The 230686-nt window shown below is 67.6% G+C and carries 201 protein-coding genes, 3 tRNA genes, 3 rRNA genes and 1 pseudogene (2 of these 208 running past the window's edge); 101 read left to right on the top strand and 107 right to left on the bottom strand.

The window, feature by feature from the left end:
• Nucleotides 1-398, top strand: the final stretch of a protein-coding gene (locus ACQHI0_RS34510; protein ID WP_427905849.1) for a sigma-70 family RNA polymerase sigma factor. Its footprint begins 514 nt before the window's first position; only the last 398 of its 912 coding nucleotides appear in the window; the start codon falls outside the window, past its left edge; the stop codon is at nt 396-398.
• A 37-nt stretch (nt 399-435) separates the two neighbouring features.
• Nucleotides 436-1311, top strand: coding sequence for an oxidoreductase (locus ACQHI0_RS34505; protein ID WP_427905848.1), 876 nt, complete (start codon nt 436-438; stop codon nt 1309-1311).
• A gap of 6 nt (nt 1312-1317) precedes the next feature.
• Here the strand turns inward: ACQHI0_RS34505 and ACQHI0_RS34500 are convergent, their stop codons facing one another.
• Entirely contained in the window at nt 1318-1689 is a 372-nt protein-coding gene (locus tag ACQHI0_RS34500) for a zinc-binding dehydrogenase (protein WP_427905847.1), read from the bottom strand.
• 298 nt (nt 1690-1987) lie between these two features.
• Between ACQHI0_RS34500 and ACQHI0_RS34495 the strand changes: the two genes are divergently transcribed.
• Entirely contained in the window at nt 1988-2416 is a 429-nt protein-coding gene (locus tag ACQHI0_RS34495) for a transcriptional regulator (RefSeq protein ID WP_427905846.1), read from the top strand.
• Nucleotides 2413-2790, top strand: coding sequence for a DUF3817 domain-containing protein (locus ACQHI0_RS34490; protein WP_427905845.1), 378 nt, complete (start codon nt 2413-2415; stop codon nt 2788-2790). Before ACQHI0_RS34495 ends, ACQHI0_RS34490 begins: the two co-directional genes overlap by 4 nt.
• Nucleotides 2791-2941: 151 nt before the next feature.
• On the opposite strand, the gene rdgB is transcribed toward ACQHI0_RS34490, so the two are convergent.
• The 10 genes from rdgB to clpS all read right to left on the bottom strand — a co-directional run bounded on the left by rdgB (nt 2942) and on the right by clpS (nt 10032).
• Nucleotides 2942-3547, bottom strand: a complete 606-nt coding sequence (gene rdgB, locus ACQHI0_RS34485; protein WP_427905844.1) for an RdgB/HAM1 family non-canonical purine NTP pyrophosphatase — start codon at nt 3545-3547, stop codon at nt 2942-2944.
• A gap of 2 nt (nt 3548-3549) precedes the next feature.
• Nucleotides 3550-4314 (bottom strand): ribonuclease PH, encoded by a 765-nt coding sequence (rph, locus tag ACQHI0_RS34480; protein WP_427905843.1) that lies wholly within the window; start codon nt 4312-4314, stop codon nt 3550-3552.
• A gap of 160 nt (nt 4315-4474) precedes the next feature.
• On the bottom strand, nt 4475-5239 hold the full coding sequence (locus tag ACQHI0_RS34475; RefSeq protein ID WP_427905842.1) for a cyclic nucleotide-degrading phosphodiesterase: 765 nt from the start codon (nt 5237-5239) through the stop codon (nt 4475-4477).
• Between the two features lie 69 nt (nt 5240-5308).
• Nucleotides 5309-6022, bottom strand: a complete 714-nt coding sequence (locus tag ACQHI0_RS34470; RefSeq protein ID WP_427905841.1) for a rhomboid family intramembrane serine protease — start codon at nt 6020-6022, stop codon at nt 5309-5311.
• 71 nt (nt 6023-6093) lie between these two features.
• On the bottom strand, nt 6094-7056 hold the full coding sequence (locus ACQHI0_RS34465) for a PLP-dependent cysteine synthase family protein (RefSeq protein ID WP_427905840.1): 963 nt from the start codon (nt 7054-7056) through the stop codon (nt 6094-6096).
• A 5-nt stretch (nt 7057-7061) separates the two neighbouring features.
• On the bottom strand, nt 7062-7337 hold the full coding sequence (locus ACQHI0_RS34460; protein ID WP_101464168.1) for a MoaD/ThiS family protein: 276 nt from the start codon (nt 7335-7337) through the stop codon (nt 7062-7064).
• Nucleotides 7338-7390: 53 nt separating this feature from the next.
• Nucleotides 7391-7804, bottom strand: coding sequence for a Mov34/MPN/PAD-1 family protein (locus tag ACQHI0_RS34455; RefSeq protein WP_427909387.1), 414 nt, complete (start codon nt 7802-7804; stop codon nt 7391-7393).
• Between the two features lie 160 nt (nt 7805-7964).
• A complete protein-coding gene (locus tag ACQHI0_RS34450) occupies nt 7965-9023 on the bottom strand; it encodes a P1 family peptidase (RefSeq protein ID WP_427905839.1) in 1059 nt (352 codons plus the stop codon).
• Nucleotides 9024-9092: 69 nt separating this feature from the next.
• Nucleotides 9093-9662 (bottom strand): DUF2017 domain-containing protein, encoded by a 570-nt coding sequence (locus tag ACQHI0_RS34445; RefSeq protein WP_427905838.1) that lies wholly within the window; start codon nt 9660-9662, stop codon nt 9093-9095.
• Between the two features lie 22 nt (nt 9663-9684).
• Nucleotides 9685-10032, bottom strand: a complete 348-nt coding sequence (gene clpS / locus ACQHI0_RS34440) for an ATP-dependent Clp protease adapter ClpS (RefSeq protein WP_266296122.1) — start codon at nt 10030-10032, stop codon at nt 9685-9687.
• A gap of 61 nt (nt 10033-10093) precedes the next feature.
• Here clpS and ACQHI0_RS34435 point away from each other — a divergent pair, with 61 nt between their 5' ends.
• From ACQHI0_RS34435 to ACQHI0_RS34410, 6 genes are all read left to right on the top strand, one after another.
• A complete protein-coding gene (locus tag ACQHI0_RS34435; protein WP_427905837.1) occupies nt 10094-11407 on the top strand; it encodes a nicotinate phosphoribosyltransferase in 1314 nt (437 codons plus the stop codon).
• A gap of 116 nt (nt 11408-11523) precedes the next feature.
• The gene (locus tag ACQHI0_RS34430; protein WP_427905836.1) at nt 11524-12078 is read left to right on the top strand and encodes an isochorismatase family protein; all 555 of its coding nucleotides are present in this window, start codon (nt 11524-11526) and stop codon (nt 12076-12078) included.
• Between the two features lie 11 nt (nt 12079-12089).
• Complete coding sequence (locus ACQHI0_RS34425; protein ID WP_427905835.1) at nt 12090-12626, top strand: DMP19 family protein; 537 nt, start codon at nt 12090-12092, stop codon at nt 12624-12626.
• 478 nt (nt 12627-13104) lie between these two features.
• Nucleotides 13105-15150: an ATP-dependent DNA helicase gene (locus tag ACQHI0_RS34420; protein ID WP_427905834.1), complete on the top strand. Its 2046-nt coding sequence runs from the start codon at nt 13105-13107 to the stop codon at nt 15148-15150.
• An 85-nt stretch (nt 15151-15235) separates the two neighbouring features.
• Complete coding sequence (locus ACQHI0_RS34415; RefSeq protein WP_427905833.1) at nt 15236-15940, top strand: hypothetical protein; 705 nt, start codon at nt 15236-15238, stop codon at nt 15938-15940.
• Nucleotides 15941-16172: 232 nt separating this feature from the next.
• Entirely contained in the window at nt 16173-17474 is a 1302-nt protein-coding gene (locus ACQHI0_RS34410; protein WP_427905832.1) for a glycosyltransferase 87 family protein, read from the top strand.
• Between the two features lies 1 nt (nt 17475).
• Here ACQHI0_RS34410 and ACQHI0_RS34405 read toward each other — a convergent pair whose 3' ends face one another.
• The 6 genes from ACQHI0_RS34405 to ACQHI0_RS34380 form a co-directional block, all read right to left on the bottom strand.
• A complete protein-coding gene (locus ACQHI0_RS34405) occupies nt 17476-18285 on the bottom strand; it encodes a hypothetical protein (protein ID WP_427905831.1) in 810 nt (269 codons plus the stop codon).
• Nucleotides 18286-18497: 212 nt separating this feature from the next.
• Nucleotides 18498-19052, bottom strand: a complete 555-nt coding sequence (locus ACQHI0_RS34400) for a DoxX family protein (protein ID WP_427905830.1) — start codon at nt 19050-19052, stop codon at nt 18498-18500.
• 182 nt (nt 19053-19234) lie between these two features.
• Nucleotides 19235-19648 (bottom strand): hypothetical protein, encoded by a 414-nt coding sequence (locus tag ACQHI0_RS34395; protein WP_427905829.1) that lies wholly within the window; start codon nt 19646-19648, stop codon nt 19235-19237.
• 68 nt (nt 19649-19716) lie between these two features.
• Nucleotides 19717-21078, bottom strand: a complete 1362-nt coding sequence (locus ACQHI0_RS34390) for an NCS2 family permease (protein ID WP_427905828.1) — start codon at nt 21076-21078, stop codon at nt 19717-19719.
• Nucleotides 21079-21176: 98 nt separating this feature from the next.
• A complete protein-coding gene (glgP, locus tag ACQHI0_RS34385) occupies nt 21177-23747 on the bottom strand; it encodes an alpha-glucan family phosphorylase (protein ID WP_427905827.1) in 2571 nt (856 codons plus the stop codon).
• Between the two features lie 36 nt (nt 23748-23783).
• Complete coding sequence (locus ACQHI0_RS34380) at nt 23784-24203, bottom strand: VOC family protein (protein WP_427905826.1); 420 nt, start codon at nt 24201-24203, stop codon at nt 23784-23786.
• Between the two features lie 79 nt (nt 24204-24282).
• Here ACQHI0_RS34380 and ACQHI0_RS34375 point away from each other — a divergent pair, with 79 nt between their 5' ends.
• From ACQHI0_RS34375 to glgB, 4 genes are all read left to right on the top strand, one after another.
• The gene (locus tag ACQHI0_RS34375) at nt 24283-24873 is read left to right on the top strand and encodes a TetR/AcrR family transcriptional regulator (RefSeq protein WP_427905825.1); all 591 of its coding nucleotides are present in this window, start codon (nt 24283-24285) and stop codon (nt 24871-24873) included.
• Nucleotides 24874-24922: 49 nt separating this feature from the next.
• Entirely contained in the window at nt 24923-25567 is a 645-nt protein-coding gene (locus ACQHI0_RS34370; RefSeq protein ID WP_427905824.1) for a LysE family translocator, read from the top strand.
• 63 nt (nt 25568-25630) lie between these two features.
• Nucleotides 25631-27634: a maltotransferase domain-containing protein gene (locus ACQHI0_RS34365; protein WP_427905823.1), complete on the top strand. Its 2004-nt coding sequence runs from the start codon at nt 25631-25633 to the stop codon at nt 27632-27634.
• Nucleotides 27631-29787, top strand: coding sequence for a 1,4-alpha-glucan branching protein GlgB (glgB, locus tag ACQHI0_RS34360; RefSeq protein ID WP_427905822.1), 2157 nt, complete (start codon nt 27631-27633; stop codon nt 29785-29787). Before ACQHI0_RS34365 ends, glgB begins: the two co-directional genes overlap by 4 nt.
• On the opposite strand, the gene ACQHI0_RS34355 is transcribed toward glgB, so the two are convergent.
• The 3 genes from ACQHI0_RS34355 to ACQHI0_RS34345 form a co-directional block, all read right to left on the bottom strand.
• Nucleotides 29784-30869: a class I SAM-dependent methyltransferase gene (locus ACQHI0_RS34355; RefSeq protein ID WP_427905821.1), complete on the bottom strand. Its 1086-nt coding sequence runs from the start codon at nt 30867-30869 to the stop codon at nt 29784-29786. The two genes, glgB and ACQHI0_RS34355, sit on opposite strands and share 4 nt — an antisense overlap.
• Nucleotides 30870-30969: 100 nt before the next feature.
• Nucleotides 30970-31836, bottom strand: coding sequence for a tetratricopeptide repeat protein (locus ACQHI0_RS34350; RefSeq protein ID WP_427909386.1), 867 nt, complete (start codon nt 31834-31836; stop codon nt 30970-30972).
• A 61-nt stretch (nt 31837-31897) separates the two neighbouring features.
• A complete protein-coding gene (locus ACQHI0_RS34345; RefSeq protein WP_427905820.1) occupies nt 31898-32266 on the bottom strand; it encodes a DUF3817 domain-containing protein in 369 nt (122 codons plus the stop codon).
• A 197-nt stretch (nt 32267-32463) separates the two neighbouring features.
• Between ACQHI0_RS34345 and ACQHI0_RS34340 the strand changes: the two genes are divergently transcribed.
• Nucleotides 32464-33456, top strand: coding sequence for an IS481 family transposase (locus ACQHI0_RS34340; RefSeq protein WP_427905704.1), 993 nt, complete (start codon nt 32464-32466; stop codon nt 33454-33456).
• A 188-nt stretch (nt 33457-33644) separates the two neighbouring features.
• Here ACQHI0_RS34340 and ACQHI0_RS34335 read toward each other — a convergent pair whose 3' ends face one another.
• Nucleotides 33645-34826: an acetyl-CoA C-acetyltransferase gene (locus ACQHI0_RS34335; protein WP_427905819.1), complete on the bottom strand. Its 1182-nt coding sequence runs from the start codon at nt 34824-34826 to the stop codon at nt 33645-33647.
• A 125-nt stretch (nt 34827-34951) separates the two neighbouring features.
• Here ACQHI0_RS34335 and mce point away from each other — a divergent pair, with 125 nt between their 5' ends.
• Nucleotides 34952-35413, top strand: coding sequence for a methylmalonyl-CoA epimerase (gene mce, locus ACQHI0_RS34330; RefSeq protein ID WP_427905818.1), 462 nt, complete (start codon nt 34952-34954; stop codon nt 35411-35413).
• Nucleotides 35414-35499: 86 nt separating this feature from the next.
• Nucleotides 35500-36495 (top strand): hypothetical protein, encoded by a 996-nt coding sequence (locus ACQHI0_RS34325; protein WP_084473310.1) that lies wholly within the window; start codon nt 35500-35502, stop codon nt 36493-36495.
• A gap of 89 nt (nt 36496-36584) precedes the next feature.
• Here ACQHI0_RS34325 and ACQHI0_RS34320 read toward each other — a convergent pair whose 3' ends face one another.
• The 28 genes from ACQHI0_RS34320 to argS form a co-directional block, all read right to left on the bottom strand.
• Nucleotides 36585-36875, bottom strand: coding sequence for an ATP/GTP-binding protein (locus ACQHI0_RS34320; RefSeq protein ID WP_427905817.1), 291 nt, complete (start codon nt 36873-36875; stop codon nt 36585-36587).
• A gap of 11 nt (nt 36876-36886) precedes the next feature.
• Nucleotides 36887-37630 (bottom strand): endonuclease NucS, encoded by a 744-nt coding sequence (gene nucS, locus ACQHI0_RS34315; RefSeq protein ID WP_427905816.1) that lies wholly within the window; start codon nt 37628-37630, stop codon nt 36887-36889.
• A 75-nt stretch (nt 37631-37705) separates the two neighbouring features.
• Nucleotides 37706-37822, bottom strand: a 5S ribosomal RNA gene (gene rrf / locus ACQHI0_RS34310).
• Nucleotides 37823-37933: 111 nt separating this feature from the next.
• Nucleotides 37934-41068, bottom strand: a 23S ribosomal RNA gene (locus ACQHI0_RS34305).
• A gap of 338 nt (nt 41069-41406) precedes the next feature.
• Nucleotides 41407-42923 (bottom strand): 16S ribosomal RNA (locus ACQHI0_RS34300).
• The 16S, 23S and 5S rRNA genes sit together here, the layout of an rRNA operon.
• A 444-nt stretch (nt 42924-43367) precedes the next feature.
• A complete protein-coding gene (gene murA, locus ACQHI0_RS34295; protein ID WP_427905815.1) occupies nt 43368-44648 on the bottom strand; it encodes a UDP-N-acetylglucosamine 1-carboxyvinyltransferase in 1281 nt (426 codons plus the stop codon).
• Between the two features lie 91 nt (nt 44649-44739).
• The gene (locus ACQHI0_RS34290; RefSeq protein ID WP_427905814.1) at nt 44740-45318 is read right to left on the bottom strand and encodes a cob(I)yrinic acid a,c-diamide adenosyltransferase; all 579 of its coding nucleotides are present in this window, start codon (nt 45316-45318) and stop codon (nt 44740-44742) included.
• Nucleotides 45315-45743 carry a DUF2550 domain-containing protein gene (locus tag ACQHI0_RS34285; RefSeq protein WP_266296152.1) on the bottom strand — a complete coding sequence of 143 codons (429 nt, stop codon included), beginning with the start codon at nt 45741-45743 and terminating at the stop codon, nt 45315-45317. The genes ACQHI0_RS34290 and ACQHI0_RS34285 overlap by 4 nt, the downstream gene beginning before the upstream one ends.
• 186 nt (nt 45744-45929) lie before the next feature.
• A complete protein-coding gene (locus tag ACQHI0_RS34280; RefSeq protein WP_427905813.1) occupies nt 45930-46307 on the bottom strand; it encodes a F0F1 ATP synthase subunit epsilon in 378 nt (125 codons plus the stop codon).
• Between the two features lie 6 nt (nt 46308-46313).
• A complete protein-coding gene (atpD, locus tag ACQHI0_RS34275) occupies nt 46314-47762 on the bottom strand; it encodes a F0F1 ATP synthase subunit beta (RefSeq protein ID WP_056817894.1) in 1449 nt (482 codons plus the stop codon).
• A 25-nt stretch (nt 47763-47787) separates the two neighbouring features.
• Nucleotides 47788-48759 (bottom strand): F0F1 ATP synthase subunit gamma, encoded by a 972-nt coding sequence (locus tag ACQHI0_RS34270; RefSeq protein ID WP_427905812.1) that lies wholly within the window; start codon nt 48757-48759, stop codon nt 47788-47790.
• Nucleotides 48760-48817: 58 nt separating this feature from the next.
• A complete protein-coding gene (atpA, locus tag ACQHI0_RS34265; RefSeq protein ID WP_101464193.1) occupies nt 48818-50458 on the bottom strand; it encodes a F0F1 ATP synthase subunit alpha in 1641 nt (546 codons plus the stop codon).
• A 67-nt stretch (nt 50459-50525) separates the two neighbouring features.
• Nucleotides 50526-51338: a F0F1 ATP synthase subunit delta gene (locus ACQHI0_RS34260; RefSeq protein ID WP_427905811.1), complete on the bottom strand. Its 813-nt coding sequence runs from the start codon at nt 51336-51338 to the stop codon at nt 50526-50528.
• 19 nt (nt 51339-51357) lie between these two features.
• Nucleotides 51358-51915 carry a F0F1 ATP synthase subunit B gene (locus ACQHI0_RS34255; RefSeq protein ID WP_427905810.1) on the bottom strand — a complete coding sequence of 186 codons (558 nt, stop codon included), beginning with the start codon at nt 51913-51915 and terminating at the stop codon, nt 51358-51360.
• Between the two features lie 5 nt (nt 51916-51920).
• Complete coding sequence (locus tag ACQHI0_RS34250; RefSeq protein WP_056817903.1) at nt 51921-52169, bottom strand: ATP synthase F0 subunit C; 249 nt, start codon at nt 52167-52169, stop codon at nt 51921-51923.
• A 72-nt stretch (nt 52170-52241) separates the two neighbouring features.
• Nucleotides 52242-53096 (bottom strand): F0F1 ATP synthase subunit A, encoded by an 855-nt coding sequence (gene atpB / locus ACQHI0_RS34245; RefSeq protein WP_427905809.1) that lies wholly within the window; start codon nt 53094-53096, stop codon nt 52242-52244.
• Between the two features lie 286 nt (nt 53097-53382).
• The gene (locus ACQHI0_RS34240; RefSeq protein WP_427905808.1) at nt 53383-53841 is read right to left on the bottom strand and encodes a hypothetical protein; all 459 of its coding nucleotides are present in this window, start codon (nt 53839-53841) and stop codon (nt 53383-53385) included.
• Between the two features lie 28 nt (nt 53842-53869).
• Nucleotides 53870-55000, bottom strand: a complete 1131-nt coding sequence (locus ACQHI0_RS34235) for an MraY family glycosyltransferase (RefSeq protein WP_410873453.1) — start codon at nt 54998-55000, stop codon at nt 53870-53872.
• 13 nt (nt 55001-55013) lie between these two features.
• Nucleotides 55014-55679, bottom strand: coding sequence for an L-threonylcarbamoyladenylate synthase (locus ACQHI0_RS34230; RefSeq protein WP_379220583.1), 666 nt, complete (start codon nt 55677-55679; stop codon nt 55014-55016).
• A 283-nt stretch (nt 55680-55962) separates the two neighbouring features.
• On the bottom strand, nt 55963-56844 hold the full coding sequence (prmC, locus tag ACQHI0_RS34225; protein ID WP_427905807.1) for a peptide chain release factor N(5)-glutamine methyltransferase: 882 nt from the start codon (nt 56842-56844) through the stop codon (nt 55963-55965).
• Nucleotides 56845-56848: 4 nt separating this feature from the next.
• The gene (gene prfA / locus ACQHI0_RS34220) at nt 56849-57928 is read right to left on the bottom strand and encodes a peptide chain release factor 1 (RefSeq protein ID WP_427905806.1); all 1080 of its coding nucleotides are present in this window, start codon (nt 57926-57928) and stop codon (nt 56849-56851) included.
• Nucleotides 57929-58143: 215 nt separating this feature from the next.
• On the bottom strand, nt 58144-58380 hold the full coding sequence (gene rpmE, locus ACQHI0_RS34215) for a 50S ribosomal protein L31 (RefSeq protein WP_067447685.1): 237 nt from the start codon (nt 58378-58380) through the stop codon (nt 58144-58146).
• 220 nt (nt 58381-58600) lie between these two features.
• The gene (gene rho / locus ACQHI0_RS34210) at nt 58601-60715 is read right to left on the bottom strand and encodes a transcription termination factor Rho (RefSeq protein WP_427905805.1); all 2115 of its coding nucleotides are present in this window, start codon (nt 60713-60715) and stop codon (nt 58601-58603) included.
• Between the two features lie 268 nt (nt 60716-60983).
• Nucleotides 60984-61910 carry a homoserine kinase gene (gene thrB / locus ACQHI0_RS34205; RefSeq protein WP_427905804.1) on the bottom strand — a complete coding sequence of 309 codons (927 nt, stop codon included), beginning with the start codon at nt 61908-61910 and terminating at the stop codon, nt 60984-60986.
• Nucleotides 61911-61935: 25 nt separating this feature from the next.
• The gene (gene thrC / locus ACQHI0_RS34200) at nt 61936-63027 is read right to left on the bottom strand and encodes a threonine synthase (RefSeq protein ID WP_427905803.1); all 1092 of its coding nucleotides are present in this window, start codon (nt 63025-63027) and stop codon (nt 61936-61938) included.
• Nucleotides 63024-64364, bottom strand: a complete 1341-nt coding sequence (locus ACQHI0_RS34195) for a homoserine dehydrogenase (RefSeq protein WP_427905802.1) — start codon at nt 64362-64364, stop codon at nt 63024-63026. The genes thrC and ACQHI0_RS34195 overlap by 4 nt, the downstream gene beginning before the upstream one ends.
• Nucleotides 64361-65785, bottom strand: a complete 1425-nt coding sequence (lysA, locus tag ACQHI0_RS34190) for a diaminopimelate decarboxylase (RefSeq protein WP_427905801.1) — start codon at nt 65783-65785, stop codon at nt 64361-64363. The genes ACQHI0_RS34195 and lysA overlap by 4 nt, the downstream gene beginning before the upstream one ends.
• Nucleotides 65786-65819: 34 nt before the next feature.
• Nucleotides 65820-67481 (bottom strand): arginine--tRNA ligase, encoded by a 1662-nt coding sequence (argS, locus tag ACQHI0_RS34185; protein ID WP_427905800.1) that lies wholly within the window; start codon nt 67479-67481, stop codon nt 65820-65822.
• A gap of 89 nt (nt 67482-67570) precedes the next feature.
• On the opposite strand from argS, the gene ACQHI0_RS34180 reads away from it, so the two are divergent.
• The 8 genes from ACQHI0_RS34180 to ACQHI0_RS34145 all read left to right on the top strand — a co-directional run bounded on the left by ACQHI0_RS34180 (nt 67571) and on the right by ACQHI0_RS34145 (nt 73402).
• The gene (locus ACQHI0_RS34180; protein ID WP_427905799.1) at nt 67571-68458 is read left to right on the top strand and encodes a DUF3105 domain-containing protein; all 888 of its coding nucleotides are present in this window, start codon (nt 67571-67573) and stop codon (nt 68456-68458) included.
• The gene (locus tag ACQHI0_RS34175) at nt 68458-69168 is read left to right on the top strand and encodes a DUF305 domain-containing protein (protein WP_427905798.1); all 711 of its coding nucleotides are present in this window, start codon (nt 68458-68460) and stop codon (nt 69166-69168) included. The genes ACQHI0_RS34180 and ACQHI0_RS34175 overlap by 1 nt, the downstream gene beginning before the upstream one ends.
• Before the next feature lie 111 nt (nt 69169-69279).
• Nucleotides 69280-69352, top strand: a tRNA-Arg gene (locus ACQHI0_RS34170).
• Between the two features lie 179 nt (nt 69353-69531).
• Nucleotides 69532-70125: a hypothetical protein gene (locus ACQHI0_RS34165; RefSeq protein WP_427905797.1), complete on the top strand. Its 594-nt coding sequence runs from the start codon at nt 69532-69534 to the stop codon at nt 70123-70125.
• A gap of 57 nt (nt 70126-70182) precedes the next feature.
• The gene (locus ACQHI0_RS34160; RefSeq protein WP_427905796.1) at nt 70183-71541 is read left to right on the top strand and encodes a metallophosphoesterase; all 1359 of its coding nucleotides are present in this window, start codon (nt 70183-70185) and stop codon (nt 71539-71541) included.
• Between the two features lie 85 nt (nt 71542-71626).
• Nucleotides 71627-71698 (top strand) — tRNA-Cys (locus ACQHI0_RS34155).
• A 38-nt stretch (nt 71699-71736) separates the two neighbouring features.
• Complete coding sequence (locus ACQHI0_RS34150; RefSeq protein WP_427905795.1) at nt 71737-72324, top strand: MarR family winged helix-turn-helix transcriptional regulator; 588 nt, start codon at nt 71737-71739, stop codon at nt 72322-72324.
• A 25-nt stretch (nt 72325-72349) separates the two neighbouring features.
• On the top strand, nt 72350-73402 hold the full coding sequence (locus tag ACQHI0_RS34145; RefSeq protein WP_427905794.1) for a hypothetical protein: 1053 nt from the start codon (nt 72350-72352) through the stop codon (nt 73400-73402).
• A gap of 11 nt (nt 73403-73413) precedes the next feature.
• On the opposite strand, the gene ACQHI0_RS34140 is transcribed toward ACQHI0_RS34145, so the two are convergent.
• A complete protein-coding gene (locus tag ACQHI0_RS34140; protein ID WP_427905793.1) occupies nt 73414-74208 on the bottom strand; it encodes an enoyl-CoA hydratase in 795 nt (264 codons plus the stop codon).
• A gap of 165 nt (nt 74209-74373) precedes the next feature.
• Here ACQHI0_RS34140 and ACQHI0_RS34135 point away from each other — a divergent pair, with 165 nt between their 5' ends.
• Nucleotides 74374-74925 carry a hypothetical protein gene (locus ACQHI0_RS34135; RefSeq protein WP_427905792.1) on the top strand — a complete coding sequence of 184 codons (552 nt, stop codon included), beginning with the start codon at nt 74374-74376 and terminating at the stop codon, nt 74923-74925.
• A 1-nt stretch (nt 74926) separates the two neighbouring features.
• Here ACQHI0_RS34135 and ACQHI0_RS34130 read toward each other — a convergent pair whose 3' ends face one another.
• The gene (locus tag ACQHI0_RS34130; RefSeq protein ID WP_427905791.1) at nt 74927-75886 is read right to left on the bottom strand and encodes a DUF2157 domain-containing protein; all 960 of its coding nucleotides are present in this window, start codon (nt 75884-75886) and stop codon (nt 74927-74929) included.
• Nucleotides 75887-76022: 136 nt separating this feature from the next.
• Between ACQHI0_RS34130 and icmF the strand changes: the two genes are divergently transcribed.
• Together icmF and ACQHI0_RS34120 are read left to right on the top strand one after the other, a co-directional pair.
• Nucleotides 76023-79232, top strand: a complete 3210-nt coding sequence (icmF, locus tag ACQHI0_RS34125) for a fused isobutyryl-CoA mutase/GTPase IcmF (protein WP_427905790.1) — start codon at nt 76023-76025, stop codon at nt 79230-79232.
• A gap of 81 nt (nt 79233-79313) precedes the next feature.
• Entirely contained in the window at nt 79314-80381 is a 1068-nt protein-coding gene (locus ACQHI0_RS34120; protein ID WP_427905789.1) for an amidohydrolase family protein, read from the top strand.
• Nucleotides 80382-80474: 93 nt separating this feature from the next.
• Here the strand turns inward: ACQHI0_RS34120 and ACQHI0_RS34115 are convergent, their stop codons facing one another.
• Together ACQHI0_RS34115 and ACQHI0_RS34110 are read right to left on the bottom strand one after the other, a co-directional pair.
• Entirely contained in the window at nt 80475-81224 is a 750-nt protein-coding gene (locus ACQHI0_RS34115; protein ID WP_427905788.1) for an SWIM zinc finger family protein, read from the bottom strand.
• On the bottom strand, nt 81224-84028 hold the full coding sequence (locus ACQHI0_RS34110) for a DEAD/DEAH box helicase (protein WP_427905787.1): 2805 nt from the start codon (nt 84026-84028) through the stop codon (nt 81224-81226). Before ACQHI0_RS34110 ends, ACQHI0_RS34115 begins: the two co-directional genes overlap by 1 nt.
• A 199-nt stretch (nt 84029-84227) precedes the next feature.
• Here ACQHI0_RS34110 and ACQHI0_RS34105 point away from each other — a divergent pair, with 199 nt between their 5' ends.
• Complete coding sequence (locus ACQHI0_RS34105; RefSeq protein WP_266296226.1) at nt 84228-84590, top strand: hypothetical protein; 363 nt, start codon at nt 84228-84230, stop codon at nt 84588-84590.
• Between the two features lie 78 nt (nt 84591-84668).
• Nucleotides 84669-85355, top strand: coding sequence for an HNH endonuclease family protein (locus ACQHI0_RS34100; RefSeq protein ID WP_427905786.1), 687 nt, complete (start codon nt 84669-84671; stop codon nt 85353-85355).
• Between the two features lie 78 nt (nt 85356-85433).
• Here ACQHI0_RS34100 and ACQHI0_RS34095 read toward each other — a convergent pair whose 3' ends face one another.
• Together ACQHI0_RS34095 and ACQHI0_RS34090 are read right to left on the bottom strand one after the other, a co-directional pair.
• Nucleotides 85434-86264, bottom strand: coding sequence for a sulfurtransferase (locus ACQHI0_RS34095; protein ID WP_427905785.1), 831 nt, complete (start codon nt 86262-86264; stop codon nt 85434-85436).
• 87 nt (nt 86265-86351) lie between these two features.
• A complete protein-coding gene (locus ACQHI0_RS34090; protein ID WP_427905784.1) occupies nt 86352-87188 on the bottom strand; it encodes a helix-turn-helix transcriptional regulator in 837 nt (278 codons plus the stop codon).
• 121 nt (nt 87189-87309) lie between these two features.
• Between ACQHI0_RS34090 and ACQHI0_RS34085 the strand changes: the two genes are divergently transcribed.
• Nucleotides 87310-88545, top strand: coding sequence for an MFS transporter (locus tag ACQHI0_RS34085; RefSeq protein ID WP_427905783.1), 1236 nt, complete (start codon nt 87310-87312; stop codon nt 88543-88545).
• A gap of 155 nt (nt 88546-88700) precedes the next feature.
• Nucleotides 88701-89903, top strand: a complete 1203-nt coding sequence (locus tag ACQHI0_RS34080; RefSeq protein ID WP_427905782.1) for a benzoate/H(+) symporter BenE family transporter — start codon at nt 88701-88703, stop codon at nt 89901-89903.
• A 120-nt stretch (nt 89904-90023) separates the two neighbouring features.
• Here the strand turns inward: ACQHI0_RS34080 and ACQHI0_RS34075 are convergent, their stop codons facing one another.
• Entirely contained in the window at nt 90024-90518 is a 495-nt protein-coding gene (locus ACQHI0_RS34075) for an Lrp/AsnC family transcriptional regulator (protein ID WP_427905781.1), read from the bottom strand.
• A 171-nt stretch (nt 90519-90689) separates the two neighbouring features.
• On the opposite strand from ACQHI0_RS34075, the gene pdhA reads away from it, so the two are divergent.
• The 6 genes from pdhA to ACQHI0_RS34045 all read left to right on the top strand — a co-directional run bounded on the left by pdhA (nt 90690) and on the right by ACQHI0_RS34045 (nt 97038).
• Nucleotides 90690-91772 carry a pyruvate dehydrogenase (acetyl-transferring) E1 component subunit alpha gene (gene pdhA / locus ACQHI0_RS34070; RefSeq protein WP_427905780.1) on the top strand — a complete coding sequence of 361 codons (1083 nt, stop codon included), beginning with the start codon at nt 90690-90692 and terminating at the stop codon, nt 91770-91772.
• Nucleotides 91769-92743, top strand: a complete 975-nt coding sequence (locus ACQHI0_RS34065) for an alpha-ketoacid dehydrogenase subunit beta (protein ID WP_427905779.1) — start codon at nt 91769-91771, stop codon at nt 92741-92743. The genes pdhA and ACQHI0_RS34065 overlap by 4 nt, the downstream gene beginning before the upstream one ends.
• Nucleotides 92743-94077 carry a dihydrolipoamide acetyltransferase family protein gene (locus ACQHI0_RS34060; protein ID WP_427909385.1) on the top strand — a complete coding sequence of 445 codons (1335 nt, stop codon included), beginning with the start codon at nt 92743-92745 and terminating at the stop codon, nt 94075-94077. The genes ACQHI0_RS34065 and ACQHI0_RS34060 overlap by 1 nt, the downstream gene beginning before the upstream one ends.
• Nucleotides 94078-94165: 88 nt before the next feature.
• Entirely contained in the window at nt 94166-95569 is a 1404-nt protein-coding gene (locus tag ACQHI0_RS34055) for a uracil-xanthine permease family protein (protein ID WP_427905778.1), read from the top strand.
• A 319-nt stretch (nt 95570-95888) separates the two neighbouring features.
• Nucleotides 95889-96692: an SDR family oxidoreductase gene (locus tag ACQHI0_RS34050; RefSeq protein ID WP_427905777.1), complete on the top strand. Its 804-nt coding sequence runs from the start codon at nt 95889-95891 to the stop codon at nt 96690-96692.
• A gap of 127 nt (nt 96693-96819) precedes the next feature.
• Nucleotides 96820-97038 carry a hypothetical protein gene (locus ACQHI0_RS34045; RefSeq protein ID WP_427905776.1) on the top strand — a complete coding sequence of 73 codons (219 nt, stop codon included), beginning with the start codon at nt 96820-96822 and terminating at the stop codon, nt 97036-97038.
• A gap of 16 nt (nt 97039-97054) precedes the next feature.
• Here the strand turns inward: ACQHI0_RS34045 and ACQHI0_RS34040 are convergent, their stop codons facing one another.
• On the bottom strand, nt 97055-97471 hold the full coding sequence (locus ACQHI0_RS34040) for an acyl-CoA thioesterase (protein WP_427905775.1): 417 nt from the start codon (nt 97469-97471) through the stop codon (nt 97055-97057).
• A 7-nt stretch (nt 97472-97478) separates the two neighbouring features.
• The gene (locus ACQHI0_RS34035) at nt 97479-98411 is read right to left on the bottom strand and encodes an AraC family transcriptional regulator (protein ID WP_427905774.1); all 933 of its coding nucleotides are present in this window, start codon (nt 98409-98411) and stop codon (nt 97479-97481) included.
• A 154-nt stretch (nt 98412-98565) separates the two neighbouring features.
• On the opposite strand from ACQHI0_RS34035, the gene ACQHI0_RS34030 reads away from it, so the two are divergent.
• Nucleotides 98566-99408: an NAD(P)H-binding protein gene (locus tag ACQHI0_RS34030; protein WP_427905773.1), complete on the top strand. Its 843-nt coding sequence runs from the start codon at nt 98566-98568 to the stop codon at nt 99406-99408.
• A gap of 113 nt (nt 99409-99521) precedes the next feature.
• Complete coding sequence (locus ACQHI0_RS34025) at nt 99522-100793, top strand: MFS transporter (RefSeq protein ID WP_427905772.1); 1272 nt, start codon at nt 99522-99524, stop codon at nt 100791-100793.
• Here the strand turns inward: ACQHI0_RS34025 and ACQHI0_RS34020 are convergent.
• A complete protein-coding gene (locus ACQHI0_RS34020) occupies nt 100783-102477 on the bottom strand; it encodes a nitroreductase family deazaflavin-dependent oxidoreductase (RefSeq protein ID WP_427905771.1) in 1695 nt (564 codons plus the stop codon). The two genes, ACQHI0_RS34025 and ACQHI0_RS34020, sit on opposite strands and share 11 nt — an antisense overlap.
• A gap of 104 nt (nt 102478-102581) precedes the next feature.
• On the opposite strand from ACQHI0_RS34020, the gene ACQHI0_RS34015 reads away from it, so the two are divergent.
• Complete coding sequence (locus ACQHI0_RS34015) at nt 102582-103157, top strand: TetR/AcrR family transcriptional regulator (protein WP_427905770.1); 576 nt, start codon at nt 102582-102584, stop codon at nt 103155-103157.
• A gap of 22 nt (nt 103158-103179) precedes the next feature.
• Here ACQHI0_RS34015 and ACQHI0_RS34010 read toward each other — a convergent pair whose 3' ends face one another.
• Entirely contained in the window at nt 103180-104337 is a 1158-nt protein-coding gene (locus ACQHI0_RS34010) for a DUF5925 domain-containing protein (RefSeq protein WP_427905769.1), read from the bottom strand.
• Nucleotides 104338-104434: 97 nt separating this feature from the next.
• Between ACQHI0_RS34010 and ACQHI0_RS34005 the strand changes: the two genes are divergently transcribed.
• Complete coding sequence (locus ACQHI0_RS34005) at nt 104435-105994, top strand: MFS transporter (RefSeq protein WP_427905768.1); 1560 nt, start codon at nt 104435-104437, stop codon at nt 105992-105994.
• A 110-nt stretch (nt 105995-106104) separates the two neighbouring features.
• On the opposite strand, the gene ACQHI0_RS34000 is transcribed toward ACQHI0_RS34005, so the two are convergent.
• Nucleotides 106105-106821, bottom strand: coding sequence for a hypothetical protein (locus ACQHI0_RS34000; protein WP_427905767.1), 717 nt, complete (start codon nt 106819-106821; stop codon nt 106105-106107).
• Between the two features lie 155 nt (nt 106822-106976).
• Between ACQHI0_RS34000 and ACQHI0_RS33995 the strand changes: the two genes are divergently transcribed.
• The 8 genes from ACQHI0_RS33995 to ACQHI0_RS33960 all read left to right on the top strand — a co-directional run bounded on the left by ACQHI0_RS33995 (nt 106977) and on the right by ACQHI0_RS33960 (nt 120829).
• Nucleotides 106977-107975 carry an iron chelate uptake ABC transporter family permease subunit gene (locus ACQHI0_RS33995; RefSeq protein WP_427905766.1) on the top strand — a complete coding sequence of 333 codons (999 nt, stop codon included), beginning with the start codon at nt 106977-106979 and terminating at the stop codon, nt 107973-107975.
• Nucleotides 107972-109018, top strand: coding sequence for a FecCD family ABC transporter permease (locus ACQHI0_RS33990; protein ID WP_427905765.1), 1047 nt, complete (start codon nt 107972-107974; stop codon nt 109016-109018). Before ACQHI0_RS33995 ends, ACQHI0_RS33990 begins: the two co-directional genes overlap by 4 nt.
• A gap of 12 nt (nt 109019-109030) precedes the next feature.
• On the top strand, nt 109031-109837 hold the full coding sequence (locus ACQHI0_RS33985) for an ABC transporter ATP-binding protein (RefSeq protein ID WP_427905764.1): 807 nt from the start codon (nt 109031-109033) through the stop codon (nt 109835-109837).
• A gap of 96 nt (nt 109838-109933) precedes the next feature.
• Nucleotides 109934-117493, top strand: a complete 7560-nt coding sequence (locus ACQHI0_RS33980; RefSeq protein ID WP_427905763.1) for an amino acid adenylation domain-containing protein — start codon at nt 109934-109936, stop codon at nt 117491-117493.
• A 56-nt stretch (nt 117494-117549) separates the two neighbouring features.
• A complete protein-coding gene (locus tag ACQHI0_RS33975; RefSeq protein ID WP_427905762.1) occupies nt 117550-118548 on the top strand; it encodes an ABC transporter substrate-binding protein in 999 nt (332 codons plus the stop codon).
• Nucleotides 118545-119774: an enterobactin transporter EntS gene (gene entS / locus ACQHI0_RS33970; protein ID WP_427905761.1), complete on the top strand. Its 1230-nt coding sequence runs from the start codon at nt 118545-118547 to the stop codon at nt 119772-119774. Before ACQHI0_RS33975 ends, entS begins: the two co-directional genes overlap by 4 nt.
• A complete protein-coding gene (locus ACQHI0_RS33965; protein ID WP_427905760.1) occupies nt 119771-120610 on the top strand; it encodes a siderophore-interacting protein in 840 nt (279 codons plus the stop codon). The genes entS and ACQHI0_RS33965 overlap by 4 nt, the downstream gene beginning before the upstream one ends.
• A gap of 3 nt (nt 120611-120613) precedes the next feature.
• Nucleotides 120614-120829, top strand: coding sequence for a phosphopantetheine-binding protein (locus tag ACQHI0_RS33960; RefSeq protein ID WP_358061797.1), 216 nt, complete (start codon nt 120614-120616; stop codon nt 120827-120829).
• A gap of 97 nt (nt 120830-120926) precedes the next feature.
• On the opposite strand, the gene ACQHI0_RS33955 is transcribed toward ACQHI0_RS33960, so the two are convergent.
• Nucleotides 120927-122576: a (2,3-dihydroxybenzoyl)adenylate synthase gene (locus ACQHI0_RS33955; protein WP_427909384.1), complete on the bottom strand. Its 1650-nt coding sequence runs from the start codon at nt 122574-122576 to the stop codon at nt 120927-120929.
• 87 nt (nt 122577-122663) lie between these two features.
• On the opposite strand from ACQHI0_RS33955, the gene ACQHI0_RS33950 reads away from it, so the two are divergent.
• The 4 genes from ACQHI0_RS33950 to ACQHI0_RS33935 all read left to right on the top strand — a co-directional run bounded on the left by ACQHI0_RS33950 (nt 122664) and on the right by ACQHI0_RS33935 (nt 126601).
• A complete protein-coding gene (locus tag ACQHI0_RS33950; RefSeq protein WP_427905759.1) occupies nt 122664-123548 on the top strand; it encodes an SDR family oxidoreductase in 885 nt (294 codons plus the stop codon).
• A gap of 9 nt (nt 123549-123557) precedes the next feature.
• Nucleotides 123558-124757, top strand: a complete 1200-nt coding sequence (locus ACQHI0_RS33945) for an isochorismate synthase (RefSeq protein WP_427905758.1) — start codon at nt 123558-123560, stop codon at nt 124755-124757.
• A gap of 39 nt (nt 124758-124796) precedes the next feature.
• The gene (locus tag ACQHI0_RS33940) at nt 124797-125465 is read left to right on the top strand and encodes an isochorismatase family protein (RefSeq protein WP_427905757.1); all 669 of its coding nucleotides are present in this window, start codon (nt 124797-124799) and stop codon (nt 125463-125465) included.
• 137 nt (nt 125466-125602) lie between these two features.
• Nucleotides 125603-126601, top strand: coding sequence for an ABC transporter substrate-binding protein (locus ACQHI0_RS33935; protein ID WP_427905756.1), 999 nt, complete (start codon nt 125603-125605; stop codon nt 126599-126601).
• A 40-nt stretch (nt 126602-126641) separates the two neighbouring features.
• On the opposite strand, the gene ACQHI0_RS33930 is transcribed toward ACQHI0_RS33935, so the two are convergent.
• From ACQHI0_RS33930 to ACQHI0_RS33915, 4 genes are all read right to left on the bottom strand, one after another.
• On the bottom strand, nt 126642-127733 hold the full coding sequence (locus tag ACQHI0_RS33930; protein WP_427905755.1) for a mechanosensitive ion channel family protein: 1092 nt from the start codon (nt 127731-127733) through the stop codon (nt 126642-126644).
• Between the two features lie 165 nt (nt 127734-127898).
• Complete coding sequence (locus ACQHI0_RS33925) at nt 127899-129317, bottom strand: NAD(P)(+) transhydrogenase (Re/Si-specific) subunit beta (protein WP_427909383.1); 1419 nt, start codon at nt 129315-129317, stop codon at nt 127899-127901.
• A 17-nt stretch (nt 129318-129334) separates the two neighbouring features.
• Nucleotides 129335-129637, bottom strand: coding sequence for an NAD(P) transhydrogenase subunit alpha (locus tag ACQHI0_RS33920; protein WP_056818017.1), 303 nt, complete (start codon nt 129635-129637; stop codon nt 129335-129337).
• Nucleotides 129637-130755 (bottom strand): Re/Si-specific NAD(P)(+) transhydrogenase subunit alpha, encoded by a 1119-nt coding sequence (locus ACQHI0_RS33915; protein WP_427905754.1) that lies wholly within the window; start codon nt 130753-130755, stop codon nt 129637-129639. The genes ACQHI0_RS33920 and ACQHI0_RS33915 overlap by 1 nt, the downstream gene beginning before the upstream one ends.
• 386 nt (nt 130756-131141) lie before the next feature.
• On the opposite strand from ACQHI0_RS33915, the pseudogene ACQHI0_RS33910 reads away from it, so the two are divergent.
• The 3 genes and pseudogenes from ACQHI0_RS33910 to ACQHI0_RS33900 all read left to right on the top strand — a co-directional run.
• Nucleotides 131142-131603, top strand: a pseudogene (locus ACQHI0_RS33910) (HIT family protein); the annotation flags it as partial.
• On the top strand, nt 131600-132439 hold the full coding sequence (locus ACQHI0_RS33905; RefSeq protein ID WP_427905753.1) for a maleylpyruvate isomerase family mycothiol-dependent enzyme: 840 nt from the start codon (nt 131600-131602) through the stop codon (nt 132437-132439). The pseudogene ACQHI0_RS33910 and the gene ACQHI0_RS33905, both read left to right, overlap by 4 nt.
• On the top strand, nt 132439-133080 hold the full coding sequence (locus ACQHI0_RS33900) for a Type 1 glutamine amidotransferase-like domain-containing protein (protein WP_427905752.1): 642 nt from the start codon (nt 132439-132441) through the stop codon (nt 133078-133080). The genes ACQHI0_RS33905 and ACQHI0_RS33900 overlap by 1 nt, the downstream gene beginning before the upstream one ends.
• Before the next feature lie 5 nt (nt 133081-133085).
• Here ACQHI0_RS33900 and ACQHI0_RS33895 read toward each other — a convergent pair whose 3' ends face one another.
• Together ACQHI0_RS33895 and ACQHI0_RS33890 are read right to left on the bottom strand one after the other, a co-directional pair.
• On the bottom strand, nt 133086-133577 hold the full coding sequence (locus tag ACQHI0_RS33895; protein WP_427905751.1) for a GtrA family protein: 492 nt from the start codon (nt 133575-133577) through the stop codon (nt 133086-133088).
• 97 nt (nt 133578-133674) lie between these two features.
• On the bottom strand, nt 133675-133986 hold the full coding sequence (locus tag ACQHI0_RS33890; RefSeq protein ID WP_427905750.1) for a hypothetical protein: 312 nt from the start codon (nt 133984-133986) through the stop codon (nt 133675-133677).
• A gap of 320 nt (nt 133987-134306) precedes the next feature.
• On the opposite strand from ACQHI0_RS33890, the gene ACQHI0_RS33885 reads away from it, so the two are divergent.
• Both ACQHI0_RS33885 and ACQHI0_RS33880 read left to right on the top strand, forming a co-directional pair.
• Complete coding sequence (locus ACQHI0_RS33885) at nt 134307-135680, top strand: FAD-binding oxidoreductase (protein ID WP_427905749.1); 1374 nt, start codon at nt 134307-134309, stop codon at nt 135678-135680.
• A 19-nt stretch (nt 135681-135699) separates the two neighbouring features.
• Nucleotides 135700-135984, top strand: coding sequence for a GNAT family N-acetyltransferase (locus ACQHI0_RS33880; RefSeq protein ID WP_427905748.1), 285 nt, complete (start codon nt 135700-135702; stop codon nt 135982-135984).
• Between the two features lie 25 nt (nt 135985-136009).
• On the opposite strand, the gene ACQHI0_RS33875 is transcribed toward ACQHI0_RS33880, so the two are convergent.
• The 7 genes from ACQHI0_RS33875 to ACQHI0_RS33845 form a co-directional block, all read right to left on the bottom strand.
• Entirely contained in the window at nt 136010-149914 is a 13905-nt protein-coding gene (locus ACQHI0_RS33875; RefSeq protein ID WP_427905747.1) for an amino acid adenylation domain-containing protein, read from the bottom strand.
• Nucleotides 149911-150600, bottom strand: coding sequence for a DUF6875 domain-containing protein (locus tag ACQHI0_RS33870; protein ID WP_427905746.1), 690 nt, complete (start codon nt 150598-150600; stop codon nt 149911-149913). Before ACQHI0_RS33870 ends, ACQHI0_RS33875 begins: the two co-directional genes overlap by 4 nt.
• A 531-nt stretch (nt 150601-151131) precedes the next feature.
• A complete protein-coding gene (locus ACQHI0_RS33865) occupies nt 151132-152289 on the bottom strand; it encodes an acyl-CoA dehydrogenase (protein WP_427905745.1) in 1158 nt (385 codons plus the stop codon).
• A 171-nt stretch (nt 152290-152460) separates the two neighbouring features.
• Nucleotides 152461-153120 (bottom strand): TetR family transcriptional regulator, encoded by a 660-nt coding sequence (locus tag ACQHI0_RS33860; RefSeq protein ID WP_427905744.1) that lies wholly within the window; start codon nt 153118-153120, stop codon nt 152461-152463.
• Nucleotides 153121-153197: 77 nt separating this feature from the next.
• A complete protein-coding gene (locus tag ACQHI0_RS33855; protein WP_427905743.1) occupies nt 153198-154079 on the bottom strand; it encodes a hypothetical protein in 882 nt (293 codons plus the stop codon).
• A gap of 107 nt (nt 154080-154186) precedes the next feature.
• Entirely contained in the window at nt 154187-154693 is a 507-nt protein-coding gene (purE, locus tag ACQHI0_RS33850; RefSeq protein ID WP_427905742.1) for a 5-(carboxyamino)imidazole ribonucleotide mutase, read from the bottom strand.
• A 43-nt stretch (nt 154694-154736) separates the two neighbouring features.
• Complete coding sequence (locus ACQHI0_RS33845) at nt 154737-155960, bottom strand: 5-(carboxyamino)imidazole ribonucleotide synthase (RefSeq protein ID WP_427905741.1); 1224 nt, start codon at nt 155958-155960, stop codon at nt 154737-154739.
• Nucleotides 155961-155999: 39 nt separating this feature from the next.
• On the opposite strand from ACQHI0_RS33845, the gene ACQHI0_RS33840 reads away from it, so the two are divergent.
• Nucleotides 156000-156542: a GtrA family protein gene (locus ACQHI0_RS33840; RefSeq protein WP_266296331.1), complete on the top strand. Its 543-nt coding sequence runs from the start codon at nt 156000-156002 to the stop codon at nt 156540-156542.
• Between the two features lie 22 nt (nt 156543-156564).
• On the opposite strand, the gene ACQHI0_RS33835 is transcribed toward ACQHI0_RS33840, so the two are convergent.
• From ACQHI0_RS33835 to ACQHI0_RS33825, 3 genes are read right to left on the bottom strand one after another with little or no spacing between them, the layout of a single operon-like run.
• Nucleotides 156565-157872: a sensor histidine kinase gene (locus tag ACQHI0_RS33835; RefSeq protein ID WP_427905740.1), complete on the bottom strand. Its 1308-nt coding sequence runs from the start codon at nt 157870-157872 to the stop codon at nt 156565-156567.
• A gap of 3 nt (nt 157873-157875) precedes the next feature.
• Nucleotides 157876-158574: a response regulator transcription factor gene (locus tag ACQHI0_RS33830; protein ID WP_056818039.1), complete on the bottom strand. Its 699-nt coding sequence runs from the start codon at nt 158572-158574 to the stop codon at nt 157876-157878.
• Nucleotides 158575-158615: 41 nt separating this feature from the next.
• Nucleotides 158616-159149, bottom strand: a complete 534-nt coding sequence (locus tag ACQHI0_RS33825) for a PH domain-containing protein (protein ID WP_427905739.1) — start codon at nt 159147-159149, stop codon at nt 158616-158618.
• Between the two features lie 127 nt (nt 159150-159276).
• Here ACQHI0_RS33825 and ACQHI0_RS33820 point away from each other — a divergent pair, with 127 nt between their 5' ends.
• Nucleotides 159277-160245: an acyl-ACP desaturase gene (locus tag ACQHI0_RS33820; protein WP_427905738.1), complete on the top strand. Its 969-nt coding sequence runs from the start codon at nt 159277-159279 to the stop codon at nt 160243-160245.
• 35 nt (nt 160246-160280) lie between these two features.
• On the opposite strand, the gene ACQHI0_RS33815 is transcribed toward ACQHI0_RS33820, so the two are convergent.
• A complete protein-coding gene (locus ACQHI0_RS33815; protein ID WP_427905737.1) occupies nt 160281-161069 on the bottom strand; it encodes a biotin--[acetyl-CoA-carboxylase] ligase in 789 nt (262 codons plus the stop codon).
• A 123-nt stretch (nt 161070-161192) separates the two neighbouring features.
• On the opposite strand from ACQHI0_RS33815, the gene ACQHI0_RS33810 reads away from it, so the two are divergent.
• The 3 genes from ACQHI0_RS33810 to ACQHI0_RS33800 all read left to right on the top strand — a co-directional run bounded on the left by ACQHI0_RS33810 (nt 161193) and on the right by ACQHI0_RS33800 (nt 163970).
• On the top strand, nt 161193-162833 hold the full coding sequence (locus ACQHI0_RS33810; RefSeq protein WP_427905736.1) for an acyl-CoA carboxylase subunit beta: 1641 nt from the start codon (nt 161193-161195) through the stop codon (nt 162831-162833).
• Between the two features lie 129 nt (nt 162834-162962).
• Nucleotides 162963-163292, top strand: a complete 330-nt coding sequence (locus tag ACQHI0_RS33805; protein WP_427905735.1) for an acyl-CoA carboxylase epsilon subunit — start codon at nt 162963-162965, stop codon at nt 163290-163292.
• A gap of 42 nt (nt 163293-163334) precedes the next feature.
• Nucleotides 163335-163970, top strand: coding sequence for a nucleoside triphosphate pyrophosphatase (locus tag ACQHI0_RS33800; RefSeq protein ID WP_427905734.1), 636 nt, complete (start codon nt 163335-163337; stop codon nt 163968-163970).
• Here the strand turns inward: ACQHI0_RS33800 and ACQHI0_RS33795 are convergent.
• Complete coding sequence (locus tag ACQHI0_RS33795; RefSeq protein ID WP_427905733.1) at nt 163896-164660, bottom strand: helix-turn-helix transcriptional regulator; 765 nt, start codon at nt 164658-164660, stop codon at nt 163896-163898. The two genes, ACQHI0_RS33800 and ACQHI0_RS33795, sit on opposite strands and share 75 nt — an antisense overlap.
• A 148-nt stretch (nt 164661-164808) precedes the next feature.
• On the opposite strand from ACQHI0_RS33795, the gene ACQHI0_RS33790 reads away from it, so the two are divergent.
• From ACQHI0_RS33790 to ACQHI0_RS33775, 4 genes are all read left to right on the top strand, one after another.
• Nucleotides 164809-165699 carry a sulfurtransferase gene (locus tag ACQHI0_RS33790; protein WP_427905732.1) on the top strand — a complete coding sequence of 297 codons (891 nt, stop codon included), beginning with the start codon at nt 164809-164811 and terminating at the stop codon, nt 165697-165699.
• Between the two features lie 188 nt (nt 165700-165887).
• Nucleotides 165888-167687: an acetyl/propionyl/methylcrotonyl-CoA carboxylase subunit alpha gene (locus ACQHI0_RS33785; RefSeq protein ID WP_427905731.1), complete on the top strand. Its 1800-nt coding sequence runs from the start codon at nt 165888-165890 to the stop codon at nt 167685-167687.
• 196 nt (nt 167688-167883) lie between these two features.
• Nucleotides 167884-168855 carry a patatin-like phospholipase family protein gene (locus ACQHI0_RS33780; RefSeq protein ID WP_427905730.1) on the top strand — a complete coding sequence of 324 codons (972 nt, stop codon included), beginning with the start codon at nt 167884-167886 and terminating at the stop codon, nt 168853-168855.
• A gap of 179 nt (nt 168856-169034) precedes the next feature.
• Nucleotides 169035-169379 (top strand): hypothetical protein, encoded by a 345-nt coding sequence (locus ACQHI0_RS33775; protein WP_379236715.1) that lies wholly within the window; start codon nt 169035-169037, stop codon nt 169377-169379.
• Between the two features lie 109 nt (nt 169380-169488).
• On the opposite strand, the gene lat is transcribed toward ACQHI0_RS33775, so the two are convergent.
• Both lat and ACQHI0_RS33765 read right to left on the bottom strand, forming a co-directional pair.
• On the bottom strand, nt 169489-170829 hold the full coding sequence (gene lat, locus ACQHI0_RS33770) for an L-lysine 6-transaminase (RefSeq protein ID WP_427905729.1): 1341 nt from the start codon (nt 170827-170829) through the stop codon (nt 169489-169491).
• A 66-nt stretch (nt 170830-170895) separates the two neighbouring features.
• Nucleotides 170896-171348, bottom strand: a complete 453-nt coding sequence (locus ACQHI0_RS33765) for an Lrp/AsnC family transcriptional regulator (protein ID WP_427905728.1) — start codon at nt 171346-171348, stop codon at nt 170896-170898.
• A gap of 118 nt (nt 171349-171466) precedes the next feature.
• Between ACQHI0_RS33765 and amaB the strand changes: the two genes are divergently transcribed.
• The gene (amaB, locus tag ACQHI0_RS33760) at nt 171467-172984 is read left to right on the top strand and encodes an L-piperidine-6-carboxylate dehydrogenase (RefSeq protein WP_427905727.1); all 1518 of its coding nucleotides are present in this window, start codon (nt 171467-171469) and stop codon (nt 172982-172984) included.
• A 73-nt stretch (nt 172985-173057) separates the two neighbouring features.
• Nucleotides 173058-173131: transfer RNA gene (locus ACQHI0_RS33755), tRNA-Met, on the top strand.
• Between the two features lie 60 nt (nt 173132-173191).
• Here ACQHI0_RS33755 and ACQHI0_RS33750 read toward each other — a convergent pair.
• Complete coding sequence (locus ACQHI0_RS33750; RefSeq protein ID WP_427905726.1) at nt 173192-173740, bottom strand: histidine phosphatase family protein; 549 nt, start codon at nt 173738-173740, stop codon at nt 173192-173194.
• Between the two features lie 136 nt (nt 173741-173876).
• Here ACQHI0_RS33750 and ACQHI0_RS33745 point away from each other — a divergent pair, with 136 nt between their 5' ends.
• The 3 genes from ACQHI0_RS33745 to ACQHI0_RS33735 all read left to right on the top strand — a co-directional run bounded on the left by ACQHI0_RS33745 (nt 173877) and on the right by ACQHI0_RS33735 (nt 180079).
• On the top strand, nt 173877-178799 hold the full coding sequence (locus ACQHI0_RS33745) for an Lhr family ATP-dependent helicase (RefSeq protein WP_427905725.1): 4923 nt from the start codon (nt 173877-173879) through the stop codon (nt 178797-178799).
• Between the two features lie 4 nt (nt 178800-178803).
• On the top strand, nt 178804-179577 hold the full coding sequence (locus ACQHI0_RS33740) for an Fpg/Nei family DNA glycosylase (RefSeq protein WP_427905724.1): 774 nt from the start codon (nt 178804-178806) through the stop codon (nt 179575-179577).
• Between the two features lie 121 nt (nt 179578-179698).
• Complete coding sequence (locus ACQHI0_RS33735) at nt 179699-180079, top strand: VOC family protein (RefSeq protein WP_427905723.1); 381 nt, start codon at nt 179699-179701, stop codon at nt 180077-180079.
• Nucleotides 180080-180082: 3 nt separating this feature from the next.
• On the opposite strand, the gene glpD is transcribed toward ACQHI0_RS33735, so the two are convergent.
• On the bottom strand, nt 180083-181873 hold the full coding sequence (gene glpD, locus ACQHI0_RS33730; RefSeq protein WP_427905722.1) for a glycerol-3-phosphate dehydrogenase: 1791 nt from the start codon (nt 181871-181873) through the stop codon (nt 180083-180085).
• A 199-nt stretch (nt 181874-182072) separates the two neighbouring features.
• Between glpD and glpK the strand changes: the two genes are divergently transcribed.
• Nucleotides 182073-183569: a glycerol kinase GlpK gene (gene glpK / locus ACQHI0_RS33725; RefSeq protein WP_427905721.1), complete on the top strand. Its 1497-nt coding sequence runs from the start codon at nt 182073-182075 to the stop codon at nt 183567-183569.
• A 44-nt stretch (nt 183570-183613) separates the two neighbouring features.
• Nucleotides 183614-184186 (top strand): TetR/AcrR family transcriptional regulator, encoded by a 573-nt coding sequence (locus ACQHI0_RS33720; RefSeq protein WP_427905720.1) that lies wholly within the window; start codon nt 183614-183616, stop codon nt 184184-184186.
• Here ACQHI0_RS33720 and ACQHI0_RS33715 read toward each other — a convergent pair.
• From ACQHI0_RS33715 to ACQHI0_RS33695, 5 genes are all read right to left on the bottom strand, one after another.
• On the bottom strand, nt 184145-185065 hold the full coding sequence (locus ACQHI0_RS33715) for an alpha/beta hydrolase (RefSeq protein WP_427905719.1): 921 nt from the start codon (nt 185063-185065) through the stop codon (nt 184145-184147). The two genes, ACQHI0_RS33720 and ACQHI0_RS33715, sit on opposite strands and share 42 nt — an antisense overlap.
• Before the next feature lie 197 nt (nt 185066-185262).
• Nucleotides 185263-186441: a PLP-dependent aminotransferase family protein gene (locus ACQHI0_RS33710; protein WP_427905718.1), complete on the bottom strand. Its 1179-nt coding sequence runs from the start codon at nt 186439-186441 to the stop codon at nt 185263-185265.
• 91 nt (nt 186442-186532) lie between these two features.
• Entirely contained in the window at nt 186533-187951 is a 1419-nt protein-coding gene (locus tag ACQHI0_RS33705) for a hypothetical protein (protein ID WP_427905717.1), read from the bottom strand.
• A 70-nt stretch (nt 187952-188021) separates the two neighbouring features.
• The gene (locus ACQHI0_RS33700; protein ID WP_427905716.1) at nt 188022-189035 is read right to left on the bottom strand and encodes a hypothetical protein; all 1014 of its coding nucleotides are present in this window, start codon (nt 189033-189035) and stop codon (nt 188022-188024) included.
• A gap of 289 nt (nt 189036-189324) precedes the next feature.
• Complete coding sequence (locus ACQHI0_RS33695) at nt 189325-190725, bottom strand: NAD(P)H-quinone dehydrogenase (protein WP_427905715.1); 1401 nt, start codon at nt 190723-190725, stop codon at nt 189325-189327.
• Between the two features lie 288 nt (nt 190726-191013).
• On the opposite strand from ACQHI0_RS33695, the gene ACQHI0_RS33690 reads away from it, so the two are divergent.
• The gene (locus ACQHI0_RS33690; RefSeq protein WP_056819179.1) at nt 191014-191475 is read left to right on the top strand and encodes a gamma-glutamylcyclotransferase; all 462 of its coding nucleotides are present in this window, start codon (nt 191014-191016) and stop codon (nt 191473-191475) included.
• A gap of 164 nt (nt 191476-191639) precedes the next feature.
• Here ACQHI0_RS33690 and ACQHI0_RS33685 read toward each other — a convergent pair whose 3' ends face one another.
• From ACQHI0_RS33685 to ACQHI0_RS33675, 3 genes are all read right to left on the bottom strand, one after another.
• Nucleotides 191640-192803 carry a M20 family metallopeptidase gene (locus tag ACQHI0_RS33685; RefSeq protein WP_427909382.1) on the bottom strand — a complete coding sequence of 388 codons (1164 nt, stop codon included), beginning with the start codon at nt 192801-192803 and terminating at the stop codon, nt 191640-191642.
• Nucleotides 192804-192928: 125 nt separating this feature from the next.
• The gene (locus tag ACQHI0_RS33680) at nt 192929-194131 is read right to left on the bottom strand and encodes a M20 family metallopeptidase (protein ID WP_427905714.1); all 1203 of its coding nucleotides are present in this window, start codon (nt 194129-194131) and stop codon (nt 192929-192931) included.
• A 50-nt stretch (nt 194132-194181) separates the two neighbouring features.
• Entirely contained in the window at nt 194182-194883 is a 702-nt protein-coding gene (locus ACQHI0_RS33675; protein WP_427905713.1) for an enoyl-CoA hydratase-related protein, read from the bottom strand.
• Nucleotides 194884-195021: 138 nt separating this feature from the next.
• On the opposite strand from ACQHI0_RS33675, the gene ACQHI0_RS33670 reads away from it, so the two are divergent.
• Together ACQHI0_RS33670 and ACQHI0_RS33665 are read left to right on the top strand one after the other, a co-directional pair.
• A complete protein-coding gene (locus ACQHI0_RS33670) occupies nt 195022-195801 on the top strand; it encodes a purine-nucleoside phosphorylase (protein ID WP_427905712.1) in 780 nt (259 codons plus the stop codon).
• A complete protein-coding gene (locus tag ACQHI0_RS33665) occupies nt 195802-197304 on the top strand; it encodes a phospho-sugar mutase (protein WP_427905711.1) in 1503 nt (500 codons plus the stop codon). It abuts the gene before it with no gap.
• A gap of 1 nt (nt 197305) precedes the next feature.
• Here the strand turns inward: ACQHI0_RS33665 and upp are convergent, their stop codons facing one another.
• Nucleotides 197306-197929: a uracil phosphoribosyltransferase gene (gene upp / locus ACQHI0_RS33660; protein ID WP_427905710.1), complete on the bottom strand. Its 624-nt coding sequence runs from the start codon at nt 197927-197929 to the stop codon at nt 197306-197308.
• A 146-nt stretch (nt 197930-198075) separates the two neighbouring features.
• Between upp and ACQHI0_RS33655 the strand changes: the two genes are divergently transcribed.
• The 5 genes from ACQHI0_RS33655 to ACQHI0_RS33635 are packed head-to-tail and all read left to right on the top strand — an operon-like array spanning nt 198076 to nt 201506.
• Nucleotides 198076-198408, top strand: coding sequence for a hypothetical protein (locus ACQHI0_RS33655; protein ID WP_427905709.1), 333 nt, complete (start codon nt 198076-198078; stop codon nt 198406-198408).
• Nucleotides 198405-199547, top strand: a complete 1143-nt coding sequence (locus ACQHI0_RS33650; RefSeq protein WP_427905708.1) for an NlpC/P60 family protein — start codon at nt 198405-198407, stop codon at nt 199545-199547. The genes ACQHI0_RS33655 and ACQHI0_RS33650 overlap by 4 nt, the downstream gene beginning before the upstream one ends.
• Nucleotides 199544-199897 carry a hypothetical protein gene (locus tag ACQHI0_RS33645; RefSeq protein WP_101464284.1) on the top strand — a complete coding sequence of 118 codons (354 nt, stop codon included), beginning with the start codon at nt 199544-199546 and terminating at the stop codon, nt 199895-199897. The genes ACQHI0_RS33650 and ACQHI0_RS33645 overlap by 4 nt, the downstream gene beginning before the upstream one ends.
• Complete coding sequence (locus ACQHI0_RS33640; RefSeq protein WP_427905707.1) at nt 199894-200253, top strand: YbaB/EbfC family nucleoid-associated protein; 360 nt, start codon at nt 199894-199896, stop codon at nt 200251-200253. The genes ACQHI0_RS33645 and ACQHI0_RS33640 overlap by 4 nt, the downstream gene beginning before the upstream one ends.
• Before the next feature lie 14 nt (nt 200254-200267).
• Nucleotides 200268-201506, top strand: a complete 1239-nt coding sequence (locus ACQHI0_RS33635) for a primosomal protein (protein WP_427905706.1) — start codon at nt 200268-200270, stop codon at nt 201504-201506.
• A gap of 44 nt (nt 201507-201550) precedes the next feature.
• On the opposite strand, the gene ACQHI0_RS33630 is transcribed toward ACQHI0_RS33635, so the two are convergent.
• From ACQHI0_RS33630 to ACQHI0_RS33615, 4 genes are all read right to left on the bottom strand, one after another.
• Nucleotides 201551-202648 carry an adenosine deaminase gene (locus tag ACQHI0_RS33630; RefSeq protein WP_427905705.1) on the bottom strand — a complete coding sequence of 366 codons (1098 nt, stop codon included), beginning with the start codon at nt 202646-202648 and terminating at the stop codon, nt 201551-201553.
• Nucleotides 202649-202739: 91 nt separating this feature from the next.
• Entirely contained in the window at nt 202740-203732 is a 993-nt protein-coding gene (locus ACQHI0_RS33625; protein WP_427905704.1) for an IS481 family transposase, read from the bottom strand.
• A gap of 339 nt (nt 203733-204071) precedes the next feature.
• The gene (locus ACQHI0_RS33620) at nt 204072-205358 is read right to left on the bottom strand and encodes a thymidine phosphorylase (protein ID WP_427905703.1); all 1287 of its coding nucleotides are present in this window, start codon (nt 205356-205358) and stop codon (nt 204072-204074) included.
• A gap of 26 nt (nt 205359-205384) precedes the next feature.
• Complete coding sequence (locus ACQHI0_RS33615) at nt 205385-205786, bottom strand: cytidine deaminase (protein WP_427905702.1); 402 nt, start codon at nt 205784-205786, stop codon at nt 205385-205387.
• Nucleotides 205787-206076: 290 nt separating this feature from the next.
• Between ACQHI0_RS33615 and sdhC the strand changes: the two genes are divergently transcribed.
• From sdhC to ACQHI0_RS33580, 7 genes are all read left to right on the top strand, one after another.
• Nucleotides 206077-206481 carry a succinate dehydrogenase, cytochrome b556 subunit gene (sdhC, locus tag ACQHI0_RS33610; RefSeq protein ID WP_427905701.1) on the top strand — a complete coding sequence of 135 codons (405 nt, stop codon included), beginning with the start codon at nt 206077-206079 and terminating at the stop codon, nt 206479-206481.
• A 1-nt stretch (nt 206482) separates the two neighbouring features.
• Nucleotides 206483-206917: a succinate dehydrogenase hydrophobic membrane anchor subunit gene (locus ACQHI0_RS33605; protein ID WP_427905700.1), complete on the top strand. Its 435-nt coding sequence runs from the start codon at nt 206483-206485 to the stop codon at nt 206915-206917.
• A gap of 34 nt (nt 206918-206951) precedes the next feature.
• Nucleotides 206952-208703 carry a succinate dehydrogenase flavoprotein subunit gene (gene sdhA / locus ACQHI0_RS33600; protein ID WP_427909381.1) on the top strand — a complete coding sequence of 584 codons (1752 nt, stop codon included), beginning with the start codon at nt 206952-206954 and terminating at the stop codon, nt 208701-208703.
• On the top strand, nt 208703-209473 hold the full coding sequence (locus ACQHI0_RS33595; protein ID WP_378635503.1) for a succinate dehydrogenase iron-sulfur subunit: 771 nt from the start codon (nt 208703-208705) through the stop codon (nt 209471-209473). The genes sdhA and ACQHI0_RS33595 overlap by 1 nt, the downstream gene beginning before the upstream one ends.
• Before the next feature lie 82 nt (nt 209474-209555).
• The gene (locus tag ACQHI0_RS33590) at nt 209556-210044 is read left to right on the top strand and encodes a hypothetical protein (RefSeq protein WP_427905699.1); all 489 of its coding nucleotides are present in this window, start codon (nt 209556-209558) and stop codon (nt 210042-210044) included.
• A gap of 138 nt (nt 210045-210182) precedes the next feature.
• Entirely contained in the window at nt 210183-210692 is a 510-nt protein-coding gene (locus ACQHI0_RS33585; protein WP_427905698.1) for a DoxX family protein, read from the top strand.
• Between the two features lie 70 nt (nt 210693-210762).
• A complete protein-coding gene (locus ACQHI0_RS33580; protein WP_427905697.1) occupies nt 210763-211248 on the top strand; it encodes a hypothetical protein in 486 nt (161 codons plus the stop codon).
• A 22-nt stretch (nt 211249-211270) separates the two neighbouring features.
• Here the strand turns inward: ACQHI0_RS33580 and ACQHI0_RS33575 are convergent, their stop codons facing one another.
• Nucleotides 211271-212161, bottom strand: a complete 891-nt coding sequence (locus ACQHI0_RS33575; RefSeq protein ID WP_427905696.1) for a fructosamine kinase family protein — start codon at nt 212159-212161, stop codon at nt 211271-211273.
• Between the two features lie 219 nt (nt 212162-212380).
• Here ACQHI0_RS33575 and ACQHI0_RS33570 point away from each other — a divergent pair, with 219 nt between their 5' ends.
• Nucleotides 212381-213610: a cytochrome P450 gene (locus ACQHI0_RS33570; protein WP_427905695.1), complete on the top strand. Its 1230-nt coding sequence runs from the start codon at nt 212381-212383 to the stop codon at nt 213608-213610.
• Nucleotides 213611-213638: 28 nt separating this feature from the next.
• Complete coding sequence (locus tag ACQHI0_RS33565) at nt 213639-214355, top strand: TetR/AcrR family transcriptional regulator (RefSeq protein WP_427905694.1); 717 nt, start codon at nt 213639-213641, stop codon at nt 214353-214355.
• Between the two features lie 37 nt (nt 214356-214392).
• On the opposite strand, the gene ACQHI0_RS33560 is transcribed toward ACQHI0_RS33565, so the two are convergent.
• Together ACQHI0_RS33560 and ACQHI0_RS33555 are read right to left on the bottom strand one after the other, a co-directional pair.
• Nucleotides 214393-215064: a JAB domain-containing protein gene (locus tag ACQHI0_RS33560; RefSeq protein WP_427905693.1), complete on the bottom strand. Its 672-nt coding sequence runs from the start codon at nt 215062-215064 to the stop codon at nt 214393-214395.
• 114 nt (nt 215065-215178) lie between these two features.
• Nucleotides 215179-215433 (bottom strand): type II toxin-antitoxin system VapB family antitoxin, encoded by a 255-nt coding sequence (locus ACQHI0_RS33555; RefSeq protein ID WP_427905692.1) that lies wholly within the window; start codon nt 215431-215433, stop codon nt 215179-215181.
• A gap of 246 nt (nt 215434-215679) precedes the next feature.
• Between ACQHI0_RS33555 and ACQHI0_RS33550 the strand changes: the two genes are divergently transcribed.
• On the top strand, nt 215680-216576 hold the full coding sequence (locus ACQHI0_RS33550) for a phenylalanine 4-monooxygenase (protein WP_427905691.1): 897 nt from the start codon (nt 215680-215682) through the stop codon (nt 216574-216576).
• A 153-nt stretch (nt 216577-216729) separates the two neighbouring features.
• Entirely contained in the window at nt 216730-217413 is a 684-nt protein-coding gene (locus ACQHI0_RS33545) for a SnoaL-like polyketide cyclase (protein WP_427905690.1), read from the top strand.
• Here the strand turns inward: ACQHI0_RS33545 and ACQHI0_RS33540 are convergent, their stop codons facing one another.
• Together ACQHI0_RS33540 and ACQHI0_RS33535 are read right to left on the bottom strand one after the other, a co-directional pair.
• Nucleotides 217414-217998 (bottom strand): TetR family transcriptional regulator, encoded by a 585-nt coding sequence (locus ACQHI0_RS33540; RefSeq protein ID WP_427905689.1) that lies wholly within the window; start codon nt 217996-217998, stop codon nt 217414-217416.
• Nucleotides 217988-219499, bottom strand: a complete 1512-nt coding sequence (locus ACQHI0_RS33535) for an MFS transporter (RefSeq protein WP_427905688.1) — start codon at nt 219497-219499, stop codon at nt 217988-217990. Before ACQHI0_RS33535 ends, ACQHI0_RS33540 begins: the two co-directional genes overlap by 11 nt.
• A gap of 176 nt (nt 219500-219675) precedes the next feature.
• Between ACQHI0_RS33535 and ACQHI0_RS33530 the strand changes: the two genes are divergently transcribed.
• The 6 genes from ACQHI0_RS33530 to ACQHI0_RS33505 are packed head-to-tail and all read left to right on the top strand — an operon-like array spanning nt 219676 to nt 224705.
• Nucleotides 219676-220983 (top strand): D-alanyl-D-alanine carboxypeptidase family protein, encoded by a 1308-nt coding sequence (locus ACQHI0_RS33530; RefSeq protein WP_427905687.1) that lies wholly within the window; start codon nt 219676-219678, stop codon nt 220981-220983.
• Nucleotides 220984-221008: 25 nt separating this feature from the next.
• Nucleotides 221009-222556, top strand: a complete 1548-nt coding sequence (locus ACQHI0_RS33525; protein ID WP_427905686.1) for an AAA family ATPase — start codon at nt 221009-221011, stop codon at nt 222554-222556.
• A 34-nt stretch (nt 222557-222590) separates the two neighbouring features.
• Nucleotides 222591-223031 carry a hypothetical protein gene (locus tag ACQHI0_RS33520; RefSeq protein ID WP_427905685.1) on the top strand — a complete coding sequence of 147 codons (441 nt, stop codon included), beginning with the start codon at nt 222591-222593 and terminating at the stop codon, nt 223029-223031.
• Nucleotides 223028-223264 (top strand): DUF2997 domain-containing protein, encoded by a 237-nt coding sequence (locus tag ACQHI0_RS33515; RefSeq protein WP_427905684.1) that lies wholly within the window; start codon nt 223028-223030, stop codon nt 223262-223264. The genes ACQHI0_RS33520 and ACQHI0_RS33515 overlap by 4 nt, the downstream gene beginning before the upstream one ends.
• Complete coding sequence (locus ACQHI0_RS33510) at nt 223261-224052, top strand: ComEA family DNA-binding protein (protein WP_427905683.1); 792 nt, start codon at nt 223261-223263, stop codon at nt 224050-224052. Before ACQHI0_RS33515 ends, ACQHI0_RS33510 begins: the two co-directional genes overlap by 4 nt.
• Nucleotides 224049-224705 (top strand): 4Fe-4S single cluster domain-containing protein, encoded by a 657-nt coding sequence (locus tag ACQHI0_RS33505; RefSeq protein ID WP_427905682.1) that lies wholly within the window; start codon nt 224049-224051, stop codon nt 224703-224705. The genes ACQHI0_RS33510 and ACQHI0_RS33505 overlap by 4 nt, the downstream gene beginning before the upstream one ends.
• Before the next feature lie 2 nt (nt 224706-224707).
• On the opposite strand, the gene yhjD is transcribed toward ACQHI0_RS33505, so the two are convergent.
• The 3 genes from yhjD to ACQHI0_RS33490 are packed head-to-tail and all read right to left on the bottom strand — an operon-like array spanning nt 224708 to nt 227770.
• Nucleotides 224708-225730: an inner membrane protein YhjD gene (gene yhjD, locus ACQHI0_RS33500; RefSeq protein ID WP_427905681.1), complete on the bottom strand. Its 1023-nt coding sequence runs from the start codon at nt 225728-225730 to the stop codon at nt 224708-224710.
• A gap of 41 nt (nt 225731-225771) precedes the next feature.
• Complete coding sequence (gene trpS / locus ACQHI0_RS33495) at nt 225772-226803, bottom strand: tryptophan--tRNA ligase (RefSeq protein ID WP_427905680.1); 1032 nt, start codon at nt 226801-226803, stop codon at nt 225772-225774.
• A gap of 22 nt (nt 226804-226825) precedes the next feature.
• On the bottom strand, nt 226826-227770 hold the full coding sequence (locus tag ACQHI0_RS33490) for an oxygenase MpaB family protein (protein ID WP_427905679.1): 945 nt from the start codon (nt 227768-227770) through the stop codon (nt 226826-226828).
• Nucleotides 227771-227873: 103 nt separating this feature from the next.
• Between ACQHI0_RS33490 and ACQHI0_RS33485 the strand changes: the two genes are divergently transcribed.
• Nucleotides 227874-228512, top strand: a complete 639-nt coding sequence (locus ACQHI0_RS33485) for a TetR/AcrR family transcriptional regulator (RefSeq protein ID WP_427905678.1) — start codon at nt 227874-227876, stop codon at nt 228510-228512.
• 19 nt (nt 228513-228531) lie between these two features.
• Here ACQHI0_RS33485 and ACQHI0_RS33480 read toward each other — a convergent pair whose 3' ends face one another.
• Nucleotides 228532-228900: a hypothetical protein gene (locus ACQHI0_RS33480; protein WP_427905677.1), complete on the bottom strand. Its 369-nt coding sequence runs from the start codon at nt 228898-228900 to the stop codon at nt 228532-228534.
• A gap of 106 nt (nt 228901-229006) precedes the next feature.
• On the bottom strand, nt 229007-230686 hold the 3' portion of the coding sequence (locus ACQHI0_RS33475; RefSeq protein WP_427905676.1) for a vWA domain-containing protein. Its footprint extends 174 nt past the window's final position; only the last 1680 of its 1854 coding nucleotides appear in the window; its start codon lies beyond the right edge, outside the window — the gene reads right to left on this strand; its stop codon occupies nt 229007-229009.

Raw genomic sequence — 230686 nt, 5'->3', positions numbered from 1 at the left:
CCACCATCGAGGAACTGGCCGCCGGTGCCGACCTCACCGTCGCCCAGGTCGAGGCGGTGCTGCGGCACGAAGCCGAGCCGGTATCACTGCACGCGCCCATCGGCGAGGACACCGACCTGGGCTCGCTGCTGCCCGACACCGCGCCCGCACCGGCCGACGTGGTCGCCGATCAGATGCTCGGCGGATACGTCGAGGAGGCGCTGAAAGTTCTCACCGAACGCGAGTCCGCCGTCATCCGACTGCGTTTCGGCCTCGATCGCGGCGAGGGACGCACACTGGAGGAGGTGGGTTCGGCGCTCGGCTTCTCCCGCGAACGGGCACGTCAGATCGAGGCGAAAGCCATGACCAAACTGCGCAAACCCGCCTGCGCCCGTACGCTGACCGGATTGCTGGGCTGAGCTTCCCTCCTATCTTACTCCGGAGTAAGATAGGCGCATGGCATGGAAACCAACTGACATCGCGGACCAGTCCGGGCGCACGTTCGTGATCACCGGGGCCAACGGCGGCCTCGGTGCCGAAACCACCAAGGTGCTGGCAGGCAAAGGCGCCACGGTGATCATGGCCTGCCGCAACGCGAGCAAGGCGCAGCCGATCGCCGACGCCATCCCCGGCGATGTGCGGGTCGCCGCGCTCGATCTGGCCGACCTGGCCTCCGTGCGCGAATTCGCCGATCAGCAGGGCGAATTCGATGTGCTGATCAACAACGCGGGCCTGATGAACATCCCGTTCTCGCGCACCGCCGACGGGTTCGAGACGCAGTTCGGCGTCAACCACCTCGGCCATTTCGCGCTCACCGGGCTGCTGCTCGACCGCGTCCGTGACCGGGTGGTGTCGATCGCCAGCATCGCTCACAAGCAGACGCCGAAGCTGTGGATCGACGATCTCAACTACGAGAACCGTCGCTACCAGCGCAATCTCGCCTATGCCCAGGCCAAGCTCGCCAATCTGATGTTCGGCCGCGAACTGCAGCGCAGGCTCACCGAGGCCGGGTCGGCGAAGAAGTCCTATGCCGTGCACCCCGGAGTCTCGGCGACGGATCTGTTCGCCCGCACCGAGACTCCCCTCGACAAGGTCAGCAAGCCGTTCATCAAGCTCATCGGCCACCCGCCGCACAAGGCCGCCCACTCCACCCTCTTCGCGGCCACCGAGCCGGATGCCGACCCCACCGTGTACTGGGGCCCCAACCGGCTGATGCAGTCGCAGGGACCGGTCGAGGCGTGCCCGTCGAGCAAGATCTCGCGCGATCCGGAGCTGCTCCGTCGGCTGTGGGAGGAATCCGAGCGGATGACCGGGATCAGCTACAAGCTCTGACAATCCTCACTCCGCGACCGAGAGCACGATCTTGCCGCGGGTGCGCTGATTGTCGATGATCTCGTGGGCCTTGCTCACCAGCTCCAGCGGCAGCACCGTCTCCACGTGGGGTCGTAGCGCACCCGCTTCGACCAGGTCGGCGACCGCGCGCATGCCCGCGGCGTCGGCCTCGACGATCATGAACCCGGCACGAAGGCCGAGCGGACGGGCCACCTCCACCAGGGCGGCTTCGGCCGGGGAGGCCAGCGAGACGATGATGCCGCCGGGGCGAAGGGTTCGCAGCGAGCGCGGGCCGTATTCGCCGACCAGCCCGCCCGTGCCGCGGTGCCAGGAATCGGTCGGGTTCACCCCGGCCGCATGCACGCGGATCAGCACCATCCGATCCCCGAACCCAGCACCGCCACGACCGCCGCCACCCGCGCCTGGGCGATGACCCACTTGCGTCCGGGTGTGGGCTGGTCGACAGAATTCCCGAGTCGGCGCTGACCAACACCATCGACCGGCGATGGTGTGTCGCATCGATCGCGGGGCATGAGCACATGCCCGCGAGCACTGAGCGCGGCGACAAAGACCGGCGCGCCACCCGGACTATCGTGCTGTGACGTCTGACTCCGCGGTTCACTCCGGCCGCGACCTGCTCCTACGTGCTCTGTAGTAGGCAGGTACCGTGGAGCTCGTGTCCGTTCCACCTCCTCGCCCGGCGCACAATCGACCGGCTCTGATCGCGCTGGTCTGTGTCGCCGCTCTGGGCTGTCTGGCGTTGGCCTGGTGGCAGTGGGAGCGGTTCGATTCGGCGACGGGGACCGGGCAGAATCTCGGGTACGCGCTGCAGTGGCCCTTGTTCGCCGGGTTCGCGGTGTTCGCCTATGTGCGGTTCGTGCGGCTGGAACGCGAGGCCGAGGAGCCCGCGCGGTCGCGTCCGGGTAAGGCCGAGGAGCCGCGCGAGATCCCCGCTGGCATCCTGCCCGAACGGCCGAAGGCCGCCCCGTCCGACGACCCGGAAACGGCCGCCTACAACCAGTACCTGGCGCAACTGCACGCCAACGACATCGATGCGCAGGTCCGCACCGCCGGCTTGCACTCCGCCGAGAGGAATGCCGGGTGACCGACAACAACACCACCGCACCATCGCTGGACACTGAAACCGCCGCCCCCGCGGGCAGCGCGCCCACCGCGAAGATCGCCCCGGCCCTGCAGCGCTACCGCGTCCTCGCCTGGGTCACCGGCCTGTGGCTGCTGCTGCTCACCATCGAGATGATCGCCAAATACGGCTTCGGTGTCGACACCCCCAGCTGGATCGCGGTCGTGCACGGCTGGGTGTACTTCGCCTATCTGCTGGTCACCGCCGACCTCGCGGTGAAGGTCCGCTGGCCCATCGGCCGCACCGTCGGCACCCTCATCGCAGGCACCATCCCGCTGCTGTCCTTCTTCGTCGAACACCGCAACGCCAAGGACGTGAAGCAGCAGTACAACCTCTGACTTCCACGAAAAGCGCCGCCGCCCGGTAAATCCGGAGCGGCGGCGCTGTCGTTGCACGGTCAACTACCTGGACGAGCGATCACCAGGCCCGCGCGCGAGCAACGACCGAGCGCGATTCCGTACCAGCGCCTGTTGATCTCGGTTCGAGACCTCAGGCCAGGGCGGACAGAGCGGGGATGAGCTGGGTGAGGGCGCGGCCTCGGTGCGAGACCGCGTCCTTTTCGGCGGGGGTGAGTTCGGCGGCGCTGCCTGCCTCGCCATCGGGGAGGAACAGCGGGTCATAGCCGAAACCGCCGTCGCCGTGGGTTTTCCGGGCGATGGTGCCCGGCCATTCACCGCGCACCACCGTGGTCGTGCCGTCGGGCAGTACCAGCGCGCAGGTGGAGACGAAGCGGCCGCCGCGACGGTCGTCGGGGACGTCGCCGAGTTGGGCCAGCAGCAGGGTGTTGTTCGCGGCATCGTCACCGTGGGTGCCGGCCCAACGGGCCGACAGCACACCGGGCATACCGTTGAGCGCGTCCACCTCGATGCCGGAATCGTCTGCCACACAAGGTAATCCGGTTGCGACGGCGCCGTCGCGCGCTTTCGCGATCGCGTTCTCCTCGAAGGTGGCGCCGGTCTCGGGCGCCTCTTCGTAGGGCGGCACCTCGTTCAGGCTCACCAGTTCGACTCCGGCCACCCCGGCTTCGTCGAGGATCCGGCGAAGTTCCTTCAGTTTCTTGGCATTTCGGCTGGCCACCAGCACGCGAACAGTCATGACTACTTCTTCGCCGACGGCTCGGGCAGGGTGCCCGGGTACGGCAGTGCCAGTGCCTCCTTCTGGATGGCGAACAGCTGCTCGGCGCCGATGAAGGCCGAGTCCAGCATCTTGTCCAGGGTCGAGCGCGGGAACGTGGCACCCTCGCCGGTGCCCTGGATCTCGACCAGAGTGCCGGTGTCGGTGGCCACCACGTTCATGTCGACCTCGGCGCGCGAGTCTTCCTCGTAGGGCAGATCGAGGCGAACGCGCCCATCGACCACACCCACACTGACCGCGGCGATCATGCACGAAATCGGCTGCGGGTCAGCCAGTTTGCCCGCGGCGGCGAGATAGGTCACCGCATCGCAGAGCGCCACATACGCGCCGGTGATCGCGGCCGTGCGCGTGCCACCGTCGGCCTGCAGCACATCGCAGTCGAGCGCGATCGTGTTCTCGCCCAGCGCGGCCAAATCGATGCAGGCCCGCAACGACCGCCCGATCAGCCTGCTGATCTCCTGCGTGCGCCCCCCGACCTTGCCCTTCACCGATTCCCGCCCACTGCGCGTATGCGTGGCCGCGGGCAGCATCGCGTACTCCGCGGTCAACCACCCCAACCCCGAATCCCGGCGCCACGGCGGCACCCCCTCGGTGACGCTCGCGGTACACATCACCCGCGTCTGCCCGAATTCCACCAGCACCGACCCCGCCGGGTGCGTGGTGAAACCCCGAGTGATCTTCACGTCGCGGAGTTCGTCATCCGCCCTACCATCAGCTCGTCTAGACACAGCCGACACACTAGCCGGTACCCCCCACATCACACCCAGCCACACCGTTCACCCCAGGTCCGCCATGACAGCACTCCCAACCTCGCACCCGCGACCTCTAGGGAGCGGCGGCCACGAAGTGGCCGGTCGCGGCCGGGTCGCACCGAACAACGGATCCCACCTAAAGGTCGAAGGTCTCCCCCGGCGACACCGCATGAACTGGCCCCGAAAACGCCGCCTTCGCTTCAGCGATCACATCTTCACGCGAAGTCCACGGCGGAATATGAGTAAGCAACAACTCCTTGGCCCCAGCCCGAGTAGCGATCTCCCCCGCCTCGGTCCCCGAAAGATGAATCCCCGGAGGACGATTCGCCGGATCATGAGTCCACGAAGCCTCAGCCATCAGCACATCAGCACCCTGCGACAACTCCACCACCGCATCGCACATCGCGGTATCCCCGGTGTAGACGAACACCCGGCCGTCGGCCGCGGTGATCCGCAGCCCGTACGACTCCGGCGGGTGGAACATCCGCCGAGCCTCCACCGTATGCCCGGGCCCGAACGGAATCGGCGTGTTCTCGACCCACGCCTGCGAGTCGATCACATCGGACCAGTCGTCGGTCTCGCCACCGATCTCCGCCGACGCGTTCCCGATCCGCAGCGGCGCATCGGAGGGCCCACGGACCAGGGCCTTACCGGTCGGCGGATTCGGGTGATAACGACGCCACACCAGCAGCGCGGGCAGATCCAAGCAGTGATCGGCGTGCAGATGAGTGAGGAAGATATCGACATCAGCGGGGTTCATGTGCTTCTGCAGCGCACCGAAAATCCCGGGACCGAAGTCGATGACCGTCGGCCGCATATCAGGAGCCGTCAGCAGGTAACCCGACGCTGGGGAGTCCGGGCCGGACACGCTGCCCGAGCACCCGAGGACGGTAAGGCGCATGCCCCCATGCTGCCACGACGTGCTGGTACTCAATGCAGGATCCCCCCATTTTCCAGACCGGATCCCCGGCTACCGCGTTGGTACTGCGCGGCCGACCGATACTCCACGGCGGCGTCGACGTTCATCTGACGAGAGTACCCAGCCCGCGAGCACTCCACCCACCGCCCCGAAAAGATGCCCCTGCCAAGAAATTCGAGGGTCGCTCGGCAGCACACCCCACAGCATCGAGCCGTAGAACACCAGGATCACCAGCCCCACCGCGATCTGGCCCACATTGCGCGCGAACCACCCGCGACAGATCAGGTAGGTGAGCCAGCCGAACACGATCGACGACGCTCCGACGTGCACGCTCCCCGTCGACCCGGTGAGCCAGGTCCCGACGCCCGCGATCACCCAGATGATCGCCGTCGCCGCGATACCCCGCCCGATCCCGGACAGCAACACGAGGAAACCGAGCACCAGCAACGGCAGCGTGTTGGCGAACAGATGGTCCCACCCGCCGTGCAGCAGGGGCGCCCACAGAATGCCGTCGAGTCCGGATACCTCGCGCGGCTCGATTCCGGCCGCGTCGAGTTCGCCCGCGGCGCCGGGTGGCGAATCATGGGAGAGCACCATATCGACGCCCTCGATCACATACAGCGCCCCCACGAAGCCGAGGATCCCGACCGCGGCCCGAATCCACGAACCGCCGCGCGACGCGCCGGTGCCCGAACTCGCGTTGCCACGCAGCCCCGAGATCCGATCAGGATCGAACGAGGCACCCACCCCACCGCTCACCGACATCGCCTCCACTCCGGCAAGGGACCGTCGAACAGCCCGTTAACCAGAGCGTACCGAAGTGGGGTGACATCAGCTCAGGCCCAGAGTTGCCCGTCCAGCTTCTCCTCGGCTTCGTCCAGCGTGCCGTCGTATGCCCCGGTAGACAGATACTTCCAGCCACCATCGGCGACCACGAACGCGATATCGGCCCGTTTCCCGGCCTTGCGCGCCTTCTTGGCGATACCGAGCGCGGCGTGCAGGATCGCCCCGGTGGAGATTCCGGCGAAGATGCCCTCCTCGCCGACCAGCTCACGAGTCCGCTTCACCGCGTCGTACGGGCCCACCGAGAACCGGGTGGTGAGCACCTTCTCGTCGTAGAGCTCCGGAATGAAGCCCTCGTCGATATTGCGCAGGCCGTACACCAGCTCGCCGTAGCGCGGCTCGGCGGCGACGATCTCGATATCGGGCACGTTCTCACGCAGGTACCGGCCGGTGCCCATCAGGGTGCCGGTCGTGCCGAGCCCCGCGACGAAATGCGTGATCTCCGGCAGATCGGCCAGCAGTTCCGGCCCGGTGTTCTCGTAGTGCGCGAGCGCGTTCGCCGGATTGCCGTACTGGTACAGCATCACCCAATCCGGGTTCTCCGCCGCGATCTGCTTGGCCATCGCGACCGCTTGGTTGGACCCACCCGCCGCGGGCGAATCGATGATCTCGGCGCCGAACATCGTCAGCAATTGCCGACGCTCCACCGACGTGTTCTCCGGCATCACACACACGATCCGGTAACCCTTGAGCTTGGCCGCCATGGCCAGCGAGATCCCGGTATTGCCGCTGGTCGGCTCCAGAATCGTGCACCCGGGCGTGAGCAGCCCGTCGGCCTCGGCCTGTTCGATCATCCGCAGCGCGGGCCGGTCCTTGATCGACCCGGTGGGATTGCGGTCCTCCAGCTTGGCCCACAGCCGCACATGATCGTCGCCGTCCCAGTGCGGCGACAGGTTCTGTAATCCGACGAGCGGCGTATTACCGAGCGTCGCGATCAGCGAGTCATAGCGAGCCACGGGAGTCAGGCCCCGCCGGCCACGGCGGGAAGAATGGTGACCGACGCGCCCGCGGGCACCTCGGCTTCGAGCCCACCGGAGAAGCGCACGTCCTCGTCGTCGACGTAGATGTTGACGTAGCGGTTGAGCTTGCCGTCGGAGAGCAGCTTCTCGGCAAGGCCGGGGTGATTCGCGTCGAGATCGGCGATGAGCGCGGACAGCGTCGAGCCCTCGCCCTGCACTCGCTTCTCACCTCCGGTGATGCCACGCATGATGGTCGGAATGGACACGGTTACCGGCATGGGAGCTCCTGAAGGGTGGTGACTTATCACGGACGGGTTCAGCGCGGACAGGTTCAGTAGGAATCGACGATGCGCACCGGTTCTTCGGTGACCTCGCCGTCGACGATGCGGTAGCTGCGCAGCTCGTGGGCCTGTGGGTCGCGGGTGGACACCAGCACGTAGTGCGTGTCCGGCCACGAGGCGTAGGAGATATCGGTGCGACTCGGGTAAGCCTCGGTCGCGGTATGGGAGTGATAGATGACAACGGCCTCTTCGTCAGCATCGTCCATCGCGCGCCATACCCGGAGGTACTCGCTCGACTCGAAGCTGTAGAAGGTGGGCGAACGTTCGGCGTTGACCATCGCCACGAAGCGTTCGGGCCGGTCACTGCCCTCGGGCCCGGCGATGATGCCGCAGGCCTCGTCCGGGTGGTCGGCGCGGGCGTGTGCCACCATCGCGTCAACGAGATCGGCCCTGATCACCAGCACTTCATCGACCCTTTCCACAACCTGTCTGCGTGCTGTCGAGCACCTTCCTCGACAACGACTCACCCTATTCGGGTATTCCGCAGGGCACACACTCCGGTCCACGCGCAGCGGTGCGCGACCGCCGCGCGGCTGGTCAGCGGCCTGAGCGGCACGGCAGCGATCAGCGCGGAAACAGGTCGCGGTAGGCGGGGATCGCGGCGATCGAGGTGGCGCTGAGTACCGCGTCGACGATGGCACGTTCGACAACCACGGCGGCGGCGGTACACAACTGATCGAGCAGCAACAGGTCGGCGGGGAAAGCGGCGGGCAACTCGATCGGCGCGACGTCTACTGCCCCGGTCGACAGGGCGAAGATCGTGTCGCCGTCGAGCGGGGAATGCACGGGCCGGATCGCGCGAGCGAGCCCGTCGTGCGCGGTCGCCGCCATCCGTCGGCAACCCGCCGGATCGAGGGCGGCGTCGGTCGCCACCACACCGATCGTGGTGTTGAGGACCATGCTCTTCACGGGCAGGGCGACCAGCGCCGCGATCTCCTCAGGGGTGCCCGGCCGCAGCCCGAAGAAGTCGGGTCCGTCGGTACCGGCACCCCACGGCAACCCGGTGCGCGGATCGACGACGGAACCGACAGGATTCGCGACGATCACCGCACCGACGGTCACGCCGGCGCCGGGACCATCCGTGAGAACGACACTCGCCGAACCGATTCCGCCCTTGAGCGCACCCGCGCGCGCACCCACACCGGCACCCGCGGTACCCCTGGCGAACTCGGTCGACGCCGCCGCGGCCGCGCGATATCCGAAATCGGCGTCGGGCCGGATGCCCCAGTCACCGACCGGCAGATCGAAGATCACCGCGCCCGGCACGATCGGCACCACACGGCTCGGATCGGCCGGGTCCATCGGAATGCCCTCGCCGTTCTCCTCCGACCAGCGCATCACGCCGTCGGCGGCGGCGAGACCGTACGCGCTGCCGCCGGTGAGGAGCACGGAGTTGAGCTGGCGAACGGTGTTGGCGGGGTCGAGCAGGTCGGTTTCCCTGGTGCCGGGGCCACCGCCGCGGACGTCGACCGAGGCTGTCGCGCCGCCGGGAACGCGCACGACCGTGCAGCCCGTCGCGGCGCCGGTGCCGAGCGTGACTTCGTCGTCGATCACCTGGTGGTGGCCGACCAGCACACCGGCGACATCAGTGATCGAGTTGCGTACCCCTGGACTGCTTCGCATCGTTTTCGTCCTTCAGGTGATCAGCGAAATCCGGCCGGCACACCGGCGGCCGCGACTCGCGACGGCAAGTCAGGGAGCCAGCGCCTGAAGCAGCGAATCCTGCATCCAGGTGAGCCAGTGGTAGACGTCCAGATGCGGGGCGCGCGGGTCTTCCGGATCGAAATGGTCGGGCGTGTCGTCGTCGATGTCGAGCAGTGTGCCCAGCGCGAGACGGACGTCGGTGAGCGCTGCCAGCCACGCGTCGGCCTGCTCGGGAGTGAGCGCGATCTTGCCGCCCGCCTCCGGGCAACTGTCGAGTACCGCCTGCCCGGCGGCCAGTTTCGCGTCGATGATCTCGGGCTCGTGCAGGCTGCGCAGCGCGCTGTTGAGGTCGGCGCGCTTGGCATCGGGGGAACCGGGTTCGGCGCGGTGGAAATCGGGCAGCAATCGCAGCAGTTGCGGGTCGTCGGGCGGGGCGGAGTTGCCGGTGCGCAGGCCGGTGAGCGCGGCGAGCTCGTCTTCGGGGGCGTCGGCGGCGCGGCCGCTGAGCAGGCCCGACACCGCGCCGATCAGCGAGCGCAGGACGGTGGCCTCGTGCTCGTCCATTTCGGATCGAAGCTTGAGGCCACTCAGTGAGTTCTTCCTGCTCCACTTACGCACAGGGCCCAGGTTACTCAGGTTGTCAGTCGCGCTGCATGGTTGCCCAGAGGCCCGCGGCGTGCAGCCGGCGCACGTCCTGCTCCATCTTGTCGCGCGATCCCGAGGACACCACCGCCTTGCCCTCGTTGTGCACCTGCATCATCAACTCGGTCGCCTTGGCTTTGCTGTAGCCGAAAAGCTTCTGGAAGATGTAGGTGACGTAGTGCATCAGGTTCACCGGATCGTCCCAGACGACGGTGACCCAGGGCCTGTCCTCGGCCTCCAGGATCTCGGTAAATTCCGTGGTCTCCGGCGTCGCCTGCGGTGCCGACAGTGCGGCGTTCACAGCGTCGGTGACGGCGCCGGCCCGAACGGTATTGCACACGGCCATAAAAACCAGGGTACGACGAGGCCCCCAGGAAACAACACCCGCGGTGACTAGAGTTTCTGGTGTGCAGATCCGTGACGAGTTCGCCAGCACCGCGCTGCTGACCGACCAGTACGAGTTGACCATGCTGGCCGCGGCGCTGGCCGACGGCTCGGCCCACCGGCAGTGCACCTTCGAGGTGTTCGCCCGGCGATTGCCGCACGGGCGCCGTTACGGTGTCGTCGCGGGTACCGGCCGCCTGCTCGACGCGCTGGCCCATTTCCGCTTCGGTCCCGACGAGCTCGCCGTGGTCGCGAAGTTCCTCGAGCCCGCCACCGTCGAGTGGTTGCGCGAATATCGCTTCACCGGCGATATCGACGGCTATGCCGAAGGTGAGCTGTACTTCCCGGGTTCGCCGATCCTGACCGTGCGCGGCAGCTTCGCCGAGTGTGTGCTGCTCGAGACCCTCGCGCTGTCGATCTTCAATCACGACAGCGCGATCGCCTCGTCGGCCGCGCGCATGGTGAGCGCGGCAGCGGGTCGGCGGATGATCGAAATGGGATCGCGGCGCACCCACGAACTCGCCGCGCCGTCGAGCTCGCGCGCCGCCTACCTGGCCGGCTTCGACGCCACCTCCAATCTCGAGTCCGTGCGCAGCTTCGGCGTGCCCGGTGCCGGTACCAGCGCACACGCGTTCACCCTGCTGCACAGCGGCGCCGACGGCGAACACGAGGCCGCGGCCTTCCGCAGCCAGATCGACGCGCTCGGCATCGGCACCACCCTGCTGGTCGACACCTTCGACATCACCAGGGGCGTCGCCACCGCCATCGAGGTGGCCGGGCCCGAACTGGGCGGGGTGCGCATCGACTCCGGCGATCTCGGTGTGCTGGCCAGGCAGGTCCGCGACCAGCTCGACGGGCTCGGCGCCACCGGCACTCGCATCGTGGTCTCCGGCGATCTGGACGAGTACGCGATCGCGGCGCTGCGTGCCGAACCGGTCGACGTGTACGGCGTCGGCACATCGGTGGTCGTCGGTTCGGGCGCCCCGACGGCGGGCATGGTCTACAAGCTGGTCGAGGTCGACGGCATTCCGGTCGCCAAGCGGTCCAGTCACAAGCAGTCGCGCGGCGGGACCAAGAAGGCGGTGCGATTGGCCCGTGCCACCGGCACGATCGTCGAGGAGATCGTCTATCCCGAAGGCGGAGAAGTACCGGCTACCAACGGTTTTCAGGTTCGGGAGCTGCAGGTACCTCTGATTCGCGAGGGCAAGGTGGTCGACGGTGTGGCGACGCTGGCGCAGAGTCGTGAGCTGGTCGCGCGCGGGTTGGTCAGCCTGCCGTGGGAAGGGTTGAAGCTCTCCGCGGGCGAACCCGCGGTGCCGACAACGTTCCTCGGCTGAGCGCGGTGCGGTGCGCCGAAGTGCCGACGGCTCGAATCGGCCGCCTCGCCGGACCGGGTGACCGCTCGGCGCTGCGCGGCGGAGAATGGTGCGGTCGAAACGAGCTGGAGGATGACATGGGACGCGGTCTGATCATCGTGGATGTGCAGAACGACTTCTGCGAGGGTGGCTCCCTCGCGGTAGTCGGCGGCGCGGCGGTCGCGGCCGCGATCACCGACTTCGTCGCAGCCGAGCAGTACGACGCGGTCGTCGCCACCCGGGACTGGCACATCGACCCCGGCCCGCACTTCTCCACCGAGCCCGACTACGTCGACTCCTGGCCGCCCCACTGCCGAGTAGGCACCCCCGGCGCCGATTTCCACCCGGCCCTCGACACTTCGCCCATCCAGGAAACCTTCTCCAAGGGTGAATACACCGCCGCCTATTCGGGTTTCGAGGGCGCGGCCGCGGACGGCACCTCGCTCACGAATTGGCTCCGAGCACGCGACATCGACGCGGTGGACGTAGTCGGCATCGCCACCGACCACTGTGTTCGAGCCACCGCCCTCGACGCCGCCGAAGCCGGATTCGACACCACCGTCCTGCTCGACCTCACCGCGGGCGTCGCCCCGGAAACCACCGAAACCGCCCTGACCACCCTCCGCGACGCGGGCGTCCACCTGCGCCCCTGAATACTTGCCCCATGGACTATCGATTCCCGGCGCACACCCGATCCGCCCTGACGAAGGCACTCGCCGAGACCGACAGCATCCACGACGCCGCCGACACCGTCTTCTGGTCGAACCCCGCCACCGACGACCTCCAGCGCCTCGGCATCGGCGCCTTCGGCAAACTCCCCCCGGCCTTTTCCCACCTGCTGGCGCTGTCGAGCCTGCACACCAGCGTCCTCGACGCGGGCTTCTCGAGCTATCTGAAAGCTCGCCGCAGCGAACTCCCGTGGGCGACAAGGGGTTTGCGGGCAGCAGGCATGCCCCAACTGGCCGCCGCGGCTATCATCGCCGCCCGCGACGCCTCCCTCAGCTCCCCCGACGACGACCTCGACCGCTTCTGGGAAGACGAACACCGAACCCTGGCCGCCCCCGACCAGATCCGCCGCCCCATCGGCGACCGCGCCGAAGACCCCGACGAGATCTACGACATCAACGAACCCGAAGACTTCGAACAACGAGTCCTCGACTACGTCCGCGACCACATCGACGACTTCGTCCAAGATTCCTGACCCGACCCCTACCGCACTCCCAACCACACCGCCCACCCCAGCCAGCCCCCGTATTCCACGCACCCCCGCACCCCAAACCACACCGCGCACTCCGGCCTGTGCCCGCCTTCCACACCCCCGCACTCCAGACCACACCGCGAACCGCGGCCTGTCCCGCCTTCCACATACCCGCACTTTCAACCACACCGTGCACAAAGCCTGTCCCCGTCTTCCACAACCCACCCAACCCAACCACCGCACTCCCGACCCTTAGGGAGGGACGGCCACGAAGTGGCCGGTCGCGGCCGGGTCGCCGGTTAGGCGCCGGTGCGTAGGCGACGAAGGAGCAAGCACCGGCGCCTAACCGGCGGCCCCTCAGGGCCGCGACTCGAGCGCGCCAGCGCTCCAATAAACACAGCCAGCGCCTCTAGGACTACTCAAACCCCAGAGCACTGCCACACCAACCAAACCTGTCCGACCCGACGGATAAGCTGCCAGCGTGCCCGAACTCCCTCCCGTAGCCGACCTGCTCGTCACCGCCGTGCACGCCCTCGGCGGCAAGGAACGCACCGGGCAGACCACCATGGCCACCGCAGTCGACCACGCGATCGACACCAAAGAACACCTAGCGGTCCAGGCGGGCACCGGCACCGGCAAGTCACTGGCCTACCTCATCCCGAGCCTGCGCCACGCGGTCCGGACTGGGCGCACCGTGGTGGTCTCCACCGCGACGATCGCGCTGCAACGCCAGCTCGTCGACCGCGATCTCCCGCGCCTCGCCGAGGCGCTCACCAAACCACTCGGCCGGGCACCTCAGTTCGCGATTCTCAAGGGCCGCAACAACTATCTCTGCCTGAACAAGATCAACAGCGTCATTCCGGAAGATACCGGCGGCGAGGCCGAACTGTTCGACGCCTTCGCCATCTCCCGCCTCGGCCGCGAAGTCCAGCGCCTCAACGAATGGGCCTCCGACACCGAAACCGGCGACCGCGACGAACTCGCCCCCGGCGTCACCGACCGCGCCTGGCGTCAGGTGAGCGTCGGCTCGCGCGAATGCCTCGGCAAGTCTCGCTGCCAGTTCGGCCAGGACTGTTTCGCCGAGAAGGCCCGCGCGGAATCGGCCCAGGCCGACGTGGTGGTGACCAATCACGCCCTGCTGGCCATCGACGCCATCAGCGGCATCCAGGTCCTGCCCGAACACGACGTGGTGGTGATCGACGAGGCACACGAACTGGTCGACCGTGTCACCGGCGTTGCCACCGCCGAACTGGCCGCGACCGCGATCAGCGCCGCCGCCCGCCGCTGCACCAAACTGATCGACGAACGCGAGGTCGACCGGCTCGAGGGCGCCGCGGAAGCCTTCCACCAGGCACTCGAAGACCTCCAGCCCGGCCGCTGGGACACCATGCCCGACGGCGTCGCCCCCGTGCTGGCGCTGGTCCGCGACGCCGCCTGGAACGCGCGCACCGCGATCGCGCCGCAGGGCACCGTCAAAACCCAGGACGACCCAGACAACGCCGCCGCCCGCACGATGGCGGTGGCCGCCATCGACGACGTGCACGACGCCGCGGTCCGCGCGCTCACCGCGTTCGAGGAAGCCGATCCGGCCGCCCGGCGCGATGTGATCTGGCTGTCGGCCGACGAGATGCGCGGCGTCGCCCGCCGCACCCTGCGGATGGCACCGCTCTCGGTCGGCGGCCTCCTGCGCAGCAGGCTGTTCGGCACCGCGACGGTCGTGCTCACCTCGGCCACCCTGCAGATCGGCGGCTCGTTCGACGGGCTCGCGATCACCTGGGGTCTGCCCTCGCAGTCGGGCGGCAAGGTCGATCCGGCGATGGCGAACGGCGCCACCGCGCCCGCCGACCTGGAATCGGTGCGCTGGAACGCCCTCGACGTCGGTTCCCCGTTCGACCACGCCAAGTCCGGCATCCTCTACGTCGCCAAACACCTGCCCGCGCCGGGACGCGACGGCCTCTCCCCCGCCTACCTCGACGAGATCGAACAGCTCATCACCGCCGCCGGCGGCCGCACGCTCGGCCTGTTCTCCTCCATGCGCGCCGCCAAGGCCGCCACCGAGGCACTGCGCGAACGGCTCGACACCCCGGTGCTGTGCCAGGGCGACGATTCGATGGGCGCGCTGGTGCGCAAATTCGCCGACGACCCGGCCACCTCCCTGTTCGGCACCCTCACCCTCTGGCAGGGCGTCGACGTACCGGGCCCGTCGCTGAGTCTCGTTATCCTGGACCGCATTCCGTTCCCGCGCCCCGACGATCCGCTTCTCACCGCCCGGCAGCGCGCCGTGGAGTCACGCGGCGGTAACGGTTTCATGACCGTGGCCGCCAATCACGCGGCGCTGCTGCTGGCCCAGGGCACCGGCCGACTACTGCGCAGCGTCGACGACCGCGGCGTGGTCGCGATCCTCGACTCCCGCCTTGCCACCGCCCGTTACGGCAGCTACCTGCGGGCTTCGCTGCCCCCGTACTGGGAGACCAGCGATCCCGAGGTGGTCGCGAAGGCACTGCGCCGGCTCACCGACACCGCGTGAACGCGCCAGATCGAGTCGCGCAATCCGCGTGACCACACTCGTTAATCAGCGAGCGTGCGAACGCAACTCGTGAGAACGTGTGGTGATGATGCACCACGCCGATGGCGAGGTACTCGGCGAATTTCTGGTCAGCGCAAGATCTTTGGCCGAGTACCGCGCGATGTTCCATCTCTCCGACGATGATCTCTCCGGTCGCCGTGTCCTCGATTGTCCAGGTGGCGCAGCGAGTTTCGCGGCCGAGGCGAGCGCACTGGGTGCCGAGGTCACCGCGATCGATCCCATCTACGCCACGCCACCGCTCGAACTGGCCGCCCGTGCGACCCCCGAAACCGAACGCGCCGTGGCCTGGGCCCACGCCCATGCCGACCGCTACTGCTGGGACTGGTACGGCTCAACGGCCGAGCACGCCGCGATCCGCCGCGGCGCCGCCGCCCGCTTCGCCGACGATGTGCGTGTGGCACCCCACCGCTACCTGGCGGGAGCCCTGCCCTCGCTCCCCTGCCCCGACGACGCGTTCGATCTGGCCCTGAGCTCGCACCTGCTGTTCAGCTACGCCGACCGGCTCGATGCCGACTTCCATCTGGCCGCCCTGCTCGAATTGGCCCGCGTCGCCAGCACCGAAACCCGCGTCTACCCCCTGCTCGACTACACCGGCGCGCCGCTGGACGACCTCATCGACCACCTGCGCACCGAACTCCACGACAAAGGCATCGCCACCTCTCTCGACAAGACCGGCTATGAGTTCCACCACGGTGCCGACACCATGTTGACGCTGCGCCCGGCCGCCTGATGACGCGCGGGCGCGGAGCGGGCCTCGGTCCTTCGCGTACGGCGACAGCGTCGTCGGACCGGCCCGCACCGCCGCCCTCAGCCCGTTCGCGGCCGCCCGGACTGCGTTCATGTCGGTTTCCTACCAATGTCGAACCGGCGGCGAGCCCCGTCGACCCGGCGCGGTAGGTTCTTAGTCGTGCATACGATGTGGGCCGGCCGGTAGTACGACCGTGGCGGAGAGATCGCGAGGCGTGGCACTGCCGCGCACGACCCTGACGCTGCTTCTACTTCTCGTCACCGCCGTCTTAGGCGTGACGCTGCTGTTCACCACCATGGATCCGTGGATGAACAGCGGCGGCATTCTCGTCGGTGGTCTCGACGTCCACATCTACCGCGACGGCGGTTGGCGGGTGCTGCACGAACGGGCGCTCTACATCGAGCCGACGCACTACGGCCTGCTCTACACCTACACCCCGTTCTCGGCGCTGGTGTTCCTGCCGTTGCTGCTGGTCCCGTGGGATTTCGTCACCACGACCTGGCTGGTGCTCAATCTGCTGGTGCTGTTCGGTGTTGTGCTGCAGAGCTTTCGGATGCTCGGGTACCGCGCCACCCCGAAGCTGGCCGCCGTCAGCGCACTGCTCGCGCTGGCCTGCACCTTCGCTGAACCGGTGCGCACCACCCTCTACTACGGGCAGATCAATCTGGTGCTGATGCTGGTGGTGCTGTGGGACTTCTCCCGCGCCGAGAACAGCAAGTTGCGCGGCATCGGCGTCGGCATCGCCGCGGGCATCAAGCTGACCCCGCTGTACTTCATCGCCCAGTATCTCGCGCAACGCCAGTGGCGTGCCGCCGCGACCGGCGCGCTCACGTTCATCGCTTCGATCGGCCTCACCGCCCTGATCCTGCCCAGCGACTCCTACCAGTACTGGACGTCGACGTTCTTCCACTCCGGCCGCATCGCCCCGGATGTCCACCCCGCCAACCAGTCCATCCGCGGCGCGATCGCCCACCTCACGCACGGTCCCGCGCCGGTGTGGCTGTGGCTGCTGATCGCCGTGCCGGTCGCGCTGGTCGCGCTGTGGCTGGCCGCGGTCCTGGTCCGCCGCGGCGAACCCTTGCTCTCGGTGACCCTCGGCGGCCTCACCGCCTGCGCCGTCTCCCCGTATTCCTGGGGCCACCACTGGGTCTGGTTCGTACCGTTGCTCGTCTACTTGATCCACCGCGCCCAGACCCGGGCGCCCTGGTGGCTCGCCGCGGCCGCCGTCTACCTGTCGATCGCCGCCTGGACCTACACCTACACCCCCACCTGGGTCAGCGTCGGCACCTTCCTGCTCCCGCCGTGGTGGCCACTGCCCCAGGTCATGATGAACATCTACGTGATCATCTACCTGATCACTCTGGCAGGCATCGCCCTGCACGTCCGTTCGCGCAAGCTACCGCCCGCGCCGGTCGAGCCGATCATCGATCTCCGTGCCCCCGAACAGCTTTCACCCGACAGCCGGAAGGTCGCCGCCCCGCACCCCGACGACGACCGCCCGGCGATGATGAACTGAATTACCCGCAGGACCAATCGAAAACGCCCGACTCCAAGTCGAGTTGGGCGTTGCCGCCGCCGAAGTTCATGCCGGAGACCTCTTCGATCTCCAGGTAATAGGGGGTCAGCCCCTCGGGCAGCGCCTGGACAGGGAAGGCCGTACCGCCGAGGTGGGAGCGGCCGAAAAGAGGCTCGGCCCAGGTGGTCCAGCCGGAATCCTCGGTGAGCGGGTCCTGGTATTTGGTGTTCGGCTCGTATTCGACCGGCGGGATACCGACATTGGGGTCGGCGGTGCGCTCGGCGAGCCAGACGCCGACGGTGGGATGGACGTCGTCCCAGGCGTTGCAGCCTTCGTCGCTCGCGGTCGGCGAGCCGGGCTGACGAACATCGGCGGGTGGGGCCACGGGGCCGCCGGCGAACTCGGAGTCCGTGAGCCAGATCAGGGCGAACGCGCCGCCGATCTCGTCGTGCATGATCTGCAATTTCGGGTGCAGGCGGGTGGCCACCAGGTCGCGGGCCAGTGGGTCGTCCGAGGACGCGTCGGCCTCGACCGCGTCGGTACCGGCGAACTGCCCCTCACCCTGAAAGAGCGCGATGGCGGGGAATCCGGGCCCACGGCGCTGGAAATCGGTGGGCAGGCGCAGGGTGAGCGCGTGCATCATCGGCAGGCCGGTGACGGGTCCGCGCGGCCAGGTCGCGGGGTCGATGTCCGGGCCCTCGCTGCCGATCCAGCCCGACCGCACCGGCGCGTCGAGAGCCAGCGGTTCACCGTCGGGCGTCTCGGCCAGTTTGTCCGCCGAGTCTCCGAAACCCAGGTCGTAAGCCTTCATCGCAGCTCTCCTCTTCCATCCGCGGACAATGCGTGGCACACCGCCTGCAACAGGCGCCGCCACGAGGTTAATCGCTGCTACCGACAGGTGCGCGCACTCCGTGGAACCACAGGCATACGGCCGATGACGAAACGAGCGCGGCTCCGAACGAAAAGGGCGGCGCGGCAACCGGATCCCGGTCACCGCGCCGCCCGCACGAGGAAACGATCAGATCAGAGCACAGCCTTGAAGATCAGCGTGATCACCGCGGCGACAACGGCGAGCACCACGGCGCCACCGCCCCACACCACACCCTCCCGCTGCCACGGCCGCCCGGCGTCGAGCGAGAACCGCCCCGGCCCGGTGAACGCCAGCGCGGCGGCGACCAACGCGAACAGCAGCGGCGTCGAGAACCCCATCACCGACGGATCGGCGGGGAAGAGCCCACCGCTCCACAGCGCGTTGATGGCATTGATCATCGTCCCGAGCACGATGGCGGCGGCCAGGGGCGTGAACAGGCCGAACACCAGCAGCAGCCCACCGACCAGCTCGGCGAGCCCGGCCAGCGTGCCGAAGACTTCGCCGGGGTTGTAGCCCATGGCGGTGAAGCCGTCGGCATTCGCGCGCCAGCCGGGTCCGTTCAACCAGCCGAAGAGTTTCTGGGTTCCATAGGCGGCCATCAGGCCACCGAAGCCGATGCGCAGCACCAGCAGGCCGATACCTGCGGCGGTGGTGGTGTCGTCGGCGGTGGTGGCGGTAGGGGTGATGCGGGTAGCGGTGTCGGTCATCGTGTCCTCATCTGCGATTCGAAACATGCCCGCAACCGGACCGCGGTCCGATTGCCTTCCTCGGTCACAACCCTGGGTCCACTGCCACTATTTCACGCCGTTCCCGGCAATTCTGTGATCCCAGTCACGAAAATACGAAAGGGCCGCCCCATCGGGACGGCCCTGCTCGAAATCTTGTCAGCTCACCACGCCATGGTGGCGTAACCGACCAGCGTCTGCTCGGATTCCTGCGACAGCTTCCAGGTGCCGTCGATGTTCTTCCAGGTCACCGGGATCGGGAAGGCGTAGTCGCCGAGGCGGCTGTTCAGCGTCGCCGACAGCACGTCGCCGTCCACGGTGACCGGGCCGGAGACATCCCAGCTGTAGCCGGGGATCCGGTTGACGGTGTCGCGCACGACCGCGAGGCCACCGGCATTGCCCGACTCGAGCTCGGACGCCGAACCGTTCATGGCGGCCTGCAGCTTGCCGTACAGCTCGCCGACCGACGGCGTGGCCGGGGCGGCGATCGCGGCGGGAGCGGTGGCGACGACAGCCGCGGTGACCGGCGCGAAGATGGTGGCAAACGCCATCGACGCGGCAACAAGCGAACGCTTCATGGGTGGATCTCCTCTAGTTAGGCAAGCCTAGGCTAGCCTGAGTATAGACACACCTATGGCCGGAACGTCTACTCGACCAGGAAGAAGAAGTACGCGAGGAACAGCACCATCAGCGCCCACATGGCCGGGTGCACCTCCTTGATGCGACCCCTGGCAACCATCACGATCGGGTAGAAGATCATGCCCATGGCCAGACCGTTGGCGATCGAATACGTCAGCGGCATCATGATGACGGTGATGAACGCGGGCACCGAGTACTCGAACTTCTGCCAGTCGATATCCCCCAGCGAACGCGCCATCAGGATGCCGACCACGATCAGCGCGGCCGAGGTGATCTCCGCCGATCCCGCGACCACCGCGAAGATCGGATAGCAGAACATCGCGATCAGGAACCAGCCTGCCGTGGTCACCGCCGTCAATCCCGTTCGGCCACCCGCCGACACACCCGCCGTCGACTCGACATAGGCCGTGGTGGTCGAGGTACCGATGATCGCGCCCGCGGTCGTGCCCACCGAGTCGGCGGCCATCGCACTGGCCGCGCGGGGCAGCGTGCCGTCCTTGTTCAGCAGACCGGCCTGGTTGGCGACGCCGATCAGTGTGCCCGAGGCATCGAAGAAATCGACGAACAGCATGGTCAGCACCACGACGATCATCTGTCCGGTGAACGCGTCCGGCAGGTGGATGATCGCCTGCCCGAAGGTCTGGTCCAGCCCCTTCGGCATCTCGGCGATCCCGTCCGGCAAGCCGACCAGACCGGTCACCATGCCCAGGATCGTGGTCGCGACGATGCCGTAGAGCACGGCGCCGTGCCAGCCGATCACCAGGAAGATCACGGTCAGCACCAGGCCGAACAGCGCCAGCAGCGTGGTGCCCTTGGTGAAATCGCCGAGGGCGACCAGCGTCGCGTCACTGTTGACGACAATGCCCGCGTTCTTCAAACCCAGGAACGCCACGAACAGACCGATACCAGCGCCCACCGCGAACTTCATCTGCAACGGGATCGCGTTGAGAATCCGTTCCCGGACCTTCGTGATCGCCAGGATGAAGAAGATGATGCCCGACAGCAAGGTCCCCGACAGCGCCACCTGCCACGGGATGCCCATGCTCAGCACCACCGTGTAGGCGAAGAACGCGTTGAGACCCATGCCCGGCGCGAGCGCGATCGGGTACTTGGCCCAGATGCCCATGACGAGCGTGCCGAACACCGCGGCGACGGCGGTGGCCGTGAACACCGCCTGCATCGGGATGCCCTTGTCGCCGAGGGCGCCCTCGTCACCGAGGATCGACGGGTTCACCGCGAGCACATAGGACATCGCCAGGAACGTGACCGTGCCTGCCATCGCCTCGCGCTTGAAGGTGGACCCACTCGACGTGATACCGAAATATCCGTCGATGCGCCCTCGGGCGCGGGTTGCGACATCGCTGGCCATGACTCTCCAGTCCGGGATTCAAGAAGAAAGATTGCCCCGGAACGGTAGCGGAATGTTCACTGAATCGAATAACCCGGCACCCGTGTCACCAGGCACGGTTACCCGCCCGCGACCGCCACCAAGCCCAGTTCGGCGTCCGAGGCGAGCAGCTCGTTGTGCGGGAGCACCCGGACCGTGTAGCCGACCGCGCCGGACAACGGCACCGGCGCCTGGATCGAGTACAGCTCGCTGCCGTCGTCGGTGCCGGTGTGTCGCATTGCCATCGTGGTGGTGTCGGACAGGTCGTCGGTCGGCGAGACCCGGCCGAGTACCGCCTGCACCACCACGTCAGAGGGCGCGAGCCCGCCGAGGTCGATGCGCGCGTGCAGCGACAGTTCCGCGCCGATCACCGGGGTGTCGGGCAGGCCGGAGCTGTCCACCTGCGCGATCCGCACCGACGGCCACGCGGCGTCGACGCGCCTGCGGTACTCCGCGACCTGCGCGGCGGCCGCGAATTTGTCGGCGGCGGCGCGGCCGAACGCGGCGGCCGCGGGGCCGTAGTACTGCTCGGCGTAGTCGCGCACCATCCGCGAGGCCAGGACCTTCGGGCTGGTGGTTTGCAGGGTGTGGCGCACCATCTCGGTCCAGCGGACCGGCACATCGTTGGCGTCGCGGTCGTAGAAGCGCGGCGCGACAGTGCGTTCGACGAGTTCGTAGAGCGCCGAGGCCTCGAGGTCGTCGCGGCGGGATTCGTCGCGGATGCCGTCGGCGGTGGGGATGGCCCAGCCGTTCTCGCCGTCGAACATCTCGTCCCACCAGCCGTCGCGGATGGACAGGTTGAGGCCGCCGTTGAGCGCGGACTTCATCCCCGAGGTACCGCACGCCTCGAGCGGGCGCAGCGGATTGTTCAGCCACACATCACAACCCCAGTACAGGTAGCGGGCCATCGACATGTCGTAGTCGGGCAGGAAGACGATGCGATGACGCACCTGCGGATCGTCGGCGAACCGCACCACCTGCTGGATGAGTGCCTTGCCGCCGTCGTCGGCGGGGTGGCTCTTGCCCGCCACCACCAGCTGCACCGGACGTTCGGGGTCGAGCAGCAGCGCGCGCAGGCGTTCGGGGTCGCGCAGCATGAGGGTGAGCCGCTTGTAGGTGGGAACGCGGCGGGCGAAACCGATGGTGAGCACGTTCGGATCGAAGACGTCGTCGATCCAGCCGAGTTCGGCGTCGGCGGCGCCGCGCTGTCGCCAGGAATCGCGCAGCCTGCGCCGCACTTCGTCGATCAGCACGCCGCGCAACGTGTTTCGCGTCGACCACAGCTGTCCGAGGTCGACATCGCTGAGCTTCTCCCAGCCCCGCGCCTCCTCGACCAGTTCCGGGCCGACGAGTTCGCGTGCCTTGTCGATCCATTCGCGCGCGGCCCAGGTCGGGGCGTGCACGCCATTGGTGACCGAGCCGATCGGCACCTCGGCCGCGTCGAATCCCGGCCACAGCGCCGCGAACATCTCCCGGCTGACCTCACCGTGCAGTTTCGATACGCCGTTGGCGCGCTGGGCCATTCGCAGACCCATGTGCGCCATATTGAACACCGAGGGATCGCCCTCGCGGCCGAACGAAAGGATCCGGTCGACGGAAAGCCCTGGCAGCAAGGCGGATTCGGACTCGCCGTGCGAGCCACCGAAGTACCTGCGCACCAACGGCATCGGGAAACGGTCGATGCCCGCGGGGACGGGGGTGTGTGTGGTGAAGACGGTGCCCGCCCGCACCGCGGCGAGCGCGGTCTCGAAATCCAGTCCGCCCGCGATGAATTCACGCATGCGCTCGACCCCGAGGAAACCCGCGTGGCCCTCGTTCATGTGAAAGACATCGGGATCAGGGAGCCCGGTGGCGCGGGTGTAGGCGCGCACCGCGCGAACACCGCCGATCCCCGCGAGGATCTCCTGTTTGATCCGGTGATCCTGATCGCCGCCGTAGAGCCGGTCGGTGACGGCGCGCAGCTCGGGATCGTTGTCGGCGATATCGGAATCGAGCAGCAGCAATGGGATTCGGCCCACCTGCGCGATCCATACCCTGGCCCGCAACACCCGGCCTTCGGGCATACCGACGTGGATGAGCACCGGCGAACCGTCACTGGTGAGCAGCCGCAGCGGCAGACCCTGCGGGTCGAGCGCCGGGTAGTGCTCCATCTGCCAGCCGTCGGCCGACAGCGACTGCCGGAAATACCCCGAGCGGTACAGCAACCCGACGCCGATCAGCGGCAGTCCGAGATCCGAGGCCGCCTTGAGGTGATCGCCTGCGAGAATCCCGAGCCCGCCGGAGTAGTTCGGCAGCACCTCGGTGACACCGAACTCCATCGAGAAGTACGCGATCCCCGCGACATCGGTCCCGGTCTGCTCCTGGAACCAGCGCGGCCGAGTCAGGTAGTCCCGCAGGCCCGCGGCGGCCGCGTCGACCCGCGCGATATACCCGGGATCGGCGGCGAGCTCATCGAGCCGCTCGGCGGGCACCTCCCCCAGCATCCGCACCGGGTCCTGCCCGACGGTCCGCCACAGCTCCGGATCGAGCTCGGCGAACAGATCCTGCGTCGGGCCGTGCCACGACCACCGCAGGTTGGTGGACAACTCACCCAGCGCGGCAAGCCGCTCCGGCAGATGAGCACGGACAGTGAACCGACGGAGTGCCTTCACCCCGGAAGAATAAACGATCGCGCGAGCGCGGGGGGTCTAGGTGAACTGGGCGGCGAACTCGGGACTCGGCGGGATCTCGGTGATCACGTCGATCAGGACACCGACGGGATCGGCGACGATGAAGTGACGTTGGCCGAAGTCTTCGGTGCGCAGCTCGAGTTCGGGGCGCAGGCCGCCGGTTCGCACGAGCCGGTCCCACTCGGCGTCGACGTCGTCGACCTCGAAGTTGAGCAGCAGGCCCTGGACCGGTTTGCCGAAGCCGGCCGGGATCGTGGGGTGGGTGGGGTCGAGCAGTGCCAGTTCGTAGGACGGTTCGCCGGCAGCGCCGGGCCGCCGCAGGCTGACGTACCAGTCCGCCTCGAAGACGATCTCGAAGCCGAACCAGGTCGTGTAGAAGTCGCGCGAGTCCGCGATCCGGCTGGTGGCGAGCACGGGGTAGTAGCTGCTGAGTTTCATGAGTTCACCTTTCACATACCGTTGGTATGTATCGTACGATAGTTCACATACCACCGGTAGGTCAATGGGAGGACGGTCGATGACGTCGACGGCACGGACGCGGCAACGCGAACAGACGCGGCGCATCCTGCTGCACGAGACCAGGGCGCTGTTCGCCGCGAAAGGCTATGCCGCCGTTGGCTTGTCGGAGATCGTGACGGCGGCCGGAGTCACCAAGGGCGCGCTCTACCACCACTTCGACAGCAAGGCCGACCTGTTCCGCGCGGTACTCACTGAGCTACAGGAGGAGGTCGGCGCGCAGGTGGCCGCCGCCGCGGACGCCGAGCCCGACCCCTGGACGCAGCTCACCGCCGGCTGCGCCGCGTTCCTGCGCGCCTGCGCCGATCCCCTCGTCCAGCGGATCCTGCTGATCGACGGTCCCGCCGTCCTCGGCTGGCACGAATGGCGTGCCATGGACGAGGCCAATTCGGCCCGCCACCTCCACGAGGCACTGCGATCCCTCGTCGACGCCGGTGTTCTCCCTCCACAGCCGGTCGCCCCACTGACCCAGCTGCTGTCCGGCGCGATGAACGAAGCCGCCCTGTGGCTGGCAACCACCACCGACCCCGACGCGCTGACCGACACCATCGCCGCTCTCGACCGACTCCTCGCGGGCCTGCGTACCACCTGACCCACGAAACCGTTCGCCACAGCCCGGCACTCCGTGCCACCATGCACCGATGCCGCACTGGGTCGATGTCCTCCCCGAATTCTTGGTCGCCGCCATCATCTTGGCCGCGCTTCCTGGACCAGCCACGGCGCTGTTTCTGCAGCGATCGGTACGCGACGGGCGAACCGCCGGTCTGGCCGCCGTGGTCGGCAACGAGATCGGCATTCTCGGCTGGACGCTCGCGGGCGGCACCGGGCTGTCGATCCTGCTGGCTGCCAACCGCTGGCTCAACACCACCATGCACATCGTCGGCGCCGCCGTCCTGATCTGGCTGGGTGTGCAGTCCTGGCGCCACGCCCGCGGCCATCACGACGACTTCGGCGCCGCCCTCACCGCGAAACTCCCCGGCGGCAACACCCCAGCGGCCGCCTTCCGCGCCTCACTGATCTCGATCGCCGCCAACCCGAAGGCCGCCGTCTTCGGCATGACGATCCTGCCGCAGTTCCTCCCGGACGAAGGCTCCGTCCTGCCCACCCTGCTCATCCTCGCCACCATCCAGGTCATCGTCGACGGCGCCTGGTGCGTCGGTGTGGTCCTGGCGGCGGACCGGGCGGGCGCATGGCTGCGCCGCGCGACAATCCGTCAGCGGATGGAACGAACCCTCGCCGCCATCCTGGTAGCCCTCGGCCTCGGCCTGGCCGCGGATACCCGCTGAACACCCCGTCCACCCCCAGCCGCCGAAGCTCCCCACCCAGCGAAAATGCAGTAAGTTAGCCGAGTGACCGGCCGGATAGCCATCGATGACATCGCCCCGTCCATCCCCGGCGGCCGCCCGGCCAAAGCCGCAGTCGGCGAGGTGTTCCCCGTCCGCGCCGTCGTCTGGCGCGAGGGCCACGACGCGGTAGCTGCGACCCTGGCGGTCCGAGCGCCCGGCTCCTCCCGGATCACCCGCATCCGGATGTCGCCGGACTACCAGCCCGACGTCTTCAACGCCGTCTTCACCCCGCACCTCCCCGGCGTGTGGACCTACCGCATCGAAGGCTGGAGCGACCCGCTCGCCACCTGGCGCAGCGCGGTCGAGGCGAAGCTGTCGGTCGGCCAATCCGCCGCCGACCTCGCCAACGACCTCGAGACCGGCGCCATCCTGTTCGAACGCGCCGCCCAGGCCGTCCCGAAGAAACAGTTCGAACGCCTCCGCGCCGCCGCCACCGCCTTGCGCGGCGACGAACAGCTACCGGCCCGGGTAGCCCCCGCGTTCTCCGCGGAGGTCGCCGAGATCCTGCGTGCCACTCCGTTGCGCGAGATGGTCACCCGCGGCACCCAGTTCTCGGTCCTGGTCGAACGTCGCCGTGCCCTGGTCGGCTCCTGGTACGAGTTCTTCCCGCGCTCCACCGGCGGCCGCGACGCCGACGGCAACCCGATCCACGGCACCTTCGCCACGGCGGCCAGGGAACTCCCCCGCATCGCGGGCATGGGGTTCGACGTCGTCTACCTCCCGCCGATCCATCCGGTCGGCGCGGTAAACCGCAAGGGCCGCAACAACACTCTCACCACCGAGCCCGGCGACGTGGGCTCCCCCTGGGCCATCGGCTCGGCAGACGGCGGACACGATGCCGTGAACCCGCTGCTGGGCACCGAGCGGGACTTCACCGAATTCGTGACCGAGGCAACGGCTCTCGGCCTCGATGTCGCCATCGACCTGGCCCTGCAATGCGCCCCCGACCACCCGTGGGTCGCCGCCCACCCGGAATGGTTCACCACCCTGCCCGACGGCACAATCGCCTACGCCGAGAACCCACCGAAGAAGTACCAGGACATCTACCCGGTCAACTTCGACAACGACCCCGACGGTCTCTACGCCGAGATCCTGCGCGTGGTACGGCACTGGATCTCCTTGGGCGTCACCATCTTCCGCGTCGACAATCCACACACCAAGCCCGCCGACTTCTGGGAGTGGCTGATCACCGAGCTGCGCCGCACCGACCCCGACGTGATCTTCCTGTCCGAAGCGTTCACCCGCCCCGCCCGGCTCTACGGCCTGGCGCGCCGCGGCTTCAGCCAGTCGTACACGTATTTCACCTGGCGCGTACACAAGTGGGAACTCACCGAGTTCGGCCACGAGATCGCCGCCAAGGCCGACGAGGCCAGGCCGAATCTGTTCGTGAACACACCGGACATCCTGCACGAAAGTCTGCAGCACGGCGGTCCCGGCATGTTCGCCATCCGCGCCGCCCTCGCCGCCACCCTCGCGCCCACCTGGGGTGTCTACTCCGGTTTCGAACTGTTCGAACACGAGGCGGTCCGCGAGGGCAGCGAGGAATACCTCGATTCGGAGAAGTACGAACTACGTCCCCGCGATTTCGCCGGCGCCCTGGAACGCGGTGAATCGCTGGAACCGTGGCTCACCCGCCTCAACGAGATCCGCCGCAATCACCCCGCGCTGCAACAGTTGCGCTGCATCCACTTCCACCACGTCGACAACGACGCGCTGATCGCCTACTCCAAGATCGACCCGGACACCGGCGACGCCGTCCTGATCATCGTCAACCTGAACCCGTACACCGCTGAGCAGGGCCATATTTCGCTCGATCTCCCCGCGATCGGCCGAGAATGGCACGACCACCCGGTGGTCTTCGACGAGGTCAGCGGCGAGGAATACCACTGGGGCCAGCGCAATTTCGTGCGCCTCGACCCCGCGCGGGCGGTCGCGCACATCCTGGCGCTGCCTGCCGTCCCGGCCGCCGCGCGCGCACCGCTGGCCTACCGCGAGACCCTGCGATGAAGCGCCGCGATCTCCTGCTGCTCGCCGCGGGCACCCACCCCGACCCGCACACCGTCCTCGGCGCGCACGCCCATGCCGACGGCACCGCGGTCCGGGTCTTGCGCCCACACGCCGACACCGTCACCGTGCTCGTCGGCGAGGCCGAACATCGGCTGAAGTCATTGGGCCACGGCATTTTCGACGCGGTCCTGCCATATCCGCGGATCGACGACTACCGTGTCCGCAGCGAATACCCCGGCGGCCAGACCGTGCTCTCCGCCGACGGCTACCGCTTCCTGCCCACTGTCGGCGAATTCGACCTGCACCTCATCGGCGAGGGCCGCCACACCCGCCTCTGGGAGGTACTCGGCGCCCACCCCCGCCACTACACCACCCTCGACGGCGAGGTCGACGGTACCTCCTTCGCGGTATGGGCGCCGAATGCCCGCGGCGTCACCGTCTTCGGCGATTTCGACCACTGGAGCGGCACCTCCGCCCCGATGCGCGCACTGGGCAGCTCCGGAGTGTGGGAGGTGTTCGTGCCGGGCGTCGGGCCTGGCACGCGCTACAAGTACCGGATCCACGGCGCCGACGGCCGGGTCATGGATCATGCCGACCCCCTTGCCTTTTCGACCGAGGTACCGCCCGCGACCGCCTCGGTGGTGACCCGCGCCGACCACGTGTGGACCGACAGCGACTGGCTCGACCGCCGCGCGAAAACCGACGCGGTTCGCTCTCCGATGAGCGCCTACGAGATCCACCTCGGTTCCTGGCGCCCCGGCCTCGACTATCGCGAATTGGCCCATCAGCTGGCCGATTACATCCAGTCCACCGGATTCACCCACGTCGAACTGCTGCCCGTCGCCGAGCACCCGTTCGGCGGGTCATGGGGCTACCAGGTCACCTCGTACTACGCCCCGACCTCGCGATTCGGCAGCCCGGACGACTTCCGCTACTTCGTCGACCACCTGCACAACGCGGGTATCGGCGTGCTACTCGACTGGGTCCCCGCGCACTTCCCCCGCGACGAATGGGCACTGGCCCGTTTCGACGGCACCCCGCTGTATGAACACCCTGACCCCCGCCGCGGCGAGCAACTCGACTGGGGCACTTATATTTTCGACTTCGGGCGCAACGAGGTCCGCAACTTCCTGGTCGCCAACGCCGCCTTCTGGATCTCCGAATTCCACATCGACGGCCTGCGTGTCGACGCCGTCGCCTCGATGCTGTACCTGGACTACTCCCGCCCCGAGGGCGGTTGGGAGCCGAATATCTATGGCGGCCGGGAGAATCTGGAAGCGGTCGAATTCCTGCAGGAACTCAACGACACCGTGCACAGCGCCCACCCCGGCGTGGTCACCATCGCCGAGGAGTCGACCACCTGGCCCGGCGTCACCCGCGGCACCGATGTCGGCGGTCTCGGTTTCACCATGAAGTGGAACATGGGCTGGATGCACGACACCCTCGGCTACCTGGGCCGCGACCCGATCCACCGCTCCTGGCATCACAACGAGATGACGTTCTCGCTGGTCTACGCGTGGAGCGAGAACTATGTGCTGCCGGTCAGCCACGACGAGGTCGTGCACGGCAAAGGCACCCTGTGGACGCGCATGCCCGGCGACGACTTCGCCAAGGCGAGCGGCGTGCGCGCCCTGCTCGCCTACATGTGGTCCCACCCCGGCAAGCAACTGCTGTTCATGGGCCAGGAATTCGGCCAGTTCCGCGAATGGGACAACGACCGCGGCCTCGACTGGCAGGAACTGGAAAACCCACTCCACCAGGGCATTTCAACGATGGTCGCCGACCTGAACCGTACCTACGCCGCCCACCCCGCGCTGTGGACCCAAGATGCCACCCCGGGCGGGCACTCCTGGATCGAAGCCGACGACAGCGCGGCCAACGTCTTCGCCTTCCTCCGCTGGGGCACCGACGGCAGCGCGGTGGCCGCCGTCTTCAACTTCTCCGGCTCCACCCGCGAGAACTACCGAATCGGATTACCCCGCATCGGTTCCTGGCAGGAGATCCTCAACACCGATGCCGCCGAGTACGCGGGCTCCGGCATCGGCAACCTCGGCGCCGTCACCGCCGGCGACACCCCGTGGCACGGTCAACCCTGTTCGGCGACAGTCACGCTGGCGCCGAACAGTGCCCTCTGGCTCAGCTCACCGGCCTAGCTCTTGTGCGCGATGTAATAGGTGTTGAGCGGGTCGCCGTCCACATGGCGGGTCAGCACCTCGGTGAAACCGGCATCGGCCAGCATCGACAGCGCGCGCTGCTCGCCCCAGACCGTGCCGAGCCCGTCGCCACCCTGCCCGAGCGAGACCGACATGCAGTGCATCGTCGACACGGTGTAGAGGAACGGGCCGAGCGGTAGGTCGAGATTCTCCTCGAGCATGCTCGAGGCGTGGATGTCCACCATCAGGAAGACTCCGCCGGGGCGGAGGGCTTCCGCGATATTGCCGAGTACGAGCGCGGGGTGCGCCTGATCGTGGATGGCATCGAAAACGGTGATCAGATCACAGGATTCGGGCACATGCAGGTCCGCGACATCACGCACGGCGAACTCGACATTGGTCAGTCCCATGGCGGCCGCTTCGGCCACGCCCACCTCGACCGCGTCCGCGGAGAAGTCGTATCCGGTGAACCTGCTCGCCGGATAGGCCCGCGCCATCAGGTTCACGGCATGTCCACTGCCGCAGGCGATATCGGCTACGTCGATGCCGGTCCGCAGTCGCTCGGGCAGGCCGGGCGCCATCGGCAGGATCACCTCGACCAACGCGGCGTCGAACACCTCCGCGCTCTCCTCCGCCATCAGCGCGTGGAACCGTCCGTAGTCCTGGTACGACAGGCCGCCACCCACGCGGAACCGTTCGACGATCTTCGGCTCCACCTCGCCGAGCTGGGCGATGAACTGCATGACGCGGGCCAGGTTGTCCGGTCCGGCGGCTCTGGTCAGGCTCGCCGCGTGCGCGGGCGGCAGGGTGTAGGTCGCGGTGGCCGGGTCGTAGTCCACGATGGCGGCGGTGGTGACGGCGCCGAGCCATTCGCGCACGTACCGCTCGTCCAGCCCGGCCGCTTCGGCGAGCTCTGCACTGGTCGCGCCGGGGTGGGCGACCATCGTGTCGAACAGGCCGACCTGGTGGCCCATGCTGAGCATCAGCGCGGTACTCGCCTGATCGAGCACCCCGATCATCTTCCCAGCGAAGGCTTCCACGTCGGCCCGGTCCACCGCCGCCGAGTGGTCGAGTGAAGTCATGACGTACTCCTCGAATCAGCTCGCGACGGGCGCCGCGGGTCTATCAGGAAATACGCGGAGGCCGCCCCGGCAGTTCAGCCGGGACGGCCACGAAGCGGTTTCAGTACAGGGCGGCGGCGAGCTTGCGCCGGGCGGCGATCACGAAGGGCTCGGCGGGGTCGAACAGCTCGAACAGTTCGAGCAGGCGGGTGCGGGCCTTGGTGCGGTCGTCGCCCGCGGTGCGCTTGATGACGGCGATGATCCGCTCGAAAGCGGCCTCGGGGCGCTGTTCGAACATTTCGATGTCGGCGGCGTCGAGCGCGGCGTCCAGATTCGCCGGGTCGGCGTCGGCGGTGGCGACCACCGCCGGGTCGAGCTGCTGGGCCCTGGTCAGGAAGCGCAGCTGGCGCAGCGCCGCCTTGGCCTCCTCGTTGCCGGGCTCCTCGGCGATGATCGCCTCGTAGGCCGCTTCGGCGCCGGCGAAGTCACCTTCGGACAGCTTGTCCTCGGCGTCGACGAAGCGCGGGTCCTCGACCTCGGGTTCGGCGGGGGCGGCACCGGGGTCACCCTCGAGCTTGCCCGCGGTCGCGTCCATGACCGCGTCGAGCCACTGGCGCACCTGCGGGTCGGGCTGGGCGCCCTCGAAGTCGGCCAGCGGCTGCCCGCCCGCCACCGCGATCACCGTCGGGATGCCCTGCACGCGCAGCGCCTGGACGATGTTCATATTGGCTTCGGCCTCGATCACGGCCAGGTCCCAGGAACCGCCGTCTTCGGCGTTGAACCGTTCCAGCGTGCGAACCAGCTCGACGCTGCCCGCGCTGCGCTGCGAGAACAGCGCGACCACCACGGGCACCTGTGTCGAGCGCCGGATCACCTTGGCTTCGAAGTCCGCCTCGGTGACCGTGTGGTTCCCCGCGGCCGGAGCAGCGGCGCCGCCGGGTGCGGCGGGCGGCTGCTTCAGCGCGGACAGATCCACCGCACCGGACATGGCGGCAGCGGCGACGGGCGAAGGACGGCGGGCAGCGGGTCGAGTCACGCTTTCCAGTTTGTCACGAAGCCGTCGGGGCGGCAGCCGCGGAGCCCTTGCTCGCGTCCGCGCTCAGCTCGCCGAGCTGACCGGTGCGCACCGCCCAGACCTCGAAGATCACGGTGAACAGCGGCGGAATGCTCGACGCCAGCGCCAGCACCGTGGTCAACCAGTTCCACTTCAGCTCCCGCGCGGCCAACAGCGCCGAGATCACGAACAGCACGAAGATCGCCCCGTGCACCGGCCCGAAGATCTTCACGCCGATCTCGTTGCCCTCCGCGGGCAGGTACTTGAACGCCATACCGGTCAGCAGACCGATCCAGGACAGCGCCTCGAGCACCGCGAAGAACCGAAACCGACTGGCCGTAGACCGCAAATCGAAGAAACCCATGCCCCCATTGTGCCGGACCGATTACGACACCGCGTAGTGGACCCCGAAGCCGCCATGACCGCACTCCCAACCCCCACCCGCGACCCCTAGGTGTGTTGACCATGCAGGTTGGTAACGGCGTGGCGAGCTGACATGGCGAAGACCTCCGAGTGAGATGCGAGCTGTCTAAGGAACGCGTCTCTCAACGGAGGTCTTCAATGACACACCGTAATGCACCCCTGACCGAACTCGGCCGTCTACGACTAGCCCGCTGTGTCATCGACGACGGCTGGCCACTACGACGGGCAGCCGAACGATTCCAAGTCTCACCCACCACCGCCGCCCGCTGGGCCAACCGCTACCGCCACCACGGTGCCGCCGCCATGTCAGATTTGTCGTCGCGCCCCCACCACAGCCCAACCAAAACTCCGACCCGCACCGAACGCCGGATCATCAAAATCCGAGTCCAACGCCGGTGGGGACCAGCACGGATCGCCTACCTACTCGGTTTGCATCCCTCGACAGTGCACCGAGTGTTGACACGCTACAAACTGGCCCGCCTGGCCTGGCTCGACCGCACCACCGGCACCCCGATCCGCCGCTACGAACACGATCACCCCGGCGACCTGGTCCATGTCGATATCAAAAAGCTGGGCAACATCCCCGACGGCGGCGGGGCCCGCGCGGTCGGGCAAAAACTCGGGCGCACCAACCGCACCCGGACCGCGGGCAAAACTCTCGACAGCCGTGGCCACAGCCATCTGGGCTACAGCTACCTCCACAACGCCATCGATGACCATTCCCGCCTCGCCTACACCGAGATCCTGCCCAACGAACGCAAGGAAACCGCTGCCGGGTTCTGGCAACGAGCCCAGAAGTTCTTCTCCACCAACGGGATCACCGTCAAACGAGTCCTGACCGACAACGGTCCCTGCTACCGGTCCCGGCTCTGGGCCCAGACGATGACCGCGGCCTCGATCACCCATAAACGGACCCGCCCTTACCGGCCACAAACCAACGGCAAGGTCGAACGGTTCAACCGCACCCTTGTCGATGAATGGGCCTATGCCCGCGCTTACCGGTCAGAGACCGAACGCCGAGCCGCGTTCACCGAGTGGCTCCATACCTACAATCACCACCGAGCCCACACCGCACTCGGAGGACGTCCGCCAGCTAGCCGCGTCCCTAACCTCTCAGGTCAACACACCTAGGGAGCGGCGGCCACGCAGTGGCCGGTCGCGGCCGGGTCGCCGGTTAGCCGCCGGGGCGTAGGCGACGAAGGAGCAAGCCCCGGTGGCTAACCGGCGGCCCCTTGGGGCCGCGACTCGAGCGCGCCAGCGCTCCAATAAACACAGCGTCAAACCTGCCTGGGACTACTAGACCCCAGATCAGAACCGAACTACGGAACCCGAATGATCAGCGCGTCACCCTGACCGCCACCGCCACACAGCGCGGCAGCACCCACCCCACCACCGCGACGCTTCAGCTCCAGCGCCAGGTGCAGCAGGATGCGCGCGCCGGACATGCCGAGCGGGTGCCCGATGGCGATCGCGCCACCGTTGACATTGACCTTCTCCGGGTCGTAGCCGAGCTTGCGAGTGGAAGACACACCCACAGCCGCGAACGCCTCGTTGATCTCGATCAGGTCCAGATCGGCGGGCGTGATGCCCTCCTTCGCGCACGCGGCGAGGATGGCGTTGGCAGGCTGATCCTGCAGGGTCGAATCCGGCCCGGCGACCTGACCCGAGGCACCGATCTCGGCGATCCACTCCAGACCCAGCTCTTCGGCCTTGGCCTTGCTCATCACGATCACCGCGGCCGCGCCGTCGGAGATCTGCGAGGCGGTGCCCGCGGTGACGGTGCCGTCCTTGCGGAACGCCGGCCGCAGCTTGCCCAGCGACTCGACGGTGGTATCGGCGCGAATGCCCTCGTCCTCGGTCACGTACACCGGGTCACCCTTGCGCTGCGGCACGGCGACCGGCACGACCTCGTCGTCGAATAGCCCGTTCTTCCACGCGGCGGCGGCGCGCTGGTGCGAGGCCGCGGCCAGCGCGTCCTGCTCCTCGCGGCTCACCTTGTCCAGGTCGTTGCGATCCTCGGTGAGCAGGCCCATGGCCTGGTCGGTGATCACGTCGTGCAGGCCGTCGTAGGCCATGTGGTCGACGAGGGTGGTGTCGCCGTACTTGAAACCCTCGCGGCTCTTGGGCAGCAGGTGCGGGGTCTGGCTCATCGATTCCATGCCACCGGCGACCACGATCTCGTGCTCGCCGGCGCGAATCAGCTGATCGGCCAGGGCGATCGCGTTGATGCCCGACAGGCAGACCTTGTTGATCAGGACCGACGGCACGTCCATCGGAATGCCCGCGGCGATGGCGGCCTGACGCGCGGGCAGCTGCCCACCGCCTGCCTGCAGCACCTGACCCAGGATCACGTACTCGACCTGTTCGGGCGCGACGCCGCCCTTCTCGAGCGCGGCCTTGATCGCCACCCCGGCCAGATCCGAGGCCTTGAAGCCCTTCAAACCGCCGAGCAGCCGACCGACCGGGGTACGCGCACCGGACACGATGACAGAAGTGGTCACGAAAGCCTCGCATTCATTGAGTCGAACCTCGCCGGACGCAGGCGGCATCGCCGCACGGGTTCAGGAGTTGACCTCCACGGTAACCGGTATCAGCGCGCAGGCGGCACGCAGGTTAGCTTCGTGGGGTGACCAACGAGAACTTCATCCCAGCCGATTACGTCATCGCCATCGACCACGTGGGCATCGCGGTGCCCGACCTCGACATCGCCGTGGCGTGGTACACCGACAATCTCGGCATGGTCGAGACCCACCGCGAGGTGAACGAGGCCCAGGGCGTCGTCGAGGCGATGCTGTCGTGCCCCGCCGCCGCCGACCGTGCGACCGCCCTGCAGTTGCTGGCCCCGCTCACCCCCGAGTCGACCATCGCCAAATTCATCGACCGCAGCGGCCCCGGACTGCAGCAGCTGGCCTACCGGGTCACCGATATCGAGGCGGTTTCGGGCTTCCTGCGCGGGCGCGGCGTGCGTTTGCTGTACGAAGCCCCACGTCACGGAACCGCCGATTCCCGCATCAATTTCATCCATCCGAAGGATGCTGGCGGTGTGCTGGTCGAGCTCGTCGAGCCGAACCCCGATGTTACGCACTAGTACAGCGGTACGGTCGGTTTATCTCGGCGGGATCACATTCGCAGTCGAGTCTCCATTGGCTCGCTCGAGGCTGTATTTTGTGTGCCATGTCGTCACCTGAGTCCGATCGCAATCGCTTCGTTGCACTGCCCTTCACCGTTGTGCGCAAGGGTTATGCGCAAGACGAGGTGCGCAACTACTTCGACCGCTTCGACGCTGAGCTCCGCGTCACCGCCACCGACCGGGATGCTGCCGCCGCGCAGGCCCGCAATCTCGCCAGCCAGCTGGAAGATGCACGTGACGAGATCGACGAGCTCCGCAAGGAGGTCGACCGGCTTTCCGTGCCGCCGACCACCGCCGAAGGCATGTCCGACCGCATCTCGCGCATGCTGCGCCTCGCCTCGGACGAAGCGTCCGAGGTCCGCGCGCTCGCGCAGGCCGAGGCCGCAGAGATGGTGTCGATCGCCGAGCAGCAGGCCACCGAGATGCGTGGCAAGTACGAGTCGCTGCTCGCGGAGACCAAGGAGAAGCGCGAGGCGCTCGAGATCGAGTTCGAGCAGACCCTCGCGAACGCGCGCACCGAGTCGGCCAAGATCATCGAAGCCGCCCAAGCCGATGTCGAACGTCTTGGCAAGGAGGCCGAAGCCAAGCGCAAGGCCACCCAGCAGGACTTCGAGGCCACCATGAACGATCGGCGCACCAAGCTGACTCGTGCCATGGAGGAGCTCGAGGCCACCAGTCGCGCCGAGGCCGCCCAGCGGATCAAGGACGCGACCGATGAGTCGAACCGTCTCATCAGCTCCGCCACCCAGACCTCCGAGCGCAAGATCGCGCACGCGAAGGAACTGGCCGAGGAGATGCGCGTGCTGCGCGGCCGGGTGCTCGCCCAGCTGCTCGGTATCCGCGGTCAGCTCGATTCGGTGCCCGCCATGCTCGCCGCCGTCAACCGCGAGAGCGAACTGCTCGACGGCACGCCTGAGCGCAAGTCGATCAGCAACAACGGCAACAAGTCGGTCTCGAGCTCGCGCCAGAACAAGGCCATCCCGGAGGTCGCCGACGAGGACATCGTCGATGAGGACCGCGAGAGCGCTGACGTCAACTAACCGACTGTCGGACTCGTAACGACATTCACCTGGAAACCGAAGGCCGCCTCGAATCATCGAGGCGGCCTTCGGTTTTCGGTGCTGTGGAGTCAGGACCAGCGGCGGGTGATGCCGCGGGTGCGTCTGCCGTTCCAGCAACCCTGGTGCCAGTGTCTGCGGTCGTCCTCGCCACCCTCGGCGGCCCAGGCGACGATATGGGCGACACCGGCCGCGATCTCGTGGTCGCAACCGGGACACCGATAGGTCTTCACCGCACGGGCGCCGGGAACCGTTCGCACGATATAGGTTTCGTCGCCCGGTCCGTCCTCGGTGCGGCCGTACACATCACCGATCGGCCTCGGCCCCGTAGAACGGCCGCTGCGCGGTCTACGTCGCGCCATGCCCACTCCTCCTAGAACAGGCGGAAAACGTTGCTCTCCGTGCCACGTAGCTCGTCGTAATCGAGCGTGAGGCAGCGAATTCCACGGTACTCGGCCAGCGTCTTCGCCTGCGGCTTGATCTGCTGCGCCGCGAACACCCCGGCCACCGGGGCGAGCAGCGGGTCACGGTTGAGCAGTTCGAGGTAGCGGGTGAGCTGCTCGACACCGTCGATGTCACCGCGTCGCTTGATCTCCACCGCCACCGTGGCGCCGTCGGCATCGCGGCACAGCAGGTCCACCGGGCCGATCGCGGTCATGTACTCGCGCCGCACCAGGGTGTACCCCTCCCCGAGCTTCGTCACGTGCTCGGCGAGCAGCTCCTGCAGATGCGCTTCGACACCGTCTTTCACCAGACCGGGATCGACGCCGAGCTCATGCGAGGAATCGTGCTCGATCTCCTCGATGGTGATCCGCAATTCCTCGCCGGCTTTGTTGGTCACCACCCACAGCGCCTTGGCCGTCACCGGCTCCGCTGTCTGCTCCTCGCGTAGGGGCCGCACACCGGCAGGCAACTCGGCGGGCATCGCGTCGGGCACGTCCTGCTCCACCAGCCAGCACGGCGGGCTCATCCAGTTCAGCGGCTTGTACGAGCCGCCGTCGGAGTGCACGAGCACCGACCCGTCGGCCTTGATCAGCAACAGCCGTCGAGCCATCGGGAGGTGGGCGGTCAGTCGACCGACATAGTCGACCTGGCAACGAGCAATGACGAGGCGCACCCAAGCACTGTAGGCGACGGTTCCGGGAACGCAAAAAGGCCCCCAACCAATGGTTGAGGGCCTTTCGCAATGATGTTCCGGCAGTGTCCTACTCTCCCACACCCTGTCGAGTGCAGTACCATCGGCGCAGGTGGCCTTAGCTTCCGGGTTCGGAATGGGACCGGGCGTTTCCCCACCGCTATAACTACCGTAACTCTATGAAACTAGACAGCGCTCCCCACACAACAACCCCAAAAAAGGTCTGTGTGAGTGTGCTGCAGTGTCTGTTGTTTCAGAAACCGCACAGTGGACGCGTAACACCTTTGTAGTAAGCCCTCGGCCTATTAGTACCAGTCACCTACACCAGTTACCTGGCTTCCAATTCTGGCCTATCAACCCCATGGTCTGTAGGGGGCCTTAACCCATCAAGTGGGAGAGAAACCTCATCTTGGAACAGGCTTCCCGCTTAGATGCTTTCAGCGGTTATCCCTTCCGAACGTAGCCAACCAGCAGTGCTCCTGGCGGAACAACTGGCACACCAGAGGTTCGTCCGTCCCGGTCCTCTCGTACTAGGGACAGCCTTCCTCAAGTTTCTTACGCGCGCGGCGGATAGAGACCGAACTGTCTCACGACGTTCTAAACCCAGCTCGCGTGCCGCTTTAATGGGCGAACAGCCCAACCCTTGGGACCTACTCCAGCCCCAGGATGCGACGAGCCGACATCGAGGTGCCAAACCATCCCGTCGATATGGACTCTTGGGGAAGATCAGCCTGTTATCCCCGGGGTACCTTTTATCCGTTGAGCGACACCGCTTCCACTTGCCGGTGCCGGATCACTAGTCCCGACTTTCGTCCCTGCTCGACCTGTCAGTCTCACAGTCAAGCTCCCTTGTGCACTTGCACTCAACACCTGATTGCCAACCAGGCTGAGGGAACCTTTGGGCGCCTCCGTTACATTTTGGGAGGCAACCGCCCCAGTTAAACTACCCACCAGGCACTGTCCCTGAACCAGATCATGGTCCGAGGTTAGAAGTCCAATACGATCAGAGTGGTATTTCAACGACGACTCCCACAACACTAGCGTGCCGCTTTCACAGTCTCCCACCTATCCTACACAAACCGTACCGAACACCAATACCAAGCTATAGTGAAGGTCCCGGGGTCTTTTCGTCCTGCCGCGCGTAACGAGCATCTTTACTCGTAATGCAATTTCGCCGAGTCTGTGGTTGAGACAGCAGAGAAGTCGTTACGCCATTCGTGCAGGTCGGAACTTACCCGACAAGGAATTTCGCTACCTTAGGATGGTTATAGTTACCACCGCCGTTTACCGGGGCTTAAATTCTCAGCTTCGCGGACAAAGTCCGCTAACCGGTCCTCTTAACCTTCCGGCACCGGGCAGGCGTCAGTCCGTATACATCGTCTTACGACTTCGCACGGACCTGTGTTTTTAGTAAACAGTCGCTTCTCTCTGGTCTCTGCGACCTTCCCCAGCTCTGAGTGCAAGACTCGTCACCAGGGCAGGTCCCCCTTCTCCCGAAGTTACGGGGGCATTTTGCCGAGTTCCTTAACCACAGTTCTCTCGATCGCCTTAGTATTCTCTACCTGACCACCTGTGTCGGTTTGGGGTACGGGCCGTGTACCAGCTCGCTAGAGGCTTTTCTCGGCAGCATAGGATCACTGAATTCCCCTCAACGGGTACGCATCACGTCTCAGGATATGTGTGTGACGGATTTGCCTATCACACTCCCTACACGCTTACACCAGGTATTCCATCACCTGGCCCAGCTACCTTCCTGCGTCACCCCATCGCTTACCTACTACAACCGGGGTCCTGTGCAGCAATCATCCCTCTCACCCGAAGGCTCGATAAGACAACATTTGGACAGTTAGCACAACTGATTCAGCATTGGGCGCGGATACACGGGTACGGGAATATCAACCCGTTGTCCATCGACTACGCCTGTCGGCCTCGCCTTAGGTCCCGACTCACCCTGGGCGGATTAACCTGGCCCAGGAACCCTTGGTCATTCGGCGGACGAGTTTCTCACTCGTCTTTCGCTACTCATGCCTGCATTCTCACTCCCGTGGCCTCCACAGCTAGTTCACACTGCTGCTTCCACGGCCACAGGACGCTCCCCTACCCATCCACACACCTGGCCCTGCACGAATGCAGGACGGGTTATTGTGTGAATGCCGCGGCTTCGGCGGTGTACTTGAGCCCCGCTACATTGTCGGCGCAGGATCACTTGACCAGTGAGCTATTACGCACTCTTTCAAGGGTGGCTGCTTCTAAGCCAACCTCCTGGTTGTCTAAGCGACCCCACATCCTTTTCCACTTAGTACACGCTTAGGGGCCTTAGCCGGCGATCTGGGCTGTTTCCCTCTCGACTACGAAGCTTATCCCCCGCAGTCTCACTGCCACGCTCTCACACACCGGCATTCGGAGTTTGGCTGACTTCGGTAAGCTTGTAGGCCCCCTAGGCCATCCAGTAGCTCTACCTCCGATGTGAAACACGTGACGCTGCACCTAAATGCATTTCGGGGAGAACCAGCTATCACGGAGTTTGATTGGCCTTTCACCCCTACCCACAGCTCATCCCCTCAGTTTTCAACCTAAGTGGGTTCGGGCCTCCACGACGTCTTACCGTCGCTTCACCCTGGCCATGGGTAGATCACTCCGCTTCGGGTCCATAATGTGCGACTGAATTTCGCCCTATTCAGACTCGCTTTCGCTACGGCTACCCCTCAACGGGTTAACCTCGCCACACACCGATGACTCGCAGGCTCATTCTTCAAAAGGCACGCCATCACCCCACACACTCGAAAGTGGAGGGCTTTGACGGATTGTAAGCGCACGGTTTCAGGTACTATTTCACTCCCCTCCCGGGGTACTTTTCACCTTTCCCTCACGGTACTAGTCCGCTATCGGTCACCAGGGAGTATTCAGGCTTACCGGGTGGTCCCGGCAGATTCACAGCAGATTTCACGGGCCCGCTGCTACTCGGGAGACATCCACAACAGCCAAGAAGTTTTCGTTTACCGGACTATCACCGTCTATGGCAGGCCGTTCCAGACCACTTCAACTAACCACTTGGTTTCTTACTGTTGCTCGACTCGGCAGAGTCGAGAAGAATGTTCCCACTACCCCAACCAGACAACGACTGCCGTCTATCACATCTGATTGGTTTAGCCTCATCCGCTTTCGCTCGCCACTACTCACGGAATCACTGTTGTTTTCTCTTCCTGTGGGTACTGAGATGTTTCACTTCCCCACGTTCCCTCCACACACCCTATATATTCAGATGCGGGTAACACGACATCACTCGTGCTGGGTTTCCCCATTCGGAAATCCTCGGATCTCAGCTCGGTTGACAGCTCCCCGAGGCTTATCGCAGCCTCCTACGTCCTTCATCGGCTCCTGGTGCCAAGGCATCCACCGTACGCTCTTAAACACTTACTAACAAAGATGCTCGCGTCCACTGTGCAGTTCTCAAACAACACACCCGCACCGGATTGATTTCCTGACCTACTCACCAACCCGAAGGTTGCCAGCGGTTTCGAAGGAGATCCGAGCGGATCGTTTGTTTTGCCTTGAAAAAACACTTTCGCGTGTTCTTTCAGGACCCAATAGTGTGTCGGTATACCCATCGCGGTCGAAGACATTGCTTCGACCGAATGCGATGAAAGTTGTCAGTGTTCCACCCATGAGCTCCAGCCGGACCACGAATGGGTCCGAAACTGTCTCTGCCAGCAGCGATCTCGACTCTTCGAGACGCTCACTGGAGAAGTGCTCCTTAGAAAGGAGGTGATCCAGCCGCACCTTCCGGTACGGCTACCTTGTTACGACTTCGTCCCAATCGCCGATCCCACCTTCGACGGCTCCCTCCACAAGGGTTAGGCCACCGGCTTCGGGTGTTACCGACTTTCATGACGTGACGGGCGGTGTGTACAAGGCCCGGGAACGTATTCACCGCAGCGTTGCTGATCTGCGATTACTAGCGACTCCAACTTCACGGGGTCGAGTTGCAGACCCCGATCCGAACTGAGACCGGCTTTAAGGGATTCGCTCCACCTCGCGGTATCGCAGCCCTCTGTACCGGCCATTGTAGCATGTGTGAAGCCCTGGACATAAGGGGCATGATGACTTGACGTCGTCCCCACCTTCCTCCGAGTTGACCCCGGCAGTCTCTCACGAGTCCCCGCCATTACGCGCTGGCAACATAAGATAAGGGTTGCGCTCGTTGCGGGACTTAACCCAACATCTCACGACACGAGCTGACGACAGCCATGCACCACCTGTACACCGACCACAAGGGGGCCTACATCTCTGCAGGTTTCCGGTGTATGTCAAACCCAGGTAAGGTTCTTCGCGTTGCATCGAATTAATCCACATGCTCCGCCGCTTGTGCGGGCCCCCGTCAATTCCTTTGAGTTTTAGCCTTGCGGCCGTACTCCCCAGGCGGGGTACTTAATGCGTTAGCTACGGCACGGATCCCGTGGAAGGAAACCCACACCTAGTACCCACCGTTTACGGCATGGACTACCAGGGTATCTAATCCTGTTTGCTACCCATGCTTTCGCTTCTCAGCGTCAGTTACTTCCCAGAGACCCGCCTTCGCCACCGGTGTTCCTCCTGATATCTGCGCATTTCACCGCTACACCAGGAATTCCAGTCTCCCCTGAAGTACTCTAGTCTGCCCGTATCCCCTGCAAGCTTAAGGTTGAGCCCCAAGTTTTCACAGAAGACGCGACAGACCGCCTACAAGCTCTTTACGCCCAGTAATTCCGGACAACGCTCGCACCCTACGTATTACCGCGGCTGCTGGCACGTAGTTGGCCGGTGCTTCTTCTACAGGTACCGTCACTTGCGCTTCGTCCCTGTCGAAAGGGGTTTACAACCCGAAGGCCGTCATCCCCCACGCGGCGTCGCTGCATCAGGCTTTCGCCCATTGTGCAATATTCCCCACTGCTGCCTCCCGTAGGAGTCTGGGCCGTGTCTCAGTCCCAGTGTGGCCGGTCACCCTCTCAGGTCGGCTACCCGTCGTCGCCTTGGTAGGCCGTTACCCCACCAACAAGCTGATAGGCCGCGGGCCCATCCTGTACCGATAAATCTTTCCACCACCGACCATGCGATCGGTGGTCATATCCGGTATTAGACCCAGTTTCCCAGGCTTATCCCGAAGTACAGGGCAGATCACCCACGTGTTACTCACCCGTTCGCCGCTCGTGTACCCCGAAGGGCCTTACCGCTCGACTTGCATGTGTTAAGCACGCCGCCAGCGTTCGTCCTGAGCCAGGATCAAACTCTCCGTTGAAGACTCTCGAAAACACCCCGAAGGGCGCAATCAAAATTATCTAACTAGAGTCCGAAAACCTAGCAAAGCCAAACACCAGCAAAAAAGATTCGCTGTTGTTTTCAATGTCCAACTCTCATGACCGGGGGGTACATGAGAAGTTGGCACCAATAATAATTATTGGCACTGACATTCATCGACACACTATTGAGTTCTCAAAGAACACACGCACACACTTCTACCCACGACTTCTCGGAGGGGTTTCGGTGAGGCAAGGGTTCGTACTTTAGCTCAGAAGGCTCATCGGAAGCAAGTCCCGAAGAGGTAACCCTGAACACATGATCAGTCAGGCGCTCAACGTCCTACCTCGTGTCCGAGCCAGTGGCTCAGTCGGCGTCCGTGTCGCTCTGACTCGAATAAAGTTACGCACCGACCAACACGAAGTCAAATCGGCTGGTCAGCACCCTATTTCGGCGTATCGACCCGTTCGACCTGTCCCCCGAGCGCCTGCATCTGCTCGACGAACCGGGGGTAGCCACGGTCGATGTGATAGACGTCGTGCACTTCGGTGACGCCATCGGCGACCAGGCCGGCCAGCACCAGGCCCGCACCCGCGCGGATGTCGGACGACCAGACCGGCGCACTCGACAACCGCGGGATGCCACGGACCACCGCATGGTGACCATCGGTCCGGGCGTCGGAGCCGAGCCGGATCATCTCCTCGACGAAACGGAACCGTGCTTCGAAGACGTTCTCGGTGATCATCGACGTGCCATCCGCGATCGCGGCCAGGCCGATGGCCATCGGCTGCAGGTCGGTCGGGAAACCGGGGAACGGCAGCGTCGCGAAGTTCACCGCGCGCGGACGCTCGGCCTGCACGACCCGGAAACCGTTGGGCTCGTAGGAGATTCGCGCGCCGGCCGAACGCAACTTGTCCAGCACCAGGGCCAGGTGCTTCGGGTTGACACCGGTGACCCGGACGTCGCCGGTGGTCATCGCCGCGGCGATTCCCCAGGTGGCGGCGACGATGCGGTCGCCGATCACCCGGTGGGTGGTGGGCGAGAGGCTCTTGACGCCCTGCACGGTGAGCACGGAGGAACCGGCACCGTCGATCTGCGCACCCATTTGCACGAGCATGGTGCACAGGTCGACGATGTCGGGCTCGCGCGCCGCATTGTCGATGACCGTCTCCCCCTCGGCCAGGACCGCGGCCATCAGGATGTTCTCGGTCGCGCCCACCGACGGGAAGTCGAGGCGGATCCGCGCGCCCTGCAGCTGTTCGGCCGACGCCACGACGCAACCGTGCTCGATCGCGCTGGTCGCACCGAGCAGGCGAAGGCCCGCCTGGTGCATATCCAGCGGACGCGATCCGATCGCGTCACCACCAGGCAGCGCCACCACGGCACGTTTGCAGCGCGCCATCAGCGGACCGAGCACACACACCGAGGCGCGGAACTGGGTCACCGCGGGGAAATCCGCGTGGTACTTGGGCTCGGCCGGGGTATCGATCGTCACCACCGAGTTGTCGCCGCTGACGTCGTCGGAGATCGTCACATCGCAGCCGAGGCCGCGCAGCACCTCCGCCATCAGGGGGACATCGAGGATGTCGGGGCAGTTGGTGATGGTGGTCGTGCCCTCGGCCAGCAACGAGGCAGCCATCAGCTTCAGCACGCTGTTCTTCGCGCCGCCGACCGCGACCTCGCCGACGAGTCGATTGCCGCCGGAGACCAGAAACCGTTCGCTCACGAGGTCAGCTTATCGACCGTCGCGCGGTGACACGCCCCCCTGGCACGAAAGAACAGGAAACCGGCCGATTCTCCGCGCCGGAGAGCCGGTTTCAGCGTGGGAGGCCGCCGCCGGGCTGCCACAGCACATCGCCGGCGGGATTGGTCGCCCGGCTGAGGATGAACAGCAGGTCCGACAGTCGATTCAGGTATTTCGCGGGCAGCACGCTGGTGTCGTCGGGGTGCGAATCGACGGCCGCCCACGCGGATCGCTCGGCTCGGCGCACCACGGTTCGCGCTGTGTGCAACAACGCAGCCAACGGCGTGCCGCCGGGCAGAATGAACGAATTCAGCGGTGCCAGACCGTCGTTGAACTCGTCACACCACTTCTCGAGCCGGTCGATATAGGGCTCGGTGATGCGCAGCGGCGGGTACTTCGGCTCGGCGACAACCGGGGTGGACAGATCGGCGCCCGCGTCGAACAGATCGTTCTGGATCTGGCGCAACACCGCCAGCACATCGGGTTCGGGCGCACCGAGGGCAACGGCGACACCGAGGGCCGCGTTCGCCTCGTCGCAGTCGGCGTAGGCGATCAGCCGTGGATCGTTCTTGGCCACGCGGGAGAAATCGCTGAGGCCGGTGGTTCCGTCGTCACCCGTACGGGTGTAGATCCGGGTCAGGTGCACGCTCACGACGGGCCTCCACGAGTACGGCGGGCGCGATCCGATGGTCGCGACTCCACCCAGGACAGAAAAGCCGCCATCGAACCGCGGTCGAGCGCGAGCTCGAAACTGCTGTGCGGATCGGTGACGGCTACCACCACGATGTCATCGGTCATGATGTCGAATTCGTCGCCCTGCGGCGCTCGGCGCTCGACTATTTCGAGGCCTTGCCGATGCACCGTGGAATCGGGACCGAATTTCAGGCTGGTCAGTTTGAAGAATACGAGGCGATCCTCGTCGTAGCGAATGAGCCCGTGCCGCCAGCCTTGGCCGCCGCGCGCGGGCAGTGCGCGTAGGAGCGCGGCTGTGCCCCCTCGACGCAGCATCACCAGGCGATAGGTCGAGGCTCCGGCTACGAACACGAGCGTCAGCACCAGAATGATCAGGAGAACCATCCCGGTTTGCAATGCCGTACGCCCTTTCGCTCTTGCCGGTGTCCAAGACACCCCTGCTCCCCCATTCAATCACGCTCGCTCAGGCACAAACCGGGCGGACCGCTTTTCCCCTTGAAAAGGCCCGGTAAACAACTCTGCCGGCGAGGAACCGAAGTTCCTCGCCGGCAGAGAGCCGTACAACTGCTGTCAGTCGGTGACGGTCGCTTCGACCGCACGCACCTGGCCCTTGGCCGCACGCAGCTCCACCTCGGTGGCGCTCGCGTCGCTCAGCACCTTGCGCGCCGCGTCGACGTCGACCTCGCCCGCGAGATCCGCGGACTCGGCCAGCACCCGCACGGTGTCGGCGGTAACCGAGAAGAAGCCGCCGTGCACCGCGGCGACGATCCGCTCGCCGTCGGTCGACACGATGGAAACCGTGCCGCCCTCGACGAGCTGACCGAGCAGCGGCTCGTGGCCTGCCATGATGCCGATCTGACCCTCGGTGGTCTGCGCGCTGACGAACGAAGCCTGGCCGGACCAGATCTTGCGCTCGACAGCTACGAGATCAACTGTCATCTCCGCCATAGTGGACTACTTCCCGAGGATCTTCTTCGCGGCTGCCTCGACGTCGTCGAGACCACCGCAGGAGTTGAACGCCTGCTCCGGGTAGTGGTCGAACTCGCCCTTGCAGACACGGTCGAAGTCGTCGATGGTCTGTTCCAGCGGAACGACCGAGCCGACCTGGCCGGTGAACTTCTCGGCGACGATGAAGTTCTGACCGAGGAACTTCTCCAGGCGACGGGCGCGACCGACGAGGACCTTGTCCTCTTCGGAGAGCTCGTCCATGCCGAGGATGGCGATGATGTCCTGCAGTTCCTTGTACTTCTGCAGGATCCGCTTGACCTCGTTGGCGACCCGGAAGTGGCGCTCGCCGACGATCGAAGCCTCGAGGATACGAGAGGTCGAGGTCAGCGGGTCGACGGCCGGGTAGATGCCCTTCTGCGAGATCGGGCGCGAAAGCTCGGTCGTCGCATCCAGGTGGGCGAAGGTGGTCGCCGGCGCCGGGTCGGTGTAGTCGTCGGCGGGGACGTAGATCGCCTGCAGCGAGGTGATCGAGCGACCCTTGGTCGAGGTGATGCGCTCCTGGAGCTGACCCATCTCGTCCGCCAGCGTCGGCTGGTAACCCACGGCCGAAGGCATACGACCCAGCAGGGTCGAGACCTCGGAACCGGCCTGGGTGAAACGGAAGATGTTGTCGATGAAGAGCAGCACGTCCTGGTGCTGGACATCGCGGAAGTACTCCGCCATGGTCAGCGCCGACAGGGCCACGCGCATACGCGTGCCCGGCGGCTCGTCCATCTGGCCGAAGACGAGGGCGGTGTCCGGAAGGACGCCCATCTCTTCCATTTCCAGACGGAGGTCGGTGCCCTCACGAGTACGCTCACCGACGCCCGCGAACACCGAGGTGCCCGAGAACTCGCGAGCGATACGGGTGATCATCTCCTGGATCAGCACGGTCTTGCCGACACCGGCACCACCGAACAGACCGATCTTGCCGCCCTTGACGTACGGGGTCAGCAGGTCGATGACCTTGACGCCGGTCTCGAGGATCTCGGTCTTGCCCTCGAGCTGGTCGAAGCTCGGCGGCTGACGGTGGATGCCCCACTGCTCGCCGTCCCGGCCGAGGCCGGGTGTGTCGAGGCAGTCACCGAGGGCGTTGAACACGTGGCCCTTGACGATGTCGCCGACGGGCACCGAGATCGGCTTGCCGGTGTCGGTGACAGTCGCGCCACGGACCAGGCCGTCGGTCGGCTGCATCGAGATGGTGCGCACGATGTTGTCGCCGAGGTGCTGAGCGACCTCGAGGGTGAGGGTCTTGGCCACCGACGGGAGCTCGATGTCGGAGTTCAGAGCGTTGAACAGCTCGGGGATGGCGCCACGCGGGAACTCGACGTCCACGACGGGGCCGATGACACGGACGACGCGTCCAGCGGTTTCGCCCGCCTTCTTCGCGTTGTCCTGAGTGACAGCTGCGGTCATTAGATTGGTTCTCTTCCTGCGCTTCTTAGTCGCGGTCCGAGCTCGACGCCAGCGCGTTGACGCCGCCGACGATTTCGCTGATTTCCTGCGTGATCTGGGCCTGACGCACCGAGTTCGCCTCGCGCTGGAGCACATTGGCCAGCTCGTTGGCGTTATCGGTCGCCGCCTTCATTGCGGTGCGCCGAGCCGCGGACTCGGATGCCGCTGCCTCGAGCAACGATGCGTAGATACGCGTGTTGATGTACTTGGGCAGCAGCGCCCCGAGTAGCACATCGGCGTCCGGCTCGAACTCGTACTGTGCCGTGGCCACCACGTTCGGCGAGTCCGACATGATGTCGTCGCCGAGCTCGTAGTTCTCGTCGACGTAGCTGACCTGGATCGGCGCCAGGCGGCGCACCTCCGGGTTCTGGGTCAGCATCGACACGAACTTGGTGTACACGATGTGCAGCTCGTCGACACCCTCGATGGTTCCGGTGCCGTCGAGCGAGGAGACCTCGCCGTCGGAGCCGGCCATGAAGGCCTCGACCAGGTGCTGGCACGCGGCCGACGCATCGGTGTACTTGGGCTGCTGGGAGAAGCCGAACCACGACGCCTGGAACGGACGGTTGCGGAACTTGTAGTACGTGATGCCCTTACTGCCCATCACGTACAGAACGGGTTCCTTGCCGTCGCCACGCAGCGTGGTCATGAGCTCTTCGGCGCGCTTGAGCACGTTCGAGTTGTAGCCACCGCACATACCGCTGTCACTGGTGATCACCAGGACAGCGGCCCGACGAGCGTTGGGACGCTCGGTCAGCAGCGGGTGCGACAGGTTCTTCGAAGCGCTCGCCAGTTCGCCGAGGACCTTGGTGATCTCCTCGGCGTACGGCTTGGCGGCCGCAACCCTGGCCTGGGCCTTGGAAATTCGCGAGGTCGCGATCAGTTCCTGAGCCTTGGTGATCTTCTTGATCGAATTCACACCACGAATGCGGGAGCGCAATTCGCGCAAACTTGCCACTAGCGGTTCACACTCCCTTCATTCGCCAGATCGGAAATTGCCGACATCATGACCCGGCTTACTTGTCGACGTGCTTGCGGGTGACCGACAGCGACTCGACCTCTTCGTGGTCCAGCTCGCCCGCGGCGGCCTCGTTCACGATGCGATTGCCGTTCGAATCGAGGAAGCCCTGCTTGAACTTGTCGGTCTCGGCCTTGATCGCGTCGGCGGCTTCGCCGGCCAGCGGCTTCTTGCCACCCTCGAGCGCGTCGAACGAGCTCTGGGTCGCGCCGTGCAGGTACTCGAGCAGCTCGGCGGTGAAGCGACGCACGTCTTCGACGGGCACCGACTCGTAGTAACCGGCGTCGACCAGGAAGATCGAGACGACCTGATCCTCGACCGAGACCGGGGAGTACTGGTCCTGCTTGAGCAGCTCGACCCAGCGGGCGCCACGCTCGAGCTGCGCCAGCGACGCGGCGTCGAGGTCGGAGGCGAAGGCGGAGAACGCCTCCAGCTCGCGGTACTGCGCCATTTCCAGACGCAGCGAACCGGCGACCTTCTTCATGGCCTTGGTCTGGGCGGCGCCACCGACACGGGAGACCGAGGTACCGACGTTGATCGCCGGTCGGACGCCCTTGTTGAACAGGTCGGACTCGAGGAAGACCTGGCCGTCGGTGATGGAGATGACGTTGGTCGGGATGAACGCCGAGACGTCGTTGGCCTTGGTCTCGATGATCGGCAGACCGGTCATCGAGCCCGCGCCCATCTCGTCGGACAGCTTCGCGCAACGCTCCAGCAGACGGGAGTGCAGGTAGAAGACGTCACCGGGGTACGCCTCGCGGCCCGGCGGACGACGCAGCAGCAGCGAGATGGCGCGGTACGCCTCGGCCTGCTTGGTCAGGTCGTCGAACACGATGAGGACGTGCTTGCCCTGGTACATCCAGTGCTGGCCGATGGCCGAACCGGTGTACGGAGCCAGCCACTTGAAGCCGGCGGAATCCGACGCGGGGGCCGCCACGATCGTGGTGTACTCCATCGCGCCGTGCTCCTCGAGCGCGGTCTTGACGCCCGCGATGGTGGAGCCCTTCTGGCCGATCGCGACGTAGATGCAGCGAACCTGCTTGTCGGCGTCGCCGGTCTCCCAGTTCGCCTTCTGGTTCAGGATCGCGTCGATCGCGACGGCAGTCTTGCCCGTCTTACGGTCGCCGATGATCAGCTGACGCTGGCCGCGGCCGATGGCCGTCAGCGCGTCGATCGCGGTGATACCGGTGGCCAGCGGCTCTTCGACCGGCTGACGCTCCAGCACGGACGCGGCCTGCAGCTCCAGCACGCGGCGCTCGTCGGACTCGATCTCGCCCAGGCCGTCGATCGGCTGGCCGAGCGGGTTGACGACGCGACCGAGGAACTTGTCACCCACGGGAACGGAGAGCACGTCGCCGGTGCGACGGACCTGCTGGCCCTCTTCCAGCGAGGCGTACTCGCCGAGAATGACGGCACCGATGTTGGTGTCCTCGAGGTTCAGCGCGACGCCGAGAACCCCGCCGGGGAACTCGAGCAGCTCGTTGGCCATCGCCGAAGGCAGGCCACTGACGTGGGCGATACCGTCGCCGGTATCGGTCACGACGCCGACTTCTTCGATGGAGGTTTCCGGGGTGTAGCTCTGGGTGTAGCTCTCGATCGCGCTACGGATCTCGTCGGAGGAGATCGTCAGCTCCGCCATGTTGTTCCTGCTCTCGCTGTGGTCTCGAATGTCGGGGGTCGGAAAAGTACTGCGTTGAGCGCCCTTTTCAGGACAGTGCCCGGCGCAGCTTCTCCAGTCGGCCGGTGGCGCTGCCGTCGATCACGTCGTCTCCGACGCGCACGACGACGCCGCTCAGCAGCGTCGGGTCGACCTGCACGTGCACGGTGACCGCCTTGCCGTAGATCCGCCGCAGGGAAGCCGACAGCTTCTCCTTCTGCTGATCGTTCAGCTCGACCGCCGAGTTCACGTGGGCGACGATCTGGTCACGACGGGCCGCCGCCAGATCGGACAGGGCGTCGAAGGCGACGCCGATGTTGTTGGTCCGCAGGCGGGTGACCGCCTGCTCGGCCAGCGCCAGGGTGACCGGCTCGACCTTGCCGTTGAGCAGCCGCTCGATCAGTTCGCGCCGCGCCGAGGCGGGCTTTCCCTGATCGGACAGTGCCTGCTCCAGCTTCGGGTTGTCGGCGATGATGCGTCCGAGCCGGAACAGCTCGTCCTCCACCGCGTCCTGTCGGCCACCGACGGCGGCAGACTCCAGCAGAGCCTCCTGCCCGAGCAGCACCAGGGTGTCGACCAGGTCGCGGGTGCGTGACCAGTCCTGCGCCACCGCGGTGGTCAGCACTGCCTGCGTGGCAGCGCTGACCTTGCCGCCGAAGACCCGCTCACTGAGTTCAGCGCGCGCCGAACCCGGCACCGAGGCGTCCGCGAGCGCCACACGCAGCGAACGCTGGTCGTCCAGCACGGCGACAACGGCGAACAGTTCCGACCCCGTTGTGGCCGCAACAGTTTCGCTTCCGGTCAGAGCGACCCGAAGCGCCTCGCGAGACCGGGTACTGGCCTCGCGGCTCGCTGCGTACATGCTTCTCACTTTCGCGTCGCTACCTTCCGACCCCGATGGCGTCGGTGTCGTCGAGTTCGCTGAGGAACTTGTCGATCGACGCCGCCTGCTTGGCTTCGTCCGAAACAGACTGACCGATGATCTTCTCGGCCAGGTCGACGGCCGTACGGCCGACCTCGGAACGCAGCTCCGTCAGGATCTGCTGGCGCTGGGCTTCCAGCTGGGAGTGACCGGCGGCGACGATACGGTCGCTTTCGGCCTGGGCATCCGTGCGCATCTGCGCGAGGATCTGCTGACCCTGGGTGCGTGCTTCCTCACGGATGCGCGCGGCCTCGAGCCGGGCGTCGGCGAGCTGCTGCTGGTACTGCTCCAGCGTCTGCTGTGCCTCGGCCTGGGCTGCTTCGGCCCTGGCGATACCGCCTTCGATCTTGTCTGTGCGCTCTTCGAGTGTCTTGGTCACACGCGGGATCACGTATTTCCAGAAGAGCACGCCGATGATGACGACGCAGACGATCGACCAGACGATGTCGTACGTTGCGGGAACGAGAGGATTCACATCCTCTCCACCCTCAGCTGCGAGCGTGATGAGTTCGCGCATCGGAATCAGAAGATGAAGCCGGCGACGAGGCCGATCAGCGCCAGGGCCTCGGTGAACGCGATACCGAGGAACATGGTGGTACGGATCTGGCCGGACAGCTCGGGCTGACGAGCGATGCCCTCGATGGCCTTACCGACGACGATACCCACGCCGATGCCGGGGCCGATCGCGGCCAGACCGTAGCCGATGGCGCCGAAGCCCTTGAAGGTGCTCTCGGTGGTCGCGGCTTCCTGGGCCAGGTAAGCGAGGCTCATGAATCTTTCCCTTTCTGTTGCTCACCCGCCGGTCGGCGTGTGTAGCAGGTTTCCGGTCGTTGGTCGGTCAGGTCAGTGGTCGGCAGCGTGCTGCGACTGGCCGATGTACACGGCGGTCAGCAGCGCGAAAACGTAGGCCTGCAGGAAGATCACCAGCAGCTCGAAGAGCGTGAAGCCGATGCCGGCCAGCAGCGAGAACGGCGAGAAGACCTTCATCCACGCGGCGGCGTCGAACAGGAAGTACCAGGTCGCGCTGAAGAACAGCACCAGCATGATGTGGCCGGCCAGCATGTTGGCCAACAAACGCACGGTGAGCGTGAACGGGCGCAGGATGAAGGTCGAGATGAACTCGATCGGGATCAGCAGCAGGTGCAGCGCGACCGGCACGTCGGGCACGACGATGCTGTGGCGGATGTAGGAGAAGAACCCGTACTTCCGAATGCCGACGTAGTTGTAGGCGATATAGACGATCGCGGCCAGGACCAGCGGCATGCCGATGCGCGCATTGGACGAGATGTTCAACCCGGGAATCACACCGGAGAAGTTCAGGAACAGAACCGTGAAGAAGATCGTCGCGAGCAGCGGGAGGAACTTCTTGCCGGTTTCCTTACCGAGAACCTCGTCGGCGATCTGCTCCTTGACGAAAACCACACCGGCTTCCATCACGTTCTGCAGGCCGCGCGGCACGATCTTCGGCGAGCGGAAAGCCAGCACGAAGACGGCCACCAATACGGCGGTCATCAGCAGTCGGACCAGCATCAGGCGATCGAGTTCGAACGGCGTCCCCGCGAACAGCACTGCTGGAGGGTAGAAGTCGGACAGCGATGGCGCGTGAAACTCGCCCGCCGCCAAAGTGATGACGCTCAGCGTTCTCTCCCGTGTTCGGGCCGCAGGTACGACTGTCATTCCCGCGGTTCGATCGGACATTGACGATCAATGGGGTCGACTCTGGTCGGCTCGAAATTCGACAGCCGCTCGTACGGTGTAACCCGTATCGGCTTCTGTTCGGGCGTCGGCGACATCGTCGACATGCTTCAACCGGGCACATTCCACCCGGATCGGCAGTAAGCATAGCGGCACCGGGTGGGATCTCGATGATCCCCCCTGGTAACTCGAGGCATAGCCCCGAGTTTGTCGGGCCGAGCCTCTAGCTTGGGTGCTTGCTTACCAACACTTTACCAAGCTATCTACGACAGTGCGTAGCTGGGTGGGATTATTCCTGCTCGGAAGCCGTTTCGCCGTCTCCCGCGCGTGTCGTGACGTACGGAACCTTCTGGCTCACAACGCCGTACGTCTCCGCACCGAGAACGATCAGCAGGGCTCCTACCACCGTAAAGAACAGCGCGGGCCTGCTGTAGAAGTCGAATTGGTTGAGCACCACGATCACCAGCAGCGCCACCAGCATCTTGCCGACCCAGCTGACCAGCATCACCGCGCCGGCCATGGTCGGCGGCAGCTTCGCGCCCAGCAGCACCGCGACGACCGTGGTGAGGATGAACCCACCACCGATCGCGGCGCCGAGCAGCGCGCCCCACACCCCGGGCATTCCGGCCACCGCGGCGGCGATCGCCACCGAGACGACGACGAGCACGCCGAGGCCGATCAGGCCGTAGCGCAGCGCGGCGCGCAGAGGGGCATCAGGGCCTGGCACGGTTTCGGGTGTAAAGCTCACGGCCCGAACTTTACCTTGCGCGCCGAACTCAGTGCTGCGTCGACTCCGACCTGCGCACCGACGGGATCGCGGTCACTACCAGCGCGAACACCAATCCGCCTGCCACCAGCAGAACAACAAGGCGTCTATCCATCAGCGAAGTTCCCACCGCGCCGAAGGCGAGTACGCCGACCCACAAATAGATCAACAGGACCACGCGCCGGTGCGAATGCCCGATCTGGAGCAATCGGTGGTGCAGATGCATTTTGTCCGGTGTGGAGAAACTCACGCCCGCGCGCACCCGGCGCACGATCGCGAGCAACAGATCGAGCACCGGAATGAACATCACCGCGCCGACCAGCAACAGCGGCGAGAGCAAACCGACAATGTCGCGCGGGCCGTAACCCTGCAGCGGAATTCGGCCGGAGGCGCCGGTGGATACCGCGGCCAAGATCAAACCGATCATCATCGAGCCGGTGTCGCCCATAAATATTCTGGCCGGGGAGAAATTATGCGGCAGAAATCCGAGGCAGGCGCCCGCCAGCGCGGCGGCCAGCAACGCGGGCGGATAGGTATCGACCGAACCGCCCTGGTCATAGAGCAAACCGATGGAGAACACGAAAACAGCGGTCGCGCAGATCAAACCGAGACCGGCGGCCAGACCGTCCAAACCGTCGACGAAGTTCATCGCATTCACGAGGGTGACGGTGATACCGACGGTGACCAGGCCGCCCTGTAGGGCATCGAGTACGACGGTGGTGTCGTTGAACGGGTTGTAGATCACATACCAGCTCAGGCCCATCACGGCCATGACACCGGCCGCGGTGATCTGGCCGACGAATTTGGTGAGGGCGTCCAAGCCCCACCGGTCGTCGACGATGCCGACCAGCACGATGATCGTCGCGGCGACCAGCACCGCCGGAATATCCGGGGCGTAGTCGAAACCTCTTCGCAGCGCGGGCAATTGGTGCGCGAACAACACCGCGGCGACGACGCCGACATACATGCCGACACCACCCATTCGCGGCACCGGCTTCACGTGCACATCACGCTCACGTGGCACCGCCACCGCGCCGAACGCGATGGCGAGCACCCGCACACCACCGGTGGCCAGGAAGGTCACCGTGGCGGAGACGAGCAGCACGAGCAGTAGCTCGCGCAGGGGAACGACTGAGCTCATCAGCGGCGTGCGATCACCGCTGCGCGGAGCTGATCAGGGCTTCCGGCACCATCCCGAGCACCTCCGCGATATCGGCCACCGACACAGCACCCTCCCGCAACACCCGCGGCTGATCCGCGGTGAGATCGACGATCGTCGAAGCCACGGCGTGCTCGGCCGGACCGCCGTCGAGATACACACTCGCCAGCGACCCCAGCTGCTCACGCGCCTGCTCGGCGGTGGTCGCGGGCGGCTGCCCTGACACATTGGCGCTCGACACCGCCAGCGGGCCGACTTCACGCAACAATTCCAGCGCTACCGGATGCAGCGGCATCCGCAGCATCACCGTGCCACGGGTATCACCGAGATCCCACGCGAGCGAAGGCGCCGCCTGCACGACAAGACTCAGCGCGCCGGGCCAGAACGCGCGAATCAGCTCCCGCGCCTGCGGCCGCACCGAGAAGACCAGCCCGTCGATGGTGTGCCACGAACCGACGAGGACCGGCACCGGCATATCGCGTCCACGGCGCTTGGCGGCCAGCAGATCGCTCACCGCGGCGGAATCGAACGCGTCGGCGGCGAGGCCGTACAGCGTGTCCGTCGGCATGACGACCAGTCGACCGGACTTCAAAGCGCTGGTAGCCGCCGTGATCCCCGCGGCACGCGAGTCGCTCTCGGCACAGTCATAGACGGTACTCACAGCGTCTCCGCCTCTCCGCGAAAAGTTTCCGGTCGTTGGTGCGCGCAAGAGTCTAACTCCCAGCATGAGGGCGGAGTGTCGGGGGACTTTTGGGACTACGCGCGCCTGGCGGTGCTCAGAGTGTGCTGATAGACCGCACGCGGCCCAGGTATGGGTATCTACCTGCAATATGTTGGTTGACCAGAGTTTGCCGGGGTGTGGAGGTCGCGACGATGCAGGCTTGGCCGCGAGGTTGGTGAGCGTTGTGTCAGTCCACTCGCCCCACCGTCGGATTCGGTCGCGGTCAGGGATTGCCGGAGCGGCGGGCGACGACGAACCGGGGCTTGTCGGCGAGGTCGGTGTGTTCGGCCACGTCGACGAACTCGGCTGCCGTGAGCAAGGCCGCTACTCCCCCGCCGTTGGTGTCGTCGTGTTCGATGGCGGTCGCGCCTGCGGGGCGGAGCAGGCGGGCGATAGTGGGGACCATCGCTCGAATGACATCGAGGCCGTCGGGGCCGCCGAAGAGGGCGCGGTGAGGGTCGTGGTCGGCTACCTCGGGGTCGAGGATCGCGGCGTCGGGGATGTAGGGCGGGTTGGCGATGACCAGGTCGACGCGGCCGGTCAGCGGGGTGAGCACGGTCTGGTCGGTGACGTCGTCGGCGTGCAGGGTGATCGGGGTATCGCCCTCGGCGATGCGGGTGCCGGCGTTGCGGCGGGCCCAGGTGAGCGCATCCGCATCGAGTTCGACGGCGTGGACCTCGGCGTCGGGGCGGGCGTGCGCGATGGCCAGCGCCAGTGCGCCTGAGCCTGTGCACAGGTCGACGACGATCGGCGGGTGGTCGTGCGGGAGGGTCTCGAGGTAGGCCAGCGCCCACGCGAACAGCAGTTCGGTCTCCGGGCGCGGAACGAACACACCGGGGCCGACAGCGAGGTCGATCTCGCCCATCGCGGCCGTTCCGGTCAAGTGCTGCAAGGGAATTCGCGCGGCTCGCTGTTCGATCAGCGCGCGGTACCGGTCGGCGATCCCGGGCTCGATCATCGGGATCAACGCCAGCCGCATGCGCTCGGTGCCGAGCACATGGGCGGCCAGACTCTCCGCGTCGGGCATCGGCGAACCGACACCCGCCTCGGCCAGCCGCGCGGCGGCTTCGACGATCAGCGGTCGTAACCGCAGCCGCTCGGTCACGGAATTACTCGGCAGCCATTCGCGCCTCGCGGTCGGCCTTGCCGAGCGCGTCGAGCAGCGGGTCGAGGTCACCGTCGAGGACAGCGTCGAGGTTGTGTGATTTGAACCCGATGCGATGGTCGGCGATCCGGTTCTCGGGGAAGTTGTAGGTGCGGATCCGTTCGGAGCGGTCGACCGTGCGGATCTGGCTGGCGCGACCGGCGGCGGCTTCCTGATCGGCCTGTTCCTCGGCGAGTGCCTGCAGCCGGGCGGCGAGCACCTGCATGGCACGCGCCTTGTTCTGCAGCTGGGAGCGTTCGTTCTGGCAGGTCACCACGATGCCAGAGGGCAGGTGGGTGATGCGGACCGCGGAGTCGGTGGTGTTGACACCCTGGCCGCCCTTGCCGGAGGACCGGTAGACGTCGATGCGCAGTTCGGTCTCGTCGATCTGCACCTGCTCGACCTCGTCGGGCTCGGGGTAGATCAGCACGCCCGCGGCGGAGGTGTGAATACGGCCCTGCGATTCGGTCACCGGCACGCGCTGCACCCGGTGTACCCCGCCCTCGAACTTGAATCGCGACCACACCCCGTCGCGCGCGGCGTCCTTGCTCTTGATCGACAGCGTCGCGTCCTTGTACCCGCCCAGGTCGGAATAGGTGACATCGAGCGTCTCCACCTTCCACCCGTGCCGCTCGGCGTAGCGGATGTACATGCGCGCCAGATCCGCGGCGAACAGCGCGGATTCCTCGCCGCCTTCGCCGGACTTCACCTCGAGGACCACGTCGTCGCCGTCGTGCGGGTCGCGCGGGGCGAGCAGGTCGGCGAGCGCCTGCTCGAGCTCGACCAGCTGCGTCTCCAGCCCGGGCACCTCGGCAGCGAACGACGCGTCGTCGGAGGCCAGCTCACGGGCGGCCTCGAGATCGTCGCGCACGGCCTCGAGCTTGCGATAGGTGCTCATCACCGGCGCCAGCTCGGCGAACCGCTTGCCCACCCGTCGCGCCGCACCCGCGTCGTTGTGCAACGACGGATCGGCGAGCTGCATCTCCAAGCCCGCGTACTCGGCCAAGATGTCGTCGATAGCGGACGGGGCCGTCTGATCGGCCATGCGTTGAGCTCCTATGGGAATGGTCCCGGCTGGGATGTCTTCAGGCCGAAGGCCGTTTCTCGGCCGCCTCGATCTGGACTGAGCGGAGGGTGCGACGAAGGAGTGCCCGGAGGGAGGGAAGATCGAGGCCCACAGGGCCGAGAACCCGCGGCGCCCGCGCCGCCAACCAACAACGCCCGGCCTGCTAGCGCAGTACCGGGCGTCGGATGAGGTAACTAGGAGGCGTCTTCGGCCTTCTTGGCACCTGCGCGCTTGCCGTAGCGAGCCTCGAAGCGAGCCACGCGGCCGCCGGTGTCGAGGATCTTCTGCTTGCCCGTGTAGAACGGGTGGCACTGCGAGCAGACCTCGACCGAGATCTGGCCGGACTCCTTGGTGGAGCGAGTCTGGAAGGTGTTGCCGCAACCACACACAACGGTGGTCTCGACATACGTGGGGTGGATTCCTGCCTTCATGGGCGTCCTCTCGATAATGGTCGCCGGGTCGTAGCTCCATGGAGTGGAGTACGTGAACCGGAACCGACTAGGCGGGATGTCTGCGAACTCGCAAGACACACAGTTGTCCAGTATGCCAGAGCAGACCGCACCCCTACTGAACACCCCCCACCACGCGTTTGTTCCTCCGAAAAACAACAAGGGCCCCGCGGAAGCGAGGCCCTTGCCGGTTTCTAGACGATCACTCGTCGAGAGCGCTCGGTGCGGTCTTGGAGACCGTCATCAAGAACTCGAGGTTGTTCTTCGACTTGCGCAGCCGATCCATCAGCAGATCGATCGCCTGGTGCGAGTCCAGACCCGACAGCACGCGCCGCAGCTTGTGCACCACAGCCATCTCGTCGGGCGAGAGCAGCAGCTCGTCGTGGCGGGTGCTCGACGGGTTGATGTCCACCGCGGGGAACACGCGCCGCTCGGCGATCTTGCGGTCGAGCTTGAGCTCGGCGTTGCCGGTGCCCTTGAACTCTTCGAAGATCACTGTGTCGCCGGTGGAACCGGTCTCCACCATCGCCGTGGCGATGATGGTGAGCGAGCCACCGTTCTCGATGTTGCGGGCCGCGCCGAGGAAACGCTTCGGCGGGTACAGCGCGGTCGAGTCGACACCACCGGAGAGGATACGACCGGAGGCAGGCGAGGAGTTGTTGTACGCACGACCCAATCGGGTGATCGAATCGAGCAGCACCACAACGTCTTTGCCCATTTCCACCAGACGCTTGGCACGCTCGATGGCGAGCTCGGCGACGGAGGTGTGGTCACCCGGCGGGCGGTCGAAGGTGGAGGCGATGACCTCACCCTTCACCGAACGCTGCATATCGGTGACCTCTTCGGGACGTTCGTCGACCAGGACAACCATGAGGTAGCACTCGGGGTTGTTGATCGCGATCGCGTTGGCGATGTCCTGCATGATCGTGGTCTTACCCGCCTTGGGCGGGGACACGATCAGCGCACGCTGACCCTTACCGATCGGCATGATCAGGTCGATCACGCGCGTGGTGAGCTTGTTCTGCGTGGTTTCCAGGCGCAGCCGCTCGTTCGGGTACAGCGGCGTGAGCTTCTGGAAGTCCGGACGACGACGCGCCGCTTCCAGCTCGCCACCGTTGACGGTGTCAAGGCGAACCAGCGGGTCGAACTTCTGACGCTGGTTGTTCTGCTCGCCGTCGCGCGGGGCGCGCACCGCACCGGTGATCGCGTCACCACGACGCAGGCCGTTCTTGCGCACCAGGTTCATCGACACGTACACGTCGTTGGGGCCGGCGAGGTAGCCGGAGGTCCGCACGAACGCGTAGTTGTCGAGGACATCGAGGATGCCCGCGACCGGCTGGAGGACGTCGTCTTCGCGAATGTCGTAATCGCGAGCCTCGGACTGGCCACCGCCGGCGGGACCACCATCGCGGTCACGACCACGACGACGCTCGCGGAATCGACGACCCCGGCGACCGCGGCCGCCTTCCTCGTCGTCACCACCGCGGTCGTCGCGGGGACCGCGATTGCCGCCGCTGTTGCCGTTCTGGCTCTGATTCTGGTTGCGCTCGTTCTGATTACGGTCGCCACCGGTGCGCTCGCCACGGTCGTTGCCGTTGCGGTCGTTGCGCTCGGAACCGTTGCGATCGTTGCGATCGCGTCGGCGATCGCCGGAGTCGCCGCCCTCGGCCTTGTCGGCCTGCTTGGTCTCCTCGGCGGGCGCGCGGTTCTCGGCGGGGGCGTTGTCGCCGCCACCGGAACGGGCCTGGTCACGACCACGACGCTGCCTGCCACGACCGCGCTGACCGCCGTCGCGACCGGCATCCTCGCCTGCGTCGGCGGGGGCATCGGTCTTGACCTGCTCGGTCGCGGCCGGTGCGGCCGGTGCCTCGACGGTCTTGGCCTCGGGGGCCTTGACCTCGGCGGGCGCCTGCTTCTCGGCGGGCGCGGCCTGCTTCTCGGCCTTGGCGGACTTGTCCACCTTCGCGGGCGCGTCGTTCTTGACGGGCGCCTCGTTCTTCGCGGGCGCCTCGTTCGCGACAGGCGCGGCGGCGGGCTTGTCGCCCTTGGCGGGCGCGTCGTTCTTGGCGGGCGCCCCGGATTGATTTTCCTTGATAGCGGCGATGAGATCGCCCTTACGCATTCCGGAGGTACCTCGGATACCGAGCTCCCCCGCCAGTGCGCGCAACTGCGGCAACAGCATTCCAGTCAGCCCCGATCGTGCGACGTCGGTTTGTTCGCTCATTTTCGAAATCTGTCCGGATTCACTTTCGCGGCTGCCCGAGTTCGTAGGGTTGGAATCCACCCCGGGTGTCGCGAGCAGGTCCGTTTCTGTCACGGAAGTCCTTTCCTTCCCTCGAATGCCGTGTGCTGATTCGAGGGTTCCGTTCCGTAGACCCGGCAACATATGCCGAGCTCGGATTATGCGTCCATGTTCGACGCCTGTGCCGTACTACCCGCCGCGGGAGGACCGGAGGCCTTCGCCACCAGAAGACAGTGGTGAGGGGAGCGATTGCCCTGATGATGCACCGGCGTCTGATGCGCACGATGTACGGACTTGCCCAGAATAGCTGCCTATTGCGAACAACGGCAAGGCAGGCACGCCGTCAGTCGACCGATACCCCGCCGGCAATGCCCGGCTCGACCACGCGCAGACCGTCCGATTCAGCCTGTTTGCGCAGGTCATCGGGGAATTCTTCGGTGGTCATGGCGAGAATTGTCGGGCCTGCGCCCGAGACCGTCGCCGCGATACCCGCCGCACGCAGCCGGGCGATCCACTGGGTTGTCAGCGGTAGCGCGGGGGCACGCTGGGTCTGGTGCAACCGGTCTTCGGTGGCCGACATCAGCAGATCGGGACGTTCGGTCAGCGCGACGACGGCCAGCGCCGCCCGGCTCACGTTGAACGCCGCGTCACCGTGGGGCACCTGCTCGGGCAGCAACCCGCGGGTGTGCGCCGTGGAGGAACGTTCCTGCGGGATCAGCACCACCGGGCGCAGCGCGGGTGCCGGGGTGAGCCGCACGGCCCGGTAGTCGCGCGCCGGCGTGGCATCGGTTTCGGTCCACGACACCACGATTGCGCCGAGCACGCTGGCCGCGGCATTGTCGGGGTGGCCCTCGAATTCCGAGGCGAGCTGCACGAGGCGGTCGTCGTCCATGCGCAGCGCGGGGTCGAACTTCGCGGCCAGCCCGGCACCGGCGGCGAGCCCACCGACCACGGCCGACGCGCTGGAGCCGAGCCCGCGCGAGTGTGGGATCACGTTGCGGCACACCACGTCGAGGCCGTCGGCCCACACACCCAGCGATTCCAGTCCACGCTCGATCGCGCGGACCACCAGATGCGTTGGGCCCCAAGGCACGTCGTCGGCGCCTTCACCCTCGACCCGGATTTCGAGGCCCGATTCGGTAGTGCGCACCACGATTTCGTCGTAGATGCCCAATGCCATTCCCAGACAATCGAATCCGGGGCCGAGGTTCGCCGTGGAGGCGGGAACACGCACGGTCACTTCGAGACCGGCGGGCAGGGTCGCTGTCATCAGCGTGGGCTCGGGTGCGGCCAACTCAGGCCAGCTCGAGTTCACGGGCGATGGCAATCGGGTCCACGGCGATCGGCTTGACCTCCGGCATCCCGGCCAGCGCGTTGTCGGGGTCCTTGAGACCGTTGCCGGTGACGGTGCACACGACGGTCAGGCCCGAATCCAGCCAGCCTTCCTTGCGCGCGGCCAGCAAACCGGCGACGCTCGCGGCCGACGCGGGCTCCACGAAGACGCCCTCCCTCGCGGCGACGAGGCGGTAGGCGGCCAGGATTTCATCGTCGGTGGCCGCGCGGAAGGCGCCACCGGACTGCTCCTTGGCCTCCATCGCACCGTTCCACGACGCGGGGGCGCCGATCCGGATGGCGGTCGCGATGGTCTCCGGGTCCTTCACCGGTGCGCCGTTGACCAGCGGCGCGGCACCGGCGGCCTGCACGCCGAGCATGCGCGGCAGCACCTTGGTGATGCCGTCGGCGTGGTATTCGCGGTATCCGCGCCAGTAGGCGGTGATGTTGCCCGCGTTACCGACCGGCAGCACGTGCACATCGGGTGCCTTGCCGAGGACGTCGCAGATCTCGAACGAGGCGGTCTTCTGGCCTTCGATACGCGCCGGGTTCACCGAGTTCACGAGGCCGACCTGCGGGAACTCCGCGGTCACCTTGCGCGCCAGCTCGAGACAGTCGTCGAAGTTGCCCTCGACCTGGATGATCTTGGCGCCGAGCATCACGGCCTGGGCCAGCTTGCCCATCGCGATCTTGCCCTGCGGGATCAGCACCGCGCATTCCATGCCCGCGCGGGTGGCGTACGCCGCGGCCGAGGCCGAGGTGTTGCCGGTCGACGCGCACAGCACGGCCTGCTGACCGCGGTACTTCGCGTCGGTCATCGCCATGGTCATGCCGCGGTCCTTGAACGAACCCGTCGGGTTGGCACCCTCGACCTTGAGGTACACCTCGCACCCCGTCAGCTCGGACAGGTACGGCGCGGGGACCAGCGGGGTACCGCCCTCGAACAGGGTCACCGGCTCCCAGTCGGCCGCACCGGCCAAGCGGTCGCGGTAGGCAGCGATCAGACCGGGCCAGCGCGAGTGCACGCCCGTCTGGGGGGCGATGCCGTTCGTCATTCTTCGGTGCCTTCCAATCTCAAAACGCTGGTCACAGCTGTTACGGATTCCATCTCAGCCAGTACTGCGACAGTATCTGCCAGCGACGACTCCACCGCATGGTGGGTGACGACCACGAGCCGGGCGCCGTCGCCGTGGCCCTGCTGACGCACGGTGGAGATGCTCACCCCGTGCTGGGCGAAGGTGTCCGCCACCGCGGCGAGGACGCCGGGACGGTCCTCCACCTGCAGGTTCACGTGGTAGCGGGTGGGGGTGTCGCCGATCGGCGCGATCGGCAGCTCAGCATAAACCGATTCGCCGGGGGCACGCCCACCGTAGAACTTGTTGCGGGCGGCCATCACCAGGTCGCCGAGCACGGCCGACGCGGTGGGGGCGCCACCGGCACCCTGCCCGTAGAACATCAGGCGACCGGCGTTGTCGGCTTCGACGACGACGGCGTTGAACGCGCCGTTGACCGAGGCGAGTGGGTGCTTGCGCGGGATGAGCGCCGGGTAGACACGCACCGAGACGCGATCCTTGCCGCCCTGTTCCAGCGTAGGCTCGCCCGGACCGGCCGAGACACGCTCGCAGATGGCGAGCAGCTTCACCGTGCAGCCGACGGCCGACGCGGTCTCCAGGTCTTCGGCGGTGATCTTGGAGATGCCCTCGCGGTAGACATCCGCCGCGGTCACGCGGGTGTGGAACGCCAGCGAGGCCAGGATCGCGGCCTTGGCGGCGGCGTCGTAGCCCTCCACATCGGCGGTGGGGTCGGCTTCGGCGTAGCCGAGCGCGGTGGCTTCGGCGAGCACGTCGTCGTAGGCGGCGCCGGTCTCGTCCATCGCGGAGAGGATGAAGTTGGTGGTGCCGTTGACGATGCCGACGACCTTGTTCACCCGGTCACCCGAGAGCGATTGGATCAGCGGGCGGACCACCGGGATCGCACCGGCGACGGCGGCCTCGAAGTAGAGGTCGGCACGGCTGCCCTCGGCGGCGGCGGCGAGTTCGCCGGTGTAGTCGGCCAGCAGCGCCTTGTTGGCGGTGACCACCGACTTGCCCGCGGCGAGCGCCTCGCCGATCAGCTTGCGGGCCGGGTCGATACCGCCCATGACCTCGACCACCAGGTCGACATCCTCGCGGGCGAGCAGCGCCTCGGCGTCGGTGGTGAGCAGCTCGGCGGGCAGGCCGCGGTCCTTGCTGAGGTCGCGCACCGCGACACCGCGCAGCACGAGCGGCGCGCCGATCCGCGAGCGCAGGTCATCGGCGTGCTCACGCAGCACGCGAACCACCTCGGTACCGACAGTGCCCATCCCGAGTACGGCTACACCCAGCGGGCGCCCCGCGTCTTTGGTGCCGTTCATTCTTCCACCTCCAGGCTGAGCAGGTCCGCCACCGTTTCCCGGCGCAGAATCAGTCGAGACGCACCGTCACGCACCGCGACCACGGCGGGCCGGGTGAGCAGGTTGTAGCGGCTCGACATCGAATAGCAGTACGCACCGGTCGCCGCGACGGCCACCAGGTCACCGGGGGCCGCGTCGGCGGGCATCCAGGTGTCACGAATGACGATATCGCCACTCTCGCAATGCTTTCCGACCACGCGCGCGACGACCGCATGGGCGTCCGACGAGCGCGAGACCAGACGGCAATCGTAGTCGGCCTGGTACAGCGCGGGGCGGATATTGTCGCTCATCCCGCCGTCCACGCTGACGTATCGACGGCGCGCGCCACCGTCGAGTTCGACATCCTTGATGGTGCCGACCTCGTACAGAGTCACGGTGCCGGGGCCCGCGATGGCGCGACCCGGCTCGACCGCGATGGTCGGCTCGGGCAGCCCGGCGCGGGCGGCTTCGGCGGCGACCAGGGCGCGCAGGTTGGCGGCGAACTCACCGAGCGGCGGCGGGTTGTCGGCCGGCAGGTACGAGATACCGAGGCCACCACCGAGATCCAGCGTCGAGATCTGCGCGGTGCGGTCGATCCCGAACTTGTCGATGGCCTCGCGCAGCAGGCCGAGCATGCGGCGCGCGGCGATCTCGAAGCCGTCGAGTTCGAAGATCTGCGAGCCGATGTGGCTGTGCAGGCCGACCAGACGCAGGTTGTCGGCCTCGAAGACGCGCGCCAGGGCTTCCATGGCGTTGCCACCGGCGATCGAGAAGCCGAACTTCTGGTCCTCGTGCGCGGTGGAGATGTACTCGTGAGTGTGCGCCTCGACGCCGACGGTCACGCGGACCAGCACGTCCTGGACCACACCCGCCGCACCGGCGACGGCTTCGAGCCGCTCGATCTCGTAGAGCGAGTCGACCACCACGTGCCCGACACCGGCCGCGACGGCCGCTTCGAGCTCGGCGACGGCTTTGTTGTTGCCGTGCAACGCAATTCGCTCGGCCGGGAATCCCGCGTGCAAAGCGACCGCGAGCTCACCGCCGGAGCACACATCGAGCGAAAGACCCTCGTCACGGATCCAGCGCGCGATCTCGCCACACAGGAACGCCTTGGACGCGTAGTGCACGCGGGCGTTCGGCCCGAACGCGGCGACCATGTCGCGGCAGCGCGAGCGGAAGTCGTCCTCGTCGATCACGAACAGCGGCGTGCCGTACTGCTCGGCGAGCTCGGTGACGGACACGCCCGCCAGCCGGACCACACCGTCGTCACCGCGCGAGGCGTTGCGCGGCCACACGTTGGCGGGGAGGTCGATCATCTCCCTCGGCTCGGTCGGGCGCTCGGCCAGACTCGGGGCGTGCGGGATCTCTGCGTGCCGGGGACCGGCCGGGTGTGCACCACTCATCGTTGTGCGTCCTTCCTGGAAAGTATGTGGGAGCTCACATGCGCTCCGGTGCGCTCACGCCGAGCAGGGCGAGGCCGTTGGCCAGCACCTGGCGGGTCGCCTTGACCAGTTCGAGCCGGGCGGCATTGAGCGGGGTGACAGCGTCGTCGCCCTTGGGGAGCACGCGCATGTCGTCGTCGGACTGGAACGGGTGGTAGACACCGGCCAGTTCTTCGAGGTAGCGGGCGATGCGGTGCGGTTCGCGGGTATCGGCGGCGGTCGCGACGACGCGCGGGAAGTCGCCCAGGGTGCGGATGAGATCACCTTCGCGACCCGAGGTCATCAGCGCGAAATCCGGTTCGACAGAAGCGAATTCGGGGTATTTCGCGGCGTTGCCGATGATGCTGTTGGTCCGCGAGTGCGCGTACTGGACGTAGTAGACCGGGTTCTCGCTGCTCGCCTTGGTCCACAGGTCCAGGTCGATGTCGATGCTCGAGTTCACCGAGGAACGCACCAGTGAGTAGCGCGAGGCGTCGACACCGATCTGCTCGACCAGGTCGTTGAGGGTCACCACGGTGCCCGCGCGCTTGCTCATCTTCACGGCGACGCCGTCGCGCACCAGGTTCACCATCTGCCCGATCAGCACCTCGACGGTGTCGGGGTTGTCACCGAACGCGGCCGCGGCGGCCTTCAACCGGCCGATGTAGCCGTGGTGGTCTGCGCCGAGCATGTAGATGGCCAGGTCGAAGCCGCGGCCACGCTTGTTCTGGAAGTAGGCGATGTCACCGGCGATGTAGGCGGCGTTGCCGTCGCTCTTGAGGACCACGCGGTCCTTGTCGTCGCCGTATTCGGTGCTGGCGATCCACCACGCACCGTCCTTCTCGTACAGGTTGCCGGAGTTCTTCAGCTGCTCGACGGCCCGTTCGACGGCGCCGGAGGCGAACAGTTCGCTCTCGTTGAAGTACACGTCGAAGTCGGTGCCGAACTCGTGCAGATCCGCGCGGATCTGGGCGAACATCTGCTGCACGCCCTCGCTGCGGAACACCTCGTGCCGCTCGTCGGCGGGCAGGGTGAGCACGTCGGGGTGCGCGGCGACGATGCTCGCGCTGATCTCGGCGATGTACTCGCCCGCGTAGCCGTCCTCGGGGGTCGGCTCGCCCAGCGCGGACGCGACCAGCGACTTCGCGAAGCGGTCGATCTGCGCGCCGTGGTCGTTGAAGTAGTACTCGCGGGTCACCTCGGCGCCCTGAGCGGCCAGGATGCGACCGAGCGCGTCACCGACCGCGGCCCAGCGGGTGCCACCGAGGTGCACCGGACCGGTCGGGTTCGCCGAGACGAATTCGAGGTTGATCTTCGTCCCCGCCAGCGCGAAGCCGGTGCCGTAGATCTCCCCCGCGGCCAGGATCTGGCTGACGATCGCGCCCTGCGCCGAGGCGGCGAGACGGATGTTGAGGAAGCCGGGGCCCGCGATCTCGGCCACATCGATTCCCGCGGTGGCCGACAGCGCCTCGGCCAGCCAACCGGCCAGCTCGCGAGGGTTGGTTCCGACCCGCTTGGCCACCTGCATGGCCACATTCGTGGCATAGTCGCCGTGTTCGGGGTTGCGCGGACGCTCCACTGTGACCTGCTCGGGCAGGACCGACGAGTCCAGTCCGCGTTCGACAAGCACCTTCGCCGCGGTGGTACGAAGGAGATCTGCAAGGTCAGCTGGAGTCACGAGTCTCTATCCTATTGGCTGGGCCCCTTGCAACCACGACCGCCCGCCACGAACCCACCGATCCACACGTCGAAAGAGCACAAGCAGCGATGCCGAGTAGGACCAGCGCCACATCAGCCAAGGCCGTGAAGGCCGCGGGGAAGTCGTCTCCGTCCCGCAAAACCGGCAAGGGCAACCTTCCGGGCAAGAAGCGTGACACCCCATGGGCCCTGCTCGGCGCCGGCGTTGCCATCGTCGCGCTGATCGGCCTGCTCGCCTACAGCCTGGTGCCCAAGTACATGGACCAGGCCGCGATCCGCGAGGCCCAGACCGATCTCAAGGAATGGGTGCCCTCCAAGGAGAACCAGGACCCGTCGACGAAGATCGAGGGCGTCGTGAAGGCGGAGTACCCGGCCGGCCTGCACGTGACCCCCGAGCAGCGCGTCGCCTACGACAAGGCACCCGCCTTCGGTGGGCCGCACGACGGCGCGTGGGCGAACTGCACGGGCACCGTGTACGCCAAGCCGATCCGGATGGAGAACGCGGTGCACTCGCTCGAGCACGGCGCGGTGTGGATCGCCTACAACCCGGACAAGGTCGACGCGGCCGGTGTCGAGACGCTGTCGAACTTCGTCAAGGGCCGTCAGTTCTCGCTGATGTCGCCGTACCCGGGTCTCGACTCGGCGATCTCGCTGCAGTCGTGGGGCCACCAGCTCAAGCTGGATTCCGCCGACGACGCGCGGATCAAGCAGTTCATCTCCGCCCTGCGCGAGAACCCCTACGCCTACCCCGAGGTCGGCGCGAGCTGCTCGAACCCGATCTTCGACGCGAACAACCCGCCGCCGTTCGACTCCTCGCCGTACGGTCCGGAAGCGGTGCCGATGGACGGTAAGGGCCTGACCCCGGACGCGACCGAACTCGGCGGCGGTGGCACCGGCTCCGGCATCCCCGGCCTGCCGAACATCCCGGTGCCGGGCGGCCTGCCCTCGGGCCAGTAGTGAGCACGGTCGAACCCGACGAGACCGCGTCCGAGTCGAGCGCGCGGCGCCCGACCGGAGCGGTGCTCGTCCTCGGCGCGATCGGTCTGCTGCTGCTCGGCGCGGTGGCGGGGGTGCTGTTGCGGATGCCGTTGGAGCAGAAGGCCGAGCCCGAACCGAGTGCGGTCGACATCGGTTTCAGCCAGGACATGACGGCCCATCACGCCCAGGCCGTCGACATGGCCGGGGTGGCGCTGATCGCCTCGACCGACAACGATGTGCGCCGCCTCGCCTACGACATCCTGACCACCCAGCAGAACCAGATCGGCCGCATGCAGGCCTGGCTGCAGCTGTGGGGTGAGTCCAACCAGAATGTCGACGGCTACATGGGCTGGATGACCGACGACCACGGCAGCACGGGCCACCACGGCGGTGCCACCGGCGAATCCGCGATGTCGGGGCCGATGCAGTCGATGCCAGGCATGGCGAGCCAGGAGGAAATGACCGCGCTGCGCCAGTCCACCGGCCCCACGTTGGACACGATGTTCCTGCAACTGATGCTGCGCCACCACCAGGGCGGTGTCCCGATGCTCGACTACGCCGCCGAGCACGCCGACACCACCGCGGTCCGCACCCTGGCGGCCACCATGTCCAAAACCCAGGAGAGCGAGTCCCAGCTGATGACCAGCATGCTCGCCACCCGCGGCGCCACCCCCCTCCCACTGAGCTGACCCACGGCCGGACCGGCGCATCCCCCCGGTCCGGCACAGTTTTTGGCACACCGCCCCGCATGCGATACGCTGTCGTCGCCCGATCGCCTCACCGCGACCGGCATCTATCCCGCCCTCGTAGCTCAGGGGATAGAGCGTCTGCCTCCGGAGCAGAAGGCCGCAGGTTCGATTCCTGCCGAGGGCACACACGAAGAAGGCCCCCGACCAGCTGGTCGGGGGCTTTCTCTTTCGCCAACCCCCGGATGCGACCGGAGCGCACGCGGGGGTTATGGTTCGCCTCGTTTGTTCGGTAGTCAGGTTTGATCTCGCACGGTTCCACACGTTTTGGGGGTCGACGCCCCCGATGACATCAGGAGCGTTGCCATGACGAATCCACAAGAGCCGCCGGTCGAGCCGGGGATGCCGGGCGGGCCACCGGGGTATCCGCATGCCGGGGGCGGTGGGCCGCAGGGGCCCGAGTATCCGGATGGGCCCGATGTTTTCGTGCCGCCGCCCGCGCCGAAGAAGAAGCGGACCGGGTTGTTCATCGCGCTGGGGGTGGTCGCGTTGGTGATCGTCGGCGTGCTGGTGACGGGGGTGGTGCTCACGTTGCAGGGGCGTACGCCGTTGTCGTCGGACGAGTCGCAGATCGATGTCGCGGTGCGGGATTTCTACGACACGCTCGATTCCGACGGGTTCATCGCGGCCGCGCAGCTGGCCTGTCAGGCGGATCGCACCGAGATCGACAATCTCACCACCGAGCAGCGGGCGCAGTTCGAGCGGGCGACGGTGCAGGTGACGATCGACGAGGTCAAAGACATCGAGATCACCGGTGACAATGCCAAGGCGACCGTGGTCGGTCAGCTGACGCTGTCGGTGGAGGGCGAGGAGCCCGATACCGAGTCCAGCACCGAGGAGCACCTCACCAAGGAAGACGGCACCTGGAAGATCTGCTCGGCGCCGGCCAGCAAACACTGACCGAACACCCGGTGACGCCTCCCGGTTTCGCCCGGAACCGTCGTTACTCTCGGTGACATGGGCTGCTGCGGAGCGTCGCGCCGGACAGTGCTCGCCGCGGCGGCGGGCGCGGCCTTCGCCACCTTGCTCCCGAGTCCTGTTGCCGCGCAATTCGATCCGCTGATCGCGCTCGATCTGGAGATCGTCACCGTGACCGAACGTGGCGTGGTGCTGACCTGGACCACGTTCGGTCTCGATCGAGCAGGTCGGCCGGTCCCGGTCCCCGCCGACACCGAAGTGCGCCTGGCCCCGGCAGATTCACCCCGCGAGCCGGTCACCGTCTACCACGACGACACCCGAACCCCCTACCACTACGCCGAACTCGACAACCTCGAGCCGGGTCGGCCCTACCGATTCCTGGCGCTGTCCGACGGAATTCGCGCCCTGCCGGGCCCGACCCTGACCACCTCGACACCCGGCGCACCCGAAGCTCGCGGCGAATTCACCACGCTCACACCGCCTCCCGGCCGGGTGCTGCACACCATCGCCCTGGCCAATGACGTGCACTACGGCGAAACAGTGAGCGGCATCGTGATCGCGGGTTTCCCCCCTGGATACCAGAGCGATCCACCGTATCCACAGTTCATGCTCGATGCGCTGCTCGCCGATGTCAGCGCCCACGACGCCGCCCTGCTCCTGCTGGCGGGCGACCTCACCAACGAGGCCACCGCCGACGAATCCCGTTCCATCCGTGCGCATCTGGACAGCTGGGGCACCCTCGGCACCGACTACCTGGTAGCCCGCGGCAACCACGACCGCCCCCACCCCGGTTACCCGGATTGCACCGACTGCTGGGGCGAGCACTTCCTCCCCCGCCAGCAACTGACCGAACACCACCTCGGCGACCTACGCATCCTCGGCCTCGACACCAGCGCCCCGGACGCGGCGGGCGGCACCATGGACCGCCCGCAACTCGACGCCCTCGCCGAAACCCTGCGCGCCGACCCGGACCGCCCGACCATCGTGTTCGGCCACCACCCCGTCACCGCGGAATCGGGCTTCACCAACATCGGCGGCCCCGCCTTCGTCCTCGACCGCACCGCCGCCCTCGAACTGCAAACCCTCTACCAGCGGGCACCGGGCGTCTTCCTGCACCACAGCGGCCACACCCACCGAACCAGACGCACCCGCGCGGACCTACCGTGCGCGGTCGAATTCCTGGAAGTCGGCGCGGTGAAGGAGTACCCGGGCGGCTACTGCCTGTTGACCGTCTACGAGGGCGGCTACCGGATCAATTTCCACAAGACCCGCACCGATGACGCCCGCCGCTGGAGCTCGCTGACCCGCGGCCAGTACTTCGGCACCGCCCCGGACTACCTGCTCGGCACGCTCGACGACCGCAATCACGTCGTCGCGCGGGATTTCTCCGGACTTTGATTCACCCGCCGCCTCCTGATCATTGGGATCACGCTGATCCGAACCCTCGCCGCGAACACCGACGCACGGCACTATCAAAGGCGAGGCGGGCGTGGCTGAGAGGTTGAGGCAACGGTCTGCAAAGCCGTCTACGCGGGTTCAATTCCCGCCGCTCGCTCTGTGGGAAAGCGGCTGGGTCGTGGAATGATCGTTTTCATGTCACGGCCCAGACCGCTCCCCCAAGACCCCATCGCCGAGGCCTACCGGCAGTGGGTGGCGCATGGCTGGGAGCCGGTCGCCGACGGCATGGCGCTGGTGACCTCGCTGGTTCGGGCGCAGCAGATCGTGATGGCGCGGGTCGACGAGGCGCTCAAGCCGTCCGGGCTGACCTTCTCTCGCTACGAGCTCTTGCAGCTGCTCAGTTTCAGCAAGACCGGCGCCCTGCCGATGGCCAAGGCGAGTGCGCGGCTACAGGTGCATCCGACGAGCGTGACCAACACCGTCGATCGGCTCGAAGCGGCCGGGCTGGTGGTTCGCGTACCACACCCCAGCGACCGGCGGGCAACACTCATCGAAATCACCAGTGCCGGAAGGAAATCCGTGGCCGAAGCCACGGCGGCGCTCAACGCCGAGGTGTTCGCCGAGCCCGGTCTGCCCGCCGACCAGGGCCGCGACCTGTTGCGCCTGCTGGCACAGTTCCGGCACGACGCGGGCGATTTCGAGACCGACGATCCGGAAAACCTCGCATTCCACGCGACCTGGCAATCGACGGGGGAATCTTCGGCCGATACCCTTGGCAGCTAGCGCAAAAAGGTCCACGATGTAGCCCATGGTGCTGATCCTCGGGGTATCGGCGGGCGCGGGTGGAGCCCGTGCCGTGCTGACCCATTCCGATCAGCCGCACATGCCGCCCATCGACCGGATCCAGGTGCCGCGGCGGGCGGGCGGCTCGATCGAGGAATCGGTCCTCACCGCGATCCATCGCATGCGCGCGGCGGCGGCCGACCGCGACGAGTACATCTCCGGCACCGCCGTCACCTGTCGCAGCGAACTGCAAGCCGACGCGATCAGGGCTGCCGCGGGCCAGGCCGATTTCGCGATCGTCGACGAACCGCTGGCCCAGTTGCGCTATCTGCGTTTCACCGGCCTGCTGCCCGCCACCGACTCGGTGATGCTCTACGACCTCGGCAGTTCCGGCTTGACCATCACCCACGCCGATTGCCGCACCGAAACGATCCTCGCGGGCAAACGCAGCACCGTCCTCAGCGGCAACGGCTACGACGCACTCCTGCGCTGGCAACTCGCGCGCAGTGGCGTCTGCGCCGACACACACGCCAGCCGCGAACACCGAGAATCGTTGAGCCGCACCAGAGTTGTCACCGCCACCGACGCCGACACCGGCGGCCGCACGGTACTCACGCGCAGCGATCTGGCCGCGCTATGCGAAGCGGGACTGCATCATTCGGCCTCGTTCGTGCGACTGCTGATCGAAGAGACCGGGGTGGAACCGGGCGCCATGGCACTGCTCGGCGGCTGCGCCCGCAACCCGAATCTGCGTGCCGATCTGGCCCAGCTGATCGGCTTGCCGATCGTGTACGACCCTGAGCCGGAATATGTTTCGGCGCGCGGCGCGGTGCTGCTGTGCGCCCGCCGCCCCTCGGCGCGGTTACGGATGCCGCGCCGGGGCGCGAGCGTCGTCGGCGGGGAACCACGCGTCGGCCGCCGAAAACTTCTGGCCGCGGTCGCGGTGACGGCCACCCTCGGTGGCACGGTCGTCGGCCTGCTCAGCAACGACAATTCCCCGGCGCGGTCCCCCGAACAGGGCACCGCGCCGAGTACCGCGCACTTCATCGACGGCGCGCCACAGTGGAAACCGAACTAGCGCGACGACAATCAGCGGTTGGTGAAGTTCGGCGGACGCTTCTCGACGAAGGCGGCCATGCCTTCCTTCTGATCCTCGGTCGCGAACAGCGAATGGAACACCCGTCGCTCGAACAGCAGCCCCTCGGCGAGCGTGCTCTCGAACGAGCGGTTCACCGCCTCCTTGGCGATCATCGCGACCGGCAGCGACATCGACGCGATGGTCTGCGCGGCCTCCAGCGCGGTGTCGAGCAGTTCGTCGGCGGGCACCACCCGCGAGACGAGCCCGGAGCGCTCGGCTTCCTCGGCGCCGATCATCCGGCCGGTCAGGATCAGATCCATCGCCTTGGCCTTGCCGATCGCGCGGGTGAGCCGCTGCGAGCCGCCGATGCCGGGGATCACGCCAAGGGTGATCTCGGGCTGGCCGAACTTGGCGGTGTCGGCGGCGATCAGGATGTCGCACAGCATCGCCAGCTCACAGCCGCCGCCGAGCGCGTAGCCGGAGACGGCGGCGACGGTGGGCTTGCGGAAGTTGGCCAGCCGGTCCCAGCGGGCGAAGTAGTCGGCCAGGAACATGTCCATGTACGACTTCGGCGCCATCTCCTTGATGTCGGCTCCCGCCGCGAAGGCCTTCGCCGAGCCGGTGATCACGACGGCGCCGATGGAGTCGTCGCCGTCGAGCTCGTCGAGCGCGGCGATGACGTCGTCGAGGACCTGGGCATTGAGGGCGTTGAGGGCCTTCGGCCGGTTCAGGGTGATCCAGCCGACCCCGCCTTTACCGTCGGTACCGCCCTTGCGCTCCAGCAGAATCGTCTCGAAATCGGTCACGGGCCACCCTCTTGTCGATCAACGGTTACGGATGACGCAGACCATACCGAGCCGCGCCTCGCTCCGGTGACGCGTGTCCGCGGCGAGCCGACGAAGTAGGCGTCCACCTGCGGCACGCCGGATGTGACGCATTCCACCGCGCCCGATTTGCGGCACAATCAGGGCATGGGCAGCGACCACTTCGTGCGGATCACCCGCCTGCGCGCACTGATCGACCACGAGAACACCGGCGCGGGCGAGCGCGCCACGGCCGAACGAATGCTGGAGCGGCTACTGCGAAAAGCAGTGGACCACAACCCTTCCGGTGCCGGCGCGGACCGCGTCTACGGCTCGCGGCACCACCGCGCGGGCCGGCACGCGAGCACCGCGTCGATCGTCGAATCGGTCCGCGAGGACATCGCCTTCGCCCGCACTTTCGTCGCCAAGGGCGGTCCCGGCGAGGTCACCGTGCACAGCCCCCTCGCCGCGGCCCCCGCCGAACTCACCGTCGCCGTCACCACCCCGTTCGCCGACCAGATCGTCGTCACCATCACCGACATCCCGCCCGCCTGGGGCTGGGAACCCGACGAATTCGACCGCATCATCGCCACCGAGGACCTGCGCCGACTCGCCGACGAGCTAGCCGAGATCATCGACAGCTACAACCACGACGGCGCCGACGTCGGCCCGCGATTCTTCCGCACGATCCGCGCCCAGGAAACCACCCTGATCCGCTGATTCACCCTGCCCGGCCCGGCCCTTGCCGAGCGAGCAGGACGACCAGGCCGACCGTGAGTACCAGCGCGCCGACCGCCAGCACCACGCTCGCGACGGCCGGACCCCCGCTGGTGTGGTCGGCCACCACCTGCACCACCGCGACCGCGATCCCCGCCGCACCACCGAGCACCAGGACGGCATCGCGGCGGATCGCGTACAGCACGAAGCAGAGCACCCCGATCAGCGCGGTCAGCCCGGGCCGCCACAGCGATTCGCCGAACGTCACCGACTGCGCGCCGACCACCGCGATCACCCCACCGAGGACGTATCCGGCCCATTCGGCCACGAGCAACCGGGCCGACGCCAGCCCGAACCACACCGCGCCGAACCCCATCAGCGCGATCCCCTGCCAGGGCGAACGGACGTCGAACAGTGCCGAGGTCACGCCCAGAATGCTCGCGACCCCGAACCCCGCCACGGCGACCATCCCGAGCACGCTCGGCACCAGCAGATATCCGAGCGTCGCGACGACCAATCCGGCGACCGACGCTTCCTCGCCGTACCGGCCGAACACCGTCGCCACCGCTGCGGTCACCGCGACCGCCGCCAGCACCGCCAGCACCGCGGCCAACCTGACCCGACCCGCCGAGACGATCGGCACCCGGCGGAACACCCCGGCACACCCATCGGCCAACACCACCGCACCCCACATCGCGCACCCGGCCACCACCGCCAGCAACACCACCCGCCCCGACTGCGCGACCTGCGCCCACGCCTTGTCGACGAACAGCCCGAGGCCCGCCGCCACCAGTCCGGCCCCGAGATAGGCCACGATCTCGGCGGCTACCCTGCCCCGGCACGCGCGCCCGGCCCGCTCCTGCTCGTCGACCGCCCACAGCACCGCTGTCCGCTGCGCCCCGCTGATCACCCCGGACGCCACCAGTCGCTCCAACGCCACCGCCACCCGATGCTCGCGAACCATCCGTCGAGTATGTCGACCTGCGGCGACGATTCCGCCGATACCCGGACGGGGCGTTTCGCGGCGAGGTGACGACGTTCACAGTAGAATTACTTTGATGTCCTAATATTGGGCGATCTACCACATGGCGGAGGCAGTCATGAGCCTGCACGTTCCTACGAATCCGGTGCGGTTCGTGACCTCGGCGGCCCTGTTCGACGGGCACGACGCGGCGATCAACATCATGCGGCGGATTCTGCAGGCCCAAGGCGCCGAGGTGATCCATCTCGGGCACAACCGGTCGGTACGCGAGATCGTCGACGCGGTGATCGAGGAGGACGTGCAGGGCGTGGCGGTGAGCTCGTATCAGGGCGGGCACATCGAGTTCTTCGAATACCTGGCCGAGGCGCTGCGCGAGGCAGGCGCGGGTGAGGTGCGGATCTTCGGTGGCGGCGGCGGGGTGATCGTCGCCGAGGAGATCGAGCGGCTCGCGGCCTGCGGCGTGCGGATCTTCTCCCCCGAGGACGGCCAGCGACTCGGTCTGCCCGGGATGATCAACGAACTGATCGAGCTGTGCGATGTGGACCCCGCGCGCAATGCTCCCGACCTCGACGCCCTCTACACCGGCGACCGGAATGCCTTGGCGCGCACCATCACCTGCCTGCAGCAGGGTGCGCTGACGGAGACGGATCGAGCCGCGATCGTAGCGGCGGCGAACACGCGGCGGGTGCCCGTTCTCGGCATCACCGGCACCGGCGGCTCCGGAAAGTCCTCCCTCACCGACGAATTGGTGCGCCGACTGCGCACCGACCAGCAGGACAAGCTGCGCATCGCCGTCCTCGCGGTCGACCCGACCCGCAGGCGAGCGGGCGGCGCCCTGCTGGGTGATCGCATCCGGATGAACGCCCTCGACGGCGATCACGTGTACTTCCGTTCGCTGGCCACCCGGGGCAATCACGAACTGCCCGACGATGTCGACACCATGATCGCCGCCTGCCGGGCCGCCGGGCACGACCTGATCATCCTCGAGACTCCCGGCATCGGCCAGGGCGACGCGGGCATCGTCGATCACGTGGATGTGGCGCTGTATGTGATGACGCCGGAGTTCGGCGCCGCCTCCCAGCTCGAGAAGATCGACATGCTCGACTACGCCGACGTCGTCGCGATCAACAAGTACGAGCGCCGTGGCGCGGCCGACGCGGTCCGCGATGTGGCGCGCCAATTGATCCGCAACCGGGCGGAATTCGGCGCGAGCCCCGGGGACATGCCGGTCTTCGGCACCAGCGCGGCGACGTTCGACGACGATGGCGTCACCGCGCTGTACCAGCACCTCACCGGCCTGCTCACCGAGCACGGCCTGACCCTCGAAGCAGGTGCACTGCCCCGCGTCGACACCAAAATCTCCACCCGATTCGCACAGCTGGTCCCTCCGTCGAGGGTTCGGTACCTGGCCGACATCGCCGACACGGTGCGCGGCTACCACGCCGATACCCACCGCGAAGTCGCTGCCGCCCAACGTATTCAACGGCTCGCACTGGTTCACGAAGAGCTGCCCGACGACGCGGCCGTCACCGATCTGCTCGATCGAGCCCGCCCCACCCTCTCCGCTGCCTCGACCGCCGCATTGGCCGAATGGCCCACGGTCGCCGAGAGCTACCGTGGCGAGGAACAAGTGGTCCGCATTCGCGATCGCGAACTGCGCACGCCCCTGCGTCGCGAATCACTGTCCGGCACCAGCATTCCCCGCGTCGCCCTGCCCCGATTCACCGACGACGGCGAACTGCTGCGGTTCCTGCGCGCCGAGAACCTCCCCGGCCGATTCCCGTTCACCGCGGGTGTTTTCCTCTTCAAACGGGACAACGAGGACCCGGCCAGAATGTTCGCGGGCGAGGGTGACCCGGCCCGCACCAATCGCCGCTTCAAGGTACTCAGCGCCCACGCCGAAGCCACCCGGCTGTCCACCGCGTTCGACTCGGTAACCCTCTACGGCCACGATCCGGCCGATCGCCCCGACATCTACGGCAAGGTGGGCACCTCGGGGGTCTCGGTGGCCACCGTCGAGGACATGCGCACCCTGTTCGACGGTTTCGACCTGCTGGCGCCGACCACCTCGGTCTCGATGACCATCAACGGCCCGGCGCCGACGATCCTCGCGTTCTTCCTCAACACCGCGATAGATCAAGCACTGCAACGGTTTTGCGATGCCGAAGGTCGCGAGCCGACCGCCGGGGAAGCCGCCGGGATCCGGGCGCACACGCTGTCGACCGTGCGCGGCACCGTCCAGGCCGACATCCTCAAGGAAGACCAGGGCCAGAACACCTGCCTGTTCTCCACCGAATTCAGTCTGCGCATGATGGCCGATGTGCAGGAATGGTTCGTGCGCAACGATGTCCGCAATTTCTATTCGGTGTCGATTTCGGGATATCACATCGCCGAGGCCGGCGCGAACCCCATCAGCCAGCTCGCCTTCACCCTCGCCAACGGCTTCACCTATGTGGAGACCTATCTCGCGCGTGGGCTGGCGATCGACGACTTCGCGCCGAATCTGTCGTTCTTCTTCTCCAATGGCATGGACCCCGAATACACGGTGATCGGCCGGGTCGCCCGCCGGATCTGGGCGATCGCGATGCGCGAGCGGTACGGCGCGGGTGAACGCGCCCAGAAACTCAAGTACCACGTGCAGACCTCTGGGCGCTCGCTGCACGCACAGGAAATGCAGTTCAACGACATTCGCACCACCCTGCAGGCGCTGATCGCCGTCTACGACAATTGCAACAGCCTGCACACCAATGCTTTCGACGAGGCGGTGACCACCCCCACCGAGGATTCGGTGCGCCGCGCACTGGCGATTCAGCTCATCATCGCCAAGGAATGGGGGCTGGCCGTCAACGAGAATCCGCTGCAGGGCAGTTTCATCGTCGACGAGCTCACCGATCTCGTCGAGGAGGCCGTACTGCTGGAATTCGAGCGGATCAGCGAACGCGGCGGAGTACTCGGCGCCATGGAGACCGGCTACCAGCGTGGCCGCATCCAGGACGAGTCCATGCGCTACGAGCAGCGCAAACACGATGGATCGCTGCCGATCGTCGGGGTGAACACCTTCCGCGGCCGCGACGACGGTGCCGAGCACGCCCCGCTGGAATTGGCCCGCGGCACCGAAACCGAACGCCGTTCCCAGCTGGACCGGCTGCACAGTTTCCAGGCCGGGCACGCCGAACAATCGCATCGCGCGCTGGCCCGGCTCACCGAGGTGGCGCATACCGACGGCAATATTTTCGATGTGCTCATGGACGCGGCGCGCGTCTGCACATTGCAGCAGGTCACCGATACTTTCTTCGCCGTGGGTGGGCAATATCGGCGCACTGTTTGAGCAGCGTAATCCGTCGCTCGCCGCCGCTGGCGTGTGACAATCGCCGAGAGCTTTGTCGGCGGCGGCGATGGGACGCACAGCATGGATCTGACCGACTTCGACATCATCGATGCCCATATTCACCAGTGGGATCCGCACGCCACGCCACGCGAGTTCAGCAGGATGGCGAAACTGATGCGCTATCTGCCAGTGCCGGTCGATATCGCGGCGAAGCTGGCGCCGCGCCGCGACCGTGAATTCGTCGGCGACCCCACTGCCTACCTTCAGCCTTATCTGCCCGCCGACTATCGCGCGGACCTGGGAAACACGCCGGTCGAATCGGTGGTGGAAATCGAAGCGGAGTGGACGGGCTGGAAGCCCGACGAGACGCGGTGGGTGGCGAGCCTGCCGTTCGGCGTGGACACACCCACCTTGGCCACCATCATCGGCGCGGCCGACCCCGCCGCGGCCGATTTCGGTGCGGTGCTCGATGCGCATCAGTCCGCGTCGCCGCTGTTCCACGGTATCCGGGCGATGGTCGCCTACCACCCCGATCCAGCCGTGAAGTCCTTCACCGCGCACGACGGCGCGCTCACGGCCCCGGCGTTCGTCGACGGCTTCGGGCAGCTCGCCGAGCGTGGGCTCTCGTTCGAGGCGTGGGTGTATTCGGGGCAGCTGCCCGATGTGACGGCGCTGGCCGAACGGTTCCCCGAGGTGCCGATCGTGCTCGACCATCTCGGCACGCCCGCGGGGATCTTCGGGCCGGTCGGCAAAGACACCGGGCACACCGCCAGGCAGCGGCAGGTGCTGTTCGATCGGTGGCGCGACGATGTCACCGATCTGGCCGCGCAACCGAACGTGCTCGCCAAAGTGAGCGGACTGATGATGCCGGTACTCGGGCATCCGGTACCACCACGTGGCACCTCGACGCCCGTGCCGACACTGCTCGGGCGGGTGGGTCCGCTGCTGGCGCACGCGCTGACGGTGTTCGGCGCCGACCGGCTGATCTGGGGGTCGAACTTTCCGGTCGACAAGCCGATCACCAGCATCGTCGGGGCCGTCGAGGCGGTGGCCACCGGGCTGAGCGACGCGGGGGCGAGCACCGATGACCTGCGGAAGGCGTTCGGCGGCAACGCCGTCCGGTTCTACCGGATCGAGCCGACCACCTGAATCGCCGCGCACCCGCGCCGGTGTCGGTGGACGGGCGGCACCGACCGGACCGACGAGTTCTTCCACATCGTCCGCCGCGGCAGCCAGCGAGACTCAGCTGTCGAATTCGGCATAGAGCGAACGTAATTCGCGCAGTCCGGTTGCCGCGGTCGGTTCGTCCTCGGCGGACATCCGCAGCGCGCGGCGCAGCGGGATCGCGTCGAGGTCGTCGATGACGGCGTGGAATTCGATCCGTGGCAGCTCGGGCAGGGCCAGGTCGTCACCGTAGGGGTCGTCGGAATCGGCGGTGCGCGTGGACTTCTCGACGCCGCCGATGAGAGTCTCGAGGTCGAGGCCGCGCAGGGTGAGGATTTCGCTGGGCTGTTCGTCCAGACGTTCGGCGAGCAAGTAGCAGACCGCGGCGACGTGCTTGCACGGCCAGCCCATGTCCGGACAGCTGCAGGTGAAGTCCAGTTCCGAGGCGGTGGTCGGCAGCAGGTGCGGCCCGAGCGCGGGTGGGAGCGCGCCCGAGGCGATCTCGGCGAGCATGCCGGGCGCCTGTCTGATCTCGGCCAGCAGCAGTTCGACCTCTTCGTCGCGCAGCGGGCGGATCGACAGCACCGAGGTGAACGGGCTCGGCTGGCTGCCCTGCACCTCCGCGGTCACCGCGCCGCGTTCGATCCGGTAGTTCACCACCTGCCCGGCCCTGGCGTAGGTGCGACCACGCGAGAGCCTGCCCGCGTCGGCCACCTTCTCCACCGCGTCGAGCAGCGCCTTGCCCCACCAGGTTCGCCCGAACCCGCCGCGCGCCTTGGCGCCGCCGCGGACCGGCTTACGCGGACCGAACTGACTGAAGTCGGTCATCAGTCACCCACCGCCTCGGCACCGAGGGTGAACAGCTCACGCAGCTCGTCGGTGCTCATCTCGGTGATCCAGTTCTCCCCCGCGCCGACCGCCAGATCGGCCAATTGCTTTTTCCCGTTGATCATTTCGCCGATCCGCTCCTCGATGGTGTCGACGCACACCAGCTTGCGGACCTGCACCGCGCGCTGCTGGCCGATCCGGAACGCGCGGTCGGTGGCCTGGTTCTCGACGGCCGGATTCCACCAGCGATCGAGATGGATCACGTGATTGGCGGCGGTGAGGTTGAGGCCGGTGCCGCCCGCCTTGAGTGAGAGCAGCATCAGCGGCGGGCCGTTCTCGCCCTGGAAGCTGGTCACCATGTCGTCGCGGCGCTGCTTGGTCACGCCGCCGTGCAGGAACGGGATCGGGGCGCCGAAGCGTTCGGTGAGGTAGGGCAGGATCAGGTCGCCGAATTCGCGGAACTGGGTGAAGAGCAGGGCTTTCTCGCCGTCGGCCTGGACCGCGTCGAGCACGTCCTCCACCAGCGCCAGCTTGCCGGAGCGGTGACCGCCGCGGCGCAGGATCGGCGAGCCGTCGCCCAGGTAGTGCGCGGGGTGGTTGCAGACCTGTTTGAGCCTGGTCAGCGCGCCGAGCACAGCACCCTTGCGCGCCATGCCTTTCGCGTCTTCGAGCTTCTCCAGCATGTCGTCGACGACGGCCTGATAGAGGGCGGCCTGTTCGACGGTGAGGTTGGCCCGCACCGTCATCTCCAGCTTCTCCGGCAGGTCGCTGATCACCGTCGGATCGGTTTTGAGCCTGCGCAGCACGAACGGGTCGGTGATCAAGCGCAGCCTGTCGATGGCTTGCTGGTCGCGTTCGCGTTCGATCGGCACCGCGAACTTGGCGCGGAACGATTGCGGGCTGCCGAGCAGTTTCGGCATGGCGAAGTCGAACAGGGCGCGCAATTCCTCCAGGCGGTTCTCGACCGGAGTTCCGGTGAGCGCCAACCGATGTCGAGCAGTGAGGGCCCTGGCCGCGCGCGCCTGCCTGGTCACCGCGTTCTTGATGTGCTGGGCTTCGTCGAGCACGATCCGCTCCCACTGCTGTTCGCTCAGCAGGGTGACGTCGCGTGCCAGCAGGGCGTAGGTCGTGACGACCAGGTCGCAATCCCGCACCGCGGCAGCGAATTCCGCGCCGGTCAGCCGGCTCGGGCCATGGTGGACCAGCACCCGCAGATCCGGCGTGAACCGCTGCGCTTCCCGCTGCCAGTTGCCCACCACCGACATCGGACACACCAGCAATGTCGGCCCGACACCGGCCCCAGCCTCCGCGGCTTCGCGTTCGTGGGCCAGGAGCGCCAGCACCTGCACGGTCTTGCCCAAGCCCATGTCGTCGGCCAGGATCGCGCCGCAGTTCAGCCTGCTCATCGTGGCCAGCCAGCTCAGGCCGCGTTCCTGATAGGGGCGGAGCTGGGCTTTCAGGCCGACCGGTATCGCGACCGGCTCGGGTTCGCCTTCCCTGGCGAACAATTCGGCCGCCCACCCGTCGGCGGTGACCTCGGTGACCGGGACGTTGTCGACCCGCTCGGTGGCGAGTTCGCCGATCATGTCGGCCAGGGTGATCGGGCTGTCGTCGGCGTGCTGGGCGACGTAGCGGGCGGCGGCGGCCAGCGCTCGATGGTCGGCCTGCACCCACTCGCCGCGCAACTGGACCAGATCCGACTTGCTGCTGATCAGCCGTTCCATCTCGGCCGGTGTGAGTACCAGGTCACCGAGCGCCAATTCCCAACGGTAGGAGAGCAATCCGCTCAGCCCGACCGTGGATTCGGCGGCGGCGGGGCTGCTCACGCGCAACCGCATGCTCGGTTCGGCGATGTTCCAGGCACGCGGCAGCAGCAGCCGGATTCCGGCTTCCTGCAAGGCATGTGCGCCGTGGGCCACCAGATCGGCGACGACCTCGGTGGGTAGCAGCAGGTCGAGACCGCGCGGATCGGTGGGCAGGTCGCGTAGGCGCGGGTAGGCCTTACGCGCTTGGCCGAGCTTCTCCGCCGCCGTGCGTACGAGCACTGGATCATCTTCGAAGACAACCGGTTTCGGCGCGTCGTCGACCGGGCGCAGACAGACCTGCAGCCGCCACAGCGCCACCGATTCGTCGGCGGTGCCGAACTCACCGTCGGGTTCACACAGGCGAAGCACGAGTTCCGGTTCGTCGGCGGCATAGCCTTCCCGCCACTGCGACAGCGTTTCGGACAGGCGGTAGGAGCCGACGTCCAACGGAGTATCGGCGATCAACGCGGCAAGCAGCGGGTGCGTCATCGTGCGATGGGTGAGGTATTCGCGAGCGATCGGATCGGTGAGGTGGTTGCACAGATCCTCGAGCACGGCGGCGGGCGGACCGGCGACCCGCAGCGCCGGTGGCATCGCGGCGGCCAGCTCGGCCAGCCACGCTCGTTGACGTTGGCCGCCGACCAGCCGCCAGCGCACCCACCACTGGCCGTCGGCCCGCTCGATCTGCGGCACGACCCGGCCGGCCCGTACCCACCGTTCGATACCGCGCGCGACGTGCGCGAGGAACCGCAGATCGCCGGAGATGTGCTCGCGCGGGAGCCTGCTGCGCAGCACAACGGCCGCCGTCGGTGGCGCGAGCGCGTGCGCGCGAACCTCGGCGGTCGCCGGCTGACCCGCGGCATCGACGACAAGCACCTGGGCGCGATGCCGGAACCTGGCGCGGTCCAAGATGTCGCCAAGTACCGACCCCACGGCGACCGGGTCCGCGTCGTGCCACAGCAGTAGGCCCGATTCGGGGGACCACAGACCGTGCAGCATGGGTCCCATCCAAGCAGGCGGCACCGACATCGATCGCGGCCGCCATACCCCTGGATTTCTCGCCGCAACGAGAACATACTGAAATAACCCCTGGTCACGGGCCGGAACACCCACCGGCGACAACTCCATACACACCCAGGCGAACCGGCTCGATCCGGTTCGGCCGATGACCCCCTTGTAATTCGTGCGGAGGGAAACGATGACGATTCTGCTCCAGGTACTCGAGCAGAGCTACACCCCCAACACCCCATGGGAACGGCGCAAGTTCACCTTCATCGACACTACGAAAATCCTCGGCATGCGCCTGGACGGTCAAGCAGGCGTCTGGCTCGATCTGTCGCGACCGGGCGAATCCCAGCGCCTGGCCCACACCATCGACCCGCGGGAATCCATCACCTTCCTACTCACCGTCTTCGCCAAGATCGCCGAATGCGAAGAGCGCGGCGGCTCCTGGCTGGTCGGCCACGACGGCGCCCACATCTCCTCGATCGCCGCGACCCGCTTCCCACCCCGCACCGCGGACCTGGAAGCCGACGACCTGCTGGCCCGCGCCTGGTTATAGGCCGCCGCGCCGGCGCAGGCGGGCCTTGTTCCTGCCTGCGGCCATTGTTGTCGGTGCCTGCGGCTACAACCTGCAGGTATGCGGAAACTGGCGTGGTTGCTCGTCGTGGCGCTCGCGACTGCCGGGTGCGGGGTGATCGGGCTGGATGAGCCGGTCGCTCCCGCACCGGGAAGTCCGACGCGCGCGCAGGTGACGGCCCTGCTCGACAAGGTGCGTGTCATCGCGTCGCGACCCCACCCCGGCGGTTACGAACGTGGCTGCAAGGCGGGCCAGGCCTGCGTGTTCGGACCGGCCTGGACCGACGACTCCGATGCCCCCGGCAGCCACGACGGCTGCGACACCCGCAACAACGTCCTGGCGATGCAATTGCGCGAGGTAGTGCATCGCGGCCGCTGCGTGGTCGTCGCGGGGATCCTCACCGACCCCTACACGGGAACCGACATCGACTTCACCAAGTCGGACGGCGGCCGCATCCAGATCGACCACGTCTACCCGCTGGCCGCCGCCTGGGACATGGGCGCCGCTTCGTGGACCCCGGACAAACGCCGCCGCTTCGCCAACGACCTCGCGGTGAATCTCCTCGCGACCGGCGCCGCCACCAACCAAGCCAAGGGCGACGACACCCCCGCCGCCTGGCTACCCCCGGCCCGCGCCAACCACTGCTTCTACGCAGCCAAGTACCTCACCGTCGCCGTCGACTACGACCTCCCGATCACCGCCGCCGACAACGCCACCCTCCACGACGTCGCCCGCGGGTGCCCGTGAGCCCGGGTGTGCCCGCAGCTGGTCCGAGCCGGTGCCGCCACACCACTGACGCGGTCGTTGGCGAACTCCCAGCAGCGCCTACTCTCCGGTCGCCACAGCCCGCTTCGGGTCGTTCGACCACTGCGAGTACGAACCCGGGTAGAGCGCGGCGTCGATGCCCGCGACGGCGAGGGCCGCGATCTGGTGGGCGGCGGTGACGCCGGATCCGCAGTACACGGCGACCGGGCCCGCACCGAATCCCGCGAAGCGCGCGCGAAGGTCATCGACACTTCGGAAATGCCCTGTGCCATCCAGATTTTCGGCAGTCGGCGCGCTGACGGCACCAGGGATATGTCCGGGGCGTGGATCGATCGGTTCGACCTCGCCGCGGTACCGCTCACCAGCGCGCGCATCGAGCAGCACACCAGACCATTTCGCCGTGGCGTCGGCGTCGATCACCGGCAGCCCGCCGGGTCGCACCACCAGGTCGCCGCCGACCGGATCCGGTTCGGCGCCGGTCGCTAGATCCCCACCGGCCGCGAGCCAAGCGGGCAGCCCGCCGTCGAGGATGCGCACGTCGTCCACACCTGCCCAGCGCAGCAGCCACCACGCCCTCGCGGCCGCCGTGCCGCCGGTCGCGTCGTAGACCACCACGGGTTCGCCTGCACTCAATCCCCAACTGCGCGCGCACTTCTCGAAGGTTCCCGGATCGGGGAGCGGGTGGCGGCCACGCGCGGGTGAGGGAGCCGCGGCGAGTTCGGTCTCCAGGTCGACGAAGACCGCGCCCGGGATATGCCCGTCGAGATAGTGCTGCGGTCCGTTCGGATCACCGAGCGCCCACCGCACATCGAGCAGATGGATCTTCTTGTCCGCCAGCTCTTTCCGAAGCACAGCCGAGGAGATCAACACCGCGCCCAAACCCACTCCCATCGAAGCCCCCGCCTGCGAAACCGTTGCCGACACTGTACTCGAGGCACAAGGGACGAGGCCCGAGGGCGGAACGGCGGGGCAGCGCGGCTACGAAAAGGACCTGAGCGGGTCGTGGGACTCGTGCTGGAGCTCGGCGATGGCTTCGGTCGTCTGGTCGTCCGCCGGGAGGAAGACGACCAACTGCTGGGTGTCCGAGGCCAGTTCGAGCGTCTCACGCACCAGCCGGAGCTGGTGTCCGTCCGGGTGGCTGAGCCGGAGCGTGCCGCGGCGCGGAATCACCCGGCTGTACAGGCGGCCGGTGAACTCCGGTCCGGCGATGGGGGCGAGCTCGGCGGTGAGCCACTCCAGGTTCTCCAGCGACGGCGCCTGCCACAGGTCGAAGGCCTGCTCGTCCGCGACGTCGTCCCAGTCGACGAAGAACGACCGGGCACGGGGGTCGGTGAACAGATAGCGGTTGAGGTTCGGCTGGGCGACGTCGAGCAGCCCCGTTCCCCTGGTGACCGACTGGAAGCCACTGGTACGGGCCAGGATGTCGCCCAGCCGATTGGTCACGATGGCGACACCGGGTTCGAGGAGGCGCAGCGTCCGCAGCACGGAAGGCCGTACCTGCCGGGACGGCGGTACGGGCCGGATCTGCACGGCGCACTCACCGCCGGTGATCTTCGCGAGGTAGCGCAGGTGGTTGCGCTCGGAGGGGTCGAGGCCGAGGGCCTCGGCGAGCGAGTTGACGACCGTCGGTGAGGGATTGCGGTCGCGCCCCTGCTCGATGCGAGTCAGATACTCGACGCTGATGCCCGCCCCGGTGGCGAGCTCCAGCCGGCGCAGACCGGGTGACCGCCGCCGGCCCCGTTCCGGAAGCCCGAGGGATTCCGGCTGGATGCTGTCCCGCTTGGCCCGGATGAAATTCCCCAACGGAGTCCCCATGAGGCCAAGGTACCGGGCGAGTTGACGGCCAGGCGGGGAAGACCTTGCGGAGGGTGACCCTCCGGGGGCTAGCCAAGATACGGCCTCGTTGTTCGCCGGCTGTCGCTCGATGATGTTCGGCATGGAGAACATGTCGACGCGGCGCTCCGGTCAGGCGTTGCTGGCGTTCGGGCTGCTCGTAGTGGCGGCCAATCTGCGGGCGAGTCTGACCGGCGTCGGGCCGTTGCTGGACCAGGTGCAGGCGGACCTCGGACTGGCACCGAGCGCGGCGGGCCTGCTGAACACACTGCCGTTGCTGGCGTTCGCGGCGCTGTCCCCGATGGTGCCGCGCATGGCCACGCGGTGGGGAGCCGAACGGCTCCTCGGGGGTGCGTTGGTGGTACTGACCGTGGGAATCGCGGTGCGCTGGCTGCCGACGGCCGTCGGGCTGTTCGCGGGAACCGCACTGATCGGTGCGGGCATCGCCGTGGGCAACGTGCTGCTGCCGAGTCTCATCAAGCGCGACTTCCCCACCAAGGTGGGTCTGCTGACCAGCGCCTACGCCACCGTGATGGGCGGTGTCGCCGCCATCGCTTCCGGCGTTGCGGTGCCGATCAGCGAGGTCGCCCCTGGCGGCTGGCACACCGCCCTTGGCTGGTGGGGGCTGATCGCGGTGGTGGCCTTCCTGGTGTGGCTGCCCCAGATACGGACCGGGCAGACCTCCCCGCAGGCGGTTCGCGGGCACCGGCTGCCCTGGCACTCGGGGCTGGCGTGGGCGGTCACGGCGTTCATGGGGCTGCAGTCGCTGGGCTTCTACGTCGTCGTGACCTGGCTGCCGCAGGTGTTCCAGGACAACGGCCTCAGCGCCGCGGCGGCGGGCTGGCTGCTGTTCCTGTTCCAGGCGATCGCGGTGCTGACCAGCCTGGCGGTGCCCGGTGCGCTGCGGTGGGCGCGCGACCAGCGGGCGCTGGCGACGGGGTGCTCCGCGATCATGCTCCTCGGCTATATCGGACTGTTCTTCGCACCGGGCTTGGCCCTGCTGTGGAGCGTGGTCCTCGGCCTGGGCGGCGGAGCCTGTCTGGTGCTCGCGCTGGCCTTCATGAGCATGCGGGCCAAGGACGCCACCTCGGCGGGCGCGCTGTCGGCGATGGCCCAGTCGGTCGGCTATCTGCTGGCCGCCGTCGGGCCGGTGGTCTTCGGGCTGCTGCACACCGTCGGTTCGGACTGGAAGGCGCCGCTCACGCTGATGTGCGTCGCTGCGGCGGCCCAGACGGCCGTGGCGCTGGTGGCAGGCCGGGGCACGGTGCGACCGGCGGACGGCCCCGAGGCCGAGGGCACCCCCTCGACACCGGAACGCGCCTCCTCGCCCAGCCACTGATCATCCGGCAGTGTTGCGAGGCATCGCCGACCGGGAGAGTGGCGACATTCACGGGCCGGTCGCGCAACTGGACTGGCCTGCGGATCGCACGAATCAGTCCAGTTTCGCAAGACTGGCAGGCGACGGCTTCGGATCGGTCGGGCAATATCTGCACAATGTCGCAGGTCTCCACCACTTCCGCCGATGCCGCCGAGAAACCGGCGGGTATCGCGCAGCCGCTCGGGGCGGGAGCGATCACCGCACTGGTCGGCTTCACGAGTTCGTTCGCGGTGGTGCTGAGTGGTTTGCGCGCGGTAGGGGCGAGCCCGGCGCAGGCCGCGTCGGGGTTGCTGATCCTGTGCTTCACGCAGGGCATCGGCATTCTGTTGCTGAGTTTCCGGTACCGGATACCGATCACCCTGGCCTGGTCCACGCCCGGCGCTGCGCTGCTCGCGAGCACCGGGTTGGTGGCCGGTGGCTGGCCGGGCGCGGTCGCGGCCTTCGTGGTGACCGGCGTGCTGATCGTGATCACCGGGCTGTGGCAACGGCTCGGCTCGCTGGTCGCCGCGATCCCCGTGCCGATCGCGCAGGCGATGCTGGCCGGTGTGCTCGTGCCGCTGTGTCTGGCCCCGGTGCAGGCACTGCGCACCTCACCCGCCGTGGTGGTGCCGGTCATCGTGGTGTGGCTGGTGCTGCAACGGTTCGCACCCAAGTGGGCAGTGCTCGTCGCCTTCGCGACGGCAGCCGTCGGCACCGGCATCGACATCGCCGTCAACGACCGGCACCTCGACCTGTCCGCCATGGTACCGACGGTGGAATGGACTGCGCCCCAGTGGCATTGGCAGGCCATCATCGGCATCGCGATCCCGCTCTACATCGTCACCATGGCCTCCCAGAACATCCCCGGCGTCGCGGTGATGCGCTCGTTCGACTTCCAGGTCCCCTGGCGCCCGGCCATGCTCGTCACCGGCATCGGCACCATCCTCGGCGCGGCAGCGGGCGGCCACGCGATCAATCTCGCCGCCATCAGCGCGGCCCTCGCCGCAGCGCCGGCCGCCAGCCCCGACCCCAAACGCCGCTGGATCGCCGCAGCCACCGCTGGCGCGAGCTACCTCATCCTCGGCCTCGCCTCCGCCGCCCTGGTCACCCTCATCGCCGCGGCCCCGGCGGGCACCATCGAAACCGTCGCGGGCCTGGCACTGCTCGCCACCCTCGCCGCCGCCCTGACCGGCGCCCTCAGCGACCCAGCCCACCGCATGGCAGCCCTCGTCACTTTCCTCGTAGCGGCCTCCGGCACCACCCTGTTCGGCATCGGCGGCGCCTTCTGGGCGCTGGTCGCCGGGCTCGTCGTTCGCCGGTTCCTCCCGACCGGCACCTGACCGGCCGCTTTCGGTACGCGGTCAGCGGTCTCACCGGCCCGGTGCACCGCTATCGCCTGGCGCAGTCCGGTCGGTCCGACCCGACTCGAACCGCCGACTGGATTCATCGTTGGCGCGACTTCAGCTCGGGCCGGCCAGTCGGTCGAGGAGAGGGCCCGTGCGCGGACCGACGAGTTCGCGCATGACCAGGGCCATGTTGGTGCGTTCGACGCCGGGGATCTTCAGGATTCGGCCCGCGATGCGGTAGAGGTCGTCGGCGTCGCGGGCGACGATGCGGACGGTGAGGTCGGTGGCGCCGGTCATGCCGCAGACCTCGGTGACCTCGGGGACGTCGGCCAGGTCCTCGACGACGGCGTCGAGTCGGTGCTGGTCGACGACGACCGCGACGAACGCTGCCAGCGGGTAGCCGAGGGCGCGAGGTTCCACTCTGCGTTCGAAGCTGCCGAGTACGCCACCGCTGTCCCAGCGGGCCAGGCGCGCCTGCACGGTGTTGCGCGACAGGCCGAGGCGCGCCGCGAGTTCCACGCCGGTGGCGCGCGGGGTGGCGATCAACTCGCGCAGTAGCCGCGCGTCGGTGGCATCGAGCGTCACAGCGTCGGGTTCGCGACTTGTCATACAACGCAGTATGGCAGCGTCGACCCCCCGCAGATCATGCATTCTGCTCAGATGCGCGTGCCTCGCTTGCGCACCCCGCGTAATCGTGGATGCTGAGTGATACACATCGCACTCAGCGGAGTGGCGTACCTTCATCGGCCCACAAGGCCCGGTGGCGAGGAGGCGGTCACGATGTCGCAGAAGCAGACCTACCCGGTCCAGCTGGTGCAGCCCGACGGCCGTCGGGTGTTCGACAAAGAGCACGGCGCACTGGTCGCCGATGTCGATGCCGAGCGATTGCGGCAGCTCTATCGGGACATGGTGATCACCCGCCGGATCGACGTCGAAGCCACCGCGTTGCAGCGCCAGGGCCAGCTCGGATTGTGGCCGCCGCTACTCGGACAGGAAGCCGCGCAGGTCGGCTCTGCGCACGCGCTGCACCCCGATGACTACGTCTTCGGCTCCTACCGCGAAACCGCCGTCGCCTACTGCCGCGGCGTCCCGCCCGAGCAGCTCACCGCCCTGTGGCGCGGCGTCGCCCACCACTGCTGGGACCCGGACGAGGTCAAGATGACCAATGCCAATATCGTCGTCGGCTCCCAGGGCCTGCACGCCACCGGCTACGCCTACGCCGCCCACCTCGACGGCGCCGATATCGCCACCATCGCCTATTTCGGGGACGGCGCGACGAGTCAGGGCGATATCGCCGAGGCACTCGGATTCGCCGCGGCGTGGAGCGCGCCAGTCGTGTTCTTCTGCCAGAACAATCAGTGGGCGATCAGCGAACCGGTCGCCGTGCAGAGTCATACCCCACTGGTGCGCCGGGCCGACGGCTACGGGATTCCGGGCGTGCAGGTCGACGGCAACGATGTGCTCGCCGTCCTTGCCGTCACCCGCCAGGCCGTCGAACGCGCCCGCACCGGCGGCGGCCCCTCCTTCATCGAGGCGATGACCTACCGGATGGGCCCGCACACCACCGCCGACGACCCGACCCGCTACCGCACCGCCGCCGACACCGAGTACTGGGCGCAACGTGACCCCATCGAACGCGTGCGCCTGCTCCTCGAACGCGAAGGCGATCTCTCCGCCGAGTTCACCCAGCAGGTCACCGACGCCGCCGACGACGTCGCCCGCCGCCTACGCACCGCGACGATCGACATGCCCGACCCCGACCCGGAGCGGATGTTCGACAACGTCTACGCGACCGAGCACCCATTGATGACCGAAGAGCGCCAACAGTTCTCGGCCTACCTCGCCGAAGGAGCGCAGTCATGATCACCACCTTCGCCGCCGCCCTCAACACCGGCCTGCGCAACGCGATGGAAGACGACACCAAGGTCGTCTTGCTCGGCGAGGACATCGGTCGGCTCGGTGGTGTGTTCCGCGTGACCGACACGCTGCAGAAGGATTTCGGCGACAACCGCGTCATCGACACACCACTGGCCGAATCCGGCATCGTCGGAACGGCTTTCGGGATGGCGCTGCGTGGCTACCGACCGGTGGTGGAGATCCAGTTCGACGGTTTCGTGTATCCGGCGTTCGACCAGATCGTCTCCCAGGTCGCCAAGATCCACAACCGTACCGGCGGAAAAGTGAAGGCCCCGTTGACAATCCGCATTCCGTTCGGCGGTGGCATCGGCGCGGTCGAGCACCATTCCGAATCACCGGAGGTGTATTTCGCGCACACCGCGGGCCTTCGCGTTGTCGCACCGAGCACGCCCGCCGACGCGTATTCGATGATTCGCCAGGCCATCGCACTGGACGACCCGGTGATCTTCTTCGAACCGAAACGTCGCTATTGGGACAAGGCCGACGTAGATTTCGAAGGCGAACCGGATCTGCCACTGCACAAGGCCAGGGTCTGCACCCGCGGCGCCGATGCCACCGTGGTCGCCTACGGCGGCACCGTCGCCACCGCGCTCACCGCGGCGAAGATCGCTGCCGAGGAAGGACATTCGATCGAGGTGATCGACCTGCGCAGTCTCTCGCCGATCGACGTCGACACGATCGCGGAATCGGTGGAAAAGACCGGCAGGCTGGTCATCGTGCACGAGGCGCCCGTGTTCGCCGGGCTGGGCGCCGAGATCGCCGCCCGGGTCACCGAACGCTGCTTCTATCACCTCGAGGCGCCGGTGCTGCGCGTCGGTGGCTACGACATCCCCTACCCCCCGGCTAAGCTCGAAAAGCACCACCTGCCCGACCCCGACCGCATTCTGGCGGCGGTCGACCGCTGTCTAGCCGCGTGATGAAAGGTGCCCTCGTGCCGGAACCAGCCGCCAGCGACGACGGTCATGTTCTCGAATTCCGCCTGCCCGACCTGGGTGAGGGCCTGGCCGACGGCGACCTGGTGTCCTGGGCCGTCGCGGTCGGCGACACGGTGGAACTGAACCAGACCATCGCCGAGGTGGAGACCGCGAAGGCGGTGGTGGCGCTGCCGTCGCCGTTCTCGGGGGTGGTGGTCGAATTGCTGGCACAGCCCGGCGACACCGTACCGGTCGGCGCGCCGCTGATCCGGGTGCGCAACGATCTCGAGGTGAGTGCACCGCCTGCCGCCGAGCCGCGCACGAATGTGCTGGTCGGCTACGGCCCCGAGGCCGAATCCACCTCGCGGCGAAAGAAATCGACACCGTCGATGGCTTCGAACACACCGAGCACGCATCGTGCCGCCGCGACCCCGGCGGCCCGTAAGTTGGCCAAGGAACTCGGCATCGATCTGTGGTTCGTCGCGGGTTCGGGGCCGGAGGGCGCGGTCACCGTCGAAGACGTGCGCTCGGCCGTGCCGGTGACGCAGCCACGCACCCCCGCCCGCCTCGGTGCCATCGCGCCGACGCCGTCGAACGGCCATGCCACCGACGCCGACGGCCTGATCGAGCCGACCGCCCGCGAAGAACGCACCCCCATCGCGGGCATCCGCAAACGCACCGCCGCCGCGATGCAGGCCAGCTCACGCACGATTCCGCAGGCCAGCACCTTCGTCACCGTCGACTGCACCGCTTCGATGGAACTGCTCGACCATCTGCGCACCACCAAGTCTTTCGAGGGCCTCACGCTCACCCCGCTGGCGCTGGTCGCCAAAGCGACACTGGCGGCGATCGCGGAATATCCGGGCATCAACACCTCCTGGGATGAGCAGAATCAGGAGATCGTCACCAAGCACTATGTGAATCTGGGCATCGCGGTGGCCTCGGATCGTGGGCTGATGGTGCCCAATCTCAAGGAGGCGCAGTCACTGAGCCTGCGTGAACTGTGCCGCGAGATCAGCTGGGCGGCCGATACGGCCCGGTCCGGCAATGCCACCCCCAACGACCTGCGTGGTGGCACCTTCACCCTCACCAACGTCGGTGTCTTCGGCGTGGATTCCGGTGTCCCGCTGGTGAATCCGGGCGAGGCGGCCATCCTGTGCATCGGCTCGATCCGCAAGCGCCCCTGGGTGTTCCGCGACGAGCTGGCCGTCCGCTGGGTCACCACCCTCGGCCTCAGCTTCGACCACCGCATGATCGACGGCGAACTCGGCGCCCGCTTCCTCGCCACCACCGCCGGCTTCCTCGAAGATCCATTGACGCTGCTCAGCCGCATCTGAGCGGCGTTCCGACCGATATATCCGACCCGCAACGCCGACGAAACACAACGCGCACTCGCGGTAAAAAACGGGGGCTACAACCTGTTGTATGAGTGAGGCACATCCCGTCGACACCCGGCTGCCGTTCGCGCGGCAACTGGCGTTCGGCGTTCAGCACGTCCTGATCATGTACACCGGTTGCATCACCGTGCCGTTGGTCTTCGGTGCGGCCGCGGGGCTGGACCGGGCCACGATCGGGCTGTTGATCAGTGCTGATCTGCTGGTCGCGGGCATCATCACGCTGGTACAGAGTCTCGGTGTGGGCAAGCTGGCCGGTGCGCGGTTGCCGATCGTGTGTGGTGCCACGTTCGTCGGGCTCAACCCGATGATCCTGATCGCCAAGGAGTACGGCCTCGAGGCTGTGTACGGGTCGATGCTGATCGGTGGTGTGGTCGGTGTCGCGCTGGCGTGGCCGTTCGCGCGGGTGGTGCGGTTCTTCCCGCCGCTGGTCACCGGGACCGTGCTGACCGTGGTGGGGGTATCGCTGATCGGGGTCGCCGGGGGCCTGATCATCGGGACCGATCCGAAGTCGCCGAGTTTCGCCGCGCCGTCGAATATCGGACTGGCTGCCGTGGTGGTGCTGATCGCGGTCGCGTTCGTCTGCATCGGGCGCGGGGTGTGGTCGCAGCTCGGTGTGCTGATCGCGCTGATCGCGGGCATCGTGATCGCGCTGCCGATGGGCCTGATCACGACGGCGGGCGTCGGCACCGCCGACTGGATCGGCATTCCGCAACCGTTCCACTTCGGGTCGCCGCAGTTCCCGGTGACCGCGGTGGTGGCGATGAGCATCGTGATGGCCGTGGTGTTCGCCGAGTCGACCGCGAGCATGCTGGCGATCAGCGAGATCACCGGCAAACCGCTCGGCAAGGGCGATCTCGCGCGCGGTCTGGTCGGCGACGGTCTGTCGGGCGTGCTCGGCGGCGTCTTCACCGCGTTCGTCGACACGATCTTCAATCAGAATGTCGGCGCGGTCGCCACGACCAGGGTCTACAGCCGGTATGTGACCGCGGTGAGCGGGGCGATCCTGGTGGTGCTCGGGCTGGTGCCACGCATCGGTGAGGTGGTCGCGGTGATTCCGAAGCCGGTGGTCGGCGGTGTGGGGCTGGTGCTGTTCGCGACGGTCGCGGTCGTCGGCGTCACCACGCTGCTGAAAGCTGATCTGACGGACCGGGTCAACGCGACCGTCGCCGCCACCGCGATCGGTATCGGCCTGCTGCCGGTCTTCACCAAGGACATGTTCGACAAGTTCCCCACCTCCGCGCAGATCCTGCTCGACTCCGGCGTCACCCTCGGCGCGGCCACCGCGTTCCTGCTGAACCTGGCCTTCAACCACACCCCGCTCGGCGCCATGGCCCGCGCCGCGATCGTCAAACCGCCCGCGACGGAACCAAGCGCGACCGACGACGCACCGACGACCACCACCACCACCCCGAAACCCGCCGCCGCGATCTGATCTCGATCGCCCCCGGCCCATCGCGGCGGCACAGCACTGGGTAATGCGTGGCGCCGGCCTCGTCCTGCCGACCGAGCACACACCGACCGCAAGCCGACACAACCAGTACCGCCCGTAACCGCGGCCTCCACCACATCCCCAGCCCCGCACATCCCGACCCCGAGGAGGGATCGCCGACGAAGTCGGCGGTTCGCGCCCGTCCCGTCGATCAGGTGCCGTTGCGTAGGCGACGAAGGAGCAAGCAACGGCACCTGATCGACGGGACCGCCGGGGGCGCGAACTCGAGCGCGCCAGCGCTCCAAAAATATAAGCTGCGGGGATGGAGATAGCAGGCAAGGTCGCGATCGTCACCGGTGCGGGCGCGGGTATCGGTGCCGCACTCGCTTATCGTCTCGTCGCCGGCGACGCACGGGTCGTCGTCGCCGATCTCGACGCGGACAGCGCGGCGAAGGTCGTGGCCGACCTCGGCGACAAGGCGGTCGCGGTCGGTGGCGATGTGGCCGACGAGCAGGTCGTGGCGGACTTGATCGCGACCGCCGAACGCGAATTCGGCCCGGTGGACCTGTATTTCGCGAATGCCGGCATCGGCGGCGGTCCCGGCCTCGACAGCACCGAAGCGCAGTGGGCCGCCACCATCGACGTGAACGTGATGGCCCATGTCCGGGCCGCGAAACTGCTCGTCCCCGGCTGGCTGGAGCGCGGCAGCGGCTATTTCGTCTCCACCGCGTCCGCGGCGGGCCTGCTCACCCAAATCGGCTCCGCCCCCTACTCGGTGACCAAACACGCGGCGGTCGGCTTCGCCGAATGGCTCTCGGTCACCTACGGCGACAAGGGCATTCGCGTGAGCTGCCTGTGCCCGATGGGTGTGGACACCCAATTGCTCACCGGCGCGCTCATTCCCGACAACCCGGAAGCCGGCGAACTGGCGATCAAAGCCGTGAAGACCGCGGGCGCGGTGCTCTCCCCCGAGGAAGTCGCCGACACCGTGGTCGAGGCGATGGCCGCCGAACATTTCCTGATCCTGCCGCACCCCGAGGTACTGCAGATGTACCGCAACAAGGGGTCGGACTACGACCGGTGGATTTCCGGCATGCGCCGCTTCCAGTCCATGCTTCGGGCGTGAACACGCACCGACCGCGCCCGAAATTTTCGGCGAGGTAGCGGCGAGATCGCTCGATTCCTGCCACCATGGTCTCCAAGCCGCCGGTCACGATCCGCTGACCGGCGGAGGTCTACGCGGAGATCCGGCGATGGCACAACTGATGTATTTCAAGAAGGTTCGCGACGAGCTCACCGAGGTCGAGTACCGCTGGGGACCGAGCCGGGAACAACTGGACTCGTCCCTGGTGATCGACAAAACCACCTTCGCCGCCCTCCCCGGACCACCGGGCTACTCGCCCGCGGGCCAGATCATCCTGCGCGCCCGTCGCGGCAGCGAGTGGCCCGAGGTCGGCGTAATCGCCTCCTGAGCTCCCGGCCCGAGCGCTACTCGGTGACGAGCTCCGCGGCCGCCTCGCGCACCACCGCGGGGATCGCCACCGGTTTGCGGGTGTCGGCGTCGACATAGACGTGCACGAACTCGCCGGTCGCGGCGAGCTCGAGACCAGCCTCGCCCTCACGGAAGATCGCCAGATCGTAGGTGATGCTCGAGTTGCCGAGGCGGGCGATCCGCAACCCCACCTGCAACTGATCGGGGAAGCTGACCGACCCGTGGAACTTGCACGAGGTCGTCGCGACGACGCCGAGCGCGGGCAGCGCGGTGATGTCGGTGCCGGTGGCGCGCATCAGCCAGGCGTTCACGGCGGTGTCGAAGTAGGAGTAGTAGGTCACGTTGTTCACGTGGCCGTACTGGTCGTTGTCGGCCCACCGGGTCGGCATCGGCCATAGGACGGGATAGCTCATCCGGCCATCATGCCGCGCTCCCCTGCCGATGGTCGCGCGGGCTCACCCCGAAGTGCCGTTTGAAGGCGGTGCTGAGGGCGAAGGCGCTACCGTATCCGACCTTGTGGGCAATGGATTCCACGGTCGCGTCCGATTCGGCGAGCAGGTCGGCGGCCAGGGAGAGCCGCCATTCGGTCAGGAAGCTCATCGGGGGCTCGCCGACCAGCTCGGTGAACCGGCGGGCCAGCGCGGCCCGCGACATTCCGACTGCCTCGGCCAAGGCCACCACCGTCCATGGGTGTGCCGGATTGTGCTGGAGCAGGCGCAGAGCCTTGCCGACCAGCGGGTCGCTGTAGGCGTGGTACCAGGCGGGGGCGTCCTCGCGGGCGAACCAGGCGCGCAGCGAGGCGATGAGCAGCAGGTCGAGCAGGCGGTCCAGGACGGCGGTCTGCGCGGGTAGATCCTTGGTCGCCTCGTCGACGAGCAGGTCGAGCAGCCGGGTATCGAGCTCGCCGCGCGGCAGCACCGCGACCTGCGGCAGCGCGCGCAGCAACCGCCGGCTCACCGCCCCCGCCGATTCGTAGGTTCCGGTGACCATCAGCGTCTCACCGTCGGGATCGGTGCCCCACTGCCGAACGCCGAGACTCAGTGTCTCACACAGGATCTCACCATCGGGAGTCGTCGTGACCTGCCCCGGCTGAATGACGACCTGAGGTTCGGTCGCCGGATCGTCGGCCACCGTATACGGCTGCGGCCCACGGAAAACCGCGACATCGCCCGCGGCGAGCTGCCGCGGCGGCATCGAATCCGTACTGACCCAAGCCTTTCCGCGGATCATCGCGAGCACCGTGAGCGGAGCTTCATCCTGCACGCGCAGCGACCACGGCGGGTTCAGCAGCGAACACATGAGGAACGCACCGCGGGCGCGTGGACCTTCGAGCAGACCGGCTAACGCATCCACTGTGCTGTTCCGCCTCTCCGTGTCTTTTGGCCAGACCACGTGCCACGCCCGGCAAAAGATCACCGCCACACCCTGAATCCACAATAGACGACTACGCATGTTCGTGAGCGGCACGACGATGTTGCCGCGGCCCGCGCGGCGGTGTACTTATCTCATGACAAACACCGCTTCTCACCAGCAGCTTTCCCTCATCACTGGCGCTACCGGCAAGACCGGCAGCCGGGTGGCGGCGCTCCTCGAAGCCGCGGGCCACCCGGTGCGCCACGGCTCGCGGACCGCCGAGATCCCCTTCGACTGGACCGATCGCGAGACCTGGGCACCCGCGCTGGCCGGTGTCGATTCGGTCTACCTCGCCTTCCAGCCCGACCTCGCCGTGCCCGGCGCTCCGGACGTCATCCGCGCGTTCACCGCCGCCGCCCGGTCCGCCGGGGTGCGCTCGGTGGTGTTGCTGTCGGGGCGCGGCGAGCCCGAAGCGCTGGAATGTGAAGAGATCGTGCAGAATTCGGGTCTGAGCTGGACCATCGTGCGCTGCGCCTTCTTCGCTCACAACTTCAGCGAAGGCGCCTTCGTCGACGACGTGCTCGCCGGCGCGGTGGCACTGCCCAACGGCGATGTGCCGGAACCGTTCGTGCACGTCGACGACATCGCCGAGGTGGCGGCGGCCGCGCTCACCGACTCACGTCACGCGGGTCAGCTCTACGAGCTCACCGGGCCGCGCGCCCTGAGCTTCGCCGACGCGGTCGGCGAGATCGCCGCGGCCACCGGTCGCGAGATCGCCTTCATCCCTGTCTCCCGGCCGGAATTCGTTGCGGCACTGAGTGAGTACCAGGTCCCCGATGACGCGATCAGCCTGCTCGACTACCTCTTCGGCACCATCCTCGACGGCCGCAATTCCGCGCCCGCCGACGGTGTCCGCCGCGCCCTCGGCCGCGAAGCCCGCGATTTCACCGAGTACGCCAAGGAGACCGCCGCCACCGGAGCCTGGACTCCGCAGTAAGCAGCAACCGGACAGTTGATCACCAGGCCCCCACCAGGGCCTGGTGATCTCGATCCACCAGGCACACCGCGATCCGCGACGAGGTCCCGGCACCGCCCGGTACCGTCGAAGCAGTGAGTTCAGCGACGATCGACCACAGTCTTCGCCTGACCAGGGCCGCGGTGTTCGCGGCTTTCACGCTGAACGGGATTCTGCTGGCCATGTGGGTGGTCCACATTCCGGCGATCACCGACCGGACCGGGGTCTCGCCCTCGACGCTCAGCGTGCTCGTGTTGCTGATGTCGGGCGCCGCGCTCGTCGGCATGCGGCTCGCGGGTCCGGCCGCCGACCGGTTCGGCAGCCGCACGCTGGTCGCCCTGGCCGCATCGGCCATCTCCGTGACCGTCCTCGGTCCGGGACTGGCGACCGGCCCGGTCACCTTGGCTATCGCCTTGGCCTGCTTCGGATTCGGCATGGGTGCCCTCGACGTGTCGATGAACACGCAGGCGGTGCACGTGGAACGTGGGTACCACCGCCCGATCATGTCCGCGTTCCATGCGATGTTCTCGGCGGGCGCCTTCGCCGGTTCACTGGTGGGCGCGGCCGCCCAGCACGCGGGCCTGGCGCCGCAGGTGACGCTGCTCTGCGCCGGCATCGGCGGACTGTGTGTCACCGCGTTGCTGGTGCCACGCCTGCTGGGCCGCGAGGGAACCGAATCCCCTTCGTATCCAGAGCATTACGACAACGACGGCCCCCAAAAGGCAACCACGGGTCGACGAGACCACCACGGCGTGGCCGACTCGACAGAACCAGGCGCCGTCGACTCGGCCGCGCCCCGCGCCGATCAGCGCAGCGAGCATCGTCAGCGCACACGAAAAGTGCTGGCCCTCGGGTGCATCGCGTTCGTACTCCTGCTCGCGGAGGGCGTAGCGGCCGACTGGAGCGCGCTGCAGGTACGCGAGCACCTCGACACGTCCGAGGCGAGTGCCGCCCTCGCGTTCGGAGCCTTCTCCGCCACCATGACCTTCGGCCGATTCATCGCCGACCGGATCAGCGCGGCCATCGGCCCCGTCGCGATGGTCCGCTACGGAAGCTTGCTCGCCGCAACCGGATTCGCCGTGGTCATCGCCTCCCCGTGGCTGCCGCTCACTCTCCTCGGCTGGGCGATGTGCGGCCTCGGCCTCGCCGGCGGCGTCCCCCAGATCTTCTCCACCGCGGGCAATCTCGGCGGCACCACAGCTGCCACCGACATGTCCCGCGTCTTCACCATCGGCTACCTCGGCCTGCTCGCGGGCCCCGCGATGATCGGCTGGCTGACCGCCGTGATCCCACTGACCGCGGCGCTGACCGTGCCACTGGCGCTCACCCTGGCCTGCGCGGCCGCGGCGAAGGTCGTCAGTCGGTGAAGGTGATCCGGACCGAGACCGGCGTGCTCTGCAATGCGCGGAAGGCCGCCCCGGCCAGCCCGGCGAAGACCGGATTGGGCGCGAAGGTGCGCGCCCGCGCCACGACATCGTCGGCCGGACGCAGCTCGGCGGTCCCGGTTCGCCACCGATTCCCTTGGCGGACCCGCACTTTCGGTTCCGCGCCGATATTGGCGGCCCATCCCGACCTGGTCCCGTGCTGGCTGATCACCCACGCGCCGCTGTCGTCGAACGCGACCGAGACCGGCACCACCCTGGCCTGCCCGGACTTGCGTCCGATCGTCTCCAGCTCGGTCGCGTACGAGGTGCGGATGCCGATCCGGCTCAGCGCGCGGACCGCCGGGTTCGCGACATAGCGACCCACCGCCCGCTCGACCTCGAACTTGCGCCGCATCGGATCCTTGGTGGTCATTGTCGAACTCCTTCTACTGCGAAACGCGTCGACGCCGTGATGTTTCAGCATGGCCGCCACCGTGAGCCACGGTGTACGGCCGGGGTCGGGCTCGTCGCCCGCCCCGAGCAGATGCAGCTGATCGGTGTGCCACTGCAGGTCGAGGGCACCTTCGAGGCTCTTGACGTTGGACAGTGTGGACACCCGCGCGGGCAGGCGCAGCGAGATCTGCGGGGAATGCAGCCGCGCGGTGCGCTCGTGCAGGATGTCACCCGCGGCGTTCGGTGACACCGCGCTCGGCCGGCCGAGGCCGATGACATCGCACTCCCCCGACTCGACCGCGTCGACCATGGCCACGCGGGAACGGAATCCGCCGGTGACAGCCAGCGGCACCGACCCGGCGGCCGCCCGGACCGATTCGGCGTACTCGAGGAAGTACGCCTCGCGCGCGACGGTGCTCGCCGAACGCGCCACCGGCCTGCCCATCATCGCGGGCGATTCGTAGCTGCCGCCGCTGATCTCGATCAGATCCAGCCGCTCGCCGGCGAGGCGGCGCACCACCTCACGCGACTCGTCCTCGGTGAAGCCGCCGCGCTGAAAGTCCGCGGAGTTGAGCTTGATCGCGACGGCGAACGACGTCGACACCTCGGCCCTGATCGCGCGCACCACCTCCAGCACGAAACGCGCCCGCCGCTGCGGGTCACCACCCCAGCGGTCGTCGCGCTGATTGGCCAGTGGCGAGAGGAACTGGGAGACGAGATACCCGTGCGCCCCATGGATCTGCACGCCGTCGAAGCCCGCACGCTCGGCGATCCGCGCGGTGGTGGCGAAACGGTGCACGATGTCGACGATCTCGCCGTCGGTGAGCGCGCGCGGCGCCGGGATACCGGGCAGGCCGAGACCGACCGCCGACGGGGCCACCGGCTGCGACCGGGTCGCGAGCGGATTCGCCTGTCTGCCGGGGTGATTGATCTGCATCCAGAGCCGGGTGCCGCCGTTTTTGGCGGTGCGCGCCCAGCGGCGCAGGTCGTCGAGGTGACGTTCGTCGGCGATGACGACATTGCCCGGCTCACCGAGATGGTCGTGGTCGACCATCACGTTGCCGGTGACCACCAGACCGAAGCCGCCGGTGCCCCACCGGCCGTAGAGCCGCTCGAGCCGTTCGTCCGGCGCGCCGGCGGAGGTGCCGAGACCCTCGCTCAGCGCGGCCTTCATCAACCGGTTGGGCAGCAGTTGGCCGCAGGGCAGGGCGAGCGGATCGGTCAGGGCTGTCATCGTCGGCTCCTCCACGGATAGCGTCGAGTACACCGATCGATGTACCTACCCGACGGTAGTACACCGATCGGTATACTACAATCGGACCGACCGAAAGGATGTCGATGGCAGCACGCGACGGACTCGTCCAGAGCACGATCGACCTGGTGCGCCGCAACGGCGTGGCCGGGACCGGTGTCGCGAACCTGCTCGCCCACAGCGGGTTCTCCCGCCGGACGATCTACCTGAACTTCCCCGGCGGCAAGTCCGAGTTGATCACCGAGGCCACCCGGGTCGCGGGCCGCGCGATGACGACGCTGATCGAGACCTTCAGCAAGGACACCGAGCCGGAGCAGACCATCGCGTCGTTCGCCGACGCGTGGAAACAGGTCGTCGAGTCCAGCGACTTCCTGGCCGGCTGCCCGATCGTGGCCGCGGCACTCGGACGCTCGGAGTCGCCTTCGGCGGCCGACGCGGCAGGCGAGGCGTTCGACGACTGGGAACGGGCACTGGCGACCCGGCTACGCGCGGAGAACATCGACGCCGACACCGCGAGCTCTTTGGCGACGACCGTGATCGCCACGATCGAGGGTGCGGTGGTGATGTCGCTCGCCAAGCACAGCACCGAGCCGCTCGACCGCGTCGGCCGTCACCTCACCGAGCTGGTCAGGGCGCACATCCGCCCGGTCGGTATGTCTTGACCAGCCGTCGGACACAAGAGCGCTACAGGTACATGCCGACGTCTGCCGAGTGGTCGATCGTCGATTGGATCTGGATCCCGCCGTCGCGGTGGGCGACCAGTTCGGCGAGGGTCGCCCCGTCCGGAAAACTCGACGCGACGGACTCACCGTCTTGGCGGGCCAGCCAGTCGTCGGCTTCCCGCGCCGACAACCGGCCGACCTCGAGTTGGGCCAGGCAGCGGCCGGGCCGGACGACGGCGGGGTGCAGCCGGGAGAGATCCTCGTTCGTGGTGATCGCGATCAACACATTGCGGCCCTGACCGAGCATGCCGTCGGTGAGATTGAGCAGGCGCGAAAGCTTCTGGCCCGCGGCTTCTTTCGCCTCACCGCGGATCAGCTCGTCACAGTCCTCCAGCACCAGCAATCGCCAGCGGCCGTCCTCGTCGTCACCGTCGGCACCCGCCGCGACTTCCATCAGATAGCCGGGATTGCTGAACAATTCCTCCGGATCGACGACACAATCGACCTGACACCACGGCGCCCATGACCGCGCCAGTGCCCGCAACGCAGTGGTCTTGCCGGTCCCGGGCTCACCGTGCAACAGCACCAGCCGACCCTTGATGTCGGCGACACCGAGCCCCATCAACCGCTCCATGCCCGCCGCCACCGAGACCGTGTAATTCCCACGAATCTCCGCCCACGCGGGTGCCGCGATCTGACGACGGCGACGCGCGGGCCGCCGGACGTCCATGTGCCAGAAACCCATCTCGACGGTGGCCTCGCTGTCACGTGACAGCGAAGCCCCATCCGTGGCCTCGGCCAGCACCTCGACGGCGAGTTCGTCGCTCACCGCGGTCACTTCGATCGTGGCCGAACCACTCGCCCATCGCACCGCGCGCAGTGCCCAGCCGTCACCGGCCGCGAGCAGCGCGCTGCTGTCGTCATCGGCGACCGAGCGCACGATCCGCGAGCCGGCGGGCCGCAGCGCCGCGTCGGGGCGCACCCGGTCGAGGTGGGCCTGCCGGGCGAAGGGCTGATCGCCACGCAGGAACGGGGCGAGGGCCAGCGCGTCGATCGCGTCGCGGGTCGAATAAGTGGAGTCGATGGTTGCCGACCACGGAAACGGCTCACCCTGATCCTGCGGCTGACGCGGCGAATCGACGAGCCTGAGCTGTTCATTGTGTGTGGACACCGAGCCCATGATCGTGGTCGCCTGGCCGGAATGTCCAATGACTTATGGCGGGCACCGCAGGGAAACTCGCTGGCATCGGAGGCGATCACGTCGGTACGGTCGTAGTGTGACGTCCACTCAGCACGACCAGTCCCCGCCGGAATCCGCCACCACGGCCGGACTCAAGGAGTGGATCGGGCTTGCAGTCCTCGCCCTGCCGACGCTGCTCATCTCGATGGACATGAGCGTGCTCTACCTGGCGATCCCCCACATCAGCGAAGCACTCGAACCCAGCAGCTCCCAGCTGCTGTGGATCCTCGACATCTACGGCTTTCTCGTCGCCGGCTTCCTCATCACCATGGGCACCCTCGGCGACCGCATCGGCCGACGCAAACTCCTGATGATCGGCGCACTCGCCTTCGGCATCGCCTCGGTGATCGCCGCGTACTCCACCAGCGCGAACACGCTGATCGGCACCCGCGCACTGCTCGGTATCGCGGGCGCGACGCTGATGCCGTCCACCCTGGCGCTGATCCGCAATATGTTCCACGACGACCGTCAGCGCACCGCCGCGATCAGCGTGTGGATGACCAGTTTCATGGTCGGCATGGTGATCGGCCCGCTGGTCGGTGGCGCGATGCTGGAGAACTTCTGGTGGGGTTCGGTGTTCCTCGTCGCGGTGCCCGCGATGGTGCTGTTGCTGGCGACCGGCCCGTTCCTGCTGCCCGAATACAAGGACCCGAACCCGGGCAAACTCGACATTCTCAGCGCGTTGCTGTCGCTGCTGTCGGTGATGGCTGTCATCTACGGGATCAAGGAGCTGGCCAAGGACGGCTGGTCGATCGAGGCGGTCAGCGTGCTGGTGACCGGTCTGGTGCTCGGCGCGGTGTTCGTCCTGCGTCAACAGCGACTGACCAATCCGCTGATCGACCTGCATCTGTTCGGCAATGTCCGATTCAGTGGCTCGCTGGTCGCGTTGATGGTCGCCATGCTGGCGATGGGCGGACTGTTCCTGTTGCTCTCGCAGTATCTGCAACTGGTACTCGGCCTCTCGGCGTTCGAGGCCGGGCTGTGGACCGTGCCGCAGGCGGTGGCGATGGTCGTGGCGGCGGGCGTGGTGAGCGCGCTCGCTCCCAAGATCCGGCCCGCGTACCTGATGGCGGGCGGTCTGGTGATCGCGATGGCCGGGTACGCGATCTTCACCCAGCTCTCGGGCAGCGATGACCTCGCGCTGATCGTCACCGGCATGGTGGTGTTCTCGCTCGGTCTGAGCCCGATGTTTGTGCTCGGCCTCGATCTGATCGTCGGCGCGGTGGACCCGGAACGCGCCGGTGCCGCCTCCGCCATCTCCGAAACGGGACAGGAACTCTCGGCCGCGCTCGGCGTCGCGGTGATCGGCAGCATCGGTACGGCCGTCTACCGCGGGCAGATGGCAGAACAGCTGCCCGCCGGACTTCCAGCGGAGATCACCGACACCGCCGAGGACACGCTCGCGGGCGCCCTGTACGTCGCGTCAGCGCTACCCGAACCGTTCGGCGCGCAGCTGACCACGATCGCTCGTGAGGCCTATACCCATGCGCTGCAGGTGAATTCGGTGGTCGGCATCGGGCTGACCGCGGTCGCCGCCGTGCTGGTCATGACCCTGTTGCGCCACATCCCCGCGCCGAACGCGAAGGCAACCGACTGACGTCCGGATACAGCGAATCCCGCCCGATGCTGATTCGGGCGGGATTCTTTTCTCGCTGAGTTGTCCCCTCCGCGAGCTCGGTTCGGCCGGTTCAGCCGAGATCTTGCGGCTTACTTGGCAGCCGGGGCCGGGGCCGGGTTGTTCGGCATCGGGGAGTTGATGGTGGTGATGTACTGCAGCGCGGCCATGATCGCGACCGGCGCGGTGATGAAGATCTGGCCCGCGATGGTGCCGAGCGCACCGAGTGCGGTGGCGCCGACGAGGCAGCCGCCGATGCCGCCGGGGACCGTGCCGACCAGGAAGCCGAGGATACCGCCGGCAACGGCGCCACTGGCCGCGCCCGCGACACAACCGATGGCCGCGCCACCGATGCCGCCGACCAGGGTGGCGATGCTGGCGCCGAGGGAGATGGTGCCGGTCATGCGGCTCCAGGCGGCCTGCTCACGGTCGTACTCGCTCTTCCACGGAGCCACGTTCTCGTAAGGCAGCGCGACCGGCTTGTAGGTGGCGTGCGCCAGATCGAACTGCGGGGTCAGCGTGGCGGTGCGGCCCGAGATATCGGCAGCGATCGGGAATTCGAATTCGTCTACCCGGAAGGACAATTCGGTGCCTGCGACAGTGGTGCCGTTGGCGGCCTTGATCTTGAACACGCCGTCCTCGACCACCATCGAACCCGCGTCGGTGCTGATGATCGCCGCGGTCTCGGTGGCCGTGCCGGTGTAGTTGATCGGCTCATCCGCCGCGGGTGCTGCGTGGCTGGCTCCGGCGGCGATGCCCATGGCAACGCTGACGGTGGATGCCAGCAGAGCGAACTTGGTGATTTTCACGGGGGGTGAACCTTTCGTTTCCTCATCATGAGATGCGCGGCGCGCAAGCTGCGGTCCGAACGAGATGTGACAATAGCGAGGTAAGCCTCACCTATCAAGACCTTGCTTAGGCTAACCTCCAAGACGACCCAGTTTCGCCGTGAGAGAGAACCCTGATGAGAAATCCGCGTTGGTGCGGGTGGCTTCTTGCCGTATTCGTGCTGGTCGCAGCCTGTGCGCTCAGCCTGCTGGTCGGCACGAAAGCTATTGCGATCGGCGATGTCTGGCAGGCGCTCTTCGGCGCGAGCACTACCCCCGACCACGTCACCATCACCGAATACCGGGTGCCACGCACGCTGATCGGCCTGGTCGTCGGACTGGCGCTGGGCGTCGCGGGCTGCCTGATGCAGGGCCTGACCCGCAATCCACTGGCCGATCCAGGGCTGCTGGGCGTCAATGCGGGCGCCGCCTTCGCCATCACCATCGCCGTCGCGATATTCGGTGTGAGCGAGATCACCTCGTATGTCTGGTTCGGTTTTCTCGGTGCCGCGCTGGTGTCGGTGGTCGTCTACCGAGTGGGCACCGCGGGCCGATCCGGCACCGATCCGGTGCGACTCACGCTGGCAGGTGTCGCCGCCACCGCGGTTCTCGGCGGTCTGACCAGGGGCCTGATCCTGATGCACCCCAAGGCCTTCGACGAGATGCGCCAGTGGGATTCCGGCGGCCTCACCGGGCGCGGGTTCGACATCCTGCTCGGCGCGACCCCGTTCATCGTGGTCGGCCTGATCATCGCGGCGCTGTGCGCGCGCTCGCTCAACGCCGTCGCGCTCGGCGACGACCTCGCCCACTCGCTGGGTGTGCACGTGGGTCGCACCCGCCTGTTCACCGCGCTCGCGGTGGTGCTGCTGTGCGGTACCGCGACCGCCGCGGTGGGCCCGATCGCGTTCGTCGGCCTCGCGGTTCCGCATGTGGCCCGGTGGCTGATCGGACCCGATCAGCGCTGGATCTTCGCCTACTCGCTGATTCTCGCGCCGATTCTGGTGCTGTCGGCCGACATCGTGGGCCGCCTCGTCATTCGTCCCGATGAAGTACCCGCCGGCCTGGTCACCGCGTTCCTCGGCGCGCCGGTGCTGATCTGGCTGGCCCGTCGCGCGAGAGTAGGTGCCGCCGCATGATCGACTTCGGACGCACGATGCTGGTGGTCCGGCCGCCCGGATCACGATTCTCCGCCCGGATCGGTGTGCGCACCCTCGTGGTGTGCGCTGTCCTGCTGACGATTTCGCTGGCGACGGCGGTCCTCGCGCTCGGCAGCGGCGACTACCTGATTCCGCCGCTGCGGGTGCTGCGCGCGCTGGTGATCGGCGACGAGCGGTTCGACCGGCTGGTGGTGTGGGACTGGCGGCTGCCGCGCATTCTGCTCGCCCTGATCCTCGGCGCCGCGCTGGGCGTGAGCGGTGCCATCCTGCAGTCGGTGACCAGGAATCCGCTCGGCAGTCCCGACATCGTCGGGTTCAACACCGGCGCCTACACCGGCGCGCTGATCGCGATCCTGACCCTCGGCGGCGGCCACCTGCAGACCGCGACGGGCGCGGTGATCGGCGGGCTCGGTGCCGCGGTGGTCATCCACCTGCTCGCCTTCCGGCACAACGTGACCGGGTTCCGGCTGATCATCGTCGGCATCGGCGTCAGCTCCATGCTGGTCTCGGTCAACACCTGGCTGATCCTGCGCGCTGATCTGGATGCGGCGATGTCGGCGGCGGCCTGGGGTGCCGGAACGCTGAACGGACTCTCGTGGCCGCAGGTCGGTCCCGCGATGGTGATCCTCGGCGTGCTCGCGATCGCGCTCATCCCGGCGGCCCCTCGCTTGCAGATCCTCGAACTCGGTGACGACACCGCGCGCGCGTTCGGGCTCAATGTCAGCCGGGCGACGCTGTGGCTGATCGTGCTCAGCGTCGCGTTCACCGCGGTGGCGACGGCGGTGGCCGGTCCGATCGCGTTCGTCGCGCTCGCCGCACCGCATCTGGCGCGCAGGCTGGCGCGCACGCCGTCGATCGCGCTCGGGCCGTCGGCGGCGATGGGGGCGACGCTGATGATCACCTGCGACTGGATCGCCCAGCACGCGTTCGCGCCGACCACCGTGCCGGTCGGCCTCGTCACCGTCTCGATCGGTGGTCTGTATCTGGCGTATCTGCTGGTCGCCGAGGCGCGACGGAACTAGGAAAGCGACAAGATGAACAACACTTCCCGCCTGCGCGCCGACGCGGTCCGCCTCGGCTACAAGGGCACCACCATCAGCGACCAGCTGTCGGTGGACATCCCCGACGGCAAGTTCACGGTGATCATCGGCCCGAACGCGTGCGGCAAGTCCACACTGCTGCGCGCACTCGCCCGCCTGCTCCCCCCCGAGTCGGGGACCGTGCTGCTCGACGGCAAACCGATCGGCTCCTACCCGGCCAAGCAGGTGGCCAGGCAGATCGGGCTGTTGCCGCAGACCTCGACCGCGCCGGACGGCATCCGCGTCGCCGATCTCGTCGCGCGCGGCCGTTATCCGCATCAGACGCTGCTGCGGCAGTGGTCGAAGGCCGATGAGGAGGCAGTCGCGTCGGCGATGGCGGCGACCGGTATCGCCGAGTTGTCGGCGCGGATGGTCGACGAGCTGTCGGGCGGTCAGCGCCAGCGGGTGTGGATCGCGATGGTGCTCGCCCAGGACACCCCGCTGATCCTGCTCGACGAGCCGACGACCTACCTCGACATCGCCTATCAGATCCAGCTTTTGGACCTGTGCCGGTCGCTGAACCGGGAATCCGGGCGGACAGTCGTGGCCGTACTGCACGACCTCAACCACGCCTTCCGCTACGCCGACCACCTGATCGCCATGCGTGACGGGCGGGTGGTGGCGACGGGTGCGCCGGCCGACATCGTGACCGCCGAGCTCGTGGACGAGGTGTTCTCGTTGCGGTGCCGGATCGTCGACGACCCGGAAACCGGTACGCCACTGGTGATTCCGCTCGCCGAGGATGCCGCGAAGGTGCGCTAGACCTGCGGTGACGCCGTCGGCGAAGATAGGTATTCCACAATTAGTTAAGTTAGGCTAACCTAACTGTTTGTGAATGTGACGAGGGAGGGAGTTGCCGTGACTGATGGTCTCGAGTTACCGCTGACCGGACCGCAGCTCGGCATCTGGAACGCCCAGCGCTTCGATCCCGAGTCCGGGCGCTACCTGGTCGGCGAGGTACTGGAGATCACCGGCGACGCGCCGATCGATGTCGAGCTGCTGAGCGAGGCGATCCGCCGCACCGTCACCGAGGCCGAGAACATGCGGCTGCGATTCGTCGAAACCGCCGATGGACCACGGCAATTCGTCAGTCAGACCGAGGCACAGCTCCGCCCGACCGTCGATCTGCGCGCGGCGGCGGAACCGATGGCGCTGGCCTACGAGGCGGTGGCGCTCGAGCGTGCGCAAGCTGCCGAGCGGTGTCGCGGCATGGTCGACCGGCAGCTGTACAACTACACGCTGATCCGGATCTCCGACTGCGTGGTCTGGTGCGTGCAGCTCTACCACCACCTCATCGTCGACGGGTACAGCGCGGCGCTGCTCTCGCGCCGGGTCGCCGCCCACTACACCGCCCTCCGACGCGGAAAGCCTTCGCCGAAAAATACTTTCGGGACCATCGCCGAGCTGGTCGCCGAGGAACAGGCCTATCGGGCCGGTCCCGAATTCGAGGCCGACCGCGCCTACTGGCGCGATCAGCTCACCCCATGGCCCGATCTCGACGGTCGTGGTCGCCATCTGGGTGGCGCGGTCGAGCGGACGATCCGCGCCGAAGCGATCCTCACCTCCGACCTGCTCGCGGCACTGCGCGACAGCGCCGAACGGCACGGCATCACCTGGGCTGACGCACTCGTCGCCTGCTACGCCGCGTTCCTGCACCGTCTGCTCGGCACCGGCGATGTCGTGGTCTCGATGCTGCTGATGGGCCGGGTCGGCCGCGCCGCGCTGCGCACCCCCGCCATGGCGGTGAACGTGCTGCCCCTGCGGGTGCCGGTGCGTTCCGGCGACCGGCTCGGCGAGCTGGGCCCGCGCATCGCCGACACCCTGCGCGAGACCCGCTCACACCAGCGCTACAGCGGCGACGACCTCGCCCGCGACTTCCACGGTCACGGCGCGGGCGAACTCCTGCACGGAATCGGCATCAACCTCAAGGTTTTCGACTTCACGCTCGATTTCGACGGTGCGCGTGGTGTCCTGCGCAACGTGGCGGGCGGTCCACCCGAGGACCTCGGGCTGACCGTCACCCCGCTGCCCGACGGCACGGTGCTGCTCGGCTTCGAATCCGATGCGCGGACCAATGACGCGGACACGGTGCGGGGGCGGGTCGCCGGGTTGGTGCGGGTGATCGAGTCTTTCACCGGCTCGGACAAGATCGCGGTCGGTGCGCTCGAGCTGCTCGACCCGGCCGAGCGCACGCGACTGCTCGATGCGCGTTCCATGGCGATGCGGCTGCTTGATTCGGCGTCTGACGACGAGCAGCCCGTCTCGATGGTGCCCGACATTCTCGAACGGGTGCTCGCCGAGCAACCCGACACCGTGGTGCTGAGTTCGGCGCAGGCGGCGTACACCGCCACCGAACTTCGGCTCCGGGTGAACCGGCTCGCGCGATTCCTGTGCGAGGCCGGGGTCGGACCGGATGCGATCGTCGGTCTCGCGCTGCCCCGCGATGTGGAATTCGTCGTCGCGCTGCTGGCCGTGTGGCGGGCCGGTGGTGCCTATCTGCCCCTTGATCCAGAGCATCCGGTCGCCCGGCTGCGCGCGACGATCGCGGACGCGGCGCCCGTTGTGGTGCTCAGTACGGGCGAGCTGGCGGCCCAGCTCGGTGCTGACGCCGTCGCGATCGACGATGCAGGCTTGCGCGCGAGGCTGGACGATTACGCGTCCACCGACCGCGACCCACACCACCCCGGCACCGGTCAGTTCACGGCCGGCGGGATCGCAGTGCGGCCGGCGCACGCGGCGTATGTCATCTACACCTCGGGTTCGACCGGGCAGCCGAAAGGTGTTGTCGTTCAGCACGGCTCGCTGGCGGCGCTCGTCGCCGCCCACCACGCCGGGATCTACCGCGCCGCCGCGAGCCGTGCGGGCGACCGTCAGCTGACCATCGCGCACACCACGTCCTTCGCGTTCGACGCGTCGCTCGATCCGTTGCTGTGGATGACCGCTGGACACCGAATCCACGTGTACGACAGCGATACGCGGCGCGACCCGGCCGCCCTGGTCGACGCCTTCGCCAAGGACGGCATCGACGTTGTCGATGGCACTCCGTCCTTGATCGCGGCCCTGCTGGAACACGGCTTGACCAGCGAATCGCGGTCACCCGCACAGTCGGGCGCCATCGCCCGGAAGCCCGAAGCCGTCGAACAGGTCTCGACGGCGACGGATCTCGCGAGTGCGGACAGCATCGGTGAGACAGCACCGCTGACGCTGGTGATCGGCGGCGACGCCTGCTCGGCGGAGCTGTGGGGCGCGATCGAGCGCGGTGGGTTCGCCGCGGTGAACCTGTACGGACCGACCGAGGCGACGGTGGATGTGCTCGGCGCGCCGATCGACGGCGCTGGTCCGCGGATCGGGTTGCCGGTCGCGGGCTCGCGGGTTCACTTGCTGGACAACGGATTGCAGATCGTCGCCGATGGGCAGGTGGGCGAGCTCTATCTCGCCGGTCCGCAGATCGCGCGGGGCTACCTCGGCCGGTTCGCCACTACCGCACAGTCCTTCGTCGCCGATCCGTACGGTCCGCCGGGAGCGCGGATGTATCGCACCGGCGACCGGGCGCGCTGGGTCCCCGGGCTCGGTTACGAATACTTGGGCCGGGTCGACAACCAGGTGAAGATCCGTGGCCACCGAGTCGAACTCGGCGATGTCGCGGCGGCGCTCGAAGGTCTGCCCGAGATCCGTAGCGCGGCAGCCGATATCCGTGAGATCGCCGGTCGCCCCACCTTGATCGGCTACGTAGTCGCCGCGACCAGCACCCTCGATACCTCGGACGCCCGTACCCGTCTGGCCGACCTGGTTCCCGAGCACATGGTGCCCGCGCGGCTCGTCGTCCTCGACGCACTGCCGACCACGGTCAACGGCAAACTCGACCGCGCCGCGCTTCCGGACCCGGCGACCGGCGAGGCCGGGCGCGCGCCGGCAACCACAGCTGAACATGCTGTCCACAAGGCGATTTCGGCCACGCTCGGACTCGACAACGTCAGCATGGACGACGACTTCTTCGCCGTCGGTGGCGACAGCATCACCGCCATCACCGTCAGCAGCACCCTGCGCGCCAAGGGCCTGACCCTCCTCCCCCAGCAGCTACTGACCCGCCACAGCCTCGCGGTGCTGGCCGCCGACGCAGCCGAGATTCCAGCCGCCGAAGGAGTTCTCCCCGGCGCCATCCAGGGCCTATCGCCGAGTTCCGGATCGATATCGGCACCGGCGTCGAACTCCGCGCCGAGGTCACGCGCTACCGAGCCCGGCAACGGCTCACCCGAGTCGGCAACCCAGGCGGTGGCATCGGTCGACAACAGCTCCGGGGCGGCAGGCACGTCGAACACGCAGGTCGCATCGTCCCTGCCCGCGGCACCCGGCCACCTGATCCCAGCGCTCTCGCAGACCGACGTCGACGAGTTCAGCGCCACCTACGGCCCGGTCGCCGATGTCCTGCCACTATCCCCGTTGCAAGAGGGACTGCTGTTCCACGCGTTGCGTGACGGTGCCGACGACGTCTACACGATGACGGCGCGGTTCACGCTCGCGGGCGCGGTCGATCCGGAGCGGATGGGTGCGGCGTTCGCGAACATGCTGCGGCGGCATCCGAACCTCGGCGCGGCGTTCAGCTACGAACAGCTCGACCAGCCGGTGCAGATCGTTCCGCGGACACCGGGCGTCTCGTGGCAGGTCGAGGATCTACGCGACAGCACCGATCCCGAAGCGCAAGCACGGCTTTCGATACAGCGAGCCGGTGCCGAACCGTTCGACATCGACCACCCGCCACTGATCCGCGGCCTCCTGATCCGCCTCACCGACACCTCGCACTGGCTGGTCCTCATCGCCCACCACCTCCTGGCCGACGGCTGGTCGGTGCCGACGATGGTCCGCGAGACCCTCGCCCGCTACACCGGCGAAACCCTCGCGCCCCCTGCCTACTTCGGTGACTACCTCGCCTGGCTGGCCACCCGCGACATCACCGCCACCCTGCGCTGGTGGACCGAGAACCTCACGGGCCTGCGCGCGCCGACCTTGCTCGCCGACACCGCTACCTCCGCGCCCGCTCCGGCCGCGTCCCCTTCGCTCGCACCGACCGGCACCGACGCGCCGCGCACCGATCCGGCAGCCGTAGCGCGACAGCGCCCCGTCGGACTGCGGGTTCCGCTCACGGCTGACGTGGCGACGGCATTGGCCGAGAACGCCAGGCAGCACGGGCTGACCATGAACACGGTGCTGCAGGGCGCGTGGGCGATGGTACTGGCGGATCACTTCGGGCGCACCGATGTGGTGTTCGGGACCGTGGTTTCCGGGCGGCCCGCCGATCTGGCCGGGGTCGGCGGGATGGTCGGGTTGTTCAGCAATACCGTTCCGGTGCGGGTCTCGCTCGAGGCCGGTCGCGCGGTGGCCGAGCAACTCGGTGACCTGCAGCAGACGTCGTTCGACGGCCAGGCTCGGGGATATCTCGGGTTGGCCACCATCGAGCGGGCAGTGGGGATCGGGCGGTTGTTCGATTCGCTGGTCGTGTTCCAGAACTTCCCGAAAGCCGGTCTGTTACAGCCGGACCCGGGTGGGGTTCAGGTCCTCGACGTCGATGTGGACGGGTTGACGGACTTCCCGGTCACGGTGACCGCGCTGCCAGGGGCCGAGTTCACGCTGATGCTGCACCACGACCCGGCCGAGGTGGCGGGTCAGGTCGCCGCGCGGCTGAGCGATCGGCTCGCAGCCGTATTGTCCACGCTGGCAGCCGATCTCAACGGCACCGTCGGGCAGACCATGACCGCCGCGATGCCGTCGGAAACACACGGCAGCACGCTGGCCGACTGGTCATCAGCAGCACCGATCGCCGCCGACGCGCCTGCCGTCACGGCGAACGGCGTGACGATCACGTTCGGTGAATTCGGCGGCCGGGTCCATCGGCTCGCGCGATGGCTCGTCGACCAGGGTGTCCAGCCCGAAACTGTGGTCGCGGTGGCGATGACTCGGGGGATCGATTCGATCGTCGCCGCGCACGCTGTGTGCCGAGCCGGCGGAGTCTATCTGCCGCTCGACCCGCACAGTCCCGCGCAACGCGCCGACCGAATCCTCGGAACATCCGCCGCCGCACTGGTTCTCACCACCGCGGTCGACGGCTTCCGGACCGATCGCGCGCCGGTGACGCACGTCGAAGCACTGGAGCTGTCCGGTTTCGCCGATACCTCGATCACCGACCTCGACCGACTCGCACCACTGCTCCCCCGCAATGCCGCGTACCTGCTGTTCACCTCGGGCTCCACCGGCGAACCGAAGGGCGTGAGCGTCTCGCACGAGGCGATCGTCAACACCTTCGAGTGGATGCAGCGACGGCACCGGTTCGGCGCGGGCGACACCGTCTTGTACCGCACCGCGGCGACTTTCGATGCCTCCCTGCTCGAACTGTTCTGGCCCTTGCTGGTCGGCGCACGCGTCGTCGCCGCACCGGTCTCCGGGCGACTCGACCGCGACCCGCACTATCTCGCCGACCTGATGGCGACCGAGCGGGTCGGCATGGTGCAGCTGACATCGTCGATGCTCACCGTGCTCGCCGAGGAAGCCGACCTGAGCGGCTGCACCGCGCTGCGCTGCGTGATCACCGGTGGCGAACCACTGCCCCCGCCGACCGCACAGCGGATCAGGACGCTCACCGGCGCCCGAGTGCACAACCTCTACGGGCCCACCGAAGCCGCGGTCTGCATCACCCACCACGAGACCTCCGACGCCGACAGCGGCAATGTCCCGATCGGCCTACCGGCCTCGGGTGCCGACGTACGCGTCCTCGACACCGAACTCCACCCGGTTCCGGCCGGGGTGATCGGCGAGTTGTACCTCACCGGAACACAATTGGCGCGCGGCTACCTAGCGCGTCCGGGCCGAACCGCGGGTTCGTTCGTCGCCGACCCGCTGGGTAACGGCGAACGGATGTACCGCACCGGCGATCTCGCGAGCTGGGGCCCGCACGGCGAACTCGACTACGTGGGCCGCGCCGACAGCCAGGTGAAGCTGCGCGGTCAACGCATCGAACTCGGCGAAATCGAAGCGGCCCTGCTGCATTGCCCCGGCGTCGCCCACTCCGCGGTGATCCTGCGCGAGGACACCCCCGGCGATCAACGCCTCGTCGCCTACCTGGTCGCCAAGGCGGACACCGAGATCGACATCGCCACCGTCCGGTCCGGCCTACAAGCACGGGTGCCCGCCTACATGGTCCCCGCCGCGTTCGTCGTCCTCGACCACATCCCCCGCACGACGAGCGAGAAGATCGACCGCAAAGCCCTGCCCGTCCCGACCTACGCGGTCTACGGTGCCGAGAACCTCACGGCCGCACCGAGTAACGCTGGGCCATCGCCCGAAATGCCCGCGGATACCCGGCACAGGCCGCGGAATACGCCGAGCGCCCGCGATCTGATTGCCGTCGGCGACACCACCGCGACCAGTACCGGCCGCAACCACGACACCGACCTGGTCAGCACCATCCGCACGGCAATGGCCGCGGTGCTCTCCACCGCCGACATCGGTGCCGACGCCGACTTCTTCGAGGCAGGTGGGCACTCCCTCACGGCTGTGCGGGTGATGGGCAGGCTGCGGCGGGCAGGGCTCGCGGTCGTGCTCGACGATGTGTTCGAAGCGCCGACACCACAAGCCCTCGCCGACCGGATCACGCAGAGCGACAACAGCTCTCGAACGGCGGAAAGCACGGACCTCGAGAATGCCTGGGGCTCCCGACTCGACCATGTCCTCGAACTGCGCCCCACCGGTTCGCGGGATCCGCTGTTCTGCGTTCACCCGGTCGGCGGCACCGCCTGGCAATTCGGCCCCCTCGCGACACTCCTGCGCGCCGAGCGCCCGATCATCGGCCTGCAACTACCCACCCTGAGCGACAACACTTTCCGTGCCGAGACCATCGACGACCTGGCCGCGCACTACATGTCGACCATCCGCCGAATCCAACCGCACGGCCCCTACCACCTGCTCGGCTACTCCCTCGGCGGCACCATCGCCCACGCCATGGCCGCCGCACTGACCGCGGCGGGCGAACAGGTCGACTTCATCGGCCTGGTCGACGCGTTCGCCCTGTCCGATCTCACCGAACAGGCGTCCCGCGCCCTTGCCGACCCCGCCGACCTGGACCAGCTGCTCCCCGAAATCCCCGAGGACGCACCGGAACTGGTGACGAAGCTACGCGAAGCCGCGACCACCCTGCTCGGCCTCGTCTCCGCGTCCACCGCGGCCGCGTACGACGGCCCGATGGCGCTCTACGCCGCCGACACCGGAACCACACCCGGCCGCACCGAGGCGCAACTGGCGGGCTGGCAGTCCGCACAGGCCCGGCTCGTGGTGCGCCGACTGCCCTACTCCCACTTCGAGATCGTGTCGCCCGCCGGCTGGGCCGAGATCGCGGCACTTCTCGACACAGACCCGGTGATCAGCGGCTGAGCATGCAGCACACCGCTTTTCACCGTTCGAAAAGAAAGATGAGGACAACCCCTTCCATGTTCACCACACGATCATCGGGCAGGCTCCGCGCCACCCTCGCCCTGCTGGTTCTCGCGCTGATCGCAGCGCTCACCGGCTGCAGTAGCTCCTCGGGCGACACCGCCGCACCCACCGGTCCGCGCGAGGTCCAGACGCCGAAGGGCACCGTCTCCGTGCCCGCCGATCCGCAGCGGATCGTCGTGCTCAACGGCACCCTGGCCGGCTACCTCTACGACCTCGAGGCGCCCGTCGTCGCCGCCGACCCGCGCCTGCTCGGCGTGGCAAGCAAGCCCGGCGAGTTCCCGACCGGCTGGGCCGAGGACGCGGCGAAGCAGGGCACGAAGGCCCTGCCGACCGGCGAGAACATCAACCTGGAGTTCATCGCCGCCCAGCGCCCCGACCTGATCATCGGCGGCGGCCAGGGCTACCCGGCCCAGCAGTCGGTGAACGCCTACGACCAGCTCAGCGCGATCGCCCCGACCGTGCTGGTGCCGACCGAGACCACCTACTGGCAGGACCAGCTGCGGGTGATCGCCGATGTGGTCGGCAAGCCGTCCAAGGTCGACCAGCTGATCACCAACTACAAGGACAAGCTGGCCAAGGCCAAGGCCGCCATCAAGGCGCCCGCGGGCAACACCGTGATCATGCAGTCGCTCAAGAGCCAGAAGCCGACCGCGTTCGTGCCGACCGCCGCACTGCCCACGCTGCTGTCGGAGGTCGGGTTCACCCTGGATCAGCAGCTCGAAGCCAAGGCGGGCAACCCCGCTCGCGAAGGCAGCGCCGACTTCATCAGCTTCAGCCCGGAGCTGCTGAACACCGCCGTCGACGCGCCCGTGCTGTTCATGATCCCGCTCAACGGCGGGCGGAGCCTGGCTGAGCTGCGGGCCGACCCGATGTACGCGTCGCTGCCCTCGTTCAAGGCGAACACGGTCTTCGAGCTGCCCGCCACCAGCTCGCGTCCGGACTACCGCACGGTCATGACCACGCTCGATCTGCTCGTGGAACGCTTCAAGTGACAGCGGTCGGCGGCCTGCTCATCGACATCAGCCCGCTACGGACCTCGCGTCCGTTCCGGTGCGCGTTCGCGGCGCGGCTGGTGTCGGTGCTCGGGCTCGGGCTGCTCATGGTGGCCCTGCCGTTGCAGGTCTATCAACTGACCGGCTCGACCCTGCAGGTCGCCGGCATCGCGACAACCACCGCGGCTGCACTGTTCGCAGGCAGCCTCGCCGGCGGGGTGATCGCCGACCGCTACGACCGGCGCACCGTGATCCAATGGTCGCGCAGTGCAGCAGGTTTCGGCTTTCTGATGCTCGGCATCAATGCCGTGCTGCCGGATCCGATGCTGTCGGTGATCTATCTGGCCGCCGTCATCGACGGGCTCGCGGGCGGGGTGAGCGGCTCGGCCCTGATGGCACTGGTCCCGATGCTCGTCGGGCGCGACAAGATCGCGGCGGCAGGCGCTTTGACCGCGCTCACCACCGACGTGGGCACGATGATCACGCCCGCGATCGCCGGTGTGCTCGTCGCGCAGGCGGGGGTGTCGGTCGCGTTCTTCCTGTGCGCGGGCGCCACCGCCGCCACGGTCGGACTGATCACCGCGATCGGTCCTGCCCCACCGCCGGCCCGCGAGCTGCAGAACCCGCTGCGCGAATTGGCGATCGGCATTCGATTCGCCGTGCAGCACAAGACTATTCGAATCATCTTGCTGACCGGCATGATCGCCATGCTGGTCAGCGGGCCACTGGTGCTGCTGCCCGCCTACGCCGATGTCGAACTCGGCGCGGGCCCCGGCACCCTCGGCCTGCTCTACGCCGCGCCGGGCGCCGGTGCTGTCATCGGCTCGCTCACCAGCGGCTGGATGAGCCGCACCCGCTACAACGGTTTGGCCCTGCTGATCTCGCTGGCACTCATGCCACTGGGGGTGATCGCCGCCGGACTGTGGTCGCACGCGGCGCTGGTCTTCCTCGGGCTGGCCGGATTCGGCCTGGCCAGGGCGGTGAACATCGTGCTGCGCTACACCCTGCTGCAACAGCAGGCGCCTGAGGAACTGCGCGGCCGGATGGCCGGGCTGCTCATGGTGCAGTCGGTGACCGGCACCGCGATCGGCTCGATGGTCGCCGGTTTCGTCGGCCAATTCTTCGCACCTGGCTCCGCGCTCGTGATCTACGGCGTCGCGGTCCTGGTACTCACCGGCGTGGTGGCACTCGCCGCCGGGCCGCTGCACGGAAAGGAACAGCAGTGACAGATCGCAGTGGCTATGCCGCGCGCATCGCCGAAGTGCTCGCCAGTGAGCACGGCGCCAAGGTCCCGTATCCGATCGGACTGCAGGAAGTGGAGGTGATCCGCACGGTCGCCGTCGGGGCCGGGCTGCTCAGGATCACCTTCGGCGGTCCCGATATCGCGTCCTTCCACAGCTACGTGCCGGATGAACATGTGCGCCTGGTCTTTCCGTGCGAGGACGGCGTGCTTCGCCTGCCCGCGCGCGACGGTCAATCACTCGAGTGGGGCAACCCGCGACCGGTGTCGCGCGAATACACCGTGCGCCGCCACAGCATCGCCGACAACGAACTCGACATCGATTTCGCGATCCACCCCGGCGGCTTGGCCTCGGAGTGGGCGAGCGCGGCGACCCCGGGCACCAAGATCCACATCGCGGGCCCGCCCGGCGGCGTCGTCGTCCCCGAGTCCTACGACAAGTTCCTCTTCGTCGGTGACATCACCGCACTGCCCGCCATCGCGCGCTGGCTGGAACGGTTGCGGCGGACCGCGCAGGGCTGGGCGTTCATCGAGGTGACCGGACCCGAGGAAGAGATCGAGATCGACGCGCCCGAGGGCATACAGGTGCGCTGGCTGCACCGTGGCGACCTCGAGCCGGGCACCGGTGACGCACTGGAGAAGGCCGTGCGCGGCGTGGAAGTTCCGGCTGGACAGCGCGTTTACGCGTGGGTCGCGGGCGAGGCCGGATGCCTGCGTGGCATTCGCAAGGTCGTGCGCGGCGAACTCGGCATCGGCCCCAAGGACTCACTGATCGCCGGCTACTGGAAGCGCGGCGTCGCCGACTTCGATCGAGAGGAATGAGCGATGACCGACGAACAAGTCATCACCGATGTGGCCACGGCACTCGGCGTCGACCGATCCGAACTGGCCACCGATACCGACCTGCTCGACGCGGGGCTCGACTCCGTACGCATCATGTCGCTCGTGGAGAAATGGCGGTCGGCCGGACATGCAGACATCGACTTCCCCACGCTCGCCGGTGATCCCGTGCTCGGGTCGTGGATCGAACTGCTGGCCTGAGCGCGCCGTTCGGGTGCGGGTCGGCGGTGACAGTGTGCCACCGCCGACCCATTCGGATGCCGGGCGCCGCGTCAGCGAGAACCTGCGAGCCGCCCTGTCAGTTGCCGTGCGCACCGTCGGCGAGGGCCTGCCGCAAATCCTTGCGACTGGTCTTGCCGACGCCGGTTTCCGGGAATTCGTCGACAACCACGACCGTGTCGGGCATCTTCCACGCCGCGACGCCGCGCGAGCGGACGAACTTGCGCACCGAGATCAGCGTGGGTCGCTGCGCGGGATCGATCGGCTGGACGAAGGCACAGATACGTTGACCCAGCACCGGATCCGGTGTTCCGACGATGACAGCGTCGCGGACCGCGGGATGTTCGAGCAGGTGCGCCTCGAGCTCCTCGGCCGACACCTTCTCGCCGCCCCGGTTCACCCAGTCGCCTGCCCGGCCCGCGACCACGAGGTTGCCGTCGGGGCGCACGGACACGATGTCGCCGGTGCGGTACCAGCCGTCGGCGGTGAAGCTGCGGGCGTCAGCGTCGGGGTTGTTGTAGTAGCCGCGAATTGTGTAGGGGCCCTGCGTGATCAGGTTGCCTGTACCGCCCGGCGCCACCTCGGTTCCGCTGTCGTCGACGACGGCGAGCTGATCGTGCTCCGACATCGGCCGCCCCTGGGTGCTGACCACCACGTCGATCGGGTCGTCGAGCCGGGTGTAGCAGACCAGGCCCTCGGCCATACCGAACACCTGCTGCAAGGTCACCCCGAGCGCGGGACCGATCCGGCGGGCGAGCTCGTCCTGGCACCGCGCCCCGCCTACCTGGAGCACTCGCAGACTGGACAGATCAGGGGTCTCGCCCGCCTCGGCACGCTCGGTCCACAGCCGCGCCAGCGGGGGCACCAGGCCCGTGATGGTGACGCCGAACCGCTCGATCAGCGGAAAGGCCGTCGCCGGAGTCGGATCCGGCGTCATCGCGACCGCGCCGCCCGCCCACAGTGCGCCCAGGATGCCGGGCGAGCTCATCGGGAAGTTGTGCGCGATCGGCAGCGTCGCGAGATAGACGGTCGCGTGATCGAGTGCGCAGATCTCGGCGCTGCGGCGCACGCTGTAGAGGTAGTCGTCGTGGGTACGGGCGATGAGCTTCGGGATGCCGGTACTGCCACCCGACAGCTGCAGGAACGCCACATCGCTGGCCGACGGACCCGCCAATTCGGCAGGGGTGTCCCGATATTCGTCGATGCCGTGCGCGCCATCGGGCAGCGACTCGCAGTCGATCAGCAGCAGGTGGCGCAGACTCTCGACCTCGGCGCGCACCTCGGCGGCCAGCGCCGCGTAATCGAATCGCTGATGAGTGCCACAGGTGATCATCGCCGTCGCCGCGGCGGCCTGCGCGATCGGCACCAGCTCGGCCTTGCGGTGGGCGGGCAGACAGAACACCGGCAGCGCGCCGAGTTTGAACAGCGCGAAGATCACCTCGACGAACTCGGCGCGGTTGGGCAGCTGCACCAGCACCCGGTCGCCGGGTGCGATGCCGAGGCGGACGAAACCGGTCGCGAGCGAGCTCGAACGGTGGTCGAGTTCGGCGTAGGTCCAGCTGTTCGCGTCGTCGAGGACCGCGATCCGGTCCGGCGCCGCGACCGCGCGCGCGGTGAGCACATCGCCGAATGTCTCACCGGTCCAACAGTTCTGCTCTCGATAGCGTTGTGCCAGCTCAGCGGGCCATGGTGTGAAGCCGGGGAGCACGGGATCGGTCAAGTCGAGCACCTCTTTCCAGCGGGTCTTCGGAATTCCTCGCCGGAAGCTGTGAGGGAAGCTAACCACCCGACGATGAAATCAGGTTAGGCTAACCTCATGCATAGTGGTGAGTCCAGAGGGCGGATCGTTGTCGTCACCGGCGCCGCGGGGGGCATCGGCGCCGCGATCGCCGCCCGTTTCGCCGGTGAAGCCCGGGTCCTCTCCCTGTGGGACCGCGACCCCGCCGTACACACGGCCGCCGCGGCAGTGGCGGCGTCGGCCGGGGGCCGCCTCTCGCGCGACACCGATGCCGTGTCGACGTCGGCCGCTCGGGGCGCCGCGACCGGGGCGCGTGGAACAGCCTATGCGCCAACACAATCTGTTCACGGCGTCGAGGTCGATGTCAGCGATGCCGGTTCCGTGCGCGCGGCCTTCGACCGTCTCGTCACCGAATACGGGCCGCCCGATGTCGTCGTGCACGCGGCCGGACTAATGGTCGGTGGCTCCGCGCTGGAGCTCGACCCCCAGGACTGGGCGCGTTGCCTGACCGTCAATGCCACCGGCACGATGCTGGTCACCCAGCGCGCGGCCGCCGAGATGGTGTCCGCCGGTCGCGGGGCGATCGTGGTCGTCTCCTCGAACGCGGCCGCCACGCCACGCGTCGGGATGGCCGCCTACGGCGCCGCCAAGGCCGCCGCGACCGCGTTCACCCGCTCCCTCGCCCTGCAGGTCGCGCCGCTGGGCGTGCGGGTGAACCTGGTTTCGCCGGGCTCCACCGATACCCCGATGCTGCGCGACATGTTCGGCGGCACCGTCGACGACGCGGCCGAGAACGCGCTGCTCGACGGCGATCCGAGTGTCTATCGCCTCGGAATCCCCTTGCGGCGCATCGCCACTCCCGCCGATATCGCGGGCTCAGTCCACTTCCTGGCGTCCGAGGACGCCCGCCACATCACCATGCACGACCTGCGGGTCGACGGTGGCGCAACGCTCGACATGTGACCGAGAGGAATGATCACCATCAGTACCGACAGCTCAGACCCCGCTTTCCTGCTGTCCCGTCCGCGGCGGACCGTGTCCGCCACCGCGGGCGGGACGGTCTTCCGCTCGGCACACGAGGCGATCACCGCGCTGCGCAGTGGCCGGATCAGCCACATCGTCGGCGCGCTACCGTTCACGCCCGGTGCCCCGGCCGCACTCTGGGCGCCGGATTCGGTGACGATCACCGAGGCGCCGCACCAGCCAGGTGCGCGGGTGCTCGATCCGCAGGCGGCTCCCCTGCCCAGCTCGCAGGGATCCCCCCGTGAGCCCAGCTCGCGTGCGCTCCCGCAGTTCGAATTCGACGCGGCGCTGCCCACGCCGGAGGAGCACCGGCAGCGCGTCGCCAACGCCGTCGAACTCCTCGCCGACCCCGCCCATCCGCTGCGAAAGGTGGTGCTGGCCAGAGCCGTTCGTGCTCGCTCCGCGAATCCGGTTCGCGCGCTGGACATTCTCGACATGATGATCGCCTCGGATCCGATGTCGAACGGCTTCCTGGTCGACCTGTCCGCGGCGGGTGGCCGATATCCCGGTCGACACCTCGTCGGCTCCAGCCCGGAGATCCTGGTGCACCGCACCGGAAACCAGGTCCTAAGCCATCCGCTGGCAGGTTCGGCTCGCCGCGTGCTCGACGACAGCAGCGCCGACCGGAGCGCCGCCGACACCCTGCTCGCCTCCACCAAAGACCTGGCCGAACATCGCTTCGTCACCGATCAGGTTTCGGCCGTACTTCGCGACCGGTGCGCCGAAGTCCACACTCCCGCACCGGAACTCATGGCCACTCCGGCCATGTGGCACATCGGCACCCCGATCACCGCCACCGTCCCGCTCGCCGGGCCCTCGGCGCTCGAGCTGGCCGTAGCCCTGCATCCGACGCCCGCGATCTGCGGCACACCCACCGCGGCGGCGGCCCGCGTCATCGCCGAACTCGAGGGCGAACGCGGCTTCTACGCGGGCGCGGTCGGCTGGTGTGATGCCGACGGCAACGGTGAGTGGATGGTGAGCATCCGCTGCGCCGAACTGTCCGCCGACGGCACCACCCTGCTCGCCCACGCGGGCGGCGGGATCGTCGCCGCCTCCGACCCCGCCGCCGAATTGGCTGAGACCACCGGCAAATTCCAGCGCATCCTCGGGCCGCTCGGTATCGCCGACCTGCCCGTCAGCGTCGGCTGACCCCCGCCGACCCCACCGAAGAGCCAACGGAGATCCCGCATGCCCATCCCCCCGATCGCGCCGTACCCGATGCCGAGCGCGGACGAATTCACCGCCGCCCAGGTCGACTGGACCGCCGACCCCGGCCGCAGCGCGCTGCTGATCCACGACATGCAGCAGTACTTCCTCGACGCCTACGACCTGTACCGCGACCCCGCCCGCACCCTCATCACCAATATCGCCAAGTTGCGCGACCACTGCCACCAGCTCGACATCCCGGTCATCTACACGATGCAACCCGGCGACCAGCATCCGTCCCGGCGCGGCATCCTCGCGGACTTCTGGGGTACCGGCATGTCCGAGGGTGCCGACACCGAGGTGATCAACGCCATCGCCCCCGATCCACGCGACATCCAGGTCACCAAGTGGCGCTACTCCGCCTTCCAGCGCACCGACCTGCGTGAACTGCTGGGCTACTACGGTCGCGATCAGCTTCTCATCACCGGCGTCTACACCCACATGGGCTGCATGCTCAGTGCCGCGGAGGCTTTCATGGGCGATGTCCGCCCCTTCCTCGTCCACGACGCCACCGCCGACTTCAGTCGCGACGAACACATCATGGCGCTGAATTACGTCGCCCGCCGCTGCGGCGCCGTCACCAGCACCGACAATCTGATCGATCAGCTCGGCAGCGCGCAGGTGGAATCCACCGAACGCCGATCTGCCTGATCCTCGATTCGAGCGCGGTTGTGGCACAGCCACTTCCGTGAACGACCAAGGGCCCTGCCGTTGCGCGCGACGGCAGGGCCCTTCTGGCCGCCGCATCCCGTTGGGCGGCAATCCCATAGAGAACAGGAACACCGTTCATGTCAGTTCATCAAATGACGGCGCGCATGCGTGCCGCCGTCGCGCTCCTGATCGTCGCGGTGGCCGCGACAGCCGCGGGCTGCGGCGGCTCCACCGCCGAACAGGCGGCAGGCACCGGCACTCGCCAGGTGGAAACCGCCAAGGGCCTCGTCACCGTGCCCGCCGACCCGCAGCGCATCGTGGTCCTCAACGGCGCGCTCGCCGGCTACCTCTTCGACCTCGACGCCAACGTGAAAGCCGCGGACCCGCGCATCCTCGGCCTCACGCTGAAGCCCGGCGAGTTCCCCCCGTCCTGGGCCGCGGACGCCAAGGAACAGGGCGCCGTGACGGTGCCTTCCGGAGACGACCTGAACCTGGAGTTCATCGCCGCCCAGCGGCCGGACCTGATCATCGGCGGCGGACCGGGCTATCCGGGCCAGCAGACGATCAAGAACTACGACAAGCTCACGGCCGTCGCGCCCACCGCGCTAGTGCCGTCGGATGCCACCAACTGGCAGGACCAGTTGAAGTCGGTGGCCAACATCGTGAACCGCGTCGACAAGGTGGACACCATGATCACCGCCTACAACGACAAAGTCGCGAAGGTGAAATCGACTGTGAAGCTGCCGCAGGGCGCGACTGCCGTGATGCAGTCCCAATCGGACGGCAAGCCCATCCTGCTCGTCCCCAATGCCCCGCTGGGCGCGTTGCTCGCCGACGTCGGCTTCACCATCGACGACAAGATCGAAGCGAAGGCGGGCAACCCGACCCGGCCCGCGGCAGGCGACTGGGTGACCTTCAGCCCCGAACTGCTGAGCACCGTCGTCGACGCTCCGGTGCTGTTCGTGATCTCGGTCGACAACGGCCGCGATATCGCCCAGCTGAAGCAAGATCCGGCACTGGCCATGCTCCCGTCCTTCCAGCAGGGCCAGGTCTACGAACTGCCCGCGGACAGCAAGCGCCCGGACTATCGGGTTGCCATGGCGACGCTGGACCTGTTGGCCGAGCGCTTCAAGTGAGACTGCGGCCCGCCTGATCGAGCGCACCGACCGGCAGGGCCTAGCGCGCCGTAGCCCGCGCGCTCTGATCGTCGACGCGATCACCTGCACGTGCGTCTTCGACGGAGTGCGTGATCGACGTCGGGATCTTGGGCAGCGCATAGGCGTGATGGCGCCCGATCCAGTGCAGTAGCTCCTCGCGGACCGCGCAGCGCAGGGTCCACGCGTCGTCGGCATCGGCGGCCGACATCGTCGCACGCACGACGATGTCGGTCGGCGTGCTGTCGGTGACCAGGAGATTCCAGTTGCGACCGTCCCATTCCTCGCAGTCGCGCAGATACGCGTGCAGATGCTCGCGCAGTGCCTGCACCGGGGTGCTGTGGTCGAGGTGCAGCAGTACCGTGCCGGTGACCTGCGCGCCGCCGCGCGACCAGTTCTCGTAGGGCTTGCTGTTGAAATAGGACACCGGCATGGTGAGCCTGCGGTCGTCCCAGATCCGCACGGTCAGGAAGGACAGGGTGATCTCCTCGACGACACCCCACTCCCCTTCCACCACAACGGTATCGCCGATCTTGACCGAGTCGCCGAAGGCGATCTGCAACCCGGCCATGAGGTTGCTCAGGGTCGACTGGGCGGCGACGCCGACGATGATGCCGATCACGCCCGCCGAGGCCAGCATCGAAGTGCCAAGGGTGCGCAGGCTCGGGAACAGCAACAGGATGGCCACCGCGGCGGTGGTGACCACCAGTACCGAGGTGACGATGCGGCGCACCAGTCCGAGCTGGGTGCGCAGCTGACGCACGCGCGAAATCTCGCTGGCGCGTTGGGCGTAGCGGCCGAGCAGGCTATCGGCGGCCACGTCGGTGGCCCGGATGACCAACCACACCGCGGCGATGATGGCCGCTGTCGCCAGGAAGTTCCGGATCACCGCGTCCTGGCGCAGGTCGAGCTCAGCATAGGGGTAGACCCCGTGCAGGGTGACCGTGCCGAGCAGCACCTGAAGCGGCAGTTGCAGTCGCCGCAGCGACGGCAGGTGGACGCTGGGACTGCGGCGCGCCGCGTAGCGCAGCAGACGCTCGACCAGCAAACCCACCGAAACCGTGATCGCCACCGTACCGAGCAGCACGATGATCGGCCGCAATATCTCCTCCACGAGATCGAACTCCTCTCGTTGTCGGCTCACCTCAGGTGGGGCATACCCGCACCCACCGACCACAGACATGACCGTCTGATTGCGAGTCGTGGGGTCGGCACAACGACAAGAGGCTCCGCTGTCCGACGCGAACAGCGGAGCCTCTTGCGGTTGTATTCGGCTGTCTTACAGCGCTTTCAGTTCCTCGGTGACCGCACCGACGGACTTCTTCGCATCACCGAACAGCATCGAGGTGTGGTCGGCGTAGAACAGCGGGTTGTCGATACCGGCGAAGCCGGAGTTCATCGAGCGCTTGAGCACGATGACGCTCTTGGCCTGGTCGACGTTGAGCACCGGCATGCCGTAGATCGGGCTGGACTTGTCGTCGCGGGCGGCCGGGTTGGTGACGTCGTTGGCGCCGATGACCAGGACCACATCGGTGCGATTGAACTCACCGTTGATGTCGTCCATTTCCTTCATCGCGTCGTAGGACACCTCGGCCTCGGCCAGCAGCACGTTCATGTGACCGGGCATGCGACCGGCGACCGGGTGGATCGCGTACTTGACCTCGACGCCCTTGCCCTCGAGCAGCAGCGCCATCTCCTTGACCGCGTGCTGGGCCTGCGCCACGGCCATGCCGTAGCCGGGGACCACGATCACCTGATTGGCGTAGGCCATCTGGATCGCGGCGTCGGCGGCAGAGGTGGCCTTCGCCGTCTTGGCCTCACCGTCGCCCGCACCGGCGACCGCGCCGCCGCCACCGAAGCCACCGGCCACGATCGCGGGGATGGAGCGGTTCATGGCCTTGGCCATCAGGTTGGTGAGGATGGTGCCCGAGGCGCCGACGATCATGCCCGCGACGATCATCGCGGTGTTGTTCAGCGCCAGACCCGCGGCCGCGGCCGACAGACCGGTCAGGGCGTTGAGCAGCGAGATGACGACCGGCATGTCCGCGCCACCGATGGGGAGCACGACCATCAGGCCGAGCACACCGGCGAGCAGGAGCAGCGCGATCATCCACAGCTGCGAGACGCCACCGTTGTCGGCGCCGAGGCCGATCACCACGGCGCACACGATCGCGCCGACGAGCAGCAGCAGGTTCAGCGGCTGCTGCAGGCGGCCGATGCCGATCGGCTTGCCGGACAGGATCTCCTGCAGCTTCGCGAAGGCGATGATCGAGCCCCAGAAGGAGATCGAGCCGATCACCGCGGCGAACAGCGAACCGATGATGATGTGGATGGTCGGTTCTTCGTGCAGGTCGGAAAAGCCCGCGCTGTCGACGAATTCGGCCCAGGCGATCAACGCGACGGTGCCACCACCGACACCGTTGAACGCGGCGACCAACTGCGGCATCTCGGTCATCTTGGTGCGGATGGCGGGCGGAACACCCAGTGCCACACCGACGATCAGGCCGGCGGCGATGAGAATCCAGTTGAGCATGGCGGCGTGGCGCACCGAGATCAAGGTGGCGACGACGGCCAAAGCCATACCGACAGCGGCGATCTGGTTACCACGGACCGCGGTCTTCGGACCGGTCAGGCCCATCAGGCCGTAGATGAACATGGAGAAGGCCACGATGTAGAGGCCGTTGACCAGGTAGGTCATGTTGTCGACTGCGTGCATCACTCGGCCGCCTTCTTCTTACCCTTGAACATGCCGAGCATGCGGTCGGTGACCACGAAACCACCGATGACGTTCAATGTTCCGAACACCACGGCGACGAACAGGATCACCTGCACCAGCAGCGAGGGGTCTTTCACATTGCCCAGGGTCACCAGCGCGCCGAGCACGACGATGCCGTGAATGGCGTTGGTACCCGACATCAGCGGGGTGTGCAGGGTGTTGGGGACCTTGGAGATCACCGCGAAGCCGACGAAGCCGGAAAGCACGAGGATCGCGATATTGGCGAGCAGTTCGGTGTACATCAGGCTTCCACCTCACGGGTGACGCAGGAATCCGCCAGCACCTGATCATCGAAATCAGGGGCGAGCTTGCCGTCGACCAGCATCAGTTCCAGCAGCGCCGAGATGTTCTTCGAGTACAGCTCGGAAGCGTGCTCGGGCATCGTGGCGGGCAGGTTCAGCGGCGAGGCGATGGTCACCTCGTGCTTGACGACGGTCTCGCCGGGTTCGGTGAGTTCGCAGTTGCCACCGGTCTCCCCGGCCAGGTCGACGATCACGCTGCCGGGCTTCATGCCCTCGACAGCGGCCGTGGTGACCAGGCGCGGTGCGGGGCGACCCGGCACCAGCGCGGTGGTGATCACGACGTCGAAGCCCTTGATGGCGTCTTCGAGGGCCTTCTGCTGCTGGGCTTTCTCCTCGTCGGTGAGTTCGCGGGCGTACCCACCCTCACCGGCGGCGTCGATACCCAGGTCGAGCCACTGCGCACCGACCGAGCGCACCTGATCGGCGACCTCGGGACGCACGTCGTAACCGGTGGTCCGCCCACCGAGGCGCTTGGCCGTTGCGAGGGCCTGCAGACCGGCGACACCGACACCGAGTACCAGTACGGTGGCCGGCTTCACGGTGCCCGCGGCGGTGGTGAGCATCGGGAAGAACCGGGTCGACTCCGACGCGGCGAGCAGCACGGCCTTGTAACCGGCCACGTTCGCCTGCGAGGACAGCGCGTCCATCACCTGCGCGCGCGAGATACGCGGAATCGCCTCGACGGCGAAAGCCTGCACACCGGCCGACTTCAGCGCGCCGATCTGATTCTCGGCATTGCGCGGGGCCAGGAAACCGATCATGGTCTGCCCGGAGGACAGCTTGGCCACCTCGGCATCGCTGGGCGGGGCGACCTTGACGACGACCTCGGCCGACCATGGGTCACCGATGGTCGCGCCTGCCGCTACATAGGCAGCGTCGGGGATGAGGGCGCCGAGGCCGGCACCGGCTTCCACGATCACCTCGACACCCTGCTTGGACAGGGCGGGGATGATCTTGGGCACCAATGCGACCCGCCGCTCACCCGGGCCGGACTCGCGAACGACTCCGACACGCGCTCCGCGCGGCGAACCCTCGCCCACGTTTTGCGTTGTCTCCACTAGTCAGACTTCCTTTTCGTGCTGGCTTCGAGCCTGGGAACAACGGGGCAGCCGAAGTTACCTGTGAGTAAGTTCGACTGAAATCCTGGCAACTGTACTCGGCTCGCGGTGAGCCTAGCGGAGATGCCCGTCACAACGGAGAACTGGACTGACGACCACAAAACGGACACCTGGGCCCTGATCAGCTGTAACAACCCGGCGGGCACCGGCCGGTGCCCGCACCCAGATTCGTCGCCGCAGGTGGGGCGTACAAGACCGCACATCCGGGTCGGTTACTTACCTCGACGTCCGGCTCCTGGCCGGATACCCCCACATTCGGCCAGACGTGACGCGCATCATGCCGGTGCGCGGTTCGGGCTGTTGCGCGACCCAGGTCACACCGTAGGGTCGAGGCCGTGAACGACTGCGCCTTCTGTCTGATCGTGGCGGGTGCCGCACCGGCGACCGTGATCTACTCCGACGACGCGGTGTGCGCGTTCCTCGACATCCGTCCCATCACCCGTGGCCATACGCTGATCGTTCCCAAGGTCCACGCGACCGAGCTCGACGATCTCGATCCCGAACTCGGGGCCCGCATCTTCCGTACCGGGCACCGTCTCGCTCGCGCCCTGCGCGTGAGCGGGCTCGCCAGCGACGGAGCCAATCTCATCCTCAACGACGGCACCGCCGCCTTCCAGACCGTCGGTCACGTCCATCTGCACGTGGTCCCGCGCAAACACGGTGACAGACTCACCTTCGCCAAGGGCTTCCTTTTGCGTCGTCCGCACGAACCGAATTCGACCGCAGCGGCGATCCGCGCGGGCCTGTCCGCGCTCGACCAGAGCGAAGCAGAAGGAGCACAGGGATGATCGAGACCCCCGGGCGCGAGCAGCTCACCGATCTGCTCGCCGAGCAGTGGGAAACCATCGGCCTGCTGGTCGCCGACCTGGACGAGAAGGCTTGGCGCCGAACATCTCCGCTGCCCGGCTGGACCCTGTTCGACGTGGTCGCGCACGTGGTCGGCACCGAATCGTGGCTGCTCGGCGATTCACCGCCGCCGCATGACCCGTTGCGTCCCAAGACCGACGTGCGCACGTTGCCGCATGTGCGCAACGAAGTGGCGGTGCTCAACGAGATCTGGGTCGACCGGTTGCGCCCGCTCTCCGGCAAGCGCCTGCTCGCGATGTTCGACGAGACCACCGAGCGTCGCCGGGCCGCACTGGCCGCCATGGACGACGAAGCCTGGCAGGCCTCGACCGTCTCGCCGGTCGGGCAGGTGCCCTACGGGCGGTTCATGCGGGTGCGGCTGTTCGACTGCTGGATGCACGAACTCGACCTGGCCGACGGGATCGGGCGCAGTGTGTCCGAAGGGGGTGCGCGGGCCGAGGCGGCGTTCGCCGAACTGACCATCGGGCTCGGCCGTGCGGTGGTGAAAGGTGCCAAGGCGCCGGAAGGTTCGCTGATCACCGTCGAGCTGACCGGGCCGGTGACCAGGCAGGTACACGTGTCGGTGGCCGGTGGGCGCGGGTCGGTGCTCGACGAGGCTCCCGGTGAGCCGACAACCGTGATCCGGCTGGACTCCGGACTCTTCGCTCGCTTGCGCGGCGGGCGCACCACCGCGGACCGGCACCCCGGCGAGGTCGCCGTCGAGGGTGATACCGCGCTGGGCGAGCGGCTCGTACGGAACCTGGCGTTCACCATCTGATGCGACTGTTCCTGGCCTCGTACCGGTTCGGTGGTTTCGCGGATCGGCTCGCCGGGCTCGTCGGCGCACCGGGGCGGGTCGCGGTGATTCCGAACGCGTGTGACGCGTGGCCCGATGCCTGGGCGTCGGCCGTGATGAGTGATGTGAAACCACTGGAGCAGCAGGGTTATTCGCCGGAGGTTCTCGATCTGCGTGCGTACGTCGGGCAGCCGGACCGGCTGGAACGGCATCTTCGCGGGTTTGCGATGGTCTGGGTGCGTGGCGGCAATACGTTCGTCCTGCGGGCCCAATTCGCCCGCAGCGGTGCCGATTCCGTGCTTACCGCCTTGTTGCGCGCGGATGCGCTGGTGTACGCGGGCTACAGCGCGGGTGCGTGTCTGCTCGGACCCGATCTGCACGGGCTGGAAACCATGGACGACCCAGCCGAGGTGCTGCCCGCCACCGGGATCGAACCACGCTGGGACGGACTGGGTTTGGTGGGTCGTCGGCTGGTCGTTCATCTGGACTCCCCCACTGACCCGGACGGAGAATCCGCGGCGATGCTGGCCAACTGTGTGGCCGAGGAGATCCCGCACTGGGCGCTCACCGACAGCGACGTCGTCCTGGTCGACGGCGATCGCACCGAGGTGCTCCGGGGCTGACCCGATCAGGCAGTGGTCAGCGCCGGTTTGCGGCGGAACACGATCCAGCGCATCGCGCTGTACATGTACACGGCCTCACACGCGCCCGCGAGCAGCCTGGCCACGTGATATTGCACGCCGAGCGCGGCGAGACCCGAGCCGACGCCGAGGATGAACGCCAGATAGTTCACCAGCACCACCACCACATAGACCGCGGCCTGCTTGCCCATCGGGGCGTGCGAGTGGAAATTGAAGGTGCGGTTGAGCAGGAAGGCCAGCCCGAACGCGACGATGTAGGCGAGGGTGATCGACAACCAGACCGCCAGGCCGAGGCCGCTGCGCAGGAGCGTGAGCAACAGCAGGTCGACACCGAAGGTGAAGCTGTTGATCAGCGCGAAGCCGAGGAAGGTGGCGGGCACATAGCGGTCGAGCCCCCACGGCAGCCGCGCGACGACCGCCTCGCACCAACGGGTGAATCGGTCGGCCACCGACTCGGTGACACTCGCCTGATGCTCCACGCCGCCAGCCTGCCAGCGGCAGGTGAAGCCAGGGTGAGCAACCGGCAAACGGGCCGGGCGTCAGCGCCCCGGGGTGCGGCCGACGCGACGCGGAGCGTCAGCGACCGACCGCGGCGATCGGGCGGGTGTCGTAGGTGGTCCATGTGGTGAGGCAGCGGCGACGGGTGAGCTCATCGGACTCGGTGAGGAGCGCATCGCGCAGCAGGCGCGGATCCGCGGCCCAGCCTTCGGCGATCTCGGCCAGCGCGCGGACACCGAACATCCCGGTCGCTTCCAGCGCCCGCAACCATTCGGCGTGTGCGCCGGTGTAGACGCGGTGCATCGCATCGGTGTCGATGCCCGCGTCGGCGAACTCGGCGGCCAACAGCGCACCGACCAGCTCAGCGCGGTTCTGCGGTTCCTTCATCATCGCCAGTCCTCCCTGCGAAAAACGGTGCGGCGCAACAGCGTCGCGTGATCGGCACGCGGGCGGCGCACCGTGGAGCGGAACTCGAAACACGCTGGGCGGCGAGGCAATTCACCGTCGAACACACCCGGTATGGGCATTGTGAAGCATTGGACGGCGTATACACCAACGGGGCGCGCCAAATCACAGTCATGCGGAAACTCACTTGTTCGGCAACACTGCGCATCTGGTCGCATGATCACCAGGCCGCGGTGGATTTCCCTTCTCGGGCGACCAGGACGAACTGCCCGCGAGAGACCGGGTGCGCGGGTTAGCGTGGGTGCGTGGACGAGCGCAGCGTTGACCTCGGTTCGTTGATTTCCGGCTTGTCGGACGGGGCTGTCGTCATCGACCCCGATCTGCTGGCGGGGTATCGCCAGGATTGGGCACGTGATCCCGACGCGGGGACGCCGATGGCCGTGGTGCGGGCGCGCGGGACCGCGGATGTGGCCGCCACGCTGCGCTGGGCACAGGCGAACAAGGTGGCGGTGGTGCCGCGTGGTGCCGGTTCGGGGTTGTCGGGCGGGGCGACCGCGGTGGACGGCGGGATCGTGCTCAGCACCGAGTTGATGCGCGAGATCAGCGTCGACGCGCTCACCCGGATCGCGGTGGTGCAACCGGGGTTGCTCAATGCCGAGGTGAAGCGGGCCGTCGCCGCCGAGGGGCTCTGGTATCCGCCCGATCCCTCGTCGTTCGAGATCTGTTCGATCGGTGGCAACGCGGCGACCAACGCGGGCGGGCTGTGCTGCGTGAAGTACGGCGTGACGACCGACTATGTGCTCGGTATGGAAGTGGTGCTGGCCGACGGGACCGTGGTGCGGCTGGGTGGGCCCCGGCTCAAGGACTCGGCTGGGTTGTCGCTGACGAAACTGTTCGTCGGGAGCGAGGGCACGCTCGGGGTGATCACCGAACTCACCCTGCGGCTGCTGCCCGCGCAGCCACCGCAGTCGACCGTCGTGGCGAGTTTCGGTTCGCTCACCGCGGCGACCGACGCGATCCTGGCCATCACCTCGACGCTGCGCCCCGCCATGCTCGAATTCATGGACACCGTCGCGATCAACGCGGTCGAGGACGAGATGCGCATGGGATTGGACCGCACCGCCGCCGCGCTGCTCGTCGCCCGCTCCGACGCCCCTGGCGAATTCGCCGGGCACGAGGCCCAGCTGATGGTCGACCTGTGCGAGAAAGCCGGGGCGACCGAGGTTTTTCACACCGCCGATGCCACCGAAGGTGAAGCCTTCACCGCCGCACGACGATTCGCGATTCCCGCGGTGGAGAAGATCGGGCCGCTGCTGCTCGAAGACGTCGGGGTGCCGCTGCCCCGCCTCGGCGACCTGATCGCCGGCGTCACCGCCATCGGCGAACGTCACGATGTGCTCGTGTCGGTGATCGCGCACGCGGGCGACGGCAACACCCACCCGCTGATCGTGCACGACCCCACCGATCCCGACAACACCGCCCGCGCCCATCGCGCCTTCGGCGAGATCATGGACCTGGCCATCGCCCTCGGCGGCACCATCACCGGCGAACACGGCGTCGGCCGTCTGAAAAAGGCCTGGCTACCCAACCAGGTCGGCCCCGAGGTCATGGCTCTGACCCGGCGTATCAAAGACGCCCTCGACCCCGAAGGCATCCTCAACCCCGGCGCGGTCCTGTAGCGCGACTAGCATCCGAACCATGACCACCAGGCTCGAACACAACGTCGCCGACACCCGCTACGAGATCTACCACGACGACGTCCTCGCGGGCTACGCCGACTACGCCGAACGGGAAGACACCAAGGTCCGCGACTTCCACCACACCATGACCTTCCCCGAATTCCGGGGCAGAGGAGTAGCGGCCGAAGTCGTGAAATACGGCCTCGACGACTCCCGCGAACACGGCTTCCAGATCATCCCCACCTGCTGGTACGTCGAAAAATACATCGCCGAACACCGGGAATACGCCGACCTGGTTGCCTGATCGGCGCCCGGAGCGAAAGGTCGGCCTAATCGCGCAGATACCGGGCCAGAATCGGGCCGATCACGGCAAGGGCAGCCGGGCCGGTGAGCCGGTTGTGCTCGTGGCCGGTCTGATGGTCGATGATCTCGCCACGGACGTAGGGCCGCCAGGTATCGGCGTTGGGCAGGTAGCCAGGACGGGCGCCGGTGCTGCTGAAGAACAGCAGGTCGCCGTCGAACATCCCGGGTTCGTACGCCGCGGCCTCGCGCACTATCTGCTGGTAGTCGGCGTAGAGCCGCCGCAGGTCCGCCGCGGTGAGCGCGCCGAGGAGCCCGTGGGCTCGGTTACCGGCGCCGACCTCGTTGTCGGCGCCAGTCAGCGGTGCGGCGGTGTAGCCCACCGTCGCGGAATCGGCCGGCGACGCTGGCGGCACGATTCGATCGGGAGCGTCGACGGCAGCGCCGGCACGGAGAAGTTCAGCGGCCTGTTCGGCCTGCGGGCGGTCGCCGTCGAGCAACGCCACGTCCACGCCGCCGAACTCGGCGAGCAGCACCTCCGGCGGCGGCAACTCGGCCGCGCTGGCCGGGTCTACGTCCGCGCGACCGTCGAGGATGGTCAGGGCGTCGACCCGCGCGCCACGGCGCTGGAGTTCGACAGCGACAGCGTGCGCGATCGGCCCACCCGCGGAGTAGCCGAGCAGCCGATACGGTCCGTCGGGCTGGATCGTCTGGATCTCGTCGGCGTAGCGGGCGACCCTGTCCCGGAGCGGGCGGTCGGGTTGGTCGGCCGCGATCCCGGGCGACTGCAGACCGTAGACCGGGAAGCCTGGGTCGAGGTGACCGACCAGACCGGTGTAGCACCAGGCCACCCCGATCGCCGGGTGCACGCAGAACAACGCGGGACCGCTTCCGCCCGAGCGCAAGGGCAACAGGGTTCGCAGGGCGGGGTCGATCTGATCGCCGGCCCCGGCGATGCGCTGGGCGAGCGCGCCGGGCGTCGGGTCGCCGAACATCCACTGCACCGGCATCGCGACATCGAGCCGGTCACGGATCTGGGAGACCAGCCGGACGGCGATCATGGAGGTACCGCCGAGTTCGAAGAAGTTGTCGTCCAAGCCGACTCGTTCGACACCGAGAACCTCCTCGAACACGGCGACGACGGCCTCCTCGACAGGTGTCACCGGCGGCCGGTAGGGCAGGTCGGCCCGGCGCTCGGGTGCGCGTACCACCGGATAGACGACGGTTCCGGGCGGTGCGGTGACGTCGATCTCGCCGAGCACCCGGCCCGGGTCGGCGGTGAGCGCGTCGAGCACGTCGACGAACCGGTCTGCCAGCGTCCGCGCGGTGGGCGCCTCGAACAGGTCGCGAGCGAAGGTGAGCGTGGCCGACATGCCCGCGGGCGCACCGTCGGGACCGAAGTTCTCGGCCAGCATCCATTCGAGATCGAATTTCGCGCCGACGGGCGGCATCTCGCGTGGGCTGATCCGCAGCCCGGGCAGTTCCACCGGCTCCCGATCGAAGTTCTGGAAGACGAGCAGCACCTGGAACAGCGGGTGGTGCGCAGTGGACCGGGCGGGTGCCATCACCTCGACCAGCCGCTCGAAGGGGACATCGGCGTTGCCGAACGCGTCCAGGTCACCGTCCTTCGTCGCGGCGAGCAGCGTGTCGAAAGTGGCCTCGGGGTCGAGGTGGCTGCGCAGCACCAGCGTGTTGACGAACATGCCGACGAGGTCGTCTAGTTCGCCGTCGCCGCGGCCCGCGACGACCGAGCCGATCGCGATATCGGTGGTGTCGGACAGCCTGGCCAGCAGTACCGCCAGTGCCGCGTGGGCAACCATGAACACGCTGACACCGTGCCAGCGGGCCAGCTCACGCAACCGCACCTGGATCGTGGTGTCGATGTCGAATTCCACCAAGCCCGCGCGGTGGGTGAGCACCGCCGGGCGCGGATGGTCGCTGGGCAGCGCCGATACCTCGGGCAGCCCATCCAGCACGGTGTGCCAGTACTCCAGCTGCTGGTGCGACACACTGGTGGGATCGCGCTCGGCGCCGAGCAGTTCGTGCTGCCACAGCGCGAAGTCGGGGTATTGCAACGGCAATGGCGTCCAGGTCGGCACGGCGCCCGCCCGCCTGGCCGCGTAGGCCACCAGCACGTCGCGGGTCAGCGGTGCCAGTGACCATCCGTCGGAGGCGATGTGGTGCAGCGTCACCACCAGCACCGACCGGTCGTCCTCGATCCGGAGCAGGCGCAGCCGCACCGGCAGGTCGGTGGTCAGGTCGAAGCCATGACCGATCTCGGCGGCGACTCGTTCCTGGATCTGATCCGGCTCGATGGTGTCGAGCTGAATCGGCACCGACGCATCGCCGACGGCACGCACCTGCTGATACGGCTCGCCCTCGGCGTCCACCGGATATACCGTGCGCAGCGATTCGTGACGGGCCACCACGTCCATCAGCGCGGCTCGCAGTACGTCCGGCTCGAAGTCGCCTTCGATCGTCAGCACGATCGGGACATTGTGGGCGGGCGAGGTGGGGTCGTACCGGTTGAGAAACCACATGCGCCGCTGCGCCGCCGAGAGCGGGACCCGGTCGGGGCGGTGGCGGGGGCCGGGGCGCGGGCCGGGCGGGGTGGCCGCGGTGCGCACCGCGACGGCGAGTTCGGCCACGGTCGGCGAGTCGAAGACCACGCGCAGGGGAATGCGGACGTCGAGCGCGGCGCCGAGACGGGCCGCGATCCGGGTGGCGATCAGGGAGTTGCCGCCGAGGGCGAAGAAGTTGTCGTCCAGCCCGACCGTGGGGACGCCGAGCAGTTCGGCGAAGGTGTCGGCCACCGCTCGTTCGGTGGCGGTGACGGGCGCGCGGAACCGGCCCGACCTGATGTCGGGGGTCGGCAGCGCGCCGCGGTCCAGTTTGCCGTTTCCGGTGCGCGGCAAGGCATCGATGACGACGAACGCCGTCGGCACCATGAACGACGGAAGACGCAGCGCCAGCGCTTCTTTCACTGCATCGAGGTCGAACCGCGCCGAAGACTCCGGCACCAGGTAGGCGACGAGCAGTTCACCGAGTGCCGCGTCGGTGTGGACGGTGACCACGGCCTGGTGCACCGTCGGGTCGGCGGTGCAGGCCGCTTCGATCTCGCCCGGTTCGATCCGCAGGCCGCGCAGCTTCACCTGCAAATCGGAGCGGCCGAGGTACTCGAGGCCATGAACGCGCCTGCGCACGAGATCGCCGGTGCGATACATCCGCTCACCCGGCGCGCCGTACGGGTCGGCGACGAAACGCGCGGTGGTGAGATCGGTGCGGCCGTGATAGCCACGGGCCAGCGCCTGCCCCGCCAGATACAGCTCGCCCGCCACACCGTCGGGAACGGGATAGAGCCGCTCGTCGAGAACCAGCGCGGCAAGGCCGGGAACCGGTGTGCCGATGGTGATCTCGGCGCCGGCGACGAGCGGGCCTGCGCCGGTCGCCCAGATCGTCGCCTCGGTCGGGCCGTAGTCGTTGAAGTGCACGCGATCCGGCGCCGCCCACCGCTGTACCAGTTCCGGCGGGCACGGTTCGCCGCCGGTGATGATCGCCCGCAGGTGTTCGTAGGCCACCTTGTCCACCGATGACAGCGCCGAGGGGGTGAGCGCGATGTGGGTGACCCGTTCCCGAGTCAGCAGCGCGCCGAGTTCCACACCACCGAACGCGGTCGGCCCCGCGACCACCAGGGTCGCCGATGCTCCAGCGGCCAGCAGCAGTTCCAGTACGGCGGCGTCGAAGCTGGGTGAGGCGACGTGCAGCACCCGCGATTCGCTGGTAGTGCGCAGCCGTTCCCGTTGTGCGACAACCAGGTTCGCCAGACCCGCATGGGTGACGACCACACCCTTGGGGCGGCCGGTCGACCCGGATGTGAAGATCACGTACGCCGGGTGCGCGCATCGCGGTGTCGCGTGGCGCTCGCCCGGATCGATGGGCGCGTCCGAGGTGACGGCGGGATCATCCAGCAGCAACCAGCGCACAGACCGGAAGTCCGGGTGCGCGCCATCGCTGTGCGGCGCAGAGCCCACCGAGCCGTCGGCACGCGGGCGGATCGATTCGGTGTCTGAGGTGGTGATGCCGAGCGATGCGCCGGAGTCGGCGAGGATCTGGGCGATGCGTTCGGCAGGGTAGGCGGGATCGACGGGGACGAAGGCGGCGCCGGTTTTGGCTACCGCCCAGACCGCGAGGACCGACTCGGCGCTGCGGCGGACGGCGATGACCACGAGCTTCTCCGGACCCGCCCCGGCCTGGATCAGCATGCGGGCCAGTCGGTTCGAGCGCTGGTCGAGCTCGCGGTAGGTGAGCCGGGTCGGCCCGTCGACGATGGCGATGCCGTCCGGGTTCTCGGTGACGGCGGTAGCGAGTATTTCGGGGAGGACGGCCGGTGCCGCCACAGCGGGTGATGCGTCGCCGGGCAGCTGAGCGTGCTCGCGAACGTCGAGCAGGTCGATATCGCCCACCGGCACCTCGGGATTCGCCACCACGGCGCGCAGGAGGCGGAGCCAGCGGTCGGCGAAGCTCGCCGCGGTGCTCGCGTCGAAAAGATCTGTGGCATAGCCGAACCGGACGGCGAGACCGCCCGCGGCGTCGTCGCCGACCGTGACGCTCAGGTCGAATCGCAGGCTCTGCTGGTCCAGGTCCATCGCCTCGACGCGGAGTCCGGGCAGCGAGATCTCGGTGCGGCCGAGGTTCTGGAACACCAGCATGGCCTGGATCAGCGGATGTCGCGCCGCCGAACGTGCGGGTTCGAGCAGGTCGACGAGTTGTTCGAAGGGAACCTCGGCGTGCGCGAAGGCGTCCAGATCGGTGCCACGCACCCGGTCGAGGAGCTGCGAGAAAGGCAGTGCGGCAGGTACTTCGGTGCGCAGCACCACGGTGTTGACGAACATCCCGACCACGTCGTCGAGTTCGGCGGCGCCACGCCCGGCAACCGGAGTACCGACGGCGACATCGGCGGTGCCGCCGAGCCGGGCGAACAGCACCGCGAGCGCGCTGTGCAGCACCATGAACAGCGTGCTGTGGTGACGCGCGGCGAGCTGTTCCAGCGCGGTTCGGAGATCGGTCTCCACCGTGCGTGCGATGGTGCCCGCACGCAGTGACGCGACGGCGGGCCGGGGACGGTCGGCCGGTAGTTCGAGCCGATCCGGCAGTCCGGCAAGGGTTTCGGTCCAGTAGGTCAGCTGCCGGGCCGACATCGAATCGGGATCGTCGGCACTGCCCAGCCGATCTCGTTGCCAGAGTGTGTAATCCGCGAACTGCACGGTGGGTGCGGGCCACTGCGGTGCGGCACCGGCGGTACGTGCGGTGTAGGCGGACATCACATCGCGCGCCAGCGTTCCCATCGAGTAGCCGTCGGCACTGATGTGGTGCACCACCACGGCCAGCACGTGTTCCCCGGGACCGGGCCGGAACAGTCGCACCCGCACCGGGACAGCGGTCGCTACATCGAAACCCGTTGCTATACAGGACAGTACGGCTCCCGGCAAATTGTCGGGGGCGATATCGAGCACGTCGATGTCGTGGTCGAGCTCCGTCGGTTCGACGACGACCTGGTAGCCGATTCCATCGTGATCGGGATACATCGTGCGCAGTGCCTCGTGCCTGCCGACCACATCGATCAGCGCCGTCCGCAACGCGACGACGTCGAGATGTCCCGTCAGTCGCAGGACGACCGGGATGTTGTAGGCGCCGGAGGACGGGTCGTACCGGTTGACGAACCACATGCGCCGCTGGGCGGGTGCGAGTGGAATCCGTTCGGGGCGCGGACCCGCGCACGGGCCACCGAGCGCACCCGCGGAGCCCACGGTGTCGCGGGCGATCCGGGCAGCGAGGCCGTGCACGGTCGGCGCTTCGAACAGCAGCCGCACGGGCACCTCGACGCCCAGTTCGGCGCCGAGCCGGGCGGCCACCCGAGTCGCCGACAGGGAGTCGCCGCCGAGCGCGAAGAAGTCGTCGTCGGCGCCGACGTCGGGATGCGCGAGGACCGCCGCGTAGGCCTGCGCCACCACCCGTTCGGTGCCGACCGGCGCGACGTAGGGCGCGACGGTGTACCGAGGTTCGGGCAGCGCGCGCACGTCGACCTTGCCGTTGCCGGTGACCGGCAGGGCGTCCAGCACCGTGACCGTCGCGGGCACCAGGTGCCGGGGCAGCCGCCGCACCAGGAACTCGCGCAGCGCGGTCGGGGTCAGCTCGGCGCCGGCGATCGGGGCGACATACGACGCCAGGGTCTGCTCGCCCTTCGGTCCGCGCCGCGGCACGGTGACGGTCAGCGCGACGCCGGGCGCCGCGAGCAGCGCCGCGTCCACCTCGCCCGGCTCCACCCGGATTCCGTGCAGCTTGATCTGGGAATCGTTGCGCCCCACGTAGCCCAGCCGGTTCGTCGACGTCCGGCGCACCAGATCGCCGGTGCGGTACATGCGTTCGCCGGGCGCGCCGAACGGGTCGGCCACGAAACGTTCCGCGGTGCGCGCGACCGCGCCCACATACCCCCGAGCCACGCCGGGTCCCATCAGATACAGCTCGCCGACCGCACCGACGGGGACGGGCCGCAGCCACCGGTCCAGGACCGCGAGGCCGCAACCCGGTAGTGGCGCACCGAGATCGGTCGTGGCGTCTCCGGTCAGCGGGGCGCTGACCGTCACGGCTACGGTCGACTCGGCCGGACCGTACGAGTTGAGGATCGTCCGCCCCTGACCCAGCCGCGCGACCAGCTCGGGCGGGCAGGCTTCGCCACCGGTGACGATCGTGCGCACCCCGGTGACGGTGGGCAGTGTGGTGAGGACCGCGGGCGGTGCGACCAAGTGGGTCACCGCGCCTGCGGCGATGACCTGGGCGAGCGCTTCGCCCGCCATCGCTCGCGGCGGCGCGACCACGAGCGTGGCGCCAGCATGACAACCGGTCAGCCACACCAGAATCGAGGCATCGAAGGCGGGATTCATGCACCACAGGAGGCGATCGCCAGGACCGGCGCGCAGGCGCGCGAGGACGCCGTCGACCAGTCCGCTGAGACCTGCGTGGGTCACCATCACGCCCTTGGGGACGCCGGTCGATCCGGACGTGTAGATCAGATAGGCGGGGTGTCCGGCATGCACCGGACGAACCCGTTCGGCGTCGATCACCGGTCCCGAGGGGCGGGCCGCGGTACAGGTGGCGGCCGGCTCGTCGTCGACTACTATCCAGGACACCGTGTCGGGCAAGGCTTTCCGGTGGACCGCGAGTGTAATGCCCAGTCGGGCAGCGCAATCGTGCGCGACAGCGCCGATACGCTCGACGGGGTGGTCGATATCCACGGGGACGAACGCCGCCCCGGACTTGGCGATCGCCCACGCGGCGAGCAACCATTCCGGCGAGCGCGGCATCGCGATCAACACGGCGCCCTCCGGTCCCGCGCCCACCGCGATCAGAGTGCGCGCCAACCGATTCGACCGCTCGTCGAGTTCGGTGTACCCGAGCTCCGCGTGATTCCCTACGACAGCGATCGCACCGGGCCGTACCCCGGCGGTGAGCAGTTCGGGCAGCAAGCGCATCGGCCGCGGCCTGGCCCGGACGATCGCGGCCCCGTCGACACCGCGCACCGCCGCGACCGGCAGCACTGGATCCGCGAGCAGGCCGACGATCCGGGCCAGCCGAGTCGCCAGCGCGGTGGCCTCGGCGTCGTCGAAGAACCGGTCTGAGCAGGTCAGGTGGAGCTGTAATCCGTCGCGCGCCTGCGCGGCCAGGCACAGCGGATAGTGGGTGCCGTCGTGGGCGCGGAAGTCGCGGATCCGCAGACTCGCCTGCTCGGAAGCCGCCCGCAGCCCCTCGACGTCCATCGGATACGACTCGAAGACCATGCTGGTGTCGAACAACGGGCCGACGCCGGCCAGCGCCTGGATCTCGTTGAGCCCCAAGAAGTTCTGATCGACAAGGGCGCCCTGTTCGCGCTGCACCCGAGCCAGCAGCTCGCCGACCGGCTCGTCCGGGACCAGCCCGATCCGCACCGGGACGGTGTTGACCAGCATGCCGACGATCCGCTCGGCGCCGGCCAGGTCCGGTGGACGACCGGACACGGTGGTGCCGAAGACGACGTCGGTGTGCCCGGTCAGCTCGGCCAGCAGCAGCGCCCACGCGGTCTGCACGAGCGTGTTCACGGTGATGCCGCGTTCGGTGCGATAGTGGGCGAGCGCGGCGACAGCGTCGTGCGCCAGCGGCACCTCGCGACGCAGCTCGCCGGGGTCGCCGTCGTGGCCGAGCGGGGGGCGGACCGCCGTGATCAGGGTTGGTCCGGCCAGTTCCGCCAGCGCTTCGGACCAGGCCACGCGCGCGAGCGCGGCATCCTGGCGGTCGACCCATTCCAGGTACCGCAGATACGACACCGGCTCGCCGAGCCCGCCGTCCGCGCTGTCGTACAGCGCGAGGAGCTCGCCGAGCAGCAACGGCATCGACCAGCCGTCGAGCACCAGATGATGATTGGTGACGATCAGGCGGACATCGCGCGGTCCGCAGCGCACACACAGGAAGCGCAGCAGCGGCGGCTGTTGCGGGTCGAACGGCCGGGCGAGTTCGCGCGCGGCGATCGCGGCACAGTCGGCCGGGCTCGCCTCGAGCACCTGCCACGGCACGGCGACCTCAGCGAGTACCAGCTGGGCCGCCGAGTCCGGGGTGGTCACGAAGGCGGTGCGCAGCGCGGGATGCCTGCGCACGAGCGTGGTGGCGGCCGTCTCGAGGCGATCGAGATCGACCTCGCCCGCCAGCTCGAAAACCGTCTGCACGGCGTACTTGTCGGCGTGCCCGGCGGTGAGCCTGGTGTGGAACAGCAAGCCCTGCTGCAACGGTGCCAGCGGCCAGACGTCCGCGAGGTCGGGATAGCGGTGCTGCCAGTCGGCGAGCTGGGTCGCGGTCACCGGCACCATCGCGATATCCGACGGTGTCAATCCGCCCGCACCCGGCTCGCCCACCGCGTCCGCGATCGCGGTCACCATCGAAACCCAGTGCTGGGCAATCCGTTCCACTTCCGCACGGCCGATGACTTCGGCCGGGAACCGCCATACGGCCCGGACTACGGGTCCGTCGGGCTCGTCTATGGTGACCGCGTCGAGGGCGATGACCGCCGATGCGGGCAGCTCTGCAGCGCCCGCCCCACCCAGTTGGTCGGCCACGCCGACCGGCAGCCACGGGATACCCGCGTCAGTGCCCGCGATCTGGCCGAGATAGTTGAACCCCACCTGCGGCGTGCCCGCGGCACGCAGCCGGTCGGCGCCACCGCGATGGCGCGACAGACCGACGCCGCCGTCCGCCACCGCGCCCGTCTGCTCGTTCACCGCTGCCACCTGACCGGCGCCCAGCTGATCGCTCACCACTGCCACCTGACCGGCGCCCAGCTGATCGCTCACCGCTGCCACCGGATCCGCGCCCAGGTGTCGCAGCAGGCCGAAGCCGAAGCCGCCGTGCGGCACCGCACGCAACTGTTCCTTCACCGCGGCGACCGCGGACACCGGATCGGGCGCGGAGTCGATGTCGAGCGCGATCGGGAACTGACTGGTGAACCAGCCGACGGTGCGTGACAGGTCAGCGCCGGGGACCACGGTCTCGTCCCGGCCGTGCCGCTCCACCATGAGCAGCGTGGGCCCTCGGTGACCGCCGTCGGCCGCCGCGGTTCCCCGGTGCTCGGTCAGCGCCGACACCAGCGCGGCGAGCAGCGCCTCCTCGACCCCGCAGCGCAGGGCGATCGGCAGATACCGCAGGAGCTGGCTGCTCGCCGCGGCGGGAATCCGCACCTCGATACGGTCGACGCCCGCACCGGCATCGCGCGCGGGGTCGAGTGCGCGCGCACCAAGCCGCGGCCGCGCCGTGTCGAGCACACCGCACCAATAGTCCAGCTCTTCGGCCCATTCCGGGGCCGCCGCGACCACACCGAGCGCGTGCGCCCAGGTCCGCATCGAGGTGCCCACAGGGAGGAGCTGTGGCACTGTGCCCTCGGATACCGCCGCCCACGCGGCCATCAGATCGGCAATCAGGATCCGCCAGGACACCGCGTCGACGGCCAGGTGATGCACGGCGAGCACGAGTCGTCCGCCGGGACCACCTGGGTCCAGCCAGGTAGCGGCGAGGACGACCCCCGCTTCCGGGTCGAGCCGGCCCACCGCCGCCGCTGTCGCCCTGCCGATGGTGGCGGAATCGATCCGCAGTCCGTGGTCACCAACCCCCGCCGCAACGACCGAACCTGCTGCGGCGGAAGCCATCCGCGCATCCGCACCATGGTCACCAACCCGCGCCGCGACCGCTGAATCTGCTGCGGCGGAATCGATTTGCACCTCCGCACCGTGGTCACCAACCCGCGCCGCGACCGCCGAACCTACTGCGGCGGAATCGATTCGCGCATCCGCACCGTGGTCACCAACCCGCGCCGGGACCGCCGAACCTGCTGCGGCGGAATCGATCCGGGTGCACAGGACGTGATCGAAACCCGTGGTGACATCGATGGTCGCGGGCGGGGTGACCTCGATTCGCGTGCCGTCGACAACGCGGACACGGAGCATGTCGTGGTGGTCGATGACCGCTTGGAGCGTGCGCACCAACCGGGTGTAGTCGACGCTGTCCGGCAGTGCCAGCACTATCGTCTGCGCGAATCGCTGCCAGCGTGGCTGGGACAGCAGCCAGTCCACAATCGGCGTCCGAGGCATCGAACCCACACCGCCGCCGGGTATTTCACGCAGAACGGCCCGCTCACCCGGCGCCTCGACAACCGCGGCGAGGCCGGCCGGGGTCGGGTGCTCGAACACGTCTCGCGCCGAGAAGACCAGTTCGGCGGCCCGGCCCCTGGTCACCAGCTGGATCGACAGGATCGAGTCGCCGCCGAGCGCGAAGAACGAGGACTCGGCGCCGACCTCCGGCACGCCGAGTACCTCGGCGAACAGTCCGCACAGCCGCTGTTCGACCGCCGACGCGGCCGCGCTCGGCATCGTGGGCGTGGTGTCCGGCTCGGGCAAGGCCTGCCGGTCGACCTTGCCGTTACCGGTGAGCGGCAGCGCCTCGAGCACCGTGACGGCGCCCGGCACCAGGTGCCCGGGCAACCGGTGCAGGCAGTACTCCCGAAGCGCGGCGCCGTCGAGCGTGCCCGCCTCGTGCGTCGGCACCACATACGAGGCGAGCACAGCACGGCCCGTTCGCCCCGTCCGCACCACCGTCACCGCGAATTCCACACCGGGACAGGTGGCCAGCACCGCATCGACCTCGCCCGGCTCCACCCGCATACCGCGCAGTTTCACCTGGAAGTCACTGCGGCCCGAGTACTCCAGAACGAACGGCACCTCGACACTCGCCGGTGCGGCCTTATCTACCTCCGCGCCCTCCGTGCTGTTCGGATCTGCGGTGCCACGAATCCCGTTGCGGGCGAACGGGTCCAGGGTTTCGCCGGACCCGGCCTGCTCGTCCGCGCGCCAGCGGACCAGGTCGCCGGTGCGATACAGCCGACTGCCCGGCGCCCCGAACGGATCGGCGATCATGCGCTGCGCGGTGGCACCGGGCCTGCTCGCGTACCCGCGGGCCAGACCGGGACCCGCGATGTAGAGCTCACCGGGAGTTCCGACCGGCACCGGCCGCATTCGGCGATCCAGGACATGCAGGGTCACGCCGGGTACGGGCGATCCGATCCCCGCACAGCGACCGGAGGCCAGCGGCGCCGTGAACGTGGCGGCCACGGTCGTTTCCGACGGGCCGTACGAATTCACCAGGGCGCGACCGGAACCGAAGCACGCCACCACCTCCGGCGGGCAGGCCTCGCCGCCGGTGGACACCACGCGCACGCCGTCGAGCGCGCCGGGCCGCAGCGTCGTGAGCACGGCGGGCGTCGAGCACAGATGGGTGATCGACGACTCGCGGATCACCGTGGCCAGGTCCGCTCCCGCTACGGCCTCGGCGATCACCAGCGTCGCGCCCGCACTGAAGGCGACCAGCAGTTCGAGTAGGGACGCGTCGAAACTCGGGTTGAGACAGTGCAATACGCGTGACTGCCGATCCGCTCCGTAGGCATCGCGCACCGCCGAGGCCAGCGTGGCGATCCCCGCGTGGGTGACCACGACGCCTTTGGGAGTGCCGGTGGAGCCCGAGGTGAACACGATGTAGGCGGGATTCTCGATCCGTGGCCGTGGCAGCCGCACCGCGGCGTCGTCATCGCCGAGGTCGTCCAGCACGATCCACGTCACCGAATCGGGCAGCTCGGGTCGCCGGTCCGCTGTCGTGATGCCGAGTAGCGCACCACATTCCGCCGCCATCGCCACCAAGCGAGGCGCCGGATTCGATACGCCGACCGGCACATAGGCCGCACCCGAGCGGACGACGCCCCAGAACGCCACCACCGATTCCACCGACCGCGGCAGCGCGACCAGCACGGCGCGCTCCGGCCCCGCCCCCGCCGCGACGAGCCGGCGCGCCAGCCGTGCCGAAACCTTTTCCAGCGCACCATAGGTGAGTTCTCGCTCGCCGGACACCACCGCGGTCGCCGCGTGACCCGCCGCCCGCAGCCCCGCATCGAGTACGTCGGCGAGCAGCCGCGGTGCGGGTGCGGGGGTACCGCGCAGACCCGCGCGCAGCGGTAGTTCATCCGGGAGGAAGTACTCGAGGGTACGCACCGCGGTGTCCGGCTCGGCGTCGATCATCGCCTCGAGCAGCGCGAGGAATCGCCGATGATGCCGGGCGAGGGTCTGCTCGTCGTAGAGGTCGGGGTTCGCGGTGAAGTCGACGTGGATCGGGCTGTTCGCGCCATGCTGGTAGAAGTTGACGAACAGGTCCTCGATCGGGCCCGAGGTCAGCACGTGCAAGCTCGTCTCGACACCCGTGAAGTCGACCTCGGCCGGGAACAGCATGATGTTGACCACCGGACCGACGAAGCCACGCCCGCCCGCCGGGTCGCCGTCGGCCTCCCCGTGCCGGATCTCCTCGTGCCGGTACTGCTGATGCCGCAGCGCGCCCGAGACCTCCACCCGGATCGCGTCGACCAGTTCGGCGACGGTGCTGTCCGCGCCGACGCGCACCCGCAAGGGCACCACGTTGGCCAGCATGCCGCCGGACCGGCGCAGCACCGCGGTGGTGCGGCCGGACACCGGCAAGCTCAATACGACGTCCTCGGTGCCGGTCGCCTGCGCGTAGTACACCGCCAGCGCCGCCATCGCCAGCCCCGGCGTCCCCGCCCCGAAGCGCGCGGCCGCCGCGTCGAGGCGCGCTTTCGTCGCGGCCGGCAGTTGCGCGCGGTGCTGGCGGCCGAGCGCGTGCGCGGGTGCGGCGGCGTCGACCAGACTGCACCGCTGCGGCATCTGCGCGATCCGTCCTGCCCAATAGTCGGCGTCGGCGGTGTGGCGTGTGCTCTCGCGATAACGCAGCTCCGCGTCGTGCACGGTGTGCAGGCTCGCGGCCGTGCAGGGCGGCGGATCCCGTCCGGCCAGCGCGGCGTTGTAGAGCTCGGCCACCCGGTACAGCGCTGTCGCGGAGGCGAACCCGTCGATCACGAGGTGGTGCGCACGCGAATACCACAGCACCCGCCGCGGTCCGATCCGGATCAACACCGACACCCACAGCCGATCACCGAGCAGATCGGTCGGCGCCGCCACGTCGGCACGCATCCAGCGCAGCGCCTCGCCCTCGGGGTCGGCCGCATCGCTGAAGTCCAGGCGCGACAGCGTCGGTTCGATCCGCCGGTCGACCGTCTGGTGCGGCCCGTCGTCGGTGTCGACCAGCCGCAACAGGCCCGATTCGAACTCCCGTCCCGTCTGCTGTGCCACCGCGACGAGGGTGTCGATATAGAGCGGGCCGCGCATATCGATGTATTGCGCCTCGTACAGCGGCACCGCCGGATCGAGCTGCTGGGCGTACCACATGCCGAGCTGGGCCGGGGAGAGCGGAAACTCCTCGACCGCTGCCGACTCGGTGTGCGGCGCGGTCGACAATTCGCGGGTCATCGCCGTCGCCCTCCGGCACCGATCGGCTGCGGCAACTGGGGCTCGTCGACGTGGTACGCGGGTACTTCGGCGCCGTTGCTCGCGATGAGTCTGGCCACCACGACACTGCGGACATGCGCGGGCAGGCCGGGCGCGAACTTCCGGACGTAGGCCGACATCCACTCCGGGCGCGAGAGCAGGAACGGGAAGTCGGTGGCCATCATCGTGCGCACCACCAGCATCGGGATCGGCGCGTCGAGCGGGTGATAGTCCTTGTTCCACAGGCCGGGCTCGGTGCACCCCGGATAGAACTGCCCGAGCATCAGGCCCTGTTCGACGAACTCCGACTTGAGCTCGGCGTGCAGGTCGTCGATCAGCGAGTAGTCGTGCAGATCGGGCAGGGCGGTCACCAAACAGCGCAGCACCGTGGACCCGCCCGTGTCCGGCGGCAGGGTCGGGAACAGCTCCAGCGCGTCGGAGAGGACCAATCGAACATACGGCGACCACGGCTGCGCGCCCGCGACCCGGCCGACCCAGGTCAGGTCCCGGTGCATCGATGGGCCGACATACGGGCAGACCGGTCCCTCACGGCCGATCATGTCCAGCGGCTGGGTGAGATGGTCCTGCGCCCACGTGCGGACCCGGTCGAGAAGGTCCTGCATGAATCGCGACCCGTCCCCCGAACTGGACAGCGGAAGCCAACTCATTCCCGAACGTGTTCCAGAAATTACCTCGGTCATAATTCACCCCGCTAGATAACGAGCGAGAGAATCGCGGCGGGACCGGGCACGCGAGTACATGGCCACTCGAATTTCGGTGGAGTCACGCACACTCAATATTTCAGCGCTCTGCATCCTGTTGCCGATTCCTGCGATCAGTGGGCTGATGGCCAGCTCACAGCGACTATCCAGTCAGGAGGATCGACATCGGCCACATACCTGCACCCCGACCGGCTCAGGTTGATCCCACCTGTCTTGGTATATGGCACGGAAGGCGCGAAACGAATCGCCGCCGAGCGGCAAATGAATAACCCTCCGATATCGGTTGAATTTCCCGATACATTATCCGTTCTAACTGCAGCCACAATTCGGTCGCCATTACCCGGTCAGCGGCCGAGATCGAGGTAACGCCGCGGAATCGGCCGGAATCAGGTGTCCGTCGCCGTGGGCATCAGAAACAGACGCGGCCCCCCGACGGGGGTCCGTCGGGGGGCCGCGGAAGCGCTGGCGTGCTGGGTATCAGCGCAGGATGTTGCGGGCCATCACCAGACGCTGGATCTGGTTGGTGCCCTCGTAGATCTGGGTGATCTTCGCGTCGCGCATCATGCGCTCGACCGGGAAGTCGGTGGTGTAGCCCGCGCCGCCGAAGAGCTGGACGGCGTTGGTGGTGACCTCCATGGCCACGTCGGAGGCGAAGCACTTGGCGGCGGCGGAGATGAAGCCGAGGTTCTTCTCGCCGCGCTCGGCGCGGGCGGCCGAGGTGTAGACCATCAGGCGGGCGGCCTCGATCTTCATGGCCATGTCGGCCAGCATGAACTCGGTGTTCTGGAAGCTGGCGATGGTCTTGCCGAACTGCTTGCGATCCTTGGTGTAGGCGATCGCGGCGTCGAGCGCACCCTGGGCCAGGCCGACGGCCTGCGCGCCGATGGTCGGGCGGGTGTGGTCGAGGGTCTGCAGGGCGGTCTTGAAACCGGTGCCGGGCTCACCAACGATGCGGTCGCCGGGGATGCGGCAGTTCTCGAAGTAGAGCTCGGCGGTAGGCGAACCCTTGATGCCCAGCTTGTGCTCGAGCGGGCCGACCACGAAGCCCTCGTCGTCTTTGTGGACCATGAACGAGGAGATGCCGTTGGCGCCCTTGTCGGCGTCGGTCACGGCCATCACGGTGTACCAGGAAGACTTGCCGCCGTTGGTGATCCAGCACTTGGAGCCGTTGAGGACCCAGTCGTCGCCGTCGGCCTTGGCGCGGGTGCGCATGGCGGCGGCGTCGGAACCGGCCTCACGCTCGGACAGCGCGTAGGAGGCCATCTCACCGTTGACGATGTCGGCCAGGACCTTGGTCTTGAGCTCTTCGGAGCCGTTGAGGATCAGGCCCATGGTGCCGAGCTTGTTCACGGCGGGGATCAGCGAGGAGGAGCCACAGATCCGGGCCACTTCCTCGATCACGATACAAGTGGCGACCGAGTCGGCACCCTGGCCGCCGTAGGCCTCTGGCACGTGCACGGCGTTGAAGCCGGCGGCGTTGAGCGCGGTGAGCGCCTCCTCCGGGAAGCGGGCGTTGCCGTCGACGTCCTTGGCGAACGGAGCGATTTCCTTCTCCGCGAGGCCACGGATGGCACCGCGCAGCTCGTCGTGGAAGTCCTCGAGCTTGAACAGGTCGAAATCGGGGTTACCGGCCATCGGGGGCACACTCCTGGTCGTGGTCGTGATCGCTGCGCGGTCTCACAGCGCGTGGTGCGTCGGCACGCAGTGCCAATCTACCGAGGATTATACGCGCGGCACTCTATCGCTACATGGGGATATATGGGTGGCACTCAGTGTCACCGTCTCACGCATCGGCGTGAGTGGCGCTCACAGGTTACCGAGGCGGGCGGTGAGTAGATCGGCCACCTTGCGTGGCGGCATGTCGCGGGGGAACACAGCGAGCACCATCTCCTCGGGCTCGGCCTGAGCCCGCCTGCCACGCGGGATCATGTCCAACTCGGTGCGCAGATCGGCCACCGTCGCTCCCGATTCGCCGCGCACCATCCGGCGCAGCAGGTAGTTGTGCGTGGCGGTGACAGCGGCCGTGTACTGCACCCGCGCGAGATCGGGTACCTCCGGCAACCGTCCGCGCAGGAACTCGGTGAACAGCCGCTCGTACCGGAACACCGTCACGATCTCGCGCTCCCGCAACGCGGGCACCCGCCGCACTACCTGATACCGCCGCGCCGCGATATCGCGCCACTGCGTGAACCGCTCGAACACCCCGATCACGGCCTCGCACACCGCATCCCACGGATCACCCTCGCCCCCTTCGAGGAACTCCTGCGCCGAGGCCAGCTGGAACTCGTGATCAGCGAAGATCACATCCTCTTTCGACCGGAACTGGCGAAAGAACGTCCGCCGCGAAATCCCCGCGGCCACCGCGATCTCGTCCACCGTCGTCGCCTCGTACCCTCGCTCGGCGAACAACCGCAACGCCTGATCAACCACCGTGAGCCGAAACTGCGCCGCATCATCGTGTGCCACGGGGGTCAACCGTAGTCATCGCCCGGCAAGTGCCTCACACGACGTCGTACAACGACACCACCCGAGCGGCGTGCTTGTCATTCGGCGAACAGTTCAGCCACCGAGGACACGTCCAGGGACCGACGGAGCCACGCGGCCAACTGATCTTCGTCATCACAATCCTGGATCCGGTCCGCCACCTCGTCGGTGACGACAACGCCCCGGTGCCGCAGAATCATCAGCACATCCTCGACGCACCGCTCCGCGCGCCCTTGCGCGCGCCCTTGCGCCCGGAGCTTCTGCGCGGATTCCGATCGGAAGAACGAGAGATCGACTGCCATGTACTTCCTCCAGGTCTCAGCGGCTTCGGTATTGGAGATGCCTTGCTCGATCAACTCGACGTAGAACTCGGTCGTCTCGTTCCCGCCGAGTCGGCGGATGCCCGCAACGATCGCTCTCAGTATCGCACCGATCTCCGCCTCACGGGCATGGGTGACGGCCGACAATGCCGCCAAGGGCAGATCTTGGACGACCACGGCCGGGTCGGTGACCGCTGGCACATTGCTCGGGCCGAGCACCAACGGATGCAATGTGATCGTCGTCCAGAACGCGTGCCCCAGTTTCATCGGAGCTGTCGCCCACCGCGCGGTGACGTGGTCATGACAGATGACGACGAGGATGACGGGCAGCTTGTACTTGTTGCGCAGGAAGGTCACGTAATACGACCAGGAATCCGGTCGGGAATCGTCGACAGAGGAATGAGCCTCGACCACCATCAGAAACCTGTCGTCGACAGTCGTGATGTCCAAGATCGTGTCAGCACGCCGCTCGACCGGATTCGTCTCCGTGAGATCTACCGAAACTTGCTCTACCGCAGTCGGTTTGGAGAATGGCAGCTTCAATACGGCGAAGGCGTGGGCAATCGCCGCCGCATCATGCTGGAAGATCCGATGCATCGCTTCGTGCGATGAGGTCACCATGCGGCGACGGTACGTCTGATCGAACATCAGCACGAAAGCGGCGGCGATTCCCCGGAATTCGGCAATTCGGATTCCGCGTCGATGGGGCGAGGTTTCGCCCCATCGGGTCAGCCCAGGAGTTTGTTGCGGAGCGCTTCATCCTTCTCCAGGACCATCTGTTCGAGGCCGGCCTGGAACTGTTCCATGCGGGTGCGCAGGGACTCGTCGGAGGCGCCGAGGATGCGGGCGGCCAGCAGGCCCGCGTTGCGGGCGCCGCCGATGGAGACGGTGGCTACCGGGACGCCTGCGGGCATTTGGACGATCGACAGCAGCGAGTCCATGCCGTCGAGGTACTTCAGCGGCACGGGGACGCCGATGACCGGCAGTGGCGTGGCCGAGGCGACCATGCCGGGCAGGTGCGCCGCGCCGCCCGCGCCCGCGATGATCACCTGGATCCCGCGGCCCGCGGCTTCGCGGGCGTAGTCGAGCATGCGCTGGGGGGTGCGGTGGGCGGAGACCACGCCGACCTCGAAGCGGATGCCGAATTCGGCGAGTGCCTCCGCGGCGGCTTCCATTGTCGGCCAGTCGGAGTCGCTGCCCATGATGAGGCCGACCTGGGGTCCGTTGGTGCTCACGTGAGTTCCTTAATGGTCGAAAAGCAGTGTGGTCGAATCAGTTTCACGCGCCGTGCGGATCCCAGCCGTCGGTCCAGACGGCGTGCGACATCCAGTGCGCCGCCCGTTCGGCCTGCTCGCGGACCTCGGTGACGTCGTCGCCGAGGATGTTGATGTGGCCGATCTTGCGGTCGGGGCGCTCGCCCTTGCCGTAGAGGTGCACCTTGGCCTCGGGGAGGCGGGCGAACAGGTGATGCAGGCGTTCGTCCATCGACATCTCGGGAGCCACGGCGGCACCGAGGATGTTCGACATCACGGTCACCGGCGCGAGGGGGCTGGTGTCGCCGAGCGGGTAGTCGAGGACCGCGCGCAGGTGCTGCTCGAACTGCCCGGTGCGGGCGCCGTCCATGCCCCAGTGGCCGGAGTTGTGCGGGCGCATGGCCAGCTCGTTCACCAGGAGTTCGCCGTCGTGGGTCTCGAACAGCTCCACGGCCATGACTCCCACCACACCGAGGCCCGCGGCGAGCTCGAGCGCCATGGTCTCGGCGCGCGCGCCGAGGTCCTCGTCCAGGTCCTGGGCGGGGGCGATCACGACGGCGCACTGACCGTTGCGCTGGACCGTCTCCACGACCGGCCAGGTCGCGGCCTGCCCGAACGGCGAACGCGCGACCATCGCCGACAGCTCACGCTTCAGTGAGACCTTCGACTCAGCCAGCAACTGCACACCGCGCGCGAGCTGGTCGGTGACCAGCCGGGTGGCCTCGGCCGCATCGGCGGGCATCCACACCCCGCGACCGTCGTAGCCACCACGCACGGCCTTCAGCACGAAGGGCCAGCCGTGCTCGTCACCGAAGGCGACAGCGTCGGCGGGCGCGGTGACCTCGACGAACGCGGGCACCGGCAGACCGAGCGCGGAGAGTTTGTTGCGCATCGCCAGCTTGTCCTGGGCGAAGATCAGCGCCTGTGGCGGCGGGGAAACGTTCACGCCCTCGGCGACCAGCACGTCGAGGTGCTCGGTCGGCACGTGCTCGTGGTCGAAGGTCAGCGCGTGCGAACCGCGGGCGGCTTCGCGCAGCGCGGACAGGTCGTCGTGGCTGCCGAGCACCACGTCGGGGGTGACCTGGGCGGCCGGGTCGTCGGGCCGCTCGGCGAGCACCCGTAGACGCTGGCCGAGGGCGACCGCGGCCTGGTGCGTCATGCGCGCGAGCTGGCCCCCACCGACCATCGTGACGGTGGGCATGGCTGACGGATCGAATGAACGTGCACTCACGTCGTGCAATGTTGTCATGTCGAATGCGAATGTTTGCGACCGGTACACTCAGAACTCGTGTCAATCGTCGACGACGTGGTCAGCGTCCTTCCCCCGCGCCTGCGCGAAATCGCGATCAGGCATAAAGAGCTGATCAAGTTCGCCCTCGTCGGCGCCACGACGTTCGTGATCGACAGCGGCCTGTACTACCTCCTGAAATGGACGGTTCTCGCGGATAAACCGCTCACCGCCAAGATCATCTCGGGCGTGGTGGCGGTGATCGCCTCCTACATCCTCAACCGGGAATGGTCGTTCAAGAATCGGGGCGGCCGGGAGAAGCATCACGAGGCGCTGCTGTTCTTCGGGGTGAGCGGGATCGGCGTGGTCCTGGCCAATATCCCGCTGTGGATCTCGATCTATGTGCTCGATCTGCGCGAACCGCATGTGAGCTTCGCCGTCGCGAACATCGCCGACTTCTTCAGCGCGTTCATCATCGGCAATCTGCTGCAGATGGCGTTCCGGTTCTGGGCGATGCGGCGCTGGGTGTTCCCCGACGAGATCGACGAGCTCGTCGCCGAGTTCGAGGACCTGGTCGAGGAAGAGCACCTCGGCCACAGCTGAGCCCGGTCCACCGACAATTAAGTCAGCGCGGCTCGGTCAGCGTCGCGTTCTGCGGGCGATTGAGCTTGGAGCCGAGGAACACCGCGAACAGGGCCGGACGGCGGCGCTGCAGCTCGAGCCTGCCACCGTCGGCCTCGACCAGCGCGCGGGCAAGCGCGAGACCGACACCGGTCGACCCGCCCGCGGAGAAACCACGATCGAAGATGTGCGGTGCGAGCTCATCGCGCACACCCTCGCCCTCGTCGGACACCTCCACACAGATCAGCGGGTCGCGCGAGCTCATCGTCGGGACCGTGCGCACCGAGACCGTGCAGGTGCCGCCACCGTGCATCAGGGCGTTGTCGACCAGCACCGCGACGGCCTCACGCAGCCGTGAACCGCTGATCGGGGCCTGCAGGGATTCGTCGCCGAGCAGCAGCAGTTCGCGCCCGGCCTCGTGGAACGGGTGGGTCCACTCGGTGACGACGCCGCGCAGTTCCGCCACCACCGGGACCGGGTCGCGGTCGGTGGCGTCTTCGTCGCGGGAGGCGCGGACCAAGTCGTCGATGGCCTCGGTGAGCCGGTCGACCTGCGCCATCGCCTCCTCTGCCTCGTGTACCACCTCGGGATCGGCATGGGTGGACAACTCGTCGAGGCGCAGGCGAACGGCGGTCAGGCGGCTGCGCAGCTGGTGGGAAACGTCGGCTACCAGCGCGTGCTCGCGTTGCAGTCGGCCCGCGATCTCGACGGTCGCCGAATCGAGCACGTCCGAGACCCGGTCGAGTTCGGCGATGCCGTGGCGGCGCGGATCGGGCCGGAAGTCGCCCATCGCCAGCCGCGCGGCCCTGGCGGCCACGTCGCGTAGCGGGTCGGCGACGCGGCGCGCGGTCACCACCGCGACCGAGAACGCCGCACCGAGCGAGGCGAGCACGGCCAGCGCCACCGCGGCCACCGCCTGCTCCTGCCGGGAGTGCATCGGCCCGGCGGGCACCTCGAGGCGCAGCGAACCGGACGTACCCATCGACAGCGACTCGACCAGCGGATCGCCGACCTCCGCGACCCCGATATCGGTACGCGCGGCATTGTCCTGCGGGGTCGGGTAGACGATCGTGAGCTTGCCGCCCTCAGGGACCAGCGCGCTCATGGCTCGTACGTCGAGGCCGTCGTGGACGGTCCCGTCGATACGTTCCTGGGCGATCACCTCGGTCGAGATCCGTTCGAGGCGGCTCTGCAGATCGTTGCGGGTGATGTCTTCGACCCACAGCCAGGCCGTGTAGATCAGCGGCACGCCGAGCACCACCGTGGTGATGGTCAACACGGTCAGGATCGAACGCAGGATGCGGCGGCGCACCCGTCAGCCTCGGTGCGAGGTGGGTCCGTCGGTATTGAGCCGGAACCCGACACCGCGCACGGTGACGATCCGGCGCTCCGCCATCGGGCCCTCGTCGCCGATCTTGCGACGCAACCAGGACATGTGCATGTCGAGGGTCTTGGAGCCACGCAGGTCGGCGTCGCCCCATACCTCGCGCAGGATGGTCTCGCGCGCCACCACCTGACCGGCCCGGTCGATGAGAACCTTGAGCAGCTCGTACTCCTTGTTGGCCAGGTTCACCTCGGCCCCGTTCACCAGCACCCGGCGGGCCGCTGGTTCGAGCCGGATCGCGCCGACTTCCACCGCGTCGTCACCGATACCGCTGCGCCGCAACAGCGCTCGCACGCGGGCGAGGAGTTCGGCCAGCCGGAACGGTTTGCCGACATAGTCGTCGGCACCCGCGTCGAGACCGACCACGAAGTCGACCTCGTCGGTCCGGGCGGTGAGCATCAACACAGCCAGATCGGCGCCGCTCGCGCGCACCTGCCTGCACACCTCCAGCCCGTCCATGCCGGGCAAGCCGAGATCGAGGATCAGCAGGTCGTGATTGCCCTCGAGGGCACGGCGCAACACCGCGGGGCCGAAGCGTTCGACGGTGACGGTGTAGCCCTCACGCCCCAGTGCGCGCGACAGGGGTGCGGCGATCGCCTCATCGTCTTCGGCCAGCAGGACTGCGGTCATGTGCACAGGTTAAATGTTTCTGATCAGCGAGGACGGGCAGCTCACCGGTAGCCGCCACCCCAGTGCTGCTCGTTGGCGGAACGACCCGCCTCGAACACCTGGTGGTAGAGCAGCGAGTGGACCTGCTGCACCTGGGGCACGTCGTCGTATTCGAGCGGCTCCTCCGACGAGGACCCGATGATCAACGTGCCGGTGCCGAGCACCCGGTCCCAGAGACCGTGCCGGAACTGCACACTGGAGATGCGGCTGAGCGGGATGTCGATGCCGGTGTGGGTGAGCACGCCCTGGCGCACCAGCACCCGTCGCCCGGTGACGATGAAATGCGTGGACTTCCAGGCGATCACCCGGGCGACGACCCGCCACGCGATCAGCCCGGCCCAGACCAGACCGATCAGGATCAGCAGCACCGTGCGCGCGTGGCCGGTGGTGTTGCGGTAGGCCAGCCCGCCGAGGAATCCGGCGAGCGCGGTGGCGGCGATGAGAAAGACGATGGGCCAGACCAGCATTTTCCAATGCGGGTGGCGGTGCAGGATCAGCTGCTCGTCGGGCGCGAGGACATCCTCCGGGTAACCCATGCTCGAACAGTACCGCGATGACACACCGCATTTCTCGATGCCACGGCTGAGGCGATACTGTGGATTACACGCTAGATGCCAGGTTTTGCCCATATCTGCTTGCTCGACACCGACAGTGGAGGCACGCGTGACCGAAGATCTGACTCAGCTCGAAATCCTCACGGCCCTCGAACCTGTGGCCGAACAGAACCTCAACCGGCACCTTTCCATCGCCAAGGACTGGAATCCGCACGACTACGTGCCGTGGGAGGAAGGCCGCAATTTCGCCGCGATGGGCGGAACCGACTGGGAGCCTTCGCAATCGAGGCTCACCGATGTCGCCAAGGCGGCGATGATCACCAATCTGCTCACCGAGGACAATCTGCCCTCCTACCACCGCGAGATCGCCGAGAACTTCTCCCTCGACGGCGCGTGGGGCACCTGGGTGGGCCGCTGGACCGCCGAGGAGAACCGCCACGGCATCGTGATCCGCGACTACCTCGTGGTGACCCGCGGCGTCGACCCGGTGGCGCTGGAAGAAGCGCGGATGGTCCACATGACCCAGGGCGCGCACGCACCGGCGAACTGGGGTGGGTTCCTGGTGAACGTCGCGTATGTGACGTTCCAGGAGCTGGCCACTCGGGTGAGCCACCGCAACACCGGTCGCGTCTGCGACGACCCGGTCGCCGACAAGATGCTGGCCCGCGTCGCCACCGACGAGAACCTGCACATGATCTTCTACCGCAACCTCTGCGCGGCGGCCCTCGACCTCGCCCCCGACCAGGCGATGCCCGCGATCACCAAGGTGCTCACCAATTTCCAGATGCCGGGCGCGGGCATGCCCAACTGGCGGCGCAACGGCGTGCTGATGGCCAAGCACGGCATCTACGACCTGCGCCAGCACCTCGACGAGGTGGTGCGTCCGGTACTCAAGCAGTGGGATGTCTTCGAACGCAACGACTTCGGTGCGCGAGGCGAGGCGGCCCGCGACGAGCTCGCGCTGTTCATCGACAAGCTGGAGAAGGACGTGCTGCGGTTCGAGGAACAGCGCGACCGGCTGCTGGCGCGCGAGCGCGAGGTGGCCGAGCGTGCGACCGCGGGTGCGGCCGCACGCTGATCCGTGCCGGGGACGGGCCCGCTTCGGGCCCGTCCTCAGTATTGTCCGCGCAGGTGGGAGACGTCGCCCGCGGACACCGCTTCGCCGCCGATGAGCAGTCGACCGGTGTCGTCGATGCCGGTCGCGACACCGGTGATCACCTTGCCGCCGGGAAGTTCGGCGCGCACGTCGACGCCGATGGTGGCGCAGCGTTCGCGATAGGCGGTCGCCAGTTCGGCGCTGTCCCAGCCCGACCGCTCCCATGCGGTGAAGCGGCGCGCGAATTCGGCCAGGATCGCCGCGACAAGGGCGGTGCGGTCGATACTCCGCGCACCGGCCAGCGACAGCGAAGTCGCGTGGGCGACAGGCAGTTCCGACTCGTCGAGGTCGACGTTCATCCCGATACCGACCACCACCGCGGGCGCGATGCCGGTCGCGGCGACCTCGGCCAGGATGCCCGCGAGCTTGCGGCCGTCGAGCAGCACATCGTTCGGCCACTTCAGATCCGGTGCGACGCCCGCCGCGCCGCGCAGCGCGTCGACCACGGCGATCCCGGTGAGTAACGGCAACCAGCCGAGCGCGCCGGGGTCGATGCCGGGCAGGCGCACCAGGATCGACAGCGAGATCTGCGCGCGCGGCGGACTCACCCAGGCGCGGGCATGCCGACCGCGACCGCTCACCTGTTCCTCGGCGAGCAGAGCCTGGCGGTCGACGGACGGGTCGGCGGCACGGGCGACCAAGTCGGCGTTGGTCGATCCGGTCGATTCGACTACATCGACCCGGTCGTAGAACGACAGTCCCTGCGAGCTGCGCAGACGCGGTACATCGATGGGTGCCCTGTTCATTCTCGGCACGTTACTGGAGTTCACTGTGAAGGGTCATGACCATACCTAGCTGGGGTTTCTCTACTGACCGGTAGGCGAGACTGCCGTAGTGCGTGACGGTGTCACTCGTTACACTCGCAACCCATGACGAGTGTCCAGCAGCAGCCCGCATCGGAATCGGCGGGCACCCCCGATATCCACACCACCGCCGGGAAGCTGGCTGATCTGCGGAATCGGCTGGAAGAAGCGCAACACCCGATGGGTGAGGCCGCGGTCGACAAGGTGCACGCCAAGGGCAAGATGACAGCGCGCGAGCGCATCCTCGCCCTCGTCGACGAAGGCTCCTTCGTCGAACTCGATGCCCTGGCCAAGCACCGCAGCGTGAATTTCGGCCTCGAGCACAACCGCCCGCTCGGTGACGGTGTCGTCACCGGCTACGGCACCATCGACGGCCGCGACGTGTGCATCTTCTCCCAGGACGTCACCGTGTTCGGTGGCTCCCTCGGCGAGGTCTACGGCGAGAAGATCGTCAAGGTGATGGACCTGGCGATCAAGACCGGCCGCCCGCTGGTCGGCATCAACGAAGGCGCGGGCGCGCGGATCCAGGAGGGCGTCGTCTCCCTCGGGCTCTACGGCGAGATCTTCCACCGCAACGTGCAGGCCTCCGGCGTGATCCCGCAGATCTCGCTGATCATGGGTGCCGCCGCCGGTGGTCACGTGTACTCCCCCGCGCTCACCGACTTCGTGGTGATGGTCGATCAGACCTCCCAGATGTTCGTCACCGGCCCCGACGTGATCAAGACCGTCACCGGTGAAGAGGTCTCCATGGAGGACCTCGGTGGCGCACACACCCACATGGTGAAGTCCGGTGTGGCCCACTACGTCGCCTCCGGCGAGCAGGACGCCCTCGACTACGTCAAGGACCTGCTGGGCTACCTGCCGAGCAACAACCGCGCCGAGGCCCCGCGCCACGCGCCGACCGACCCGATCAACGGTGCGATCGAAGACGCCCTCACCGACGAGGACATCGAGCTCGACACGATCATCCCGGACTCGCCGAACCAGCCCTACGACATGCACGAGGTCATCCGCCGTCTGCTCGACGACGACGAGTTCCTCGAGGTCCAGGCCGAGCGCGCGATGAACATCATCTGCGGCTTCGGCCGGGTGGACGGGCGCAGCGTCGGCATCGTCGCCAACCAGCCGACCCAGTTCGCCGGCTGCCTCGACATCGACGCCTCGGAGAAGGCCGCGCGCTTCGTGCGCACCTGCGACGCCTTCAACATCCCGATCATCACCCTGGTGGACGTGCCCGGCTTCCTGCCCGGCACCGGCCAGGAATACAACGGCATCATCCGCCGTGGCGCGAAGCTGCTCTACGCCTACGGCGAAGCCACTGTGGGAAAGATCACGATCATCACTCGCAAGGCCTACGGCGGCGCCTACGACGTCATGGGTTCCAAGCACATGGGCGCCGATGTGAACCTGGCGTGGCCGACCGCGCAGATCGCCGTGATGGGTGCCTCGGGCGCCGTCGGCTTCGTCTACCGCAAGCAGCTGCTCGAAGCCGCCAAGAACGGCGACGACGTCGACGCACTGCGCCTCGAGCTGCAGAACGAGTACGAGGACACTCTGGTGAACCCGTATGTGGCCGCCGAGCGTGGCTACGTCGACGCGGTCATCCCGCCCTCGCACACCCGTGGCCAGATCGTGTCGGCGCTGAGGCTCCTCGAACGCAAAATGGTGACCATGCCGCCGAAGAAACACGGCAACATTCCGCTCTGAAAACGCGATATTCCCGAAGAGCCGCGCACACTGATTGTGGGAAGCAACTATTGATCAGCGCGGTTCTACCGGGAATGATCGCGGCAACCGCGCTGTGAAGCGAAGTAAGTGCAGGAAGGATCTGGCACTGTGACAACTGTGGCAGAAGAAGACGTGCTGACAGTCGCCGAGCTCGAGCTCGCCGTCGAACCACTCGTCGAAGAGGCTCAACTGACAGTGGACGCGGTGGCGCAGGCCCCCGTCGACGCCGCGGGCGAGCCGCTGTTCCGCATTCTCAAGGGCTCGCCCACCGATCAGGACATCGCGGCTCTGGTCGCCGTCCTGAGCGTGGCGGCCGCCAGCGCGCCCGCTGCTGGATCGAACGGACCGGCCGACGCCTGGGGCACAGCGACGATCATGCATCGGGGCACGAACCCGTTCTCGCCGTACGTGTACCCGATGCTGTCGCATCTGCGCTGAGGTGAACGAGCTGGGTGCTGCGGTGAACGAGCTGGTGCTGCGGTGACCAGGCTGGTTCTCGCGTCGGCCTCCGTCGGCAGGCTCGGGATCCTGCGCAACGCGGGCATCGACCCCGTCGTGCGGGTCTCGGGCGTAGACGAGGACGCGGTCGCGGCGGCGCTGCCCGCGGGCACCTCGTCGCACGATGTCGTCGTTGCCCTGGCTCGCGCCAAGGCGGTCGACGTCGCCGCGTCGATTCCCGATCTCAGCGCGGACTGTGTCGTGGTCGGCTGCGATTCGATGCTGCTCGTCGACGGGGAGCTCCAAGGTAAACCGCACACCCCGGAGGTGGCGCGCGAGCGCTGGGCCACGATGGCCGGGCGCAGCGCGGACCTGATCACCGGACACTGCGTCCTGCGACTGCGCGATGGCGAGATCGTCGCGGACTCGGCCGAATGCAGCAGCACCACGGTGCATTTCGCGAAGCCGACGCCGGAGGAACTCGATACCTACATCGCCTCCGGCGAACCACTCAAGGTCGCGGGCGCGTTCACGTTGGACGGCCGGGGCGGCTGGTTCGTCGACCGGATCGACGGCGACCCGTCCAGTGTGATCGGGCTCGGTCTACCGCTGTTGCGCCGACTGCTCGAAGACGTCGGTATCGGTGTCACGCAGCTGTGGCGGGATCCGCGGGACTGACGGCGCGATCACGTGCTGATCGCCCGGCTCCTTGGCCGGGGTGCGATCGGGCGCGGTCATCGTCAGGTCGAGCCGGGCCGTACACAGCTCTGGCTCGATGAACGGGTGCAGCTGCACGTCCACCCGGCCACGGGCGCCGTTGCGTTCGAGCACCTCCCGCATGAGGCCCATGTGCACACCGCACACCACCTCGGCGTGCGAGCGGGCCAGTTCCCGCAGCGGGCAGGCGGTGAGGTTGATCTGGACGTGTTCCGGTGTCTCGCCGGCCGGGTCCTTCTCGGGCGCGAACCCGAGTTCCGACATCAGCGACATGGTGATGTCCCTGGCGTCGGCCAGGGTTTCCACCGGCTGCGTGCCGATATCCATCCGCGCGCCCCAGGCGCGGCCCGCGGCCACGGCGGCGGCGGACCGGGCGACCGGATCGGGGCCGAGATGGTCGGCCAGTACCTGCGCGAGCTCCTGATATCCCACCGAGCGCTGCACCGCGCGATAGCCGATGCGTGGGCGTCCGCGCCCGCGTGGCGGCTGCTGGAACTGGCGAACCAGCGATTCACGGGTGAGGACATCGAGGTGGAATCGGACGGTGGTGACGTGCTGTCCGGTGATGCGGGCAAGTTCCTGGGCATCGAGGGGCTCGGTGGCGCCACGTAGGATCGCGAGCAGTCGCCGTCGCGGCCAAGAATCGGACATAGCTCACCCCTCCTCTCCAGAGACTTTATCGGACATCCGTGCGCTTTATTCGCCCATTGTGTCGATTCGTGATGTGCCACCACACACTTACCATCGGCTGCGACCACACAGTGGTCGCACCCACCCAACTCGCGTGAAGGACCACACTGTGCCTGTCGCCCCGGATCCGCACCCCGCCTTCGGTTCCTACGCAGTCCCGCATCGATTGGTAACCACAGAATGGCTGTCCGCAAACATCGGCGTGCGTGGTTTACGAATCATCGAGTCCAACGATGACATCCTGCTCTACGACATCGGCCATGTCCCGGGCGCGGTCAAAATCGATTGGCGCGGCGACCTGAGCGACCCGGTGACCCGCGATTATGTCGACGGCAAGCGCTTCACCGAGCTGATGCGCGCCAAAGGTATCGAGCGCGACGACACCATCGTGATCTACGGCGATCGCGGCAATGCCCAGGCCGCGCACACCGCGTGGATCTTCACGCTGTTCGGCCACGAGGACGTGCGCCTGCTCGACGGCGGCCGCGACGCCTGGATCTCCGAGGAACGCGACACCACCTTCGACCAGCCCTATCCGGTGCCGAGCGACTACCCCGAGGTGGTCCGCGACGACTCGACCGCGCGCGCGTTCCGCGAGGAGGTGCTCGGCAGGCTCGGCAAGCCCCTGGTCGACGTGCGCTCGGCGCAGGAGTACTCGGGCGAACTCGAGGACAAACCACTCAACCAGGAGTACGCCGCCCTGCGTGGCGGGCACGTGCCGACCGCGGTGAACATCCCGTGGACCGAGGCGGCCACGAACGACGGCCGTTTCCGCTCGCGCGCCGATCTGGACGAGGTCTACGGCGCGCTGCCCGCCGACGATCTGGTCGTGTACAGCCGGGTCGGCGAGCGGTCCAGCCACACCTGGTTCGTCCTGACGTTCCTGCTCGGCCGCAGGTCGGTACGTAATTACGACGGTTCGTGGATCGAATGGGGCAATTCGGTGCGCGTACCGATCGTCACCGGCACCGAGCCCGGTGTCGCGAATCAGATCATTTGAAACATGTTCACATCCTCGGGCGCCGCGTAGTGTGACCTGCGACCTACTGGACAGTAGGGCTAGCCGAGTTCGAGCAGGGTTGGCACACTGCCTACACTCGCCCGAGACGAAAGTTGTCGATACCGGGCACGGGGCCTAACCGGCGACCCGTACCCCGACGCGACCAAAGATTGCACACAGGAGGCTCAGTGCCCAGCCATGCCAGCGCACGGATCACAAAGGTACTCGTAGCTAACCGCGGCGAGATCGCGGTTCGCGTGATCCGGGCTGCCAAGGACGCGGGAATCACCAGCGTCGCGGTGTACGCCGAGCCCGATGCCGACGCTCCCTTCGTGAAGCTCGCCGACGAGGCGTTCGCCCTCGGCGGTCAGACCTCTGCCGAGTCGTACCTCGTGTTCGACAAGATCCTCGACGCCGCGGCCAAGTCCGGCGCCGACGCGATCCACCCCGGCTACGGTTTCCTCTCCGAGAACGCCGACTTCGCCCAGGCCGTGATCGACGCCGGGCTGATCTGGATCGGCCCGTCGCCGCAGTCCATCCGCGACCTGGGTGACAAGGTCACCGCGCGTCACATCGCCGAGAAGGCGAAGGCGCCGATGGCCGCGGGCACCAAGGACCCGGTCAAGAACGCCGACGAGGTCGTCGCGTTCGCCAAGGAGTACGGCGTCCCGGTGGCCATCAAGGCCGCTTTCGGTGGCGGTGGCCGCGGCATGAAGGTCGCCCACACCATCGAGGAGATCCCCGAGCTGTTCGACTCCGCGGTGCGTGAGGCGACCGCCGCGTTCGGTCGCGGCGAGTGCTTCGTCGAGCAGTACCTCGACAAGGCCCGCCACGTCGAAGCCCAGGTCATCGCCGACCAGCACGGCAACGTGGTCGTCGCCGGTACCCGCGACTGCTCGCTGCAGCGCCGGTTCCAGAAGCTCGTCGAGGAGGCGCCCGCGCCGTTCCTGTCCGACGAGGTGCGCGCCGCCATCCACGAGTCGGCCAAGCGCATCTGCCGCGAGGCGGGCTACTACGGTGCGGGCACCGTGGAGTACCTGGTGCAGGGCGAGACCGTGTCGTTCCTCGAGGTGAACACCCGTCTGCAGGTGGAGCACCCGGTCACCGAGGAGACCGCGGGCATCGACCTGGTGCGCCAGCAGTTCCGCATCGCCAACGGCGAGGAACTGACCATCACCGAGGACCCCACCCCGCGTGGCCACTCGTTCGAGTTCCGGATCAACGGTGAGGACGCCGGTCGCGGCTTCCTGCCCGCTCCCGGCCCGGTGAACGTCTACCGCGAGCCCTCGGGTCCCGGTGTGCGCGTCGACTCCGGTGTGGTCCAGGGCAGCGTCATCGGTGGTCAGTTCGACTCGATGCTGGCCAAGCTGATCGTCACCGGCGAGAACCGCGAGCAGGCGCTGCAGCGTGCCCGTCGCGCGCTGGCCGAGTTCGAGGTCGAGGGCCTGGCGACGGTGATCCCGTTCCACCGCGCGGTCATCGAGGATCCGGCCTTCATCGGTGACGGCCAGACCTTCGACGTCTACACCAAGTGGATCGAGAACGAGTGGAAGAACACCGTCGAGCCGTACACCGCCGGTGGCGCGGCCGACGATGACGACGACGATCTGCCCCGGCAGAAGGTTGTCGTCGAGGTCGGTGGCCGTCGCGTGGAGGTGTCGCTGCCCGGTCAGTTCACCCTCGGTGGCGGTGCGGCCGGTTCGGCGGGCAACGGTGTGGTCCGCAAGAAGCCGAAGGCGCGCAAGCGTGGTGGCGCCGGTGCCGGTGCCGCCTCCGGTGACGCGGTGACCGCGCCCATGCAGGGCACCGTCGTGAAGGTCGCGGTCGAAGAGGGCCAGACCGTCGAGGCGGGCGACCTGATCGTCGTGCTCGAGGCCATGAAGATGGAGAACCCGGTCAACGCGCACAAGGCCGGTGTCGTCACCGGGCTCGCTGTCGCGGCGGGCGCGGCGATCACCCAGGGCACCGTCCTGGCGGAGATCAAGTAGAAGCTCTTCACCAACGGGCGCCGGTCTTCCCGACCGGCGCCCGTTGTCGTTCTCGCGGGAAACACCGGCCTTCGGACGCGTCCGAGCCCGTCTCCTCGCGACCGGCGGAAGTCGCGGGGACGGCCAGCTGAACGAACGGCGAAGATCACCCATCTCCGCAGGCCGAGCGGCCGGGTTCTGTCGTATCGTGGGTCGGGTGACCAGTACTGCGCACACCGATCTGGACCCGCTCTCGACGCCGGGTTCGGCAACGGTGGCCGAGGTCATCCAGAGCCGCCGGGAAACCGGGCATCGCACCGACGGTAACCGCCTCGCGCTGGTGATCGAGGGGGGCGGCAGCCGCGGTGTGTACTCCAGCGGCATGGTGCAGGCGCTGGAGGAATTGGGCCTGGCGAGGGTGTTCGACGCCGTCTACGGCACGTCGGCCGGGGCGATCAACGGCGCCTGGTTGCTGTGCGGGCGCGCGGCGACGGGGATGCGCTCGTGGACCGATCCGGCGATCATGCGCCGCGTGGTCGACCCGGTCCGCATCTTCCGCGGCCGCCCGGTCTTCGATCTGCACTATCTCGTGCACCGCGTGTACGACGGCATCGAGCCGATGGACTTCCCCGCGATCCTGGCCAACCCCACCACCTTCCACCCGATCGCGACCGATATCCGCACCGGGGAGTCGGTGGACCTCGGTCCCTACATCACCGATAAACAGACCCTCATGACGGCGCTGCGGGCCTCTGCGGGCCTTCCGTTGCTGGCGGGACCACCGGTCACCCTCGCGGGTGGCAGCTACTTCGACGGCGGGCTCACCGAAACCGTGCCGATCCGCACCGCCGTGGCCGCGGGCACCACCCACGCCTTGGTCCTGCGGACCCGACGAACCGACGAACTCCGCCCGCCCGCTCCCCTGCTGCATCGGGTGGTCGGCGGCGGCTACATGCGGGCCATCGCGCCCGGTGCGTTCCGGGCGTGGAGCAAGCGGCCCGGCCAGCAGGCGATGGAGGACAGCTACCTCGACGGCCTCGGCGATCAGGTCCTCCAGGTCCACCCGCCCGCCGGTTCGCCCGCCATCGACAGCGCGGCCCGCGACACCGACCTGCTCACCCGCGCCCTAGACATCGGCCGCACGGCGGTGCACTCGCTGCTCGGCGGCGGGACCCTCCGCACGGCCTGACTGATCCTTGGCGGCTGGCGCCGCGGGTCGCGGCCCTTCGGGCCCCGATTCTTCCCTCCCGGCGGGCACTCCTTCGTCGCACCCTCTGGTCAGTCCAGAATCGGGCGGGCCGCGACAAAGACCGTGACCGTGTTCAGGCCGGGAGGCCGACCTGAACCACCGCCTATAGGCTGCGAGGCGTGGAACCGATCGAGATCAACGCAGGGTCCTGGTATCTGCGCGCCCTTCGCGCCGACGAGCGGATCGACGATCGACCCGCGCTGGCCGCCGGCGGCATCACCGATCCCGAGTATGTGGCCACCCGGTCGGCGCAGTGGGCGGACGAGTCGCACTTCTCCTGGGCGGTCTGCGTTCCGACGACGGCCGAGATGGTCGCCGAGATCGGCGTGACGCCGGGCGCGGACGACACCGCGACCGTCACGGGGTGGGCCCGTCCCGGTGAAGACGAGGCACTGGCCGCAGGTCTGGCCTCGGTCCACCGATTCGTCGCCGGCGCACTCGGATTGACGCCCGTGCCCGCCTGATCATTTGTCGCGCTGCGCTGAACCGTCCGAGGTCGGCGCGGACATCCGAGCGAAGAAGGAACTGGGCCGACGGCGATCACGCCGTCGGCCCAGTCCGGAATCCGGTGAGTTACCGGCGTTCTCGCGTGAGCACCGCGTCGAGTGCGTCGACGGCCTGACGCAGCTCGTTCTCGGTGACGGTCAGCGGCGGACGGAAACGGACGCCGCGCTCCCCCGTACCGAGCAGCAGCACATGCTCACGTTCGCGCAGCTGCGTCACCACCCGATCGCGCAACTCCGGCGTCGCCAGCGTCACCGCGCACATCAGCCCACGCCCACGCGCCTGGCTGACCATGTCCGGATGCGCGGCGGCGAGCTCGCCGAGCCGGTCGAGCAGGAAGGCGCCGAGCGGCACCGCGCCCTCGATCAGCCGATCCCGTTCCAGCACTTCGAGAACGCGCCGGCTTCTGACCATGTCGGTGAGGTTGCCGCCCCAGGTGGAGTTGAGTCGCGAACTCACATGGAAGACATTGTCGGCCACCTCGTCGACCCGCCCGCCTGCCATGATCCCGCAGACTTGAGTCTTCTTACCGAAGGCCACCACATCGGGCGCAACACCCAATTGCTGGTAGGCCCAGGTGGTTCCGGTCAGGCCGACGCCGGTCTGCACCTCGTCGAGAACGAAGAGCGCGTCGTTGGCATGGCAGAGCCGCTGCATGGCCGCGAGGAATTGCGGCCGCAGATGGCGGTCGCCACCTTCACCCTGGATCGGTTCGGCGATGAAACAGGCGATGTCGTGCGGGTTTTCGGCGAAGGCCTGTTCGGCCTGGGCCAGCGCGTGTGCTTCGAGAGCCTCGATATCGGGCCCGGCACCGGTGTGCGGTGTGTCGATGCGCGGCCAATCGAATTTCGGGAAACGCGCGGTCTTGACCGGGTCGGTATTGGTGAGCGACATCGTATAGCCGCTCCGCCCATGGAAGGCGCCGGTCAGGTGCAGCACCTTGGTACCGAGTTCCGGTGCGCGGCCGTGCAATTCGTTGTGTCTGCTCTTCCAGTCGAAAGCGACTTTCAGCGCGTTCTCCACCGCGAGCGCGCCACCGTCGACGAAGAACAGGTGCGGTAGGTGGGGGTCGCCGAGAACGCGGGCGAAAGTATCGACGAAGCGGGCCATCTCGACGGTGTAGATGTCGGAATTGCTCGGCTTGTTCAGTGCGGCGGTGGTCAGTTCGGCGAGGAAACGTTCGTCGCCTGCCAGGTCGGGATGGTTCATCCCGAGCGCGTTGGAGGCGAAGAAGCCGAACATGTCGAGATAGCTGGTGCCGTTACGTTCGTCGACAAGCATGCGGCCGTGCGACTTGTGGAGGTCGAGCACCAGCTCGAAGCCGTCCGCGAGGATGTGCGAGGACAGGATTTCGTTGACCCGGTTGGCGGGGATGACCGCCGCGCCGGGGCGCTCCAGTTCGATGGTCACGAAACCGACGATACGCAAATATTTACGGAAGTTCTACGGAATGACGAATCAAATTACGAAGGATAGCTACCTGTCATAGAATGTCTGCAGGATGATCGTGCTGCGGGTGTGCACGTTGGCCGTGGCCCTGATCTCCTGCAGCAGATGTTCCAGATGCCGGGGCGAGGCCACCCGCACGAGCAGCACGTAGCTCTCCTCGCCCGCCACCGAGTGGCACCCCTCGATGCCGGGGATGTGCTGCAACAATGCGGGCGCGTCATCGGGCTGAGACGGGTCGAGAGGAGTGATCGCGACGAACGCCGACAACAAGTGCCCGAGTGCCTCGGGGTCCACCTGCGCCGCGTACCCACGGATCACGCCGCGCGCTTCGAGCCTGCGCACCCGCGATTGCACCGCGGAGACCGAGAGGCTGGCCTTCTCCGCCAGATTCGACAAGGTGGCGCGACCGTCGGCCATCAGTTCTTTGATCAATAGTCGATCGATATCGTCGAGCTGGGGTCGAACCGGTGTTTCCGCCATCAGCGAAGGCTAACGCAGCGTGGGGCTCGCGCGGGGAAAACTTCTTTCCGTTCCCCACCGAATTCTCCCGAACATTTCCGTGAGTCGTACCAAACAGCAGAAGGTGAGCAGAGTACCGATGACGCAGACCGTGAACTTCTCCGAGCAGCTTTCCCTGCGAGCCAGGGCGCTCCTGCACGGCCTCGGCGCCGCTGTGCCGGAACCCGGCCCGCTGCTCGCGCGCACACCGATCGCCGGCGGCGTGCTGCTGCCACTGACCATCGACACTCCCGCCGACGTCGACGCCGCGATCGGCCGCGCCGCGACCGCCTTCGAGGCGTGGCGCACGGTCCCCGCACCCGTGCGAGCAGCGTTGGTGCGCAGGCTGGCCCAGTTGCTGGTAACCCATCAGGGCGAGCTGGCCGAGCTGGTGACCCTGGAGGCGGGCAAGATCGGCCCCGAGGCACTGGGCGAAGTCCAGGAGATGATCGACGTCTGCGAATTCGCGATCGGGCTCTCACGCCAACTCTACGGCGCCACAATGCCTTCGGAGCGGCCCGGCCATCGGCTCATGGAGACGTGGCATCCGCTCGGTGTGGTCGGGGTGATCTCGGCGTTCAATTTCCCTGTCGCGGTGTGGGCCTGGAATACGGCGATCGCGCTGGTGTGCGGTGACACGGTGGTGTGGAAGAGCTCGGAGACCACACCGTTGACCGCGTTGGCGTGTCATACGCTGCTGCGGCGCGCGGCGATCGATGTCGGTGCGGATCCCGAAGTACACCAGCTGATTCGAGGTGACGCTACCGTCGGCTCAGCACTGGTCGACGATTCCCGGGTCGCCCTGGTGAGCGCGACCGGTTCGGTGCGGATGGGCGCCACCGTCGCCCCGCGGGTGGCCGCGCGGTTCGGGCGGTGCCTGCTCGAGCTGGGTGGCAACAATGCCGCGATCGTGGCGTCGAGCGCCGATCTGGAGCTGGCGGTGCGCGGCATCGTCTTCTCGGCGGCGGGGACGGCGGGGCAGCGGTGTACGAGTCTGCGGCGGTTGATCGTGCATCGTTCGATCGCCGATCAGCTGGTCGAACGACTCGCCGCGGCGTACCGCCAACTGCCCGTGGGGAATCCACTCGACGACGGGGTGCTGGTCGGGCCGCTGATCAACGAGCACGCCTTCGCGGCGATGCAGAAGGCGCTGGTCGGGGCGGTGTCCGAAGGCGGCGAGATCGTCTGTGGCGGTGAGCGGGTCGAGTTGCTCGGGCCGGACGCCTACTACGTGCGACCGGCCCTCGTTCGCATGCCCGCGCAGACCGAACTCGTGCGCGAGGAAACCTTCGCGCCGATCCTGTACGTGCTGACCTACGACGAACTCGACGAGGCCATCGCCCTGAACAACGGTGTGACCCAGGGACTTTCCTCGTCCATCTTCACCCTCGACCAGCGCGAGGCCGAACGGTTCCTCGCCGGTTCCGACTGCGGCATCGCCAATGTCAACATCGGGACGTCGGGCGCGGAGATCGGCGGCGCGTTCGGCGGGGAGAAGCACACCGGCGGCGGTCGCGAATCGGGCTCGGACTCATGGAAGGCCTACATGCGCCGCGCCACCAACACGGTCAACTACTCCACCGAACTCCCGCTCGCACAGGGCATCCATTTCGGCTGATCACGCACCGCGCGACTGCGCCCACCAGGCGATTTCGTCTTCCACCCCATCCCGTGTAAAGTGGTATTTGCAACGCGGGATGGAGCAGCTCGGTAGCTCGCTGGGCTCATAACCCAGAGGTCGCAGGTTCAAATCCTGTTCCCGCTACTACGAAGAAGGCCCCGGATTTTCGAATCCGGGGCCTTCTTCGTTCTCTGTCGCCGGGCGCTACGCGTTGCCGAGTCGCAGCGTCCAGTTCCCCCGATAGTGCAGGCGAGTGACGCTCGCGGGCGGAACATCCATGCGCCAGAACGACTTCGCCGGTGCGTCGAGCACCACGAGCAGCGCCGCCCGCACCACAGCCGGATGCGTCACCGCCACGGTGTCGCGCCCCGACGACGCGATCTCGGCCAACCAGAACCGCACCCGATCGACCAGTTCGGTGACCGATTCGCCACCGTGCCCACGGAATTCGGGATCGGTCAGCCAGGCGAACAACTGGCCCTGAGCGAGCTGGCTCATCTCACTACCCCGCCACGACCCCGCATCGAGATCCCGTAATCGCACGTCTTGTTCGCCGACGAGGCCCAATTCCTCCGCGGTCTCGCGAGCCCGCCGCTCCGGCCCCGTGCGCACCAGCGCGTCGTCGAGCGGCGCACAGGCCCGCACAGCAGCCCGCCCCGACTCGTCCAGGGGTTCATCGACAGGAAAACGCGCCTTACGTACCGCCTCGGTAAGGCCATGGCCGACAAGGTCGACTCTCAGCACCGTTTGCACGAGAGTCGAGGGTAGCGACGAGTGCGATCCACGCCACACCCCGGGCTACACGCGGGCCCGGTCAGCGACACGTCGACGCAGGTCGGGGTGCGTGACGCCGGCGAAGGTGTCAGTGGGTCGGTGCACACTTGGTGCTATGGATCGGTTCTCCCCCGCTACTGCCCAGTGGTTCGACGGCGCCTTCCCCGGCGCGACGTCGGCCCAGCTCGGCGCGTGGGACGCGATCGCCGCCGGCGAGCACACGCTGGTGATCGCGCCGACGGGGTCGGGCAAGACGTTGTCGGCGTTCCTGTGGGCGATCGACCAGCTGGCGCAGCGCGAGCCGCCAGAGCAGGGGGCGCCGCAGGGCACGTCGGTGCTCTACGTCTCGCCCTTGAAGGCGCTGGCCGTGGACGTGGAGCGCAATCTGCGGGCGCCGCTGGTCGGCGTGACGCAGACGGCGAAACGATTGGGGCTCGACCCGCCGGATATCTCGGTGGGGGTGCGCTCCGGTGACACGCCACCAGCCCAGCGACGGGCCATGTTGCGCACGCCGCCCGACATTCTCATCACGACTCCTGAGTCGTTGTTCTTGCTGCTGACCTCCGCGGCTCGCGAGACGCTCGCCCAGGTCAACACCGTGATCGTCGACGAAGTGCACGCCATCGCCGGGTCCAAGCGCGGGGCGCATCTGGCGCTCTCGCTGGCCCGGCTGGATCAGCTCACCGACAAGCCGGCGCAACGGATCGGGCTGTCGGCAACCGTGCGGCCGCCCGAGGAGGTCGGGCGGTTTCTGGTCGGGCACGCCCCGATCACCATTGTGCGCCCGCCCGCGCCGAAGACCTTCGACCTGTCGGTGCGGGTGCCGGTAGCCGATATGACCGATCCCGGGGGCGATTCCGATCAGCCGGGTTCGATCTGGCCGCATGTCGACGAGGCCATCGTCGACCTGGTGCTCGAGCACCGGTCCTCGATCGTGTTCGCCAACTCCCGGCGGCTCTCCGAGCGGCTGACGGCGCGACTCAACGAGACCTACGCCGCCCGGCTCGGCGAACCGGTGGCGACCGAGCACAAGCCGCCCGCCCAGCTCGGACCGTCCACCGAGGTGATCCACGGAGCCGACCAGCTGTTGGCACGGGCACATCACGGGTCGGTCAGCAAGGAACAGCGGGCCATCATCGAGGACGACCTCAAGACCGGTCGCCTGCGCTGCGTGGTGGCCACCAGCAGCCTCGAACTCGGCATCGACATGGGTGCGGTGGACCTGGTGGTGCAGGTGGAGGCACCGCCGTCGGTGGCCAGCGGGCTGCAGCGGGTCGGGCGCGCCGGGCACCAGGTGGGTGAGATCTCGCGTGGCGTGCTGTTCCCCAAACACCGCACCGACGTCATCCACTGCACCGTCGCCGCCCAGCGCATGCTCACGGGGGAGATCGAGAAGCTCCAGATTCCCGCGCACCCGCTCGACATCCTCGCCCAGCAGACGGTCGCGGCCTGCGCGCTCGAGTCCATCGACGTCGACGCCTGGTTCGATCTCGTCCGCTCCACCGGCAGCTATGCGAATCTGCCTCGCTCGGCCTACGAATCGGTGCTCGACCTGCTGGCCGGGCGCTATCCGTCCGACGAGTTCGCCGAACTGCGTCCCCGCGTGGTGTGGGATCGCGACGCGGGCACGATCACCGGGCGTCCCGGTGCGCAGCGCCTGGCGGTGACCTCCGGTGGCGCGATCCCCGACCGCGGGATGTTCGCGGTGTTCATGGTGGGCGAAAAGGCTTCCCGGGTGGGCGAACTCGATGAGGAGATGGTCTACGAATCGCGCGTCGGTGATGTGTTCGCGCTCGGTGCGACCAGTTGGCGGATCGAGGAGATCACCTTCGACCGGGTGCTGGTCTCACCGGCGTTCGGGCTGCCTGGCAGGTTGCCGTTCTGGCATGGTGACGGCCTTGGCCGCCCGGCCGAATTGGGCTCCGCGCTGGGCGAATTCGTGCGGACGGCGGGTCAGGTTCCCGCCGATGGGCTGAGCCGGATCGTGGCGAACATGGGTGTCGAGACGGGCGCGGTCGTCGAGCAGGGCAAGCCGGCGGCACGGCTCCAACAGTTGGTGCGAACTGCCGGGCTCGATCAGAACGCGACAGCGAATCTGGTGAGTCTGCTCGAGGAACAGCGCAGCGCCACCGGTCAATTGCCGACCGATCGCACACTGGTCGTGGAGCGGTTCCGTGACGAACTCGGCGACTGGCGGCTGGTCCTGCACTCCCCCTACGGCACCCCGGTCCACGCACCGTGGGCGCTGGCGGTGGGCGCGCGCCTGCAGGAACAGTTCGGCATCGATGCCGCTCCGACGGCGTCCGACGACGGCATCGTGGTGCGTCTACCCGACACCACCGACCAGCCACCCGGCGCCGAACTGTTCGCCTTCGAGCCCGACGAGATCGACGACATCGTCACCGAACAGGTCGGCGGCTCAGCCCTTTTCGCCTCGCGCTTCCGCGAATGCGCCGCCAGGGCACTGCTGCTGCCCCGTCGCGACCCCGGCAAGCGCGCCCCGCTGTGGCAGCAGCGGCAGCGCTCGGCCCAATTGCTGGACGTGGCACGCAAATTCCCGCAGTTTCCGATCCTGCTGGAAACCGTCCGCGAATGTCTGCGCGACGTATACGACCTGCCCGCCCTGCGCGACCTGCTCACCAAGGTCGCCCGCCGCGAGATCCGCCTGATCGAAGTCGAAACCGCGAGCCCGTCCCCCTTCGCCGGCGCCCTGCTGTTCTCCTACATCGGCCAATTTCTCTACGACGGCGACAGCCCGCTGGCCGAACGCCGAGCCGCCGCACTGGCTTTGGATTCCAGCCTGCTCGCCGAACTCCTTGGCCGCGTCGAGCTCCGCGAACTCCTCGACCCCGCCGTCATCACCCTGACCGAACAAGAACTCCAGCGCCGCACCCCCGAACGCCGAGCCCGCGACTCCGAAGGTCTGGCCGACCTGCTGCGCCTCCTCGGCCCCCTCACTCCCGCCGAGGCCGCGGCCCGCTGCGTCCCCCGCCCCGGCACCGCGTCCGCGGCTCGCCACACCGAAGCGATGGACACCGGAGCCCACCCACCCGACGAACCATCACACAGCACGCCGGACGAGGGACGCGAGTCCGCTCGCGGCACCGATGTGCCGCTCGCCGATTCCGATGCCACGGCGTGGTTCGCGGAGTTGCGGGATTCGCGACGGGCGCTGGAGGTTTCGTTCGCGGGACGGACCTGGTGGGTGGCAGTCGAGGATGCCGCTCGCCTGCGGGACGCACTTGGCGTGCCACTGCCGATCGGGGTGCCCGCGGCGTTCATCGAACCGGTGCCCGATCCGCTCGGTGATCTGGTCGGCCGCTACGCGCGCACGCACGCACCGTTCACGACGGCCGCGGTCGCCGAGCGGTTCGGCTTGGGTACCGCGGTGGCCGCGACTTCGCTGCACCGTCTGCTTGCCGAGAAGCGCGTTGTGGAAGGCGAATTCACGCCAGGTACCGCCGGCGGCGAGTGGTGTGACGCCCAGGTTCTGCGCCGATTGCGCCGCCGATCCCTGGCTGCCGCTCGGCACGAGGTCGAACCGGTCACCACCGCGGCCTTCGCCCGTTTCCTGCCCGCGTGGCAACACGTCGGTTCCGGCGAACTGCGCGGCGTCGACGGCGTGGCCACCGTGGTGGAACAGCTCGCGGGCGTCCCGATTCCGGCTTCGGCCTGGGAGTCGCTGATCCTGCCCACCCGAGTCCGCGACTACTCCCCCGCGATGCTGGACGAGCTGATGGCGACCGGCGAGGTGGTGTGGTCGGGACACGGCGCCATCACCGCCCGCGACGGCTGGATCGCCCTGCACCTGGCCGACCAGGCTCCGTTCACCCTGCCTCCGGCGGATGAGATCGAACCGACCGACATCCAACTCGGCCTCCTGGCCGCCCTCGGCGCGAACCTGGAGCCTGGACCCGCGCGAACCGCCTCCACGTCGCCGACCGACTCGGACGCACCCGCTACCCGCCCGAAAGCCGCTCGGGGCAAGGTGGCCGCCGACAAGGTCGTCGACCTCGACGCCGCGTCGGCACAACCTCCCGCTGCTGACCGACGACCCGGCCCAGAACACACCGCACCCGCCGATGCCGGTGGTGGCACCCGATTGCCGATTACGTTGAGCGGCGGCGGCGCCTACTTCTTCCGCCAGCTCTCCGATACCGCGGGCCTGCTCGACGACAAGGCAGCCGGGGACGCGCTGTGGCAGCTGGTCTGGGCCGGCTACGTCTCCGGTGACACCTTCGCCCCGGTGCGCGCGCTGCTGTCCGGCACCGCCCGCAGCACCACCGCGCACCGCACCCCACGCCGCGCTCCCCGCGGCCGCGCGTACCTGCCGCGACCATCGATGCCGACCCGGTCCGGCCCGCCGACCCTGGCGGGACGCTGGTCGATCCTGCCCGAACGCGTGCAGGACAACACCGTGCGCGCCCACGCCACCGCCGATCAGCTCATCGAGCGCTACGGCGTGCTGACTCGCGGTTCGGTGCAGAACGAAGGGATAGCAGGCGGTTTCCAGTTGATGTACCGGGTGCTCACCGAGTTCGAGGATCGCGGCCGGTGCAGGCGCGGCTATTTCGTCGACACGCTCGGCGGCGCCCAGTTCTCCACCACCGACACCGTCGACCGGCTGCGTTCGTTCGACACCGACCGCGACAGCACCAGAGCGGGTGTCGCGCTCGCGCTCGCGGCCTGCGACCCGGCCAACCCGTACGGCGCGGCCCTGCCGTGGCCGAAGGGCGATGCGGAAGGCGGTCATCGGCCGGGGCGCAAAGCCGGCGCGTTGGTGGTGCTGGTCGGCGGCGAACTGGTGCTCTACTCCGAACGCGGCGGCAAAACGCTGCTCAGCTTCACCGAGGACATCGGCCTGCGCCGGGCGGCGGCGATGGCGCTGGCCGGGCTGGTGCGCGACCGCAGAGTCGACAGCTTGGTGATCGACAAGATCAACGGCGAAAGCGTGCACGGCAACCTCTTCGTCGATGTCCTCGTCGAGGCCGGTTTCTCGATGACTCCCAGTGGTCTGCGGCTGCGCAGGCAGGTGTAGCCGAATGCCCGAGGGCGACACCGTCTTCCGCACCGCCGAACGCCTGCGCACGGCGCTGGCCGGTAAGACCTTGACCCGCAGCGACTTCCGGGTTCCGCGCTACGCCACCGTCGATCTGGTCGGTGATCTGATCGAGGAGGTCGCCAGCTACGGCAAGCACCTGTTCATCCGCACCGACCGCCTGAGCATCCACACCCACCTGAAAATGGAAGGCGAGTGGCGGGTGTTCCACTGCGGCCAGCGCTGGACCAAACCACGGGTCACCGCACGGCTCGTGCTCGGCAACGACGAGGTCGAGGCCGTCGGCTTCTCGCTCGGCAAGGTGCAGGTGCTGCCGCGCGCCGACGAACACACCGTCATCGACCACCTCGGTCCCGATCTGCTCGGACCGAACTGGGATCCGGCCGAGGCCTTGCGCAGGCTCACCGAATACCCGCGCCGCGCCATCGGCCTCGCCCTGCTCGACCAGCGCAATCTGGCGGGCATCGGCAATATCTATCGCAGCGAGATCTGCTTCCTCCGCAGAGTCCACCCCACCACCCCCGTCGGCGAGATCACCGACCTGGCAGCGCTCGTCGACGAATCCCACCGCGTCCTCGGCAAGGCCGCGCACGAACCACCATGGCGTCCCATGGTCTACGGCCGGACACGGCGCCCCTGCCCTCGCTGCGGCACCGCCATCGCCTCCCAGCTTCTCGGCGAAGACGACCCCGCCGACCGCATCACCCAGCGCGAACGCGGCATCTACTTCTGTCCACGCTGCCAGCCACGCCCGTGAAATCGCCTCGCCCGTGCACCAGTTGTCCGATACGATCTCGGGATCGTTTTCACCGCTGACGGCCCACGAGGTTCGCAGGTGGGCTGCCGGACGGTTCCCCAGGTCGAAAGCAGGTTTCGTGATGGCATGTCGGATCAGTGAGCTCGTGCTCGGTTGCCGTGACCCCGAGGCCCTTGCCCAATTCTGGTGCGAGGTACTGGACTTCGTCGTGCTCGATCGCGAAGACGACGGCACGGTGGAGATCGGCCCGCGCGAAGGGTTCGGCGGCCCGCAGGCCACGATCATCCTCAGCAGCAGGGAAGAACCCGAGCACGGCAAATCCCGCCTGCATCTCGACGTCAACCCCACCGACCGCGATCAGGACGCCGAGCTCGAACGCCTGCTCGAGCTCGGCGCGCGCCCGGCCGATATCGGCCAGACGGGGCAGGAGTCGTGGCATGTCCTCGCCGACCCGGAAGGCAATGAATTCTGCCTGTTGAAGGCACGCATCGACCCGGTCTGAGCGTCAGCGCTCCTGCGGCACCGGTTCCAGCAGCTGCGGCCGCGGCTCGGGAGCAGCGGCCCGCAACGCGTCGGCCGACTCGTCGTCGGGTTGGGTCTGCGATTCGATTTCGGCCCGCACGCGCGCCTGGTACGTCGACACCTCACGGTCGATATCGTCGGCGTCCCAGCCGAGTACGGGCGCGATCAGGTGGGCGATCTGCTCGGCGCTGTTCGCGCCGCGATCGGCGTATTCGATCGAGATGCGGGTGCGCCGGGCCAGGATGTCGTCGAGGTGCAGCGCGCCCTCGGCGGCGGCCGCGTAGACCGCCTCGATCTGCAGGTACGCCGGTGCGTCGGTAATCGGTTGCAGCAGTTCGGGTTTGCCCGCGGCCATGGCGAGCACCTCGTCGACCAGGGAGCCGTAGCGGTCGAGCAGGTGCGTCATCCGGTACGGATGGATGCCGTAGTGCTCGGCGAGCTGCACGGTCTGATTGACCAACGCGAAGTACCCGTCGGCGCCGAGCAGCGCCACCTTCTCGGTGATCGACGGGGAGACACGGGCCGGAATATCCTGTGCCGCTTCGTCCATCGCGTCGGCGGCCATCACCCGGTAGGTGGTGTACTTGCCGCCCGCGATGCTCACCAGTCCGGGCGCGACCCTGGCCACCGCGTGTTCGCGCGAGAGCTTGGACGTCTCGTCGTTCTCCCCCGCCAGCAGTGGACGCAGGCCCGCGTAGACACCGTCGATATCGGCGTGGGTGAGCGGGGTGACCAGCACCTCGTTGACCCGGTCGAGCAGGTAGTCGATATCGGCCTTGGTCGCCGCGGGGTGGGCGAGGTCGAGGTTCCAGTCGGTGTCGGTGGTGCCGACGATCCAGTGCGCGCCCCACGGGATGAGAAACAGCACCGAGGTGGTCGTGCGCAGGATGATCGCGGCATCGCTGATGATCCGATCGCGCGGCACCACGATGTGCACCCCTTTGGATGCTCGCACATGGAATCGGCCGCGCTGACGCGACAGACTCTGCACCTCATCGGTCCACACGCCCGTCGCGTTGATCACCACACTCGCGCGCGCCTCGCCGGTGCGCCCGTCCTCGGTATCGCGCAGTTTCACGCCGACGACCCGGTCGGCTTCGCGCAGGAATCCGACGACCTGCGTCGAGGTGCGAATGACGGCGCCGTAGTGCGCGGCGGTGCGGGCGACGGTCATGGTGTGGCGGGCGTCGTCGACCACGGTGTCGTAGTAGGTGACGCCGCCGATCATCGAATCCCGGCGCAGGCCGGGTGCCAGCCGCATCGCGCCGTGCCTGGTCAGATGATGCTGTCCTGGCACGGATTTCGCGCCACCCATGGTGTCGTAGAGGGTCAGGCCCGCCGCAACGTAGGGCCGCTCCCACACCCGATGCGTCAGCGGGTAGAGGAACCGCAGCGGCTTCACCAGATGCGGCGCGAGCGTCGACAGTGCCAGCTCGCGTTCCTTCAGCGCTTCCCTGACCAGGCCGAATTCGAGTTGCTCGAGGTAGCGCAGGCCGCCGTGGAACATCTTCGACGACCGGCTCGACGTGCCCGACGCGAGATCGCGGGCCTCGACGAGCGCGACCGAAAGCCCGCGGGTCGCCGCGTCGAGCGCGATGCCCGCGCCGACCACACCGCCGCCGACGACCAGGACATCGAACTGATCCTTACCCAGCCGCTCCCAGGCGGTCCGCCGATGTTCGGGGCCCAGATCACCAGGCCCGAGCCGGTCCCTTTTCCCGCCCGCGACCAACTCACCCGGGTGCAGGAACGGAAACTCCGGTGTCTGCGACATCTCGACTCCTCGCCGCCGACCGATTCCGGCCGGTCCCAGTCGACAGTGGGGCGTGCGCCGCGTTCCCGGCGCCGCTGCGTACACGCTAAACCTAGTGCCCGCTCCGCGCTCGGGACGTACCCGGCGAGGCGTGGGAGCGAAATTCGTCGCCGACGACAAAGGTTGCGGACGCGGGCCCGTGTTTCGGTAACCTGCAGCAATGCGTCGCTATGTGGCTGCCATCGATCAGGGCACGACTTCGAGTCGGTGCATCATCTTCGATCGGCAGGGCCGGATCGTCGGGACCGCGCAGCGGGAGCACCGGCAGATCTTCCCGAAGCCCGGCTGGGTGGAGCACGATCCCGCGGAGGTGTGGCGCAATACCGAGTCGGTGCTCGGTGCGGCGCTGGGCACCAGCCGGTGTTCGGCCGGGGATCTGGCCGCGGTCGGCATCACCAATCAGCGCGAGACCACGGTCGTGTGGGATCGAGCGACCGGCGAGCCCGTGTACAACGCGATCGTCTGGCAGGACACGCGCACCGACCAGCTGTGCACCGAACTTGCGGGTGATCAAGGGCCGCAACGCTATGCGGGCCGCACCGGCCTGCCGCTGTCGACCTACTTCGCCGGTCCGAAGTTGCGCTGGATCCTCGACAACGTCGACGGCGTCAGGGAACGCGCCGAGGCAGGCGACCTGTGTTTCGGCACCATGGACAGCTGGGTGCTGTGGAAGCTGACCGGTGAACACCTCACCGACGTCACCAACGCCTCACGCACCATGCTGATGGATCTGCGCACCCTGCGATGGGATTCGGAGATCTGTGCCGATTTCGACATCCCGATGTCTCTGCTCCCGCAGATCCGCAGCTCGTCAGAGGTGTACGCCGATATCGCTTCCGGCCCATTCGAAGGCGTCCCCGTCGCGGGAATTCTCGGCGACCAGCAAGCCGCCACGTTCGGCCAGGCGTGCCTGTCCCCCGGCGAAGCCAAGAACACCTACGGCACAGGCAATTTCATGCTCCTCAACACCGGCACTACGCCGGTGTTCAGCAAGCACGGCCTGCTCACCACCGCCTGCTACCAACTCGGCGACGCCCCAGCGGTTTACGCCCTCGAAGGCTCCATCGCCGTCACCGGCTCCCTGGTCCAGTGGCTGCGCGACAACCTCGGCATCATCACCTCCGCCGAGGAAGTGGAACCCCTGGCCCGCACCGTCGAGGACAACGGCGGCGCTCACTTCGTCCCCGCCTTCTCCGGCCTGTTCGCCCCCCGCTGGCGCCCCGATGCCCGCGGCGTGATCGCGGGCCTCACCCGCTTCGTCACCAAGGCCCACTTGGCAAGGGCCGCACTGGAATCCACCGCCTTCCAAACCCGCGAAGTCGTCGACGCCATGCGAGCCGACGCCACCGCCCAACACCTCGATCTGGAACTCACCACTCTCAAGGTCGACGGCGGCATGACCGGCAACAACCTCCTCATGCAATTCCAGGCCGACATCCTCGACGTTCCCGTAGTCCGCCCGGTAGTCCGCGAAACCACCGCCCTCGGCGCCGCCTACGCCGCCGGCCTGGCCGTCGGATACTGGTCCGACCTCGAAGACCTCCGGGCCAACTGGATAGCCGACGAAACCTGGACGCCCGCGATGTCAGAACAGGAACGCACCCACCGCTACGCCGACTGGAACAAAGCCGTCGAGCGCACCTACAACTGGGTATGAACCGACCGCGCAAGCTGCCCCGGCAACAGCGCTCACGGAACACCGTGGACACGCTGCTCGAGGCGGCTGCCCAGGTGTTCTCCCGCGAGGGCGCGACCGCGACCACCAATCGCATCGCGGAACGAGCGGGTTTGTCGATCGGCACGCTGTACCAATACTTTCCGAACAAGGAGGCCATGCTGCACGCATTGGCCGAGCGTCACTTCCTCGACGGCGGCCAGCGGCTGAGCGAGGTGTTCGCGCGTTTGCGTGCCGAGGAGCCGCCGTTCGACGAGAGCATGCGCGCGATTATGGAAGTGGTCGCCGACCTGCACCGCGATCGACCCGCCCTGCACGCGCTGCTGCACCGGGTGGCATTGAGCCTGCCGATCGAGCTCGCGGCGGTCCGGGCATTCGAGGACTACCTCGTCGCCGAGGTGGAACACCAGCTGCGACGCTGCGACCGTGGCGGACCGGATCCCTTGCTCACCGCACGGACGCTTGTGCACGCGGTAGACGCACAGGTACATCGCGTCCTCACCCGCCACACCGTGAGCGCCGACAGCCTGACGGCACTTGTGTCGGCCCTCACCCCGTCACCGCCGACTACCACCGACCTCGGCCAGCAACGTCCGTAGCGCGTCGGCGAGCTGCGTGACGCCCGGTTCCTCCACCGGAAAATGCCCGCAGCCATCTAGCAGCGTGACAGTGGTCGGCGCGCTGATGCGATCGAGGAATCGCACGCTCAGTTCCGGTGGCGTCCAGCGATCCGCGGCCGGGTGGACCAATGTCACCGGCGCCGCGACGAACTCCTCCGGCGGGGTGTGCCGGAACCGTAGGAAGTCCACGAGAAATCCGAGCGGAACTCGCACGCCGCCACCGCGCGGATCGGTGGCACACAGCCGCGACAACGCCGGGTCCGAACTCATATTCGCCATGTCGACCAGCCAGCGGATCGGCACCCGCACCCGGCCGAGGACCGCGGCGATGCCGGAAAGCAACACCGGTGGCACCGCCCCGGCAGGTGCCCAGCGCACCATCGCCCGCCGCATCGCCGGATCGGCGGGGTCGGGCAAACAGGTCGCCACCACATGCGCGATCCGCCCCGTCCGCGCGGCCACCTCATAGGCGAGCATCCCACCCACACTCGCCCCGAAAACCACCAGTGGCCGATCATCGGAGTCCGTCTCGGACACCACGAAATCACCGACGATCTCGACCCATTCGCGATACCGCACCGCGCCGGGGTCCGCGACGGCGGTGTCGCCATACAACGGCAGATCCATCGCCATCACCGAAACCCCCTCGGCCGCACCGATACCGAGCAGTGGCCACACCAACCCCGCATGCCCACCGGCCCCGTGCAGCGCCAACACCCGCACGGGTGCGTCCTCGGCACCGGCACGCGCGACATGAACCCGATTCCCGTGCCACGCGAACCAGCTCGACTCCGGTTCGAACATCACCTCGTCGCGATACCGCTGAGGCAGAAACCGCACATACTCCGCATATTCCATACGTCCAGCATCAGCGCCACCGAACCCGCCGCCAACTCGCATTCATCGGGTTCGGCGGTCGCGAAAGACCAACTCTGACCAGCAGCAATCCGGGCCGGATCAGCCGATGCCCCCCACTGCTCGCATTCGGGGAACACCGCTGAGCAGTACGTTTGTCCTGCAAGAACTGCCTGCAGGAGGCACTGCTTCGGCCCTGCTCAGGCTGACGACGCCTTCGCCAAGCGGGTGACCGCTTCGGTCAAGGTCTGTTCGTCGGACGTGGTGAAGCAGAGGCGGAGGGAATTGTCGGCGGTGTCGGAGACGGCGAACGCCGCGCCGGGGACGTAGGCGACGCCGGATTCGAGGGCGGTGGGGAGGAGGGCGGAGGTGTTTGTGTCGTCGAGGAATTCGGCCCAGATGAACATGCCGCCGGTGGGGGCTGTGCAGCGGATTCTGTCGGCGAAGGTGGAGCGGACCGCGGTGACCAGGGCTCGGGCTCGATTGCCGTAAGTAGTGCGGATCGAAGCTATGTGGGCGGCGAGCCAATCAGCGTCCGAGAGCAGATCGGTGGTGATCTGCTGGGTGAGGGCCGAGCCACAGAGGTCGGCGCCTTGTTTGAGGAGTTCGACTGCGCGGCTGACTCTTTCGGGGGCGATCATCCAGCCGACGCGCAACGCGGGGGACAGGATTTTGGAGACGCTGGAGAGACGGATCACCTGTGGTGAGTACGAGGCGACCGGGGCGGGGGCGGGCTGGTCGAACCAGAGTTCGCCGTAGGGGTCGTCTTCGATGACCCAGAAGCCGTGGGCCTCAGCGAGTTCCGCCAGACGGCGGCGACGCTCCGGGGCGAGGGTAACGCCGCCGGGGTTGTGGAAGGTGGAGACGGTATGGACGAGCGCGGGGCGTTCGCCCGCGGCCAGGAGATCTTCGAGGACGTCGAGACGCATGCCGTCGGAATCCAAGGGGACGGCGACGATTCGAGCACCTGCGGCCCGAAACACTTGCAGGGCACCGACATACGCGGGATCTTCGACGATCACCAGGGCGCCGGGGTCGAGGAGGACTTCGGCCAGGAGCGAGAGGGCTTGCTGGGAGCCGTGGGTGATGAAGACTTCCGCGACCGGGATCGTGCGGCCGATCTTGGCGGATTCGCGGGCCGCGATCACCTCGCGCAGGGCCGGCCAGCCGGACGACTCGGTGTATTGCAGGACGGCGGGCTCACGCAAGGCCGTGTCGGCGGCGAGGGCGATGCGTTCGCGCGGCATCAGGGCGGCGTCAGGGAGGCCGCCCGCGAGGCTGATGATGTCGTCGCGGGCGGTGAGTTTGAGCAGGTCCCTGATCGCCGAGCTCTGCAAGCCGGCGAGCTTGCCCGCCAATGCTGGAATGGTCAGCGACATGGGAACCTCCGGGGACGCCAAGGGAAGCAATCATCCTACGATTGCATATCGTCCACCAGAATGTGAAATTATGGTCTCAGATTGTGAGAATCTATCGGGCAGTGATGGACTTGACCTGCCACTTTCCATCGGTGTTCGTGGTGATGATCTCCTGCTTGTAGACCACTGCCGAGCCGTCGGGGTGCATTTCGCGCAGTTCGACGTCGTAGCGGCCCACGCTGGTCTCGCGCATTTTCACGCAGTGCGTGGTACCCGCGGGGATCTGGCCGTCGATCGCCTGCTGGATCGTCTCGGCGGGCGAGATGTTCTCGGCGTCGGGCGCCACGAATTCGCGCACCTTCGCGCCGGAGCGGTCGGTGTAGAAGGCGTACTGGAAACCGAGGATGGCCCTGGCACCGGTGGTGGTGTCGCCGGGACCGTTACCGACGGTCACGGATTGTTCTGCGACCGACTGACATTCGGTGCCCGACGCGACCGACGGGACGGGCGCGGCCGTGACGCCGGGGTCGGCACCGCCGCCGCGCTTGACCAGGCCGATCGTCAGGACCAGCGCCACCACGAGCAGCACGGCCGCGGCCACACCGCCGATGATCCAGCGCAGCCGCTTGCTGTCGGGTTCCTTCTCGACGGGCGCGGGGGCGATGGGGTTCTTCGGCGCGAGACGGCGCGCGATCGGGTCGTCGGCCCAGGAAAGGCCGGGCTCCGAGGGCGGCTTCGGAATCGCGCCGTCGTCGTCCGGGGCGTCCCACCATTTGTCTCCCGCGGGCCGCGGCGGATCGGGGCGAAGCGGGGTGCGCGAGCCCTCGGGGGGCCGTTCCTGCTCCGACATGGGCTTGGATTCAGGTGACTTCGCCTGCGACGCAGGGTCTTTCGCCCCGGGGCGACCGCGACGGATCACCTCGGTGAGCTCACGACCGGACGTCACCGGCACGGAATCACCGAACACCGAGCCCTCACTACGCGGCGGCTCGGCACCGAAACGCACAGTCGGGTCGGCAGCGGGCGGACCACCCGGCGTTGGACCGCCGAAGGGCGCGGGAGTACCGGGACGGGTGATGGGCGGCGGGGTCGCTACGGCGTCACCGAAGACCGAGGTGGGTGCGGACCGACGACCGTCGGGCAGCCGAGGCGGCGCTTGACCGCTACCCGGACCCTGGGCAGGCACGGAGCCCGCGGGCGGAGTCGACGGCCGCGCAGGCGGGCCGGGCGGCACCGATCCGGCGAACGGACCGCCGGGAGGCGGAGCGACAGGCGGCTGACCGGCAACGGGCCCACCGAACGGACCCGGCGCGGGCGCACCGGCAGGCGGACCGAACGGGCCGGGCGCGGGCACATCGGCCGGGCGCCAACCCCGTTCCGGAACCCCGGACGGCGCGGGCGGCGGCGTGGCGGGAACGGGCCCACCGAAACCAGCGTCATCGACCGGCGGCCCGAAATCGCTTACGGGAGGACCGAATTCCGCGGCAGGTCGTTGCTCGCCGCGTTCGTTGTCGTCGCCCTCGGTGCCCAAGTCCAATCCTTTCCCCAGGACACACGTGTGGGGCGGTCGAAGGCGACCGCCCCACACGACGTACTGCGTGTCAGTACTGGAGCGAGCCACCCCACTGGGTGTTCACACCCGCGACGTTCAACGTCTGAAGCAGCTCCCCCGGCACGGGCAGTGTAGCCTTCGCGGCCGCATCGAGCGCGGCGGTGCCGCCCGGCTGCGCCTTGATCCAGTTCTCCACCGCGGCCTTGGCCAGGTTGGCCTGCGTGGTGTCGAGCACGGTCACCGTGGTGTTGTCGGCCCGGCCGTCGCCACCGGTGAAGGTGGTGACCTTGACCTCGTTCGCGCCGATGTACTCGACCGAGACACCGGCGTCACCGAAACCGCCACCCGGCGCCCGGTAGCCGACGGTGCCGACGTAGCCCGAGGCGTTGTTGTAGTGGTGGGTGTTGGCCAGGATGCCCGCACCGTCGATGGTGGCGCCGATTTCCTGGTGCGGGCCTTCCATCTCGACGACGGGTGCGGCCGGCGCGTTGGCCAGGCGCGGTGCCTGCCAGGTCGGCTCCTCCGGCTCCTGGATGAGAGTCTCCGGAGACTCGGCCTCGGTGCCGGTGCCGGTGCCCTGATCGGACGGCACGGTGGGCTGCGTCTGCTGCTGGCCCGGCGTGGCGCCCGGCTGGCTCGGCGTAGTGCCCGGCTGACTCGGCGTGGTGCCGGTCTCGGGCGTGGTGGTGCCCGGCTGGTCAGGCGTCACGCCTGCGCGCTCCGGCTGAACCGCGGGCTGGGCCTGTCCCGGCACCGGCAGCGGCGCGGTACGCGGCTTGGTGACACCGGGCTGGCTCGGCGTCGGCTTGACCGGGGTGGCCTGTTCCGGCTGACCCGGCGCGGGGCTGGTGACGCCCGGCTGGGCCGGGGTCGGCTTGGTCTCGCCCGGCTTGACACTCTCCGGGGTTTCCGGAGCTTCCGCTTCACCCGAAGGCTGGCCCGGCTGCGCAGGCGCCGGAGTAGCGGGCGTGGTCGGCTGGTCGCTGGGGACCGCGCCGGCCGGTGCCGCGAGGAGGGTTGCCACGACGGCCGCGGTGGCCAGAGGCAACGACGTGCTTGCCATCGTTCGCTGCGCCCGACTCGGCTTACGATGCTTCACTTTTCGTAATCCCTTTCCCGGAGGGAATCCCCCACTGCTCCACCACGTGATCACATCTGATCACGCCTCGGCGGTGAGTCAACCACATGAGCGCGGGACAGGCAACGCAGCAACAGGATTCGTATTCCCTTGGCTTCGCCTGCGCAAACACCCAGTGTGACGGCCGCCTCGAATCGACGAGCAGCGTTGGCGACCAACACAATTCGAAACCCGAAACCCCTGTGATTCGTTTCACATTCGGCGCGTGCGGGCCTCAGTCCAGGTCGTCGTGGCGCATCAGCAAACGTCCGGCTTCGGTGAGCGAACCGGTGAGCGAGGGATACACCGAGAAGGTCTGCGCCAGGTCGGTGACCGTCAGGTTGTTCTGCACCGCCAGCGCGATCGGCAGGATCAGTTCCGAGGCGATCGGCGCGACCACCACACCGCCGATCACCACACCGGTCGCCGGACGGCAGAAGATCTTGACGAAGCCGCGCCGCAGCCCCGACATCTTCGCGCGCGGGTTGGTGTTGAGCGGCAACATCACCGTGCGCGCGGGGACCTCACCGTTGTCGATGGCGGTCTGGCTGACGCCGACGGTCGCGATCTCCGGGCGGGTGAACACCGCGGAGGCCACCGTCTTCAACCGAATCGGGCTCACACCCTCGCCGAGCGCGTGGTACATCGCGATCCGGCCCTGCATCGCGGCCACCGAGGCCAGCGGCAGCAGACCGGTGCAGTCGCCCGCGGCGTAGATGCCGGGCACCGACGTGCGCGAAACCCGGTCGACGCGAAGATATCCGCCGCGATCGAGTTCGATGCCGACCCGGTCGAGGCCGAGGTCCTGGGTGTTCGGGGTGGAGCCGACGGTCATCAGCGCGTGCGAGCCGGTGACGGTGCGGCCGTCGGACAGCTTCACCACGATGCCGTCGGCGGTGCGCTCCACGGCGTCGGCCCGGGCGTGCTTGACCAATTCGACGCCGCGTTCGGCCAGGGCTTCCTCGAGCACGAGGGCAGCGTCGGCGTCCTCGCCGGGCAGCACCCGGTCGCGGCTCGACACGAGCTTCACCCGCACACCCATCTCGGTGTAGGCGGAGACGAATTCGGCGCCGGTGACACCGGATCCGACGACGACCAGCGTCTCGGGCAGTTCCGGCAGGTCGTAGAGCTGACGCCAGTTCAGGATCCGCTCACCGTCGGGCTCGGCGCCGGGGAGCACCCGCGGGCTCGCGCCGGTCGCGATCAACACGACCTCGGCTTCGAACTCCTCGGAACTGCCATCGGCCAGGTTCGCGCGCACGCGATGCGCCAAACCCGGTGCGGGCCCGACCAGTTCGCCGTAGCCCGGAAGTAGTTGCACGCCCGCGGCCTGCAACTTGGCGCGGATATCGGAGGACTGCGCCAGCGCGAGCGCCTTCACGCGCGCGTTCACCTCGGGCAGATGCACCTTGGCCTGGTCGGCGTCGAGGGTGATGCCGAGATCGCGCGCGCGGCGCAGGTCGGTGCGCAGGCCCGTCGAGGCGATGAACGTCTTCGACGGCACGCAATCCCACAGCACACAGGCGCCACCGATGCCGTCGGCGTCGACCAGGGTCACCGTGGCCCCGTGCTGGGCGGCTACCAGTGCCGCCTCGTATCCGGCCGGTCCACCGCCGATGATCGCAATCCGTGCCACCAGTCACGCTCCTTGTGCTCGCCTGATCGGACCTGCCCCTTGTGAGGGCTCGCCCGTGCTGTCGCCCCATCATTTCAGGTGCGATGTGACTCGGCCGGGTCGGATCGGTGAACAACGGCGCGCGTGTTGTGTGCCACGTTCCCGGCGTGACCGGCGGCCCGGAAGCGTCGCCACGCAGGGCTCCGAGGAACGTCGGCGGTTGTGCACAGCACCACCGGCAAGTGTGACCGTCAGCCGATCTGGGTGGGAGACAGGAATTCCGCCGCGGTTATTGGCTACAGTTCCATGGTGCCGATCTATGCCGCCTACGGGTCCAACATGGACTCGACGCAGATGCTGGAACGCTGCCCGCATTCGCCCATGTCCGGGACCGGGTGGCTGGAGGGTTGGCGCCTGACCTTCGCCGGTGACGACATCGGCTGGGAAGGGCCGTTGGCCACGGTCGTCGAGGACCCCGGCTCGCGGGTGTTCGTCGTGCTCTACGACGTCTCCCCCGAGGACGAGGACAGCCTCGACCGCTGGGAGGGCTCCGATTTCGGGATCCACAAGAAGATCCGAATCCGGGTCACCGGCACCCAGGGCGAGTCCCGCCTGGCATGGCTCTACGTCCTCGACGCCTACGAAGGCGGCCTCCCCTCGGCCCGCTACATCGGCGTCATCGCCGACGCCGCCGAAAAAGCAGGCGCCCCAGAGGACTACGTCCACGCCTTGCGCACCCGCAACAGCAAAAACGTAGGCCCCGGCGCATAGCTGCACCGCCCACAGCACACACCCCAGGCCAGGCAGCCCTACCGACCTATCAACCACACCGCGAACAAAGCCTGTCCCCGCCTTCCACAACCCACCCAACCCAGCCCCCCACCCGCGACGCATAGGGAGCGGCGGCCACGAAGTGGCCGGTCGCGGCCGGGTCCCTACCCCCGCAGCACAATATTCGTCAACGTCCGCACCCCAACCGCCAGCGCACGCTCATCGATATCGAACGTCGGCTGATGCAGATCCAACTGCTCACCAACACCCGACCACACCCCGAGCCGAGCCATCGCACCGGGCACTTCCTCCAGATACCAGGAGAAGTCCTCACCGCCACCCGACTGCGGAGTATCGGCGAGCGCGTCCTCACCCATTCCCAGAATCGCGTCCTCGAACATCAAGGCAGACGTCGGATCGTTGACCACCGGCGGCACACCACGCTTGTAGTTGAGCTGATACCGCACACCCGTCGGCGCGAGCAATCCGTCGATGATCTCGCGGACCAGCGGTTCCAGCAGCAGCCAGGTGCCGTGGTCGCCGGTGCGGACCGTGCCGGTGAGCATGCCCGTCTGTGGAATCGCGTTGGGCGCCTTGCCCGCACTCACCGCACCCCAGACCATGACCGTGCTGGTCCGCGGATCGACGCGGCGGCTGAGCAGTCCGGGTAAGCCCGTGATGACAGTGCCGATCGCGTAGACCAGATCGCTGGTCAGGTGTGGTCGGGAGGTATGCCCGCCGGGCGAATCGAGTACCAGCTCGACGGTGTCGGCCGCCGACGTGATCGCACCGGTCCGCACGCCGACCTTGCCGACCTCCAGACGCGGATCGCAGTGCAACGCGAAGATCCGGTCCACCCCGGCCATCCCACCGGCGGCGACCACATCGAGCGCCCCACCCGGCATCACTTCCTCGGCGGGCTGGAATACCAACCGCACCCCCACCGGCAACGTGTGCTGCGCCTCGGCGAGCGCGAGCCCGGTACCGAGCAGCACCGTGGTGTGCGCGTCGTGCCCGCAGGCATGCGACACCCCTGGCACATTCGACGCGAAGGTCAGGCCGGTGAATTCCTGCATCGGCAGCGCGTCCATATCGGCGCGCAAGGCGATGCGTGGACGATCGGTGGGCCCGAAGTCACAGAGGAGCCCGGTGCCGCCCGGCAGTACTTCCCAGCTCAGCCCGGCCTTGGTCAGCCAGCCCGACACGAACTCGGTGGTGGCGAACTCCGAGCGCGACAACTCGGGGTTGGCGTGGATGTGCCTGCGCCATTGCACCAGGTCACCGGTGTGTTCGGCCAGCCATGCGTCGACGATCTCGGTTCCCGACATCAGCGTTGGTTCGGTGTCCGGCGTGGTCGGACACGCTGCGTTCTCCCGTGCCATCGAGTGGGTACCCATGCCCACCGATAGCGCCTCGGAGCCTGCGCGTGCGGTGCCCGGATGGCCGGAAATGGTCACCGAATGTCCTCCTGTCGGTCGATCAGCCGTTGCAACAACCTGTCCCTGTGTACTTCATCGCCCGCTATCGCGACAGCGGTACGCGCCAGCGCCAGCGCGCCGTCGAGCACCGCGCGGTCCGCCGAGGCGTTCACGGCGGCGGCGGCGAACTCCGGCTGATGGGTCGCCGCGCCACCGGCATCGATGCCGATCACCGGATGGATACCGGGGATGACGTTGGTGACGTTGCCCATGTCGGTGCTCCCGAGCGGCCGCAGCACCTCGAGCTCGGGTGCGATCGGCACCCGTCCCAGTCCGGTGATCTGCGCGCGGTAGGCAGCGGAAAGAACCGGATCGGGGGTGAGCTCGGTATAGGTGGGCGCGAGCGTCCGTATGTCGTGAGTGCAGCCGGTCGCCAGTGCGCCCGCTTCGAAACACGCCTTCGCTCGGCGCATCAGGTCGTCGAGTGAGCCGGAATCGGGAGCACGGAGGTAGTACAGCAACTCCGCGCGTCCGGGCACGATATTGGGGGCTACACCGCCGTCGGACACTATACCGTGCAGCTGCTGGCCGGGTCGCAGATGCTGGCGTAGCAAGCCGACGGCAACCTGGGTCAGCGTCACCGCGTCGCCCGCGTTGCGGCCCAGTTCGGGCGCGGCGCTGGCGTGCGCCTCGCGGCCGTGGAAGACGATGGCGAGGTCGGCCAGCGCCAGCGAGCGGGCGCCGACGATATCGGCGGGGCCGGGGTGGACCATCATCGCCATCGCGATGTCGTCGAAGGCGCCCGCTTCCAGCATGAGCACCTTGCCGCCGCCGCTCTCCTCCGCGGGCGTGCCGAGCACGACGACGGTCAGGCCGAGCGTGTCGGCCACGGCGGCCAGGCCGATGGCCGCGCCGACGGCGGACGCGGCGATGATGTTGTGCCCGCAGGCGTGCCCGATCTCGGGTAGCGCGTCGTATTCGGCGCAGATGCCGACGGTGAGCGGGCCACTGCCATACACCGCGCGAAAGGCGGTCGACAGCCCCGCTACGCCGGTCGTGACGGCGAATCCGCGCTCTACCAGCGGCGCGAGGACCTTGGCGACGCTACGAGTCTCGGCGAAGGCCAGCTCGGGTTCGGCGTGGATCGCGTGCGAGAGCCCGATCAGCTCGTCCGAGGCAGCCACGATCGCGGCGTCGGAGGCGGTGGCTGTGAGTTCGCCGGTGCGCGAGGGTGCCATACCCCCCAGTCTTGCATCAGTGCCCGACAGCGGCGCACCGGCGAGCGAGGTCAGTTGCCGAAAGGCAGGTTCTCCGGGGTGACCGGGGTGGCCAGCGCGGCCAGGGTCTCGGCGTGCAGGTCGGCCTTGATGATCGGGGTGATCGGCTTGCGCAGGCTGGTCAGCGCGGCGGCGCGGGCGATCGCGGTGGGCAGCACCTCGTCGGCGTCGGCCTTGGCGTCGGCGATGCCAGCGGCGATGGCCTCGTCGGCACCGAAACGGTGGCCGGTGGTCATCGCCTTGCCGCACACCTGGTTGCTCAGTCGACCCTTCAGCAAGCCGTTCATGCCGATCGTGAACGGCATGCCGAGGTGTACCTCGGGCAGCGACCAGAAGCCGCGGTCGCCGCGCATCACGCGGAAATCGTGGGAGGTGGCCAGCATGGCGCCCGCGCCGAACGCGTGGCCGTTGACCGCGGCGACCGTCGGCATCGGGAAGGTCAGCAGGCGGGTGTAGAGGGAATGCACCCGGTCGAGGTAGCCGTGGATCTTGTCGAGGTTGCCGAAGACGTAGTCGGTGTCGAGGCCGTTGCTGTAGAACTTGCCGGTCGCGACGGTGACCAGCGCGGCGGCACCCTCGGACGCCTCGACCTTGTCGAGTGCGGCGTGGAAGGCGTCGATCCAGTCCGGCGAGAAACGGTTCTCGTTGTCGGTCTCACCCTCGTTGCCGAGGTACAGGACGAAAACATCACCAGAGCGCTCCAAATACGGCATGCAGGGGAGAATAGTCCGCGCCTGAACCCTGCCCTACTCGCGGGTAGGGACCTTCCCAGCCCCGCACGACCCGACCTAGAGGAGGGTCCGGCGGGGTCGCGAACCTCGAGCGCGCCAGCGCTCCAATAAACTCAGCTCATGACAGCCGAACAGGCCGCTGTGGCGATCGCCGAACGTACGGGAGTGCCGCGTCATCGCGTGGCCGTGGTGCTGGGATCGGGGTGGCAGGAGGCAGCAGCCGAGATCGGCGCGCCGCATGCCTCGATTCCCATGACGGAGCTACCCGGCTTCGGCAAACCCAGTGCGCAGGGGCATGGCGGCATGGTGCATTCGGTCACCGTGAACGACAACAACGTGCTGCTGCTCATGGGTCGCCAGCACCTGTACGAGGGCTACACACCCCAGCAGGTGGTGCACCCGGTGACCGCGGCGATCGCGGCGGGCGCCGAGATCGTGCTCCTCACCAATGCCGCGGGTGGGCTCAGGGCCGGGCTTGCCGTGGGTGAGCCGGTGCTGATCGCCGACCACATCAACCTCACCGCGCGCACCCCGCTGGTCGGTGCGCGGTTCGTCGACCTGGTCGATGCCTGGGATCCCGAATTGCGTGCGCTGACAAGGGAAATCGATCCGAGCCTGACCGAGGGCGTGTACGCCGGGCTCACCGGTCCGCAGTACGAGACGCCCGCCGAGATCCGCATGCTGTCGACGATCGGCGCCGATCTGGTCGGCATGTCGACGGTGCTGGAGGCGATCGAGGCGCGTTCGCTCGGCGCGAAGGTACTCGGCATTTCGCTGGTCACCAATATGGCCGCCGGCGTTACCGGCGAACACCTTTCGCACGCGGAAGTGCTGGCCGAAGGACAGGCCGCCGCACCCCGGCTCGGCAAGCTGCTGCGCGGCATTCTGGAGCGCGTGTAAATGCTGCGCTTCGGGACCGCGGGCCTGCGTGGACCGTTGCGCGATGGCCCGGACGGGATGAACGTGACCACGGTGTCGCGGGCCACGGCCGGGCTCGCCGACTGGCTGCGTGACCGGTGCCTCGGCGGCGGGGCCGTTGTGGTCGGGCGGGACGCGCGACACGGGTCGGCGGAGTTCGCCACGGCGACCGCTGAGATCTTCACCGCCGCGGGCTTTCCCGTGACAGTTCTGCCGGATCCGGTACCCACTCCGGTAGTGGCGTTCGCGGTGCGCGAGTTGGGCGCGGTTGCGGGGGTGCAGATCACCGCCTCGCACAATCCGCCCGCTGACAACGGTTACAAGGTGTATCTCGACGGCGGGTCGCAGTTGATCGCCCCTGCCGACAGCGAGATCGAGAAGCGCATCGAGGCGGTTGTCGAACCGATTGCGCGGGAAGCTGTTCCGGTTTCCGGCGCTGACCTGGTCGACCGGTATCTCGCGCGCGTGGCGGAGTTGCCCGGTCTGCTGGGTGGGCCCGGCGAGCGGGCGGATGTGCGGATCGCGCTCACCGCGCTGCACGGGGTCGGCGGTGAGCTCGCCGTGCGCGCGCTGGCCGCGGCCGGGTTCACCGATGTGCACGTGGTCGAGGAGCAGTTCGCACCCGATCCCGACTTCCCCACCGTCGCCTTTCCCAATCCGGAGGAGCCTGGCGCGGCCGATCTGCTGCTCGCGCTGGCCGAGCGGATCGGTGCCGATGTGGCGATCGCGCTCGATCCCGATGCCGATCGCTGCGCGCTCGGCGTGCCCGGTCCGGATGGTTGGCACATGGTGCGCGGTGACGAGACCGGCGTGCTGCTGGCCGATTACGTGCTGCGAACCTCGCCGACCGATCCGCTGGTCGCCACAACCATCGTTTCCTCGCGTCTGCTGTCGAAGCTGGCGGCCGCGCGCTCGGCACGGTACGCCGAGACCCTGACCGGCTTCAAATGGCTGGCCAGGGCGGGCGAGGGGCTGGTGTACGCCTACGAGGAGGCCATCGGCCACTGCGTCGATCCGTCGAGGGTCCGCGACAAGGACGGCATTTCCGCCGGGGTGGCCGCCGCCGATCTCGTCGCCCTGTTGAAGGCTCAGGGCAGGACGCTGCAGGACGAGCTCGACTCCTACGCCGTCGAATTCGGCCTGCACGCGGGTGGGCAGGTCTCGCTGCGCCTGCCCGACCAGGCCGCCGCGAGCGTGCTGGTCGCCGCCCTGCGCGCGAACCCACCCAGCGACATCGCCGGCACCCCCGTGAAGTTCACCGACCAGGCGCAGGTGCGCGGCAGATTGCGCACCGACGCACTGATCTTCGACGCCGACGACTTCCGCATCGTCGTCCGCCCCTCGGGCACCGAACCCAAACTCAAGTGCTACCTGGAGGTTTTCGCCCCGGTGGCCGCCCCCGACGACCTGAAGAACGCGAGAGAGGCTGCCGCGAAGCGACTCTCTCAGCTCGCTCTCTTCTGTCGCGCGCTGGCCGACGAGTAGTTCAGCGCGGGCCGAACTGGCGGTCGCCCGCGTCGCCTAGGCCGGGGACGATGTAGGCGTGCTCGTTGAGCCGGTCGTCGATCGCGGCGGTGATCAGCCGAACCGGCAGGCCCGAATCTGCCAGAGCGGCAACGCCTTCCGGGGCTGAGACAACGCAGATCGCGGTGATGTCGGTGGCGCCGCGGGCGACGAGGAGTTCGATCGTGTGGCGCATCGAACCGCCGGTGGCCAGCATCGGGTCGAGGACGAAGACCGGCAGGCCGGTCAGGTCGGCGGGCAGGGATTCGAGGTAGGGCACCGGCTGGTGGGTCTGCTCGTCGCGGGCGATGCCGACGAAGCCGACGCGGGCTTCGGGGACGAGTTCGGCGGCGGCGTAGACCATGCCGAGCCCGGCCCGCAGGACCGGAACCAGCAGCGGGGGCGCCGCCAGGCGGACGCCGTCGGTGACCGCGACCGGCGTGTCGATCGGCTCGCGCACCACCGGCGCGTCGCGCAGCGCCTCGTACATGAGGATGCCGGTGAGATCGGCCAGAGCATTGCGGAAGGTCGCGTTGTCGGTGCGGACGTCGCGCATGGTGCTGAGCAGGGTCGCGGCAAGCGGATGGTCGACGGTGTCGGTGCGCATGAAAAGACGATAGGGTCGCTTGGCGCTTCGCGCCTACGACCGCTGGGGAAATTTTCGCGGTAATAGGGAACCGAACGCGGAGTCGGTGCGTCCAAGATGATGAGTGACGTACTCTGCCCGGGAACTCGAGGATTGGGGGAAGTTCGATGACGAAAAGGATGTCGGCCGATGCCGAGGGCATCACCGCCTACAGCGCGGCTGCCGAGGGGATGGCCACGGAACTGGCCACGGCGGCGGCTGGTTCGGTTGCCTCGGACCCCACCCTGCTCGGCCCGATCATGGGACTCATCGGCGGTGACTTCACTGCTGCCTACTCCGCCGCACACGCCGGTCACGTGGCGTCGATCGCCCAGCTGTCGGCGGTCATGGGCAGCATGGGCCTTGCCACCGCCAGCGCCGCGACCACGCTGGTCGAGACCGACCTGAACAACGCGGCCCCGCTCACCGCCATCGCGGGCGATCTCGGTACCGACGCATGATCGACCTCAGCGGACTTGCCCAGCCCCTCCTCGATCTGCTGTCGAGTTTCGGCACCGGTGTGCTCGGCACCGGCGGCGCGTCCGACGGCTTGCGCTCGACCTCGACCAACCTCGACCAGATCTATCAGCAGGGCCGCAGCAGCATCAACAATGTCAACACCGCGTGGGACGGCCAGGCCGTCGACGCCGTCACCGCCAAGGCGCTGCGCGTGCAGACCTCCTCGGCCACCCTGTCCGACAACGGCACCGAGATGGCGACCGTCGTCGACCAGGCCGCGGCCTATGTGCAGACCGGGCAGAAGGAGCTCGACGGGATCGTCAACTCGTTCCTGTCGCAGGTGTCCGCGCTCAGCCCCACCCTCGGCACCCCCGCCGGCCTCACCGCCGTGGTGAGCTCGGCGATCGACCACATCGGGCAGGGCATGGGGGTTGTCGGCCGGGTGCAGGACGAACTGGGCACCCAGACCGCCGCCATCCAGGAGCTCACTCCCGCGCCGTCGAGCACGGCGCTGGCGAGTGTCGCGTCCGGCGCGACCAACCTGGCGTCCTCGGCGTCGAGTTCCGGCCTGCTGTCGACCGCGGCGAGTGCGGGCAGCACGGTGCTCAGCTCCGTGGGGTCGGCGATGTCGACGGCGATGGGCGGCAGCAACAGCAGCGGCTCGAAGACCTCCACCGGCGGAACCTCCGGCGGGACCGGCGGATCGACGGGGTCCTCCGCCGGTTCGTCGACGGGTTCCGGCACCGGTGTCAAGATCACCCTGCCCGACGGCAGCACGGTCGAGGCGCCCAACGAGAAGGCCGCCACCGCGGTTCGCTCGGCGATCGGCGCGGTCGGCACCCCGTACGTCTGGGGCGGCAACGACCCGCAATCGGGCATCGACTGCAGCGGGCTCACCAAGTACGCCTACGGCGAGGCCGGGGTCGAACTGCCGCGCCTCGCGCAGGAACAGCACATCGGTAATCCCCAGGTATCCCCCGGTGACCTACAGCCCGGCGACCTGGCCGTGTGGGACGGCCACGTCGCCATGGTCGTCGGCAACGGGCAGCTCGTCGAGGCGGGCGATCCGGTTTCGATCAGTTCCATCCGAACGGAGAACAGTGGCATGGAGTTCTACGGCTTCTACAGGCCTACCGAATGAGCGGCACGCCGATCCCCGAGGTTCCCAACGTGGAGTCCGCGGTCAGCACCAACCGCTCCGGCACGATCTCGGTCCGCGCGACCAGCATGGGTCTGCCGATCGCGCTCAAGTTCGAGCGCAGCGAATACCAGTTCGGCGCCCAGGCGCTTGCCGATGAGATCCTGCGCCTGACCAGGCGCTCGACCATCGCCGCGGCCGCCCGCCTGCGTGAGGTCTACAGCGAGCAGGCGCAGATCCCCGACGAACTGCTCGACAAGATGAACCTGCCCACCCGGCGTCAGGCGGTCGACGAGCTCGACCGCATCGACGACGCCGACACCGGTCAGACGAGTTGGATGAGGCCACTGTGAGTGCGGAAATGGATGCCCTGGTCGCGGGTGTCACCGGAAAGCTCGAGGCGCTCGAGGCTGCGCTGTACGGGTTGAAGCAGGTCAACGGGAGATTCACCACCGAAGACGGCCTGGTCACCGCCGAGGTGAACAGCGACGGCGCCCTCGTCGGTCTGACCTTGGACGAAGGCATCACCGCGCTGGCGCCCACCGAGGCCGCCGCGCTCATCCTGACCGCCTGCAAACAGGCCACGGAGACCGCGGGCGAGGCACGTTCCAACATCATTGCGACACTGAACGAATCGCTCACCGGACCGAGTGCACAGCCCGACGGGCAATTAGCACCCGGGCCGGATAGTGCCCGGCGCTCGAGCTAGCTAGGCTTCGCGTCATGGCTTCTGGAGACATCGTCCCGATCGAGCTCGGTCTGACCGATGGCGATCTCGTCACCCTGTGGGCACCGCGCTGGCGCGACGGTGACGACGAGTGGGAGGCGTTCCTCGGTCACGAGGACGACCTCTACGGTTTCGAGTCCGTTGCGGAGCTGGCCGGGTTCATCCGCACCAACACCGACAACGACCTCGTCGACCACCCGTCCTGGGCGGTCATCGCCGGCCTTTCGGCCGCTGAGCTGGAGCCGGAGGAGAACTTCAGCTTCGATCTGGTCTCCGTGCCGGAACTGGCGGCGGGCGACCCCGACGTCGATGTCGTCGGCGAGCTCGAGGACACCCTGGCGATGGTGCGCAATATCGCCGAGGTGTGCGAGCTCGACGTGGTGACCAAGTTCTTCGGCAACAACCCCGTGCTCGGCGCGCTGGCCAGCGGGGCGAGCACGTTCGTCGGCCGCGACGGCGAAGAGCTGTGGGACCAGGTCGGTGCCGCGATCGTCAAGGGCTGGGACGACGTGCTCGATGCGATCGACAGCGTCGTGAGCACGCCCGAGGTCGACGCGGCCGCGGTGGCCGTCGCCGAGGCGGAGTTGCTGGCCGCCGAGGAGAACGAAGTCGACGCCGACGATGTCGCCGAGGAGGAAGAGGAGTTCGAGAACGTCGACCTCACTGCCGCCGACGAGGACGAAGAGGAGTCCTTCTGGGACGAGGTCGGCATCGACCCCGTCAAGATCGTCACCTCCGACGGCGAGCAGTTCACCCTGCGCTGCTACCTCGACGACGAGCCGATATTCCTCGGTAACGGCACCACCATCACCGTCTTCAGCTCCGCGCGCGCACTGGCCCGCTACCTGGCCGACGATCACGAGCACGAGCTGGCCCGGGTCTCGACCTTCGCCGAGGTGCAGACCGCGGCGGTGGACGGTTCGCTCGAGGTCGAGGTGACCGACGAGAACGTCTACGTGCTCACCGGTCTGGTCGAGGATCTGGCCGAGGGACCGGAAGCGGTCGACATCGAACAGCTCGATCTCGCGGTCGAACTGTTCAGCGACGCGGCCGACTACGCCGATGACGACAGCGTGGAAACTGCTCTCGCGCAGTCGAATCCGCTCGGCTGGTATGTCTCGTACCTGCTCAACCCCGATCCGAACCGGATGGCCCCGAACCCGCCGTACGCGTCGGAGGCACAGCAGTTCCGCGATCTGCAGCGCGCGTTCGAAGCGCGGCTCGTCAGCGAATAGGAAGTTCCAGGGGGTGGCACCGACGTGGTGCCACCCCCTGGTTTTCACCCGAGAAGTACCGCGTAACCCGGCTTGATCACTTCGTCGATGATCTTCAGCCGGTCCGGGAACGGGATGAAGGCCGACTTCATGGCGTTGATGGTGAAGCGTTCCAGATCGCTCCAGCCGTAGCCGAAGGTGTCGACCAGCTTGGACATCTCCTTGCTCATCGAGGTGTCGCTCATCAGCCGGTTGTCGGTGTTGACGGTGACCCGGAAGCGCAGGCGGGCGAGCAGGTCGAACGGATGCTTGTCCAGCGAGGGCACCGCGCCGGTCTGCACATTCGACGACGGACACAGCTCCAGCGGCACCCGCATATCGCGCACATAGTTCGCGACCAGCCCGAGCTGCGCGTCCGCGATGTCGCCCGGAACGCTGATGTCGTCGGTGATTCGCACCCCATGGCCGAGCCGATCACAACCGCAGAACGCGAGCGCCTCGTGAATCGACGGCAGCCCGAACGCCTCACCCGCGTGAATCGTGAAGTGCGCGTGGTTGGCTCGCAGATACTCGAACGCGTCGAGATGCCGAGTGGGAGGGAACCCCGCCTCGGCCCCCGCGATGTCGAACCCACCCACCCCGGCATCCCGGAACCGCACGGTCAGCTCGGCGATCTCGCGCGACCTCGCCGCATGCCGCATCGCCGTGAGCAGACACGTCACCCGGATGACATTGCCCTGCTCAGCCGCGATCGTCTCCCCCTCCCGGAACCCGGCAAGCGTGTGCTCGACAACCTCGTCGAGCGTGAGGCCCTTCTCGAGATGCTGCTCGGGCGCGAACCGCACCTCCGCGTACACGACCCCGTCATCGGCGAGGTCGATCGCACACTCCCGCGCCACCCTGCGCAGCCCCTCCGGGGTCTGCATCACCGCGACCGTATGCGCGAACGTCTCCAGATACCGCTCGAGCGATCCGCTGTCGGCGGCGTCACGAAACCACCCCCCCAAACTCTCGGCATCGGAAGCGGGTAATTCGTCATAGCCGCAGTCAGCAGCCAGCTCTAGCACCGTCGAGGGCCGCAGACCACCATCGAGGTGATCATGCAGCAATGCCTTCGGTGCGCGTCGGATCGAAGCAAGGTCTAAGGGCGCCGGTCCAGTCATGTTTAGACGGTAGCGGGCAGCGACGATCCCGGCAGAACATCGTCCACCCTGATTCCGTCATGACCGCACTCCCACCCACCACCTGCGACCCTTAGGTGTGTTGACCTGAGAGGTTAGGGACGCGGCTAGCTGGCGGACGTCCTCCGAGTGCGGTGTGGGCTCGGTGGTGATTGTAGGTATGGAGCCACTCGGTGAACGCGGCTCGGCGTTCGGTCTCTGACCGGTAAGCGCGGGCATAGGCCCATTCATCGACAAGGGTGCGGTTGAACCGTTCGACCTTGCCGTTGGTTTGTGGCCGGTAAGGGCGGGTCCGTTTATGGGTGATCGAGGCCGCGGTCATCGTCTGGGCCCAGAGCCGGGACCGGTAGCAGGGACCGTTGTCGGTCAGGACTCGTTTGACGGTGATCCCGTTGGTGGAGAAGAACTTCTGGGCTCGTTGCCAGAACCCGGCAGCGGTTTCCTTGCGTTCGTTGGGCAGGATCTCGGTGTAGGCGAGGCGGGAATGGTCATCGATGGCGTTGTGGAGGTAGCTGTAGCCCAGATGGCTGTGGCCACGGCTGTCGAGAGTTTTGCCCGCGGTCCGGGTGCGGTTGGTGCGCCCGAGTTTTTGCCCGACCGCGCGGGCCCCGCCGCCGTCGGGGATGTTGCCCAGCTTTTTGATATCGACATGGACCAGGTCGCCGGGGTGATCGTGTTCGTAGCGGCGGATCGGGGTGCCGGTGGTGCGGTCGAGCCAGGCCAGGCGGGCCAGTTTGTAGCGTGTCAACACTCGGTGCACTGTCGAGGGATGCAAACCGAGTAGGTAGGCGATCCGTGCTGGTCCCCACCGGCGTTGGACTCGGATTTTGATGATCCGGCGTTCGGTGCGGGTCGGAGTTTTGGTTGGGCTGTGGTGGGGGCGCGACGACAAATCTGACATGGCGGCGGCACCGTGGTGGCGGTAGCGGTTGGCCCAGCGGGCGGCGGTGGTGGGTGAGACTTGGAATCGTTCGGCTGCCCGTCGTAGTGGCCAGCCGTCGTCGATGACACAGCGGGCTAGTCGTAGACGGCCGAGTTCGGTCAGGGGTGCATTACGGTGTGTCATTGAAGACCTCCGTTGAGAGACGCGTTCCTTAGACAGCTCGCATCTCACTCGGAGGTCTTCGCCATGTCAGCTCGCCACGCCGTTACCAACCTGCATGGTCAACACACTTAGGGAGCAGCGGCCACGAAGTGGCCGGTCGCGGCCGGGTCGCCGGTTAGGCGCCGTTGCGTAGGCGACGAAGGAGCAAGCAACGGCGCCTAACCGGCGGCCCCTCGGGGCCGCGACTCGAGCGCGCCAGCGCTCCAATAAACACAGCCCAAACCTGCCTGGGACTACTCAAACCCAGGACATCACTTACCACCCAGGCGAGCCCTCACTCGCCCGGACCACCGCCTCAGCTCAGCCGATGCGCCCCAAAATCAGCTCGCCAGGCTTCCACTCGGAGCCGGTTTCAATGCCTACCGCGTCCGTGAGCGCCGCCAAAGCTCCCGCGAACGCATCCGGCGTATCGGTATGCAACGTCAACAACGGCTGCCCCGCCACCACCGAATCACCCGGTTTGGCGTGCATTTCGATCCCGGCACCCGCCTGCACCTGCTCCCCCTGACGCGCACGCCCCGCGCCGAGCCGCCACGCGGCAACCCCCACCCCCATCGCATCGAGCCGAACCAGCACCCCACTCGATTCCGCCCGCACGATCTCGGTATGCCGAGCAACAGGCAGCGCAGCATCCGGATCCCCACCCTGCGCCTGAATCATCGCCCGCCAGTGATCCATGGCCCGACCATCCGCGAGCACATCCGCAGGATCGATGTGCAGCCCTGCCTGCGCAACCATCTCCCGGGCGAGCGTCAAAGTCAGCTCGACCACATCAGCAGGCCCCCCGCCGGCAAGAACCTCCACCGACTCAGCCACTTCCATCGCATTACCCGCAGTCCGCCCGAGCGGAGTATCCATCGCCGTCAGCAACGCGACCGTGTTCACACCCGCATCCCGCCCGAGTTCGACCATCGCCGTAGCGAGTTCCCGAGCCCCGTCGAGCGTCTTCAGAAAAGCCCCCGACCCCACCTTCACATCGAGCACCAGCGCCGCCGTCCCCTCGGCGATCTTCTTACTCATGATCGAACTAGCGATCAACGGAATCGACTCGACAGTCCCGGTCACATCCCGCAGCGCATAGAGCCGCTTGTCAGCGGGCGCCAGATCAGCCCCCGCCGCGCAGATCACCGCGCCGATCGCCGGATCCGCCAGAATCTCGCGCATCCGCGGCACCGTGACATCGGCCTGCCACCCACGGATCGACTCGAGCTTGTCCAGCGTCCCACCGGTATGTCCGAGCCCGCGCCCGGACAACTGCGGCACCGCCGCACCACACGCGGCGACCAGCGGCGCCAGCGGAAGAGTGATCTTGTCCCCGACCCCACCGGTCGAATGCTTGTCGACAGTCGGGCGAGGCAGGTCGGTGAAGTTCATCCGGCTGCCCGAGGAGATCATCGCCGCCGTCCACCGCGCGGTCTCGCGCCGGGTCATCCCCCGCCACACGATCGCCATGGCCAAGGCCGACATCTGCTCGTCGGCCACGATCCCCCGGGTGAAGGCGTCCACCACCCAGTCGATCTGAGCATCGGACAGCTCCCCGCCGTCACGCTTACCAGTAATGATCGAAACCGCATCCAGTGCCGTCATGGCCCAAGTCTGGCACCGCGGTCCGACTACTGCTGTCCGGCCGCCAGATCATCCGGCCCGAAGGCGTAGGGCAGCAGCTCCGACAGTGGCTTCGGGCCGTCGGCGTGATCCACCAGGAGTTCGCCCCCGCCGTGTTCGAACAGCAGCTGACGGCAGCGCCCACACGGCATCAGGATTTGGCCCCGGGAATCGGTCACCGAGACCGCGACGAGACGCCCGCCACCCGACGCGAATAAGTTACCGACGAGTACACATTCGGCACACAGGGTTAGCCCATATGAGACATTTTCCACATTGCATCCGCTCACAATTCGGCCATCCGCACTGAGAGCAGCGGCGCCGACCGGGAAACCCGAGTACGGCGCATACGCCGACCCCATTGCCCGAATTGCCATGTCATGCAACGTATTCCAGTCAATTTCGGGCACCGAGAACCTCCAGCAGATCCCGCCGAACACGGGGAAACAGGAGCCGAATCACCAGTATCCGGCATCAAGAAAGGCAAACCTAACTCGCTAGTTTTACCCGCAACGCACGGCACGCCGAATTAGTTCCGAGAAACAGAGGGGATTAGAGTTCACCGAAGATCGGTTCAGGTTCCCGGCGGCGGGCCAGCGCTCGAGAATACAGCGCAGCCACCTGGGCATTTGCCTCTCCACGCATGCCGGCGTCGGATCTGTGACCGGGTCCATCAACGACGTTGGAGGCACCGCACTCTATGACCACGATAGAAGCTCCGGCTCCGGCCCAGCCGAAGCGGAAGACGCTGTACCGCGGCGACCCCGGCATGTGGTCCTGGGCGCTGCACCGGATCACCGGTGTCACGCTGTTCTTCTTCCTCTTCGTGCACGTGCTGGACACGGCACTGGTCCGGGTCAACCCGGACACTTACGACAACTCCATCGCGCTCTACAAGAACCCTGTGGTCGCGCTCATGGAGATGGGCCTCGTCGTCGCCGTCCTGTTCCACGCCCTCAACGGCGTCCGGGTCATTCTCGTCGACTTCTGGTCCCAGGGTCCGCGATTCCAGAAGCAGATGCTGTGGATTGTGCTCGCCATCTGGGTTCTGGTCTCCGCCGCCGGCGTCGGCCGCCAGTTCTTCTACCTGCTGACGGAGCACTGATATGAGCGCACCTGTCCTCGCCAAGTCCTACGATCGCCCGGCCAGCCTCGACCTGCCCCGCTCGCCGCGTGGCAAGTCGAACGGCAACTTCGAGAAGTACGCATGGCTGTTCATGCGCATCTCCGGCCTGTTCCTGATCATCCTGGTACTCGGCCACATGTTCATCATGTTGATGATCGACGGTGGCGTGAACCGGCTGAACTTCGCGTTCGTGGCCGGTCGCTGGGCCAGCCCGTTCTGGCAGTTCTGGGATCTGTCGATGCTGTGGCTGGCTCAGCTGCACGGTGGCAACGGCCTGCGCGTGATCATCGACGACTACTCGCGCAAGGACTCCACGCGGTTCTGGCTCAAGACCATTCTCGCGGTTTCGATGGTCCTAGTCGTCGCCGTCGGCACGTACGTCGTCTTCACCTTCGACCCCAACATCACAGGTTAGGAACAGGCCACCTCGCATGAGTGAATCCCGTCCGATTCAGGAGCATCGCTACGACGTGGTCATCGTCGGCGCCGGTGGCGCGGGCATGCGCGCGGCGATCGAGGCCGGCCCGCGTGCTCGCACCGCGGTCCTGACCAAGCTGTACCCGACCCGTAGCCACACCGGCGCGGCCCAGGGTGGCATGTGCGCCGCGCTGGCCAACGTCGAAGAAGACAACTGGGAATGGCACACCTTCGACACCGTCAAGGGTGGCGACTACCTCGTCGACCAGGACGCCGCGGAGATCATGGCCAAAGAGGCCATCGACGCCGTCATGGACCTTGAGAAGATGGGCCTGCCGTTCAACCGCACGCCCGAGGGCAAGATCGACCAGCGTCGTTTCGGTGGCCACACCCGTGACCACGGCAAGGCGCCCGTGCGTCGCGCGTGTTATGCCGCCGACCGCACCGGTCACATGATCCTGCAGACGCTCTACCAGAACTGCGTCAAGCACGACGTCGAGTTCTACAACGAGTTCTACGTGCTCGACCTGGTGATGACCGAGTCCGATCGTGGCCCCGTCGCCACCGGCGTCGTCGCCTACGAGCTGTCGACCGGCGAGATCCACATCTTCCACGCGAAGTCGATCGTGTTCGCCACCGGCGGCTCGGGCCGCATGTACAAGACCACCTCGAACGCGCACACACTGACCGGTGACGGCATGGCGATCGTGTTCCGCAAGGGCCTGCCGCTCGAGGACATGGAGTTCCACCAGTTCCACCCGACAGGCCTCGCCGGCCTCGGCATCCTCATCTCCGAGGCTGTGCGCGGTGAGGGCGGCATCCTGCGCAACGCTTCCGGCGAGCGCTTCATGGAGCGCTACGCCCCCACCATCAAGGACCTCGCGCCGCGTGACATCGTCGCCCGCTCGATGGTGCTCGAGGTGGCCGAAGGCCGTGGCGCGGGCCCGAACAAGGACTACGTCTACATCGACGTGACCCACCTCGGCGCCGACGTGCTCGAGGAGAAGCTGCCCGACATCACCGAGTTCGCGCGCACCTACCTGGGCGTCGACCCGGTCTCGGAGCTCGTGCCGGTCATGCCGACCTGCCACTACGTGATGGGCGGTATCCCCACCCGCATCCGTGGCGAGGTGCTGCGCAACAACACCGACGTGGTCCCCGGCCTCTACGCCGCCGGTGAGTGCGCGTGTGTCTCGGTGCACGGCGCGAACCGTCTCGGCACCAACTCGCTGCTCGACATCAACGTGTTCGGCCGTCGCGCCGGCATCGCGGCCGCCGAGTACGCCAACCGCACCGAGTTCGTCGAGATGCCGGAGAACCCGTCGCAGATGGTGATGGACTGGCTCGAGCTGATCCTGTCCGATCACGGCAACGAGCGCGTGGCCGACATCCGCACCGAGCTGCAGGCCACCATGGATGCGAACGCGGGCGTGTTCCGCACCGAGGAAACCCTCAAGAAGGTCCTCACCGACATCCACACACTCAAGGAGCGCTACACCCGGATCACGGTGCAGGACAAGGGCAAGCGCTACAACAGCGACCTGCTCGAGGCCGTCGAGCTGGGCTTCCTGCTCGAGCTGGCCGAGGTCACCGTCGTCGGCGCGCTCAACCGCAAGGAATCGCGTGGCGGTCACGCCCGCGAGGACTACCCGGATCGCGACGACGTGAACTTCATGCGGCACACCATGGCGTACAAGGAGGGGTCGGAGCTCATCTCCGAGATCCGCCTCGACTTCAAGCCGGTGGTGCAGACCCGCTACGAGCCGATGGAGCGTAAGTACTGATGACTGCTGTTATCGAACCCACCAAGCAGAAGCCGGCGCCGGTCCCCGAGGGCTCGGTCATGGTCACCGTCAAGATCGCCCGGTTCAGCACCGAGGACGACAAGGGCGCGCACTGGGATACCTTCCAGGTGCCGGTCCTGCCGACCGACCGCTTCCTCAACGTGCTCATCTACATCAAGTCCTACCTGGACGGCACCCTCACCTTCCGGCGCTCCTGCGCCCACGGTGTGTGTGGCTCCGACGCCATGCGGATCAACGGTGTGAACCGGCTGGCCTGCAAGGTGCTGATGAAGGACATGCTGCCCAAGGGCGACAAGACCCTCACCATGACCGTCGAGCCGATCCGCGGCCTGCCCGTGGAGAAGGACCTCGTGGTCGACATGGAGCCGTTCTTCGACGCGTTCCGCGCGGTGAAGCCCTACCTGATGACCTCGGGTAACGAGCCCACCCGCGAACAGATCCAGAGCCAGGCCGACCGCGCCCGCTTCGATGACACCACCAAGTGCATCCTGTGCGCCTGCTGCACCACGTCGTGCCCCGTCTACTGGACCGACGGCAGCTACTTCGGCCCCGCCGCGATCGTGAACGCGCACCGCTTCATCTTCGACAGCCGTGACGAAGGTGCCCGCGAGCGTCTCGACATCCTCAACGACGTCGAAGGTGTCTGGCGCTGCCGCACCACCTTCAACTGCACCGACGCGTGCCCCCGTGGCATCGAGGTCACCAAGGCGATCCAGGAAGTCAAGCGGGCCCTGCTCTTCACCCGCTGATCTTCCCCGCTCGGTTTCGGAGGCCGCCCTCATCGAAAGATGAAGGCGGCCTTCGTCGTTGGTACGTCACTAGGATCGGCACATGTCCGACTCACGCATCCCTGTGTTCTCCGCCGATGACCAGCGCTCCGGTGCCCGCGGGGCCATGTTGGGCGGGGCGATCGCGACCATCGCGGGCCTGTGGCTGCCCCTGTTCACCCTTACCGCCGGCGCGAGGCCGACTGCCCCCAGCCGTTCGATGTGGGACCTGCATCAGAGTGGGACGCCGGGCTTTCCGCTGTTCGTCCTGGGTGCGGTTCTCCTGATCATGGGCTCGTTCATCCCTGCGCACCTCGAAGCACTCGGAGTTCGAGGCTGGCTGGCGGGTGTCGCGGTGGCGGTGGGGATCGGGATCCTGCTCGCGATATCCATCGGATACTCCACAGCGCTCACGAACTACTCCGCGATGAGCTCGAGTTCGGTGAGCCATGCCACCTTCCACTACGGCCTGCTGGTATTGGTCGCAGGACCTGCCGCCGCTGTCGTCGGCTCCTGGCAGCTATGGGTTGCCGATGCTCGAAGTTCCGGCTAGCCAGGTGAGCCCTGAGGCCGTCTGCACCGAAAGGTGTGGGCGGCCTTTGTCGTTCGTCGGTACTTGCGGGAATGACAACAAGGCGGATAGTGTTACTATCCATAGTAGATAGTGTAAGTATCCATTCCGGGAGAAACTATGATCACCCTGATCACCCTCATCGGCTCGCTGGTTGTCTTTCGCACGCTCGGAGCACTCGGCGTGACCCGATTCGCCTCGTGGTCCGTCAGCGCGGCCCACGCGCTGGCCGTCATGCTGGTGATGACGGGAACCGCGCACTTCATGCCCGCGAGCGTCACCGTGATGCCCAACTACGCCGACATGGTCGGCATGATTCCGCCGTTCGTCCCGTTCCCCGGGTTCATGGTCCTGGCCAGCGGGGTGCTGGAACTGCTCGCCGCGGTCGGACTGGTCCTCACCCGCACCCGCAGGCTCGCGGGCTGGGCTCTCGTTCCACTGTTCCTGCTGCTTCTGCCCGCCAACATCTACGCCGCGCTCAACGACATCCCCTTCGCGGGAGAGCCGGCTTCGCCACTGTGGCAACGAATCCCGGAGCAGGCGCTCTACATCGGGTTCGCCGTGTGGGCCACCCGGTCGGCGCCGCATGTTCTGCCCGTTGCACGGCGACGCGAACCGGCTGCCGTCTGATCAGCGCACAGCAAGGCCGCCCCCTCATCGAATGACGGAGGCGGCCTTCGCCGTTCACTAGGATTGCCCGGTGTCGCAGACGTGGATGCCGATATTCGGCTACAACAACAAGGTCGCCCCCGCGAGCGGCATGCTGCTCGGCGGGTCCATAGCGACCCTTATCGGGCTCTGGTTTCCGCTCTTCGCGATCGATCGCCGACGAGGCCAGCGAATGTACTCGTTGTGGGACCTACGTGAGGTCGGCGCCCCCGGCTTGCCGGTTCTGGTCTTCGGCGCGGTACTGCTGGTCGTTGCGGGTTTCGTCGGGTACCGCCGACACATACCGAGAGCGTGGCTGTCCTGCCTGGCGGTCGCCGAAACCCTTGGCATCCTGGTCGCACTGAGCATCGGATTCACGATCACCTTCGCGAGCCTGGACTACCCGGCCTCCACGTCCATCACGTTCAACCCAGGTCTGCTGATCCTCATCGGCGGGCTCACTGCCACTCTTGTCGGCTCATGGCAGCAGCCGAAATCTCAGGGCCACCGACCCGAACCGGCCGAACAGAACAGCTGAGGCCGAACTGTTCCGCGACGAGCTAGTGATAGTTGGCCGCGGCCTCCAGAACGGCAGTTCGGTAGGTGCGGCCGAAGAGGACGGCGTGGGCCAGCAACAGGTGGAGTTGGTGCAGGGGGATCCGGCTCCGCCAGTCGGGCGCCAAGGGATGGATTTCGTTGTAGGCGGCGATGATTCGCGGCAAGTGTGGCGCGCCGCCGAACAGACACAGGGTGGCCAGGTCGGTTTCGCGGTGGCCACCGTGGGCGGCGGGGTCGATCAGCCAGGGGGTGTCGGACGGTCCCCAGAGGATGTTGCCGGGCCAGAGGTCGCCGTGTAGTCGGGCGGGGGGTTCGGTGGGGGCTTCGATGTGGATCGATTCGAGGTAGGTGGCGTCGGCGGGGTCGAGGGCGCCCGCGTCTACGGCGAGTCTCAGATACGGCAGGATTCGGCGCTCGCGGTACCAGGTGGGCCAGTCGTCGCCGGGGGTGTTGTCGAGTGGTAGGCCCGCGAGGAAGCCGTCCTCCTGCCCGCCGAAAGCGGGAGCGCCCGCGCGGTGAGTGCGTGCCAGTCCCGCGCCGAAACGTTCGGCGGCGGTCGCGGTCGGCTCGGCATGGTCGACCCACTGCATCAGCAGCAGCTCGTCGGTCTGCGCGTACAACTCCGGCACCGCGACGCCACCGGCCTCCCCCAGCCAGCGCAGCCCCTGCGCTTCCGCCGCGAACAGCCCGGGTGGAGCGGGCGCGGGCGCGGCGGTCGGGGCGGCGGACAGCCCGCCCGGCCAGGTCTTCAGAAACAGATGCGTCCCGTCGTCGAGCGCGATTCGCTCGGCGACACTGATCGACCCACCGGCGACAGGCGTCGTCCGCAGCCGCTGGTGAGCGAGAAACGTCGGCAACAGGTGCGGGTTCGCACGCAGAAACGGCAGGTCCACGCCGCCATTGTGCCCATGCGCAGCCGACGCCGGTCGGCGAATCGGTCGATCCGGAGCCAGTCCGGTCGACATCCGGCGCGGTGACCGGCGTCGATCAGCCCAGTTTGTGAACAGGTATTACTAAACACTGTTCATAAAGGGTGCGGACGTGGTTTCATCGTGTTGAACGTGTTCCACATCACGGTGTGACGTTCGCGCACCGGATCGAAGGAGGCAGCCGTGACCAGCACAAACATCCCCGCGGGATTCGATTTCACCGATCCCGATCTACTCGCCAGCCGATTGCCTATCGAGGAGTTCGCGCAATTGCGGCGGACCGCGCCGGTCTGGTGGTGCGCGCAGCCCGACCGCGCCAGCGGGTTCGACGACGGCGGGTACTGGGTCGTGTCCAAGCTGGCCGACATCAAGGAGATCTCGAAGAATCCGGAGGACTTCTCCTCGCACGAGAACACGGCGATCATCCGGTTCAACGAGGAGACCACGCGCGAGCAGATCGACATGCTCGGCAACATGCTGATGCTGAACCTGGATCCGCCGCAGCACACCAAGATTCGCCGCATCGTGTCGAAGGGCTTCACCCCGCGCGCGGTGGAGAACCTGCGCGCCGCGCTCACCGAGCGGGCCGAGAAGATCGTGTGGGAAGCCAAGAAGTCCGGTCGCGGTGACTTCGTCGAGCAGGTGGCCGTCGAATTGCCGCTGCAGGCGATCGCCGAACTGCTCGGAGTCCCCCAGGAGGACCGCCGCAAGATCTTCGACTGGACCAATCAGATGATCTCCTACGACGATCCGGAGTTCGAGGGCAACCACCACACCGCGACCGCCGAGGTGATGGGCTATGCCTGGAACATGGCCGAACAGCGGCGCGGCTGCCCGGCCGCCGACATCGTCACCCAGCTGGTCAACGCCGACGTCGACGGCGAGCACCTCGGTTCGGACGAGTTCGCGTTCTTCGTCATCCTGCTCGCGGTGGCGGGCAACGAGACCACCCGCAATTCGATCACCCACGGCATGAAGGCCTTCGTCGACAACCCGGACCAGTGGGAGCTGTACAAGCAGCAGCGCCCGCGCACCGCGCCGGACGAGATCGTGCGCTGGGCAACGCCGGTGACCGCGTTCCAGCGCACCGCGACGCGCGACCTGGAGCTGGGTGGCCAGCAGATCAAGCAGGGCCAGCGGGTCGGATTGTTCTACAGCTCGGCCAATTTCGACGAGGACGCCTTCGCCGACCCGTTCCGGTTCGACGTCCTGCGCGACCCCAACCCGCACGTCGGGTTCGGCGGCACCGGAACGCACTACTGCGTCGGCGCGAATCTGGCCCGCCTCGAGATCGACCTGATGTTCAATGCCATTGCCGACGCGATGCCGAACCTGCGCCAGGTCTCCGATCCGGTGCGGCTGCGCAGCGGTTGGCTCAACGGCATCAAGCGGTGGGAAGTCGAATACGCTTGAACCGAACCAAGATCGAAGGGGTGGCCGCTTGACGGGCAAGGCGCGTGGCCGTGCGCCGGTCGTGACCGATGCCGATATCCGGCGGGTCACCCGGGCGCTGCTGGCCGAGCGAGGTCCCGAGGCGGTCACCCTGCGGGCGATCGCCCGCGAACTCGGCGTCACCGCGCCCGCGCTGTACCGGCACTATTCGTCGCGCGACGAGTTGATCGAGCGGATGCGGATGGAGTTCTGCGTCGATCTGGCCGAGTTCCTCTCGACCGAGATCGAGCCGCTGCCCGACGACGGCGCGGTGCAGTTCCTAGCCATCTGCCGGGGTTTCCGGCACTGGGCGCTGGCGAATCCGAGGGAATTCACCCTGGTGTTCGCCTCGCCCACCTCAGGTCCGTCGATGATGCGCCGCTTCGACGAACCCTTCGGCCGGATCTTCCTGGCTGCCGCGGGCAGGCTGCTGGCGAACTTCGAGATCGCCACCCCGCCGGGCGAGACCATCCCGGCCGCGTTGCGCGAGGACCTGATCGGCTTCCAGACCGAACTGCTCGCGATGCTCTCGGAGTCGGGGCAGAAGTTCCCCGCCGAAAAGCTGGACCTCGGCGTGACTTACCTGATGGTGCAGATCTGGGCCCGGCTGTTCGGCCACGTCACCCTCGAGGTGTTCGGAAACTACCCGATCCCGCTGGCCGACCCGGAGATCATGTTCGACGCCATGCTGGCGGACATGGCTCGCACCACCGGTTTCGCCGGCTGAGCGCGCATCGCGCCCCACCCCGCACAGCACCCGCCGATCACGCGAAAGGCGGTGCAGTGGACCAGGTTTCGCCCGCGACCACGATATGGTCCAGGTAGCGCAGGCCTACCGTGCGGGCGGCTTGGTGGAGCAGGGTGCTGGCCCGGCGGTCGTCGGGGCTGGGAGCCGGGTCGCCGGAGGGATGGTTATGGACGACGGCGAAGGCTCGGCCGTCGTGACGGAGAACGGTGTTGAGGATTTCGCGCACCGGGACGGCTACGTGGTCGATGGCGCCCTCGGCGACGAACGCGCGATGCCGTAGCCGATTTTGGGTGTCACAGACGAGGACGAGAAGGCGTTCGACGCGGGCACCCGCGAACAGTGGCAACGCCACGGCCGCGATGTCATCGGGGGTGGTGAGCTGGGACAGCGCATCGGTGGGGGTGCGCGAGCGGGTGCCGAGGTGGAAGGCGGCGACGACCGTGGCGGCTTTGGCAGGCCCGATCCCCGCCCTTGCGGCCAGTTCCTCAGGGCGAGCGGCGGCGAGTTCGGCCAATCCGCCGTAGTCGCCGATCAACTGGGCCGCCACTTCCAGTGCGGACTGACCGCGGGTGCCCTGGCCGAGCAGCAGTGCCAGCAGCTCGCCGTCGCTGAGTGCGTGCGGGCCGAGCATGAGCAGACGCTCACGCGGACGTTGAGCGACAGGCAAACTCGCGATCGGTACCGACATCGTTCCCCCTGCGGATCGGTGACTGACTCCGATGATCGCAGGGGGGACCGACAAGTTCGAGCTACCCCTCGGCCACCACCTCGGTGACGCAACCCGAACCTGAACCCCTCCCCGCTAGGTGGACTCCGCGCTGAGCATCGGCTCTGTGCTGAATACCGAATCGGGATCAGAGGCGCTGCCCCGATCGGCAGGCGGATCTGTGCTGAATACCGAATCGGCCATCAACCGTTCCAGATTGCGTAATTGGCGTTCGTGCACCACGATGCGGCGCAATGCCTCGTTGACGGTGGCGTTGCTGTCGGCGGTGCCCATGATGTCGGCGGCCGCGGCCAGCAGGCGCTGATCGAGATCTATTCGCAGGGTGCGCACACATCCTCCTCATCTACGAACGCAATCTTGCGTGATGGTCACCGGCCTCGTCGGCTAATTCACCGCGTCGTTACCGAACCCACGCGTTCGCAAGTCCGCACAGCAGCCGGTGGCATCGGTCAGCAAGCGCACAGAAAACACAGTTCACCGCCGGAATTCGACGGCGACCAACCCTGCAACTGTGCAGTTTGCGTAGTTGGCAGCGTGGTTGTTGTCGCGACGCCACCGCGGTGCTTGCCTGGAGTCATGTTCACCGAGGCCCAGCTCTACTCGCCGGTGACGCGCGAGCGTGACGGCGACGTGACGGTGCATCTGAGCGACGACCACCCCGGCGTGCACGACGAGGACTACCGTGCCCGCCGCAATGCCATCGCCGCGCTCGCACTCGACTACTCCCCCGGCGCCCCCGCACCCCACATCGACTACACCGACGACGAGCAGCAGGTGTGGCGGATCGCCTCGTCGGAGCTGGCCCGCAAGCACGAGGTCTACGCCTGCCGCGAGGTCCGCGAAGCCGCGCGCGAACTCGCCCTGCCACACGATCACATTCCGCAACTCGACGAGGTATCGCGGCTGCTCACCCCCCTCACCGGCTTCCGGTACGTGCCCGCCGCCGGCCTGGTTCCGCTGCGTGAGTTCTTCGGCTCCTTCGCCGATCGCACCTTCCATTCCACCCAGTACATCCGCCATCACTCGGCACCGCTGTACACCCCGGAGCCCGATGCGATCCACGAGATCATCGGCCACGCCAACCAGATCGCGAGCCCGCGTTTCGCCTCGCTGTACGAGACGGTCGGCGCGGCGGTGGGCCGGCTGGAGACCGACAGCGCGCTGAAATTCCTCGCCGACGTCTTCTGGTTCTCGCTCGAATTCGGTGTGGTCCGCGAGGACGACGAAATCCGTTGCTACGGCGCCGGACTGCTCTCTTCGTACGGCGAGATCGACGAATTCCGGCACGCGCGACTACGTCCGCTCGATGTCGCGGAGATGGGCACGATCGCCTACGACATCACCCATTACCAGCCGGTGCTGTTCTGCGCGGATTCGGTGGATCAGATCGTGGGCGTGCTCGGCGAATTCTTCGCGACCATGGACGACGAGACACCGGCCAGACTCGGCCACCCCAGCCAGCCGGTGCCATAGCTATCTCCGAACACGTTGTGACAGAACACAGTTCGATCCTTCCAGTTTCTCACTTGGTGAGATCTGGCACGCGAGATTCGCTGCGCTGCTGTTACTTTCGACCCGTTCTTCGAGCTTTTTGAAAGGGTCGGGTAGACCAAAATGACTGTGGACGTGACGGATACGCAGGCCGAGCAGAACCCGGAACCGGAAGCCCCGCTGTGGCTGCGGGGCAGGGAAGCCGTGATCGCCGCCGCGGCGCCGGAACAATGGCGTGGCAACGTTCCCGACTATGAACTGAGCCACGAGGTGATCCCGCGCGAGCGCAGCGTCGAGCACGCGCCCGGTTCGCTCGAGGCGATCGTCGAGGACCTGGTGAAGGTCTTCGAGATGGAGGTCTCGCACAAGGCCGACCCCGCGACGTGGCTGTCGGTGGTGGCCGATCAGTATCGCGGCCGGGTCAACGGTGGGGTGTGGCAGGACGCCGAGGAGTTCGCCCGGATCGGCAGCTACAACATCCTGATCGGCGACAACCCGTTCTACGACGCCGAGAACGAGACCTTCGACTCCTCGCACAAGATCTTCCACACCGCCTTCCCCGGCGGGTTCTTCTGGGAGGTTCTCGAGGTGCTGTCGGGCCCGCCGGCCGTGAGCTTCCGGTGGCGGCACTGGGGCAAGTTCGAGGGTGAGTACAAGGGCCACCAGCCCACCGGCGAGCACATCGAGATGTTCGGTGTGACCATCGCCCGGGTGAGCGAGGATCTGCGCATCCTGGAGCTGGAGCACTTCTACGACAACAACAAGCTGCTGGGCCCGCTGGCGCACGGCTGCCCCGTGCAGCGCAGCAAGCCGGAGTGATCAGGCCTGATCGTCGAACGGCAGGCCTGCCTGCAGGAATGACAGGGCGTCACCGACATTGGTGACGTTCATCGGGGTGGCGGGCGCGATGGCGAGCATGGAGCCGATCATCGCGCCCGCGGCCACCCGCACATCGAAATCGTCGGCGGACCGGCCCGTGTAGTCGGCCAGCATCTGGGCGGCGAGTTCGATACTGCGCAGAAATTCCAGACCGATCACCGAGCGTAGTTCCGGAACGTGGAACAGCAGCTCCTGCCGTTCCTGCTCGAAGGCGAGCTCGGCGGGCGACATCCGCCCGAACACCGCCGCGGTCGCGGTGCGGATGGCGGTGATCGGATTCAGGCCGCGCGGCAGCGTGGCCAGTTCCTCGATCATCACCGCGTCCTGGTCGTCGGCGACTACCAGCTGTTCCTTGGTCGGGAAGTAGCGGAAGAAGGTGCTCGGGGATACCTCGGCCGCCGCCGCGATCTGCTCCACCGTCGTTTCGGTGTAGCCCTGTTCCCGGAACAGCCGGAACGCCTCGACCCTGATGGTTCGGCGGGTCCGCTCCTTCTTCCGCTCGCGTAGCGACATCTCAACCGACATGTATCGATTCTGCCGCATCCACGTCGGTAACCCGTGCCGTCGGCCGCCGCAGCCACAGCGCGGCCACGAGGCCTGCGGCAAGACACACCGCCGCGCACAGCCCGAGCATGGTGTCCATGCCCGCGACGAAGGCCTGCTGCACCTGCGCCAGCATCGCCGGATCACCGGTCTCGCCCGCGACGGCCACGCCCGCGTTGACACCGTCGGAGATCGGCGCCCGGTCGAAGGCGCCGAGGTCGGCCCGGTACCTGGTGACCAGCACGGTGCCGAGCACAGCGACGCCGATGGTGCCGCCCGCCTGCCGAAGTGCTTGCAGCAGTGCCGAACCCGAGCCCGAACGTTCGGTGCTCAGTTCACCCATCGCCAGACCGACCGCGGCGGGCATGACCAGACCCATACCGGCGCCGAGCACCGTCGTCCACAGCGCGGTCAGCCAGTACCCGCTCTCGACAGTGGTGAACGCGCCGAGTCCGAGGCCACCGGCGAGCACGAGCAGCCCGGCGGTGATCACCACCCGCACGCCGAGCCGGGGCAGCAGCAGGTCGACCAGTCTGCTGCCGAGCACGATGCCACCGATCAACGGCAGCAGCCGCAGCCCGCTGCCGAGCGCGTCGACGCCGAGCACCGCCTGGAAGTACTGCGGGACGGTGAAGAACATGCCGAACATCGCGAAGCTGACCAGGATCGAGATCGCGGTGCCCCACCGGAAGCCGGGCGCGGCGAACAGCGCCAGGTCGATCAGCGGGTACTCGGCACGTCGCTGCCACCACAGGAACACGGCGAGGGTCGCCGCCCCGGCCGCGACGACGAGCCACCCGACCAGGTCGTCCCAGCCGCGTTCACCGATCCGGATGAAGCCGTAGGTCAGCCCGAGCATGCCTACCGCCGAGAGCAGCGCACCGAGAAGATCGACCCGAAAAATGGTGTCGCTCCGCGATTCCGGGACCAGGGTGGCGACGGCCAGCGCGCCGATGACGACCAGCGGAACATTGATCAGGAACACCGAACCCCACCAGAAGTGCCGCAGTAGCCAGCCGCCGAGGATCGGCCCCAGCGGCAAGCCGATAGCGGTCGAGGTGACCCAGATCGTCAGCGCGCGTTGCCGCTGCGCGGGGTCGGTGAACAACACCGGCAGCACCGACATCGACAGCGGAACGAGTGCGGCGGCGGCGATGCCGAGCACCACCCGTGCCGCGATGAGCTGGCCGGCGGACCCGGCGATCGCGCAGGCCACCGAGGCCACACCGAACAGCACGAGCGCGGCGAGCAGGATCTTCTTGCGTCCGTACCGGTCGCCGAGCGCGCCGGCGGGCAGCATCAGCGCGGCGAGCGCCAGGGTGTACGCGCTGCTGAACCATTGCAGCGCAGCGGTATTCGCGTCCAGATCGACCGCGAGCGTCGGGATGGCAACGGTGAGCACGGTGACGTCGAGTCCGATGGTGAGCATCGCCAGGGCGAGCGCACCGAGCGCGAGCCAGCGGCGGGAATCTTCCGTACGCATTTCTCCTCCAAATGACAGCTACTACTTTTTGATAGTAACTCTCATTTGCGTGTTCATGTCAACTGTGTTGCCCGCGGGGACGACAGACCCGCGTGTCGACCCCGCTGGGCGCCCCCGCGAGCGAGGGCGAAAGACCGAGAATCCCGCCGCGACGGCGCCCGTTAGGCTGCCCAGTGATGAGGATTCGTGAAGTCGGCGTGCGCGCCGCATGCTGTCTCGGCGCCGCCCTTACCGTCGCCGCTCTCGCGGGTACCCCCGCCGTCGCGGTGCCCGCCACCGACGCACCGCCGTCCAGTGGTCCGAGCACGACCACCACGCCCCCGTTCACCACTCCGAACACCGACGACTGCCCGCAGAAGACGCAACCGCCCGCCCCGGTCGACACTTCGGAGGTCCCCGCACCGGGCGACCCGACGCCGAGTCCGCTGCCTGTCCCCTCGCCCGCCATCGGCGGTCAGCGGATGGGCGACTGCGGCGTGGTCCTGCCCGACGGCGCACCTCCGGTCCCCGCCGAGATCTCGGCCACCTCGTGGATGGTCTCCGACCTCGACACCGGCCGCGTGCTCGCGGCCAAGGATCCGCACGGTCGCTACCGTCCCGCCAGCACCATCAAGGTCGCCCTGGCGATCGTCGCGCTGCGCAGCCTGGATCTGGACGAAGTAGTGATCGGCACGCAGGCCGACGCCGATGTCGACGGCACCCGGGTCGGCATCGGCCCCGGCGGGCGCTATACCAACCGCCAGCTCATGCAGGCACTGATCATGTGTTCGGGCAACGACGCCGCGCACGCGATCGCCACTCAGCTCGGCGGCGACAAGCGGGCCGTGGCGAAGATGAACGAGGTGGCGAAGACGTTGCGCGCGATGGACACTCGCGCCGCGACCCCGTCCGGCCTCGACGGGCCAGGCATGAGCACCTCGGCCTACGACCTGTCGGTGCTGTTCCGCGAGGCGATGAGCATCCCGCTGTTCGCCGAGCTCATCCACACCGAACAGGTCGACTTCCCCGGCTTCCCCGCCGACCCCGCGATCCCCGGTGACAAGGACCACCCAGGCTTCCCGATCGCCAACGACAACCAGCTGCTCTACAACTACGCGGGCGCGATCGGCGGCAAGACCGGCTTCACCGACGACGCCCGCCAGACCTTCGTCGCCGCCGCCGAACGCGATGGACACCGCCTGGTCGTCACCCTGCTCAAGGCCGACGTGCGCCCGATCCGCCCGTGGGAGCAGGCCGCGCGCCTGCTGGACTACGGTTTCGCCCTCGACACCGACGCCAGAATCGGCAAGCTGCCCGAATCAGGCAGTGAGGCAGTGCAACCCAGTGTTCCCCTGGCCTCGCCGCCACCACGCGCCGACGGCTCGGAAGTCGAGCAGGACCGCCCAGCGCATCAGGGTGCCCGCATCGCGACTCTCATCGGCGGCCCCGTCGTAGTCCTCGGGCTGCTGCTGTGGGCACGTCGGATCTATCGCCGCCGACGGTGAGTCGTCCCCATTACCATCGGCAGCTGTGCACCAGTTCCGCCGATCCCTCGTCTCGCTCCTGCAGGCCCGATTCCCGCTGCTCTACATCGAAACGTTCGAAGAGCAGCGGGTTGTCGCCGAGATAGCAGCGGCGGCAACGGGTTTGACCGTGCCACGCGCGGTCTGGCAGTGGTCGGCCACCCAGGGCCTTTCCCGCGAAGACGGGCAGCCCGAACGCAACACCACCGAACCCGCCGCCATGCTCGGCGGGGTGGCACGGGTGCGGGAACGCTCGGTGTTCGTCCTCAGTGACCTGCACGCGTTCCTCGGCGACGGCACCCGCCCGGCGGACCCGCACGTGGTGCGCGCACTGCGCGATCTGGTGCGCGATTTCCGGGCCGGCGAATCCGCCCGGACCGCGATCATCGTCGCGCCCCTGTTGCGCATCCCGTCCGAACTCGAAAAAGATGTCACCGTAGTGGATTTCGCGCTGCCCGATGAACTGACGATGCGCGAGCTGCTCGATTCGATGATCTCGCACAACAGTGACACCGTCACCATCGCGCTCGGCAAGTCCGGTCATGACCGGCTCACCAAGGCCGCGCTGGGGCTCACGCTCGCCGAAGCCGAGAATGCCTTCTCCCTCGCCATGGTCAACGGGAACACCCTCGACGAATCCGATGTCGAGGTGGTGCTCGCCGAGAAGGCGCAGACGATCCGCAAGTCCGGACTGCTCGAATTGGTCGGTACCGACGTGCGGCTCGATGACGTGGGTGGGCTCGATGTGCTGAAAGCCTGGCTGGGCAAGCGGGCTGATTCCTGGCTGGCCGAAGCCGTCGCCTACGGGCTGCCCGCACCGAAGGGCGTCCTCATCACCGGCGTCCCCGGTTGTGGAAAGTCGTTGACCGCCAAGGCCGTTGCCGCCGCCTGGGGAATTCCACTGATCCGGATGGATATCGGGCGCATGTTCGCCGGCCTGGTCGGGGCGAGTGAGCACAACGTGCGCACCGCCCTGGCGACCGCCGAGGCTTGCGCGCCGTGCGTGCTGTGGGTCGACGAGATCGACAAGGGCTTCGCCGGTGCCGGATCAGCAGGCGACACCGGCACCAGCGCACGGGTTTTCGGCACCTTTCTCACGTGGATGCAGGAGAAGACCCGCCCGGTTTTCGTCGTCGCGACCGCGAACTCCATCGAGAATCTGCCACCGGAGTTCCTGCGCAAGGGGCGCTTCGACGAGATCTTCTTCGTCGACCTGCCCAGCCCCGGTGAACGCCAAGCGATTTGGCAGCTGCACCTGACCCGGCGACTGCGCGGCCCGGCGGCCGGGATGGCGTTGACCCCCACGCTGACCCATGATCTGGCCACCGCGTCGGAGGGATTCTCCGGCGCCGAGATCGAGCAGGCCGTGGTGACCGCACTGTTCGACGCCTACTCGGGCCGCCGCCCGCTGGACGCGGCGGACCTGTTCCACGCGATGGAGAACACGGTGCCGCTGTCGTCGCTGCACGGCACCCAGATCACCGCACTGCGCGAGTGGGCGAAGCTGCGTGCGGTATCAGCCTCCGGACTCGAGATCCCGCAACAGGATTGGTAAGCCGATTACAAGGGGGCTGCGCGATACTGCGGGCATGAGCGTATCCCTGATCCTGTTGCCGATCGCGATCGGCGCTGTCGCGAAGGCGGCAGCTACGCACAGCTCGCCGGCTGCCACCACCTGCACGGTATCGACTCGGCTTCGCGACCCACGACTGCTCGTGCTCGCCCTCGGCGACACCGGCGGCCGGGTCACCGCCACCGGCCCCGACTCGATCGATGTCGAATGGGCGGAGCTGGCAGCACAGCTGAGCCGCGACGGCGACGGCATCTGGCAGGCCCACTTCACCGGTACCGCCGACGAGCAGCGGTGTATCGCCTCGATCATGACCGTCGACGCGGCCTATGGGCGCCGCGTGCAGGCCGAGGTCCTGCACAAGGTGCGCGAGCGTGCGCCACGGGCCGGGATGACCTTGGTCTCGGAAACGGCGAACAACGACGCGTCCGTGACGGTCGTGCTGGAGGTGAACCGATGAGCGCCAACCCTGTTCGCATCACGCTGACCGTCGGGCCGGACGGCACGGTCGCCGCCGTTACCCACGACGCCCTCGGCCAGGAATGCCTCCCGTATGTGCACGCGCTGGAGGACATGCTCGACGCCATGACCGTCGACAGCGACTACACCCAGGATTGGTGGCGCTCGGAATCCGCGACCGTGCGGCCCCAGGCCGTCGAGCCACAGCCGGATCGCCTGGACGGCCACTGGTGACCGGCCCCCTACCCGGCACCCGGAATTGGCGGATCACCCACAGCCTGTGGGTGCTGCCTGCCTTCGCCTGCGGCCTGCTCACCTGGACGAGTTTTCTCTTCATCGGGGCGCGGACCAAGACCCGTATCTGGACGATCAGCGCGGTCGTCTATCTGATCGGCATAGTCGGCGCCATCGTGCTGATGGGCATGTCCGGTCCGACCGAGTCCGAAGTAGCCGCGGGAGCGACGCCGCCGACCGCCACCCAGCAGGCCTACTCCGATTGGGGCGCGGGACTGCTGATCGCGGTGTGGCTCGCCGGAATCACCCATGCGCTGCTCGCGCGCCCGCACTACCTGCACAAGCTGGCGCAGACCGAACAACGGCAGCCGTTGGTGCCTGTCTACCCCGGCGCGACCGACCGATCTGCCGCTCCGGACTGGGTCGGCGTGGATCCACGGCAGTTCTGGGGTCCACCCACGAGTACCCCGCAACCGCCGGTGTCGGTGCCACCGAGCGCCCGTCCGACGCCGGTGTCGGCACCGCCCGTCCTGGCGAAGACGTCGACACGGGTCGCCGTCAACAACGCGGGAGCACCTGAACTGGCGACGTTGGGCCTGTCCACGGGCGCGGCGACGGCGGTCCTGGCGGCCAGGGAGCGCAGCGGCGGGTTCCGCGACGTCCGCGATTTCGCGGCCGCCGCCGGGCTGAAACCCCATGAGCTGGTGCGTATTACCGACCGCCTCGACTTCGCCGACGCGGCGCCGACTCGTGCCACGCCGAGCATGGGCCGAAGGCTGGACCTGTGATCCCCGCGGCCACGTCGCCGGAGACGCTGCGGTTGGCGCGCGTGCTCACGGTCACCGAAGCGGAGGGTCCGGGCCGCCGCACGGCGATCTGGGTGCAGGGCTGCGCCATTCGCTGTCCCGGCTGTTTCAATCCACACCTGTGGGCCGCTGCGGGCGGTTCCGTTGTCGCGGTGCGTGATTGGTCGCGGGCATTGCTCGACGACGCGGTGAACGCGGGAGTGCAGGGGATCACTCTCCTCGGCGGGGAACCGTTCGAGCAGGCGGCACCGCTGGCCGTTGTCGCGGCCGCGGCGCGGGCACGCAACCTCTCGGTGATGACCTTCACCGGCTACGACTACGCCGACCTGCGGGAGTGGGCCCTGGAGCGCCCCGATATCGCGGAACTGCTCGCCCACACCGACCTGCTCGCCGACGGTCCGTACCGCGCCGACCTCATCGACCACCAACGTCCCTGGATCGGCTCGACGAACCAAGGGCTGCGCGCGCTCACCGACCGCTACCGCGAACTCGAATTCACTACTCTCCCAGACCGGGTCGAGGTTCGGGTCGGCGCGGACGGCATGATCTCGGTCAACGGCTGGGACGATATCGATTCCCTCGACACCTTGCTGAGCGATCTCGGCCGCCGTGCCGACCGGCCGCCTAAGCGTTAGCGCTACCTGCGTTTGCCGACCACCAGCAACGCGATCGCCGCGACCGCTCCTGCCCCGAAGTAGGCGGCGCCGGCCCCGGTCGACATCCCGTGGTCGACCACCCTCGGCCGGATGACCACAGCGTCCGGCGGCGCGACGGTGGCAGCACGTTCGTTGTCCGACGACGTCGCCGCCCACGCCGTCGCGAACAGCAGGATTCGGTAGGTCATATAGGTGAACACCATCAGACCGATGATCGACCCGAACGTCGCACCAGCCGGGCTCGACAGCACCGCACGCAGATAGATCGCACCGATGATCTTGAAGATCTCGAAGGCGATCGCCCCGAGCACCGCCGCCCGCGCCGCGCTGCGCAAGGACACCGGCTCGCGTGGCAAGCGCGCGATCATCCACGCGAACACCGCCCACGACGCGAGCAACCCGAGCGCGATCGACACCAGCCGCAGGACCAGCGACGCCCCGAGCAGATGATCTGCCCCGAGCAGTTCGAGCACCCGCTTGCCCAGCCCGCTCGCGGCGATCGCCGACAACCCCAGCGACACGACGAAGGCCAGACCGAGGCCGAACAACGCACCGATATCCGACAGTTTGGCTAGCCACCAGGGCTTTTCGGGACTCTGACTCTCCCACTGCTCGGTCAGCGCCGCGCGCAGGTTCGCGATCCAGCCGAGCCCGGTGTAGAAGCCGACGAGCAGGCCGATGACGCCGACCGTGCCGCGCGACTTCAAGGCCTGGTCGATGAGGTCATTGATCTGGGTGCCGAACGAACCCGGGATGTTCTCGATGACCTTGGCTTGCAGATCGGCCAGGAGGTCCGGGTGTCCGGCCAGAATGAATCCGGCCACCGAGAACGCGACCATCAGCAGCGGAAACAGCGACAGCACAGTGAAATACGTGATACCCGCGGCATAGAAGTCACCGCGCTGTTTCTGGAACCGCCCGCCGGCCCTGACCAGATGATCCAGCCAGGGCCTGCGCCCGATCTGCTTCTCGACGGCTGCCGAGATGTTGTCGATCAACTGCATGACACGCGCCCCTTCAGCGAAAACCTCAGGTGCGCAACGGGTCAGCGAGCGAGGAAACCAACCCGGTCGTACACCTGAGCAAGTGTGTTGCCTGCGATCTCACGCGCTCGCTCGGCACCCGCGGCCAGGATCCGGTCCAGTTCTGCCTGATCGGACAGATACTCCTGCACCTTCTTCTGCACGGGCGTCACGAATTCGACCAGCGCGTCGGCCACCTCGGCCTTGAGATCACCGTAGCCCTTGCCCTCGAAATTCACCTCGAGGTCGACGATCGGGGTTTCGCGCAGCGAGCTCAGGATCACCAGCAGATTGCTCACGCCCGCCTTGTTCTCCGGGTCGTAGCGGATCTCGCGTTCGGTGTCGGTGACCGCCGAACGCACCCGCTTGGCGGTGATCTTCGGGTCATCCAGGAGGTTGATCAGCCCGGCGTCGCTGGAGGCCGACTTGCTCATCTTCGCCGTCGGATCCTGCAGATCGTAGATCTTCGCGGTGCCCTTGACGATGTGCGGCTCTGGCACGACGAAGGTCTTCTTGTAGCGAGTGTTGAAGCGCTGGGCCAGGTTTCGGGTCAGCTCGAGGTGCTGACGCTGGTCCTCACCGACCGGTACCTGATGCGGGCGGTAGAGCAGGATGTCGGCGGCCATCAGGACGGGGTAGGTGAACAGGCCGACGGTCGCGTTGTCGGCGCCCTGCTTGACCGACTTGTCCTTGAACTGGGTCATCCGGCCCGCCTCACCGAAACCGGTGATACAGCTCAGCACCCAGGACAGCTCGGCGTGCTCGGGCACCTGACTCTGCACGAACAGGGTGGACTTGGCGGGGTCGATGCCGAGCGCGAGCAGCTGGGCGGCGGCGGATTTGGTGCGCGCGCGCAGCGCCTTGGGATCCTGGCTGACGGTGATCGCGTGCATATCCGGAATGAAGTACAGCGCGTCGTACTCGTCCTGCATCGTCACCCAGTACTGCAGCGCACCCAGGTAGTTGCCGAGGTGGAAGGAGTCGCTGGTGGGCTGGATGCCCGACAGCACCCGCTGCTTACGTTCGGCCGTCGCGGCCGGGGCAGGACTGGACATACCCCGAATCTTTCCATGCCCATCAAGCGGTATTTCGCTGCACCCAGTTGCGCGGATCGACACCGGGCATGCTCGGGTGGCCCGTCTTCACCATGCGCTGTTCGCGACGGGCCAGTAGCTGGTAGGACGGGGCGCTCGGCCCGGCGAGGGTGCCCGCCAGCACCCGCGGTGCCAGCGGTGGGGCGAAATGGGCGGTGCGGATGCTGCGGCACAGCGCGCGATGGGCGAGCTCGTCGGAAATCCCCCATTCGATGCCGTACATCTGCCGGATCCGTGGCGGCAGGCTGCCCTGGACCAGCAGATAGAGCGCGGTGCCGACCTGTTCGGCAGGTGGGCGCAGTCGATACGCCTTGCGGTGGCCCGCGAGATAGGAACCGACCAGTTCGGCCTCGTCGGTGAGGAACAGTTCGGTCGAGTTCAGGTAGTTGTCGAAGTAGCGGCGGAAGGCCGGATAGTCGGCGGGCGCGGCGTCACGTGGCATGCCGAACAGTTCGCCCCAGCGAACGTAGTCCTGGTAGAGGTCTTCGCGCTCGGTGGCGGTGAGTTCGCGGACCAGGCGGTCGTACATCGCCTCGGCCGAGTCGAAGGTGAAGGCCATGGTCATGAACATCAGGTGCGGGTCGTGGGCCGCGTAGGCGGTGCCCGCCGGATGGTGGGCGCCCGCGTCTTCGGGCAGCGTACCGACCACCGCATCGTGCTTGCGCCGGGTGAAGGCCAGCGCGCGATCGGCCTCGGCCTTGCTGCCGAGGAACACCGCCTCGAACAGGGCGCCGGTGATAGCCAGCCGGGTGTACGGGGTCTCCCGATGGGCGGTGTGTTCGCTGGTGCCGACGAACAGCAGCGGATGCACCGCGCCGATCACCAACGCCCGCACGCCGTAGGTCAGACCGACCGCGCGCTTGCTCATCACCCGCCTGATCATCGAATCGTCGGCGAAATACCCGGGTTCACGGTGCCTGGTGGCCATGCTGCGTCTCCTCGTCGAGTGCATCTGGCAATAGAATCCCCCAGAATTGATATTCTGGCAAGAGCCTCTACCAAATGACTGCCGGAGGGCGGCGACACGCACAATGGGAACCGTGGCAGCACAGCGGACATACGGTGGCGTTTCGGCGCGGGAGCGGCAAACACAGCGGCGCGGCGCACTGCTGGACGCGGCGCTCGACATTATCGCCTCCGACGGGCAGACCAAGCTCACCGTCGCCGGGCTGTGCGCCCGCGCAGGCCTCAACGAGCGGTATTACTACGAGAGCTTTCCGAATCGGGACGCGGTGCTGGAGGCGCTCCTCGATCGGATTGCCGAGGAATTGACCGCGGCCATCGCGCTCGCCCTCGCCGCCGCGGTCAAGGACAGTCGCGGGCAGGCGCACGCCGCGATCAGCGCGGGTATCGCGGTACTGACCGATGACCCGCGCAAGGGCCGCGCGGCCCTCATCACGAGCGCGGCGACGCCGGAGTTGCGGGCCCACACCGCCCGCACGGTGAGCGCGTTCGCCCGACTCGTCGCGGCCGAGGGCACCGGTTTCTACGGTGCGACGGCCCCGGAAGCGGTCGTCGACTTCCGGGCCCTCTACCTGGTCGGCGGGCTGGTCCAGACGCTCACCGCCTGGTTGGCAGGCGACCTCGCGATGACACGCGAGGAATTGGTCGACCAGATCACCGAGGTGTTCGTGCTACTCGGCGACGACCTGGCCGACCGCTACCGCTAGCTCGGGCAGACAGCCTGCCTCATTCCCACGCGCAGTTCGGGCCGAAGCTGACGCATGGCTCCGACGAGCCGTTGTACAACCAGGCGAGCGCCTGATTGATGCCCAACACGGCCTCCGGTGTCATCAGCGCCGATCCGCTGTCGGCCACCGGCACCGCCTGCGGCGCGCTCGCGGCGCCGATGGGGACGCACGTATCGAGCATGACCCCGTCGCACGGCTGACTCGAACCGAGCCCGATCTGCCGCAACAGCACATCGATCAGCGCACCGTCGGACGATCCGATCGCGGGCCCGGCTACCGGCGCCGTCATCGCATCGGCCGAGGCCACCGCGGCGCCCGACATCATGATCGCGGCGGCAATGCCCGCGCTCGCAAAGATTCGCTTCATCGTGTTCTCCTCACCAGCGGCCTCCGCAGCCGCGCGGTGAGAACGATAAACGCCGCAGATAGCGGGGTGGGAGCCGTCAATTCCGGTGGCATCGCCGAGCCTGCCGCTATCGGCGACCGCGCTTGCGCAGCAGGACGAACGCGATGACGCCGCCGCACACGACGACGAACGCGATGACTGCGATGCCGATCCCGAGCAGTGGCGTGGAGTTGTCGTCCGCGGTCTGTGCGGTATCGGGCACGGCGGGGCTCGCGGTGGACCCGGACACTGCCCGATAGGTGGGGCCCGGCTCCGGTGTTCCGGTCACCGCCAGGTCCAGCTCGATGGGCACGGGACGGACGGCACCGCGGTCGTGCACGGTCGGAGCCGCCTGCACGGCGATGTAGTACCAACCGGCGAGCGCGTTCTCCGACACCTCTTTCTCCGCGGATTCGCGGTTGAGATAGCGGACCTCGGGGATGGCCAAGGCTTCCTTGTTGGTCGGCACGGTGTCCGGCGAACCGTTATAGGACGAGAATTCGCTGTCGATCTCCTTGCGGTACGGGCTGTACAGCGTCGTGGTGACCGGCGAGACGTTGTCGAGGCCGCGACCCGGGCTCTCGAGGAACCGCACCCGGTACGCCAATCCCTGGCCCCAGTCGATTTTCACCTTGTAGAAGACGAACTCGCCGCGCTGCAAGGTGTCGCTGTAGACACCGGGCCCGTCGAGCGCGGTGGCCACGTTGAACGAGCCGCCGCCGGTCACCGGTTCGACCGGACTGCTCGGCGCGGTGAACGGCACCGGTTCGGGTTCGGCCACCGGGCCCGCATCGGTGACGCCCGGTTCGACGGCGACATTCAATTCCAGCGGCAATGTCGGCGGCGCGCTGTCTGCGACACCGGCCCATTCCACGGTGAAGTAGTACCGACCGCCGCCCTTGCATTTGTCGGTGCGCGCTGTGCCGTCTTCGGCTTCGGTCGCGCCGGTCCATGTCGAGCTGACCGTGAGCGCCACCCCATCGGTGGATCGCACGGCGCTCTCATGTTCGAAGACGTTGCAGTCCTTGCCTTCCGCACCGAATACGCGCAGGTACAAGCTGTTGTTGGCACGCTCGGCATCCTCGCCGAGCGGAAAGGACACCGTGCCGCTGAAGTAGGCGGTCGCGCCCTCTGGAACGACGACGGCGTAGTAGCGCGGCTTCTTGTGCCCGATGGTGTCGAGGTACTGCCCCGGTACGACCAGCGGTGCGCTCTGGTAGCCGTCGGCGCCTTCGACGGGCGTGCCCGCCGACGCGTATTCCCGCAGCGCATCGGTGCTCACGCGCGGCAGCACCTGTTCGAGAGCTTTGCCGTCGGCGGCGTCATTGTAGGTGCCGCCGGTGGTTTCCGCGATGCAGGTTAGCTGGGCGCGGGAGGCGTCGTCGACACCGAAACCGATGGCGTGCACGACGATTTCGGCGCCTTGGCCGCTGAGTTCGCGCGCGACCTCGCACGGATCGGGCGGTGCGCAGGTATCGAGGCCGTCGGAGACCAGCACGATCGAACGCGGCCCCTCGGTCGGCAGGGCAGCCGCCGCGGTGCGCAGCGCGGTGCCGATCGGGGTGAAGCCGCTCGGCGTGATGTTGTCGACAGCCGTTGTCAGCGCAGGCTTGTCGATGGTCTCCGCCGGTTGCAGCACCGAGACATCACGGCATCCCGCGAGCTTCTCCGCATCGGTGGAGCCGGTGCCCGTGCCGTAGACCGACAGCCCGACCTTCGCCGCGGTGGGCGCGGACTGCACGAAACTGCGAACCGCTGTCTTCGCCGC

It is taken from the genome of Nocardia sp. FBN12 (genome assembly GCF_050320175.1).
In the GTDB taxonomy this organism is placed as follows: Bacteria; Actinomycetota; Actinomycetes; order Mycobacteriales; family Mycobacteriaceae; genus Nocardia.
Note: the sequence above shows the minus strand (reverse complement) of the source record. Positions and strands in the feature narration are given on the sequence as shown.

Coding starts and splice junctions, on each gene's coding strand:
- ACQHI0_RS34505 (WP_427905848.1), top strand. CDS start 436: ATGGCATGGAAACCAACTGACATCGCGGACCAGTCCGGGCGCACGTTC.
- ACQHI0_RS34500 (WP_427905847.1), bottom strand. CDS start 1,689: ATGGTGCTGATCCGCGTGCATGCGGCCGGGGTGAACCCGACCGATTCC.
- rdgB (WP_427905844.1), bottom strand. CDS start 3,547: ATGACTGTTCGCGTGCTGGTGGCCAGCCGAAATGCCAAGAAACTGAAG.
- ACQHI0_RS34475 (WP_427905842.1), bottom strand. CDS start 5,239: ATGCGCCTTACCGTCCTCGGGTGCTCGGGCAGCGTGTCCGGCCCGGAC.
- ACQHI0_RS34470 (WP_427905841.1), bottom strand. CDS start 6,022: ATGTCGGTGAGCGGTGGGGTGGGTGCCTCGTTCGATCCTGATCGGATC.
- ACQHI0_RS34460 (WP_101464168.1), bottom strand. CDS start 7,337: ATGCCGGTAACCGTGTCCATTCCGACCATCATGCGTGGCATCACCGGA.
- ACQHI0_RS34450 (WP_427905839.1), bottom strand. CDS start 9,023: ATGCGAAGCAGTCCAGGGGTACGCAACTCGATCACTGATGTCGCCGGT.
- clpS (WP_266296122.1), bottom strand. CDS start 10,032: ATGGCCGTGTGCAATACCGTTCGGGCCGGCGCCGTCACCGACGCTGTG.
- ACQHI0_RS34430 (WP_427905836.1), top strand. CDS start 11,524: ATGGGACGCGGTCTGATCATCGTGGATGTGCAGAACGACTTCTGCGAG.
- ACQHI0_RS34425 (WP_427905835.1), top strand. CDS start 12,090: ATGGACTATCGATTCCCGGCGCACACCCGATCCGCCCTGACGAAGGCA.
- ACQHI0_RS34415 (WP_427905833.1), top strand. CDS start 15,236: ATGATGCACCACGCCGATGGCGAGGTACTCGGCGAATTTCTGGTCAGC.
- ACQHI0_RS34405 (WP_427905831.1), bottom strand. CDS start 18,285: ATGAAGGCTTACGACCTGGGTTTCGGAGACTCGGCGGACAAACTGGCC.
- ACQHI0_RS34400 (WP_427905830.1), bottom strand. CDS start 19,052: ATGACCGACACCGCTACCCGCATCACCCCTACCGCCACCACCGCCGAC.
- ACQHI0_RS34395 (WP_427905829.1), bottom strand. CDS start 19,648: ATGAAGCGTTCGCTTGTTGCCGCGTCGATGGCGTTTGCCACCATCTTC.
- ACQHI0_RS34390 (WP_427905828.1), bottom strand. CDS start 21,078: ATGGCCAGCGATGTCGCAACCCGCGCCCGAGGGCGCATCGACGGATAT.
- ACQHI0_RS34380 (WP_427905826.1), bottom strand. CDS start 24,203: ATGAAACTCAGCAGCTACTACCCCGTGCTCGCCACCAGCCGGATCGCG.
- ACQHI0_RS34375 (WP_427905825.1), top strand. CDS start 24,283: ATGACGTCGACGGCACGGACGCGGCAACGCGAACAGACGCGGCGCATC.
- ACQHI0_RS34370 (WP_427905824.1), top strand. CDS start 24,923: ATGCCGCACTGGGTCGATGTCCTCCCCGAATTCTTGGTCGCCGCCATC.
- glgB (WP_427905822.1), top strand. CDS start 27,631: ATGAAGCGCCGCGATCTCCTGCTGCTCGCCGCGGGCACCCACCCCGAC.
- ACQHI0_RS34355 (WP_427905821.1), bottom strand. CDS start 30,869: ATGACTTCACTCGACCACTCGGCGGCGGTGGACCGGGCCGACGTGGAA.
- ACQHI0_RS34350 (WP_427909386.1), bottom strand. CDS start 31,836: ATGTCCGGTGCGGTGGATCTGTCCGCGCTGAAGCAGCCGCCCGCCGCA.
- ACQHI0_RS34345 (WP_427905820.1), bottom strand. CDS start 32,266: ATGGGTTTCTTCGATTTGCGGTCTACGGCCAGTCGGTTTCGGTTCTTC.
- ACQHI0_RS34340 (WP_427905704.1), top strand. CDS start 32,464: ATGACACACCGTAATGCACCCCTGACCGAACTCGGCCGTCTACGACTA.
- ACQHI0_RS34325 (WP_084473310.1), top strand. CDS start 35,500: ATGTCGTCACCTGAGTCCGATCGCAATCGCTTCGTTGCACTGCCCTTC.
- ACQHI0_RS34320 (WP_427905817.1), bottom strand. CDS start 36,875: ATGGCGCGACGTAGACCGCGCAGCGGCCGTTCTACGGGGCCGAGGCCG.
- ACQHI0_RS34285 (WP_266296152.1), bottom strand. CDS start 45,743: ATGGTTCTCCTGATCATTCTGGTGCTGACGCTCGTGTTCGTAGCCGGA.
- ACQHI0_RS34280 (WP_427905813.1), bottom strand. CDS start 46,307: ATGGCGGAGATGACAGTTGATCTCGTAGCTGTCGAGCGCAAGATCTGG.
- atpD (WP_056817894.1), bottom strand. CDS start 47,762: ATGACCGCAGCTGTCACTCAGGACAACGCGAAGAAGGCGGGCGAAACC.
- atpA (WP_101464193.1), bottom strand. CDS start 50,458: ATGGCGGAGCTGACGATCTCCTCCGACGAGATCCGTAGCGCGATCGAG.
- ACQHI0_RS34260 (WP_427905811.1), bottom strand. CDS start 51,338: ATGTACGCAGCGAGCCGCGAGGCCAGTACCCGGTCTCGCGAGGCGCTT.
- ACQHI0_RS34255 (WP_427905810.1), bottom strand. CDS start 51,915: ATGCGCGAACTCATCACGCTCGCAGCTGAGGGTGGAGAGGATGTGAAT.
- ACQHI0_RS34250 (WP_056817903.1), bottom strand. CDS start 52,169: ATGAGCCTCGCTTACCTGGCCCAGGAAGCCGCGACCACCGAGAGCACC.
- atpB (WP_427905809.1), bottom strand. CDS start 53,096: ATGTCCGATCGAACCGCGGGAATGACAGTCGTACCTGCGGCCCGAACA.
- ACQHI0_RS34235 (WP_410873453.1), bottom strand. CDS start 55,000: ATGAGCTCAGTCGTTCCCCTGCGCGAGCTACTGCTCGTGCTGCTCGTC.
- prfA (WP_427905806.1), bottom strand. CDS start 57,928: ATGGCCGATCAGACGGCCCCGTCCGCTATCGACGACATCTTGGCCGAG.
- rpmE (WP_067447685.1), bottom strand. CDS start 58,380: ATGAAGGCAGGAATCCACCCCACGTATGTCGAGACCACCGTTGTGTGT.
- thrB (WP_427905804.1), bottom strand. CDS start 61,910: ATGACAGCGACCCTGCCCGCCGGTCTCGAAGTGACCGTGCGTGTTCCC.
- thrC (WP_427905803.1), bottom strand. CDS start 63,027: ATGACGAACGGCATCGCCCCCCAGACGGGCGTGCACTCGCGCTGGCCC.
- ACQHI0_RS34195 (WP_427905802.1), bottom strand. CDS start 64,364: ATGAACGGCACCAAAGACGCGGGGCGCCCGCTGGGTGTAGCCGTACTC.
- lysA (WP_427905801.1), bottom strand. CDS start 65,785: ATGAGTGGTGCACACCCGGCCGGTCCCCGGCACGCAGAGATCCCGCAC.
- ACQHI0_RS34180 (WP_427905799.1), top strand. CDS start 67,571: ATGCCGAGTAGGACCAGCGCCACATCAGCCAAGGCCGTGAAGGCCGCG.
- ACQHI0_RS34165 (WP_427905797.1), top strand. CDS start 69,532: ATGACGAATCCACAAGAGCCGCCGGTCGAGCCGGGGATGCCGGGCGGG.
- ACQHI0_RS34160 (WP_427905796.1), top strand. CDS start 70,183: ATGGGCTGCTGCGGAGCGTCGCGCCGGACAGTGCTCGCCGCGGCGGCG.
- ACQHI0_RS34150 (WP_427905795.1), top strand. CDS start 71,737: ATGTCACGGCCCAGACCGCTCCCCCAAGACCCCATCGCCGAGGCCTAC.
- ACQHI0_RS34145 (WP_427905794.1), top strand. CDS start 72,350: ATGGTGCTGATCCTCGGGGTATCGGCGGGCGCGGGTGGAGCCCGTGCC.
- ACQHI0_RS34135 (WP_427905792.1), top strand. CDS start 74,374: ATGGGCAGCGACCACTTCGTGCGGATCACCCGCCTGCGCGCACTGATC.
- ACQHI0_RS34130 (WP_427905791.1), bottom strand. CDS start 75,886: ATGGTTCGCGAGCATCGGGTGGCGGTGGCGTTGGAGCGACTGGTGGCG.
- icmF (WP_427905790.1), top strand. CDS start 76,023: ATGAGCCTGCACGTTCCTACGAATCCGGTGCGGTTCGTGACCTCGGCG.
- ACQHI0_RS34120 (WP_427905789.1), top strand. CDS start 79,314: ATGGATCTGACCGACTTCGACATCATCGATGCCCATATTCACCAGTGG.
- ACQHI0_RS34115 (WP_427905788.1), bottom strand. CDS start 81,224: ATGACCGACTTCAGTCAGTTCGGTCCGCGTAAGCCGGTCCGCGGCGGC.
- ACQHI0_RS34110 (WP_427905787.1), bottom strand. CDS start 84,028: ATGCTGCACGGTCTGTGGTCCCCCGAATCGGGCCTACTGCTGTGGCAC.
- ACQHI0_RS34105 (WP_266296226.1), top strand. CDS start 84,228: ATGACGATTCTGCTCCAGGTACTCGAGCAGAGCTACACCCCCAACACC.
- ACQHI0_RS34100 (WP_427905786.1), top strand. CDS start 84,669: ATGCGGAAACTGGCGTGGTTGCTCGTCGTGGCGCTCGCGACTGCCGGG.
- ACQHI0_RS34095 (WP_427905785.1), bottom strand. CDS start 86,264: ATGGGAGTGGGTTTGGGCGCGGTGTTGATCTCCTCGGCTGTGCTTCGG.
- ACQHI0_RS34090 (WP_427905784.1), bottom strand. CDS start 87,188: ATGGGGACTCCGTTGGGGAATTTCATCCGGGCCAAGCGGGACAGCATC.
- ACQHI0_RS34085 (WP_427905783.1), top strand. CDS start 87,310: ATGGAGAACATGTCGACGCGGCGCTCCGGTCAGGCGTTGCTGGCGTTC.
- ACQHI0_RS34080 (WP_427905782.1), top strand. CDS start 88,701: ATGTCGCAGGTCTCCACCACTTCCGCCGATGCCGCCGAGAAACCGGCG.
- ACQHI0_RS34075 (WP_427905781.1), bottom strand. CDS start 90,518: ATGACAAGTCGCGAACCCGACGCTGTGACGCTCGATGCCACCGACGCG.
- pdhA (WP_427905780.1), top strand. CDS start 90,690: ATGTCGCAGAAGCAGACCTACCCGGTCCAGCTGGTGCAGCCCGACGGC.
- ACQHI0_RS34065 (WP_427905779.1), top strand. CDS start 91,769: ATGATCACCACCTTCGCCGCCGCCCTCAACACCGGCCTGCGCAACGCG.
- ACQHI0_RS34060 (WP_427909385.1), top strand. CDS start 92,743: ATGAAAGGTGCCCTCGTGCCGGAACCAGCCGCCAGCGACGACGGTCAT.
- ACQHI0_RS34055 (WP_427905778.1), top strand. CDS start 94,166: ATGAGTGAGGCACATCCCGTCGACACCCGGCTGCCGTTCGCGCGGCAA.
- ACQHI0_RS34050 (WP_427905777.1), top strand. CDS start 95,889: ATGGAGATAGCAGGCAAGGTCGCGATCGTCACCGGTGCGGGCGCGGGT.
- ACQHI0_RS34045 (WP_427905776.1), top strand. CDS start 96,820: ATGGCACAACTGATGTATTTCAAGAAGGTTCGCGACGAGCTCACCGAG.
- ACQHI0_RS34040 (WP_427905775.1), bottom strand. CDS start 97,471: ATGAGCTATCCCGTCCTATGGCCGATGCCGACCCGGTGGGCCGACAAC.
- ACQHI0_RS34030 (WP_427905773.1), top strand. CDS start 98,566: ATGACAAACACCGCTTCTCACCAGCAGCTTTCCCTCATCACTGGCGCT.
- ACQHI0_RS34020 (WP_427905771.1), bottom strand. CDS start 102,477: ATGACAGCCCTGACCGATCCGCTCGCCCTGCCCTGCGGCCAACTGCTG.
- ACQHI0_RS34015 (WP_427905770.1), top strand. CDS start 102,582: ATGGCAGCACGCGACGGACTCGTCCAGAGCACGATCGACCTGGTGCGC.
- ACQHI0_RS34010 (WP_427905769.1), bottom strand. CDS start 104,337: ATGGGCTCGGTGTCCACACACAATGAACAGCTCAGGCTCGTCGATTCG.
- ACQHI0_RS33995 (WP_427905766.1), top strand. CDS start 106,977: ATGAGAAATCCGCGTTGGTGCGGGTGGCTTCTTGCCGTATTCGTGCTG.
- ACQHI0_RS33990 (WP_427905765.1), top strand. CDS start 107,972: ATGATCGACTTCGGACGCACGATGCTGGTGGTCCGGCCGCCCGGATCA.
- ACQHI0_RS33985 (WP_427905764.1), top strand. CDS start 109,031: ATGAACAACACTTCCCGCCTGCGCGCCGACGCGGTCCGCCTCGGCTAC.
- ACQHI0_RS33975 (WP_427905762.1), top strand. CDS start 117,550: ATGTTCACCACACGATCATCGGGCAGGCTCCGCGCCACCCTCGCCCTG.
- ACQHI0_RS33960 (WP_358061797.1), top strand. CDS start 120,614: ATGACCGACGAACAAGTCATCACCGATGTGGCCACGGCACTCGGCGTC.
- ACQHI0_RS33950 (WP_427905759.1), top strand. CDS start 122,664: ATGCATAGTGGTGAGTCCAGAGGGCGGATCGTTGTCGTCACCGGCGCC.
- ACQHI0_RS33945 (WP_427905758.1), top strand. CDS start 123,558: ATGATCACCATCAGTACCGACAGCTCAGACCCCGCTTTCCTGCTGTCC.
- ACQHI0_RS33940 (WP_427905757.1), top strand. CDS start 124,797: ATGCCCATCCCCCCGATCGCGCCGTACCCGATGCCGAGCGCGGACGAA.
- ACQHI0_RS33935 (WP_427905756.1), top strand. CDS start 125,603: ATGTCAGTTCATCAAATGACGGCGCGCATGCGTGCCGCCGTCGCGCTC.
- ACQHI0_RS33925 (WP_427909383.1), bottom strand. CDS start 129,317: ATGACCTACCTGGTCAACGGCCTCTACATCGTGGCCTTCTCCATGTTC.
- ACQHI0_RS33920 (WP_056818017.1), bottom strand. CDS start 129,637: ATGTACACCGAACTGCTCGCCAATATCGCGATCCTCGTGCTTTCCGGC.
- ACQHI0_RS33905 (WP_427905753.1), top strand. CDS start 131,600: ATGATCGAGACCCCCGGGCGCGAGCAGCTCACCGATCTGCTCGCCGAG.
- ACQHI0_RS33900 (WP_427905752.1), top strand. CDS start 132,439: ATGCGACTGTTCCTGGCCTCGTACCGGTTCGGTGGTTTCGCGGATCGG.
- ACQHI0_RS33890 (WP_427905750.1), bottom strand. CDS start 133,986: ATGATGAAGGAACCGCAGAACCGCGCTGAGCTGGTCGGTGCGCTGTTG.
- ACQHI0_RS33880 (WP_427905748.1), top strand. CDS start 135,700: ATGACCACCAGGCTCGAACACAACGTCGCCGACACCCGCTACGAGATC.
- ACQHI0_RS33875 (WP_427905747.1), bottom strand. CDS start 149,914: ATGACCCGCGAATTGTCGACCGCGCCGCACACCGAGTCGGCAGCGGTC.
- ACQHI0_RS33870 (WP_427905746.1), bottom strand. CDS start 150,600: ATGAGTTGGCTTCCGCTGTCCAGTTCGGGGGACGGGTCGCGATTCATG.
- ACQHI0_RS33865 (WP_427905745.1), bottom strand. CDS start 152,289: ATGGCCGGTAACCCCGATTTCGACCTGTTCAAGCTCGAGGACTTCCAC.
- ACQHI0_RS33855 (WP_427905743.1), bottom strand. CDS start 154,079: ATGGTGACCTCATCGCACGAAGCGATGCATCGGATCTTCCAGCATGAT.
- ACQHI0_RS33845 (WP_427905741.1), bottom strand. CDS start 155,960: ATGACAACATTGCACGACGTGAGTGCACGTTCATTCGATCCGTCAGCC.
- ACQHI0_RS33830 (WP_056818039.1), bottom strand. CDS start 158,574: ATGACCGCAGTCCTGCTGGCCGAAGACGATGAGGCGATCGCCGCACCC.
- ACQHI0_RS33825 (WP_427905739.1), bottom strand. CDS start 159,149: ATGGGTTACCCGGAGGATGTCCTCGCGCCCGACGAGCAGCTGATCCTG.
- ACQHI0_RS33815 (WP_427905737.1), bottom strand. CDS start 161,069: ATGAACAGGGCACCCATCGATGTACCGCGTCTGCGCAGCTCGCAGGGA.
- ACQHI0_RS33810 (WP_427905736.1), top strand. CDS start 161,193: ATGACGAGTGTCCAGCAGCAGCCCGCATCGGAATCGGCGGGCACCCCC.
- ACQHI0_RS33795 (WP_427905733.1), bottom strand. CDS start 164,660: ATGTCCGATTCTTGGCCGCGACGGCGACTGCTCGCGATCCTACGTGGC.
- ACQHI0_RS33765 (WP_427905728.1), bottom strand. CDS start 171,348: ATGGCGGAAACACCGGTTCGACCCCAGCTCGACGATATCGATCGACTA.
- amaB (WP_427905727.1), top strand. CDS start 171,467: ATGACGCAGACCGTGAACTTCTCCGAGCAGCTTTCCCTGCGAGCCAGG.
- ACQHI0_RS33745 (WP_427905725.1), top strand. CDS start 173,877: ATGGATCGGTTCTCCCCCGCTACTGCCCAGTGGTTCGACGGCGCCTTC.
- ACQHI0_RS33740 (WP_427905724.1), top strand. CDS start 178,804: ATGCCCGAGGGCGACACCGTCTTCCGCACCGCCGAACGCCTGCGCACG.
- ACQHI0_RS33735 (WP_427905723.1), top strand. CDS start 179,699: ATGGCATGTCGGATCAGTGAGCTCGTGCTCGGTTGCCGTGACCCCGAG.
- glpD (WP_427905722.1), bottom strand. CDS start 181,873: ATGTCGCAGACACCGGAGTTTCCGTTCCTGCACCCGGGTGAGTTGGTC.
- glpK (WP_427905721.1), top strand. CDS start 182,073: ATGCGTCGCTATGTGGCTGCCATCGATCAGGGCACGACTTCGAGTCGG.
- ACQHI0_RS33715 (WP_427905719.1), bottom strand. CDS start 185,065: ATGGAATATGCGGAGTATGTGCGGTTTCTGCCTCAGCGGTATCGCGAC.
- ACQHI0_RS33710 (WP_427905718.1), bottom strand. CDS start 186,441: ATGTCGCTGACCATTCCAGCATTGGCGGGCAAGCTCGCCGGCTTGCAG.
- ACQHI0_RS33700 (WP_427905716.1), bottom strand. CDS start 189,035: ATGGCAAGCACGTCGTTGCCTCTGGCCACCGCGGCCGTCGTGGCAACC.
- ACQHI0_RS33685 (WP_427909382.1), bottom strand. CDS start 192,803: ATGTCGGGAACCGAGATCGTCGACGCATGGCTGGCCGAACACACCGGT.
- ACQHI0_RS33680 (WP_427905714.1), bottom strand. CDS start 194,131: ATGGCACCCTCGCGCACCGGCGAACTCACAGCCACCGCCTCCGACGCC.
- ACQHI0_RS33675 (WP_427905713.1), bottom strand. CDS start 194,883: ATGCCGTATTTGGAGCGCTCTGGTGATGTTTTCGTCCTGTACCTCGGC.
- ACQHI0_RS33670 (WP_427905712.1), top strand. CDS start 195,022: ATGACAGCCGAACAGGCCGCTGTGGCGATCGCCGAACGTACGGGAGTG.
- ACQHI0_RS33665 (WP_427905711.1), top strand. CDS start 195,802: ATGCTGCGCTTCGGGACCGCGGGCCTGCGTGGACCGTTGCGCGATGGC.
- upp (WP_427905710.1), bottom strand. CDS start 197,929: ATGCGCACCGACACCGTCGACCATCCGCTTGCCGCGACCCTGCTCAGC.
- ACQHI0_RS33655 (WP_427905709.1), top strand. CDS start 198,076: ATGACGAAAAGGATGTCGGCCGATGCCGAGGGCATCACCGCCTACAGC.
- ACQHI0_RS33650 (WP_427905708.1), top strand. CDS start 198,405: ATGATCGACCTCAGCGGACTTGCCCAGCCCCTCCTCGATCTGCTGTCG.
- ACQHI0_RS33645 (WP_101464284.1), top strand. CDS start 199,544: ATGAGCGGCACGCCGATCCCCGAGGTTCCCAACGTGGAGTCCGCGGTC.
- ACQHI0_RS33635 (WP_427905706.1), top strand. CDS start 200,268: ATGGCTTCTGGAGACATCGTCCCGATCGAGCTCGGTCTGACCGATGGC.
- ACQHI0_RS33630 (WP_427905705.1), bottom strand. CDS start 202,648: ATGACTGGACCGGCGCCCTTAGACCTTGCTTCGATCCGACGCGCACCG.
- ACQHI0_RS33625 (WP_427905704.1), bottom strand. CDS start 203,732: ATGACACACCGTAATGCACCCCTGACCGAACTCGGCCGTCTACGACTA.
- ACQHI0_RS33620 (WP_427905703.1), bottom strand. CDS start 205,358: ATGACGGCACTGGATGCGGTTTCGATCATTACTGGTAAGCGTGACGGC.
- sdhC (WP_427905701.1), top strand. CDS start 206,077: ATGACCACGATAGAAGCTCCGGCTCCGGCCCAGCCGAAGCGGAAGACG.
- ACQHI0_RS33605 (WP_427905700.1), top strand. CDS start 206,483: ATGAGCGCACCTGTCCTCGCCAAGTCCTACGATCGCCCGGCCAGCCTC.
- ACQHI0_RS33595 (WP_378635503.1), top strand. CDS start 208,703: ATGACTGCTGTTATCGAACCCACCAAGCAGAAGCCGGCGCCGGTCCCC.
- ACQHI0_RS33590 (WP_427905699.1), top strand. CDS start 209,556: ATGTCCGACTCACGCATCCCTGTGTTCTCCGCCGATGACCAGCGCTCC.
- ACQHI0_RS33585 (WP_427905698.1), top strand. CDS start 210,183: ATGATCACCCTGATCACCCTCATCGGCTCGCTGGTTGTCTTTCGCACG.
- ACQHI0_RS33560 (WP_427905693.1), bottom strand. CDS start 215,064: ATGTCGGTACCGATCGCGAGTTTGCCTGTCGCTCAACGTCCGCGTGAG.
- ACQHI0_RS33550 (WP_427905691.1), top strand. CDS start 215,680: ATGTTCACCGAGGCCCAGCTCTACTCGCCGGTGACGCGCGAGCGTGAC.
- ACQHI0_RS33540 (WP_427905689.1), bottom strand. CDS start 217,998: ATGTCGGTTGAGATGTCGCTACGCGAGCGGAAGAAGGAGCGGACCCGC.
- ACQHI0_RS33535 (WP_427905688.1), bottom strand. CDS start 219,499: ATGCGTACGGAAGATTCCCGCCGCTGGCTCGCGCTCGGTGCGCTCGCC.
- ACQHI0_RS33530 (WP_427905687.1), top strand. CDS start 219,676: ATGAGGATTCGTGAAGTCGGCGTGCGCGCCGCATGCTGTCTCGGCGCC.
- ACQHI0_RS33520 (WP_427905685.1), top strand. CDS start 222,591: ATGAGCGTATCCCTGATCCTGTTGCCGATCGCGATCGGCGCTGTCGCG.
- ACQHI0_RS33515 (WP_427905684.1), top strand. CDS start 223,028: ATGAGCGCCAACCCTGTTCGCATCACGCTGACCGTCGGGCCGGACGGC.
- yhjD (WP_427905681.1), bottom strand. CDS start 225,730: ATGCAGTTGATCGACAACATCTCGGCAGCCGTCGAGAAGCAGATCGGG.
- trpS (WP_427905680.1), bottom strand. CDS start 226,803: ATGTCCAGTCCTGCCCCGGCCGCGACGGCCGAACGTAAGCAGCGGGTG.
- ACQHI0_RS33490 (WP_427905679.1), bottom strand. CDS start 227,770: ATGGCCACCAGGCACCGTGAACCCGGGTATTTCGCCGACGATTCGATG.
- ACQHI0_RS33485 (WP_427905678.1), top strand. CDS start 227,874: ATGGGAACCGTGGCAGCACAGCGGACATACGGTGGCGTTTCGGCGCGG.
- ACQHI0_RS33480 (WP_427905677.1), bottom strand. CDS start 228,900: ATGAAGCGAATCTTTGCGAGCGCGGGCATTGCCGCCGCGATCATGATG.